The 167,820-nt window shown below is 74.7% G+C and carries 155 protein-coding genes and 1 tRNA gene; 69 read left to right on the top strand and 87 right to left on the bottom strand.

The window, feature by feature from the left end; translation table 11 throughout:
* The 4 genes from QYM41_RS12030 to QYM41_RS12015 all read left to right on the top strand — a co-directional run.
* Positions 1 to 240, top strand: a 240-nt coding sequence (locus tag QYM41_RS12030; RefSeq protein ID WP_368799993.1) for a M24 family metallopeptidase, incomplete at its 5' end; no start/stop codon positions are given.
* A gap of 132 nt (positions 241 to 372) precedes the next feature.
* Positions 373 to 1,149, top strand: a complete 777-nt coding sequence (locus QYM41_RS12025; RefSeq protein WP_368799992.1) for a creatininase — start codon at positions 373 to 375, stop codon at positions 1,147 to 1,149.
* 7 nt (positions 1,150 to 1,156) lie between these two features.
* Positions 1,157 to 2,911, top strand: coding sequence for a BCCT family transporter (locus QYM41_RS12020; RefSeq protein WP_368799991.1), 1,755 nt, complete (start codon positions 1,157 to 1,159; stop codon positions 2,909 to 2,911).
* 96 nt (positions 2,912 to 3,007) lie between these two features.
* Positions 3,008 to 3,937 carry an IclR family transcriptional regulator gene (locus tag QYM41_RS12015; protein WP_368799990.1) on the top strand — a complete coding sequence of 310 codons (930 nt, stop codon included), beginning with the start codon at positions 3,008 to 3,010 and terminating at the stop codon, positions 3,935 to 3,937.
* On the opposite strand, the gene QYM41_RS12010 is transcribed toward QYM41_RS12015, so the two are convergent.
* Positions 3,847 to 5,025 (bottom strand): acyl-CoA dehydrogenase family protein, encoded by a 1,179-nt coding sequence (locus QYM41_RS12010; RefSeq protein WP_368799989.1) that lies wholly within the window; start codon positions 5,023 to 5,025, stop codon positions 3,847 to 3,849. The two genes, QYM41_RS12015 and QYM41_RS12010, sit on opposite strands and share 91 nt — an antisense overlap.
* Positions 5,022 to 5,729, bottom strand: coding sequence for a TetR/AcrR family transcriptional regulator (locus QYM41_RS12005; RefSeq protein WP_438612596.1), 708 nt, complete (start codon positions 5,727 to 5,729; stop codon positions 5,022 to 5,024). Before QYM41_RS12005 ends, QYM41_RS12010 begins: the two co-directional genes overlap by 4 nt.
* Before the next feature lie 107 nt (positions 5,730 to 5,836).
* On the opposite strand from QYM41_RS12005, the gene QYM41_RS12000 reads away from it, so the two are divergent.
* The 7 genes from QYM41_RS12000 to QYM41_RS11970 all read left to right on the top strand — a co-directional run bounded on the left by QYM41_RS12000 (position 5,837) and on the right by QYM41_RS11970 (position 14,171).
* Positions 5,837 to 7,444 carry a carboxyl transferase domain-containing protein gene (locus QYM41_RS12000; protein ID WP_368799987.1) on the top strand — a complete coding sequence of 536 codons (1,608 nt, stop codon included), beginning with the start codon at positions 5,837 to 5,839 and terminating at the stop codon, positions 7,442 to 7,444.
* 5 nt (positions 7,445 to 7,449) lie between these two features.
* Positions 7,450 to 9,621, top strand: a complete 2,172-nt coding sequence (locus QYM41_RS11995) for an ATP-binding protein (RefSeq protein ID WP_368799986.1) — start codon at positions 7,450 to 7,452, stop codon at positions 9,619 to 9,621.
* Positions 9,618 to 10,778: an acyl-CoA dehydrogenase family protein gene (locus QYM41_RS11990; RefSeq protein WP_368799985.1), complete on the top strand. Its 1,161-nt coding sequence runs from the start codon at positions 9,618 to 9,620 to the stop codon at positions 10,776 to 10,778. Before QYM41_RS11995 ends, QYM41_RS11990 begins: the two co-directional genes overlap by 4 nt.
* A 10-nt stretch (positions 10,779 to 10,788) precedes the next feature.
* Positions 10,789 to 11,313: a MaoC family dehydratase gene (locus QYM41_RS11985; RefSeq protein WP_368799984.1), complete on the top strand. Its 525-nt coding sequence runs from the start codon at positions 10,789 to 10,791 to the stop codon at positions 11,311 to 11,313.
* Entirely contained in the window at positions 11,310 to 12,131 is an 822-nt protein-coding gene (locus QYM41_RS11980) for an HpcH/HpaI aldolase/citrate lyase family protein (RefSeq protein WP_368799983.1), read from the top strand. The genes QYM41_RS11985 and QYM41_RS11980 overlap by 4 nt, the downstream gene beginning before the upstream one ends.
* Positions 12,132 to 12,236: 105 nt before the next feature.
* Positions 12,237 to 13,061 (top strand): electron transfer flavoprotein subunit beta/FixA family protein, encoded by an 825-nt coding sequence (locus QYM41_RS11975; protein ID WP_368799982.1) that lies wholly within the window; start codon positions 12,237 to 12,239, stop codon positions 13,059 to 13,061.
* An 81-nt stretch (positions 13,062 to 13,142) separates the two neighbouring features.
* The gene (locus QYM41_RS11970; RefSeq protein WP_368799981.1) at positions 13,143 to 14,171 is read left to right on the top strand and encodes an electron transfer flavoprotein subunit alpha/FixB family protein; all 1,029 of its coding nucleotides are present in this window, start codon (positions 13,143 to 13,145) and stop codon (positions 14,169 to 14,171) included.
* 33 nt (positions 14,172 to 14,204) lie between these two features.
* Here QYM41_RS11970 and selB read toward each other — a convergent pair whose 3' ends face one another.
* The 3 genes from selB to QYM41_RS11955 form a co-directional block, all read right to left on the bottom strand.
* Positions 14,205 to 15,995, bottom strand: coding sequence for a selenocysteine-specific translation elongation factor (selB, locus tag QYM41_RS11965; RefSeq protein WP_368800002.1), 1,791 nt, complete (start codon positions 15,993 to 15,995; stop codon positions 14,205 to 14,207).
* 2 nt (positions 15,996 to 15,997) lie between these two features.
* The gene (selA, locus tag QYM41_RS11960) at positions 15,998 to 17,335 is read right to left on the bottom strand and encodes an L-seryl-tRNA(Sec) selenium transferase (RefSeq protein WP_368799980.1); all 1,338 of its coding nucleotides are present in this window, start codon (positions 17,333 to 17,335) and stop codon (positions 15,998 to 16,000) included.
* 49 nt (positions 17,336 to 17,384) lie between these two features.
* Positions 17,385 to 17,479: transfer RNA gene (locus QYM41_RS11955), tRNA-Sec, on the bottom strand.
* A 41-nt stretch (positions 17,480 to 17,520) separates the two neighbouring features.
* Between QYM41_RS11955 and selD the strand changes: the two genes are divergently transcribed.
* Positions 17,521 to 18,540: a selenide, water dikinase SelD gene (selD, locus tag QYM41_RS11950; RefSeq protein ID WP_368799979.1), complete on the top strand. Its 1,020-nt coding sequence runs from the start codon at positions 17,521 to 17,523 to the stop codon at positions 18,538 to 18,540.
* Between the two features lie 27 nt (positions 18,541 to 18,567).
* On the opposite strand, the gene nrfD is transcribed toward selD, so the two are convergent.
* The 4 genes from nrfD to QYM41_RS11930 form a co-directional block, all read right to left on the bottom strand.
* Positions 18,568 to 19,662, bottom strand: a complete 1,095-nt coding sequence (gene nrfD, locus QYM41_RS11945) for an NrfD/PsrC family molybdoenzyme membrane anchor subunit (protein ID WP_368799978.1) — start codon at positions 19,660 to 19,662, stop codon at positions 18,568 to 18,570.
* Positions 19,659 to 20,663 (bottom strand): 4Fe-4S dicluster domain-containing protein, encoded by a 1,005-nt coding sequence (locus tag QYM41_RS11940; protein WP_368799977.1) that lies wholly within the window; start codon positions 20,661 to 20,663, stop codon positions 19,659 to 19,661. Before QYM41_RS11940 ends, nrfD begins: the two co-directional genes overlap by 4 nt.
* Positions 20,663 to 24,034 carry a formate dehydrogenase gene (gene fdh / locus QYM41_RS11935; protein ID WP_368799976.1) on the bottom strand — a complete coding sequence of 1,124 codons (3,372 nt, stop codon included), beginning with the start codon at positions 24,032 to 24,034 and terminating at the stop codon, positions 20,663 to 20,665. The genes QYM41_RS11940 and fdh overlap by 1 nt, the downstream gene beginning before the upstream one ends.
* Positions 24,035 to 24,130: 96 nt before the next feature.
* Positions 24,131 to 25,372, bottom strand: a complete 1,242-nt coding sequence (locus QYM41_RS11930; protein ID WP_368799975.1) for a heparan-alpha-glucosaminide N-acetyltransferase domain-containing protein — start codon at positions 25,370 to 25,372, stop codon at positions 24,131 to 24,133.
* 628 nt (positions 25,373 to 26,000) lie between these two features.
* On the opposite strand from QYM41_RS11930, the gene QYM41_RS11925 reads away from it, so the two are divergent.
* The 5 genes from QYM41_RS11925 (at position 26,001) to QYM41_RS11905 (ending at position 31,737) form a co-directional block, all read left to right on the top strand.
* Positions 26,001 to 27,626: a peptide ABC transporter substrate-binding protein gene (locus QYM41_RS11925; protein ID WP_368799974.1), complete on the top strand. Its 1,626-nt coding sequence runs from the start codon at positions 26,001 to 26,003 to the stop codon at positions 27,624 to 27,626.
* Between the two features lie 138 nt (positions 27,627 to 27,764).
* A complete protein-coding gene (locus QYM41_RS11920; protein WP_298585647.1) occupies positions 27,765 to 28,688 on the top strand; it encodes an ABC transporter permease in 924 nt (307 codons plus the stop codon).
* Complete coding sequence (locus QYM41_RS11915) at positions 28,681 to 29,658, top strand: ABC transporter permease (RefSeq protein ID WP_368799973.1); 978 nt, start codon at positions 28,681 to 28,683, stop codon at positions 29,656 to 29,658. The genes QYM41_RS11920 and QYM41_RS11915 overlap by 8 nt, the downstream gene beginning before the upstream one ends.
* Positions 29,655 to 30,713, top strand: coding sequence for an ABC transporter ATP-binding protein (locus tag QYM41_RS11910; RefSeq protein WP_368799972.1), 1,059 nt, complete (start codon positions 29,655 to 29,657; stop codon positions 30,711 to 30,713). Before QYM41_RS11915 ends, QYM41_RS11910 begins: the two co-directional genes overlap by 4 nt.
* A complete protein-coding gene (locus QYM41_RS11905) occupies positions 30,706 to 31,737 on the top strand; it encodes an ABC transporter ATP-binding protein (RefSeq protein ID WP_368799971.1) in 1,032 nt (343 codons plus the stop codon). Before QYM41_RS11910 ends, QYM41_RS11905 begins: the two co-directional genes overlap by 8 nt.
* A gap of 31 nt (positions 31,738 to 31,768) precedes the next feature.
* Here the strand turns inward: QYM41_RS11905 and QYM41_RS11900 are convergent, their stop codons facing one another.
* Complete coding sequence (locus QYM41_RS11900) at positions 31,769 to 32,701, bottom strand: DNA-3-methyladenine glycosylase family protein (protein WP_368799970.1); 933 nt, start codon at positions 32,699 to 32,701, stop codon at positions 31,769 to 31,771.
* Between the two features lie 199 nt (positions 32,702 to 32,900).
* On the opposite strand from QYM41_RS11900, the gene QYM41_RS11895 reads away from it, so the two are divergent.
* Positions 32,901 to 34,154, top strand: a complete 1,254-nt coding sequence (locus tag QYM41_RS11895; protein WP_438612595.1) for an NRAMP family divalent metal transporter — start codon at positions 32,901 to 32,903, stop codon at positions 34,152 to 34,154.
* On the top strand, positions 34,151 to 34,969 hold the full coding sequence (locus QYM41_RS11890; protein WP_438612594.1) for a putative hydro-lyase: 819 nt from the start codon (positions 34,151 to 34,153) through the stop codon (positions 34,967 to 34,969). The genes QYM41_RS11895 and QYM41_RS11890 overlap by 4 nt, the downstream gene beginning before the upstream one ends.
* Here QYM41_RS11890 and QYM41_RS11885 read toward each other — a convergent pair.
* Positions 34,932 to 35,666 (bottom strand): GntR family transcriptional regulator, encoded by a 735-nt coding sequence (locus QYM41_RS11885; RefSeq protein ID WP_368799969.1) that lies wholly within the window; start codon positions 35,664 to 35,666, stop codon positions 34,932 to 34,934. The two genes, QYM41_RS11890 and QYM41_RS11885, sit on opposite strands and share 38 nt — an antisense overlap.
* Before the next feature lie 113 nt (positions 35,667 to 35,779).
* Between QYM41_RS11885 and QYM41_RS11880 the strand changes: the two genes are divergently transcribed.
* Positions 35,780 to 36,739 (top strand): ABC transporter substrate-binding protein, encoded by a 960-nt coding sequence (locus tag QYM41_RS11880; RefSeq protein WP_368799968.1) that lies wholly within the window; start codon positions 35,780 to 35,782, stop codon positions 36,737 to 36,739.
* A gap of 32 nt (positions 36,740 to 36,771) precedes the next feature.
* Here QYM41_RS11880 and QYM41_RS11875 read toward each other — a convergent pair whose 3' ends face one another.
* From QYM41_RS11875 to QYM41_RS11865, 3 genes are read right to left on the bottom strand one after another with little or no spacing between them, the layout of a single operon-like run.
* Positions 36,772 to 38,499 (bottom strand): acetyl/propionyl/methylcrotonyl-CoA carboxylase subunit alpha, encoded by a 1,728-nt coding sequence (locus tag QYM41_RS11875; protein ID WP_368799967.1) that lies wholly within the window; start codon positions 38,497 to 38,499, stop codon positions 36,772 to 36,774.
* 4 nt (positions 38,500 to 38,503) lie between these two features.
* Entirely contained in the window at positions 38,504 to 40,216 is a 1,713-nt protein-coding gene (locus QYM41_RS11870) for a 5-oxoprolinase subunit B/C family protein (protein WP_368799966.1), read from the bottom strand.
* Positions 40,213 to 40,977 carry a LamB/YcsF family protein gene (locus QYM41_RS11865; RefSeq protein WP_368799965.1) on the bottom strand — a complete coding sequence of 255 codons (765 nt, stop codon included), beginning with the start codon at positions 40,975 to 40,977 and terminating at the stop codon, positions 40,213 to 40,215. The genes QYM41_RS11870 and QYM41_RS11865 overlap by 4 nt, the downstream gene beginning before the upstream one ends.
* Positions 40,978 to 41,185: 208 nt before the next feature.
* Here QYM41_RS11865 and QYM41_RS11860 point away from each other — a divergent pair, with 208 nt between their 5' ends.
* Positions 41,186 to 41,683 (top strand): PTS sugar transporter subunit IIA, encoded by a 498-nt coding sequence (locus QYM41_RS11860; protein ID WP_368799964.1) that lies wholly within the window; start codon positions 41,186 to 41,188, stop codon positions 41,681 to 41,683.
* A gap of 19 nt (positions 41,684 to 41,702) precedes the next feature.
* Here QYM41_RS11860 and QYM41_RS11855 read toward each other — a convergent pair whose 3' ends face one another.
* The gene (locus tag QYM41_RS11855) at positions 41,703 to 42,914 is read right to left on the bottom strand and encodes an MFS transporter (protein WP_368799963.1); all 1,212 of its coding nucleotides are present in this window, start codon (positions 42,912 to 42,914) and stop codon (positions 41,703 to 41,705) included.
* 251 nt (positions 42,915 to 43,165) lie between these two features.
* On the opposite strand from QYM41_RS11855, the gene QYM41_RS11850 reads away from it, so the two are divergent.
* The 3 genes from QYM41_RS11850 (at position 43,166) to ligM (ending at position 46,381) form a co-directional block, all read left to right on the top strand.
* Entirely contained in the window at positions 43,166 to 44,038 is an 873-nt protein-coding gene (locus QYM41_RS11850) for a methylenetetrahydrofolate reductase (RefSeq protein WP_368799962.1), read from the top strand.
* 17 nt (positions 44,039 to 44,055) lie between these two features.
* Positions 44,056 to 44,910: a formyltetrahydrofolate deformylase gene (purU, locus tag QYM41_RS11845; RefSeq protein ID WP_368799999.1), complete on the top strand. Its 855-nt coding sequence runs from the start codon at positions 44,056 to 44,058 to the stop codon at positions 44,908 to 44,910.
* 61 nt (positions 44,911 to 44,971) lie between these two features.
* Complete coding sequence (ligM, locus tag QYM41_RS11840; protein WP_368799961.1) at positions 44,972 to 46,381, top strand: vanillate/3-O-methylgallate O-demethylase; 1,410 nt, start codon at positions 44,972 to 44,974, stop codon at positions 46,379 to 46,381.
* On the opposite strand, the gene QYM41_RS11835 is transcribed toward ligM, so the two are convergent.
* Positions 46,378 to 48,444, bottom strand: a complete 2,067-nt coding sequence (locus QYM41_RS11835; RefSeq protein WP_368799960.1) for a bifunctional anthranilate synthase component I family protein/class IV aminotransferase — start codon at positions 48,442 to 48,444, stop codon at positions 46,378 to 46,380. The two genes, ligM and QYM41_RS11835, sit on opposite strands and share 4 nt — an antisense overlap.
* Before the next feature lie 299 nt (positions 48,445 to 48,743).
* On the opposite strand from QYM41_RS11835, the gene QYM41_RS11830 reads away from it, so the two are divergent.
* Positions 48,744 to 49,076, top strand: a complete 333-nt coding sequence (locus QYM41_RS11830) for a putative quinol monooxygenase (protein WP_368799959.1) — start codon at positions 48,744 to 48,746, stop codon at positions 49,074 to 49,076.
* A 73-nt stretch (positions 49,077 to 49,149) separates the two neighbouring features.
* Complete coding sequence (locus QYM41_RS11825) at positions 49,150 to 49,947, top strand: IclR family transcriptional regulator (protein WP_368799958.1); 798 nt, start codon at positions 49,150 to 49,152, stop codon at positions 49,945 to 49,947.
* Between the two features lie 21 nt (positions 49,948 to 49,968).
* Here QYM41_RS11825 and QYM41_RS11820 read toward each other — a convergent pair whose 3' ends face one another.
* Both QYM41_RS11820 and QYM41_RS11815 read right to left on the bottom strand, forming a co-directional pair.
* Entirely contained in the window at positions 49,969 to 51,567 is a 1,599-nt protein-coding gene (locus QYM41_RS11820) for a GMC family oxidoreductase (protein WP_368799957.1), read from the bottom strand.
* Entirely contained in the window at positions 51,564 to 52,178 is a 615-nt protein-coding gene (locus QYM41_RS11815) for a hypothetical protein (RefSeq protein WP_368799956.1), read from the bottom strand. The genes QYM41_RS11820 and QYM41_RS11815 overlap by 4 nt, the downstream gene beginning before the upstream one ends.
* A gap of 132 nt (positions 52,179 to 52,310) precedes the next feature.
* Between QYM41_RS11815 and QYM41_RS11810 the strand changes: the two genes are divergently transcribed.
* Positions 52,311 to 52,775 (top strand): GNAT family acetyltransferase, encoded by a 465-nt coding sequence (locus tag QYM41_RS11810; RefSeq protein ID WP_368799955.1) that lies wholly within the window; start codon positions 52,311 to 52,313, stop codon positions 52,773 to 52,775.
* On the opposite strand, the gene QYM41_RS11805 is transcribed toward QYM41_RS11810, so the two are convergent.
* The gene (locus tag QYM41_RS11805; protein WP_368799954.1) at positions 52,756 to 53,682 is read right to left on the bottom strand and encodes a DUF5996 family protein; all 927 of its coding nucleotides are present in this window, start codon (positions 53,680 to 53,682) and stop codon (positions 52,756 to 52,758) included. The genes QYM41_RS11810 and QYM41_RS11805 overlap by 20 nt on opposite strands.
* A 168-nt stretch (positions 53,683 to 53,850) precedes the next feature.
* Between QYM41_RS11805 and QYM41_RS11800 the strand changes: the two genes are divergently transcribed.
* From QYM41_RS11800 to QYM41_RS11790, 3 genes are all read left to right on the top strand, one after another.
* Entirely contained in the window at positions 53,851 to 55,281 is a 1,431-nt protein-coding gene (locus tag QYM41_RS11800; protein ID WP_368799953.1) for an MFS transporter, read from the top strand.
* Positions 55,282 to 55,502: 221 nt separating this feature from the next.
* On the top strand, positions 55,503 to 57,116 hold the full coding sequence (locus QYM41_RS11795) for an alpha/beta hydrolase (RefSeq protein WP_368799950.1): 1,614 nt from the start codon (positions 55,503 to 55,505) through the stop codon (positions 57,114 to 57,116).
* Positions 57,117 to 57,385: 269 nt separating this feature from the next.
* Positions 57,386 to 58,561 (top strand): PQQ-dependent sugar dehydrogenase, encoded by a 1,176-nt coding sequence (locus QYM41_RS11790; protein ID WP_368799948.1) that lies wholly within the window; start codon positions 57,386 to 57,388, stop codon positions 58,559 to 58,561.
* A 76-nt stretch (positions 58,562 to 58,637) separates the two neighbouring features.
* Here the strand turns inward: QYM41_RS11790 and QYM41_RS11785 are convergent, their stop codons facing one another.
* Genes QYM41_RS11785 through QYM41_RS11765 form a run of 5 tightly spaced genes read right to left on the bottom strand, consistent with a single transcriptional unit; the run spans position 58,638 to position 63,909 of the window.
* Complete coding sequence (locus QYM41_RS11785) at positions 58,638 to 59,687, bottom strand: siderophore-interacting protein (RefSeq protein WP_368799947.1); 1,050 nt, start codon at positions 59,685 to 59,687, stop codon at positions 58,638 to 58,640.
* Positions 59,684 to 60,631: an ABC transporter ATP-binding protein gene (locus tag QYM41_RS11780; protein WP_368799945.1), complete on the bottom strand. Its 948-nt coding sequence runs from the start codon at positions 60,629 to 60,631 to the stop codon at positions 59,684 to 59,686. Before QYM41_RS11780 ends, QYM41_RS11785 begins: the two co-directional genes overlap by 4 nt.
* Entirely contained in the window at positions 60,628 to 61,701 is a 1,074-nt protein-coding gene (locus tag QYM41_RS11775; protein WP_368799944.1) for a FecCD family ABC transporter permease, read from the bottom strand. Before QYM41_RS11775 ends, QYM41_RS11780 begins: the two co-directional genes overlap by 4 nt.
* On the bottom strand, positions 61,698 to 62,789 hold the full coding sequence (locus tag QYM41_RS11770) for a FecCD family ABC transporter permease (protein WP_368799943.1): 1,092 nt from the start codon (positions 62,787 to 62,789) through the stop codon (positions 61,698 to 61,700). Before QYM41_RS11770 ends, QYM41_RS11775 begins: the two co-directional genes overlap by 4 nt.
* Positions 62,790 to 62,802: 13 nt before the next feature.
* Positions 62,803 to 63,909, bottom strand: coding sequence for an iron-siderophore ABC transporter substrate-binding protein (locus QYM41_RS11765; RefSeq protein ID WP_438612593.1), 1,107 nt, complete (start codon positions 63,907 to 63,909; stop codon positions 62,803 to 62,805).
* A gap of 236 nt (positions 63,910 to 64,145) precedes the next feature.
* Here QYM41_RS11765 and QYM41_RS11760 point away from each other — a divergent pair, with 236 nt between their 5' ends.
* The 6 genes from QYM41_RS11760 to QYM41_RS11735 all read left to right on the top strand — a co-directional run bounded on the left by QYM41_RS11760 (position 64,146) and on the right by QYM41_RS11735 (position 70,749).
* Positions 64,146 to 65,108, top strand: a complete 963-nt coding sequence (locus QYM41_RS11760) for an NAD(P)/FAD-dependent oxidoreductase (protein ID WP_368799939.1) — start codon at positions 64,146 to 64,148, stop codon at positions 65,106 to 65,108.
* Between the two features lie 228 nt (positions 65,109 to 65,336).
* Positions 65,337 to 65,714, top strand: a complete 378-nt coding sequence (locus QYM41_RS11755) for a TIR domain-containing protein (protein WP_368799937.1) — start codon at positions 65,337 to 65,339, stop codon at positions 65,712 to 65,714.
* Positions 65,715 to 65,831: 117 nt separating this feature from the next.
* On the top strand, positions 65,832 to 66,923 hold the full coding sequence (locus QYM41_RS11750; RefSeq protein WP_368799936.1) for a hypothetical protein: 1,092 nt from the start codon (positions 65,832 to 65,834) through the stop codon (positions 66,921 to 66,923).
* A 90-nt stretch (positions 66,924 to 67,013) separates the two neighbouring features.
* Positions 67,014 to 68,021, top strand: coding sequence for a DNA topoisomerase IB (locus QYM41_RS11745; RefSeq protein ID WP_368799935.1), 1,008 nt, complete (start codon positions 67,014 to 67,016; stop codon positions 68,019 to 68,021).
* A gap of 167 nt (positions 68,022 to 68,188) precedes the next feature.
* The gene (locus QYM41_RS11740) at positions 68,189 to 69,700 is read left to right on the top strand and encodes a hemolysin family protein (protein WP_368799933.1); all 1,512 of its coding nucleotides are present in this window, start codon (positions 68,189 to 68,191) and stop codon (positions 69,698 to 69,700) included.
* Positions 69,697 to 70,749 (top strand): hemolysin family protein, encoded by a 1,053-nt coding sequence (locus tag QYM41_RS11735; RefSeq protein ID WP_368799931.1) that lies wholly within the window; start codon positions 69,697 to 69,699, stop codon positions 70,747 to 70,749. Before QYM41_RS11740 ends, QYM41_RS11735 begins: the two co-directional genes overlap by 4 nt.
* Positions 70,750 to 70,794: 45 nt before the next feature.
* On the opposite strand, the gene QYM41_RS11730 is transcribed toward QYM41_RS11735, so the two are convergent.
* The 4 genes from QYM41_RS11730 to QYM41_RS11715 form a co-directional block, all read right to left on the bottom strand.
* Positions 70,795 to 71,205: a hypothetical protein gene (locus QYM41_RS11730; protein ID WP_368799929.1), complete on the bottom strand. Its 411-nt coding sequence runs from the start codon at positions 71,203 to 71,205 to the stop codon at positions 70,795 to 70,797.
* A gap of 115 nt (positions 71,206 to 71,320) precedes the next feature.
* Complete coding sequence (locus QYM41_RS11725) at positions 71,321 to 72,556, bottom strand: FG-GAP repeat domain-containing protein (protein WP_368799928.1); 1,236 nt, start codon at positions 72,554 to 72,556, stop codon at positions 71,321 to 71,323.
* Between the two features lie 259 nt (positions 72,557 to 72,815).
* Positions 72,816 to 73,049, bottom strand: coding sequence for a hypothetical protein (locus QYM41_RS11720; protein WP_368799926.1), 234 nt, complete (start codon positions 73,047 to 73,049; stop codon positions 72,816 to 72,818).
* Positions 73,050 to 73,168: 119 nt separating this feature from the next.
* On the bottom strand, positions 73,169 to 75,154 hold the full coding sequence (locus QYM41_RS11715; RefSeq protein ID WP_368799924.1) for a serine hydrolase domain-containing protein: 1,986 nt from the start codon (positions 75,152 to 75,154) through the stop codon (positions 73,169 to 73,171).
* Positions 75,155 to 75,262: 108 nt separating this feature from the next.
* Between QYM41_RS11715 and QYM41_RS11710 the strand changes: the two genes are divergently transcribed.
* Both QYM41_RS11710 and QYM41_RS11705 read left to right on the top strand, forming a co-directional pair.
* Entirely contained in the window at positions 75,263 to 75,955 is a 693-nt protein-coding gene (locus QYM41_RS11710) for a hypothetical protein (RefSeq protein ID WP_368799923.1), read from the top strand.
* Entirely contained in the window at positions 75,952 to 76,722 is a 771-nt protein-coding gene (locus tag QYM41_RS11705) for a DUF6544 family protein (RefSeq protein WP_368799922.1), read from the top strand. Before QYM41_RS11710 ends, QYM41_RS11705 begins: the two co-directional genes overlap by 4 nt.
* Positions 76,723 to 76,841: 119 nt before the next feature.
* Here QYM41_RS11705 and QYM41_RS11700 read toward each other — a convergent pair whose 3' ends face one another.
* From QYM41_RS11700 to QYM41_RS11685, 4 genes are all read right to left on the bottom strand, one after another.
* Positions 76,842 to 78,479 (bottom strand): DUF4389 domain-containing protein, encoded by a 1,638-nt coding sequence (locus QYM41_RS11700; RefSeq protein ID WP_368799921.1) that lies wholly within the window; start codon positions 78,477 to 78,479, stop codon positions 76,842 to 76,844.
* A gap of 47 nt (positions 78,480 to 78,526) precedes the next feature.
* Entirely contained in the window at positions 78,527 to 79,042 is a 516-nt protein-coding gene (locus tag QYM41_RS11695; RefSeq protein ID WP_368799919.1) for a flavodoxin domain-containing protein, read from the bottom strand.
* Positions 79,043 to 79,112: 70 nt separating this feature from the next.
* Positions 79,113 to 80,111, bottom strand: coding sequence for a zinc-dependent alcohol dehydrogenase family protein (locus QYM41_RS11690; RefSeq protein ID WP_368799917.1), 999 nt, complete (start codon positions 80,109 to 80,111; stop codon positions 79,113 to 79,115).
* A gap of 106 nt (positions 80,112 to 80,217) precedes the next feature.
* The gene (locus QYM41_RS11685) at positions 80,218 to 81,168 is read right to left on the bottom strand and encodes a hypothetical protein (RefSeq protein ID WP_368799916.1); all 951 of its coding nucleotides are present in this window, start codon (positions 81,166 to 81,168) and stop codon (positions 80,218 to 80,220) included.
* A gap of 219 nt (positions 81,169 to 81,387) precedes the next feature.
* Here QYM41_RS11685 and QYM41_RS11680 point away from each other — a divergent pair, with 219 nt between their 5' ends.
* The gene (locus QYM41_RS11680; protein ID WP_368799915.1) at positions 81,388 to 82,254 is read left to right on the top strand and encodes a VOC family protein; all 867 of its coding nucleotides are present in this window, start codon (positions 81,388 to 81,390) and stop codon (positions 82,252 to 82,254) included.
* Positions 82,255 to 82,297: 43 nt separating this feature from the next.
* Here the strand turns inward: QYM41_RS11680 and QYM41_RS11675 are convergent, their stop codons facing one another.
* From QYM41_RS11675 to QYM41_RS11665, 3 genes are all read right to left on the bottom strand, one after another.
* Positions 82,298 to 82,555 (bottom strand): DUF6480 family protein, encoded by a 258-nt coding sequence (locus QYM41_RS11675; RefSeq protein WP_368799913.1) that lies wholly within the window; start codon positions 82,553 to 82,555, stop codon positions 82,298 to 82,300.
* A 144-nt stretch (positions 82,556 to 82,699) separates the two neighbouring features.
* Positions 82,700 to 83,071 (bottom strand): fluoride efflux transporter FluC, encoded by a 372-nt coding sequence (locus QYM41_RS11670; RefSeq protein ID WP_368799910.1) that lies wholly within the window; start codon positions 83,069 to 83,071, stop codon positions 82,700 to 82,702.
* Complete coding sequence (locus QYM41_RS11665; protein ID WP_368799909.1) at positions 83,068 to 83,478, bottom strand: fluoride efflux transporter FluC; 411 nt, start codon at positions 83,476 to 83,478, stop codon at positions 83,068 to 83,070. The genes QYM41_RS11670 and QYM41_RS11665 overlap by 4 nt, the downstream gene beginning before the upstream one ends.
* Positions 83,479 to 83,554: 76 nt before the next feature.
* On the opposite strand from QYM41_RS11665, the gene QYM41_RS11660 reads away from it, so the two are divergent.
* A complete protein-coding gene (locus QYM41_RS11660) occupies positions 83,555 to 84,637 on the top strand; it encodes an FUSC family protein (RefSeq protein ID WP_368799907.1) in 1,083 nt (360 codons plus the stop codon).
* Between the two features lie 61 nt (positions 84,638 to 84,698).
* Here the strand turns inward: QYM41_RS11660 and QYM41_RS11655 are convergent, their stop codons facing one another.
* The 5 genes from QYM41_RS11655 to QYM41_RS11635 all read right to left on the bottom strand — a co-directional run bounded on the left by QYM41_RS11655 (position 84,699) and on the right by QYM41_RS11635 (position 90,701).
* Positions 84,699 to 85,505 (bottom strand): hypothetical protein, encoded by an 807-nt coding sequence (locus QYM41_RS11655; protein WP_368799906.1) that lies wholly within the window; start codon positions 85,503 to 85,505, stop codon positions 84,699 to 84,701.
* Between the two features lie 473 nt (positions 85,506 to 85,978).
* Positions 85,979 to 87,388: an MBL fold metallo-hydrolase gene (locus tag QYM41_RS11650; RefSeq protein WP_368799905.1), complete on the bottom strand. Its 1,410-nt coding sequence runs from the start codon at positions 87,386 to 87,388 to the stop codon at positions 85,979 to 85,981.
* A 113-nt stretch (positions 87,389 to 87,501) separates the two neighbouring features.
* Entirely contained in the window at positions 87,502 to 88,659 is a 1,158-nt protein-coding gene (locus QYM41_RS11645) for a glycosyltransferase family 4 protein (protein WP_368799904.1), read from the bottom strand.
* Positions 88,660 to 88,667: 8 nt separating this feature from the next.
* A complete protein-coding gene (locus QYM41_RS11640) occupies positions 88,668 to 89,882 on the bottom strand; it encodes an NAD-dependent epimerase/dehydratase family protein (protein ID WP_368799902.1) in 1,215 nt (404 codons plus the stop codon).
* 75 nt (positions 89,883 to 89,957) lie between these two features.
* Positions 89,958 to 90,701, bottom strand: coding sequence for a methyltransferase domain-containing protein (locus QYM41_RS11635; RefSeq protein ID WP_368799901.1), 744 nt, complete (start codon positions 90,699 to 90,701; stop codon positions 89,958 to 89,960).
* A gap of 120 nt (positions 90,702 to 90,821) precedes the next feature.
* Between QYM41_RS11635 and QYM41_RS11630 the strand changes: the two genes are divergently transcribed.
* The 5 genes from QYM41_RS11630 (at position 90,822) to QYM41_RS11610 (ending at position 94,338) form a co-directional block, all read left to right on the top strand.
* The gene (locus QYM41_RS11630; protein ID WP_368799900.1) at positions 90,822 to 91,208 is read left to right on the top strand and encodes a hypothetical protein; all 387 of its coding nucleotides are present in this window, start codon (positions 90,822 to 90,824) and stop codon (positions 91,206 to 91,208) included.
* Positions 91,209 to 91,233: 25 nt separating this feature from the next.
* A complete protein-coding gene (locus QYM41_RS11625; protein ID WP_368799899.1) occupies positions 91,234 to 92,025 on the top strand; it encodes a nitroreductase family protein in 792 nt (263 codons plus the stop codon).
* Between the two features lie 99 nt (positions 92,026 to 92,124).
* Positions 92,125 to 92,481 (top strand): PadR family transcriptional regulator, encoded by a 357-nt coding sequence (locus QYM41_RS11620; protein WP_368799898.1) that lies wholly within the window; start codon positions 92,125 to 92,127, stop codon positions 92,479 to 92,481.
* Positions 92,482 to 92,486: 5 nt separating this feature from the next.
* The gene (locus QYM41_RS11615) at positions 92,487 to 93,503 is read left to right on the top strand and encodes a permease prefix domain 1-containing protein (RefSeq protein ID WP_368799897.1); all 1,017 of its coding nucleotides are present in this window, start codon (positions 92,487 to 92,489) and stop codon (positions 93,501 to 93,503) included.
* A gap of 307 nt (positions 93,504 to 93,810) precedes the next feature.
* On the top strand, positions 93,811 to 94,338 hold the full coding sequence (locus tag QYM41_RS11610; RefSeq protein WP_368799896.1) for an Lrp/AsnC family transcriptional regulator: 528 nt from the start codon (positions 93,811 to 93,813) through the stop codon (positions 94,336 to 94,338).
* On the opposite strand, the gene QYM41_RS11605 is transcribed toward QYM41_RS11610, so the two are convergent.
* From QYM41_RS11605 to ilvD, 6 genes are all read right to left on the bottom strand, one after another.
* On the bottom strand, positions 94,313 to 94,636 hold the full coding sequence (locus tag QYM41_RS11605) for a hypothetical protein (RefSeq protein WP_368799895.1): 324 nt from the start codon (positions 94,634 to 94,636) through the stop codon (positions 94,313 to 94,315). The genes QYM41_RS11610 and QYM41_RS11605 overlap by 26 nt on opposite strands.
* 125 nt (positions 94,637 to 94,761) lie before the next feature.
* Complete coding sequence (locus tag QYM41_RS11600; protein ID WP_368799893.1) at positions 94,762 to 95,298, bottom strand: hypothetical protein; 537 nt, start codon at positions 95,296 to 95,298, stop codon at positions 94,762 to 94,764.
* Positions 95,299 to 95,493: 195 nt separating this feature from the next.
* Entirely contained in the window at positions 95,494 to 96,198 is a 705-nt protein-coding gene (locus QYM41_RS11595; RefSeq protein WP_368799892.1) for a response regulator, read from the bottom strand.
* Positions 96,195 to 97,400, bottom strand: a complete 1,206-nt coding sequence (locus QYM41_RS11590) for a sensor histidine kinase (protein WP_368799891.1) — start codon at positions 97,398 to 97,400, stop codon at positions 96,195 to 96,197. The genes QYM41_RS11595 and QYM41_RS11590 overlap by 4 nt, the downstream gene beginning before the upstream one ends.
* 12 nt (positions 97,401 to 97,412) lie before the next feature.
* A complete protein-coding gene (locus QYM41_RS11585; RefSeq protein ID WP_368799890.1) occupies positions 97,413 to 97,934 on the bottom strand; it encodes a hypothetical protein in 522 nt (173 codons plus the stop codon).
* A 199-nt stretch (positions 97,935 to 98,133) separates the two neighbouring features.
* A complete protein-coding gene (ilvD, locus tag QYM41_RS11580) occupies positions 98,134 to 99,825 on the bottom strand; it encodes a dihydroxy-acid dehydratase (protein WP_368799889.1) in 1,692 nt (563 codons plus the stop codon).
* A gap of 197 nt (positions 99,826 to 100,022) precedes the next feature.
* Here ilvD and QYM41_RS11575 point away from each other — a divergent pair, with 197 nt between their 5' ends.
* Together QYM41_RS11575 and QYM41_RS11570 are read left to right on the top strand one after the other, a co-directional pair.
* On the top strand, positions 100,023 to 100,925 hold the full coding sequence (locus QYM41_RS11575; protein WP_368799888.1) for an SDR family oxidoreductase: 903 nt from the start codon (positions 100,023 to 100,025) through the stop codon (positions 100,923 to 100,925).
* Between the two features lie 36 nt (positions 100,926 to 100,961).
* The gene (locus QYM41_RS11570) at positions 100,962 to 101,384 is read left to right on the top strand and encodes a ChaB family protein (RefSeq protein ID WP_368799887.1); all 423 of its coding nucleotides are present in this window, start codon (positions 100,962 to 100,964) and stop codon (positions 101,382 to 101,384) included.
* A 13-nt stretch (positions 101,385 to 101,397) separates the two neighbouring features.
* Here the strand turns inward: QYM41_RS11570 and QYM41_RS11565 are convergent, their stop codons facing one another.
* Entirely contained in the window at positions 101,398 to 102,150 is a 753-nt protein-coding gene (locus QYM41_RS11565; RefSeq protein ID WP_368799886.1) for a TSUP family transporter, read from the bottom strand.
* Positions 102,151 to 102,281: 131 nt separating this feature from the next.
* Here QYM41_RS11565 and QYM41_RS11560 point away from each other — a divergent pair, with 131 nt between their 5' ends.
* Positions 102,282 to 104,072, top strand: a complete 1,791-nt coding sequence (locus tag QYM41_RS11560; RefSeq protein ID WP_368799998.1) for a RecQ family ATP-dependent DNA helicase — start codon at positions 102,282 to 102,284, stop codon at positions 104,070 to 104,072.
* On the opposite strand, the gene QYM41_RS11555 is transcribed toward QYM41_RS11560, so the two are convergent.
* The gene (locus tag QYM41_RS11555; protein ID WP_368799885.1) at positions 104,054 to 104,611 is read right to left on the bottom strand and encodes a dihydrofolate reductase family protein; all 558 of its coding nucleotides are present in this window, start codon (positions 104,609 to 104,611) and stop codon (positions 104,054 to 104,056) included. The genes QYM41_RS11560 and QYM41_RS11555 overlap by 19 nt on opposite strands.
* A gap of 232 nt (positions 104,612 to 104,843) precedes the next feature.
* On the opposite strand from QYM41_RS11555, the gene QYM41_RS11550 reads away from it, so the two are divergent.
* On the top strand, positions 104,844 to 106,073 hold the full coding sequence (locus QYM41_RS11550) for an FAD-dependent oxidoreductase (RefSeq protein ID WP_368799884.1): 1,230 nt from the start codon (positions 104,844 to 104,846) through the stop codon (positions 106,071 to 106,073).
* A gap of 31 nt (positions 106,074 to 106,104) precedes the next feature.
* Here the strand turns inward: QYM41_RS11550 and QYM41_RS11545 are convergent, their stop codons facing one another.
* Complete coding sequence (locus QYM41_RS11545; RefSeq protein WP_368799883.1) at positions 106,105 to 106,650, bottom strand: TetR/AcrR family transcriptional regulator; 546 nt, start codon at positions 106,648 to 106,650, stop codon at positions 106,105 to 106,107.
* A 123-nt stretch (positions 106,651 to 106,773) separates the two neighbouring features.
* Here QYM41_RS11545 and QYM41_RS11540 point away from each other — a divergent pair, with 123 nt between their 5' ends.
* The 4 genes from QYM41_RS11540 (at position 106,774) to QYM41_RS11525 (ending at position 112,451) form a co-directional block, all read left to right on the top strand.
* Positions 106,774 to 108,285 (top strand): MFS transporter, encoded by a 1,512-nt coding sequence (locus QYM41_RS11540; protein ID WP_368799882.1) that lies wholly within the window; start codon positions 106,774 to 106,776, stop codon positions 108,283 to 108,285.
* A gap of 115 nt (positions 108,286 to 108,400) precedes the next feature.
* Positions 108,401 to 108,925 (top strand): mycothiol transferase, encoded by a 525-nt coding sequence (locus tag QYM41_RS11535; RefSeq protein ID WP_368799881.1) that lies wholly within the window; start codon positions 108,401 to 108,403, stop codon positions 108,923 to 108,925.
* A gap of 299 nt (positions 108,926 to 109,224) precedes the next feature.
* On the top strand, positions 109,225 to 110,913 hold the full coding sequence (locus QYM41_RS11530; RefSeq protein WP_368799880.1) for a M23 family metallopeptidase: 1,689 nt from the start codon (positions 109,225 to 109,227) through the stop codon (positions 110,911 to 110,913).
* A gap of 110 nt (positions 110,914 to 111,023) precedes the next feature.
* A complete protein-coding gene (locus QYM41_RS11525; RefSeq protein WP_368799879.1) occupies positions 111,024 to 112,451 on the top strand; it encodes an FAD-binding oxidoreductase in 1,428 nt (475 codons plus the stop codon).
* A 12-nt stretch (positions 112,452 to 112,463) separates the two neighbouring features.
* On the opposite strand, the gene QYM41_RS11520 is transcribed toward QYM41_RS11525, so the two are convergent.
* The 3 genes from QYM41_RS11520 to QYM41_RS11510 form a co-directional block, all read right to left on the bottom strand.
* Positions 112,464 to 113,393 (bottom strand): serine hydrolase, encoded by a 930-nt coding sequence (locus tag QYM41_RS11520; RefSeq protein WP_368799878.1) that lies wholly within the window; start codon positions 113,391 to 113,393, stop codon positions 112,464 to 112,466.
* Positions 113,394 to 113,445: 52 nt separating this feature from the next.
* Entirely contained in the window at positions 113,446 to 113,979 is a 534-nt protein-coding gene (locus QYM41_RS11515; protein ID WP_368799877.1) for an alpha/beta fold hydrolase, read from the bottom strand.
* A gap of 74 nt (positions 113,980 to 114,053) precedes the next feature.
* Positions 114,054 to 114,701 carry a maleylpyruvate isomerase family mycothiol-dependent enzyme gene (locus QYM41_RS11510; protein ID WP_368799876.1) on the bottom strand — a complete coding sequence of 216 codons (648 nt, stop codon included), beginning with the start codon at positions 114,699 to 114,701 and terminating at the stop codon, positions 114,054 to 114,056.
* Positions 114,702 to 114,774: 73 nt separating this feature from the next.
* Between QYM41_RS11510 and QYM41_RS11505 the strand changes: the two genes are divergently transcribed.
* From QYM41_RS11505 to QYM41_RS11485, 5 genes are all read left to right on the top strand, one after another.
* Positions 114,775 to 115,245 (top strand): MarR family winged helix-turn-helix transcriptional regulator, encoded by a 471-nt coding sequence (locus QYM41_RS11505; protein WP_368799875.1) that lies wholly within the window; start codon positions 114,775 to 114,777, stop codon positions 115,243 to 115,245.
* A 119-nt stretch (positions 115,246 to 115,364) separates the two neighbouring features.
* Complete coding sequence (locus QYM41_RS11500) at positions 115,365 to 116,372, top strand: zinc-dependent alcohol dehydrogenase (protein WP_368799874.1); 1,008 nt, start codon at positions 115,365 to 115,367, stop codon at positions 116,370 to 116,372.
* Positions 116,373 to 116,402: 30 nt separating this feature from the next.
* Positions 116,403 to 116,822, top strand: a complete 420-nt coding sequence (locus tag QYM41_RS11495; RefSeq protein WP_368799873.1) for a 6-pyruvoyl trahydropterin synthase family protein — start codon at positions 116,403 to 116,405, stop codon at positions 116,820 to 116,822.
* On the top strand, positions 116,819 to 118,024 hold the full coding sequence (locus QYM41_RS11490; protein WP_368799872.1) for a glycosyltransferase family 4 protein: 1,206 nt from the start codon (positions 116,819 to 116,821) through the stop codon (positions 118,022 to 118,024). Before QYM41_RS11495 ends, QYM41_RS11490 begins: the two co-directional genes overlap by 4 nt.
* Positions 118,021 to 118,881, top strand: coding sequence for a class I SAM-dependent methyltransferase (locus tag QYM41_RS11485; protein WP_368799871.1), 861 nt, complete (start codon positions 118,021 to 118,023; stop codon positions 118,879 to 118,881). The genes QYM41_RS11490 and QYM41_RS11485 overlap by 4 nt, the downstream gene beginning before the upstream one ends.
* On the opposite strand, the gene QYM41_RS11480 is transcribed toward QYM41_RS11485, so the two are convergent.
* Positions 118,874 to 119,641, bottom strand: coding sequence for a CDP-alcohol phosphatidyltransferase family protein (locus tag QYM41_RS11480; protein WP_368799870.1), 768 nt, complete (start codon positions 119,639 to 119,641; stop codon positions 118,874 to 118,876). The two genes, QYM41_RS11485 and QYM41_RS11480, sit on opposite strands and share 8 nt — an antisense overlap.
* Before the next feature lie 96 nt (positions 119,642 to 119,737).
* On the opposite strand from QYM41_RS11480, the gene QYM41_RS11475 reads away from it, so the two are divergent.
* Both QYM41_RS11475 and QYM41_RS11470 read left to right on the top strand, forming a co-directional pair.
* Positions 119,738 to 120,625 (top strand): lysylphosphatidylglycerol synthase domain-containing protein, encoded by an 888-nt coding sequence (locus QYM41_RS11475; RefSeq protein ID WP_368799868.1) that lies wholly within the window; start codon positions 119,738 to 119,740, stop codon positions 120,623 to 120,625.
* 252 nt (positions 120,626 to 120,877) lie between these two features.
* Positions 120,878 to 122,362: an N-acetylmuramoyl-L-alanine amidase gene (locus QYM41_RS11470; protein WP_368799866.1), complete on the top strand. Its 1,485-nt coding sequence runs from the start codon at positions 120,878 to 120,880 to the stop codon at positions 122,360 to 122,362.
* A gap of 65 nt (positions 122,363 to 122,427) precedes the next feature.
* On the opposite strand, the gene xdhC is transcribed toward QYM41_RS11470, so the two are convergent.
* The 12 genes from xdhC to QYM41_RS11410 form a co-directional block, all read right to left on the bottom strand.
* Positions 122,428 to 123,222, bottom strand: coding sequence for a xanthine dehydrogenase accessory protein XdhC (gene xdhC, locus QYM41_RS11465; protein WP_368799865.1), 795 nt, complete (start codon positions 123,220 to 123,222; stop codon positions 122,428 to 122,430).
* A 1-nt stretch (position 123,223) separates the two neighbouring features.
* Positions 123,224 to 125,599, bottom strand: a complete 2,376-nt coding sequence (gene xdhB / locus QYM41_RS11460) for a xanthine dehydrogenase molybdopterin binding subunit (RefSeq protein ID WP_368799864.1) — start codon at positions 125,597 to 125,599, stop codon at positions 123,224 to 123,226.
* The gene (locus tag QYM41_RS11455; protein ID WP_368799863.1) at positions 125,596 to 127,107 is read right to left on the bottom strand and encodes a xanthine dehydrogenase small subunit; all 1,512 of its coding nucleotides are present in this window, start codon (positions 127,105 to 127,107) and stop codon (positions 125,596 to 125,598) included. Before QYM41_RS11455 ends, xdhB begins: the two co-directional genes overlap by 4 nt.
* Positions 127,108 to 127,341: 234 nt before the next feature.
* Positions 127,342 to 128,685: an allantoinase AllB gene (allB, locus tag QYM41_RS11450; RefSeq protein WP_368799997.1), complete on the bottom strand. Its 1,344-nt coding sequence runs from the start codon at positions 128,683 to 128,685 to the stop codon at positions 127,342 to 127,344.
* A 431-nt stretch (positions 128,686 to 129,116) separates the two neighbouring features.
* Positions 129,117 to 130,283, bottom strand: coding sequence for a glycerate kinase (locus tag QYM41_RS11445; RefSeq protein ID WP_368799862.1), 1,167 nt, complete (start codon positions 130,281 to 130,283; stop codon positions 129,117 to 129,119).
* A gap of 31 nt (positions 130,284 to 130,314) precedes the next feature.
* On the bottom strand, positions 130,315 to 132,090 hold the full coding sequence (gene gcl, locus QYM41_RS11440; protein ID WP_368799861.1) for a glyoxylate carboligase: 1,776 nt from the start codon (positions 132,088 to 132,090) through the stop codon (positions 130,315 to 130,317).
* Between the two features lie 59 nt (positions 132,091 to 132,149).
* The gene (locus QYM41_RS11435) at positions 132,150 to 133,034 is read right to left on the bottom strand and encodes a 2-hydroxy-3-oxopropionate reductase (RefSeq protein WP_368799860.1); all 885 of its coding nucleotides are present in this window, start codon (positions 133,032 to 133,034) and stop codon (positions 132,150 to 132,152) included.
* A gap of 74 nt (positions 133,035 to 133,108) precedes the next feature.
* Positions 133,109 to 133,915, bottom strand: coding sequence for a hydroxypyruvate isomerase family protein (locus QYM41_RS11430; RefSeq protein ID WP_368799859.1), 807 nt, complete (start codon positions 133,913 to 133,915; stop codon positions 133,109 to 133,111).
* Between the two features lie 232 nt (positions 133,916 to 134,147).
* Complete coding sequence (locus QYM41_RS11425) at positions 134,148 to 134,969, bottom strand: bifunctional allantoicase/(S)-ureidoglycine aminohydrolase (protein ID WP_368799858.1); 822 nt, start codon at positions 134,967 to 134,969, stop codon at positions 134,148 to 134,150.
* Entirely contained in the window at positions 134,969 to 136,312 is a 1,344-nt protein-coding gene (locus QYM41_RS11420; protein ID WP_438612592.1) for a DUF6986 family protein, read from the bottom strand. Before QYM41_RS11420 ends, QYM41_RS11425 begins: the two co-directional genes overlap by 1 nt.
* Positions 136,309 to 137,937 (bottom strand): malate synthase A, encoded by a 1,629-nt coding sequence (aceB, locus tag QYM41_RS11415; protein WP_368799857.1) that lies wholly within the window; start codon positions 137,935 to 137,937, stop codon positions 136,309 to 136,311. Before aceB ends, QYM41_RS11420 begins: the two co-directional genes overlap by 4 nt.
* A gap of 91 nt (positions 137,938 to 138,028) precedes the next feature.
* The gene (locus QYM41_RS11410) at positions 138,029 to 139,444 is read right to left on the bottom strand and encodes an NAD-dependent malic enzyme (protein WP_368799856.1); all 1,416 of its coding nucleotides are present in this window, start codon (positions 139,442 to 139,444) and stop codon (positions 138,029 to 138,031) included.
* 183 nt (positions 139,445 to 139,627) lie between these two features.
* On the opposite strand from QYM41_RS11410, the gene QYM41_RS11405 reads away from it, so the two are divergent.
* Positions 139,628 to 140,401 carry an IclR family transcriptional regulator gene (locus QYM41_RS11405; protein WP_368799855.1) on the top strand — a complete coding sequence of 258 codons (774 nt, stop codon included), beginning with the start codon at positions 139,628 to 139,630 and terminating at the stop codon, positions 140,399 to 140,401.
* Positions 140,402 to 140,475: 74 nt separating this feature from the next.
* On the opposite strand, the gene aceE is transcribed toward QYM41_RS11405, so the two are convergent.
* From aceE to uraD, 5 genes are all read right to left on the bottom strand, one after another.
* On the bottom strand, positions 140,476 to 143,196 hold the full coding sequence (gene aceE, locus QYM41_RS11400) for a pyruvate dehydrogenase (acetyl-transferring), homodimeric type (protein ID WP_368799995.1): 2,721 nt from the start codon (positions 143,194 to 143,196) through the stop codon (positions 140,476 to 140,478).
* Positions 143,197 to 143,337: 141 nt separating this feature from the next.
* Positions 143,338 to 144,897, bottom strand: coding sequence for a nucleobase:cation symporter-2 family protein (locus QYM41_RS11395; RefSeq protein ID WP_368797219.1), 1,560 nt, complete (start codon positions 144,895 to 144,897; stop codon positions 143,338 to 143,340).
* A 242-nt stretch (positions 144,898 to 145,139) separates the two neighbouring features.
* Positions 145,140 to 146,051 carry a factor-independent urate hydroxylase gene (gene pucL / locus QYM41_RS11390; protein ID WP_368799854.1) on the bottom strand — a complete coding sequence of 304 codons (912 nt, stop codon included), beginning with the start codon at positions 146,049 to 146,051 and terminating at the stop codon, positions 145,140 to 145,142.
* 79 nt (positions 146,052 to 146,130) lie between these two features.
* Positions 146,131 to 146,457: a hydroxyisourate hydrolase gene (gene uraH, locus QYM41_RS11385; RefSeq protein WP_368799853.1), complete on the bottom strand. Its 327-nt coding sequence runs from the start codon at positions 146,455 to 146,457 to the stop codon at positions 146,131 to 146,133.
* Positions 146,454 to 146,951, bottom strand: a complete 498-nt coding sequence (uraD, locus tag QYM41_RS11380; RefSeq protein ID WP_368799852.1) for a 2-oxo-4-hydroxy-4-carboxy-5-ureidoimidazoline decarboxylase — start codon at positions 146,949 to 146,951, stop codon at positions 146,454 to 146,456. The genes uraH and uraD overlap by 4 nt, the downstream gene beginning before the upstream one ends.
* A 202-nt stretch (positions 146,952 to 147,153) precedes the next feature.
* Between uraD and QYM41_RS11375 the strand changes: the two genes are divergently transcribed.
* From QYM41_RS11375 to QYM41_RS11365, 3 genes are all read left to right on the top strand, one after another.
* Complete coding sequence (locus tag QYM41_RS11375; protein WP_368799851.1) at positions 147,154 to 147,936, top strand: SDR family oxidoreductase; 783 nt, start codon at positions 147,154 to 147,156, stop codon at positions 147,934 to 147,936.
* A 151-nt stretch (positions 147,937 to 148,087) separates the two neighbouring features.
* Positions 148,088 to 148,273 (top strand): hypothetical protein, encoded by a 186-nt coding sequence (locus QYM41_RS11370; RefSeq protein ID WP_368799850.1) that lies wholly within the window; start codon positions 148,088 to 148,090, stop codon positions 148,271 to 148,273.
* Between the two features lie 72 nt (positions 148,274 to 148,345).
* Entirely contained in the window at positions 148,346 to 148,813 is a 468-nt protein-coding gene (locus tag QYM41_RS11365) for a peroxiredoxin (protein WP_368799849.1), read from the top strand.
* A 214-nt stretch (positions 148,814 to 149,027) separates the two neighbouring features.
* Here QYM41_RS11365 and QYM41_RS11360 read toward each other — a convergent pair whose 3' ends face one another.
* Both QYM41_RS11360 and QYM41_RS11355 read right to left on the bottom strand, forming a co-directional pair.
* Positions 149,028 to 149,870, bottom strand: coding sequence for a RibD family protein (locus tag QYM41_RS11360; protein ID WP_368799848.1), 843 nt, complete (start codon positions 149,868 to 149,870; stop codon positions 149,028 to 149,030).
* Between the two features lie 3 nt (positions 149,871 to 149,873).
* Positions 149,874 to 150,410: a hypothetical protein gene (locus QYM41_RS11355; RefSeq protein ID WP_368799847.1), complete on the bottom strand. Its 537-nt coding sequence runs from the start codon at positions 150,408 to 150,410 to the stop codon at positions 149,874 to 149,876.
* Between the two features lie 195 nt (positions 150,411 to 150,605).
* Here QYM41_RS11355 and QYM41_RS11350 point away from each other — a divergent pair, with 195 nt between their 5' ends.
* Genes QYM41_RS11350 through QYM41_RS11340 form a run of 3 tightly spaced genes read left to right on the top strand, consistent with a single transcriptional unit; the run spans position 150,606 to position 152,568 of the window.
* On the top strand, positions 150,606 to 150,863 hold the full coding sequence (locus QYM41_RS11350; RefSeq protein ID WP_368799846.1) for a DUF3072 domain-containing protein: 258 nt from the start codon (positions 150,606 to 150,608) through the stop codon (positions 150,861 to 150,863).
* Between the two features lie 27 nt (positions 150,864 to 150,890).
* On the top strand, positions 150,891 to 151,922 hold the full coding sequence (locus tag QYM41_RS11345) for an NAD-dependent epimerase/dehydratase family protein (RefSeq protein ID WP_368799845.1): 1,032 nt from the start codon (positions 150,891 to 150,893) through the stop codon (positions 151,920 to 151,922).
* Between the two features lie 46 nt (positions 151,923 to 151,968).
* Positions 151,969 to 152,568 (top strand): SOUL family heme-binding protein, encoded by a 600-nt coding sequence (locus QYM41_RS11340; protein WP_368799843.1) that lies wholly within the window; start codon positions 151,969 to 151,971, stop codon positions 152,566 to 152,568.
* Here the strand turns inward: QYM41_RS11340 and QYM41_RS11335 are convergent.
* From QYM41_RS11335 to QYM41_RS11280, 12 genes are all read right to left on the bottom strand, one after another.
* Complete coding sequence (locus QYM41_RS11335) at positions 152,486 to 153,874, bottom strand: MFS transporter (protein WP_368799841.1); 1,389 nt, start codon at positions 153,872 to 153,874, stop codon at positions 152,486 to 152,488. The genes QYM41_RS11340 and QYM41_RS11335 overlap by 83 nt on opposite strands.
* Before the next feature lie 69 nt (positions 153,875 to 153,943).
* Positions 153,944 to 154,831 carry a hypothetical protein gene (locus QYM41_RS11330; protein WP_368799839.1) on the bottom strand — a complete coding sequence of 296 codons (888 nt, stop codon included), beginning with the start codon at positions 154,829 to 154,831 and terminating at the stop codon, positions 153,944 to 153,946.
* Positions 154,828 to 155,532: a response regulator transcription factor gene (locus QYM41_RS11325; RefSeq protein WP_368799838.1), complete on the bottom strand. Its 705-nt coding sequence runs from the start codon at positions 155,530 to 155,532 to the stop codon at positions 154,828 to 154,830. The genes QYM41_RS11330 and QYM41_RS11325 overlap by 4 nt, the downstream gene beginning before the upstream one ends.
* A complete protein-coding gene (locus QYM41_RS11320; protein WP_368799837.1) occupies positions 155,532 to 156,941 on the bottom strand; it encodes a sensor histidine kinase in 1,410 nt (469 codons plus the stop codon). The genes QYM41_RS11325 and QYM41_RS11320 overlap by 1 nt, the downstream gene beginning before the upstream one ends.
* A 273-nt stretch (positions 156,942 to 157,214) precedes the next feature.
* Positions 157,215 to 157,436, bottom strand: coding sequence for a hypothetical protein (locus QYM41_RS11315; protein WP_368799836.1), 222 nt, complete (start codon positions 157,434 to 157,436; stop codon positions 157,215 to 157,217).
* A 133-nt stretch (positions 157,437 to 157,569) separates the two neighbouring features.
* Positions 157,570 to 158,451: an urease accessory protein UreD gene (locus tag QYM41_RS11310; RefSeq protein WP_368799835.1), complete on the bottom strand. Its 882-nt coding sequence runs from the start codon at positions 158,449 to 158,451 to the stop codon at positions 157,570 to 157,572.
* A 32-nt stretch (positions 158,452 to 158,483) separates the two neighbouring features.
* Positions 158,484 to 159,143 carry an urease accessory protein UreG gene (gene ureG, locus QYM41_RS11305; RefSeq protein ID WP_368799994.1) on the bottom strand — a complete coding sequence of 220 codons (660 nt, stop codon included), beginning with the start codon at positions 159,141 to 159,143 and terminating at the stop codon, positions 158,484 to 158,486.
* 119 nt (positions 159,144 to 159,262) lie between these two features.
* Positions 159,263 to 159,985 carry an urease accessory protein UreF gene (locus tag QYM41_RS11300; protein ID WP_368799834.1) on the bottom strand — a complete coding sequence of 241 codons (723 nt, stop codon included), beginning with the start codon at positions 159,983 to 159,985 and terminating at the stop codon, positions 159,263 to 159,265.
* Complete coding sequence (gene ureE / locus QYM41_RS11295; RefSeq protein ID WP_368799833.1) at positions 159,966 to 160,454, bottom strand: urease accessory protein UreE; 489 nt, start codon at positions 160,452 to 160,454, stop codon at positions 159,966 to 159,968. Before ureE ends, QYM41_RS11300 begins: the two co-directional genes overlap by 20 nt.
* 60 nt (positions 160,455 to 160,514) lie before the next feature.
* Positions 160,515 to 162,227 (bottom strand): urease subunit alpha, encoded by a 1,713-nt coding sequence (gene ureC / locus QYM41_RS11290; protein ID WP_368799832.1) that lies wholly within the window; start codon positions 162,225 to 162,227, stop codon positions 160,515 to 160,517.
* Positions 162,224 to 162,613 (bottom strand): urease subunit beta, encoded by a 390-nt coding sequence (locus tag QYM41_RS11285; RefSeq protein ID WP_368799831.1) that lies wholly within the window; start codon positions 162,611 to 162,613, stop codon positions 162,224 to 162,226. The genes ureC and QYM41_RS11285 overlap by 4 nt, the downstream gene beginning before the upstream one ends.
* Positions 162,614 to 162,656: 43 nt before the next feature.
* A complete protein-coding gene (locus QYM41_RS11280) occupies positions 162,657 to 162,959 on the bottom strand; it encodes an urease subunit gamma (RefSeq protein ID WP_368799830.1) in 303 nt (100 codons plus the stop codon).
* A gap of 257 nt (positions 162,960 to 163,216) precedes the next feature.
* Between QYM41_RS11280 and QYM41_RS11275 the strand changes: the two genes are divergently transcribed.
* On the top strand, positions 163,217 to 163,699 hold the full coding sequence (locus tag QYM41_RS11275) for a transporter substrate-binding domain-containing protein (protein ID WP_438612591.1): 483 nt from the start codon (positions 163,217 to 163,219) through the stop codon (positions 163,697 to 163,699).
* Positions 163,696 to 164,694 carry a cation diffusion facilitator family transporter gene (locus QYM41_RS11270; RefSeq protein WP_368799828.1) on the top strand — a complete coding sequence of 333 codons (999 nt, stop codon included), beginning with the start codon at positions 163,696 to 163,698 and terminating at the stop codon, positions 164,692 to 164,694. Before QYM41_RS11275 ends, QYM41_RS11270 begins: the two co-directional genes overlap by 4 nt.
* Before the next feature lie 91 nt (positions 164,695 to 164,785).
* Here QYM41_RS11270 and QYM41_RS11265 read toward each other — a convergent pair whose 3' ends face one another.
* The 3 genes from QYM41_RS11265 to QYM41_RS11255 form a co-directional block, all read right to left on the bottom strand.
* Complete coding sequence (locus QYM41_RS11265; protein ID WP_368799827.1) at positions 164,786 to 165,328, bottom strand: hypothetical protein; 543 nt, start codon at positions 165,326 to 165,328, stop codon at positions 164,786 to 164,788.
* 203 nt (positions 165,329 to 165,531) lie between these two features.
* Positions 165,532 to 167,115 (bottom strand): thiamine pyrophosphate-binding protein, encoded by a 1,584-nt coding sequence (locus QYM41_RS11260; RefSeq protein WP_368799826.1) that lies wholly within the window; start codon positions 167,113 to 167,115, stop codon positions 165,532 to 165,534.
* 108 nt (positions 167,116 to 167,223) lie between these two features.
* Positions 167,224 to 167,820: aldehyde dehydrogenase family protein (locus QYM41_RS11255; RefSeq protein ID WP_368799825.1), on the bottom strand; the 597-nt coding region annotated here is incomplete at its 5' end.

The following is a 167,820-nucleotide window of genomic DNA, read 5'->3' as shown; positions in this document are numbered from 1 at the left end:
TCCTTCGGGGTGCTGTCCCACTACTACGGCCGCGAGGCCGGCCTGGAGCTGCGCGAGGACATCGACACGGTGCTGGAGCCGGGCATGGTCGTGTCCATGGAGCCGATGATCACCGTCCCGGAGGGCGAGCCCGGGGCCGGCGGCTACCGCGAGCACGACATCCTCGTCGTCGGCGAGGACGGGGCGGAGAACATCACCAAGTTCCCCTACGGCCCCGAGCACAACATCGTCCAGGCCTGATCCGGACGGTCCCGGTGGCGCCGCCCGAGGGCGGCGTCACCGGGACCCCGGCCGGGTGCGGCCACCCGGACCCGGGCGACCGCACCGTGCACCACCGCCAGTCCCCGCACCCAGGCACACGGAAGGAACCCTGTGGTCAGCATCCGTTTCCTCGAAGACCTCGACGCGCACAGCTACGCGGACTACACGTCCACCGGCCAGGGGCTCGTGCTCATCCCCACCGGGGCCACGGAGCAGCACGGGCCCCACATGCCGCTGGGCGTGGACGCCATGCTCTCCCGTGCCGTCTCCGCCGCCGCGGCGGAGGACCTCGACGCCCTGGTCGCGCCGGTCTTCGCCTACGGCTACAAGTCCCAGCCCCGCTCCGGCGGCGGCAACCACCGCACCGGCACCACCAGCCTCTCGGCGCAGGCCCTCATCGCGCAGACCAAGGACGTCGTGCTGGAGCTGTTCCGCCACGGCGTGCGCCGGGTCGTGGTCGTCAACGGGCACTACGAGAACTACCAGTTCCTCTACGAGGGCCTGGACCTGGCGGTCCGCGAGGCCCGGACCCTGGGTCTCGAGGACGCCAGGGCCATGCTCCTGTCGTACTGGGACTTCGTCGACGAGAAGACCCTGGAGGCGGTCTTCCCGGACGGGTTCCTCGGCTGGGACATTGAGCACGGCGGAGTGCTCGAGACCTCGCTGATGCTGCACCTGCACCCCGAGAAGGTCGACATGTCACGGGCCCCCGACCATCCCCCCGCTGAGCTGGCCTCCTACGACGTGTTCCCCGAGGACCCCGCCCGGACCCCCGGGTCGGGATGCCTCTCGTCTCCGGCAGGAGCCACCGCAGAGCGCGGCGAGCTGCTGCTCTCCACCGTCCGCCGCGGCATCGTCCGGGCGGTCACCAGCGAGTTCGGGAAGTGAGATCCACATGAAGAAGACAGACCCCTCGGCGACGGCCGCCACCGAGCCCGTCACCGTGCCGCGGTTCCGGGGCGTGCACCTGCCCGCCCTGGACCGGACCGTCATCACGGTCCTGCCGCCGCTGCTCATCATCGCCGTCCTGGTGGTGGTCACGCTGAACCCGGGCGGCGCCGCCGAGGCCATCTCCACGGCCCGCACCTTCGTCACCGGCAACTTCACGTGGCTGTTCATTCTCTACTCGCTGGTGGCGGTCGCCGTCTGCGGGTGGCTGGTCCTCAGCCGCATCGGCAAGGTGCGCCTCGGGGGCCCGGACGCCCGCCCCGAGCACGGCAAGTTCGCCTGGTACTCGATGCTCTTCGCCTGCGGGCAGGGAATCGGTCTCATCTTCTGGTCGGTCGCGGAACCGATCCTGCTCCGGGACGAGAACCCCGTGGTCCCCGCCGGGCAGGACGGTGCGTCCGAGGGCGCCATGGTGTGGTCCTACTTCCACTGGGGGTTCACGGCCTGGGCCATGTACTGCGTGGTGGCGGTCTGCCTCGCCTACTCCCACCACAACCTCGGCAAGACCCTCACCTTCCGTGAGGCCACGGTCGACATCCTGCCGAAGTGGTCCCAGCGCGGGGCCGGCGTGGTCGTGGAGCTGCTCGCCATCATCGCCACCGTCCTGGGCCTGGCCACGTCCTTCGGCTTCGCCGCCATGCAGTTCAGCTCCGGTCTCGCCTCCTTCACCGGGATCTCCCCGGGCTCCGGTGTCTGGCTGCTGGTGATCCTGGGCCTGGGCGGGCTCACCGCCGTCTCCGCGTTCTTCGGCATCAACAAGGGCATGAAGCGGATCAGCGAGCTCAACTCGGTCCTGAGCATCGTGCTGCTCGTGGCCGTGTTCGTCTTCGGTCCCACGATCTTCCTCATCTCCAACATCACCCAGACCTTCGGCTCCTTCTTCGCCAACTTCACGACGATGAGCTTCTGGACCGACGCCGGCACCGCGGGCGGTGACATCTCGACCTGGCAGGACAGCTGGAACGGCTGGTGGACGGTGTTCATCTGGTGCTGGGTCATCGCCTTCAGCCCGTTCGTGGCCGGCTTCATCGCCCGCATCTCCCGCGGCCGGACCATCCGCGAGTTCGTCATCGGCGTCACCGTGGTGCCCTCGCTGATCGTGATGGCGTGGATCGGGGTCATCGGCTCCGCCGCTCTGCACTACGACGACCGCAGCGACCGCGGGATCTCCGCGGCGGTCGCGGCGGACACGTCCAGCGGGCTGTTCGTCATGCTCGAGTCCGTGCCCGTCATCGGCTCGCTGCTGCTGGTCGTGGCCACCGTCCTCGTGGCCACCTACTACGTCACCTCCCTGGACTCGGGCGCCCACGCGCTGGCGGAGTTCGTGTCCGCACCCCGCCGGGCCGGGCCCCTCTTCCGCGTGGTGCTCGTGGCCAGCATCGCCGCCGTCGCGGTCACGCTGCTCACCCTCGGGGGCACGGCGGTCGTCGACACGGTCCAGACCGGCACCATCATCGGAGCCTTCCCGTTCTCCTTCGTCATCCTGCTGATGATCGCGAACCTGGTCCGCCGGCTCCTGACGCGCACTCCGGACACGGTGCGCCTGGAGCGGGAGGTCAACGACCCGTCGCCGGGCGCCGCCGGTCCCGACGACAGCGCGGCGGGGGAGAGCACGGCGCGGCAGGTCCCGGTGCCACCGGCGCGGCGGTCCGAGCCGCTGGCCGGGCAGGAGCCGGTCCCGGACGTGCTCGTGCGCCCCTGACGCACGGGTCCGGGAGGCCGGGCCGGGGAACACGTCCCGGCCTCCCGGGCCCGCTGCTGTGCCGACGCCGTCCCGTGAAGGAGAATGAGCAGTCCTATGACACCCACATCCGACAGCACGTCCTCGCGCGAGGCCCGCGCCGCCTCCGTCGTCTCCCACGCCCTGCGGGTGCTGCGCTGCTTCTCCGTGGACGAGCCGACGCTCGGGGTCACCGAGATCGCCGCCCGGGTGGGCCTGCACAAGAGCACCGTCTCCCGGCTCCTGGCCACCCTGGAGCAGGAGAACGTGGTGGAGCGGGACCCGCAGACACGGCGCTACCGGCTCGGGATCGGCCTGATCTCCGTGGCGGGCCCCCTGCTCGCGGAGATGGACGAGCGGCGGGTGGCCTACCCCGTGCTGCTCGAGCTGACCGAGCAGACCGGCGAGACCAGCACGCTCATGGTCTGGAGCGGGGACCAGGCCGTGTGCGTGGAGCAGATCCCCAGCCCCCGGCAGATCAAACACACCACTCCGCTGGGCACCCGGTACAACACCGCGCTCAGCTCCTCGGTGCAGCTCTTCCTCGCCGAGCAGCCGCCGGAGCGGGCCCGGGCGCTGCTGCTGTCCGGGATCATCGAGCTCCCCGACCCCACCGAGGCCGGCATCGAGGTGTACCTGGAGTCCCTGCGCCGGGTCGCCGAGGACGGGGTGGCGGTCAACTACGGCAAGACGTCCGTGGAGGAGGTCGGCGTGGCGGCTCCCGTCCGCGACCACCGGGACCAGGTGGTCGCCGCGGTCATGGTCGCCGCCCCGCGCTACCGCGTCACCCCGGAGCAGGCGGAGCAGCTCGCGGCCGCCGCCGCGGCGGCGGCCCGGGAGGTGTCCCAGCGGCTCGGCGCCTCGCCGGGGACCCGGCCGGCCGGGCGTCCCTGCAGGTGCGCTGACCCGCCGCCGGCTCAGGTGCCGCCGGCCACGTCCCGCCCGATGGTCTCGCGCAGGATCTCGCTGGTGCCCCCGAAGAGGGTCAGCAGCCGGGACGCGAGGTAGGCCTGGGCCACGGGGTAGTCGAGGATGTATCCATAGCCGCCGTGCAGCTGCAGGCACCGGTCGGTGACGGACCTCGCCCGCTCGCCGGCCCAGTACTTGGCCTTCGACGCCCCGACCAGGTCGAGGGCCCCCGCGTTGAACGCGTGCACCGCCTGCCGCACGTAGGCCTCGGTGACCTCCACCTCGACCGTCAGCTCGGCGAGCTCGAACCGGGTGTGCTGGAAGTCGAGCACCCGGGAGCCGAACGCCGTGCGCTCGGCGGTGTACCGGACGGTGCTCTCCAGGGTGGAGCGGGCCACGGCGCTCGCGGCCACGGCGACCGCCAGCCGCCCCTGGGGCAGCAGCTGCCGGATCTGCCGCAGCCCGCCCCCCTCGGCGCCGACGAGGTTCGCCGCCGGGACCCGGACGTCCTCGAAGAACAGCTCGGCGGTGTCCGAGGCCCGCAGCCCCATCTTGTCGAGCTGCCGGCCCGTCCCGTAGCCGGGGGAGTCCGCCTTGTGCACCAGGAACAGGCTGAGCCCGTCCTCCCCGGCGCGCCCGGTGCCGCCGTCGGTGCGCGCCAGGACCAGGGCGGCGTCCCCGCTGATCCCGTTGCCGATGAACGTCTTCTGGCCGGTGAGCACCCACTCCTCGCCGTCGCGCACGGCCCGGGTGCGGACCCCGCGCAGGTCCGAGCCCGCGCCCGGCTCGGTCCAGGCCACGGAGGTGACGAGCTCCCCCGTGAGCATCGGGGGCAGCCACCGCTGCTTCTGCTCGTCCGTGCCGTGGGCGAGCACGTGGGGCAGCACCCAGTCGTCGTGCAGGTGCAGGGCCAGGGCCACGCCGAGAGCGCCCTCCCGCACCAGCTCCTCGTCGAGCACGGCGCGGAAGCGGTAGTCCGCCAGCCCCAGGCCCCCGGACCCCTCCGGGACGGCGAGGCCGAGCAGGCCCGCGGCCCCGGCGGCCGTCCACAGGCTGCGGGGCACCCGGTGCGCGGCGTCCCACGCGGCGTAGTGCGGCGCCACCTCGCGAGCCGTGAACTCGCGGGCCGCCTCGCGGAACTCCTCGTGCTCCTCCTCGTAGAACGGCGCGGACACGGGCTCGGTCACGGGGTGCCTCCGGTGCTGTCGGGGGTCGGGGCGAACGCGGTGCGCAGCGCGGCCCAGGTCATCTCCTCGAGCGCGGCCCGGGCGGTGTCGAGCCGTCCCGCCTCGCGCGGGGCGCGCAGCCGGTGGGCCGTGCGCAGGGAGTGGGGGGTGGAGTTGACGAGCCCGAAGGCGGCCTGGGCGCGCAGGGTGAGCTCCGGGACGTCGCGCGCGGGGGCCAGCTCGCGCAGGGCGTCGACCCACAGGGTCACGTAGCCGCGCTGCAGCGTGCGCACGGCGTGGCGGTCCGCCTCGCTCAGGTGCGGCAGCTCCCGGTCCTGCACCACGATCACCGCGGGGCGGTGCAGGGCGAACTCCACCTGGACGGCGATCAGCTCCCGCAGCCGCCGGGCCGGGTCGGGGGAGCGGTCCACGACCTCGCGGCCCCGGTCGAGCAGGTCCTGGCTGACCTCGAGCAGCACCGCGCCCAGGACCGCCTGCTTGCTCGGGAAGTGCCGGTAGACGGCGGGCCCGCTGACCCCGGCGGCCGCGCCGATGTCGTCGATCGAGACGCCGGCGAAGCCGCGCTCGGCGAAGAGGACCGCGGAGGCGGCGAGCAGGTCCTGGCGCCGCCGGGCCTTGGCCTGTCCGCGCGCGGTGGTGGGCGGGGAGGGGGAGTGCTCGGTCTGGGCCACGGGACCTGCTCTCGGAGTCGGATTCCTGGACATTCTAGTGAGCCACCACTAACCTGTTGCTCAAGTTAGCCGGTATTAACCGAAATGACGTCCCAGGGCAGGGCCAGCGGCAGGGGCAGGGTCCGGAACGGAGGGGTCTCGTGCGCGTGCTGAGCACCCAGGCGGATCCGGGCGGCGCGGAGTTCGCCGCCAACGCCGCCGCCCAGCAGGCGCTGGCCGCGGAGCTGGCGCGGCGCCTGGACCGGGCCGCTCGGGGCGGCCCGGCGACGTCCCGGGAACGGCACACGGGGCGCGGCAAGCTGCTGCCGCGGGAGCGGGTGGACCTGCTCCTGGACACGGGCAGCCCGTTCCTGGAGCTCGGCGCCCTGGCCGCGGAGGGGATGTACGACGACGAGTGCCCGGCGGCCGGGCTGATCGCCGGGATCGGCCTGGTCCACGGCCGGCAGGTGATGGTCGTGTGCAACGACGCCACGGTCAAGGGCGGCACCTACTACCCCATGACGGTCAAGAAGCACCTGCGCGCCCAGGAGGTCGCCCTCGAGAACCGGCTGCCCTGCGTCTACCTCGTCGACTCCGGCGGGGCGTACCTGCCGCTGCAGGACGAGGTCTTCCCGGACCGGGAGCACTTCGGGCGGATCTTCTACCACCAGGCCCGACTCTCGGCGGCCCGGATCCCGCAGATCGCCGCCGTGCTCGGCTCCTGCACCGCGGGCGGGGCCTACGTCCCGGCGATGAGCGACGAGACCGTGATCGTGCGCGAGCAGGGCACCGTCTTCCTGGGCGGGCCGCCGCTGGTGAAGGCCGCCACCGGCGAGGAGGTCACCGCCGAGGAGCTCGGCGGCGGGGAGCTGCACGCCCGGACCTCCGGGGTGGTGGACCACCTCGCGGAGAACGACGCGCACGCCCTGGAGATCGTCCGGGACATCGTGGCGACCCTGCCGCCGCCCGGCCCCCGCGCCTGGCCGGTGACCGTCCCGGAGCCCCCGGCCGTGGCCGAGGACGAGCTGGCCGGGGCCGTGCCGGTCGACCCCAACGCCGGCTACGACGTGCACGAGGTGATCGCCCGGCTCGTCGACGGCAGCCGCTTCCACGAGTTCAAGGCGGGATACGGCACCACCCTGGTCACCGGCTTCGCCCACCTGCACGGCCACCCCGTGGGGATCGTCGCCAACAACGGGGTGCTCTTCTCGGAGTCGGCGCTGAAGGGCGCGCACTTCGTGGAGCTGTGCGACCAGCGGGGGATCCCGCTGCTGTTCCTGCAGAACATCACCGGGTTCATGGTGGGCCGTGACTACGAGGCCGGCGGGATCGCCAAGCACGGGGCCAAGATGGTCACCGCCGTGGCCACCACGCGGGTGCCGAAGCTGACCGTGGTGATCGGCGGCTCCTTCGGGGCCGGCAACTACTCCATGTGCGGGCGGGCCTACTCGCCGCGCTTCCTGTTCCTGTGGCCCCAGGCGCGGATCTCGGTGATGGGCGGGGCCCAGGCGGCCTCGGTGCTGGCCACCGTGAAGGCCGACCAGCTGGCCGCCCGCGGACAGGAGTGGGACCCCGCCGAGCGCGAGGCGTTCATGGCGCCCATCAGGGCCCGGTACGAGGCCCAGAGCAGCCCCTGGTACTCCACCGCCCGGCTGTGGGACGACGGCGTGATCGCCCCCGCCGACACCCGGGAGGTGCTCGGGCTGGCCCTCGAGGTCTGCTCCCGGGTCCCGCTGCCCGAGCCCGCCCTCGGCCTGTTCAGGATGTGAGCGCCGTGACCGGTCAGCCGTTCGACGTCGTCCTCGTGGCCAACCGCGGGGAGATCGCCCGCCGGGTCCTCCGCACCCTCCGGGAGCTGGGGATCCGCTCGGTCGCGGTCTACAGCGAGGCCGACCGGGACGCCGTGCACGTGCGCGAGGCCGACGTCGCCGTGTGCCTGGGCCCGGCCGCCCCGGCGCAGAGCTATCTGCGCATCGACGCCGTGCTCGAGGCGGCCCGGGCCACCGGCGCGCAGGCGATCCACCCCGGCTACGGGTTCCTGTCCGAGAACGCCGACTTCGCCCGGGCGTGCGCCGCCGCCGGGATCGTGTTCGTCGGTCCCGGCGTGGCGGCCCTCGAGACCATGGGCGACAAGATCCGCGCCAAGCAGCACGTGTCCGCCGCCGGGGTGCCCGTGGTCGCCGGGGTCTCGGAGCCAGGGCTCGACGACGACGCCCTGGTCGCCGCGGCCGCCGGGATGACGTACCCGATCCTGATCAAGCCCTCGGCCGGAGGCGGCGGCAAGGGCATGCACGTGGTGGCCGCCCCGGACGAGCTGCCGGAGTCCCTGGCCGCGGCCCGCCGGGTGGCCGCGGCCGCGTTCGGGGACGACACCCTGCTGCTCGAGCAGCTGATCGAGTCCCCCCGGCACATCGAGGTGCAGGTCCTCGCCGACGCCCACGGGGCCGTGGTGCACCTGGGGGAGCGGGAGTGCTCCCTGCAGCGGCGGCACCAGAAGGTCGTCGAGGAGGCGCCCTCCCCGCTGCTGGACCCCGCCGCCCGGGAGCGGATGGGGGAGGCCGCCTGCCGGGTGGCGCGCTCCGTGGGCTACACGGGGGCGGGCACGGTGGAGTTCCTGGTGCCCGCCGCCCGGCCCGGGACCTTCTTCTTCATGGAGATGAACACCCGCCTGCAGGTGGAGCACCCCGTCACCGAGCTGGTCACGGGCGTGGACCTCGTGGCGCAGCAGCTCCGCGTGGCCGCGGGCGCGCCGCTGGAGCTGGTGCAGGAGGACGTGGTGCTCACCGGGCACGCGGTCGAGGCCCGGCTCTACGCCGAGGACCCCGCCTCCGGCTTCCTGCCCACGGCCGGGACCGTGCTGGCGCTGGAGGAGGCCTCCGGCCCGGGGATCCGGGTGGACTCCGCGTTGGCGCCGGGCCTGGAGGTGGGCTCGGACTACGACCCCCTGCTCGCCAAGGTGGTCGCCTGGGGCGCCGACCGGGCCCAGGCCCTCGACCGGCTCGACCGGGCCCTGGCCCGGACCGTGGTGCTCGGCGTGGGCACCAACACCGCGTACCTGCGCGCCCTGCTCGCCGACCCCGCCGTGCGCGCCGGGGACCTGGACACCACCCTCATCGAGCGGCGCCTGCCGGAGCCGGCGCGCACCGCCCCGGACGGGACCCACTACGCCGCGGCGGCCGCGTTCCTGCAGCGGCGCGGGGCCGGCGGACGGCCCGCGGACACCGGCCCCTGGGCCCGCCCGGACGGCTGGCGGCCCACCGGCCGCGCCCGGCCCGCGGTGGTGCTGGCCCACGGGCTCGAGGAGCCCCGCAGGACGGCCGTGGACCCCGCCGTGCGCCTGAGCCCGCTGCCGGGCCGCCCGGCCGCGCACCTGCTCGAGACCGGCGGCACGGCGCGGGTGGTCCACCTCGCCGCCGCCTCCGGCGGGGACAGCGTCTGGGTCGGCGAGGGCGGCACCGCCCACGAACTGCGGGTGCTGTCCCGCGGGGCCCGGCTCGAGCGGGTCCTCGCCGCCCTGGAGCGGGCGAGCGGGCCCGCCGCCCCGGAGCTGCACGCGCCCATGCCCGGCACCGTCGTGGCCGTCCCCGCGGCCGACGGGGAGCGGGTCGCCGAGGGCCGGACCGTGGTGGTGGTCGAGGCCATGAAGATGGAGCACCGCCTGACCGCCCCCACCGCCGGCACCGTGGAGCTCTCCGTCCGGGTGGGCGAGCAGGTGCGGCTGCACCAGCTGCTGGCCCGCGTGGTCCCCGACGTCGTCGCCGGTCCGGACCCCCGGGACGTCGTCCCCGGCGGATCCGCGGGGGACGTCCGCGGCGACCGCCCCCGCGACGTCCGCGACGACGTGCCCGAGGGCGCCCCCGGCGCGCCGCCCGGTGCCGCCCCGCCCGCCCCCGGCACCCACCGGCAGTCCGAGTCCCGCCCGACCGACCAGGAGCGCACCCCATGAACTTCGAGCTCGACGAGGAGCACCAGGACCTCTCCGACACCGTCCGCGACTTCGCCGACGAGGTGATCGCCCCGGTCTCCGCGCGCTACGACGCCGCCCACGAGTTCCCCTACGAGATCGTGGCGCAGATGGGCGAGATGGGCCTGTTCGGCCTGCCCTTCCCCGAGGAGTACGGGGGGATGGGCGGGGACTCCTTCGCCCTGTGCCTGGCGCTGGAGCAGATCGCCCGGGTCGACCAGTCCGTGGCCATCACCCTCGAGGCCGGCGTGTCGCTGGGCGCCATGCCGATCTTCCGCTTCGGCACCGAGGAGCAGAAGCAGCAGTGGCTCCCGGACCTCGCCGCGGGCCGGGCGCTCGCCGGGTTCGGCCTCACCGAGCCGGAGGCCGGCTCCGACGCCGGGGGCACCCGCACCACCGCCCGGCGGGAGGACGGGCAGTGGGTGGTCGACGGCGCCAAGGAGTTCATCACCAACTCCGGCACCGACATCAGCCGCCTGGTGAACGTCACCGCCGTCACCGGCACCACCGAGCTGCCGGACGGACGGGTCCGCAAGGACATCTCCACGATCATCGTCCCCACGGACACCCCCGGCTTCCGCGCGGAGAAGGCCTATGACAAGGTGGGCTGGAACGCCTCGGACACCCACCCGCTGTCCTTCCGGGACGTGCGGGTCCCCGAGGAGAACCTGCTGGGGGAGGAGGGCCGCGGCTACGCGAACTTCCTCTCGATCCTCGACGAGGGGCGCATCGCCATCGCGGCCCTGGCCACCGGGGCGGCCCAGGGCTGCGTCGAGGAGTCGGTGCGCTACGCCCAGGAGCGGCAGTCCTTCGGCCGCCCCATCGGCGCGAACCAGGCCGTCTCCTTCCGGATCGCCCGGATGCAGGCCCGCGCGCACACCGCCCGGCTGGCCTACTACGACGCCGCGTCCCGGATGCTCGCCGGCCGCCCGTTCAAGACGCAGGCCGCGATCGCCAAGCTCGTGGCCGGGGAGGCCGCGATGGACAACGCCCGGGACGCCACCCAGGTCTTCGGCGGCTACGGGTTCATCAACGAGTTCCGGGTGGCCCGCCACTACCGGGACGCCAAGATCCTCGAGGTCGGCGAGGGCACCACCGAGGTGCAGCTCATGCTCATCGCCCGCGAGCTCGGACTGTGAGGGGACGGCCGTGAGCACGGAGCGCAGGGTGGTCCGCCAGCGCGGACTGTGGTTCGAGGAGTTCGAGGTCGGCACCGTCTACGAGCACGCCCCGGGGCGGACCCTCACCGAGGCGGACAACGTGCTGTTCACGACCCTCACCATGAACACCCAGTCCCTGCACCTGGACGCCGCCTGGTCAGCCCGCCAGCCGTTCGGCGAGCGGCTCGTGAACTCGATGCTCACCCTCTCGACCCTCGTGGGCGCCTCCGTGGCCCAGCTGACGCAGGGCACCATCGTGGCGAACCTCGGCTTCGAGGAGGTCGCCTTCCCGCACCCGCTCCACCACGGGGACACCCTGTACTCGTCCTCCGAGGTCCTCGGCACCCGCCCCTCCGCCTCCCGGCCCGGGCAGGGGATCGTGCGGATCCAGCACGTGGGCCGCAACCAGGACGGCGTCGTGGTCGCCCGGTGCACCCGCTCGGTGCTCGTGTGGTCCCGCGACGCCGCCCCGCCGTGGCACCCCCCGGCGGGACCACCGGAGGAGACCCGATGACCGACCCGTTCACCCTCGGCCCGGCCCTGCTGTTCTGCCCGGCCGACCGCCCCGAGCGCTACGCCACGGCCGCCGAGCGCGCCGACGCCGTGATCCTCGACCTCGAGGACGCCGTGGCGCCGTCCGCCAAGCCCGCGGCCCGGGACGCCCTCGTGGCCACCCCCCTGGATCCCGCCCGCACGATCGTGCGGATCAACGCCGAGGACACCGAGGACTTCGCCCACGACCTCGTGGCGCTGCGGCACACCGCGTACACCACGGTGATGCTGCCCAAGGCCGTCTCCGCCGAGCGGCTCGCCGTGGCCGCGGAGCTGGGCCTGCACCGCGTCGTCGCCCTGTGCGAGACCGCCCAGGGCGTGGTCAACGCCGCCGAGATCGCCCGGTCCCCCAACGTCGTCGCGCTGATGTGGGGCGCCGAGGACCTCGTGGCCTCGCTCGGGGGCAGCTCGTCCCGGCGCCGGGACGGTGCCTACCGGGACGTGGCCCGCCACGCCCGCGCCGCCGTCCTGCTCGCGGCGGGCGCCGCCGGCCGGCCCGCGATCGACGCGGTGCACCTCGACCTCGCCGACCAGGACGGGCTGCACGAGGAGGCCCTCGACGCCGTGGCCTCCGGGTTCGCGGCCACCGCCTGCCTCCACCCGGACCAGGTCGGGACCGTCCGTGCCGCCTACCGGCCCTCCGCGGAGGAGGTCGAGGCCGCCCGCGAGCTGCTCGAGGCCGCCGGCCGCACCCCCGGGGTCTTCACGTTCCGCGGCCGGATGGTCGACGCGCCCCTGCTCCGCCACGCCGAGCGGCTCGTGCGCCGTGCGGAGCCCTGAGCTCCGCCCCCCGCCCCGCACGAGCCGCCCGTCCCGTCCCGTCCCGTCCCGTCCCGTCCCGTCCTGTCCTGTCCTGTTCCGTTCCGTTCCGTTCCGGAGGAGAGCATGAGCCAGCCCCTGACGATCGTCGTCCCGGTCAAGCACGTCCCCGACGCGGCGGGGGAGCGCGTCCTCGCCGGCAGCCCGCCCGTGGTCGACCGCTCGGCCGGGATCCTCTCCGAGCTCGACGAGTACCCCCTCGAGGCCGCCCTGCAGATCGTCGGGACGCACGGCGGCACCGCGGCCGGCCACCGCGTGCTGGCGCTCACCATGGGGCCGGCCGGCGCGACGGGCGCGCTCAAGCGCGCCCTCCAGCTGGGCGCCGACGCCGGGTACCACGTGCTCGACGACGCCCTCGCCGGCTCCGACGCCTGGGTCACCGCCCGCGTGCTCGCCGCCGCGGTCGAGGAGATCGCCCGCGCCGAGGACCGCACCGTGGACCTCGTGCTCACGGGCATGGCCTCCACGGACGGCGAGACGTCCCTGGTCCCCGGCCAGCTGGCCGAACGGCTCGGCCTCGCCCACGTGGGCTCCGCGAGCTCCCTGGCGCTGGCCGAGGACGGCGCCTCGCTTGCGGCCACCCGGCGCACCGAGACCGAGGCCCTGCAGGTCGTCGCGGACCTCCCGGCGCTCGTGGCCGTGACCGACCAGGCCAACACCCCGCGCTACCCGACCTTCAAGGCGATCGTGGCGGCCAAGAAGAAGCCCGTCCGGACGTGGTCGGCCGCCGACCTCGGCCTGGACGCCGCCGCCGTGGGCCTCGCGGGCTCGCGCACCGAGGTGCTGGACGCCGTGCCGCGCCCGCCCCGGACCGCCGGGCAGATCGTGCGCGACGAGGGCGAGGGCGGCATCCGCCTCGCCGAGTTCCTCGTGGCCCGCAAGCTCGTCTGAGCCCGCCCGCACCCCACCGCACGGCGGCACCGCCCCGGACCCGCAACGCCCGCGCCCGCACCGGGCAGGAGGAGGACGACCATGACCACCACCACCGACCCCGGCCCCTCGGGGACCCCGGGGCCGACCACCGTCCTGGTGGTGCTCGGCGGCCCGGACCGGCTGCGCCGCGCGGACCGGGAGCTGCTCGTGCTCGCCGGCGGCCTGGGCACCACGCACGTCGTCGTGCCGGACGCGCCCCACGACACCCTGCTCGACGCGCTCGCCGGCCACGCGGTGCACACCGTGCACGCCCCGGAGACCGGGCCCGGGGACCGGCTCACCACCCCCGCGGTCGCGCTCACCGAGGCCGCCGCCCGCGAGGCCGGCGCCACGGTGCTCCTGCTCGCCGCCGGGCCCGAGGCCACGGACGTGGCGGCGCGCCTCGGCGTGCGGCTCGGGGCCGGGGTGGTCACCGACGCGGTGGCCCTCGACGCCGACCTCGTCGCCACCAAGTCCGTGCTCGCCGGCGGCTGGACCACCCGCTGCCGGGCCACGAGCCCGGTGCTCGTCGCGACCGTCCGCCCGAACTCGGTGGAGCTCCCCTCCGACGTCCCCTCCGACGTCCCCGCCGACGCCACCGCGGCGGTGCCGACCGGGGCGGATCGCCCCCGCGTGCGCACGCACGCCGTGGAGGACACGGCGCCCGCCGCGCGGGTGGTGGGCCGGACCGCGCTGCCCGCCACCGGGCGCCCGGCCCTGGCCGAGGCCCGCGTGGTCGTGGCCGGCGGCCGCGGCACGGGCGGGGACTTCGGCCCGCTCGAGGAACTCGCGGACGCCCTCGGCGGGGCCATCGGCGCCTCCCGGGCGGCGGTGGACGCGGGCTGGGCCGGACCCGAGGCGCAGGTGGGACAGACCGGGCACACCGTGTCCCCGGAGCTCTACGTCTCGTGCGGGATCTCCGGGGCCGTCCAGCAGCGCACGGGGATGCAGACGGCGGGAACGATCGTGGCCGTGAACAAGGACGAGCAGGCACCGATCTTCGAGATCGCCGACCTCGGCATCGTGGGCGACCTGAGGACGGTACTGCCCCAGGCGGTCGCGCACCTCCGGGCGCTGCGCGGGGAGTAGGCGCCGGGACCCCCGCCCGTCCGGGCTAGCTAGCTAGCGCACCACCGTCCGGTGCCCGGCGTCCAGCCGGCGGGTCCAGCCGCGGGCGTCGAGGTGCTCGAGCAGGGGGATCGCGACGCGCCGGGTGGTGCCGAGCGCCTGGCGCGCCTGGCTCGTGGTGAAGGGCTGCGGCAGTCCGGCGAGCTCGCGCATCGCCAGGGCGGGGGCGGTGGGCAGCAGCACCACGCCGTCCCGCAGGCGCAGCAGCCGGCCCGTCCGCTCGGCCGCGGCGAGCTCCCGGGCGCCGAGCCGCAGCGCCGCCAGGTCGTCGGCCTCCGGGCTGCGGAAGGGCTCGGCGCCGAGCCGGCGCTCCAGCTCGAGCACCGCGTTCTCGTGGGCCCCGAGACCCCCGTGGTGGTGCGGGGAGCGGATGTGCCCGCCGTCCTGCGCCAGCCCGGCGCCCCGGACCACGGGCTCGACCAGCGCGGCGTCCGGCAGCCCGAGGAGGTCGCGGGCCGCACCCCGGGAGAGCCCCGCCGCCAGCGGGTCCCGGGCGTGCAGCTCGTCCACCGCGGTGCGCAGGCGCCGCGTCCAGGACTCCAGCGCCGGGGCGTGCACCCACCAGTCGCCGAGTACGTGCACGCCGGCCGGCGGGGCGGCCGCGCCGTCCGGCAGCAGCCCGAGGCGGTGCAGGTGCTGGGCCCGCACCGCGCCGCGGCGGGACACCTCCACCAGGACGTCCCCGCGCACGTCCATCCCGGCCAGCCGGGCGGCCCGGCGGGCGCGGTCGCCGCGCCGGCCCAGCCCCGGCGGGTCGGCGTCGAGGACCTGGGCGCCGCCGAGCACCGCGCGGCTGCCCGGGTCGCGGAGCACCAGCCGGTCCCCGAGGACCAGGGGCAGGGGGCGGTCGAGGACCAGCCGGGCGTGCTCGTCGTCGAACGGGCTCAGCCGAGCCGGCACCGCCGCGGTGCCGGCGTGGACCACCAGGTGCCCGGCCGTGTCCGAGAACGCGGGCCCGATGCTGCGGCGGACGTCGAGGACGCCGGTGAGCGGCCACGTGCCGGGGGTGACCAAGGCGTCCCCGCGGCGCACGTCGGCGGCGGAGACCCCGCGCAGGTTCAGCGCCACGCGCGCGTACGGCTCCAGCGCGGTGTGCGGCACGTTGCGGCTGTGCATGCCCCGGACCACGACCGGCACGGTCCCCTCGTGACCGAGCAGGTGCAGCCGGTCGCCCTGCCGGAGCGAGCCCGTGGTGAGCGTGCCGGTCACCACCGTGCCGGAGCCGGTGATGGTGAAGGACCGGTCCACCCACAGCCGCAGCCGTCCCTCGTCCGGGGCGGGCCCCCGCGTCAGCACCTCGTCCAGGGCCGCCCGCAGTTCGGCCAGGCCCGTGCCCTCGAGGGCCGAGACGGTGACCACGGGGGCGTCGCGCAGGCCGGTCCCCGCCAGCTCCGCGCGGACCTGGGCGAGCACCTCCCCGGTGCGCCCGGGCGCCCGGTCGGCCCGGGTGAGGACCACCACGCCGTGCTCGATGCCCAGGGCCGCGACGGCGTCGCGGTGGTCGCCGGACTGGGCCTGCCACCCCTCGTCGGCCGCGACGACGAAGCACACGACCGGAGCGGGCCCGAGACCCGCGAGCATGTTGCCGAGGAAGCGCTCGTGGCCCGGGACGTCCACGAAAGCGACCTCGGCCCCGGACGGCAGCGTGGTCCAGGCGTAGCCCAGGTCGATGGTCAGCCCGCGGCGGCGCTCCTCCTCCCACCGGTCCGGCTCCATCCCGGTGAGGGCCCGCACCAGGGTGCTCTTGCCGTGGTCGACGTGCCCGGCCGTGGCGACGACGTGCACGGTCACCGGGCACGTCCGGGGACGGGCTCCGCGGCGCCGAGGGCGGCCAGGGCCGCCTGCACCGCCGCGCGCAGGCGGTCGTCGTCGGACTCGGGCACGCAGCGCAGGTCCAGCAGGCACGCGTGGTCGTGGACCCGGGGGAGCACAGCGGGGCGGCCGGCGCGCAGCAGCGGGGCCGCCGCCTCGGGCAGCCGCACCGCCCACCCGGGCAGGGGCACGCCGGGCGCGCCGCCGCCGCCCACCCGGCCGTCGTGGGCGACCACCGGGGCGCCGACGGCCGCACCGAGCCGTTCGGCCCGGTCCCGCAGCGTGTCCGGGTCCGCGTGCAGTGCGTCCGCCACCGGTGTCGGCCCGCCCGTGAGGGTGGCCTCGAGGGCGGCGAGCGCGAGCTTGTCGGCGCGGACGGCCCGGGCGAGAGGGTGGGCGGCCATCCGGGCCAGCACGTCCGGGGTGCCGAGGACCAGCCCGGCCTGGGGGCCACCGAGCAGCTTGTCGCCGCTGGCGATGACCGCGTCGGCGCCGGCCTCCAGGGCGGAGGCGGCATCGGGCTCGGACGGCAGGTGCGGGTCGGGCACCAGCAGCCCGCTGCCGAGGTCGGCCACCAGCGGCACGCCGTGGGCCCGGGCCAGCAGCCGCAGCTCGCCGACCTCGACGCCCGAGGTGAAGCCCTCCAGCCGGAAGTTGCTGGGGTGCACTTTCAGGAGGCAGCCGGTGTCCGGGCCGATCGCCTCGGCGTAGTCGCGCAGGTGGGTGCGGTTGGTCGTGCCCACCTCCCGCAGCCGGGCGCCGGTCGACTCGATCAGCTCCGGCAGCCGGAAGCCGGCCCCGATCTCGACGAGCTCGCCGCGGCTGATCACGACCTCGCGGCCGGCGGACAGGGCCGTGGTGGCCAGCACCAGGGCGGCCGCCCCGTTGTTGACGACCAGCGCGTCCCGGGCCGGGGGGCAGGCGGCGAGCAGGGCCGCCCGGGCCCCGGCGCCGCGGCGGGAGCGGGTGCCCGTGCCCAGGTCCAGCTCCACGTCGACGTACCCGCCGGCCGTGCGCACCGCGTCCAGGGCGGCCCCGGACAGCGGGGCGCGGCCCAGGTTGGTGTGCACCACCACGCCGGTAGCGTTGAGCACCGGGGTCAGGCTCGACGCGGAGCAGGTGTCCAGGGCGGCCAGCACGGACGGCTCGACGTCCCCGGGGGCGATCTCGCCCCGCCGGGCCCGGTCCTGGGCCTCGCGCACCACCGCGCGGACGACGTCGTCGCTCAGCCGCTCGCGGGCCCGGCGGACGGCCGGCAGACCCAGGAGCTGGTCGGTGCGCGGGATGAGGCGCCGCGGGTCGTCCAGGGCCACAGGTCCTCCTCGTCGCGCGGCACGCCGTGCGGATGGGCGGTGCAGGAGTTGGCGGAGGCGGACGGGAATCGAACCCGCCAGACCGAGGTGCTCGGTCTCACCGGTTTTGAAGACCGGGGGGCCCACCAGGACCCGGACGCCTCCGCCACCCAACCTAGCACCGCCGTCACCAGTAGGCTGACGGCATGGAACAGACCCGGACGCCGACCCCGCCCCCGTCCGTCACCGGAGCGGTCCGGCTGACCGGCTTCGCCCACGGCGGCGGCTGCGCGTGCAAGATCCCGCCCGGCGAGCTCGAGGACGCGGTCCGCGGCCTCACCGGCCAGGCGGGGGCGGGCGTGCTCGTCGGTCTCGACGACGGGGACGACGCCGCGGCCGTCCTGGTCCGCGACGACCTCGCGGTGCTCTCCACCGCCGACTTCTTCACCCCGGTGGTCGACGACGCCTACGACTGGGGCCGGATCGCCGCGGCGAACGCGCTCTCGGACGTCTACGCCATGGGCGGGCGCCCGGTGATGGCGATCAACCTGGTGGGCTGGCCCCGCGACGCCCTGCCGATGGAGCTCCTGACCGAGGTGCTCCGCGGCGGCCTGGCGGTGGCGTCCGAGGCGGGCTGCCCCGTGATCGGGGGGCACTCCATCGACGACCCGGAACCGAAGTACGGGATGGCCGTGACCGGTGTGGCCGACCCGGACCGGCTGCTGCGCAACGACGCCGCCGCGCCGGGGCTGCCCCTGACCCTCACCAAGCCGATCGGCGTGGGGCTGCTCAACAACCGGCACAAGGCGACCGGCGAGGTGTTCGCCGAGGCGGTCGCCACGATGACCCGGCTCAACCGGGACGCGGCCGAGGCGGCGCTGGCGGCCGGGGCCCGGGCGGCCACGGACGTCACCGGCTTCGGCCTGCTCGGGCACCTGCACAAGCTCTGCCGTGCCTCCGGGGTCGGCGCGGTGCTCGAGCGCGGCGCCGTCCCCCTCGTGGAGGGGGCGGCGGAGGCGCTGCGGGACGGTTACGTCTCCGGCGGGACCCGCCGCAACCTCGACTGGGTGCGCCCCCACCTGCGCTCCGCCGCGGGCGTCGACGAGGACGACCTGCTGCTGCTGGCCGACGCGCAGACCTCGGGCGGCCTGCTCGTGGTCGGCGAGGTGCCCGGACACCCCGTGGTGGGTCACACGGTCGCGGGGTCCGGCATCGAGGTCCGCTGAGCCCCGTCCGGGGACGCCGCCGCGTGCTCAGCCGACGGTCGTGATCGAGTCGTCGGTGATCCCGGCGGCGCGCCGCGCGGCCAGGCGGGCCTTCTGCGGCTCGATCGTGTAGCGGGGGTCCACGGCGGAGTGCAGACCGGCCTCCATGACACCGAACCGGGTCAGCGCCGAGGAGGCCATCAGCGCGAGCCCCGAGAGCGCCGCGACGCCCCGGTGCCGTCCGCCCAGCAGCGCGCCGAGACCGCCGGCGACCGCCAGCCGCTCGCTCCACGCGAGCATCGTCCCGGCCTGGCCGTGGTGCAGCGGCTCCGCCGCGACCGGGTCCATCCGGCGCTCCATGAGCTTCGTGGCGACCAGCTCGCCCGCCACCCCCAGCACGGCCAGCCGGCGGGCGGGCCCGGCCTCACGGACCGAGGTGGTGACCATCGCCAGCCCGCCCGAGGCGAGGCTCGCCGAGCTCACGAAGACGAACGCCAGGTCCTCGCGGGCGGCGTTCCAGGTGGGCGTCGCCGTGTCGGAGAGCAGGGCCGCGGTGTAGGCGGCGAGGGGGCCGGCGAAGACCGCGGCCTCGACGCCGGCCGGCCCCTCCACGGCGCGCAGCACCGGGCGCAGCGGGCCCAGCGGCAGACGGGAACCGGCCATCCGGTCGACCTCGGACGCGACCGCGGTCCCCATGCCGGCCCCGAACGCGCTGAGGATCCACGTGCCCATGCTCATCGGCGACGTCGGCTTGAACGTGCGCAGCATGTGCAGGAACCGCTCCGGGCGGCCGAGGTCCGCGACCAGGGCCGCCCCGCCCAGCCCGAGCGCGGTCACCGAGCCCAGCCGGGCGTTGCGGCGCAGCTCGGCCCTGCCGGTGAGCTGGCCGCCGAGCGCGAGCAGCGCGGAGCCGCCGGCCACACCGCCGAGGAACAGGTAGGCCGCGACCTCGTGGCCCCAGGGGGCCGGCTTGACCACGGGGCGCCCGTAGTAGGAGCCGAACTCCGGCTCCGGGACCATGGACATCTCCCGGGAGCCGTCGCCGCCCCCGGCCGCGCCGGCGCCCCGCCGACGGGGGCCGTCCCGCCGGCGGCGCCGCGGCGGCTCGGGCGGGCGGTAGCTGTCGAACTCGGACAGGCTCACGAGCGGCCTCCCGCGAAGGCCACGGCGGCGGCGGCGAGCATGCCCACCGCGGCCAGACCGGCCCGCTGGTACATCCGGGGCAGGTCCGCGGTCGGCACCCGCGGGTCCGGGGGAAGCCCGTAGACCTCCGGCTCGTCGAGGAGCAGGAACACCGATCCGGTGCCGCCGACGCCGTCGAGCTCGTTGGCGCCGTAGAGCCTGGCCTCCGTGCGTCCCTGCGCGTGCATCTCGGCGACCCGGTGCCGGGCCGTCTCGACCATGTCCTCGTGCTCCCCGTACTTGATGGAGGTCGTCGGGCAGGTCTGCGCGCACGCGGGCGTCTGGTCGTCGACCATCCGGTCGTAGCACAGGGTGCACTTCTGGGCGACGCCCACGTTCTTCACCTCGGGCTTTCCCGGCGTGCCCGGCTGCTCGCCCCGTTCCGTCCGCGGGGCGGCGGTGCCGTCGGTGCGCCGCTCGATCACCCCGAACGGGCACCCGGCCACGCACGTCCCGCAGCCGTTGCACACGTCGTCCTGCACCACCACGGTGCCGTGCTCGGTGCGGAACAGCGCCCCGGTCGGGCAGACGTCGAGGCACCCGGCGTGCGTGCAGTGCTTGCAGACGTCGGAGGACATCAGCCAGCGGAACTCCTCGGTGTCCGGCGGGGTGGTGTCCTGGGGATCCGGCGCGGTCCGCGGCTCGGGCGGGCCGACGCGCGGCATGCCCAGGCTCACGAGCTTGCGCCCGGACTCGCGGGCCTCCTCGATGCGCTCGCCGTCCTGCTCGACGAACGCCACGTGCCGCCAGGTGCTGGCACCCAGGGCGCCGGTGTTGTCGTAGGAGGACTCGAGCAGCTGCAGGTCCCCGTCCTGGGGGTTCTGGTTCCACTCCTTGCAGGCCACCTCGCAGGCCTTGCACCCGATGCAGATCGAGGTGTCGGTGAAGAAGCCCTTCCGCGCGTGCCGGTGCTCCCAGTGCGCGTCGGCCGTGGGATCGGTCGGTCCGGCCAGCTGGCCCATCAGTGCTCCCTCGTCGGGTCGGTGGTCGTCTCGGTCCGGCCGGCGGCCGGGTCCGGGCTGCGGTCGCCGCCGCGGCCGGTGCTCGGGACGCCGCCGGGGACGTCGATCCGGGTGTTGCCGGTCTCCACGGTGGCCCCGGCACGCTCCTGGTACTCCCGGACCAGCTCGAGCAGGGCCGGGCCCCGCGGCCGGCGGCCCGGGCGGATGTGGCAGGAGCCCACCTTGGAGTCCTGGATCTGCACGTTGGGCTCGAGGGTCAGGCCGAGCAGGTCGTTGGCGGAGTCGCCGCTGACCACGGCGTCGTCGCCCACGCCCCAGTGGTACGGGAGCCCGATCTGGTGCACGGTCCGCCCGCGGATCGTCAGCGGGTTCATCCGGTCCGTGACCAGCACCCGCACCTCGATCGCCGCCCGGGGCGAGACGATCGTGGCCCAGCCGTACGGCTCCAGCCCGCACTCGGCGGCGAGCTCGGGGGAGACCTCGCAGAACATCTCCGGCTGCAGCTCCGAGAGGTACGGCAGCCAGCGGCTCATGCCGCCGGCGGTGTGGTGCTCCGTGAGCCGGTACGTGGTGAACACGTACGGGTACACGTCTGCGCCCGGGGTCCCCGCGCTTGGGGCGCTGAGGTTGTCCTGGCGTGCGAACAGCACCCGGGCGGGATTGCGCTGCTGGGAGTACAGGGCGTTGGCGACCGGTGACTCCTGCGGCTCGTAGTGCGTGGGCAGCGGCCCGTCCACCACGCCCTTGGGTGCGTAGAGCCAGCCCTTGCCGTCGCTCTGCATGATGAACGGGTCGTCGCCGGCCAGTCCGGCCGCCCCGCCGGCCCCGGGCTCGGGGCGGGTGCCCGGGGCGAGGTGGAGCGGGAAGTCCGGCACGTCGTCCCCGACCCACCGGTTCTGCTCCTCGTCCCACCAGACGTACTTCTTGCGCTCACTCCACGGCCGGCCCTCGGGATCGGCCGAGGCGCGGTTGTAGAGGATCCGGCGGTTGGCCGGCCACGCCCAGCCCCAGTCGGGGGCGGCCGGGCCCTGGTCCCGCCCGGGGGTGCGGGCCGCGGCGTGGTTGACGCCGTCGGCGTAGACCCCCGAGTAGATCCAGCAGCCGCCGGAGGTCGAGCCGTTCGCGCGCATCTCGGTGTACGAGGAGAGGGGGCTCCCGGCGTCCGGGCCGGTGAGGTGGCGGCCGTTGATCTCCGCCAGCACCGCCTCCGGATCCGGTTCGCCGTGCTCGTCCAGGGGGTAGTCCCAGGTGAGGTCCAGCAGCGGGCGGTCGCGCTCGTCCGCGGAGCCGGCCAGCCGCTCCCGCATGATCCGGCCCAGCTCGAAGAAGAACTGGAGCTCGCTCCGGCACTCGCCCGGCGGCGCCACGGCCTGGTGGCGCCACTGCAGCAGCCGCTGGGTCTGCGTGAACGTCCCCGACTTCTCCACGTGCGTGGCCGCGGGCAGGAAGAACACCTCGGTCTCGATGTCCTCGGTGCGCAGCTCGCCCGAGGCGATCTCGGGGCCGTCCTTCCACCAGGTCGCGGACTCGATGAGGTTGAGGTCGCGCACCACCAGCCACTTGAGGTGGGACATGGCCATGCGCTGCATCCGGCCGTTGGAGGAGCCCACCGCGGGGTTCTGGCCGAGCAGGAAGTAGCCCTCCACCTCGTCGTCGAGCATGCTCGTCAGCGTCTGGAAGGTGCCGTGGGCGCCGGTGAGGCGCGGGAGGTAGTCGTAGGCCCAGTCGTTGTCCGCGGTGGCGGCGTCCCCCCACCAGGCCTTGAGCAGGCTCGTCGTGTAGGCACCGGCCTCGGCCCAGTAGCCCTTCTGCTCCTTCGTGGCGATCGCGGCCAGGTAGTCCTCGAAGGTGTCGTGGGTGCCGGCCACCGGCATCGGCAGGTAGCCGGGCAGCAGGTTGAACAGCGTGGGGATGTCGGTGGAGCCCTGGATGCTGGCGTGCCCGCGCAGCGCCATGATCCCTCCGCCGGGCCGGCCCATGTTGCCGAGCAGCAGCTGCAGGATCGCGGCGGTGCGGATGTACTGGGCGCCCAGGCTGTGCTGGGTCCAGCCGACGGCGTAGGCGAAGCACGTGGTGCGCTCGCGCCCGGAGTTCTCGGTCACGGAGCGGGCCAGGTATTCGAAGTCCTCGGGAGCGATGCCGCACACGTCCCGCACCATCTCGGGGGTGTAGCGGGCGTAGTGCCGCTTGAGGATCTGGAACACCGTGCGCGGGTGCTGCAGGCTCTCGTCGCGCTCCACCCGGGAGTTCTCCATCGGGGCGCCCCCGCTGCCCATCTGCTGACCGGCGGCCTCGGGCACGGACTCGGCGCCGTGCTCGGAGTCGCCCGCGGGCCCCGCCACCCGGTCGTCGTCGCCGCGCGCCTCGTAGGCCCACGAGGACATGTCGTACTGCCCGGTCTCGGGGTCGAACCCGGAGAACAGCCCGTCCAGGTCCTCGGCGTCGCGGTAGTCCTCGTCCACGATCGTGGCCGCGTTGGTGTAGGCGCGGACGTACTCCTCGAACCACAGGTCACGGGTGAGCACGTGGTTGATCAGGGCCCCGAGCAGCACGATGTCCGAGCCGGCCCGGATCGGGACGTGCTTGTCAGCGACCGCGGAGGTGCGGGTGAAGCGCGGGTCCACGTGGATGACCCGGGCGCCGCGGGCCTTGGCCTCCGTGACCCACTGGTAGCCCACAGGGTGGCACTCGGCCATGTTGGAGCCCTGGATGACGATGCAGTCGGCGTTGGCCATGTCCTGCAGGGACTGCGTGGCACCGCCACGTCCGAACGAGGCTCCCAGACTGGGAACCGTCGAGGAGTGTCAAATACGGGCCTGGTTCTCGATCTGGATCGCTCCCGCGGCGGTGAACAACTTCTTGATGAGGTAGTTCTCCTCGTTGTCCAGCGTCGCGCCGCCCAGCGAGGCGAAGCCCATCGTACGGCGCAGCGGGCGGCCCTGCTCGTCGGCGTCCTGCCACCCGTTGCGGCGGGCCTCCAGGACACGGTCGGCCACCATCTCCACGGCGGTGGCGAGGTCCAGCCGCTGCCACTCGGTGGCCCGGGGCGCGCGGTAGAGCACCTCGGTCTGCCGGCCGGGCGCGTTGACCAGCTGCTCGCTGGCCGAGCCCTTGGGGCACAGGCGCCCGCGGGAGATCGGGGAGTCGGGGTCGCCCTCGATCTGGACGACCTTCTCGTCCTTGACGTAGACCCGCTGGCCGCAGCCGACCGCGCAGTACGGGCACACGCTCTGCACGACCCGGTCCGCGGTGCTCGTGCGCGGGGCCGTGGCCCGGGTGCGCTCCGAGGTCACGGCGGGGCCGCGGCCCAGCAGGTCGCCCGAGCGGATCTGACGGAGGACCGGCCACTCCAGTGGACTGAATCGTGCCATGGCAGGAGCATAGCCCGCCCGACCGACGTGTGGGCAAGGCCACACCGGGGCGGGTGCGTGCGGCCGGCCTGGTGCGCCGCCCCGCGGCCCGGCCGGCTAGCTCCGCGGGGACCCCGCCGCCCGGTCCGTGCTCCCGAGCACCAGGCGGCGGGTGCCGCGGACGGCCGTGGCGATCACCCGCTCGAGGGGCCCCTGGCCGAAGGCCCGCTGCCACAGCACGGCGAGGACGGCGGCCACGCCCACGTGCACCCCGAACCACAGCAGGCGGTCCTCGTGGTGGACGGCCGCGGCGAGGGCGAGCAGGTGGGCCGAGTACAGGGTGAGGGTGCGGCCGCCCATGGCCGCCAGCGTGGTCCACAGCCGGTTCGGTCGGGCGAGGAGCAGGAAGAGCCCCAGCACGGCCAGGCCGGTGCCGAGGTCCATCAGCAGGGTCACCGGGGTGTTGCTGTGCGGGCCGGGGGTGAGCAGCCACCACCAGGTGGAGGTGGGCAGGTCCGGGCTCGGGCCCCAGACGAGGATCTCGTCGATCTGGTCCTCGCTCAGCCACGGGGTGTGCCGCATCAGCTGGTCGTAGCCTCCGGCCTGGAGCACCAGCACCCAGTAGACGAACCACGCGCCGAGCGCCAGGACCACGCCGAGCACGGCGATCCGGACCCGCACCACGACCTCGTGCAGGTCCGTCCGGCCGAGCAGCAGACCGGCGCACAGGAAGGTCAGGTAGGGAACGGCCGGGTAGGTGCCGGTCAGCAGCACCTGGGCCAGGGCCGCCCCGGGCTCCGCCAGCACGCTGCCGACCGTGGGGTTGGCCGCCGCCGGCGCGGGCAGGGCGGGTCCGAGGACGTGCACGAGCACGGGGCCCAGGACCGCGAGGACCGCCGCCGTGCCCGCCAGGGTGCGGCGGCGCAGGCCCAGCAGCGGGACGGCGAGCAGGAAGAACGCGCCGTAGTAGACCAGGATGCCCAGGGCGGGCGCCGGGGACGGCATGACCTGGTTGATGGACAGCCCGACAGCTGCGATGAGCAGGGCCCGGACCACCAGCCCGGCGCGGGTGGCGGTGAGCGCGCGCCCTCGGTGCGGGGTGCGCCCGCCCGAGGAGAAGGCCAGGCTCATCCCGGCCAGCAGTGCGAACAGCGCCGCGGCCCGGCCCGCGAACAGGCTCCACTGCAGGGTGGGCTCGAAGGTCTCGGGGTCGTAGGCCGGCAGGATGTGGACGGCGATCATCCCGATCAGCGCCAGGCCGCGGGCGGCGTCCACCGCGATGAGGCGGGGTCTGCGGACCGGCGCCGCGTCGGTCGTGCGGGACGCGTCGGTCGTGGGGGCGTGGGTCGTGCGGCTCATGAGGTCTCCGGGGGGCGGGGGTGCGCAGGAGGTGCTGACCGCCGCCGGAGGGGACCGGGGGGTCGTGCGCGGGGCGTGCGCGGGGGGCGCGCGGGCAGGGCGGCCGCGGGGAGGGCCGGGCGGTCTGTCCGGCCGGGCGGGGTGGCCGGCCGGACCTGAGGGGGCGCCGACCGCGGCGCGCCGGGGTGGGGAGCCCGGTGCGGTGGTGGTCCCGAATCCCCCTGGGGCCCCTTCGACCCTAGGAGGCGGAGCCGGTCGTGTCCACCTGACGGGTCGGCGTTGTCGCAGGTCACAGCCGGATGCTGTGCTGCGGTCGGGTGGTCCGCGGTCGGCGCGCAGCGGGCGCGGCCCGTCCGGCCCGGGTCCGCGTGCGGGGAGTCGCACAGTTGTTACGAATGGGTAACTGATACCGCCGGTTCCTGTTTCTTCGGGCGTGTCTGCCTTCGTGTCCCGGCGGCACGTCGTAGGTTGCTTCCTGGGCACGGCGGACGGTGATCTCCGTCACGCCGGGCCCGGAGCCCCGTGCTCCCCGACGTGCGAGCCGCGTGCTCGTCCCGGCGTGGCCCCGTCCCCCGCGGACTGCGAACCCAGCACTCCCGGCGGGCCACTATCGACCATGGAGGAAACGATGAGAACGAAGCGGATCACGGGCACGGCAGCGGTGCTCTCCGGAGCCCTGCTGCTCACCGCGTGCGGCGGTGGCGGCGGTGCCGAGGCCGGCGCCGACGGCGGCGGCACCTTCAGCGTGTACATCGGGGAGCCCGAGAACCCGCTGATCCCCGGCAACACGAACGAGACCGAGGGCGGCCAGGTCGTCGACGCGCTGTGGACCGGTCTCGTCGAGTACGACCGCGAGACCAACGAGGCCGTCTACACCGGCGTCGCGGAGTCCGTGGAGTCCGAGGACCAGAAGACGTGGACGATCACGCTCAAGGACGGCTGGACCTTCCACGACGGCACCCCGGTGACCGCGCAGAGCTACGCCGACACCTGGAACTACGTGGCCAACAGCGAGAACGCCCAGGGCAACTCCTACTTCTTCGCCAACGTCGAGGGCTACGAGGACCTGCAGGCCGAGGAGGGCAAGTCCCCGGCCGGGACCGAGATGTCGGGGCTCGAGGTCGTGGACGACCGGACGCTCCGGGTGACCCTCACCGAGCCGTACGCGCAGTACCCCACCACCCTGGGCTACACCGCGTTCTTCCCGATGCCCCAGGCGTTCTTCGACAACCCGGAGGGCTTCGGCGAGCAGCCGATCGGCAACGGGCCCTTCAAGGCGGACGAGGCGTTCCAGGAGGGGCAGGGCGTCACGCTCACCCGCTACGAGGAGTTCGGCGGGGACGAGCCCGCCAAGGCCGAGGGCGTGGAGTTCCGCGTCTACACCGAGATCAACACGGCCTACAACGACCTCCAGGCCGGCTCCCTCGACGTGGTCGACCAGATCCCGCCGGACGCCATCGCCTCCGCCGAGGACCAGTTCGGGGAGCGGTTCAAGACCACTCCGCGCGGTGACATCACCTCGCTGGGCTTCCCGACCTACGACGAGCGCTTCGCCGACCCGCAGGTCCGCCGGGCCTTCTCGATGGCGATCGACCGGCAGGCGATCACCGACGCGATCTTCCAGGGCTCCCGCACCCCGGCCGCGTCCTTCGTCTCGCCCGTGATCGACGGCCACCGCGAGGACGCCTGCGACGTGTGCGAGCTGAACGTGGAGGAGGCCAACCGCCTCCTCGACGAGGCCGGCTTCGACAAGTCCGAGCCCGTGGACCTGTGGTTCAACGCCGGCGCCGGCCACGAGGAGTGGATGCAGGCCGTGGGCAACCAGCTGCGCGAGAACCTGGGCGTCGAGTACCAGCTGCGCGGCGACCTCCAGTTCGCCGAGTACCTGCCCAAGCAGGACGACAAGGGCATGACCGGGCCGTTCCGCTCGGGCTGGATCATGGACTACCCGGTCATGGAGAACATGCTCGGGCCGACCTACTCGACCGCGGCCCTGCCGCCGGCCGGCTCCAACGTGACCTTCTACTCGAACGAGGAGTTCGACGCGAAGCTGCAGGAGGGCAACGGCGCGGAGTCGATCGACGCCGCGATCCAGGCCTACCAGGAGGCCGAGGACCTGCTCGTGGCCGACATGCCGGCCGCGCCGCTGTTCTTCGGGCTCGTCCAGTACGCGCACTCGGAGAACGTCAGCGACGTGTACGTCAACAGCTTCGGGCGCGTCGAGGTCGAGGACGTCGTCGTCGGCTCGGAGTGACCCGTCCCGGACCCGGGGCGCCCCCACCGGGGCGCCCCGGGTCCGCCCGCGCACCACCTCCGCGCACCACCACCGTTCGGCACCACCACCGTTCGACACCACCACTGTCCGACACCTCCGCACACCCCGAGGAGACCCATGGGGCGGTACGTCCTCCGTCGCCTGCTGCTGACCGTTCCGGTGCTGCTGGGCGCATCCCTGCTCATCTTCGCCATGGTCTACGCGCTGCCGGGCGATCCCATCCGAGCGCTCGGCGGTGACCGCCCGCTCTCCGAGGCGGTCCAGGCGCAGCTGCGCGCCGAGTACAACCTCGACGACCCCCTGCTGATCCAGTACCTGAAGTACCTGGCCGGCCTGGTGCAGGGGGACTTCGGCACCGACTTCTCGGGCCGGCCCGTCCTCGACACGATCCTCGACCGGCTGCCCGTGACCGTGCGGCTGGCCCTCGTGGCCGTGGGCTTCGAGATCCTCATCGGCATCCTCGCCGGTGTCCTCGCCGGCCTGCGGCGCGGGTCGTTCTTCGACAACCTGGTGCTCGTCTCGACCACGGTGGTCGTGTCCATCCCCGTCTTCGTGCTGGGCTTCCTCGCCCAGTACGTCTTCGGCGTCCGGCTCGGCTGGTTCCCCATCGCGGGCATCACGCAGGGCTGGTACAGCTACGTCCTGCCGGGCCTGGTGCTCGCCGCCCTGTCCCTGGCCTACGTGGCGCGGCTGACCCGCACCAGCCTCGCGGAGAACCTGCAGAGCGACTACGTGCGCACCGCGCGCGCCAAGGGCCTGAGCGAGACCACCGTGGTCGGCAAGCACGCCCTGCGCAACAGCCTGATCCCGGTGGTCACCTTCATCGGCGCCGACCTCGGCGCGCTGCTGGGCGGGGCCATCGTCACCGAGTCCGTGTTCAACATCCCCGGCCTGGGCCGGGCGGTCTACGACGCGGTGCTGCGGCAGGAGGGCGCGGTCGTCGTCGGGATCGTCACGCTCTTCGTCTTCTTCTACATCTTCTTCAACCTGGTGGTCGACGTCCTCTACGCCGCCCTCGACCCGAGGATCCGCTATGAATGAGCCCCGCACGCAGACGCGCCACGACCCGGCGCACGGCGCGGACGAGCACCGCGAGTCCTTCTCGGACCGCGTGGACGACCGCGCCGAGGAGCTGGCCTCCGCGGCCGCCGCGGGCGACGTCGAGCAGGCCGGCCTGTGGCGGGACGCATGGCGCCAGCTGCGCCGCAACCCGTTCTTCATCGTGGGCGCGGTGCTGTTCCTGACCTTCGCCGTGATGGCGGTGGCCCCGCAGCTCTTCACCTCCGTGGACCCGCGGGAGTGCAGCCTCGCCCGCTCGGGCGACGGCCCGCAGCCCGGGGCCCCGTTCGGCTACGACATCCAGGGCTGCGACTACTACGCCAACGTGGTCCACGGGGCGCGCATCTCGCTGGCCATCGGCTTCCTCGCCGTCCTGGGGACCCTGGTCATCGGGGTGGTGGTGGGCGCCCTGGCCGGCTACTACGGCGGCTGGATCGACTCGCTCCTGGCCCGGGTCACGGACATCTTCTACGGCCTGCCGCTCATCCTGGGCGCCATCATCCTGCTGTCCGTGCTGCCGGAGCGCGGCGTGCTGGAGGTCTCCCTGGCGCTGGTCGCGTTCGGCTGGATGACGGCGATGCGGCTGGTGCGCTCCAACGTGATCGGGGTCAAGCAGGCCGACTACGTGCAGGCGGCGCGGGCGCTGGGCGCGCGCACCGGCCGGATCATCACCAAGCACATCCTGCCCAACGCCATGGCGCCGGTGCTCGTGTACTCCACGATCGCCGTGGGCACGATCATCGCCTCGGAGGCGACGCTGACGTTTCTGGGCGTCGGCCTGCAGCTGCCCGAGATCTCCTGGGGCCTGCAGATCAACGCCGCCCAGAACCGGCTCCGCGACGCCCCGCACCTGATCCTGTTCCCCTCGATCTTCCTGTCCCTGACCGTGCTCGCGTTCATCCTCATGGGGGATGCGCTGCGCGACGCCCTCGACCCGAAGCTGCGCCGATGACCTCCTCCGTTCCCGCACCCGCCGCGTCCCCCGGGGCCTCCGCGCCCGGGGAGCCGCCCGTCCTCGAGGTCGACGACCTCGCCGTGGAGTTCCGCTCCCGCCGCCGCACCGTCCGTGCCGTCAACGGCATCAGCTACTCCGTCCGCGCCGGGGAGACCCTCGCCGTGGTGGGCGAGTCCGGTTCCGGCAAGAGCGTGGGCGCCCAGGCCGTCATGGGCATCCTCGACATCCCCCCGGCGCGGATCACCGGCGGGCGGATCCGCTTCCGCGGGCAGGACCTGCTGCGGATGAGCCGCAGGGAGCAGCGCGCGGTCCGCGGTCCGGGGATCGCCATGGTCTTCCAGGACGCGCTCTCGGCCCTCAACCCCGTCTTCACCGTGGGGCACCAGATCGGTGAGCTGTTCCGCGTCCACCGGGGCGCCTCCCGCGGCGAGGCCCGCGAGCGGGCGATCGAGCTCATGGAGCGCGTGGGCATCCCGGCGGCCCGCGAGCGGGTGGACGCCTATCCGCACCAGTTCTCCGGGGGCATGCGCCAGCGCGTGATGATCGCCATGGCGATCGCCCTGGACCCGGACGTCCTCATCGCCGACGAGCCGACGACCGCGCTCGACGTCACCGTCCAGGCCCAGATCATGGACCTGCTGAGCGAGCTGCAGCGCGACACCGGGATGGGGATGATCCTCATCACCCACGACCTCGGGGTGGTCAACGAGGTCGCCGACCGCGTGGCCGTGATGTACGCCGGCAGCATCGTGGAGAACGGGACGGTGGACGAGGTCCTGGCCCGGCCGCTGCACCCGTACACCCGGGGGCTGATGGCGTCGATGCCCAGCCTCGAGTCCCACGGCGAGCGGCTGCACCCGGTCACCGGGACCCCGCCGGACCTCTCCGCGGTGCCCAGCGGCTGCGCCTTCCACCCGCGCTGCCCGCTGGCGCGGTTCGGGCGGGCGGCGGCGCCGGGCAGGGACTGCGCGGCGGACGTCCCGGTCCTGCGCGAGGTCGTCCCCGGCCGCACGGCCGCGTGCCACTACAGCGAGGAGCTCGAGCATGAGTGAGTCACCGACCCCGACGACGGACGCCCCGCTGCTGGAGCTGCGCGAGCTCGCCAAGCACTTCCCGCTGACCCAGGGGATCGTGTTCCGCAAGACCGTGGGGCAGGTGCGCGCCGTCGACGGCGTGAGCCTGACGCTGGGCCCCGGGGAGACCCTGGGGCTGGTCGGGGAGTCCGGCTCGGGCAAGTCCACCGTGGCCAAGCTCGTCATGGGCCTGGAGCGGCCCACCGCCGGGCAGGTCCTGTACAAGGGCCGGGACATCACCGCGATGTCTGCCCGTGAGCTGCGGGACTACCGGCGCAACGTGCAGATCATCTTCCAGGACCCGTACTCGTCGCTGAACCCGCGGATGACGGTGGGCGACATCGTGGCCGAGGCGTGGGACGTGCACCCCAACTCCGTGGCCCGCGCGGACCGCGGTGCCCGGGTCCGGGAGCTGCTCGAGCGCGTGGGCCTGCGGGCCGACTACGCGAACCGGTACCCGCACCAGTTCTCCGGCGGCCAGCGGCAGCGCATCGGAATCGCCCGTGCGCTGGCCCTGCGCCCGGAGGTGATCATCTGCGACGAGCCCGTCTCCGCCCTCGACGTGTCCGTCCAGGCCCAGGTGATCAACCTGCTCCAGGACCTGCAGGACGAGTTCGGGCTGTGCTTCCTGTTCATCGCCCACGACCTCTCGGTGGTGCGCCACCTCAGCGACCGGGTCGCCGTGATGTACCTCGGCGGGGTGGTGGAGACGGGTGACCGGGACGCGATCTACCAGCGGGCCGCGCACCCGTACACGCAGGCGCTGCTCTCGGCCGTGCCCGTCCACGAGCCCGCCCTGCGCGGGTCCCGCGAGCGGATCATGCTCAGCGGCGACCTGCCCAGCCCGGCGGACCCGCCGTCCGGGTGCCGCTTCCGCACGCGCTGCTGGAAGGCCCAGGACGTCTGCGCCGAGCAGGTCCCGGAGCTCGTGGACCGCGGCCAGGGGCACCCCTCGGCCTGCCACTTCGCCGAGACCCGCGACCTCCTGCCCGGGCGGGCGTGACCGGCGGCGGCCGGGTCCCCGGGTCCCGGGCTCAGCCCGGCGGACCGGGGTGCCGGGGCCCGGCCGAGCCGGGGAAGGCCTCGCGCGCCCACAGCCGCATCACGGCGTAGCTGCGCCAGGGGCTCCAGGCGGCGGCCGCGGCCGCCGCGGCGGCGGCACCGGGGGCGCCGAGCGCGCGGCGCAGGACGAGGTCCTGGGGCAGGAAGACGTCCGGGTCGCCGAGCACGCGCAGCGAGATCGCCCCCGCCGTCCACGGGCCCACCCCGGGCAGGGCGAGCAGGCGCTCCCGCAGCATTGCGGCGTCCTCCCCGCCCGCGGCGCCGCCCGCCGGGGCGTCGAGGACGAGCCCGTCCTGCACCGCCACGGCGAGCGCGTGCACGGTCGCGGCCCGGCGGCGGGTGACGCCCATCTCCTGCTGCAGCCGGGACGGGTCCGTCCCGGCGATCCGCCGGGCCTCCGGGAAGGCGGCGGCGCCGCCGGGCACGGGCGTGCCGTGCCGGCGGACCAGGCGCCCGGCGAAGGTGCGGGCCGCGGCGAGGGAGACCTGCTGGCCGAGCACGGTCATCACCGCCGTCTCGAAGCCGTCCGGCGCCCCGGGCAGCCGGATCAGGGGCCAGGCGCGCACGTCCGCGGCGAGGGCGGGGTCGGCGGCCAGGGCATGGTCCGCGGCGGGGGACTCGGTGCCCTCGCCGAGCCAGCGGCGCACCCGCGCCAGCACGGGCTCCAGGGCCTCCGCCGCCCCGGGCGCCACGTGCACGGGCAGCCCGGCGGGAGTGAGGCGGTCCCAGCGGACGGTCACGGTGCGCGCCGTCCCGGCCGCGCGGACGGGACGCCGGTGGGCGCAGCCCGCCAGGTCGTCGCACCCGGGCACCGCCTGGGAGGCCAGGAAGTCGCGGAGGAAGCCGGGGGACGCCGGCGGGGGGAGCAGGACGTCCACGGCGCCCGCCGGCCCGTCGTGGTGCATGCGGTGCTCCCGGTGGTCGAGGGGTCGAGGTCCGGACCCAGCCTGTCCCGGGGGCGGGCGCCTGTCCAGACAGAAAGTCGCCGCACCCCCCTGTGCAGATTGTTCAACAATCACTAGACTGGCACGACAGTGACCGTGGCCACACCGTGGGGCCGGCGCCGTGCCGCGGCGCAGGTCGCCCCCGTCCCGAGGAGACCGCATGTCCAGCTCCGCACCTGCCCCGTCCGGACCCGAGAGCCGCGGCGCCGTCAGCAGCCCCGCGGCGATGCGGGCCGTGAACCGCTCCGCCCTGCTGGGCGCCCTCTTCCTGATGGCCACCAGCGCCATCGGCCCGGGGTTCATCACCCAGACCGCCAACTTCACGGTGCGGCTGGGCGCCGCCTTCGCGTTCGCGATCGTCATCTCCATCGTGGTGGACATCGCGGTGCAGCTGAACGTGTGGCGGATCATCGGCGTCTCCGGGCTCAAGGCCCACGAGCTCGGCAACCGGGTGCTGCCCGGTCTCGGCTGGGTCATCGCCGCGCTGGTCGCCACCGGCGGGCTCGTGTTCAACATCGGCAACACCGCCGGCGGCGGGCTCGGCCTCGACGCGCTGCTGGGCCTGGACCCCACGTGGGGTGGCGTCATCACGGCGCTGATCGCCGTGGGCGTGTTCGTCAGCAAGCGCGCGGGCGTGGCCCTGGACCGCATCGTGGTGGTCCTCGGCGTGCTGATGCTGCTCGTCACCACCTACGTCGCGATCGTCTCCCGCCCTCCGGTGGGGGAGGCGATGCGCAACGTGGTGCTGCCCGAGAACGTGGACTTCCTGGTCATCACGACCCTCATCGGCGGGACCGTGGGCGGGTACATCACCTACGCGGGCGCCCACCGCATCGTCGACGCCGGGATCACCGGCGTGGACAGCGTCAAGCAGATCTCCCGCAGCTCCGTGGTGAGCATCGTGCTCACCGGGGTGATGCGCTTCCTGCTGTTCCTGGCGATCCTCGGCGTGGTCGCCGGCGGCGCGCAGCTCTCGGGCGAGAACCTGGCCGCCCAGGCGTTCCTCTCCGCCGCCGGGGAGGTGGGGCTGCGCCTGTTCGGCGTGATCCTGTGGGCCGCGTCCATCTCCTCGGTGATCGGCGCCGCCTACACCTCGGTGTCCTTCCTCACGACCTCCCGCACGAAGCCCCGCACCCGCAACCTCATGACCATCGCGTTCATCGTGGTCTCGGCCACGGTCTTCGTCCTGCTGGGCCAGGCCCCGTCCACGCTGCTCATCGTGGCGGGGGCCGTGAACGGGCTCATCCTGCCGCTGGGCTTCGCGGTGCTGCTGTGGGTGGCCTGGCGCCGGCGGGACCTGCTGGGCGGCTACCGGTACCCCACCTGGCTCGCGCTCATCGGCACCGCGGTGTGGCTGCTCACCATCTACCTGGGCTACCAGTCCCTCAGCGGCATCGCCGCGCTGTGGGCATGAGCGCCGGGGGAGCGGCGGGCCTGCCGGGCCGCCCGGAGCGTGCCGGCCTGCCCCCGGGCGCCGCCCGGGCGATGTTCCGCAGCGGTCTCGTCACGCCCACCTCGGGCTGGTGCGACGGCTTCGCGCAGGCCAACCTGATCGTCGTCCCGCAGGACTGGGCCTTCGACGTCCTGCTCTTCGCCCAGCGCAACCCCAAGCCGTGCCCGGTGCTGGGCGTGCTGGAGGCCGGCGACGTGACCGGGCCGATGCTCGGCGGGGGCGACGTCCGCACCGACGTCCCGCGCTACACCGTCTACCGGGACGGCGCGGCGGAGGGCACCCGCACCGACCTGCTGGACGTGTGGCGCGATGACCTCGTGACCTTCGCCCTGGGCTGCAGCTTCACCTTCGAGGCGGCGCTGCAGGAGGCCGGGATCCCCATCGCCCACATCGAGCAGGGCGTCAACGTCCCGATGTACCGCACGGACGTCCCCTGCGCCCCCGCCGGGCGGCTGTCCGGGCCGCTGGTCGTGTCCATGCGGCCGGTCCCGGCCGGCCGGGTGGCGGACGCCGTGCGCATCACCTCCCGCTACCCCGCGGTGCACGGGGCCCCGGTGCACGTCGGCGCCCCGCAGGAGCTGGGGATCCGCGACCTCGCCGCCCCGGACTACGGGGACCCCGTGGAGATCCCGCCCGGGCACCTGCCCGTCTTCTGGGCCTGCGGGGTCACGCCGCAGGCGGCCGTGCTCGCGTCCGGGGTGCCCTTCGCCCTCGGCCACGCCCCGGGCCACATGCTCGTCACCGACCTGCCGAACTGGCAGTACCAGGTGCCCTGAGCCCGGCCGGCGCGGGGCCCTCCAGGGCGTCGAGCAGCTGCCGCCGGGAGGCCCCCAGGTAGTCGTGCATCTGCTCGGCGGACTCCTCGCGCCGGCCCTGCTCGAAGAGCTCGAGGATCCGGGCGTTGCGCTCGATCCAGGGCGCGTGGAAGGACGGGTCCTGCCGCATCGTGTAGAACACGAGCCGCACCTCCGCCAGGGTCCGGGACATCAGCTCGTTCTGGCGCACCGACCCGGCCAGCTCCACCACGCCGCGGTGGAAGCGCTGGTTCGCGTCCGCCATGCCCAGGACGTCCCGGCGGCCGCGGGCGTCCCGGCCGTCCTCGACGGCGGCGCGCAGCTCCGGGCAGGGGGCCGGCTCCGACCAGCGCAGCGCCGAGGTCTCCAGGGCCAGCCGCACCCGGTGGATCTCCCGCACGGCGTCCGGGCCCGGCCGGGCGACCGAGACCCCGCGGTTGGGCACCCGGACCAGCAGGTTCTCCCCGACGAGGACCGTGAACGCCTCGCGCAGGGTGTTCCGGGAGACCCGCAGCGCCTCGCTGACCCGGGCCTCGGAGAGCCGGGTCCCGGGCGGCAGCCGGCCGGCCACCACGCCCTGGCGCAGGACGTCCACGGCCCAGGGGATGGCCTCGCCCTGCGGTGCGGGCCCGGCCAGGGCGACGGCCGTCCTCAGGAACTCGTTTTCCACGGTGTTCATCAAGCCACCATCCTGACATCCCGCGGGGCCCGGTCCCGCCGCGGCACCCTGGTGGCGGACCCCGGCCGTCCCCTAGGCTTCCAGCACACCCGTCCCACTCCCTGGAGGCTTCGATGCAGAAGACCGGTGCGGCCCTGGCCGCGGCTGCCGTCCTGACCGTGACCGCGTGCGGGGGAGGGGAGCCCGGAGGGGCGGGCGGGGACGGCGAGCTGACCACGGTCAGCATCGGCGTCATCGCGAGCACGGACGTGGCCCCCCTCTACCTGGGGATCGAGCAGGGCTTCTTCGAGGAGGAGGGGCTGGAGCTCGAGATCACCCAGGCCCAGGGCGGGGCGGCCATCGTCCCGTCCGTGGTCAGCGGGGAGCTCGACTTCGGCTTCAGCAACGTGACGTCGCTGATCGTCGCCCGGTCCCAGGGGCTGCCGCTGCAGATCGTCGCCAACGCCAACAACTCCACCGGCGTCCGGGGCGAGGACTTCGCCGACGTCCTGGTGCGCGGGGACAGCGACATCCAGGACGCGGCGGACCTCGAGGGCCGCACGGTGGGCGTCAACACCCTGAACAACATCAGCGACACCACCATCCGCGCGGCCATCGAGGCGCAGGGCGGCGACCCCGGCAACGTCGAGTTCGTCGAGATCCCGCTGCCGGACATGCCGGCGGCCCTGGACCGGGGCGAGGTGGACGCGATCGGGTCGATCGAGCCGTTCCGGACGATCGCCCTGCAGGACGGGGCGCGCTCGGCCGTCTCCAACTACGCGTTCCCCATCGAGAACCTGACGGTGGCCGTGTACTTCACCACGGACGAGGTGGTCGCCGAGGAGCCGGAGATGGTGGAGTCGTTCCGGGCGGCCATCGAGAAGTCCCTCGAGTACGCGCAGGACAACCCCGACGAGGTCCGCGCCGTGCTGCCCAGCTACACGCAGCTCGACGAGGGGCTGATCGACCAGCTCGTCCTCCCCTCCTATCCCACCGAGGTGAACCGGCAGTCCGTGCAGGAGCTCGCGGACCTCGCCGTGCAGCACGGCCTGATCGAGGAGGCGCCCGACCTGGACGAGCTGCTGCCGGAGTGACCGCCGGCCGGGCGACCGGTGGCCGTGCCCGCTCAGGAGAGCCGGGCGATCACCTGGTCGGCGTCCACGGCGTCGCCGGGCCCCGCCAGGAGCTCGCGGACCGTTCCCGCCCGCGGCGCGGACACCCGGGTCTCCGTCTTCATGGCCTCCAGGACCGCGACGTCCTGGCCCGCGGCCACGTCCTCCTGCTCCGCCACCAGCCACGAGACGAGCGTGCCCGCGAAGGGCGCGGTGACGGCGCCGTCGTCGGCCGCCTCCGCCCCGGCAGGGGGCGCGCTGTCCGCGGGAGCGGCGCTCAGGGCCGCGGCGAGGGCGTCGGGGATCCCGATGCGCAGGCGCCGCCCGTCCACGTCCACGGTGAAGCGGGTGCGGCCCCCCTCGTCCGCGCGGGCGTACTCCGCGTCCGGGGCGAGCCGGTCGGCGAACTCCTCCTCGATCCAGGTGGTCCACACCCCGAGCTCCTCGTCCCCGGTGAAGGCGGGCTCGTCCAGCACGGTGCGGTGGAACGGGACCGTGGTGGCCACGCCGTGCACCTGCAGCTCGCGCAGCGCGGTGCGGGCGCGCACGAGCGCCTGCGCGCGGGTGGGGGCGCTGACGACGAGCTTGAGCAGGAGCGAGTCGAAGGTCGTGGCCACCCGGGTGCCGCGGCGCACCCCCGAGTCGACGCGCACGCCCGGGCCGGTGGGGGTGTCCACGGCCTCGACCGTGCCGCCGGAGGGCAGGAAGCCGCGGCCGGGGTCCTCGGCGTTGATCCGGAACTCGAACGCGTGCCCGCGCGCTGCCGGGGTCTCCAGCACCGGCAGGGGATCCCCGGCGGCCACGGTCAGCTGGGCGCGGACCAGGTCCACGCCGTAGACCTCCTCCGTGATCGGGTGCTCCACCTGCAGCCGGGTGTTGACCTCCAGGAAGGAGATCAGCCCGTCCTGGGCCACGAGGAACTCGGCCGTGCCCACCCCCACGTACCCGGCCTCCCGGAAGATGCCCTCGGCGGCGGCGGCGATCCGCTCGCGCTGGTCGTCCGTGAGGAAGGGTGCGGGGGCCTCCTCCACGAGCTTCTGGTGGCGCCGCTGCAGGGAGCAGTCCCGGGTCCCGAGCACGACGACGTGGCCGTGGGCGTCGGCCACGACCTGCGCCTCCACGTGCCGCGGGCGGTCCAGGAAGCGCTCCACGAAGCACTCGCCGCGGCCGAACGCGCTCTGCGCCTCGCGCGCGGCGGAGAGGAAGGCGTCCTCGACGTCGTCGAGCTCCCGGACCACGCGCATGCCGCGGCCGCCGCCGCCGTGGGCGGCCTTCACGATCACCGGCAGGCCGTGCTCCTGCGCGAAGGCGCGGGCGTCCTCCGGCGACTCGACCGGCCCGTCGCTGCCGGGCACCAGCGGGGCCCCCGCCCGCCGGGCGATCTCGCGGGCGGCGACCTTGTCCCCCAGCAGCAGGATCGTCTCCGGGGAGGGGCCGATCCAGGTCAGCCCGGCCTCGATCACCGCCCGGGCGAAGCCGGCGTTCTCGGAGAGGAACCCGTAGCCCGGGTGCACGGCGTCCGCGCCGCACCGGAGCGCGATCGCGAGGATCTCGTCCCCGTCCAGGTAGGTCTCGGTGGCCGAGCTGCCCTCCAGCGCGTAGGCCTCGTCGGCCAGCCGGACGTGCGGGGCGTCGGCGTCGGGGTCGGCGTAGACGGCCACGGACCGGAGCCCGGCCTCGGCGCAGGCGTGGACGACGCGGACGGCGATCTCCCCGCGGTTGGCGATCAGGACTGTGCGCACGGTGCTACTCCTGGGAGCTCTCGGTGGGTGTGTCAGGGGGTGTGCCGGCGGGTGTGCCGGCGGGTGTGTCGCCGGAGGTGTTGCCGGGGGTGTCGGTGGTGGCGCCGGCGGTCCCGGGCGCACCGTCCCCGGTGCGCCCGCCCGGGGGCGGCGCGTCCAGCTCGGGCGCCGGCACCGGCACGAAACGCAGGGACCGGCCCGGGCGCAGCTGGGCGAGCACGCCGAGGTCCTCCGGGTGCACCACGCCCAGCACGGGGTAGCCGCCGGTGGTGGGGGCGTCCTGCAGCAGCACCACCGGCAGGCCCGAGGGAGGGACCTGGACGCAGCCGGGCACGGTCCCCTCGCTGGGCAGCTCGTCCGTGCGCTCCCGCGCCAGCGGCTCGCCCGTCAGCCGGGCGCCCACGCGGTCGGAGGAGGCCGTCAGCTCCCACTCCTGGGCGAAGAACGAGGTGACGGCGGCGGGCGTGAACCAGTCGTCGCGGGGGCCCGGGACCACGCGGACCGCGGGCACCGCGGGCGGGTCGGGCACCGGCTCGGGCTGCCGGACGGCCGTGCCCGGGTCCGGCCCCACCGGCAGGGTGTCGCCGGCGGCGAGCGGGTCCGGACCCAGCCCGGCGAGGGTGTCCGCGGAGCGGCTGCCCAGCACCGGCGGGACGCCGAGGCCGCCCCGGACGCCCACGTACACCCGCGCCCCGGCGGTCACGGCGCCGACGGCCAGCCGTTCGCCGTCGCGCAGGGCGAAGGGGGTGCCGAGCGGGGGCCGCCACGGCGCCGGGCCGGTCACCGTGAGCGCCGCCCGCGCGCCGGTGACCGCCAGGACGTGCTCCCCGTGGGCGGTCAGCTCGAGCCCGCCCAGCAGGTTCTCCAGCACCGCCGCAGCCGGGGCGTTGCCCACGAGCCGGTTGGCCGAGGCGGCGGCGGAGGCGTCGAGCGTGCCCGAGGGGGAGACCCCCAGCGCGGCGGAGCCGGCGCGGCCGGTGTCCTGGACGAGCGTCTGCAGTCCGGCGGAGCCGACCTGCAGGTGCGGCCCGGGCACCGGGGGCGCGGGATCGGGGGCGGACGGGGTGAGCCGCGCGAGCTCGCGCACGGGCCGGTAGCGGACCCGGTCCCCGGGGCGCAGCAGGGCCGGGTCGTCGCGGCCGAGGTCGAACATCCGGGCGTCCGTGCGCCCGATGAGCTGCCAGCCGCCGGGGGAGCTGCGGGGGTAGACGGCGGAGAACCGCCCGGCCAGGGCCACCGACCCGGTGGGCACGGTGGTGCGCGGCGTGTCCCGGCGCGGGACGTCCAGGCCGTCCTCGGCGTCGCCCACGCAGTAGAAGAAGCCGGGGGCGAAGCCGGCGAAGGCCGCCGTCCAGGTCTGCTCCGAGTGGGCCCGGACCACTCCGTCCGCGCCCAGACCCGTGAGCTCGCCGACGGCCGCGAGGTCCTCGCCGTCGTAGACGACGGCGACGGTCACGGTGCGGGCCGCACCGGTCCCGGCGCTGCCGCGGGGGACGGTGCGGGCGGTCCGGACGGCGTCCCGCAGCGCGGCGGTGCTGCTCGCCCGCACCACCACGGTCCGCGCGCCGGCCACGCAGTCCACGAGCCCGGGCAGGTCCGCGCCGGCGAGCCGCGCGTGCACCGCCACGGCGTCGTGCAGGTCCGCGCACTCGACGAGCGCCGCGCGCGGGCCGAGCGGCCGCACCGCGCGGGGCCGGTCCTCCTCCGGCGTGCTCACAGGAAGCTGCCGACCCGCAGGCCGGCCTCCTCGAGGGCGCCGCGCACGCGCTCGGCGATGGCCAGCGCCCCGGGGGTGTCCCCGTGCACGCAGATGCTCTGGGCGTCGACCGCCACGAGCGAGCCGTCGACGGCCTCGACGACGCCCTCGACGGCCATCCGCACCACGCGGGCGGCGATCTGCTCGGCGTCGTGCAGGACGGCGCCGGCCTCCGTGCGGGGCACGAGCGTGGCCTGCGGCGTGTAGCCGCGGTCGGCGAAGGCCTCGCGGACCGTGCGCAGCCCGGCCGCCCGCGCCTGCCGCTCGATCTCGGAGCCGGGCAGCACCAGCAGGGGCAGGGCGTCGTCGACGTCGCGCACGGCGTCGACCACGGCCCCCGCGTGCTCCTCGTGGTGGACGATCGCGTTGTAGAGGGCGCCGTGCGGCTTGACGTAGCTCACCCGGGTCCCGGAGGCGCGGGCCAGGGCCTGGAGGGCCCCGATCTGGTACACCAGCTGGTCGGTCAGCTCCGCCCGGGGCACGGCGATGAAGCGGCGCCCGAAACCCTTCAGGTCGTCGTAGGAGACCTGGGCGCCCACGGCCACGCCCTGCTCGGCGGCCACGGTGCAGGTCCGGCGGGCGACCGTGGGGTCCCCCGCGTGGAAGCCGCAGGCCACGTTGGCGCTGCTGACCACGTACAGGACGGCTTCGTCGCCGTCCATGGCCCAGGCGCTGAGCGACTCGCCGCAGTCCGCGTTGAGATCGATGTCGGAGGGGGACATGCTGTGCTCCTTGTCACGTCGGTCCCTCCAGCATGCCCTGTCCGAGGAGATTGTTCAACAATATTTGCCGTCGGGATCCGATCCCCGCCGAGGGGTGGACCGCCGGTCCCGACGCTCGTAGGGTGGCCCGCACGAGGGCACGAGGGCACGAGGGCGCCGCGGCAGCACGGCGGGACCGCGCCGCCCTCCTCCACCGAGAGGACAGCGCATGAGCGAGTGGACCCCCGGCACCGCGGACGGCTCCCCGGGGTCCGTCCTGGCGCACCTGAGCGAGTCGACCGTGCTCCTGGACGTGCCCGGCGCGGACCGGGACGGCGTCATCCGGCAGCTCGCCGAGCTCGGCGCGCACACGGGACGGGCCTACGACGCGGACGAGACCGTGGCCGCGGCCCTGGCCCGGGAGGAGGAGGGCTCCACCGGCGTCGGCAACGGCGTGGCCCTGCCGCACGCCGAGTCCGCCGGGGCCGAGCGGCCGATGGTCGCGTTCGCCCGCAGCACGGAGGGCGTGGAGTGGAACGCGCTCGACGGCGAGCCGGTGCACCTCGTCTTCCTGATCTCCCTTCCCGCCGAGCGCACCGGGGACGAGCACCTGGAGCTGCTGGCCCAGCTCTCCCGGGCACTGGCCGAGGAGCCCTGCCGGCGGGCCCTGCTCGGGGCCGGGAGCGCCGCCGAGGTGCTGGCCGTGCTGGCCGAGGCGCTCGGATGACCGGACCGGGCGCTCGCGCTCACTCGCGGATGAGACGGGCCCGCCCGGCCTGCCAGCCGAAGACCGCCGCGAGCACACCGACCACGGCGAACATGACGCCGGCCGCCGCGAAGCCGCCGGTCCAGTGCAGCAGCTGCCCCACCAGGAAGGTGCCCGAGGAGCCCAGGCCGTAGCCGACGCCCTGCATCATGCCCGAGAGCCGCACCGCCATGTCGGAGCTGCGGGTGCGCAGGGCGATCATCGTCAGGGCCACGGCCGTCAGGGCGCCCTGGCCCAGCCCCAGCAGCCCGGTCCAGACCCAGATGAGCTGCACGGGCCCGAAGATCGAGAGCACGAAGCCCCCGCCGGCCATAAGGGCCACCGCGGCGTTGAGCACCCGCTGGTCGGCCAGCCGGGCGGCCAGGACCGGGGCGACCAGGGACCCCGTCATCTGGAGCAGGATGGACACCGCCACGATCAGCCCGGCCGCGGCGCCGTCGATCCCGCGGTCCCGCAGGATGGGGGCGAGCCAGGCGAAGACGCTGAAGGACATCATGGCCTGGAAGACCATGAACAGGGTGATCTGCCAGGCCACCGGGGAACGCCACGGACCGGGCCCGCCGGTGTGCGGCGGCGGGGGGCCGGGCGCCCGGTGCCGGAGGGCCACCGGGACGAGCAGGGCCGCCACGAGCGCCGCGGGCACCGCCCACACCGCCAGGGCACCCCGCCAGGAGCCCGTCGCCTGGAACAGCGGATAGGTGAGACCCGCGCCCAGGGCCGCCGAGGCGCAGATCGCCGTGGTGTAGAGCCCGCTCATCAGCCCGATGCGGTGGGCGAAGTCCCGTTTCACGATGGAGGGCAGCAGCACGTTGCCCACGGCGATCGCGGCGCCGCACGCGACCGTGCCGGCCAGCAGCTGCGGCACCGCACCGGCCCCGGGCAGCCCCCGGGCCGCCAGGCCCAGGGCCAGTACCACCATGGCGCCCAGCAGCACGTTCTCGGCGCCGAACCGGCGGGCCAGGCGTGGCGCGAACGGCGCGAAGACGCCCAGCAGCGTCACGGGGGCCGTGGTCAGCACGGTGACCGCCCATCCGGGCAGCCCGGCGGCCGCGGTGATCTCCGGGAGGATCGCGGAGAAGCTGGAGAAGACCGTGCGCAGGTTCAGGCCCACCAGGACCACGCACGCGGCGAGGTAGACCAGTGCCCTGCGGGATGCCGGGAACGGCGTCGGATCGGCCTGCGGACTCGGCACGGACGGGTCTCCTTCCGGGGTGGTGCGCGGCGCGGGACCGGCGGGGCCGGGCGCCCTCGAGGCGCGCGGGTCCACAGTACTGTGCCGGCGCCGCACTCCCGCCCACACCGCCGGCCTGGGCGGCGATTTCTCCGCCGGCACGCAAAACACTCTGTACATAGTTATTGTGACCTGGAACACTGGCGGCCAGGACACATCCCACGCCGACGGCGCGCGCCCCGGGCCCGCGCCGCGGAAAGGAGTCGGAAGCGATGCCGATCGACACACCCGGGGCGGACCCGGCCGCCGCCCTGCTGCAGGACTTCTCCCTCGAGATGACGGGCAAGGACGTCCCGGCGCTCGAGGAGGCCGCCGCCGTGATCCCCCCGGGGACCCGGATCAACGTGACCTTCCTCGGCAACGAGGACCTGGGCATGCGCGTGGCCGCGGCCCGGACGGTGCGCGAGCACGGCTTCGTGCCGGTGCCCCACCTCTCGGCGCGGCGGCTGCGCTCCCAGGACGAGCTCGAGGAGTTCCTCGCGGCGCTCGCCGAGGCCGGTGCCGCGGAGCACGTCTTCGTGGTGGGCGGGGACCCCGAGACGCCGCTGGGCCCCTACGAGGACTCCCTGTCGGTGATCCGCACCGGGGTGCTCCAGCGGCACGGGGTGCGGGGGATGGGCGTCAGCGGGTACCCGGAGGGCCACCCCGGCATCGACGACGCCACGCTCTGGTCGGCCCTGACCGACAAGACCGCCGCGATCCGCGAGCAGGGCCTCGAGCCCGAGGTCATCACCCAGTTCGGCTTCGACCCGGACCCGGTCCTGGAGTGGCTGGCCGAGGTGCGCCGCCGCGGCGTCGACGCCCCGGTGCGGATCGGGGTGCCGGGCCCGGCGGGCGTCAAGCGCCTGCTCGGCTACGCGCGCCGCTTCGGCGTGGGCACCTCGGCCGGGATCGTGCAGAAGTACGGCTTCTCCCTGACGAACCTGCTGGGCACCGCCGGCCCGGACCGGTTCGTCCGCGAACTCGCCGCCGGCCACGACCCCGCCGTGCACGGGCGGGTGCTGGTGCACCTCTACACGTTCGGCGGCCTGCGAGCCACGGCCGAGTGGGCCCGGGAGTTCGGCGCGGGCGGGAGGAGCCGGTGAGCGCCGGCCGGGCGTCGATGCTCCGCCCGGACCACGCCAGCCTCGTGGTGCACGGCCGGGACCAGCCGGGGATCGTCTCCGTGGTCACCTCCGTGCTCGCCCGGCACGGGGCGAACATCGTGGCCCTCGACCAGCACTCGGACGACCCCGAGGGCGGGGCGTTCTTCCAGCGCACCGTCTTCCACCTGCCCGGCTACCCGGCGCAGCGCCCGGCGCTGGAGCAGGACCTCGGCGCGGTCCTCGCGGACGGCTTCGAGCTGGAGTGGCGGTTCACGGACCTCGCGGTGCCGCGGCGGGTGGCGATCTTCGCCTCGAAGTCCGACCACTGCCTGCTGGACCTCATCTGGCGCCAGCGCCGGGGCGAGCTGCCCGTGACCATCTCGATGGTCGTCTCCAACCACCCCGACATGGCCGAGGACGTCCGCGGCTTCGGCATCCCCTTCTTCCACGTCCCCACCCGGGACAAGAAGGCGGCCGAGGCGGAGCACCTGCGGCTGCTGCAGGGCAACGTGGACCTCGTGGTGCTCGCCCGCTACATGCAGATCCTCTCCTCCCCGTTCCTCGAGGCCGTGGGCGTCCCGGTGATCAACATCCACCACTCGTTCCTGCCGGCCTTCATCGGCGCCGCCCCCTACCGCAAGGCGAAGGAGCGGGGCGTGAAGATCATCGGGGCCACGGCGCACTATGTCACCGAGGATCTCGACGAGGGCCCGATCATCGAGCAGGACGTGGTCCGGGTCTCGCACCGGGACTCCGCCCAGGAGCTCGCCCGGCGCGGCGCGGACGTGGAGCGCCAGGTGCTCTCCCGTGCCGTGCTGTGGCACTGCCAGGACCGCGTCATCCGGCACGACCGCCAGACCATCGTGTTCTGAAGCCCGTCCCCGCCCCGGGCGCGCACCGCCCCGGGGCACCACCGCAGAGAAGGAGCTCACCGTGGCACCCCGCACCCTCCAGGACGTCCTCGACGCCTCGAACGGCACCGTCGAGCTGCTGCGCAACTCGCAGATCGGCGCGTACGTCTATCCCGTCGTCGCGCCCGAGTTCCACAACTGGCGCAGCGAGCAGAAGGCGTGGCGGGAGACCGCCGTGCTCTACGACCAGTCCCACCACATGGACAACCTGTTCATCCGCGGCAAGGACGCGCTGAAGCTGATCTCGGACACCGCGATCAACAGCACCGCGACCTTCCCCGTGAACAAGGCGAAGCAGTACGTGCCCACCACCCCGTCCGGCCACGTCATCGGCGACGGCATCCTGTTCCACCAGGAGGAGGACGAGTACGTCTACGTGGGCCGGGCCCCGGCCGCCAACTGGCTGCTGTACCACGGCGAGACCGGCGGCTACGACGTCGACATCGAGGTCGACCGCCGCTCCCCGTCCCGCCCGATGGGCAAGCCCGTGGTCCGGAAGTACTGGCGCTTCCAGATCCAGGGCCCCAGCGCGTGGCAGATCATCGAGAAGCTCAACGGCGGTCCCCTCGAGCAGCTGAAGTTCTTCACGATGGACCGGATGAACGTGGGCGGCGCCCAGGTCCGCACCCTGCGCCACGGCATGGCCGGGGCCCCCGGCCTGGAGATCTGGGGTCCCTACGAGTCCTACGACCAGGTCCGGGCCACGATCCTCGAGGTCGGCGCCGAGTTCGGGATCGTGCCCGTCGGCGCCCGGGCGTACCCCTCGAACACCCTCGAGTCGGGCTGGATCCCGTCCCCGCTGCCGGCGATCTACACCGGCGAGGGCACGGCGGACTACCGGAAGTGGCTCGGGGCGGACAGCTACGAGGCCACCAACGCGCTCGCCGGCAGCTTCGTCTCCGAGAACATCGAGGACTACTACCTCACACCCTGGGAGCTGGGCTACGGGTCCTTCGTGAAGTTCGACCACGACTTCATCGGCCGCGACGCCCTGGAGGGGGCGGACCCCTCGACCCAGCGCCGGAAGGCGACCCTGGCCTGGAACGCCGAGGACATGACGAAGATCTTCGCCTCCCTCTTCGACACCGAGGGACCGGACTACAAGTACTTCGACCTGCCCCTGGCGAACTACGGGTCGTCCAACTACGACGCGGTGGTCGACGCCGACGGCCGCACCGTGGGCCTGTCCCTGTTCACCGGCTACAGCTACAACGAGCGCAAGGGCCTGTCCCTGGCCACCGTCGACCCGAACGTGCCCGAGGGCACCGAGCTGAAGGTGGTCTGGGGCGAGCCGGACGGCGGCAGCCGCAAGACCACCGTGGAGCCGCACGAGCAGCTCGAGGTCCGCGCCGTGGTCAGCCCGGTGCCCTACTCCGAGGTGGTGCGCAAGGACTACCACGGCGGCTGGCGGACCGCGTCCGCCCAGGGCTAGCCGAGGAGCGGTCCGAGGGACCGCAGCACGGGCCCGGGCTCCCACCGGCGCACCCCGTCGACGGCGCCGACGGGGTGCGCGCCGGCCACCGAGTTGGTCACGAACACCTCGGTGGCGCGGGCGAGCTCCTCCCACCGCACCGGGCGCTCGCGGACGTCCGCCCCGGCGGCGCGCAGCGCCGCCAGCACGCGGGCGCGCACCACCCCGGGCAGGATCCGGCCGTCCGCGGGCGGGGTGAGCACGGCGCCGTCGACGACGACGAAGACGTTGGCCCGGCCGGTCTCCAGGAGCGTGCCGTCGGCGTCCACGAGCAGCGGGTCGCAGCTGCGCGACCACAGGCCCGGGACCGGCTCGTGGGCGAGCACCCTGCGGTCCGCCCACTTGTGCCCGCCCAGTCCGCCGGGGAGCCGGACCGGGACGAGCCGCCACGGCGGCACCGGCTCCGGCGGGAGGGCCGTGGCCGTGACCGTCACGCTCAGGGCGCCCGCCGGGGCGGGGACCGCCGTGATCCGCAGCCGGTGCGGGCCCGGGAGCGCGGCGGCCCGCTCCTGCACCTCGCCGCGGACACCCCGGGGCAGGTCGGCGCCGTAGCACGTGCGGCAGCTGGCGCCGAGCCGCCCGAGGTGGGCGTCGAGGTCCACGGGGGCGCCCTCCCGCACGAGCAGGGTGGTGAACACCCCCTCCCCGGACGCCGGCGGCAGCACGGGCAGGGCGGGGAGGGTCTCGGGGCCGGTCGCGGGCCGGTGCCCCTCCCAGTCCTGCCGGAGGTCCCCGTCCAGCTCGGCCCCGACGGCGTCGAGAAGGGGTACCGCCTTCACGAGCGTCTCGTGCGCCTCGTCCACGGGGTCGGAGTCGGCCACGATCCCGCCGCCCACGCCGAGCCGGACCCGGTCGCCGGTGAACTCGAAGGTGCGGATCGCCACGTTGAGCACGAGCCCGGCCGGGCCCGCCGTGCCGATCGCCCCGGTGTAGACCTCGCGGGCCGCGGGCTCGAGGGCGTTGACGATCTCCATGGCCCGGATCTTGGGCGCGCCGGTGCAGGAGCCCGGCGGGAACGTGGCCCGCAGCAGGGCCCCGTCCCCGAGGCCCTCGGGCAGCCGCCCGTGCACGTCCGCCACCAGGTGGTGCACCCCGGTGTGCGGTTCGACCCGGGGCGCCGCGGGCGCCCGCACGGAACCGGGCACGCACGCCCGGGAGAGGTCGTTGCGCATCAGGTCCACGATCATGACGTTCTCCGCCCGGTTCTTCACCGAGGCGTGCAGCGCCGCGGGGTCGCTCGCGGCCGGGGCGGTGCCCTTGATCGGGGACGTCAGCACGTCCCGCCCGGTGCGGCGCAGGAACAGCTCCGGGGACAGGCTCGCCACCGCCCCCTGCGGCAGGCGCAGGAACGCGGCGAAGCGCGGGGCGAGGGCCTGCTGGCCGGCGCAGAACAGGTCCAGGGGATCGCCCCGGTACCCGGCCTCGAGGCCCCGGCAGATGTTGGTCTGGAAGACGTCGCCGTCCCGGATGTGGCCCAGGACAGCGGTCACGGCGGCGGCGTGCGCGGTCGCCGAGGCGTCGGCGGTGAAGGGATCGCACCCGTAGGGCGCCGGTCCGTGCGGGGTGCCCGGCGCCGCCAGGGCGAGCCGGCGCGCGGCCGCCACCCGGGCCGGGTCCGTGCCCGGCAGCCACTCGAGCACCCAGGCGCCGTCCGCGGCGCGGTGGCGCAGGACGTGGTCGTAGTACCCGAGGTGGTGCTCCGGCAGCCGGGCGGGTCGCGGCGGGGCGGCCGGGAGCCGCTCCAGCCGCCGGGCCAGCTGGTAGCCGAGGTAGCCGATCCAGCCGCCGCCGAAGGCGGCGCCGGAGTCCTCCGTCCCGGTCCCGGGCTCCTGCGGCGCCGGGGCGTCCAGGGCCGCGAAGGGGTCCTCGGCGGCGTCCAGCACCCGCAGCGGCCGGACGCCGATCACGGTGTCGCCGTGGTGCCAGTCGCCGAACAGCCCCACCAGCCCGGGCTCGTCCCGCAGGGCCCGCAGCATCTGCACCGGGGACAGGTGCACCCCGGTGAGGATCTCCTCCCTGACCATCCCGGTCTCAGCCGTTCCCCGGGCCGGTCCCGGACGGTGCGCCGCCGCCGGGGGAGAAGCGTCCGTCGACGATGCGCGCCCGGAGGACGTCCACGAGGGCAGTGGTGAGGTGCGGCTCATGGGGACATGATCCCACCCCGGCCGCCGGCGGCTCGACCGGCGGTCCCGGCCGCGGCGGAGCAGAAGGCCCGCCGCGGTTATCGGCCCGCGATAACCCGGCTTGGCGGCCCGCGGCGCGGGCCGCGAGACTGGCACCGAGAGCCCCGGGCGCCGGGGCGTCCGCACAGGAGGGAGCAGGGATGATCTTCATCGTCGTCAAGTTCAAGGTGAAGCCGGAGTGGGCCGACCGCTGGATCGACTACTCGAAGGAGTTCACGGAGGCCACCCGCGCGGAGCCGGGCAACCTGTGGTTCGACTGGTCCCGCAGCGTGGACGACCCGCACGAGTTCGTGCTCGTCGAGGCGTTCGAGGACGACGGCGCGGGCCCGCACGTGAACAGCGACCACTTCAAGAAGTTCACCGCGGAGGCCCCCCAGGCGCTCGTGGAGACCCCGCACATCATCAGCGAGCAGATCTCGGCCACGGGCTGGAACCGGATGGGGGAGATCACGGTCGAGCAGACGTCCCGCTGATCCGCCGTCAGGCCGGGAGCGCCGCGCTCCCGGCCTGTTGGCATGCGCAACCGGGCACGCGAGAATGTGAGGCATGACCGCACCCGACTCCGGCATGGCCTCGGTGCAGAAGGCCTTCGCGCTGCTCGACGTGATCGCGGCCGATCCGCGAGGGGCCACGGCCAAGGACATCAGCACCGAGCTCGGGATGCCGCTGCCCTCCGTCTACCGGCTGCTGCAGACGCTGGTGGCCTCCGAGCACGTGGTGCACCTCCGGGGCCAGCGCCGCTACGGGCTGGGCTACAAGGTGCACGCCCTGGACCTCTCCCTGCGCCGGCAGGTCGGCACCCCGGTGACCGTCCGGCGGGCGGTCCGGGAGCTGCACGTGAGTGCCGATGCCGCCGCCTACTTCGCCGTCTACCGCGGTGACGCGATCGTGGTAGCGCACGTGGTCGACTCCCTGCGCCGGCCGCGGATCGACCCCCTGGACTTCGGCTTCACGGACGCCGCCCACGCCACGGCCTTCGGCAAGATCCTGCTCTCGCGCATGGACGACCACGAGGTGGCGGACTACCTGGGCCGCCACGGGATGCGGCCCCTGACGGAGCGCACGCTCAGCACGCCGGAGGAGCTGGCGCAGGAGCTCGGGCGGGTGCGCTCGGAGGGGATCGCCGTGGAGCGCGAGGAGTTCGTGCCGGGGGCCTCCTGCCTGGCCGCGCCCGTCGTCGACGCCGCCGGGCGCACGCTGGGCTCCGTGGCCGTGTCGCTGCGGCCGGAGGACTTCGAGCGGCGGCACCGGTCGATCGCCCCGGTCCTGCGGGGCGCCGCGGACCGGGTGGGGCGGGCCCTGCGCGCGGCGGAGGGCTGCCCGGCCGGCCCGCCGGCCGGCTGAGCAGCCCTCCGCCGCCCGGTCCTACAGGTGCCGGCCGGCCAGCTGCTCGGCGATGTAGTCCGCCTGCCGGGCGGCCAGGGCCACGATCGTCAGCGTCGGGTTCGCCGCGGCGCCGGTGGTGAACAGGGAGCCGTCCGCCACGAAGAGGTTCGGCACGTCGTGGGTCTGGCCGAACCCGTTGGTCACCCCGTCCTCGGGCCGCTCGCTCATCCGGGCCGTGCCCATGTTGTGGGTCGCCGGGTAGGGCGGGGTGTGCTGCACGGACGTCGCGCCCACGGACTCGTAGAGCAGCGAGGCCTGCTGGTAGCCGTGGTTGCGCATCGCGATGTCGTTCGGGTGGTCGTCGAAGTGCACGTTGGGCACCGGCAGCCCGAGGTGGTCCGTGACGGCCGTGTTGAGGGTGACCCGGTTGCTCTCCTGCGGCATGTCCTCGCCCACCACCCACATCCCGGCCGTGTTCTCGTAGCCGTCCAGCATGGCCGCGAACTCCGGGCCCCAGGACCCGGGGTCCCCGAAGCTGGCGAGGAACGCGGGCCCCAGGGAGATCGTCTCCATGTAGTAGCCGCCGGCGAAGCCGCGGTCGACGTCGTGCCGGGACTCGTCCGCGACGATCCCGGCCATCGTCTCGCCCCGGTACATGTGCACCGGGCGCTCGAACTGCGCGTAGACGGAGCCCGTGGTGTGGCGCATGTAGTTGCGGCCCAGCTGCCCGGACGAGTTCGCGAGCCCGTCCGGGAACAGCGGGGAGCCCGAGAGCATGAGCAGCCGGGGGGTCTCGATCGCGTTGCACGCCACCGCCACGACCCGCGCCCGCTGCCGCTGCACCTGGCCCTGGGCGTCGACGTAGAGCACGCTGTCGACCAGACCCTTCTCCGTGTGGGTGATCTGCACGGCGTGGCAGTCCGGGCGCAGGTCGAGGTTCCCGGTGCGCAGCGCCTTGGGGATCTCCGAGACGAGGGTGGACCACTTCGAGCGGTTCTTGTCGCCCTGGAAGTTGAACCCGTCCTGGACGGAGGCCGGGCGCCCGTCGTACGGCTCGGCGTTGGTGCCGTAGGGGCCGGTCGCGTAGTGCCGGTAGCCGAGCTTCTGCGCGCCCGCGGCGAGCACCTTGTAGTTGTTGTTCGCCGGCAGCGGCGGGCGGCCGTGCCGGTGGGTGGAGCCGATCTTCTGCTCCGCCCGGTCGTAGTACGGGGCGAGGTCCTCGAGCGTGATGGGCCAGTCGAGCAGGTTGGCGCCGTCGACGCGCCCGTAGACGCTGCGGGTGCGGAACTCGTGGGCCTTGAAGCGGGGCGTGGCCCCGGACCAGTGGGTGGTGGTCCCGCCCACGGCCTTGACGATCCACGCCGGCAGGTTGGGGAAGTCCCGGGCGATCCGCCACGAGCCCGTGGTGGTCCGGGGGTCCAGCCAGGCCATCTGGTGGAAGGCCTCCCACTCGTCGTTGACCCAGTCCTCGGGGGTCAGGTGGGGTCCGGCCTCGAGGAGCACCACCTTGATGCCCTTCTCGGTCAGCTCGTGGGCGAGGGTCCCGCCGCCGGCCCCGGAGCCGATGACGACGACGGCGGAGTCGTCGTCGAGCTCGATCCGGGCGGCGCGCTGCCGGTCCTGGGGGGTGGTGGTCATGCGGTCTCTCCGTGGTCGATGACGTCCGACCCCTTGAAGAGGTCGTTGAAGGGCTGGTCCGTGGTCTCCGAGGCGCCCTGCTGGTCGAGGTTCCACCCCTCCTTGGGGGCGGCGGTCGCCACCTCGTAGCCGAGGGGGCCGTACTCGGTCAGCTCCTCCTCGGACTCCTCGATGCGCGGCTCGGGCAGCCAGTCGAGGTCGTCGAAGCCGCGGTGCAGGTAGCCGCCCTGCGAGAAGGACTCTCCCTCGTAGCCCAGGGCCTCCCACACCTCGTGGTCGTCGTAGAGGTGCAGCACGGTGGTGCGGCGGATGAAGCCGAAGAACTCGAGGTCGGCGATCCGCTTGAGCACCTTCAGCGCGGCGTCGTCGTCGAGCTCCGTGAACGGCCGGTCGCTGAGCGAGTTCAGGGTCAGCAGTCCCTGGGTCAGGGCCATCCGGAACCACGTGGAGCTCTCGGCCTCGGCGACGATCTTCTCCGTCATCCGTTCGTAGGGGCCGTCGGGGATCCGGGGGTGGGGGAACGCGACCCGGATGACGCGCGTCAGGGTGCGCTTGGCCTCGTCGGTCAGGGCGAGGGCGTTCAGGGCGGAGTACTTCGCGGGATAGACCATGGGTCTCCTCCTCGTCGGCGGTGACGGGTGTAGCTCAGAGTGTGAGCCAGCTCACGGGGCGGTGCCAGGGCCGTTATCGCAGGGCGAGAATCGGCGGGCCCGTGAGAGCATGGGCGCACCGAAGGAGGCCGCGTGATCGTCGAACGACTGCCGGAGCACCTGCGCGAGGAGGCCGTGTCCCTGTGGCAGGACGCCGGTCTGACCCGCCCCTGGAACGATCCCCGCGCGGACCTGGACCGGGCGCTCGGCAGCCCGTCCTCCACCGTCCTGGCCGCCGTCGAGGACGGCCGCCTCACGGGCACCGCCATGGTCGGCCACGACGGCCACCGGGGTTGGGTGTACTACGTGGCCGTGCACCCGTCCCGCCGGGGACAGGGGCTGGGCCGCGAGCTGATGGCCGCCGCCGAGCACTGGGTGGCCGGGCGCGGCATCCCGAAGATGCAGCTGATGGTCCGCACCACGAACACGGGCACCCGGGAGTTCTACGAGCGGATGGGCTACGCCGTGCAGGACACCGTGGTGCTCGGGAAGTTCTTCGACCCCGAGCGGCAGGCCCGGCAGAGCGGCCCCGCCCGGCTCAGCGGAGGGGATCGGTGACGCCCTCCGGGCAGTCGTAGCGCGTGAAGTCCCAGGCGCTGCGCCGTGCCCCGGCCCGGTAGGCGCTGTCCCAGAACTCCAGGACGGCCCCGTGCGGATCGGGCAGGGACCGCACGGCGTCGTAGCGCAGGACCGCGAGGTGGCCCGTGCCGCGCTCGCTCCAGACCGCGGCGTCCGGGCGCAGGGGTTCGCCGGCCAGCCCGTCCGGCTCCGGGGCGGTGTAGGAGTAGAAGGCCGGCTCCGGGAAGGCGGGGTCCCCGAACCAGAACCCGGAGCTGATGACCTCCCGGGAGTAGGCCTCCCGGGTCACCGGGTCCGTGCCGGGCGCCGGGTCCACGGAACGGTCGGCGAAGCGGGTCACGGCGATGTCGAAGGTGTGCCAGAAGTGGTGCACGGGGCTGGTCTTGCCGGACCAGCCCGCGGCGAACTCCTCCAGCAGCAGGTTCACCCGGCTCAGGACCTGCCAGTAGCGGGTGACGGCGGCACAGTCGTAGGCGGCGTGCTCGGCGTCGGCGCTGAACGGGCGTGCGGAGTCGGGGAGGTCGAAGGGGTGGGGGCGGGCGATGGTCACCTCCGCGCCGACCGCCGCCAGGGCGTGCAGCACCCGGGCGTGGAACTCGGCGACCGACAGCCCCGGCAGGGCGAAGGAGGTCCGGACGCCGGCGGTGGTGCTCACGTCGAGCCGGTGGTCGAGGAAGTCGAAGTCGATCGTGAAGACCGGGTCCCGTCCCATCGGGCGGGTGGTGATGCCCCGGCCGGTGAGGTGGAACGGGACGTTCCACCAGTGGTTCCGGCGCGGCGCGGACGCCAGCCGCACCTTGCCGACCACCTGGGCGAACCGGTGCACGGTCTCCAGGGTGTCCCGCCAGGACTCGTAGGCCATCTCGGGGAACGCGGGCTGGGTCATGGGTGCCTCCTGCACCCAGTGTGCGGCCGGACCGGCCCGGGCGTCCAGGACGCCGGGACCGGACCGGCGCTCCCGGTGGGACACTGGACGCAGACGAGCCGGTGGCGGCGCGCAGCCCCGGGCAGGGGCCCCGCGCCGGAGCCGGGAACGACGACGAACGGGTTGCCCGTGGTGCGATCCTCCGCCGCCGACCCACCGTCCGGGCTGCTGTCCTGGGGGCAGCGGCGGGCCCGGTGGGTGCTGGCCGCCACCGTGCTCGGCTCGGCCCTGACCTTCATCGACACCACGGTGGTGAGCATCGCCCTGCCGGCCGTCGGCGCCGACCTCGGGGCGGGCAGCGCCGGCCTCACCTGGGTGGTCAACGGGTACACGCTGAGCCTGGCCGCCCTCGTGCTGCTCGGCGGCTCGCTGGGGGACCGGTACGGCCGGCGCCGGATCTTCCTGCTCGGCGTCGCCTGCTTCGCGGGGGCCTCCGCCCTGTGCGGGCTGGCCCCGGACGTCACCGTCCTCGTCGCCGCGCGCGCCCTGCAGGGGATCGGCGGCGCCCTCCTGGTGCCGACCGCCCTGGCGATCCTGCAGTCCTCCTTCGCACCGGAGCACCGCGCCCGCGCGATCGGCGCCTGGTCGGGGCTCACGGGGGTGGCCGCGGCCGTGGGCCCGTTCGCGGGCGGCTGGCTGGTCCAGACCACCTCCTGGCGGTGGGTGTTCCTCGTCAACCTCCCGATCGCGCTCGCCGTGGTGCTGATCGCCCGCCGGCACGTCCCCGAGTCGAGGGACCCGGCGGCCTGCCCCCAGCTCGACGTGCCCGGCGCCGCGCTGCTGGTGTCCGGGCTCGGGGCGCTGACGCTCGGGCTGACGACCGCCGCCGGGGACGACCCCTCGGTGCCGCGCACGGGCGGGGCGCTCGCGGCCGGGGCCGGCCTGCTGGCGGCGTTCCTGCTCCGGGAGCGGCACGCGGTCTCGCCGCTGCTGCCGCCCGCCCTGCTCGGCCGGCGGCTGTTCGTCGTGGCGAACGTCATCACCTTCGTGGTCTACGCCGGCCTGGGGGCGGTCTTCTTCGTCCTCGTCGTCGCCCTCCAGGTGGGCGCCGGGTTCTCGCCCGTGGCGGCCGGGCTGTCCCTGCTGCCCGTCACCGCCCTGATGCTGCTGCTCTCCCCGTCGGCCGGTGCCCTGGTGCACCGGGTGGGTCCGCGCGTGCCCATGACGGCCGGGCCGCTGGTGGCCGCGCTCGGGGTGCTCCTGCTGGGGCGGGCGGGCCCCGGGTCCCACTACCTCCTGGAGGTGCTGGTCCCGGCGGCGGTGTTCGGCGCCGGGCTGACGCTGCTGGTCACGCCCCTCACGGCCACGGTCCTCGGCGCCCTGCCCACGGAGCAGGCCGGGCTGGCCAGCGGGGTCAACAACGCCGTGGCGCGCACGGCGGGCCTGCTCGCGGTCGCCGCGATCCCGCTGGTCGGCGGGCTGGGGGAGACCGGCCTCACCGACCCCGCCCGGGTGCGGGAGGGGTTCCCCGTGGTCATGGGGGTGTGCGCGGGACTGCTGGCGGCGGGCGGGCTGCTGTCCGCCGTGGCCCTGCGCCCCGCGGTCCGGGACCGCTCCTGACGCCTTCGCGCCGCGACACATCCTTGACCGCCCGATCGGCGCGTTCCTACCCTGAAGCCCCTGGTGGCACGGCGGTGGGGTGCGGAGACCGGGGCCGCGGGGCGCGGGGGCGCCCGGGCCCCGGAGGTCCGTGGGGCCGGCGCCGGGGTCCTGCCGTGCGCATCCGCGCTCGTGCTCGCGCACCGGCCGCCGGCCGGTTCGACCGAAAGCAGTGGTGAGCCATGCGTCCTCCCGAGCACACGGCCGGTCCCGACGACCACTCCGGTGCCGATGCCGGTGCCACCACCGGTGCCGGTGGCGGGAGGTCGCGGCGGCTGCGCCGGGCCGGCTCCGCCCTGGCCCTGGCCGTGCTGCTCGCGGCGGCCCCGGCGGCGGGAGCGGCCGAGGCCGCCCGGGCCGTCGTCCCGCAGCAGGCCGCGGTCCTTCCCGCCCAGGTCCCGCCGGGGCTCGAGGACTTCTACGCCCAGCAGCTCGTGTGGACGGCGTGCGGCGCCGCGGCGGAGTGCGCCCTGGTGCGGGTGCCGCGGGACTACGAGAACCCGGCCGCCGGGGAGATCGAACTCGCCGTCACCCGGGTCCCGAGCACCGACGGCGCCGCCGAGCAGGGCTCCCTGCTGGTGAACTTCGGCGGCCCAGGCGGGTCCGGGACGGCGTCGATCGAGCCGTGGTCGGCCGGTCTGGACCCTCGCGTGCGCGCCGGCTACGACATCGTGGGCTTCGACCCGCGCGGCGTGGGCAGCTCCACCGCGGTGGAGTGCGTCGACGACGCCACGATGGACGCGATGCGCGCCGACTACGACGACCCCGACACCCCGGAGGGACTGGCCGAGGTCCTTGCGGAGGCGGAACGGTTCGCCACGGCGTGCGCCGCCGGCACCGGCCCCCTGCTCGGCGAGGTGGACACGGTCAGCGCCGCCCGGGACCTGGACATCGTGCGGGCGGCGCTGGGCGAGAGCGAGCTCGACTACCTCGGCTACTCCTACGGCACCCTGCTCGGGGCGACGTACGCGGACCTGTTCCCGGAGCGCACGGGCCGGTTCGTGCTGGACGCGGCCATGGACCCGTCCCTGGACGGCGCCGGGCTGACCCTGGACCAGGCCGCAGGCTTCGAGCGGTCCCTGCGCGTGTACGTGGAGTCCTGCCTGCCCCTGGACGGGTGCCCGTTCGAGGGCACCGCCGACGAGGGCCTGGCCGAGATCGAGGCCCTGCTCCGGCAGATCGAGACACAGCCCCTGCCGACCGCCGACGGACGGCCGCTCACGGTGGACGACGCGGTCAGCGGGCTCATCAAGCCGCTCTACGACCCGCGCATCTGGTGGTTCCTCACCCAGTCCCTCGCCCTGGCCACGGAGCACGGGGACGGGACCGGCCTGATGCGCCTCGCGGACATCGCCTACGGGCGGGGACCGGACGGCACCTACAGCAACGCCTACGAGGCGAACAACGCGATCGACTGTCTCGATCACCCGGAGGACGCCGAGCCCGCCGCGATGGCGGCCCTGGACGAGCAGCTGCAGGAGGCGTCCCCGACCCTGGGCGACTGGTTCAGCCACGGGGAGGCCACCTGCGGGGCCTGGCCGCACGAGCCGGTCCGGGAGCCCGCGCCCATCGACGCCGCCGGAGCCGGGCCCATCCTGGTCGTCGGCGGCACGGGGGACCCGGCGACCCCGTACGCCTGGTCGCAGGCCCTCGCCGCGCAGCTCGAGGGCGGGCTCCTGCTGACCCGGGTGGGCGAGGGGCACGGGTCCTACCTGTCCGGCAACAAGTGCATCGACGAGACGATCACGACCTACCTCCTCGAGGGCGTGCTGCCCGCCGAGGAGCGGATCTGCTGAGCCGGACCCCGCAGGTGGAGGAGACAGAAGGAGGGCCGGCACGGGATCGCCCCCGCACCGGCCCGGCCACCAGGGAAATCAGGAAGATCCGGCGGCTCCGCCCCATCCTACTGAGACGCGGGTCACGGATCAGCACTTGATTTTCCCGGACCCGTCCGGGACGTCGCCGGGCGTCACCCCGGCCGGGGCCGCCGGGGCGGCGCGCACGACCGGGGCGGGGCGTCCGCTCCCGGGGTCCGCCCGGCCGGGAATCGGAGTAGATTGCCTGCATGGACGTCCGCGGGGGGATCGTGCGCACACTGTCCGTGCTGGCGCTGCTGCTGAGCGGCTGCGCCCCGGACGGCGGCGGGACCATGGCGACCGGCGAGCGCCTGGGCGCCCCGCCGGACGCCCCCGCCCTCGACGTCGAGGTGGTGGTGGACGGTCTCGAGCTGGCGTGGGACGTGGCCCGCACCCCCGAGGGCACCGTGCTGGTCACCGAGCGGGGCGGGCGGCTGCTCGCCCACGACGAGCGGGGGACGCGGGAGGTCGCGGCGGAGCTGGACGACCTGTTCGTGGGCAGCGAGGCCGGGCTGATGGGCCTGGAGGTCTCGCCGGACTTCGACCGGACCCGGGAGATCTTCCTGTGCCACGCCACGCGCACCGGCGACGGCCGGCCGCAGGACGTGCGGGTCACCCGCTGGCGGCTCGACGAGGACGCCGCGGCGGCCGAGCGCACCGGGACCGTGGTGGACGGCCTGCCCATCAGCTCCGGGCGGCACAGCGGCTGCCGGCTGCGCTTCGCCCCGGACGGCACCCTCCTCGTCGGCACCGGGGACGCGGCGCAGGGCCGGAACCCGCAGGACCCGGACTCGCTCGGGGGCAAGACGCTGCGGCTCCGTCCCGACGGCACCGTCCCGGAGGACAATCCGTTCGCCGACCGGGACGGGCCCGCGGCCTCCGTCCACACCCTGGGCCACCGCAACGTCCAGGGACTGGCGGTGCAGCCCGGGACGGGCACCGTGTGGTCGGCGGAGCACGGCCCCGGCACCGACGACGAGATCAACGTCCTCGAGCCCGGCGGCAACTACGGGTGGGACCCGGCGCCCGGCTACGACGAGTCGGTGCCCATGACCGACCTCGAGAAGTACCCGGACGCGGTCCCGGCCGCGTGGTCCTCCGGGCGCCCGACCGTGGCCCTCAGCGGCGCCGTGTTCCTCGAGGGGGCGCAGTGGGGCGCGTGGGAGGGAGCCCTGGCCGTGGCCGAGCTGAAGAACACCGGGGTGGGCGTCTACCGGGTCGAGGACACGGCGGTCACCGGTCTGAGCCGCATGGCCGAGCTGGAGAACGACTACGGCCGGCTGCGCTCGCTGACCCTCGACGACGAGGGCGCCCTGTGGGTGACGACCTCCAACGGGCAGGACGACGCCGTCCTGCGGGTCACCCCGCGGCCGGACGGGGGCTGACCGGTCCCCGGGCCGCATCGGGGCGCCGGACGGACCGGGGCGCCGGCGACCCCGGGGAGGAGCCGGCGCGCAGCGCTCAGGACTCCGCCTGGCCCTGCCGCCAGTAGCCCATGAAGGACACGTGGTCCTTGGGGATGCCCGCCGCGTCGACGCACAGCCGGCGCAGCGCCTTGACGGTTCCGGACTCCCCGGCGAGGAACACGTAGGGGACGTCGGCGCGGGCGGGGGTCGCGACCGACCACGCCCGGGGCTCGGCGGCGTCCTCGGCCACCGACAGGGCGGGGGCCCCGCGGCCGCGCTGCGGGCGGCGGCCGGCCAGGACGTCGTCCACGGCCCCGCCCGGCAGCTCCAGGAGGTGCGCGAGACGGACCGCGGCCCGGTGCCCGTGCCCGGCCGGCTCCGCGCCCCCGGCACGGGGCAGCACGTGCAGCCGCACGTCCGGGAGATCGGCGGGCAGGCGGTGGGCGGCGACGTCCTCCGGGTGCGGGACCTCGAGCACCACGTCGAGCCGGGGACGGGCTCCGCCGGTGACCGGGCCGCGGTGGGCGTCCGTGAACTCCTCCGCGACGGACATCAGGGCCGGGGCGGCGGTCTCGTCCCCGACGGCGAGCACGCGCCGGGCGCCGCCGTGGTCCCACGCCGCCCAGGGCCGCTCCCGCGGGCCGGGACCGAGCAGGTACACGCGCTCGCCGGGGGACACCGCGGCCGCCCACCGGCTGCCCGGCCCGTCCTGGGCGTGCCCGCCGTGGACCACGACGTCGATCACGAGCTCGGGGACGACCATCCCGCAGAACGTGGTGCGCCGGACGCCGCGCACGGTGTAGGTGCGCATCCAGCCGCGCTCCTCGGGGGGCCGGGCGAACCAGCCCTCGCGCAGTCCCACGGACAGGTCCGCGCGCTCGGGCTCGCGCCCCGGGGGCGGGACCAGCAGCTTGATGTAGGCGTCCCGGCACCGGGTCCGGTCCCCGGCCCCGACGAGGGCCGGGGACAGCCCGGCGAGCTCCGGGCCCGCCAGGGTGATCCGGCGGAAGGACGGGCACAACTGGGTCACGGAGGTCACGGCGGCCTCGACGCACAGCACGGGGGCGTCCTGGGCGGCGGCCTCGGGGGCGGGGGCGACGGTCATGGCAGGGTCCTTCCGATCTCGGCGGCGGAGGCCGCCCGGGGCGCGGGGCCCAGGGTCACGGGTGCGTCCGGGGCGGTGGGGTGGGAGCCCTCGCGGGCCCGTCCGCGGGGCAGGACGACGGGCCGCCCGCCCACGGGGTCCCGGGCGACGTCCGCCCGGAGCCCGAAGACCTCGGCCAGCAGCCCGGGGGTGAGCACCTCGGCGGGCGTGCCCACGGCCACGATGCGCCCGGCGGCCATCGCCACGAGCCGGTCGGCCACCCGCGCGGCCAGGTTCAGCTCGTGCAGGACGGCGACGACGGTGGCGCGGCCGGCCCCCGGCCCCTCCGGGTGCTCCAGCCCCCGGAGCATGTCCAGCAGGTCCACCTGGTGGGCCAGGTCGAGGTAGGAGGTGGGTTCGTCGAGCAGCATCGTCCGGGCCCGCTGGGCCAGGGTCAGGGCGATCCAGACCCGCTGGCGCTGGCCGCCGGAGAGCTCCTCCACGGGCCGCCCGGCCAGGGCCGTGAGCTCGGTGAGCTCCATCGCCCGGGCCACGGCCGCGTCGTCGTCGGGGGAGGGCGCACCCCACCACCGGCGGTGCGGGTGCCGGCCGCGCTCCACGAGCTCCGCGACCGTCAGCCCCTCCGGGACCACCGGCGACTGCGGCAGCAGGCTCACGGAGCGGGCGTACTGGCGGGCGTGCCACTCGCGCACGCCGCGGCCGTCGGCCTCGAGCGTGCCGGCCACCGGGCGCAACTGCCGGGACAGGCCCTTGAGCAGGGTGGTCTTCCCGCACCCGTTGGCGCCGATGAGCACGGTGGTGGCCCCGTGGGGGATGTCGAGGTCCACCTCCCGCACCACGGCGCGCTCGCCGTAGCCGAGGGACAGGCCCCGCATCCGGAACGCGGGGACCTCTGCGGAGGGGTCCGCGACGGGTCGCAGTACGGGGTGCGGCTCGGGGGTCATGCGAGGGCTCCTCTCCGCTGCCGCACGAGCAGCCACAGCATCACGGGGGCGCCCACGGCGCCGGTGACCACCCCGGCGGGCAGCTGCACCTGCGCCAGCAGGTCCGCGCCCACGGAGTCGGCGAGCACCACCACCACGGCGCCCACGAGGGCGCACGCCACGATGGAGGTCCGCCCGCGGGTCAGGGCGGTCGCCACCGGGGTGGACATCAGCGCCACGAAGGCGAGGGGGCCGGTCGCGGCCGTGGCCACGGCCGCCAGCAGCACTCCGAGCCCCAGGGCGAGCGCCCGGCTGCGCGCGGGGCGCGCCCCGAGCCCGGCCGCCAGCTCCGGGCCGAGCTCGGCCGGTTCGAGCGCGCGGTGCACCGCCACGGCCGCGGGCACCGCCAGGACCAGGCACGCCGCGAGGACCGTGATCCGCTCCCACGTGGCGGCGCTGAGCGAGCCCGCGGTCCAGAGCGCGGCGTCCTGGGCGGAGTTCAAGGACAGCCGTGCCAGCAGGGCCGCGGTGACGGCCTGGGCGAGGGCGGCCACGCCGATGCCGGCGAGCAGGAACCGCTCGCCCACGATCCCGCCGGTGCGCAGCCGCACCGACGCGGTGGCGATGAGGGCCGCGGCGAGCAGCGCCCCGGCCAGGGCGGTCCAGGACACGGCGGTGCCGCGCAGGCCCCACACCGCGGTGCCGGCCACGGCTCCCGCCGCGGCGCCGTAGGTGATGCCCAGGATGTCGGGGCTGGCCAGGGGATTGCGCAGCACCCGGCGGAACAGGGCCCCGGAGCAGCCCAGGGCGGTCCCGGCGAGGGCGCCCAGCACGGCGCGCGGCAGCTTCTCCTGCAGCACGATGAAGCTCGCCCCGGGGATCTGCTCCCCGGCGAGGATCGCGAGGAAGTCCGGGACCGTCACGGTGTAGCGCCCGAGCAGTACCCGCACGGCCAGGACCGCGAGCAGGGCGAGGGCGAGCAGCGCGACCGCGCGGCGGGTGCGCCGGGACCGGTCGCGGCGCACCGCCCGCACCAGCCCGGCCGTGCCGGGCTCCCCGGCGGCGGCGGGGGCGAGCACGGTCCCGGTCACAGCGTCACGCTCCGTCCCCGGCGCAGCAGCGCCAGCAGCACGGGCACGCCCAGCACCACCGTGGTCACGCCCACGTGGATCTCCTGCGGCGGGGTCAGCACCCGGCCCAGGACGTCGGCGGCCAGGAGCAGCACGGGGCCGAGCACGGCGCTGAACAGGACGATCCAGCGGTAGTCGCCGCCGAGGAGGCGGCGCACGGCGTGGGGCACGAGCAGTCCCACGAAGGCGATGGGACCCGCGAGGGCCGTGGCGGAGCCGGAGAGCAGGACCACGCCCACGAAGACGAGGACCCGCTGCAGGCCGAGGTCCACGCCCAGCCCGTGGGCGAGCTCGTCGCCGAGGGCCATGGCGTTGAGCCCGGAGGAGCCGCCGAGCACGAGCAGCACGCCGAGCAGGACCAGGGGCGCCACCGCGGCGAGGTCGGTGGACTCGGCGCGGGCCACCGAGCCGATGCTCCAGAACCGGAAGCGGTCCAGCACCGCGGGCAGCACGAGCACCACGGACGTGGTCAGCGCGGTGAACCCGGCGTTGACGGCCGCCCCGGACAGCACCAGACCCGCCGGGGTCGGGGCGCCGCCGCCGAGCCGGGACGAGCCGAAGACGAGGACGGCGGCCACGGCCGAGCCCGTGAGGGCCAGCGCGGTGAGCTGCCACGTGGCCACGGGACCGAGCCAGCCGATCCCCAGGACCACGGCGCACGCGGCCCCCGCGGTCAGGCCGAGCAGACCGGGGTCGCCCAGCGGGTTGCGGCTGACCCCCTGCATCCCGGTGCCCGCCACGGCCAGGGCCGCGCCCACCAGCACCGCCGTCAGGGTCCGGGGGATCCTGCTCTGCACCACCGCGGCGTCGATGCCCAGCCCGGCGGAGACCTGGGACCAGCCGCCCTCGAGCAGGGCGGCCGGCAGGCCGGTCAGCACCGCGACCACCGTGGCCGGGTCCACCGAGCGGGCCCCCCAGAACAGGGAGGCCGCGGCGGCGGCCGCCAGCAGCAGCACGGCCGCGGCCAGGGCGAGACCCCGGCGCCGTCGGGCGGCGCCGGGGACCCGCGGGACCGGCGGGGCGGGGGAGGCCGTGCTGGTGGTGCTCACCGGGACCGGGGTCTCACTCGTCGCCGGCGGACGCGGCGGCCTCGGCGATGTCCGGGACCACGTTCTCGAGCGCCCACGGGATGCTCAGGGGGGACGCGGCGGAGACCGAGAGCACCTCCTGCGGGTCCGTCTGGAGCACCAGTCCGCCGTCGGCCACCGCCGGGATCCTGCTGAGCAGCGGATCGTCCTGGATGGCCTCGCGGACGCCCTCGTCCTCGGCCCAGCTCACGAAGACGTCGGAGGTCAGCTCGTCGGCCTTCTCGGGGGACCAGGTGACGAAGAACTCGTCCTCCTTGCCCTCGGCGGCCTGCTGCACGGCCTCGGACTGGACCATGCCGAGGGACTGCAGGAACCTGGGGCGGTTGTCCACCGCGGTGTAGGCGAAGATCGGGTCGGCGGCCGCCGGGTCGATGGTGCCGTAGACGAAGGAGGTGCCCTCCAGCTCGGGGTACTGCGCCGCGGTCTCCTCGATCTGCTGCTCGACGTCCGCCACGACCTCCGCGGCGCGCTCCTCGCGGCCCAGGGCCTCGCCGATGAGCTCGGTGGAGTCCTGCCACGACGTCCCGTAGGCCACCGCGTCCTCGGGGTAGGCCACCACGGGGGCGATCTCCGAGAGCTTGTCGTACTCCTCCTGGGTCAGCCCCGAGTAGGCCCCCAGGATGATGTCCGGCTGCAGTGCGGCGATGGCCTCGTAGTTGATCCCGTCCGTCTCGGCGTAGGTCTCCGGGGCCTCGGCGCCGGACTCCTCCAGTGCGGCGTCGAACCAGTCGGTGGAGCCGTTCTCGTTGGCGCCGAAGTCCGTGGTGGGCACGCCCACGGGCACCACGCCGAGGGCGGTCGCGACGTCGTGGTTGACCCAGGACACCGTGGCCACGCGCTCGGGGGCCTCCTCGATGGTGGTCTCGCCGAACTCGTGCGTCACCGTGCGCGGGAACTCGCCGGTGGCTCCCTCCGCGGACGCGGAACCACCCGCGGACTCCCCGCCCGCGGGGCCGGTGGAGCACCCGGTGAGGACCAGGGCCCCTGCGGCCAGCAGGGCGGCCGGGGCGAGGACGCGACGGCCGGCGGCGGTCGGAGCGGGGAACAGCGGGCGCGGAGCGCGGGGAAGCAGAGAGGCCACGGCCACCCTTTCGGACGTCGACGACCGTGGCCGTCGGTGCGGAACGCGGTAAGGCAAGGGTTGCCTCACCAGCACGACAGGCATCACCCTAGGGTGCGATCCGGCCAATACGCAACACGGGCATGTGCTAATCCGGTCGGTGTGGTGGTCGGCGCGGGACGGATCGGGACCGGCCCGGTGCGTAGAGTGGTCCGGGTGACCGGTGCAGCGTTCCCCCGAGTCCGAGGAGAGAACCCATGGCGTCCGACCTCCCGTCCTCCGTCGACGTGCTCGTGGTCGGCGGCGGCCCCGCGGGGCTGTCCGCGGCCACCTGGCTGGGCCGCTACCAGCGCTCCACCCTGGTCGTGGACGCGGGGCAGCAGCGCAACCTGCCCGCCGAGGCAGCCCACGGCCTGCTGAGCAGGGACCCGATCGCCCCGGCCGAGCTGCTGGCCGAGGCACGTGCCGGGCTGGCGCAGTACCCGCAGGTGACGCTCCACCACGGCACGGTCGCCGGCCTGCGCCGGGACGAGGACGGCCTGTTCCGCGCCGACGTCGACGGCGCGGAGATCGCCGCGGAACGGGTCGTGCTGGCCACCGGGGTCCGCGACCAGGTGCCGGAGCTCGCCGGCATCGCCGACCACTACGGCGTCGACGTGCACCACTGCCCCGCCTGCGACGGGTTCTCCGCCCGCGGCCGGGTGGTGATCGTCCTGGGCTCCGGCCGGCACGTGCCGGCCTTCGCCGCGGAGCTGCTCGACTGGGCCGACAGCGTGCGGATCGTCACCGGAACCACCGGACCGGCGTTCGACGAGGAGCAGCGCGCGGTCCTGGCCGACCACGGGGCCGAGGTCGTGGACGGGGTCGCCGAGGCGCTGATCGGGGCGCCCGGCGCCCTGGCCGGCGTCCAGCTGACCGGCGGGGAGCTCGTGGAGGGGGACAGGGTCTTCTTCTCCTACGCGCACCACCCCGGCAACGACCTCGCGCGGCAGCTGGGCTGCGAGCTCGACCACGAGGGGCGCATCGCCGTCGACGGGTTCCAGCTCAGCAGCGTCGACGGGGTCTACGCCGCGGGCGACATCACCGCCGGCCTGCAGCTGGTGCCGATCGCCATCGGCAAGGGGGCGGCCGCCGGGGTGGCGTGCGCCACCTCGCTGCGGGGACACCCCGGAACCGGACCGGCCCCCGCCCCGCCGACGCGCTGGTTCACCGCGCGCTGAGGACCTCGCCCCGGCCGGGCACCGGAGCGGCAGCTCCTCGGCGCACCGCCCGGCTGTCGACGGCAGGGCCGCGGGCCCGCCGCCCCGCAGTCCGCTGCTCGGTCCCCCCGCGGCGCTCCGGCCCCGGCCCCTTCGTTAAGGCGTGTGTCCCGGTGTCTGTCCCCCGGACGGCCCCGGGGCATACAGTGCGGTTCTGCATGGACCTTCTATTTCGGGGAGTTGACGGCAATGGCGCCGAAGACCGTGTTCCTCGCCTGCGCCGAGCAGGACGAGCTGTACCGGGACGTGTTCACCGCCCAGTGGGCCCGCAGCGGGGACCAGGCCCGGTTCCTGGACCCGCCCGAGGACGGGGCGGACGCGCAGCGGTGGCGGCGCGACGTGCGGGAGCGGATCCGCGGCAGCGACGGGGTGATCGCGCTGATCGGCGGCGGCACCGCCGTCTCCTCCGCGGCGCGGTGGCAGCTCAGCTGCGCCGTGGCCGAGGGCAAGCCGCTGCTGGGCCTGTGGGTGGAGGCCGAGCACCGGAGGAAGCCCGTGGAGATGGGCCCGGCCCGCTGCGAGAGCTGGACGTGGGAGAACATCGGGGACTTCCTCGACCGCCTCTGATCCGCCCGGGCCCGACCCCAGGGCTCGGCCCGGCCTGCGGAACGTGCCCGCGGGACCCTGCGGACGGCCGGGCGGCCCCGGGTGGAGTTTCCGGGCGGCCTGCCCCAGGATTGAGCGGTGCCCGACGACCGTACCGCCACCGCCGCCGACCACGAGCCCGTGCCCGAGCTGCTGGTCGGCCTCGTCCTCTCGCCCCGGATCGCGGGCGCCCTGCCCCCGGACCTCGCGGACTCCCTGACCGGGCCCCTGCACGAGCGCTATCCCGGCGTGCGCTGGCGGGTGGCCGCGGTGACCGACCGGCTGGTCGTCCCGCCCGCCGACGGCCTCGACCTGCTCGAGGCCGCCCGGGACAGGATGCTCGACGAGGACTGGGACCTCGTCGTCGTCCTCACGGACGTCCCGCTCAAGGACGGCCGCAGCCCGGTGCTCACGCAGCTGAGCCCGGTGCACGGCGTGGGCCTCGTGGCGGTCCCGGCCCTCGGGGCCCTGCACGTGGGGCGGCAGGTCCGGCGGACCACCGTGCGGGTGGTCGGCCACCTGCTGGGCCACGACACGGAGGACGCGGACGACGCCGACGCCCAGGAGGAGCTCGTCCGGCGGGCGCGGCAGCGCTCGGAGGACGTCGAGGACCGGCCCGAGGACAACGCCGTGCAGTTCACCGCCCGCGTGCTGAGCGGCAACGTGCGCCTGCTGCTCGGGATGATCCGCGCGAACCGGCCGTGGACCCTGGTGGTGCGGCTGTCCCGGCTGCTCGCCCTGGCCGCGGCGACCGGTGTGCTCACCCTCGTCGCCTCCGACCTGTGGCTGCTCGCCGCCGCCTACGGCCCCTGGCGGCTGGGGCTGCTGGGCCTGCTGTCGATCGCCGCGGTGACCGGCGCGCTCGTCGTGGGCGCCCGGCTGTGGGAGCGCCCGCGGCGGCGGGCGGAGCGCGAGCAGGTGGCGCTGTTCAACCTGGCCACGGCCGCGACCGTGGCCATCGGCGTGTCCGTCTTCTACCTCGCGGTGCTCGTCCTGTCCTGGCTGGGGGCGCTCCTGCTCGTGGACGGCGACGTCTTCGCGGCCGTGATCGGCGCCCCGGTGGGGGCGGTGGAGTACGTCAAGCTCGCATGGCTGACCGCCACGCTGGCCACCGTGGGCGGGGCCCTCGGCGCCGGGCTCGAGGACGACGACGCCGTGCGCGCCGCCGCGTACACCCGCTCGGAGCCCTGACCGGACCGCCGCGGGCCCGGTGCGCGCACCCCGACGGTCAGTAGACTTGGTGTTCCCGGGGAGGACCCGGTGCCGATCCGGAAGGACACGATGGCCGCCACGCCGAAGACCCCCGCGAGGACCCGCACGCCCCGGCTGCGGCGCAGCAACTGCCACCGGCCCGGGATCACCCGCCGCGGCCACGGCAGGGGCTTCTCCTACCGGCACGCCGACGGCACGAAGGTGCAGGACCGGGCGGAGCTCGAGCGGATCCGGGGACTGGCGATCCCCCCGGCGTGGAAGGACGTGTGGATCAGCCCGCTGCCCAACGGCCACATCCAGGCCACGGGCATCGACGACGCCGGGCGGCGCCAGTACCTGTACCACCCGCGGTGGCGCGAGCTGAAGGACCGCGAGAAGTTCGACCGCGTCCTCGACTTCGGCGACACGCTGCCGCAGGCCCGCCCGGCCGTCACCCGGCTGCTGCGCTCGGAGGGCGCCACGGTCGAGAAGGCCTGCGCCGCGGCCTTCCGGCTCATGGACGAGGCGGCCCTGCGCGTCGGCAACGAGGAGTACGCCCAGTCCAACGGCTCCTACGGCGTGACCACCCTGCTGGTCCGGCACGTGCGGGTGGACGGCCCGGACGTGCACCTCGACTTCCCCGGCAAGAGCGGGCACCGCTGGACACTGAGCCTGCGGGACGCCGACCTCGCCGCCGCGCTGGCGCCCATGCTGGAGCGCGGCCCGGACGAGACCGCGCTCGCGTACCGCGACGAGGACGGGCAGTGGGCCGGCATCACCAGCGCCCGGCTCAACGACTTCGTGCGGGACCGGTGCGGACCCGACTTCACCGCCAAGGACTTCCGCACGTGGCAGGGCACGGTGACCGCCGCGATGGCGCTCGCCGCCCGGGCCGGCACCCGGCCCAGCGAGAGCGCCCGGAAGAAGGCCGTGTCCGCGGCCATGCGGGAGGTCGCCGAGCACCTGGGCAACACCCCGGCCATCGCCCGCAGCTCCTACACGGACCCGCGGGTGGTCGACCGGTTCCTGTCCGGGGAGACCCTCGACGCCCCCACCTACCGGGCCGCGGAGCGGTCCCTGCGCGCGTTCCTCACCTGAGGCCGCGTCCACCGCGCTCCCATCCGGCTCCGCTACGGTGGCACCATGCCTTCCCTCGACTCCCGGGCCCCCGGCGGCGCGCACCGCGCCGCCGCCGGCCCGGACGACACGGAGCCCCGAAGTACGGGCTCCCCCGAGCCCTCCCTCCCGACCGGGAGGAGCGCCGCGTGCTAGAAGCCTGGATCCTGCTCGCCGTGGCCGTCCTCCTGGTCGCCGGCAACGCCCTGTTCGTGGCCGTGGAGTTCGCGTTCCTGACCGTCAACCGCAACGAGGTCCGCGCCGCCGAGGAGGCCGGCGACCGTCGTGCCGCCGCCGTCGAACGGGCCCTGACGAGGACCGCCACCAACCTCTCGGGCGCTCAGCTGGGCATCACCCTGACCAGCCTGGTCGTGGGGTTCCTCGCCGGACCCTCGCTCGGGGTGATCCTGGCGCAGGGCCTGGGCCTGACCGGGATGTCCCCGGGGGCCGCCACCGGCATCGCCACCACGGCCGCGTTCGTGCTCGCCACCTTCACCCAGATGGTCTTCGGGGAGCTCGTGCCGAAGAACTGGGCGATCGCCGAGCCGATGCGCGTGTCCCGGCTCGTGGTCCACCCGCAGCGGGTCTTCATGCTGCTGCTGGGCTGGCTGGTGACGGTCCTCAACTCCTCGGCCAACGCGGTGCTGAAGCTGCTCGGCTTCACCCCCACGGAGGAGGTCGCCAGCGCACGCACCGCCGGGGAGCTCATGGCCGTCGTCTCCCGCTCCGGGGCCGAGGGCACCCTCGACGCCGGCACCGCCGAGCTGGTGGCCCGCTCCATCGAGTTCGGCGACCGCACGGCCGCCGACGTGATGCGCCCGCGCCCGCAGGTCACCTTCCTGGACGACCACACCGTCCAGGAGCTCGTCGAGATCTCCGCCGCCACGGGCCACTCCCGCTTCCCGGTGGAGGGCGACTCCGTCGACGACATCGTGGGCGTGGTGCACTTCAAGCACGCCCTCGCCGTGCCCTTCGAGGAGCGCGGACGGCGCACCGTGCGCGAGATCGCCGTCCCGACGGCCACCGTCTCCGCGTCCATGACGCTGGACCCGCTGCTGCGCGAGCTGCGCAAGCCCGGTCTGCAGCTGGCCGTGGTCGTCGACGAGTACGGGGGCACCGCCGGGATCGTGACGCTGGAGGACCTGATCGAGGAGATCGTCGGGGAGATCGACGACGAGCAGGACGAGACCGTCGCCCGCTACCGCCGCACCCGCGACGGGGCGATCTCCGTGTCCGGGCTGCTGCGCCCCGACGAGCTCGGCGAGGTCATGGGCCTGGAGCTGCCCGAGGGGGACGAGTCCGACACCCTCGGCGGGCTGCTGGCCGAGAAGCTCGACCGGCTGCCCCTGGCGGGAGACACGGTCACGCTCGAGGCCGGCGACCACGTCCACCGCGACGACGACAACCTGCCCACCACCACCGACGTCACCCTCACCGTCGTCCGGCTCGACGGGCACCGCGTGGACCGGATCGTCGTCCGCCGCGGCGACGGCCGCCGTGCCGACGCGGGCGGTGCGGCACCCGCCCCGGCCCCCGGGGAGCCGGTCGCCGGAACGGCCGTCGATCCCGCGGACGGCACGGCGGCCGATGGCCCCGCCGGGAGGGCCGGTGACCCGTCCGGCTCCACGGCCGTCGGCACCGAGAGGAGGCGGTCCCGATGAGCGAAGGCCTCGCCATCCTCGTCCTGATCCTGCTGCTGGGCGGCAACGCGTTCTTCGTGGCCGCGGAGTTCGCGATGGTCTCGGCCCGCCGCGACCAGATCGAGCCGAGGGCCGCCGCCGGGTCCGGCGCCGCCAGGATCGCTCTCAAGGGCATCGAGGACGTCTCCACGTCACTGGCCGCCACCCAGCTGGGCATCACCGCCTGCTCCCTGCTGATCGGTGCCGTGGGGGAACCCGCGATCGCCCACCTGATCGAGGGCCCCATGGCCGAGGCCGGGGTGCCCGCCGGGCTCGTGCACCCCGTGGCCCTGGTCATCGCCCTGCTGGTCGTCACGTTCTTCCACATGGTGATCGGCGAGATGGTCCCCAAGAACATGGCGATCGCCCGCCCGGCCGCCTCGGCCCTGCTCCTGGGCCCGGTCCTGCGGGTCTTCGTGCTGGTCTTCCGCCCCTTCATCTGGCTGATGAACCAGTCCGCGAACCTCGTGGTCCGCCACGTGCTGAAGGCCGAGCCGCGGGACGAGGTCGCCTCCTCCTTCACCTCGGACGAGGTCGCCGGCTTCGTCGCCGAGTCGGGGCGCGAGGGCCTGCTCGACGAGGACGAGATCACCCTGCTCACCGGGGCGCTGAACTTCGAGCACCTCACCGCGCAGGACGTGGCCATCCCCGCCGGGCAGCTGCACACCGTGGCCCGCTCCGCGACCGTCGCGGAGCTGGAGGAGGAGTGCGCGCGCACGGGGTTCTCCCGGTTCCCCGTGCGGGAGGACGACGGGACGCTGGTGGGCTACGTCCACACCAAGGACCTGCTCGGGACCCCGGCCGAGCGCCGCCACGACCCCGTCCCCCCGGAAGCCGTCCGCCGGCTCGGGGCGGTGCCCGCCGACGCCAAGCTGCAGCAGGTCGTGCGCGCCATGCAGCAGCGCAACGCCCACCTGGCGCTCGTGGGCGGACGGGTGAGGGCCGCCGGGGAGGCCTCCGTGGTCGCGCTCGAGGACGTCCTCGAGGAGCTCGTCGGAGAGGTCCGGGACGCGACCAGCCGTCCCTCCTGACCCGGCGGCCCGCGCCGCGGAGGTCCTCGTCCCGCGGTCGGGCGCCTACTCGACCACGGTGACGGTGGCCTCGGTGAGGTAGGGCTCGACGTCCCGGTTGACGAGGTGGTTGGCGGTCTCCTCGTCGGTGAGCCGCATCAGCCGGTCCCGGTCGCCCGGCTCGCTGAACAGGTCGCCGGCCGCCACGGTGCCGGTGGCCTCGACCTCGTCACCGGGCCGCAGGTCCTCGGGCATCTCCGTCACGAAGACCACGGTCTGCTCGGCGCCCATGGTCAGGAACTCCTCGCCGTAGATCTCCTCGACCTCGTTGGTCAGGGTGATCTCCTTGCCGACCAGCTCCTCGGTGGAGACCTCGGACTGGTCCAGCTGGGTCAGCCGGGTCTCGTCCTGGCAACCGGTCAGCAGCAGCGCCCCGGTCAGGCCGGCGGCGGCGAGGGTCAGGGTGCGGTGGGTCATCATCGTGCTCCTCGGTGGTCGGGCAGGACGTGCACCGGACCGAGAGTCCTCGGCCCCGGAGGTCCCACCCTAGCGGCCCGGACCGGGGGGCGGCAGGGAGGCTCCTCGCCGTCCCTCAGGACAGCCCCACCTGGGTGGCCGAGTAGCCGAAGCCGACGACGTCGTCACGGCCGTCGCCGTCCACGTCCCCGAGCAGGCGCGGGTACCGTGCCGGGTCCCAGCCGGCCGACCACCCGAACGCCGTGGACGTCAGCTCCGGGCCGACGAAGAAGTCGTCGTCCCCGTAGGCCGCGTGGACCCCGGCGTTGCCGAAGCCGGCCACGTCCAGGATCCCGTCGCCGTTGAGGTCGGCGAGGTCCCGGGGGTGCCGGTCGGTGCGCCAGCCCTGCGCGGTGCCGAAGTCGGCGATCTCGAGCGTGACCGGGAGGTACTTCGGCTCGCCCGGGGCGAAGGGCCGGGAGTAGGCGGCCAGGACACCGCGGCCGCCGAAGCCGACGACGTCCGCGGGGCCGTGGCCGTTGACGTTGCCCACCGCGCGGGGGTGCTGGTCGACCCGCCAGCCCTGGGCGTAGCCGAAGTCGCGGATCTCCAGAGCGGGCTGGGTGAAGGTGTCGCCGAGGGCCGAGAAGTAGGACACGTAGGTCCCGGCGTCCCCGAAGCCGACGATGTCGGCCGTCCCGTTGCCGTCCATGTCGGCGAGCGTCCGCGGGTGCCGGTCGACCCGCCAGCCCCGGTCCCAGCCGTAGCTGTCGATCCGCTTGCCCGTGCCGGAGAAGGTGCGGTCCGCCCGGCCGTGCGAGACGGTCACCCCCGAGTAGCCGAAGCCCACGACGTCGGCGGTGCCGTTGCCGTTGAGGTCCGCGAGCTCGCGCGGGTGCTGGTCGACCCGCCAGCCCTGGTTCCAGCCGAAGTCGCGGATCTTGAGCTGCGGTGCGGTGAAGCCGCCGTCGCCCTGGGAGTAGGCCACGTAGACCCCGGCGTTGCCGAAGCCCACGATGTCGTCGCGGCGGTCCCCGTCGACGTCCGCCAGCGTGCGCACGTGCCGCGCGTTGGACCAGCCCTGGGCCGTGCCGAAGTCGCGGACCGTCAGCACCGGCGCGGCGAAGGTGCCGTTGGCCTGGCCGCGGGCGACGAAGACGCCCGGGTCGCCGAAGGCCACGACGTCCGCGCGGCCGTCCCCGTCGACGTCGGCGAGCTCGCGGACGTGCTGGCCCACACGCCAGCCGTCCGAGTAGGACAGGAAGCCCTGGGTCGACACGGCGTGGGCCGGTCCGGCGACGGCGATGCCCGTGCCGGCCAGCGCCGCTGCGGAGACTCCGGTGAGCAGACGGGTCATCGGTGAGCGTTTCATGGTGGAACCTCCGGGTTCCGGGAAGCCGAGAGCGAGGTCCGCAGCGCCGGACGGCGGGTCGAGCCGGTCGGCCCCCGCCGACCGGCCGCCGTCCGCGGGCTCGGCCGGGGCCCCGGATCCACCGGTGGCCGCACCCCGCCGAACGGACGGACCTGCTGGTGGGACCAGTCTAGATCCGCGCGTATGCCATGGCACAGAGTTTCCCGGGCCGTGCCGAATCGTGATCCCGGAGCCGGAGCCGGAGCCGGGGCCGGGGCCGTCAGCGGCGGATGCCGCGCCGGAAGTACAGGACCGGGCCCACGAAGTTGATCGCGATGATCGCCGCCCACTTCCCCTTGCTGCCGTTGACCTCCTCCGCGGGCCGCAGCGCGAGGTCCGCCCAGGCCGTGGCCGCCAGCGAGACCTGGACGGAGGCCAGTGTCAGCAGGGCGGTCTGCTGTCCCGGTGTGAGGTCCTTCCAGCGGGTGCTCCGCCCGGTGCCGGTGCGGGTCATGGTCGTCCTCCTGGGCTCGGGGATCCGGTGGTCCCGGCGGCCGCTCCGGGGGCGGCCCGTGGCACCCATGCTGGTGCGGGCGCCGCCGGCAGTCAACGCCCCGCCGGTGCGCGCGGGCGTCAGATGCTGATGTCGGGCCACAGGATGCGGTAGGCCACCGTGTAGGCGGCCACCCACGCCAGGGCCAGGGTCAGCAGGGCCGCCCCTGCCACGGCGGATGCCCCGGCGCGGCGGCGGACCGTGCCGGCCAGGTGCCACGCCGCGGGCACCACCCCGAGCACGCCCAGGAGCAGGACCGCCTGGCCGAGCCGGGTGAGGGGCCGCACGAGGGAGAGGTCCGGCTGCACGCTCGCCGCGACCAGCACCAGTCCGGCCAGCACGGCCACCGGGGCCGCGCAGGCGAGCCGCCGCACGCGCCGGGGCCGGACCCCGTCCCCCGGCACGTCCCACCGGCGTCGCCTCCGCAGGCGGTTCACCGGCCACGCGACCAGCGTCCCGAGGAGGACGAGGAGCGCCGCGAGCAGCAGGATGTGGGGCACGAACAGACCGTGCCAGGCACTCACCCTGGTCTCGGCGCGGTAGGCGACCAGCGTGACGTCCCGGACGCCGTCCTCGTCGGTCCGCGCCGCGAGCGTGGCCGTGCCCCCGGGCTCCCGCCACAGCCACGGCTCCACCTCGTGCATCGTGCGGACGGGGGCGCCGGGGGAGCCCACGCGGAGCGTCCCGTCCGGACCGGCGCCCACGGTGGTGATCGCGAGCGCCCCGAGCAGGGCCGCGGCGCTCGACTCCGCCCGCCGGGTGCTGCGGTAGTGCCCGGCCGCCGCGGCGGCCCGCTCCGCGGTGCCGGGCGGGGGCGCCGGATCGTTCCGGCCGGGCGCGGCGACGTAGCGGCGGGCGAACTGCTCGACCAGCTGCTGCCGCAGCACCGTGGCGCTGGGGGCGCGGACCCCGTTGCCGTTCACGGACACGAACAGGCCCGTGTCCGTCTCCGGGAACAGCACCAGCTCGCTGTGGAACAGGCTCGTGTCGCCGCCGTGGGAGAGCACCCGCGTCCCGTGCATCTCGTGGCCGCGGAAGCCCAGCGTCATCTGCTCGGCGGCGGCCAGCCCGCCCAGGGACGCGGGCGGCAGCGCGGGGGCGTGCATGGCCGCCAGTGTCCCGGGGCCCAGCACCTCGGCGGGGCCGTGGCCCAGGTGCAGGTTCAGGAACGCGGCCATGTCCCGGGCCGTGGTGCTCACGGATCCGGCGGGCGGGACGGAGATGTGCTCGAAGGGCGCAGGGCCGGCCCCGGGCCCCGGGAAGCCGCCGGCCATCCGGGCGGCCAGGGCCGGGGGCAGCGGCTGCTCCGCGGTGCTGGAGGTCATGCCCAGCGGCTCGAGCACCTCCGCGCGCACGTACTCCTCGAACGGGACGCCGGTGACCTGCTGGACGACGTAGCCGGCCAGGGCCAGGCCGTAGTTGGAGTACGCCGGGGTGCTGCCCGGCGCGAAGATCTGCCGCGGCGGGTCCTCGGCCAGCTCGGTGCGCAGGTCGCGGACCTTCCCGGCGTCCGGCGTGATGAGGTGGTCCACGCGCTCCTCGAAGCCGGCGGTGTGGCTCAGCAGGTGCCGCAGCGTCACCGCGCCGAGGGGGAGCTCGAGCGGGAAGTCGAGGTGCTCACGGACGTCGGCGTCCAGGTCGAGGGCGCCGTGCTCCACCTGCTGGAGCACGGCCGTGGCGGTGAAGAGCTTGGTCAACGACCCGATCCGGAACAGGTGGTGGTCGGGGTCCACCGGGGTGGCGCCCGGCACGAGCCGGGCACGGTCCGCCGCGCCGAATCCGCGCACCGTGACGATCTCGCCGCCGGAGACGACCGCCACGCTCGCCCCCGGGAGGCCCTCGGCGTCGAGGAACGCGGGGACCAGCCCGTCGAGCCAGGTGTCGACGTCCTCGGCGGTCGGTTCCCGCACGCTCCCGTCCTCCGCGGCCCCGTGCTCCAGAGCGGAGGCGGAGGGTGCCGCCGGGTGCACGAGCAGCAGCACGAGGAGCAGCGCCAGCACTGCCCCGAGGGCTCGCGGGGCCGCCGCGGGCCACGGTGACGGTGCCGGGATCGGGTGCACGCGCATGGGGCCATCCTGCTCCTCCGGCGGGTCCCGTGTCCGAGTGTGACCGCGGCGGACCCGGGGCGGGCCGCCCGGGGGACCGGTGCGGTGCCGCGGGTCTAGCCTGGGGGCATGACCCGGTCCCGGACCTCGTCTCCCTCCGCTCCCGTCCTGTGGCCGGTCGCCGGAGCGGCCGCCGGGCTGCTCTCCGTGCTCCTGGGCCTCGCCGGGGGACTGATGGAGACCGCGCTCTCCGGCCCGTGGCCCGCTGCGGCCGATCCCGCTCTCGGGCCGTTCCTGGTGGACAACCGGGGCCCGCTGCTGGCGCAGAGCCTGTTCTTCGTCCTCGGCCAGGCGGCGCTGGTCTGCTTCCTCGGCTGGGTGCGGGCCCGGCTGCTGCGCGCCGAGGGTCCGCCCGGCACGGTGTCCGCCGTGGCCTTCGGGGCCGGACTGACGGCCGTGGGCCTGAACATCGCAGGCCAGGGCGTGCAGCTCGTGCTGACCATGCCCTCGGCGGCGTGGACGGACCCGCCGACGGCGGGCGCGGTGACGGACCTGTGCGTGGTCCTCCTCGCCCTGGCCAACCTGCCCCTCGCCGTGTCGTTCGCCGCCGTCGCCGTGCTCTCCCTCGCCCGCGGCGCGTACCCGCGGTGGCTCGGCGGGATCGCCGCCGGGGCGGCCGCCGCGGCCCTGTTGTCCGTCTTCTCGCTCGTGCCCACCGCGGGGCCTCTCTCCCCGCTCGGCGAGCTCACCACGGCCCTGCGCCTGGCGCCCGTCCTGTGGTACCTGCCGGCGGCGGTCGTGATGCTCCGGGACCGGCCGTGACCCGCCGGCTGCCGCGGGGCGCCCGCCGGCGCTGGGCGGAGCTGGAGCGCGCGGCACCGTTCCGCCCGGGCCCGCCGCCGGCCGTGGACGCGGCGGGGTCCGCCGGCCTGCCCGAGCCCGCGCGCCGCTGGCTCGCGCGGGCCGTTCCGCCCGGCACCCCGGCCTGGTCCGCGGCGGAGCTGTCGATGCGCGGTGAGATCCGGCTCGGCGGCTCCTGGCGACCCTTCTCCGCCCGGCAGCTCATCGTCCCCGGGACCGGCTTCGTCTGGGCGGCGCGGACGCGGCTGCTCGGCCTGCCGGTCTCCGGCTACGACCGGTACGGACCGGACGGGGGAGAGCTGCGGTGGCGGCTGCTGGGAATCGTGCCCGTGATGTCGGCCGGCGGCGCGGACCTCACCCGCAGTGCCGCCGGCCGGCTCGCCGGGGAGAGCATCACGGTGCCACCGGCCTGCCTGCGCGCCGCGTGGTCGGCGGGGCCGGACCCGGACACCGCCGTGATGTCCTGGGACCTCGACGGGGTGCGCGAGGACGCCCTGCTCCGGGTCGACCCGGAGGGCCGGCTGCGGGAGCTGAGCATGCAGCGGTGGGGGGACCCCGACGGCACCGGGTACGGCCGGCACCCCTTCGGGGTCGCGCTCTCCGAGGAGGTCGAGGTCGAGGGCGTGCTCCTGCCCACGGTCCTGCGGGCCGGCTGGGCGTGGGGGACCGGCGGTCAGGCCGCGGGGGAGTTCTTCCGGGCCCGGATCGAGGACGTGCGCTTTCGCTGAGCCCCCGCTCCCTGGACGGTCCTCTCCGGGACCGGCCAGGGCGTCCCGGAGAGGACCGGGCTTCCGGGCCGCCCCTGCCGGGAGACTCCTGCCGTCCGGGGCGGCCCGCAGGCGCCGGTTCAGCGGGCCGGGCCCCGGTCGTCCGGGCCGTCGCCCGTCGGGTCCTGCGGCCCGTCCTGCCGCTGGTCCCGCGACGGGCCGGGCGGCCGGTCCTGCTGCCCGTCCCGCACCCGGTCGTCCGCGGCAGCGGACCAGGGCGCCGTCGCCGCCGGGCGGGGCGGGGGCTCCACGGGACCCTGGTCGAGACGGAACGGCGGGTACTCGTCCCGCAGCAGCAGGACGTAGGCCAGGACCCGGTTGACCCAGCGGTTGATGCCCACGACCAGCGCGAACAGCTCGGGACGGTAGCGACCCGTGAAGAGCAGGACCACGGCGGCCACGAGCACGAGCAGCCCGAGCAGGGAGGGTCCCCAGCTGGTGGTCGTCGTGCCGTCGTCGCCGCTGCGGGTGCTGCTCCACGAGCTCCCGCCCCCGGTGAGCACGCCGAGGATCAGCAGGTGCGGGATCGCCAGCAGCCACCACTTGACCAGCACGAGTCCCCGCGAGAGCCGCTGCGGGAAGGCGACCTCGAGTTCTGCCGGGTAGTCCGCGCGTGCCAGGGTGAAGGGCGGATAGCGGTCGGTGCCCAGCGCGGAGTACGAGTAGAACCCCACCCGCCAGCTCCACCGCAGGACGCCCACGCAGAAGGAGAACCACGAGGGCGGGTACCGGCCCGTGAACAGCACGGCGATCCCGGCGGCCACGGTGGTGACCGCGAGGGCGAACCAGAGCACCGCGAGCACGATCACGTGCGGGACCACCAGCAGCCACTTGACCAGCCACAGCCACCGGGACAGCCCGGCGTCGAGGAAACCCGTCAGGCGCACGGGGGAGACCGGCCGGGGGGTCCCCTCCCGGTCCGGGGCGCCGGCGAGTGCCGCTCCGGGGCCCGTGCCGCGCGGCGGTGTGCGCGGGTCGATGTCCCGGCCCAGTCCCGCGGCCCCGAGCAGCAGCAGCGGGACGCCCACGACCAGCCCGGCGAGCCCCCCGATCAGCTGGCCGCCGGCCAGGGGACCCAGGAGCTCGGAGCGCGCCCCGAGCTGCAGGTCCGCCCAGACCGGCCGGGTGCCGTCCGCGTTCATCACCACGAGCGTCCAGCTGCCCGAGCGCAGGTCCAGGGTCAGCTCCCGGGGGCCGGTGCCCTGGTCCGAGTCGGCCCAGAAGGTCTGGTTCCCGGGCCGGTCGGGAACCCGTTCACCGGGCACCCGGGCGGCGGTGTCGTCCCCGGACTCCGTGGCGTCGCCCAGCTCCGCGTGGGGGACGCCGTCGAGGTACCGCCCGACGTCGCCGGTCTCGGCCACGCCCACGAAGATCTCCTGCTGCGGGTCCGCCGCCGTGACGCGCACCTGCACCCGGCCGAGCCGGTCGAGGAAGGGCACGGGGGAGACCGGGACGTCGCCGAGGTCGAGCACGGTGGGCGGGCCGACCAGGGCGTAGGTGATCGTCTGGTGCCGCTCCGGCGACGTCGTGAGGAACCGGCCGTCCTGCTGGGCGGCGGCGGCCCCGGCGAGGACCAGACCGCTGACGAGCGCGGCCAGGCCCAGCGCGGTCAGCAGGGCGCCCAGGACCAGGAGCACCCACTGCCCGGGCCGGGTCCGGCGCGCGGTGCCGTGCCGGACGGACGGGGTGGGCGGGCTGGGGACGGGGTGTCCGTTCATGGGAACTCCTGGGGAGTCGGGCGGCGCCCCGGTCGGGACGCCCGGGGTCACAGGGCCGCGGCGAGGTCGCGGCCCCAGGCGGCGGCGAGCTCCTCCTCCCCGGGGAGGAGCTCGTTGTCCATGCTCACCAGGAAGCTCTCGGGCCGCGCGAACAGCTCGTAGCGGTGCTCCTCGAGGGCGCGGGCGATCTTCTGCGAGGCCCGGCCGGTGAGCACCGCAGGACCCTTGACCCGGGTGTCGAAGGCGGCGGCCCGTCCGCCCGCCGCGGCCAGCCCGGCGAGCCACTCGCGGACACCGGGCCCGCCCGCGGAGCCGTCCACGTCCAGGTGGTGGCGGGAGGCGTCCCGCACGGCCTGCTCGCGGGAGTTCTCCCGGCTCAGCCCGTGCCCGTGGGTGGGGGCGCCGACCACCAGCACGTCCCCGGCGGCCGGGGGATGCCGCTGCGCCTCGGCGGTCGAGCGCACCTCCGCGGGGGCCCCGGCCTCCGTGAGCCCGCGCGCGATCGACCCGGCGATCCGGTGGGTGTTGCCGTACATGGACTCGTAGACCACCAGGACGGTCATGACGGGTCTCCTCTCCGTGCTCGGCCGGGCGGGCTGTCCCCGCCCGGCGTGCGGACCGGGCGGCCCCGGCTCACCCGCGCAGGACCGCGGCCCCCGTGACCCGGTCCGCCGCCAGGTCCGCGAGGGCCCGGTCCGCCGCCCGCAGGGGATAGGTCGTGGTCGTGGGGCGCAGGCCCAGCCGGGAGGCCAGGCGCAGGAACTCCTCGCCGTCCTGCCGGGTGTTGGCGGTGACGCTGCGCAGCTGCCGCTCCTGGAAGAGCTCCGCGGCGTAGTCGAGGGCGGGGACGTCGCTGAGATGGATCCCAGCCACGGCGAGGGTCCCGCCCCGGTCCAGGGCGCGCAGCGCCGGAGGGACGAGGGTGCCCACGGGGGCGAAGAGGATCGCCGCGTCCAGCGGCACCGGGGGAGGCTCGTCCGCCTCGCCCACGAAGGAGGCACCCAGCTCGCGGGCCAGGTCGCGAGCCGCCGCGGACCGGGTCATGACGTGGACCTCCGCGCCCTGGTGCAGGGCCACCTGGGCGGCGAGGTGGGCGGAGGCGCCGAAGCCGTAGATGCCCAGCCGGCCACCCGGCGGCAGCTCGGCCCGCCGCAGCGCCCGGTAGCCGATGATCCCGGCGCACAGCAGCGGTGCCGCGTGCTCGTCGTCGAACTCCTCGGGCAGCCGGTAGGCGAACGCCTCGGGCACCAGGGTGAGCTCCGCGTAGCCGCCGTCCTGGTCCCAGCCGGTGAAGCGCGGGGCCGTGCAGAGGTTCTCCTGGCCCCGGCGGCAGAAGCGGCAGCGGCCGCAGGTGTGCCGCAACCACGCGGCGCCCACGCGCTCGCCCGTCCGGAACCGGGCGCACCCGGGACCCGTGCCGACCACCTCGCCGACGACCTCGTGGCCCGGGATGACGCCCGCCCGGTGCAGCGGCAGGTCGCCCTCCACGAGGTGCAGGTCGGTGCGGCACACCCCGCAGGCCCGCACCCGCACGAGCAGCTCACCGGCTCCCGGCACGGGGTCGGGGCACCGGCCGAACCGCATCGGCCCGCCGGCCACGGGACCGGGCTCGTCGATCCACCACGCACGCATGCCGTCCTCGTCGATCCCCCGGGGAAGGGCTCCGGCCGCGGCCGTGACCCCTGTCCTGCTCCGAGTCTAGGAACGGATCGAGGCTCCCGGGAGGAAACGAGGAATGTTAATGCCCCGCCCGGGCGGGGCCGTCCGTCCCGGTGCGGTCCGTCGCGGTGCGGTCCGTCGCGGTGCCGTCCGTCCCGGCGGGGACGGCGCGGAGCACCGAGACCAGGACCACGGCGGAGACCCCGGCGAGCACCACGAAACCTCCCATCGGGCCGACGACCTCGGGGACGGTGAAGCGCACCCCGGCCAGCAGCTGGGCCGCGGTCTGGGCGACGATCAGCGGGGCCAGCAGGACCTCCAGCACCAGCAGGGACAGGGCGAGGAGGTAGCCGGACGGCCGCCGGCGCAGGATCAGCACCCCGGCGGCGACCGCGGCCGGGGCGATGACCGCCAGGTCCAGGACCATGGTGAACTCCGTGCTGTAGGGCCCCAGCCCGGGTGGCGCCGCGCCCGTGAGCGCGGCGGCCAGCAGGGGAGTGCCCCACACGGCGAGCAGCACGGCGCCGCTGGCGAGCATCAGGACGGCCGGGCCGAGCCGGGGCGTGCCCGCCGGGAAGAGCGGCCCGCGCTCCGCCGCCGGGAACGCGGCGACCATCAGCACCACCGCCCACAGGGCGGCGGAGAACACGACCGCGTGCAGCAGCGACAGCCGGTTGTGGGCGACCGCGCCCAGTGCGTACCCGGCGTAGACGTAGAGGAAGAACCCCAGGGTGCCCAGCAGGAGCAGTCCGGCCCGCCGGCTTCCCCGCCGGTACCCCGCCGCGCAGACGCCCAGCAGGGGAAGACCCAGGAGCAGGACCACGAGATCGGTGGCACGGCTGCCGGCGGCCGTGAAGACGGTGTCGTAGCGGTACAGGCCCCGCCCCCAGATCTCGGCGCGCTCCCCGCGCAGGGTCTCGAACGGATAGGGGCCGCTCCCGCCGGCGGCGAGCAGCCCGGTGACGGCCGCCGCCGCGGCTCCCGCCCCGACCACCGCGCACAGCACCAGGACCGCTCGGGAGATCCGCATCCCGCTCCTCCTCGTCCCCTCGTCCGGGACCGCCCAGCCTAGGCGCGCCGGGACGCGCGGGGAACACCGGGGCCCTCCGCGCCGCACGGATGTCGGGCGGAGGTGTTCCCAACCGGGACGCGGGGGACGACCATGGGGGGACGACGGACCGCCCGGCGCGGCCCGCGTGGCCGGTGCCCGGGCAGCACCCGTCCCGGCGCGCGACGAGAGGACTCAGCCATGACCGAGCGCATCGACCGATGGCCCACGGGGGCCCCGTGCTGGGCTGATCTCATGGTCTCGGACCTGGACCGGTCCATGGACTTCTACGCCTCCGTGCTGGGGTGGCGGTTCACGCCCTCGGACCCGGCGTACGGCGGCTACTGCAACGCCCTGGTGGACGGCGAGCCGGTGGCGGGGCTGTCGCCGGCGCTGCCCGACATGGACGACGACCCCCACGCGTGGGCGGTCTACCTCGCGTCCGACGACATCGTGGCCACGGGCCGGGCCGCGGTGGCGGCCGGGGCGCGGCAGCTGTTCGAACCGATGGCCGTGGGCACGTTCGGCACCATGGGCGTGTGGATCGATCCGACCGGCGCGGCCTTCGGCGTGTGGCAGCCGCAGGACCACACCGGGTTCAGCATCGTCGGCAAGCACGGGACCGTGGCCTGGTGCGACCTGCTGACCTCGGACCAGGCGGGCGCCGAGCGGTTCTACGCCGAGGTCTTCGGGTACACGTACCAGGACATCGGCACGCGGCACGAGGCGTACGCCGTGTTCACGGTCCCGGGCATGGACCGTTCGGCCGGCGGGATCGGCGTGCCCGCCGAGGACATCGAGCACCTGCAGCAGGCGCCGCCCCTGTGGTGGGTCTGCTTCGAGGTCGACGACGCGGACACCGCCGCCGAACGGGTCGTCGCCGCGGGCGGCGCACTGGTCCAGGAGCCGGAGGAGTTCGGGTACGGGGAACTGGTCTTCGCCGCCGGCCCGGACGGTGAGCGGTTCGCCCTGATGGGCCCGTCCTCCGAGGACTGGACCGAGGAGGGGGACGAGGACACCGGCGAGGACGACCCCGAGCGGACCCCCCGGGGCGCCGGGCCGTCCTGAGGGAGGTCCCCGCCCGCCGGCGGCGGGCCGGGACGCCGTGGCCTCAGAACATGCCCACGACGGCGCCGACGAACCACAGCACCGCGAACAGGGCCACGAGGCCGAGGATGACCGCGAGCGCGATCTTGCCCTTCGACGAGTCGCCGGGCCGGTCCACGTCCTGCTCGTGGTTGGTGGGCCCGACGCCGGAGCCGGCATCGGGCGGGGTGTCCCCGGCGAAGCTCTTCCCGGACTCCTCGTCGAGGGCCTCAGCGGCCTCGTGGGGGTCCTGGCGCGCGTGCTCGGGATCGATCTCGGCCACGGGGTCCTGCTTTCTCGGGTCGGACGTGCTGGAACGGGTGGTTCCCGCAGGATAGCAAGCCTGCTGGCGAATCGGGGTGTCCCGGGGCGGAGAGCGCCGGGGCCGGCCGGGACGCCTCCGGGTGCTCCGGCCCGGGACGGCCGCTCAGGTCAGCAGCGCAGCGGCCGCGAGACCGGCGAGCACGGCGAGCACGGTCAGCGCGCCGGTGCCCACGGCGTTGAGCGCCGCGCGGAGCACCCGCCCGTCCCGGGCCAGCCGCACGGTGTCGGTCATCGCGGTGGAGAAGGTGGTGTACCCGCCGCAGAAGCCGACCACGGAGGCCGCGGCCGCACCACCGCCCAGCGCCCCGGTCAGCGCGGCCCCGGACAGCGCCCCGGCGAGGAAGGAGCCGCTGACGTTGACCACCACGGTGCCGGCCGGGAAGGACGTGGGCCAGCGCTGCCGCACGGCACCGTCCACCGCGAACCGGGCCATCGCGCCCAGGCCGCCGAGGAGGCAGATCAGCAGGGCGGTCACGTGCGCCGGCCCCGGGCCGCGAGGACCGTGCCGGCCAGGCAGGCCAGGAACCCGCACCCCAGCGAGACCCCCACGTAGGCCAGGGCCCGTCCCACGGCGCCACCGGCCAGCAGCCGCTCCGTCTCGAGGGCGAGCGAGGAGAACGTGGTGAACCCGCCCAGCGCCCCGGTGCCCGCCCCGAGGCGCAGCAGCATCCCGCGGGGCGTCTCCTCGCCGCGCCGCAGCAGGGACTCCAGGAGCATCCCGAGCAGGAACGCGCCGAGCAGGTTCGCCGCCAGCGTGGCCAGGGGCCAGCCCGCCGGTGCCGGCAGCAGCAGCGCGAGGCCGTGCCGGGCACCGGTGCCCACGGCCCCTCCGGCCCCCACGGCCAGGACCAGCAGCAGGCGCCGGTGCGGTGGTCGGCTCACGGCGGCCTCCTCGGGACGGGCTCCCGGCGGGAGCGGTCGGCGGGTCGATCCTACCGGGGGTCCGTAGGATGTCCGGGTGCAGACGATACGCGGCGCCCGGATCCTCCTGGCCCTCAAGACCTCGCTCGCCGTGGCCCTGTCCTGGGTCGTGGCCCAGCGGATGCCCGGCGTGATCGACGACTACCCGTACTACGCCCCGCTGGGCGCGATCTCCGCGATGTACCCGACCGTGCTGGGCTCGGTGCGCGCCGGGCTGCAGACGGTGGCCGGCATCGCCCTGGGCATCATGCTCGCGGCGGGGGTCCTGCTGGTCGGCGACCCCAATCTCTGGTCGGTCTCGGTGGCGGTCGGCCTGGGCGTCCTGCTGGCCGGGATCCGGCAGCTCGGGGCCGGTGCGGAGTACGTCCCGGTCGGCGCCCTGTTCGTCCTCATCGTCGGGGGGCAGAACGCCGAGGGCTTCTCGGCGGGCTTCCTCGTGCAGATGTCGGTGGGCGTCGCGATCGGGCTGCTCGTCAACTTGACGGTCATCCCGCCCCTGGACTTCCGCACCGCCCGCCTGCAGCTCGACCGGCTGCAGAACGTCGTCGTCGACTACCTCGAGGACGTCGCCGGGGAGCTCGCGGAGCCCGGGACCACCGGGGGGCGCGACTGGCGCCGGCGCAACCACTCCCTGGTGCGGATCACGGCCGAGGTGCGCGAGGCCGTCGACGAGTCGGCGCGCAGCGCCCGCGGCAATCCCCGGATCGTGTTCCGCCGCCGGCGGCACCGGACCGAGGACGCGGGCGACCCCGGCTACGACTCCCTGCTCAAGCTCGAGAACGTGATCTTCCACCTGCGGGGCTTCACGGACGCGGTGCGCGAGCTCTACGACCCGGCCCAGCACGACTGGCTGGTGCCCACCTCCCTGAGCGCCCGGCTCGCCGAGGCGGTGCAGTCCGCCGCCGACGCGGTGCGCGCGTGGGCGGACGGCGAGGACCCGGAGGAGGCGGCCGAACGGGTCCGCTCCCTGGTGGGACGGCTCCACTCGGAGCTCACCGACCCCGCACGGTCGGAGGACCAGCTCGTCATGGCCGCGGCCCAGGACCTCGCCCGGCTCGTGGCGATCCTCGACCCGCCGACCGCCCCGACGGCCGGCAGCAGCGCCGTGGCCCGGGGCTGAGACCCGACGGTCCGGCACGGGCCGCCGGCCCGGTGGGCACGCCCCCGGGCCGGCGACGGGGTCAGGACCGCCCGCGCCGCCGCAGGCGCAGCACGCCCGCCGCGCCCGCGGCGATCCCCGCGGCGAGCAGCCCGCTCAGCACACCGGCGCCCGGCTGCCGCTCCGGCTCCGCGGCGGCCGTCTGCATGTTGAGGCCGGCGTTGACGGCCTCGGGGGCCTCCGCCACGGGGGCGGCGGCCGGCGGGGCCGCCACCGGGGCGGGGGCCACCGGGAGGACCTCCACCGGAGCCGGAGCCACCGGTGCCGCAACAGGCGCGGGGACCGGCGCCGGGGCCACCGGTCCCCCGCAGGCCACGACGGCCTGCTCGAGCAGGGCGAGGAACGGGCCGACCGCCGCCTCGTCGAGGGCCAGCTGCGCCAGCAGCGCCTCGAACGCCACGGCGGCGTCGGCGAGGGCCTGCTCGGCGACGGCCGGGTCGAGGGCGCCGAGGGCGGCGGTGAGCTCCTGGTCGAGCTCGGCCAGGCGGGCCTCCGCCTGGGCGACGGCCTCCGGGTCCCCGGACTCCTGGGCGGCCATCAGCGCGGCCCCGGCGGCCTCCAGCTCCTGCAGGCTCGGTCCGCCGGCGCCCTCCACGAGGGTCGCGTACTGGGCCTCCGCGGCGGCCACGGACTCGGCCGAGGAGTCCAGCGCCGCGAGCGCGTCGGGTGTCAGGCCGGCGCCGGCCAGCGCCGCGTCCAGCTGCGCGGTGGCCTGCAGGCAGGCGGGGTCCCCGGGGGCGGCGACGGCCCCCGGGGTGCCCACGAAGAGGCCTCCGGCCAGCATCGCGGCCGCGGCGCCCGTGGCCGTCCAGGTCTTTCCAGCAGTCATGTCGTGCGTCTCCTGTGCTCGGTCCTCGCCCCGGGGCCACCCCGCGGCCGGCAGCGCGCGGCAGACCTCCCCCCGGCGTCACCGGTCCGCACGTGCCGGCGGGGGCGACAGGAAATGTCGTGCTGCTGGCCCTGCGGCGTGCGCCCTGGAACTCGCGGAGTTCCGGGCGGCGCGTCCGGCGGACTGCTGTGCCGTCAAACTACTTTCCGGTAGACAGTGTTGGCAATAGTGAACTGCTGGAGCGGGTCACGGAGCCGGAGCCCGGCCGCAGCGAGGCGGACGAGGGGAGGGCGGGGGCGCGGTGCGCCTCTCCGCGTCCCGGGTGCGCAGGACGTGGTGCGGACGTGCCGCGTCCCCCGGCCACACTGCGGCCCCTGCCACGTCGAGGCCCCGGGCACGCCGCGTCCCCCGGGTGCGGTGGCACCCGGGGGACGCGTGTGGTGGGACGGCGCTGCGCCGCGGCGGAGTGCGGCTCAGCCGGCGGGAGTGGTCTGCAGGCTGTCCTGCCGGGCGGCCCAGGCGGCGTAGGAGCCCTCGAGCTCCGCCACGTCGTAGCCGGCGTGGCGCAGGGCGGAGGCCACGACCGAGCTGCGCAGCCCGCTCTGGCAGTAGGTCACGATCGTGCCCTGCTCCGGGAGCCTGGCCAGGTTCCACAGGACCCGGCCGCCGTGCAGCTGTGTCGCGCCGGGCACGGCGCCCGCGGCGTGCTCGCTGACGGCGCGCACGTCCAGCAGCAGCACCTTCTCGAAGGCCTCGACCTCCTCGGGGGCGACCAGCCGCGGGGTGGACTGCGGCAGTCCCTCGATCCCGGTGACGTAGCCGGCCACGGCGTCGATGCCCACGCGCACCAGGTGGTCCCAGAACTCCTGCGCCGCCTCCTGGTCGGCGGCCAGCAGCACCAGTGGACGGGAGTCGGTCTCCGGGTTCACGGCCCAGGCGCCGAAGGTCGCGATCGACTTCCCGGCCGGGATGTTCAGCGCCCCGGCCACGGTCCCGGCGTGCACCTCGTCCGCCGAGCGGGTGTCCACGAACGTCACCTCGTCGGCCGCCAGCTGCCGGGCGACCTGCTGCGCGTCGAGCTCGGGCAGCGGTGCGCGCTCGCCCATGACGGCCGGGCCCCGGCGGTTCTGGTTCTTCATCCGGCCGAAGTAGAACGGGGCGTCAGGCTGGCCCTCGAGCAGCTCGGCGACGAAGCCGGCCTCGTCGTCGGCCGCGAGGTAGGGGCCCCACCAGGCGTAGAGGCGCTCGTAGCCCACCGTGGTGGACGGGATCGCGCCCAGGGCCTTGCCGCAGGCCGAGCCCGCCCCGTGGCCGGGGAAGACCTGGACGTGGTCGGGCAGGGTCAGGAACTTCTCCTTGAGGCTGGTGAACATCTGCTGCGCGCCGAGGAAGCGGGTGTCCACCCCGCCGGCGGCCTCGTCCAGCAGGTCCGGGCGGCCCAGGTCCCCGGAGAACACGAAGTCGCCGGTGAGCAGGTAGCCGGGGGCGTCGGCGAAGGCGCCGTCGGTGACCAGGAAGGACAGGTGCTCGGGGGTGTGGCCGGGGGTGTGCACCGCGGCCACCACGATGTTGCCGATGCGGATCTCGTCGCCGTCGTGCAGGCGCTCGGCCTCGAACTCGTACTGCCAGTCCTCCCCGCCCTCGCCGGAGACGTGGACGGTCGCCCCGGTGGCCGCGGCCAGCTCGCGGGTGCCCGAGAGGTAGTCGGCGTGGATGTGGGTCTCGGTCACGGAGGTGATCTCCATGCCGTTCTTCGCGGCCATGTCCCGGTAGACGTCGATGTCGCGGCGGGCGTCGACCACCAGCGCCTGGCCGGTGCGCTGGCAGCCGATGAAGTAGCTGGCCTGGGCGAGGTCCTCGTCGTAGATGCGCTCGATCAGCATGGGAATCTCCTTCGTCGGGTCGGTGGTGACGCGGGCCCCGGAGGTGTCCCCGCGTCGTCCTGACCACCACGGTAATACCCCTGGGGGTATAGTGCAAGTACCCCTGGGGGTATCTAGTCCCCGCGTCGCCCGGAGGGCCGGCGGCGGTCCCGGTGCCGGGCGGCCGCCTCCTGGTAGGACGCCACGAGGACCTCCGTCGCGGCTCGCCAGCCGAGGCCCTCGGCCTCCGCCCGGCCGGCGGCGCCCATCCGCGCGCGCAGGACGTCGTCCTCGAGCAGCCGGCTCAGGGCCGCGGTGAGCGCGTCGGCGTCGCCGGGCGGCACGAGCAGCCCGGTCCGTCCGTCCTCGACCGCGAACGGGATGCCGCCGGCCCGGGCGCCGACCACCGGCACTCCGCTCGCCAGGGACTCCAGGGCCACGAGGCCCAGCGTCTCCGTGCGGGACGGGAACGCCAGCACGTCCGCCGAGGCGTACGCGGCCGCGAGCTCCTCCCCGGTGAGCCGGCCGGGGAACACCGTGGGGGTGCCCGCGAAGCGCCGTTCGAGCTCGGGCCGGTGCGGGCCGTCGCCCACCACGGCGAGCCGGGTGCCGGGCAGCCGCCGGATCGGCTCGAGCAGCGCCGTCACGTCCTTCTCCCGGGACAGCCGCCCCACGGACAGCACGAGCCGCTCCCCGGGGTGTCCTCCGGTGAGCCGGGACCGCATCGCGGGGGAGGCCTTCGCGGGGTGGAACAGGGCGGTGTCCACCCCCTTCGGCCACAGCGCCGTGCGGCGCACGCCCAGGGCCGCGGCCCGCTCCACCATGGGGCCCGAGGTGCACAGGTTCACCTCCGCGAGGTTGTGGGTGGTGCGGATCCACCGCTCCACGGGCCGGCGCAGCACGCCGAGGCCGTGCCCGAACACGCTCATGTACTGCGGCACGTCGGTGTGGAAGGACGCCAGCAGCGGCAGGTCCCGCGCCCGCGCCGAGAGGGCTCCCCACGCGCCGAACCACACGGGGTTCACGGCGTGCACCACCTCCGGGCGGAACGCCGTCACCGCGCGCTCGACGCGCGGGGACGGCAGCCCGCCCCGGACGTCCCGGTACCAGGGGAACGTCACGGACGGGGCGCGCACCACCCGGTGCGGGCCGTGGCGCGCCGGCGGGTCCCCCGGCGTCAGCACGAGCACCTCGTGGCCGAGGCCCGCGAGCTCGTCGAGGGTGCGCGTCAGGCGCGTCACCACCCCGTCGACGTTCGGGAGGAAGACGTCCGTGTACAGCGCGATCCGCATCCGCCGGCTCAGGAGCCCACGCCCGCGGGGTGCATCGGCCGTGCCGGGAGCCCAGGGCGCCGGCGGGCGTTCCACACGGACGTGGCCGGGATGCGGGAGAGGTCCACGCGGTGGGCCCAGCGCCCGGCGGTCTGCTCCACCTCGCGCAGCAGCCCTTCCGAGAGGGTGGTGGGCCGCAGCCCGAGGTCCAGGAACGCGTCGTTGTCCACGTGCAGGTCGTTCTCCGCGGACTCCTGACGGGGATTGGGGACCGTCTCCACCTCCGCCCCGGTCAGCTCGGACACGAGCCGGGCCAGGTCGCGGACGCGGTGGGTCTCGGTCATCTGGTTGAAGATCTTCACGCGGTCCCCGGCCGCCGGCGGGTGGGCGAGGGCCAGTTCCACGCACCGCACCATGTCCTGGATGTGGATGAACGCGCGGGTCTGCCCGCCCGTGCCGTGCACGGTCAGCGGGTGCCCGACCGCCGCCTGGACGAGGAAGCGGTTGAGGACCGTGCCGTAGTCGCCGTCGTAGTCGAAGCGGTTGACGAGCCGCTCGTCCAGGGCGGTCTCCGCCGTGCTGGTGCCCCAGATGATCCCCTGGTGCAGGTCGGTGATCCGCAGCCGGTCGTTCTTGGCGTAGAACGCGAACTGCGTCTGGTCCAGCACCTTGGTCATGTGGTAGATCGAGCCCGGGTTGGAGGGGTAGAGGATCTGCTGGGGGACGCCGCCGAGCGGACCGGGGACCTCCACGTCCAGGTAGCCCTCCGGGATCCGCATCCCGGCCGTGCCGTACCCGTAGACGCCCATGGTGCCCAGGTGCACGAGGTGGACGTCGAGGCCGGACTCCACGATCGCGCACAGCACGTTGTGCGTGGCGCCGACGTTGTTGTCCACGGTGTAGCGCTTGGTGCGGGGGCTCTTCATGGAGTACGGGGCCGCCCGCTGCTCGGCGAAGTGCACCACGGCGTCCGGGCGCTCCATGACGAGGAGGTCCAGGAACGCCTCGTAGTCGGCGGCGAGGTCGATCTCGGCGGCGCCGATCCGCCGGCCCGTCAGCTCCTCCCAGGCCGCGCGCCGCTCGTCGAGCCCCCGGATGGGGGTCAGCGACTCGGTGCCGAGGTCGGCGTCCACGGCACGCCGGGAGAAGTTGTCCACCACGAGCACGTCGTGGCCGCGCGCGGACAGGTGCAGGGCGGCGGGCCAGCCGCAGAAGCCGTCTCCGCCGAGGACCGCGATCTTCATGTGTTCTCCGTTCCCGGGCCCGGTCGCCGGTCCCGTCGTGTCGGTGTCGGACCCAGTCTGCGCGGGGCGCATGAATCAGGGGTGAACGTCCAGGGTCAGCTGCTGGTGCGCGAACGAACCGGCCGGTACCTGCCAGCCGGGCCCGGCGAGCTCGCGCAGCTCACGGGGCAGATAGGCGCGGCGCAGGGACCGCAGCCCGTCGGTGCGCAGGAAGGAGCCCGGAGCCAGCGGCAGCACGCCCACCGCGTACAGCCGGTAGGCCGCCCGGCTGCGCACGAGGTCGTTGTGCACCACGAGCCGGCGGGCCAGCCGCTCGGAGTCCGCCACGAGCTCCCGCAGCGGGCCGGGGTCCAGGTGGTGGAGCAGGTGGTTGGAGACCACGACGTCGAACGTCTCCCCCGCCGCGACGAGCTCCCGGCTGGTGACCCGCCGGAAGACCGGGGCCGCTGCCCGGGGGCGCCGGGCCGCCCAGCGGGCGGTCCGCGCCGAGGCCCAGGCGTGGGCGCGGGGGTCCGGGTCGATGCCGGTGATCCGCAGGTCGAACCCGTCCCGCAGCGCCCACCGGGCCAGGGCGCGCGCCACGTCCCCGCCCCCGGAGCCCACGTCCAGCAGGGTCAGCGGCCGGCCGGGCACGGCGAGGGGCCGGATCCTGCGCCGGTAGGTGGCGGACCACCCGGCGACCAGCGAGTTGACGACGTCGAAGCGCGCGTAGGTGCGCTGCAGCGCGGCGAGGTCGCAGCCGGGGTCGTCCATCAGCTCGCGCAGCTCGGCGTCCCGGCGCGAGAGATCGAGCCGGGCGGGGGGACGGTGAGGGGGCACCTGCCCATTCTGCGCAGGTCGACACGTTCCGCCAAGGAGCCCGGCGGGCCGCGGGCGGCGCGGGGCGCGTCACTAGACTGGGGTCGTTGCCGGGCGGGACCGGACGGGAGAGGGGGCCGCGTGGGACGCACCGATCGTGCCGCGGGCTCCTCGCCCGCCCCGTGGATCGGTCTGGCGGGCGGGTGCTGGGCCGCCAACGCGGTCCTGGGCGCCTCCGTGGGCGCGGGGCTCGTGCACACGGGGCGGTTCCGCTGGATCCACCACGCCCTCTACATCGCCACCACCACCACCACGGCGCTGGCCACGGTCCGTGCCGCCTGCTCCGCCACCGCCCCGGGGCGCGCCGCGGCCCGGGCGCTGGCGCCGGCCCTGCTGCCCCTCGCAGCCCTGCCGCACCTCGGCACGCCCGCGCAGGGGCACCCCCGTCGGCACGCCCTCGCGGCGCTGTCCGCGGCGCCCTTCTACGCCGCAGCCCTGTTCCGCGCCCGCGCCGCCCGTGCGGGCTGACCCGCCCGACCTGACCGGAGAGCACATGGAGTTCCTCGACGTCGTCTTCAACCGCCGCACCACCAACGGCCCGTTCCTGCCGGACCGGGTGACCCCGGAGCACCAGAAGCTGCTGCTGCGGACGGCCGCGGCCGCGCCCTCCCAGTTCAACAGCCAGCCGTGGCGCTTCGTGCTCGTCGAGGACCGGGGCACCATCGACAGGATCGCCCGGATCAGCGCGGACTCGATGACGCAGGTGATGGCCGAGGGGACGTTCTTCGACCGGTACAAGCGCTACTTCCGGTTCAGCAGGCAGGAGATGGAGGAGCAGCGCTTCGGGATGCTCTTCGACAAGCTGCCCGCGGTGCTGCGGCCCTTCACCAAGAAGGCGTTCACCCCGGGCGGGCAGGCCATGATGAACCGGCTGCGGGTGCCGCAGACCCTGGGGGCGGAGAACCACAAGCTCGTGGCGGGGTCCCCGCTGCTGCTCGGCGTGATGCTCGACCGCCGCGAGTACCGCCCGGGGGAGCTCTCCGGGTTCTACTCCCTGTTCTCGATGGGCGCGGCCATGGAGAACCTGTGGCTGACCACCGTGGAGCTCGGCATGGGCATCCAGTTCATCTCCTTCCCCATGGAGGCCCCGGCGCGCTGGGCCGAGATCGTGGACCTGCTGCACGTGCCCGAGGAGCTCGAGCTGATGGCCGTCTACCGGCTCGGCTACGTGCCCGAGGAGCACCGCCGCCCCGCGATCGACTGGTCCAGCCGGGAGCGGCGCCGCATCTCCCAGTACGTGTTCCGCGAGTCCTGCGCCACCCCGCAGGAGGGCTGGGACGACTGACCCGCCCGCCCACCCTCCGCCGCCGAACCGGTGAGTTCGGCGAGGAGGCGTGGGAACAGGGTGTTCCATTAGTGTGTGACGCACACTATAATGTGAGGCATGGGCATCGAACCGGGCGACGAGGTCGTCGCCTCCCACTTCCAGGAGCTGCGCCGGGGCACGGTGGTCCTGGCCTGCCTGCTCGTCCTGGACGAGCCCCGCTACGGCTACGCCCTGCTCCGGACCCTCGGTGACGCCGGCCTCGACGTCGAGGCCAACACGCTCTACCCGCTCCTGCGCCGTCTCGAGGCCCAGGGCCTGCTGGAGAGCGACTGGAACACCGACGAGTCTCGGCCCCGCAAGTTCTACCGGATCACCGCCCCCGGGACCCGTGTCCGGGACGCCCTCGAGGCCGAGCGGCACCGGCTGCACACCGCCCTCTCCGCCCTCTCCCGCCCCACTCCACCCGAGGACTGATCGCCGTGTCCGCCAGCACTCTCACCCCGCGCACCGAGAGCTATCTCCAGGAGGTCGCCCGGCGCCTTCCGCCCCGAGCCCGGGAGGACGTCTCCCGGGAGCTGCGGGGCACCGTCGCCGACATGGTCGACGACGGCGTGGCCCGGGGGCTCCCGCCGGCCGAGGCCGAGCGCCGGGCCCTCGAGGAGCTGGGCGACCCCGCCCTGCTGGCCGAGGACTACGGTCCCGGTCCCCGGCACCTGATCGGTCCCGCCCACTACCACGACTTCCGCGAGCTGCTGAGGGTGCTGGTGCCCGTCCTGGCCGGCGTCTTCGGCGGGCTCACCCTGCTCGGCCGGCTCTTCGGGGAGGCGGGGCGCGAGGACCTGGTGACGTACCTGGCGCTCTCCCTGGCCCCCGCCGTCGGCGCCGCCATCCAGGGCGCGCTCATGGGGGCCGGCATCGCGGTGGTCGTCTACGCCGTGGTGGAGCGCACGGAGGCCGCGGAGGCGGCGCGGCGCGGCGCCCCGGGCGCTCCGGAGTCCGACGCGGAGCAGGCGCCGCGCTGGAGCGTCGACCGGCTGCCGCCGCCGCGCCCCGAGCGCGACTCGACCGTCGGGGAGCTCGTCTGGGCGACCATCGGGCTGGGGCTGGCCTTCGCCGCGCCGTTCCTGCTCTCGCGCCCGCTGCTCCGCGAGGGCCCGCTCGCCGGGGAACCCCTCCTCGACCCGGCCGTGTGGACGCCGTGGGTGCCGCTCTACCTGGGGCTCCTGCTGCTCGCCTGGGGGTGGGAGCTCCTGCGCTTCCACCGTCGCCGCTGGTCCTGGGCGCTGTTCGGGGCCAACGCCGTGCTGGACCTCGCCATGGCCGCCCTGCTCATCACGGTGCTGCGGACCGAGTCCGTGGTCAACCCGGTCTTCCGCGAGCGCGGCTGGGTGGGGGGTGAGTTCGCGCAGATCGGCGTCGCGGTCGTGGTGCTCATCACCGTGTGGGACCTCGTGGCGACCTTCCTCGCCTGCCGCCGCTCCCTGGGGCGGTCCTGAGCGCGGGGCGGTCCGGGCGGCAGGGGCCGAAGGGGCGTCCTGCCGCCGGACAGCGCTCGGCCCGCGGGAGCTCCTCGGAGCTCCCGCGGGCCGGGAGAGGGCCTCTGCCGCCGCAGGGTGCCGGGCGGTGCGGGACGCAGGTCGCTTCGTGGGCGACCGGCGCCGGCCGGGATGCGCGGAACCGGATGAGGCGGCGCACCGTGTGATCACCAGTTGACACGCTGGTCGGCACCGTGCGCAAACGTCTACTCTCGGACTGGTCAGATCGACCGATTTCGTGCGGGGAAGAGGGTGTGCTGTGGTCAGCATGACGAACGGAGGCTCCGGCGGGTCCGCGCTGGACGCGACGGACCGGAAGATCCTGGCCGCGCTGGACGAGGACCCCCGCATGACGGTGCTGGCCCTGGCCCAGCGCACGGGTCTGGCACGCGGGACGATCCACGCGCGGCTCGAGCGCTACCGGGCGAGTCCCGCGCTGCGCCCGCACAGCACCCGGGTGACGCCCGCGGCGCTGGGCTACGGCATGGCCGCGAGCGTGGCGGTGGAGCTCGACCAGCACCAGCTCGACGAGGCGATCGCCGGCCTGCGGTCGATCCCGCAGGTCATCGAGGTGTTCGCCCCCGCCGGGCAGACGGACCTGCTGTGCCGGGTGGTGGCGAAGGATCCCGAGGACCTCTACCGGGTCTCCGAGGAGATCCGGCTGTGCCCCGGCATCCTGCGGACCTCCACGAGCATGTTCCTGCGCACCGTCATCCCGTACCGGGTGGCGCCCCTGCTGGCCGGGGAGCAGCCGCCGGGCAGGGCCGGGGTCAGTTCCGGGCGGCGGCGCCCATGACCTCGGCCCGCAGCCGGTCCAGGTCCACGGCGTCGCCCTCGTGCAGGCCGTGCGTGCGGACCCAGGCGCGGGCGCTGAGCATGATCTCGTCGTAGTGCTGGTGGGTCTCGCAGTGGGCGGCCCCGATCCGGGCCTGGGCGCGGTGGTCGCGGCAGTCCTCGGTGAAGGAGATGACGGCCACCGGGCTGAGCGCCAGGCCCACCACGCCGCGGACGGCCGCGATGGTGCGCCCGTGGAACGTGTCGCCGGGGCCGAGGTCCCAGGCCCGGGCGGTGGGGTGGTGATGGGTGAGGTCCATGATCGGCTCGCGTGCTGGGAGGGAGGCCTCCCCGGGGCGCAGCAGCGCCGGGGACCGCCTCGGGGGACGGGGAGGACAGGGGCCCCGGGGGCCGGCCGCTGCGGCCGGCCCCCGGGGCCGAGCGGTCAGTGACCGAGGTGGGTCCAGTGGCTGGTGTCCTGGTACCACTGCGACCAGTGGTGGCCGTTGTGGTAGCGGTACTTGACCACGTGGTAGACCTTCTCGGCGCCGTGGTGGCCGAGGTGCCGGTAGTGCCCGCCGCCCCACGCGCTGCCCCAGAAGAAGTGGTGGTCGCCGCCGGTGTAGTGGTGGTGGCCGTAGTGGTCGATCGCGTAGCGGTACTGCTTGACCTCCACCTTGTAGCCCGGGTGGCACTTCACGTGGAAGGGGTACTTGACGACCTTCTTCCCGTGGTGCCACGTCCAGGAGGGCTTGTGGGCGTCGACCGAGCAGTGCTTCTGGTGCGGCGTCTGGGACGCCGTCGCGAGCACGGAGGCCTGCGTGGAGGCGTCCTGTGCGGGAGCGGCCTGGGCGGGTGCGCCCAGCAGGGGGAGAGCCCCGGCGGCCAGGGTGAGGGAGGCCAGGGAGAGCACCGCCCTGCGGGCGTGGCGGCGGGCGCCGGCCGGCTGCGGGACTGCGGACGAGGTGGTGTCGATGGACATTTCGGGTCTCCTGCGGACGAGGAACTTCGGGGGTGCCGGCGGTTCCCTCCCGGGGTCCGAAAGGGGAACGTCTCGAACCGACAGGACAAGATTCGCAGTGGGGGACCCTGCCGGGCGTCCACCCCGGAGATGAACTCCGGCGTACACCCGGGGTGGTACGCGCGGGAGGGGCACAGGGTCCCGAGGACGCCGGGATCAGAAGCTGTCGGTGGGCTTGACGAGCCCGCTCTTGAACGCGGCCGTGACCGCCTGGGCGCGCTCGCTGACCCCCAGCTTCAGGAAGATCCGGTGGACGTGGGTCTTCACGGTCGCCTCGCTGAGGAACAGCCTCTCGGCGATCTGCGCGTTGGTCAGGCCGTGGGCGACGGCCACCAGGACCTCCCGCTCCCGCCGGGTCAGCTGCTGCAGCTGCTCGGGCGGCGGGGCGGACGGGTCGGGGTGCCGGCTGAACTCGGTCAGGAGCCTGCGGGTCACGTCCGGGTCCAGCCAGCCCCCGCCGCGGGCGAGGGAGCGGACGGCCTCCGCCAGGACCTTCGGCGCGGAGCTCTTGAGGATGAAGCCGGAGGCTCCCGCGCGCAGCGCGGCGTGGACGGCGGCGTCCTCGTCGAAGGTGGTCAGCATCAGGACGGTGGCGACGTTCGGCACGCGGTCCAGGAACGCGTCGGACGTGAGCACCCGGGTGGCGGCCACCCCGTCCGTGCCGGGCATCCGCACGTCCATGACCACCACGTCCGGCTGCAGGCGGGCGGTTTCCTCCACGGCCGCCTCGCCGTCGGCAGCCTCGCCGACGACGATCAGGTCCGGCTCGGCCGTGAGCAGCATCGCCAGACCGGAGCGCACCATCGCCTCGTCGTCCACCAGCAGCACCCGCACGGGTGCCGGTTCCGCGCCCCGGCTCATCCGGTGCCCTCCCCGCGGCCGGGGGCCGCCGCGGACTCCTGCTGCGCCGGTCCGCGCGCTCCCGCGGGCAGCCGGGCGGAGACCAGGTACCCGCCGTGCGGGTCGGGCCCGGCCGTCACCTCGCCGCCCACCGCCCGGGCGCGCTCCGCCATCCCGCGCACCCCGTGCCCGGTCGACAGCCGCCCCGAGAGCCGGCCGCGGGCCCCGGAGCCGTCCGTGCGGACCGACAGCTCGAGCTCACGGGCGCCCCAGTCGAGGCCGACCCGGACCACGCGGTCCGGGTCGGCGTGCTTGACGGCGTTGGTCAGGGCCTCCTGCGCGATGCGGTAGGCGGCCTCGTCCGCCGCCGGGTCCAGCGCGCCGGGCTCGCCCGAGACGCACAGCTCCACGTCCCGGCCCGCCGCGCGCAGCTGGTCGAGCAGGCCGTCCAGGCGCTGCAGGCCGGCGGGCTCGGGGGCGGGGCGGGCCGGCGCGGGGGAGAGCAGGCCCAGCATGCGCCGCAGCTCCGTGACGGCCTGCTCCCCGAGCTCGTCGACCTGCCGCAGCGCCGCCCGGGCCCGGTCCGGGTCACGGTCCATGACGCGCTCGGCCCCGGCGGCCTGCAGCACCATGAGGCTCACCGCGTGGGCCACGACGTCGTGCAGCTCCCGGGCGATGCGCTGGCGCTCCTCGGCCTCGGCCCGGGCGGCCGCGAGCCGGGCCACGAGCTCCCGCTGGGCCACGCTCCACCGGACCCACCGGCCCACCCCGAGCACGACCAGGTGGGCCACGGTGAGGAACAGCGCCGCGACGAGGAACGCCGCGACCCGCATCGACGGGTCGGTGGTGTCCTGCACGGTGGCGTGCACGCTCGTGGCCACCGGCAGGAACGCGGCCGCCAGGCCGAGGGCCGCCCGCCGGGCCGAGCAGTGCGCGGCCACCGCGAACAGGGCCAGCCAGACGCAGAAGATCGGGTGGAACTCGAAGCCGAGCAGGGAGACGCCCGCGGCGCCCGCCGAGACCAGGAGCAGCACCGTCAGGGGCCGGCGCCGGCGCCAGAACAGGGGCAGGTACAGCAGCGCAGCCGAGAGCACCACCGCCCACGGCGGGACCAGGCCCGGGCCCGCCGTGCGGTCCCAGGTGATCTGCAGCTCGATGCCCCACAGCACCGGCACCGCGGCCAGGTCCAGGGCCAGGCGCGAGGGGTGCCTCCGTGGTCTCATGGGGCCTCCCGCTCAGCTGCACACGGACCTGCCGAAGACGGTGCAGATCCACATCCGCTCGACGGGAGGGGCGGGCAGGCGGCAGTCCTCGACGAGCGCGTGGCGCCGGATCTCCTCCCACGCCGCCACGGGGCGCAGGGCGTCCTCGGCGCACTCGGGGAGCTCCGCGGGCCGGGCGCCCAGCGCCGTCTCCACCGCGGAGCAGAGCTCGGCGCCCGTGGCGAGCCGGCGCTCGGAGCCAGCCCCCTCCGGGGGGCCCTGCGCGGGACACCCGGAGGGGTGCTCGAGCCGGATGCCCGTCATCTCGGACTCCGGGTCGTGCTGGACGCCGTGCAGCTGGATCCGCGCGATCCGGATCCGCTCGACCTCGTCCGCGCGCCCCGACGCGACCCGGGAGATCAGCACCTCGGGATCGACGTCCCGCCCCAGCCAGTCCGGCGGGCCCTGCACCAGCACGTAGTCACTGTCCACCAGGCGTCCCCACGCGAGGTGTCCCTCGACGGCGTCGGGTGCTCGCGCGTTCTGGACGGACACCAGCGTCCGGAATGCTGTCTCGAGTTCCGCCATGTCGAGCCCCCCAGGTCGTGCGGCAATTCTGCCCGTCCGCCCACGTCAAGTCCATAGTCGCCGCCCACCTCACGATCGTGGGCGGCGGCTCCGGAGGGCTCGCCCCGCGGGTCGCGCGGGGTTCCCGTCCGCGCCGCGGACGGGAACCCCGTGCGTGCCGGCGGGCTCAGCCGGTGACCGCCCCGACCGAGGCCGAGCGCACCAGCTTGACGTACTTGCCCAGCACACCGCTCTCGTACTGCGGGCGCAGGGGGGACCAGCCGCTGCGGCGCTCGGCGAGGTCCTCGGCGTCGACCAGCAGGTCCAGGGAGCGGGCCGCCAGGTCCACCCGGATCCGGTCGCCGTCGCGCAGGAACGCGATGGGCCCGGCGTCGACGGCCTCCGGGGCGATGTGGCCGATGCACAGACCCGTGGTCCCGCCCGAGAACCGCCCGTCGGTGAGCAGCAGTACGTCCTTGCCCAGGCCCGCGCCCTTGATCGCCCCCGTGATGGCCAGCATCTCCCGCATGCCGGGGCCGCCCTTGGGGCCCTCGTAGCGGATGACGAGCACGTCCCCGGCCCGGATCTCGCCGGCACCGAGGGCGTCCATCGCGGCCTGCTCGCGCTCGAAGACGCGGGCCGGACCCTCGAAGACCTCGGCGTCGAAGCCCGCGGACTTCACCACGGCGCCCTCCGGCGCCAGGGAGCCGTGCAGCACCGTGATCCCGCCCGTGCGGTGGATGGGGTTGTCGAGGGTGCGGATCACGTCGCCGTCCAGGGGGTCGGGGTCCAGGGCGGCGAGGTTCTCGGCGACCGTGCGGCCCGTGACGGTCAGGGCGTCCCCGTGCAGGAGCCCGGCGTCCAGCAGGGCCTTCATGACCACGGGGATGCCGCCGTGCCGGTCGACGTCGTTCATGACGTACCGGCCGAACGGCTTGAGGTCCGCGAGGTGGGGGACGCGGTCCCCGATCCGGTTGAAGTCCGCCAGGGTGAGCTCCACCTCCGCCTCGTGGGCGATGGCCAGCAGGTGCAGGACCGCGTTCGTGGATCCGCCCAGGGCCATGAGCACGGTGATGGCGTTCTCGAAGGCCTCCTTCGTCAGGACGTCCCGCGCCGTGATGCCCTGCCGGAGCATCTCGACGACGGCCTCCCCGGAGCGGTGGGCGAACTGGTCGCGCCGCCGGTCCGCCGAGGGCGGGGCCGCGGAGCCGGGCAGGCTCATGCCCAGGGCCTCGGCCACGGACGCCATCGTGTTGGCCGTGTACATCCCGCCGCAGGCGCCCTCGCCCGGGCAGATGGACCGTTCGATCCGGTCGAGGTCGTCCCGGCCCATGAGCCCGGCCTTGCAGGCCCCCACGGCCTCGAACGCGTCGATGAGGGTGACGTCCTTCTCGGTGCCGTCGGTGAGCTTCACCCACCCGGGGGCGATGGTCCCGGCGTAGAGGAACACCGAGGCGAGGTCCAGCCGGGCGGCGGCCATGAGCATCCCCGGCAGGGACTTGTCGCACCCGGCCAGCAGCACGGAGCCGTCCAGGCGCTCGGCCTGCATCACCGTCTCCACCGAGTCCGCGATGACCTCGCGGGAGACCAGAGAGAAGTGCATCCCCACGTGCCCCATCGAGATCCCGTCCGAGACCGAGATCGTGCCGAACTGCAGCGGGTAGCCGCCGCCGGAGTGGACGCCCTCCTTGCAGCCCTGGGCCAGGCGGTCCAGGGACAGGTTGCACGGGGTGATCTCGTTCCAGGAGCTCGCGATGCCGATCTGGGGCTTCTCCCAGTCGGCGTCGCCCATGCCCACGGCGCGGAGCATGCCGCGGCTGGCGGTCGCGTCGATGCCGTCGGTGACCTGGCGGCTGCGGGGCTTCATGTCGGGGCTCATGCGGTCTCTCCCGGGTGGTCGGTGCGCAGCGGGTGCGCGGGGCTGGGCGTGCCGTGAACCTATCAACGGAACTCGAGGAGCGTCGAGGGACGTCCACCGCCGGGACGACATTCGTGCCGTCCGGGGGAAGACACAGCGGCCCCGGGCTCCTAGGGTGGGGGAAGGAAAGATAAGCAACCTGATCGAAGGAGCCCGACATGCCCGAGGCACCCGTCTCCCAGCACGCCCGTGCGATGGCCGACGCCGAGGGCGGGATGCCCGAGCAGCAGCAGACGCCCCCGGGACTGACCGCCGCCATGGACCCCGTGCCCGACCACGGCGAGGCGTCCTGGGAGGGCCGGGGCCGGCTCGAGGGGCTCAAGGCCCTGATCACCGGCGGGGACTCCGGGATCGGCCGGGCCGTGGCGATCGCCTTCGCCCGGGAGGGCGCCGACGTCGCGATCGCCTACCTGCCCGAGGAGCAGGAGGACGCCCAGGACGTGGCGGGCTGGATCGAGAAGGCCGGTCGCACGGCCGTCCTGGTCCCGGGCGACGTGCGCGAGGAGCAGGCCTGCCAGGACATCGTGGACCGGGCGGTCGAGGGCCTCGGGGGGCTCAACGTGGTGGTGAACAACGCGGGCTTCCACTGGGCCCGCGGGGAGGCGGGGCTCCGGGGGCTCGCCACGCAGGACCTCGAACGGGCCGTGCGCACCAACCTCTACGGCACGCTCTGGATCACCCGGGCGGCGCTGCCGCACCTCGGCCGCGGGGACAGCATCATCACCACCACGTCTGTGCAGGCCTACGACCCCTCGGTGTCGATGCTCGACTACGCCGCCACGAAGGCGGCCCTCAACAACGTCACCGCCAACCTCGCCGCCGAGCTGGGCCCCGACGGCATCCGCGTCAACGCGGTGGCCCCCGGGCCCGTGTGGACCCCGCTGGGACCCGCCACCAAGGAACCCGGGGCGGTCGCGAACATGGGCAAGGAGACGCCCCTGGGCCGGATCGGCCAGCCCGCCGAGCTGGCCGGCGCCTACGTCTTCCTCGCCAGCCCGGCCGAGGCGAGCTACGTCAGCGGCATCGTCCTCGGTGTCACCGGCGGCATGCCCGTCTTCTGAGCTGACCCCCCCGCACCCCGATGGAAGGAGCACCCCGTGCCCAAGACCGGCAAGGACGACCACGCCAAGAAGTCCGAGCTGCCCTCGACCCTGCAGCGCTCGGGGCGGAAGGCGCAGGACACGTTCGCCAAGACCTACGACTCCGCGCTCGAGGAGTACGGCGAGGAGGAGCGGGCGGCGCGCACCGCCTACAGCGCGCTCAAGCACACGCACGAGAAGGTCGGCGACCACTGGGAGGCCAAGGAGGAGTACGGGCCCTCCGACGAGCACGCCGCGGGCGGCCGGGACTCGCGCGCGGAGACCGCCGGCGGGGTCGACGCGAACTCCTCGAAGCAGCACCTGTACGAGGTGGCGAAGCGGCTCGGGGTCGAGGGGCGGTCCTACATGACCAAGAAGGAGCTCGTCGACGCGATCCGGAAGGCCAACGACACCGCCACGCGCCGGGCCCGCGAGGACTGACGGGCGGCGGGGCTCAGAGGACGCCCAGCAGCCCGCGCACCAGGGTGATCGCCCCGCCCAGTCCGGCGAGGACGAGCGCGACCGTGCGCGCGGTGCTCAGCGGCACGCGGCGGGCGACGACCCCGCCGATCCGCACGCCCAGCACCACCGTGAGGACCACGCCGGGGGCCACCCACCACGGCGGCACCCCGCCCGTGCCGGCCGCCCCGAGAAGGGTCTTGGTGAGCACCGACAGGGCGCCCATCGTCATGAACACGGGCTGCAGGGTCGCGGCGAAGGAGCGCTGCTCCCAGCGGGCCAGCCGGGAGTGGATCACCATCACGGGCCCGGCCACCCCCGCGGTGGTGTTGAAGAACCCCCCGATCGCCCCGGCGAGCACGGTGGGCAGCCGCCCGGGCCACTCCGGCAGGCGGGGGAGACCGAACATGGTGGTCAGGGCCAGCAGCACCACACCGCCCACCACCACCTGGAGCCAGGCGGCCGGCAGCTCGCGCACCACGAGGGCCGCCGGCACGGCGCCCACCGCGGCGGCCGGGGCGATGAGGGCGAAGCGCCGCCAGTCCACGTGGCGCCACACCGAGAGCATGATGAGGAACCCGGAGACGGTCGTCGTCGCGTTCGTCACGAGCACCCCCGTGGCGGGGCCGAGCAGCAGGGCCAGGGTCGGGGCCACCACGAGGCCGACCCCCGTGCCCGAGACGCGCTGCAGGACCGAGCCCACGAGGATGGCGAGGGCAGCGACGACGATGATCTCCACAGGTCCCATTCTGTGCCCCCGTCCGTCCGGACGCGGACCGCACACGTCCGGGGCGGGGAAGTTCCCGGATCCCCTCGGTGCCGTTGCTGTCGTGGCCGGTCCCCCGAGGGGCCGGATCGGAGGAGAGGGGCACGGTGGGCATGCCGGCGGACCGGGCCGGTGACGGCGGGCGCAGCAGCCCCGGCGGCGGGACCGCCCAGGAGGGCGGCTCCACCCCGGGGCGCCCCGGCGAGCACGTCTCCAGGGCCCGGCTCCGGGAGGTCGCGGCGTCCCGCTTCGGCATCGAGCAGTTCCGGGAGGGGCAGCTCGAGGCGATGGAGGCGGCGGCCACCGGCCGCGACGTCCTGGCCGTGATGCCCACCGGGCACGGCAAGTCCGTGATCTACCAGGTCCCGGGCTCCGTCCTGCCCGGGACCGCCGTGGTGGTCTCCCCGCTGATCGCCCTCCAGCACGACCAGGTCGAGGCGATCAACGAGGACCTCGGGGCGGAGGTCGCCTTCGCCGTGAACTCCGCCGTGGGAGCGCGCCGTGAGCGTGCCGCCTGGGAGGCCGTGGCGCGCGGGGACGCCAAGTTCCTCTTCCTCGCCCCCGAGCAGCTGGCGCGGGAGGAGACGACGCAGCGGCTCGCCGCGCACCCGCCGTCCCTGTTCGTGGTGGACGAGGCGCACTGCATCTCCTCGTGGGGCCACGACTTCCGCCCCGACTACCTGGTGCTCCGGGAGGCGGCCGAGCGGCTGGGGCGCCCGCCCGTGGTGGCCCTCACCGCCACCGCGTCCCCGCACACCCGGGCCGAGATCGTCGAGCGGCTCGGCCTGCGCGACCCCCTGGTCCTGGTGCACAGCTTCGACCGGCCCAACATCGAGCTGCGCGTGGTGCGCCACCACCGGTCCTCCGACAAGCGCCGGGCGGTGCTCGACGAGGTCGCCGGGCTCGTGGGCCCGGGGCTGGTCTACGTCGCGACCCGCAAGGAGACCGAGGACTACGCCGCCGCCCTCGCCCGGCGCGGTCTGCGTGCCGAGGCCTACCACGCGGGGCGCCGGCGCGCCGAGCGGGCCGACGTGCACGAACGGTTCCTCGGCGACGAGCTGGACGTGGTCGTGGCCACCACCGCGTTCGGGATGGGCATCGACAAGCCGGACGTGCGCTTCGTGGTGCACGCGGACATCCCCGACTCCCTGGACAGCTACTACCAGGAGATCGGCCGCGCCGGCCGGGACGGGAGGCCGGCCCTCGCCGTGCTGCACTACCGCTCCGAGGACCTGGGGCTGCAGCAGTACTTCGCCGGCGCCGCCCCCGAGCCGGAGGACCTGGACCGGGTCTTCCGTGCGGTCCGCCGGCACGGGCCGGTGCGGGCCCGGGAGCTGCGCGGGCACACCGGGCTCGGACCCCGCGCCCAGGCCCGGGCCCTGCACCTGCTCGAGCACAGCGGCGGCGTGCTCACCGGGCGCGAGGGCTGCCGCGCCGCGCCCGGCGCCGACCCGGGGACCGCCGTCGCCGCCGCGCTCGCGGAGGCCGAGGCCCGGCACCGGATCAACCGGTCCCGGATCGACATGATGCGCGGCTACGCCGAGACGGACGGGTGCCGGCGGGACTGGCTGCTCAACTACTTCGGCGAGGAGACCGACGGCTGGTGCGGCAACTGCGACACCTGCGCGGAGACCGGCTCCGCCGCCGAGGCCGCCGAGCGGGCCGCCGCCACCCCGCACGGCTGGGAGATCCAGACCCCGGTGACCCACCGGGAGTGGGGGCACGGGATCGTCATGGGCGCGGAACCGGACCGGATCACCGTGCTGTTCGACTCGGTGGGGTACAAGGAGCTGTCCCTGCGGCTCGTCGAGGAGCACGAGGGCCTGCTCGAGCGCGTCCCGGAGGAGCAGCCGGCGGACGAGGACGGTGGGCACCGAGGGGCGGGTCAGCGCACGACGTCGTAGACGGTCTTGAGGACGCCGTTGGCGTAGGCCTCGTGCTCCACCAGCTCGAGCGTGCGGAACGTGTCGGCGGTGTCGTCGAAGAGGCGGCGGCCCGCGCCGAGCAGCACGGGGAACACCAGCAGGTGGTACCGGTCCACGAGGCCCGCGGCGGCGAGGCCCTGGGCGAGGGTGGCGCTGCCGTGCACGAGGATCGTGCCGTCGACCGTGGCCCTGAGCTGCGCGACCTCGTCGAGGGAACGCAGCACGGAGGTGTGGTGCCACTGCGGGTCCTCCAGGGTGGAGGAGACCACGTACTTCGGCATGGCGTTGTACTCGGCGAACTCCTCCATCGACGGCCAGACGGGGGCGAACTCGTCGTAGCTGACCCTGCCCATCAGCATCGCGGCCGCCTCCTTCTGCTCCCGGTCCTTGAGCTCGTAGGCGGCCTCCTCGTAGGGGACGTGCCGGAAGGTCCAGCCGGCGTGCGGGTGCGGGCCGCCGCCGGGGGAGTCGACGACGCCGTCCAGGGTGATGAACTCGGTGACGATCAGCTGGCCCACGGGAAACTCCTGTCGGTGGGGTCGGTGCTCCTGCCTGTGGTGTCCACTCTGGCGTGGGCGCGAGGCGGTGGGAAGGGTGCACGGCGAGAACCCGGGGTCCGGACGCGGTGGGGTCCTGCGCGGCCGGTGGACGGCAGGGCGGGGTGCCGGCCGCCCCGGCCCCTTGCGCGGGCGGCACCCCGGTGGGACCCTCGGCAGGGACAGCGGTTCGGCGAGGGCCCGGGAGGCACCGGTGGCGGCGGAGCAGGCGGCGGAGCGGCAGGTGCGGACCACGTGCTGCGTGGTGGGCGGCGGCCCGGCCGGGCTCATGGCCGGGGTGCTGCTGGCGAGGCAGGGCGTGGACGTGGTCGTGCTGGAGAAGCACGCGGACTTCCTGCGCGACTTCCGCGGCGACACCCTGCACCCCTCCACCCTGGAGGTGATGGCCGAGCTCGGCTGGCTCGAGGACGTCCTGGCGCTGCCCCACACCCGGGTGGAGCGCGCCACCGTCTCCCTCGGCGGGGAGGCGGTGGTGGTCGGCCGGTTCGACCGCCTGCCCGTGCGCTGCCCCTTCATCGCGTTCCTGCCGCAGTGGGACTTCCTGGACCTGCTCGCCGAGAAGGGCGAGGCGCTGCCCGGCTTCCGGCTGCTGCGCTCCACGGCAGCGGACGGCCTGCTCGTCGAGGACGGCCGGTGCACCGGCGTCACCGCGCACGACGACGACGGGGTGCCGGTGCGGGTCCGGGCCGAGCTGGTCCTGGCCACCGACGGCCGGGACTCCGTGCTGCGGGCGGCGGCGGGACTGTCCCCGGTGGCCTCGCCCTCCCGGATCGACGTCCTGTGGTTCCGCGTGCCCCGGGCCGAGGGGCAGGAACAGCCGCTGTTCAACGCCGGGGACGGCGCGGTGGTCGCCCTGCCGCGCACCGGCTACTGGCAGGCCGCCATGATCGTGCGGGCCGGGGAGCACGAGGCGCTGCGCGCCCAGGGGCTGGAGGCCTTCCGGGACCGGGTGCGCTCGCTGGCCCCCGGGCTGGGGGAGGGGCTCGCCACGATCGAGGACTGGGAGCAGGTGAAGCTGCTGCGCGTGCGCGTGGACCGGCTGCGCCGCTGGTGGCGGCCCGGGATCCTGTTCCTGGGCGACGCCGCCCACGCCATGTCCCCGGCCGGGGGCGTGGGCATCAACCTCGCGATCCAGGACGCGGTCGCCGCCGCGAACCTCCTGGGGCCGCGGCTGCTGCACGGCGGGGTGCGGGAGCGGGACCTCGCCCGGGTGCAGCGGCGGCGGGCGTGGCCGGCACGCGCCACCCAGCTGTTCCAGCTCGTCCTCGCCCGCCGGCTGGTCCCCTCCCGGCCCGGCCGGGAGCCCCGGCCCCCGGTGCCGCTGGGGCTCGTGCGGGCCCTGCCGTTCCTGCCCCACCTGACGGGACGGGCCATCGGCCTCGGCCTCCGGCCCGAGCACGTCCGCCACCGGCCCCACCGCTGACGGGCGCCGGCCCGCCCCGCGGGCGCGCCCCTCAGGGGCGCGGGCTGAGCCGGTCCACCGCGGCCAGCAGGTGCTCCAGGATGGTGTGCCGCTGCGCGCTGGCGTCCGGCAGCAGCCCGATCGACGCGTTGTGGTAGAGCCCGTCACCCATCTGCTGCACGGCGGTCGCCACCACCGGGTCGCCCACGTCCGCGAGGATCAGCTCGTACCACGCCTCCTCGAGGCGCTTGAGGGCGGCCCGGGCGTTCTCGTCCCCGGCCTGGACCAGGCGGGAGGCCACGATCAGGGCCCGGTCCAGCCGGCTGTCCTCGAACAGCGACGTGACGAGGAAGTAGCGCGCCGCCCCGTCCGGGGCCGACGCCATGCCCTCCAGGTCCAGGCGCATGAGCTCCTCGAGCCGCTGCAGCGTGGCGTCCACGAGGGCCTGGCGGTGCGGGAAGTGGTAGAGCAGACCGCCCTTGGACACGCCGGCGGCGGTGGCGACGGCGTCGAGGGTCGCGGCGCGCTCGCCGTCGTCGAGGACGATCTGCTCGAAGGCGGCCAGGAGCTTGTCCCGGGCCACGGGTGGGCGCGGCATGTGAGGAAGACCTCCCTGGATCGGACGTGGTGCCCATTGTGCCAGCCCCCACATAACTGTACCGTCTAGACGGTACAGTTAATGCGGCTGTCCGCTCCCGATCCGTCTCCCCGGAGGTGAACCATGACCACTCTGCTGACGCCCCGCCCCACGGCCGGTGCGCGCGAATGGGCCGCGCTCGCGGTCCTGATGATGCCCGTCCTGCTCGTGTCGGTCGACAACACGGCCCTGAGCTTCGCGCTGCCCACCATCTCCCGCGCGCTGCACCCCACCGGGGCGCAGCTGCTGTGGATCGTGGACGTCTACCCCCTCGTGCTCGCCGGCCTGCTCATCCCCCTCGGGTCCCTGGGGGACCGGATCGGCCGCCGGCGGCTGCTGCTCATCGGCGGCACCGGCTTCGCGGCGGTCTCCGCGGCCTCGGCCTTCGCCCCCACGGCCGAGCTGCTCGTGGCGGGCCGGGCCGCGATGGGGCTCTTCGGCGCCATGCTGATGCCGGCGACCCTGTCCCTGCTGCGCAACATCTTCCTGGACCCGGGCCAGCGCCGGATCGCGATCGCGGTGTGGGCCGGCGGCTTCAGCGGAGGCGCCGCGCTGGGCCCGATCGTCGGCGGCTTCCTGCTCAACCACTTCTGGTGGGGCTCGGTGTTCCTGATGTCCGTGCCGGTGCTGCTGCCCCTGCTCGTGCTCGGTCCCGTGCTGGTGCCGGAGTCGCGCGACCCCCGGCCCGGGCCCGTGGACGTCCCCTCCGTGCTGCTCGCGATGCTCGCCATGACCCCCGTGGTCTACGGCATCAAGGCGGCCACCGCCTCCGGGGAGCTCTTCCACGGCCTGCTCAGCGCGGCCTTCGGCGTGCTGGCCGGCGTGCTGTTCGTGCGGCGGCAGGCGGTCCTGGCGCACCCGATGCTCGACCTGAGCCTCTTCCGGCACCCGGGGTTCCGGGGCGGGGTGACCGTCAACGTCCTCGGCAACGTGGGGCTCTACGGGTTCCTGTTCATGCTGACCCAGTACCTGCAGCTCGTGGTCGGCCTGGACCCCATGGCCGCCGGGCTGACCATGGTCCCGGGCCTCGTGCTCACGGTCCTGGCCGGCTTCCTGGCGGTGCGGGCCGTGCGGTGGCTGAGCCCGCGGACCGTGATCACGGCGGGGATGCTCCTGTCCTCGGCCGGGTTCCTCGTGGTCGCCCTCGCCGACCTCTCCGCGGGCGCCGTGGGGGTCCTCGCCGCCTTCTGCCTGGTCGGCACCGGCATCGGGCTCGCCGAGACGCTGTCCAACGACCTCGTCCTCACGGCCGCCCCGCCGCACAAGGCCGGGGCCGCCTCGGCGATCTCGGAGACCGGCTACGAGGTCGGCGCGGTGCTGGGCACGGCCGTGCTCGGCGGTCTGCTGACCGCGTTCTACCAGCGCCACCTCGACCTGCCCGCGGCGCTGGCGGCGGGCCCGTCCGCCGCGGCGCACGAGACCCTCGGCGGAGCCGTCGGGATCGCGGAGGACGCCGGGGCCCTGGGGCCTGCCGTGCGGGAGGCGGCCTTCGCCGCCTTCACCGCGGGCATGCACTGGACGGCCCTGGTCATGACGGTCGGGGTGGTCCTGGCCGCGGGCACGGTCGCCCGCCTGCTGCGGCCGGCGGCGTCCTGACCGGCCCCGGGCCGTGCCGGTCGTCCGCGACCGGCGGTCCGGCGACCGCCGGCCGCACGTAGGCTCGGGGGCGGAGGGGCCGCCCGGCCCCCACGGTGCGGAAGGAGTGGTCGGCATGACCCTGCAGGAGCTGTTCGAGGACGCCGCGCGGCGGCCCTCCCACGTGGCGCAGCACGTGCTGGAGGCCATCCCGGGGGAGGTGCTGAACACCATGCCGGGCGGGACGGCGAACTCGGTGGCCTGGCTGGTGTGGCACGCGGCCCGCCAGCAGGACGTGCAGGTCGCCCAGCTCGCCGGCACGGACCAGGTGTGGACCGCGGAGGGCTGGAGCCGGCGGTTCGGTCTCGACGTCCCCGAGTCCGCCACGGGCTTCGGCGACGGACCGGAGGACGTGGCCCGGATCCGGGTGGCGTCCCCCGACCTGTTGCAGGGCTACCTCGACGCGGTGGTGGAGCGCACGGTGGCCTACGCCCGCGGGCTCGCGGACGACCGGTGGGACGACGTGGTGGACCGGTCCTGGACCCCTCCCGTTACCCGCGGGGTGCGCCTGGTGAGCACGGTCGACGACGCCGCGCAGCACCTCGGCCAGGCCGCCTACGTCCGGGGCCTGCTGGAGGACGGGTGGTCCGGGCCCGCCTGAGGGGCGCACGGACGTCTGTGCGGTCCGCCCGAAGGGGTGCGGGAGGCCGGTGGCACCCTCCGACGACCATTTGCGTTTGCATAAAGTCGTCGTGTGACAAGGCGCCGATGAGGGGACGGCGGATCCCTCGGCCGCCGCGAGTTGTTCACTTAAGCTGATGCCGCGGGGCGAGAGCGCCCCGACCGTCTGCTCGAACTTCTCGTCGCCTCCCGCGACATCCTGGGGGAAACACCGTCATGCCCCGCGACTCCTCTCGCCGCCCTGCGCCCGCCGACCTGCGTCACCGTGCCTCCTCGCCGGTGACCGCCCTCACCGCGTTCTCGGCCCTCGTGGCCGTCAGCGTGGCCGTCAGCACGGGCATCGCGCCGGAGACCGGCGGGGAGCGGGGGGCCTCGGCCTTCGGCGCCCCGGCCGCCGCCTCCGCCGAGCGGCAGCGCGGCGGCTGGACCCTGCTCGCGGCGGGACAGGAGCAGGCTGTTCCTCCGGCCGGGCCGCTGCGGGAGGACCGTGCGAGCTCGCCCGTGCGGGACGGCGGCGCGGGCCAGGGCTCCTGGCGGGCCGGCGCGGGGCGCGGCGAGGGCGGCCGGCACGGGGCCTCCACCGTGCGTCCGGGCCGGCAGGCGCCGAAGCTCTACCAGGGCGAGCTGCCCGTCAACACCCTCATCGCCCCGGCCCGGCCCGGGGCCGTCCTGCCCGGCGGGCAGTTCGGCTGGCGGATCGCCCCCGACCGCGGCGGGCGCGAGTTCCACAACGGCACCGACGTCTCCGCCGCCGCGGGCCTGCCCGTCGTGGCCGCCCTCGACGGCGTGGTGACGGCCGTGTTCTGGGACGTCTGGGGCGGCAACCGGGTGGAGGTCACCCACGCGGACGGGCTCAAGACCACCTACAACCACCTCGAGGACGTCCGGGTGCGCACCGGCGACCGGCTCGCCGCCTCCGAGCAGCTCGGCACGGTGGGGGCCACCGGCATCCGCGTCACGGGCCCGCACCTGCACTTCGAGACCTGGGTGAACGGCCAGGCCGTGGACCCGCAGTCCTTCGACTGGGTCGACGGCATGCGGGTGATCCCGGCCTCCCGCAGCAAGTACTCCCTGGAGGTCCCCGTCGCGGACCCGGCCGAGGACCCGGCCGCGCAGCAGGCCGCCCTGGACAAGAAGGCGGCCGCCCAGAAGAAGGCCGCCCAGCAGAAGGCAGCCCAGCAGAAGGCAGCCCAGCAGAAGGACGCGGCGCGGAAGGCCGCCGCGCAGAAGGACGCGGCCGCGAAGAAGGCCGCGGCCCAGAAGGCCGAGGCCGCGAAGCGGGCGGCGGCGAAGAAGGCCGCCGATGCCGCGCAGGGCCCGGGACGGGAGGAGTCCCCGACCGGGGAGCGGCCCGTGCCGCAGGACCAGGCCGCACCGGCTCCCGCGACGCCGGTGGTGCCCGCGCCCGGACAGGACGCCCCGGTGGTGCCCGGGCCCGCGCCCGCGGTCCCGGCGGCCCCCGCGCCCGTGCCGGAGGCTCCCGTCGTGACCGTGCCCGAGTCTCCCGTCGTGACCGTGCCCGTGCCGGACCCGCCGGTCCCCGGGGAGACCCCCGTGAAGCCCGAGCCGGAGCCGGAGCCGGTGGTGGTCCCGGAGCCCGTGCTCGAGCCGGGAGTCGCCCCCGTCGTCGTCCCGGACACGGTGCGCGACCTCGACGAGGACGGGATCCTCGACGTCGAGGACGACGACATCGACGGCGACACGATCCCCGACGAACTGGACGATGACGTCGACGGGGACGGGATCGACAACGTCGACGACCCGGACATGGACGGGGACGGCCTGCGCAACGAGCTGGACGACGACCTCGACGGGGACGGGATCCCCGACGTGGAGGACGAGGAGCCCCGCCGTCCCGCCGCGGCGGTGGCCGCGGCCACCGTCCCCGTCGAGGGAGCGGACGCCGCGGCGGCTCCGGAGGCCGGACCCGCGCTGGAGGCCGGTGCGGACGGGGCGGACCTGCCCTGAGCTCCGGCGCGGAGTTATGCACGCGTGACGAGGGCTTTCGTCGTGTGCTGCACCGGCCGGACTAGAATTTGCCTCTGGGGCGACACATTCTTCGCGCAGGAGCGGAAGCCATGAGCACCACGGACCACCGTGCGCCGGACGACGCGACGGCCAGGGCGCTCCGGGAACTCCGGGACCGGCTCGCGGGCGGACTGGTCGAGCCGGGGGACCCCGACTACGACAGGGCCCGCCGGGTCTGGAACGGGATGATCGACGCCCGTCCGCGGGCCGTCGTGCGGGCCGGGGACGTCGGCGACGTCGACCTCGTCCTGGCCGCAGCCCAGCGCACCCGGCTGCCGCTGGCCGTGCGCGGCGGTGGGCACGGGGTGGCGGGGCACGGCACGGTCGAGGGCGGCCTGGTGCTCGACCTCGGGCGGTTGCGCGGTGTCGTGGTCGACCCCGCGAACCAGCTCGTGAGCGTGGAGCCGGGTACCACCATCGCCGGACTGGACCGGGCCACGGCCCGGCACGGCCTCGCCGTGCCGGGCGGTCTCGTCGGCGCCGCGGGCGTCGCGGGCCTGACGCTGGGCGGGGGCATGGGCTGGCTGACCCGCAGCAACGGGCTGACGCTCGACAACCTGGACTCCGCCGACGTCGTGACCGCCGCCGGCGACCACCTGCACGCCAGCGAGGAGGAGAACGCCGGGCTGTTCTGGGGACTGCGCGGCGGCGGCGGCAATCTCGGGGTGGTCACCTCCTTCACCTTCCGGGCCCGCCGGCTGCCGTCGGCCGTGCTCGCCGGGAACCTCTACTACCGCAGCCCGCACTGGCAGGACGCCCTCACCGCCTTCGCCGAGTGGTCGCGCGGTCTGCCGGACGAGATGAACCCCGTCCTGAGCCTGGCGATCCCGCCGCCCGGGGCGGGGATGGGCGACGACCCCGTGCTGACCGTGGGCTTCAGCTGGGTCTCCGAGGACCACGTGGCCGGCCTGGACGTCGTCGACGGCCTGCGGGAGCACGCACCGCCCGACGCCGAGGAGATGGGCCCCACGCCGTGGGTCACCTGGCAGGGCGCCCGGGACGGTGCCTTCCCCAAGGGCTCGCACGGTCACTGGCGGAACGTCCCCTTCTCCCGGCTGGACGAGGAGGTCGTCGACGTCCTGGCCGGGCTGGGCTCCGGGATCACGTGCCGGGGCGCCGGCATCGACGTCCACCTCCTCGAGGGCGCCTTCGGCCGGGTGCCCGAGGAGGCCACGGCCTTTCCCAACCGGTCCGCCCGGTACTGGCTGACGGTCTACGGGGTGCGGCACGACCCCGCCGACGACGAGCGCCTCGCCGCCTTCGTCCGGGGCGTGCGCGAGGGGATGCAGCCCTTCGCCGAGCACGGCGAGTACATCAACCTCATGGGCCCGGACGCCGAGCTCGGGGGCGACCGCGCTGAGGCCGCGCGCCTGGCCTACGGGCGGGAGAAGCACCAGCGGCTGGCCGCCCTCAAGGACCGCTACGACCCGGGGAACCTCTTCCGGCACAACCTCAACGTCGCCCCGGGCCGGCGATGAGCCCGCGGCCGCTCAGACGGCCCCGAGACCGAGGTGCAGCTCCACCACGGCGGTGGCCACGTCCTGGCCGCAGGCCGCACTCGGGTAGCCCGAGCCCAGCACCGCGATGTGCTGGGCCGTCCCGCCCGCCCTCGCCCGTCCCACGCTGTGGACGTCCCACCGGCCCGCGGCGTCCGGCAGCCACCCGTTCTTGACGAGGGTGCCCTCCGCGCGCGCGGTCCCCACGCCCCACGTCTGCGACGGGTGGGCGGGCCGCATCTGCTCCCGCAGCCAGGCCAGGTCCTCCTCGGGCAGCCAGCCCGCCCCGTGGACGACCGTGCGCAGCACGGCCAGCTGGTCGGAGGCCGTGGTCAGGTTGTGGCCCCAGCCGCCCGAGGACCGGGTGGAGGTGACGCCCATGAGGTCGTAGGTCTCGTTGAGCTCGCTCTCCATGGCCGAGACCGTGGGGCCGAGCGCGCCGTAGAGGGCCGAGGTGGACTCGTTGCCGCTCTCGTGGACGCTGTCGCGGATCAGGGCGCGCTGCTGCTCCGTGAGCCGGCCCTCCCGATCGGCGGCCAGACGCAGGGTCGTCAGGGCCAGCGGCACCTTCGACAGGCTCGCCTCCATGCCGGTCAGCTCCGGGCGGTGGGCGAGGACCGTGCGGCCGTCCGGGTCCTGCACCAGCAGCCCGATCTCGGCGCCCACCGCCGCACCGAGGCCGTCGAGCGCGGCGGCGAGGGCCCGCCGGTCGTCCTGCGCCGTGGGCCCGTCCGGGACCGCGAACGGCCCGGCCGCCGCCGGGCCGCAGGAGGCCGGGACGGCGATCGACGGCGTCCCGGCCGCTTCGCTGACGGATCCGGCCGGCAGCGCCGCCGCGGGGGCCGGGGCGGCGAGTCCCAGGAGGAGGGCGAGGGCCCCGGCGGTGCGGACGGTCCTGCGGTGCTGCGGGTGCGATCGGGTCATGGCACCCATGCTCCCGCACGGCGGCGGATCCGCCGACCCGCGCGGGGTCACCTCACGCAATGAGTCCGCGGTCCGTCCAGGACGTCGGCTGGTGCCCGCCCGAGGGGAGCAGCACGAGCTGGGCCGAGGGCAGCCGCTCGCTGAGGCAGTGCGCGTGGGCGGGGGGCACGACGTCGTCGTCCTCGGCGTGGACCACGACGATCTCGAGGTCCGCGAGCGTCCGGCCCACGGTGGAGGGCAGGGCGAAGCCCTGCTCCTCCACCTCGGGGTGCTCCGGGCACCAGCAGGGCGCCGCCACGGTCACGACGCGCTGCAGCAGCGTGGGGATCCGGTGGCAGAGGAAGCGCAGGGCCTCGGACCCGCCGAGGGAGTGGCCCACGATCACCCACGGCTCGTCCGGGATGGCCCGGATGGCCCGGCCGATGGCCTCCTGCCACTGCTCCGGGTCGGGGTCCTCCGGGCGGGGGAGGCCGGGGGCCACGACGTCGGCGTCCGGCCACTGCCGCCGCACGGCCTCGAGCACCGGGTTGCCGCCGTCGGAGGGCTGGGGGCCGGCACCGTGCAGGAAGAGGATGCGCTGGACCATGGGTCACCTCGGGGACCGGGGGAGGAGACGGCGGGCGCCGCCTCCTCCAGCGTCCTCGCCGCCGCCGCGGGGTGTCAAGAGCCGCGGGCGGCCTCCGCCCCCGGTGCCACGAGGGCCAGCCCCGGCCCCTCGAGCCGGTCGAGCGCGGCCGTCCGGCCGGTCAGCAGCAGGAGCAGCGCCTCCATGGGCCCGCGGACCTCGGGCCCCGCGCCGGCGCGCCAGTCCGTGTCGGTCGCGGTGAGCGTCACCCCGCGCAGCCGCCGGCGCGCCCGGAACGGGAACGACACGGACCACACCCGGTCCGCGGCCGTGCGGGCGGCCTCCGGAGGCATGGCGTGGTGGCGGCCCAGGGGCAGGGCGATGTCCTGGGTGTGGACGAGGACGTCGAGGAGCGGGTCCCGCACGCCGGTGCCCGGGGGGTGGCGCCTCGAGCCGTCGAGACGGCGGTAGTCCGCGACGATCTGCTCGACCGGCCGGCGGGCGCGGCGCCGGGCGTCCAGGAGCACGGCGCGGTCGTAGTTGCCCCGGCCGCGCCACAGGGCCCGGGCGAGATCGGCGACCCCGAACTGCGGGGAGGAGATGACGTGGGCGGCCACGTCCCGCACCGCCCACCCCGGGCACAGCGTGGGGTGCCCCCACTCCTCGGGGCTGAGGGTCTCGAGCAGGTCCGCCAGCGCGGACCGCTCCCGGTGGACGGCGTCCCAGATGGCGGTGCGGTCCATGGTAATCTCCCCTAGTAGTCAGGTTTCCTGACTGAATTTTCCGGCGGGTCCGGCACGGTGTCAAGGGGTGGAAATGCACGGGGACGAGGCGACGAACACGGGGCTGCTGCTCTACTACCCCTACCGGGACATGGAGATCCGCGTGCTGGAGGCCCTGCACGCCGCCGGCTTCGCCGACCTCTCCTACGCCCAGGCCAGGATCTTCCAGCGCATCGGCCCGGAGGGCACCCGCACGGTGCAGCTGGCGGAGCAGGCGCGGGTCACCAAGCAGACGGCCAGCCTGCTCGTGCAGGCCATGGAGGAGGAGGGGTACGTGGAGCGGCGGCCCGACCCCTCCGACGCCCGGGCACGGCTCGTGACCGTCGCCGAGCGCGGCCGGGCCGCGCAGGCGGTCGCCGCCGACGTGGTCGCCGAGGTGGAGGAGCAGTGGCGGCGCCGGCTCGGGTCCCGCCGCTACGCCGCGCTGCGCCGGGCGCTCGCCGAGCTGCACCAGGAGGACGGCGGCGTCCGGTCCTCCCCGGCCGGGCCGGGGCCGTTGAGCTGACCCGGATCAATCCGGGACGGCCGGCCCTGCGGTTCCGTGGCCGGCCGGGTGCGGGCGGGCCACGGTGGCGCGCCGCGGTCCCCGGTGGCGCGCAGCGGCCGGCACGCCACAATGGGACCATGACCGACGCCGCTCGCCCCTCCCCGCCGGAGGACCCCCGCACCTGCCGCGCCTACTGGACCGTGGAGCCCGGCCGGGGGGAGCTGCGCACCGGACGGCTGCCCGCCCCCGGCCCGGGTGAGGTCGAGGTGCGGGCGCTGCGCTCCGGGATCAGCCGCGGCACCGAGTCCCTCGTCCACCGCGGCCTCGTCCCGGCACGCGTGCACGAGCGGATGCGCGCCCCCTTCCAGGAGGGGGACTTCCCGGGCCCGGTGAAGTACGGCTACCTGGCCGTGGGCGTCGTGGAGCGGGGACCCGAGGAACTGGTGGGCCGGCGGGTGTTCAGCCTGCACCCCCACCAGGACCGCTACGTGCTCCCGGCCTCGGCCGTGACCCCCGTGCCCGAGGACGTGCCCTCCGACCGGGCGGTGCTCGCAGGCTCGGTGGAGACGGCTGTCAACGCCCTGTGGGAGGCCGCGCCCCGGTTCGGGGACCGCGTGGCCGTGGTGGGCGCCGGGATGATCGGGGCGTGCGCGGCCGCCCTGCTGGCCCGCTTCCCGCTCGCCCGGCTGCAGCTCGTGGACCCGCAGCCGGCCCGCGGGGAGCTCGCGGGGCGGCTCGGCGTGGAGCACGTGCTGCCGGAGGACGCCGCGGGGGAGTGCGACCTCGTCCTGCACGCCTCCTCCACCGCCGCCGGCCTGGCGCGGGGACTCGAGCTGCTCGGCGACGAGGGCGAGCTGATCGAGCTGTCCTGGTACGGCGACCAGGACCCCGCCGTCCCGCTCGGCGCCGACTTCCACGCCCGCCGCCTGCAGATCCGCGCCAGCCAGGTGGGCGTCGTCGCCCCCGCCCGCCGGGCCCGCCGCACCACCGCCGACCGGCTCGCCACCGCCCTGGACGCCCTCCGGGACCCGCGCTTCGACGCGCTGCTCTCCGGGACCTCCTCCTTCGAGGAGCTGCCCGCCACCATGGCGCGGCTCGCCGAGGACGCCCCCGACGTGCTCTGCCACGTGGTCCGCTACGACTGACCTCCCTGCCCCGCCGACCCGAGGAGACCCGTGTTCACCCTGACCGTCCGAGACCACATGATGATCGCCCACAGCCTGCCGGACCCCTTCTTCGGCCCCGCCCAGAACCTGCACGGGGCCACCTACGAGGTGGAGACCACGTGGTCCCGGCCGGTCCTCGACGAGCACGGGGTGGTGATGGACATCGGCGTGGCCAACGACCTGCTCGCGGGCGTCCTCGACGGGCTGCGCTACCGCAACCTCGACGAGCACCCGCACCTCGCCGGCCGGCTGACCACCACGGAGGTCCTCGCCCAGTACGTGGCCGAGCGGCTGGCGGCGGGCGCCGGGTCCGTGCCGGGTCTCGAGCGGCTGACCGTGACCCTGCGCGAGAACCCCGACGCCTGGGCCTCCTACACCCTCGAGCTGCCCGTGCTGAGCGCGCGCGGCGGGCCCGACCCCGCCCGGTGAGCACCCCGGAGGCGGCCCTCGACGTGGTGGTGCCCGACGACGGCGGGCGGCCCACCGGCGGCTCGCTCTACGACCGCCGGCTCGTGGCGGCGCTGGACGCCCTGGGGCACCCGGCCCGGCTCGTGCCGGTGGCCGGCACCTGGCCCGCCCCGGACGGCGCCGCCCGGACGCTGCTGCGGCGGGCGCTGGGCGCACCGGCCCCCGGCCGGGCGGTCCTGCTCGACGGCCTCGTGGGGTGCGCGGCCCCGGAGGTCGTCGAGGACGCCGTGCGCTCCGGCGTGCCCGTGCACCTGCTCGTGCACCTGCCCCTGCCCGCCGAGGCCGGACGGGACCCCGCGGCCGCGGCGGAGCTCGCCCGGCGGGAGGCCGCGGCCCTCGCCGCCGCCACCGGGGTGCTGACGCCCAGCGTGTGGGCCGCCCGGGACCTCCGCCGCCGCTACGGCACCGCGGACGCCGCCGTGGCCGAGCCGGGGGCCGAGCGCGGGCCGGTGGCCGCGGGGTCGAGCCCGCCGCGGCTGCTCTGTCTCGCGTCCCTGACCCCGCGCAAGAACCAGCGCCTCCTGCTGGAGGCCCTCGCCCCGCTGACGGGCCCCGACTGGGCGCTGGACCTCGTGGGCCCCGAGGGCGAGCCGAGCCACGTCGAGGAGCTGCGCGCTGCGGTCCGGGAGCTCCCCGATCCGGGGCGCGTGCGCTGCCCCGGACCCCTCGGCGGCGCCGCGCTGGCCCGGCAGTGGGCGCGCACGGACCTGCTGCTGCTGCCCTCCACGGCCGAGACCTACGGCATGGTCGTCACCGAGGCGCTCGCCCGCGGCGTGCCCGCGGTGGTCGCGGCCGGCACCGGGGCGGTCGAGGCCCTCGACGGCAGTCCGGAGCCCCCGGACGGGGCCGCCGGCCGGGCGGGGGCCGTCCTCGACCCCGCCGACCCCTCCGCCTGGACCGACGTGCTGCGGGACTGGCTGACCGACCCCGGCCTGCGCGGGCGGTGGCGCGCCGCGGCGCTGGCCCGCCGCGGGCGGCTGCGCCGCTGGGAGGACACCGCCCGCGACGTCCTCGCGGCGGTGGGCCGGCTCCCCGGCCCGCCGGAGCCCGCGGCCCGCGGCTCCGGCCCCGGCCGGATCACCCGTCCCCGCCCCGGACAGGGCACCCGTCCCGACGCCACCGACGCCACCGGCGTCACCGACCGACCCAGGAGATCCTCATGACGCACCACCCCGTCCCCGACCGTCCCGTCGCCGGCGACTGGCTGGCCCTGCGCGAGCCCGCCGACGCCGCCGCCCGGGAGCACTCCGCGCCGCTGATCACCCGCCTCGTCCAGCACTGGGAGGAGCGGGCCGGAACCGCGGGCACCCCGGGCGAGGAGCCCGTCGTGGTCGTGGACCTCGGGGCGGGCACCGGGGCGAACCGGGCCTGGCTGTCCCGGCACCTCCCCGGGCCCCAGCGCTGGATCCTGCTCGACCACGACCGCGAGCTGCTCGAGCAGGCCGTGGCCGCGGCCCGGGCGGACGGTGCGGACGTGGAGCCCGTGCTCGCCGGGGTCGAGGACCTCGGCCGGGTCCTCGCGGAGCACCCGGCCGCCCGCCGGCTCGTGACGTGCTCCGCGCTGCTCGACCTGCTGACCGGCGAGCAGATCCGGGACCTCGCCCGGGAGCTGGCCGAGCAGGACGTCCCCGCGCTGCTCGCCCTCACCGTCGACGGCGAGGTCCTGCTCGACCCGCCGCACCACCTCGACCCCTCGGTGCTGGGCGCCTTCGAGGACCACCAGCACCGCGGTGAGCTCGCCGGCACCGACGCCGTGCGGCTGGCCGCGGAGGCCCTGCGGGAGCGGGGCATGGTCGTGGACGTGACCCCCACCCCCTGGTGGGTCTCCGACCAGGCGTGGGCCCGGCCCCTGCTGGAACGGTTCCTCGCCGACCGCGCGGACGCCGCCGTGGAGCACCGTCCGGACCTCACCGCCGAGGCCCACGCCTGGCTGCGCACCCGGCTCGTGGACTGCGCCCGCGGCCGGCTGCGGGCCACGGTGGGGCACGCGGACGTGCTCGGCCTGCCGTCCGTCAGCTGAGCTCGCGGGCGCCGCGCTCCAGCCACAGGACGTCCCGGCCGAAGGACCCCAGCAGCAGCACCAGCGCCACGGCGGTGGCGGCCACGGCCAGCGGCAGCGGGATCAGGGGCACCAGCGCGCCGAGCAGCACCCCGCCCTGGATTCCCGCGACCACCCGCCGGTACGAGGAGAACGGCAGATCGCGGCGCCACGCGGGCCGGAGCCGCAGACCCAGCAGGAACAGGTACCGCAGGGCGCCGATCACCACCACCCACCCCGCCTCCGGCAGCCCGAGCCGGGCGGCCAAGGCCACGGAGAGCACCAGCAGCAGCGCGGCGTCGACCTCCTGGTCGAACCGCGCCCCGGCGCGGGTGGCGGTGCCGGTGCGGCGGGCCACCCGGCCGTCGATTCCGTCCAGCAGCCAGGCGGGCAGTGCGACCGCGAACAGGGCCCAGCACCAGGCGTCGGAGGGCCGGCCCCCGTCCTGGCCCAGCAGGGGGGCCAGGCCCACGGGCAGGAACGCCGCTGCCAGGGCGACGAGCACCGACCGGCCGACGGTGACCCGGTCGGCGGGGCCGTAGGGCTCGCCGCGGCGGCGTACGGTGCTGCGCACCACGACGCCGAGCACGGCGAGCCCCAGCAGCCCGGAGGCCACCAGCACGGGGAGCTCCACGTCCGCCAGCAGGGTGAGGGCCGTGAGCGCTCCGGCCAGGGCCCCGAAGGCCAGGAGACCGTCCCGGGACGCGGAGGGGGAGGGGTCGGTGGAACGGGCCAGGGGCATGCGGTCGCCTTTGTCGCGTCGGGGGTCTTCATCCTGAGCGGGTGCGGCCCGCCGCGTCAATCCGGGCGGCGGAGCGGCGGTGGCTAGACTGCGCCCATGCCCGCCGAGACCCCGCCCGCCCCCGGCCGGCGGCCGGTGGCCCGCGTGCTGCTGGCCGCCGGGCAGGCCGCGGCCGGACTGGTGCTCCTGGCCCTGCTGTTCCGGGCGCTGGGCACGGAGGCGGTGGGCAGTGCCCTCGCCATCCTCTCCCCCGCCACCGTGGCGCTCGCCCTGGGGGCCGGCCTCGTGGCCACCGCGGCCCAGGCCCAGCGCTGGCGGCTCGTGGCCCGCAGCCGGGGCACCCCGATCGGGTTCCGGGAGGCCCTGGTCGAGTGCTGGGCGTCCGGGCTCGTCAACCTGCTGCTGCCGGGCGGCGTGACCGGGGACGTCGTGCGGGTGCTGCGCCGCCGCCGGCGCGGGGACAGCTGGCCCGGGGCCGGCGGCGCCGTGCTCGGCGAGCGGCTGGCGGGGACCTCCGTGCTCCTCGCGGCGGGGGTCGTCCCGGCCCTGGCGGTCGGCGGCTGGCTGGCCGCGGCCCTCGGTCTCGGCGCGCTCGCCGTGGGGGCCGTCGCCTGGCGCTCCACGAGCGGGGCCCCGGTACGGGACCGGGCCGGGGTGTGGGCGCTGTCCGTGCTCGCCTGGGCCTGCTTCCAGGGCCTGTTCCTGCTGGCCGCCGTGCGCACCGCGCCGCAGGAGACCCTGGCGAACCTGTGGGGGACTACCGTGCTGGGCCTCGCCGGGATGTCGGTCCCCGTCGGGGTCGGCGGCTGGGGTCCGCGGGAGGGGATCACCACCCTGGCCGCGATGGCCCACGGCCTGTCCGCCGGGACCGGCTTCGCGATCTCGATCGGCTACGGGCTGCTCGCCCTGGTCTCCGCGCTGCCGGGCGCCGTGGTACTCGTGCGGTGGTTGCGGCCGGCGCGCCCGATCGCCGCCCGGCCGTGACCGGCGGCCGGAGCGCCGCCGAAGGACAGGGGCGCACCGGACTCGGGGTCCAGCGCCCGAGGGCCCGACGGCGGTCGGCGACACCGCCGGTCGTCCCGGCGTCACCGTCCGCCACACGGGCCGTGCGGGGTTGTCCTCCTCCGCGGGCCGACCCACACTGTGACGACCAGAGGGGCGCGACGCGTCGGCGGGGGCCGGTGCCGTGGGCCGCGGAGCCCGTTCGCCTCGACCGATCACCCGGGGGTCCTCGCCATGCGCCGTTCCGTGAAGTTCGTCGTGCACGCCGTCGTCGCCGGGCTGGTGGTCTCGCTGGCCGTGCTGTGGTCCGGTCCTGCGGTGGCACGGACGGTGCCGGAGACGGTCGCCGACTCGAGACCCGTGCAGACCGGCGAAGTGCCGACGGACTTCACCATCGACTACGTCGGAGTCCTGTGGGACGTCCCGGCCGGACAGGAGCACGCCGCGGAGGCGCCCGGGCCGGAACCGCACGGGGCGGTGCGCTTCCGCAAGGACGGGGAGTGGGGGCCGTGGACGCCCTTGCATGAAGACGGGGTCACGAGCCCGGGGCAGTGGGCCAGCGCCCTGGTGCCCGCCGCCGACGCCGAGGCCTACCAGGTGCGCGGCGTCCCCGCCTGGGCCGACAACCAGCGGGCGGTGGCCATGAACACCACCGACGGGCCCCGGATGTCCGTCGGAGAGACCCCGGGCGGGGCTGCCCAGGCCCTGAACAGCAGCCAGTGCCGGTCCCGGGCCGACTGGGGGGCCGACGAGTCCCTGCGCCACGACGCCGCCGGCAAGGAGATCTGGGCCCCGCAGTTCTACGACGCCCAGGTCACGACCGTCCACCACACCGCGACCGCCAACGACGACCCCGACCCGGCCGCCACCGTGCGCGCCGTCTACCGCTACCACGCGGTCGACCAGGGCTTCGGGGACATCGGCTACCAGTACCTGATCGACGAGTTCGGGATCGTCTACGAGGGCCGGTGGTCGGGCACGGCCAGTGCCTCGTGCGGCGGCGCGGGCGGGACCGGGGCGGACTTCGCCCACGAGGAGGGCACCGACCGGATGGTGACCGGTGCCCATGTCGGCGGCTGGAACTCCGGGAACCTGGGGGTGGCGCTGCTCGGGGAGTTCACCGACCACCGCCGGTTCGGCACCGACCCGGAGCCGGCGGCCATGTCCTCCCTGGCGGACCTGCTGGCCGAACTCGCCGTGCGCCACGACCTCGACCCGCGGGCCACGGTCAGCTACGTGAACCCGGTCAACGGGACGCAGCGGAGCGCGCCGACCATCGGCGGCCACCGGGACTACGAGGCCACCGAGTGCCCGGGCGAGCGCCTCTACGCCCAGCTGCCCTCCCTCCGCCTGCACGTGGCCGACAGGACGGCGGCCTCCGCCGACGACCCGCCCCGTGTCGCGCTCACCGGCCCCGCCGAGGGCGCGACGGTGAGCGGGACCATGCCGGTGACGGCCGAGGCCACCGACGACGTGGGGCTCGCCCAGGTGGTCTTCGCGGTGGACGGCAGCGTGCTGGCCACCGACACGGACGGCACCGACGGGTGGACGGCGTCCTGGGACAGCACCACGTCCGCCGACGGCCCCCGGACGCTCTCGGCGACCGCCACGGACTCGGCCGGGCAGACCTCGACCGACCGGGTCGAGGTCACCGTGGGCAACGGCGCGGGCACGGGCCCCGGCAAGGGCCGGCCGGCGGGTCCGCGCGGCGGCCGCTGAGCCGGCGGCCCCGGCTCCGGTGGTCCACGCCCCGTGGTCCACGACCCCGGCGGCGGGGCCGTCGATCAGAGGGGGAGCGCCCGGAGCAGGTCGGCGGCGACGCTGACGGCGATCACGGCCGGGGCCTTGCCCGGGACACCCGGGAGCCCGATGGGGCAGGTGATGCGCTCCAGTGCGGCGTCGGAGTGCCCCTCCTCCCGCAGCCGCGCCCGGAACCGCGACCACTTGGCCGAGGAACCGATCAGGCCCACGGTGCCGAGGTCGTCCCGGCGCAGCGCGGCGTCGCACAGCACGAAGTCCTCGGCGTGGTCGTGGCTCATGATCAGCACGTGCGCCCCGGCCGGCAGCGCGGCCAGCACGTGCTCGGGGACGGGGCTGTGGTGGAGGTGGGCCTGCGCGGTCCCGTCGGTGACATCGGCCAGCCGGGCGGGGTCCAGCTGCCCCTCGCGGCTGTCGACGAGGTGCAGGTGCAGGGGCAGACGGGACAGCACCCGGGCGAGCTCGTGGCCCACGTGGCCCACGCCGAACACGGCGACCGACGGCCGGGCGCGCTGGGGCTCGAGCAGGACCGTGACCACGCCCCCGCAGCACTGCCGCCCGTGCTCCACGGTGGCGTGCTCGTTGAGCGAGAAGGTCATCGTCTCCGGGACCGCGGCCCCGGAGTCGAGCAGGGCCCGGGCCCGCTCGAGCACGGTCGCCTCGAGGTTGCCGCCGCCCACGGTGTCCCACGCGGCGGTCTCGGACACGACCATCTTGGCCCCGGCCTCCCGGGGGGCGTGCCCGCGCACCTGCGTGACGGTGACGAGCACCCCCGGCGCGCCCTCCGTGCGCAGGTGCTGCAGGGCGTCCAGCCAGTCCACGTCAGCGCGCCGCCGGAGCGGCCGGAGCGGCGACGTCCTCCACGGGCAGGGCGTGGCGCGCCTCCTGGAGCGCCCAGAACACGGCCTCCGGGGTGGCGGGGCTCGCGAGCTCGGTGCTCCGCCCGCCGGGCCCGAACGCGGCCGCGGCTTCCCGCAGCGCCTCGCGCACGCTGAGGGCCAGCATCAGCGGCGGCTCGCCCACGGCCTTGGAGCCGTAGACCACCCCGCTCTCGGTGGCCTCCTCGAAGAGGTGCACGGCGAACTCCTCGGGCATCTCCGAGAAGCTCGGCAGCTTGTAGGTGCTGGCGGACTGCGTGGCCAGCCGGCCCCGGTGCGGCCCGTCGGACTCGTCCCAGCGCAGCTCCTCGAGGGTGAGCCAGCCGGCGCCCTGGACGAAGCCGCCCTCGATCTGCCCCACGTCGATCAGCGGGGAGAGGCTGTCGCCCACGTCGTGGACGATGTCCGTGCGCAGCAGCCGGTAGGCGCCGGTGAACCCGTCGACCTCCACCTCGGAGACGGAGGCGCCGTAGGAGAAGTACTTGAACGGCTCGCCCTGCATCCGGGTGCTGTCCCAGTGCAGCCCGTCGGTCCGGTAGTAGCCGGCGGCCCACAGCGGGACCCGCTGGAAGTACGCGTCGTGGGCGAGCTCGGCGAAGGACGTCTGCCGGTCGGAGAAGCCGATCCCGGTCACCGTGCCGTCCACGAACCGGACGTCGGCGGGATGGATGCCGAACGTGCGGGCGGCGACCTCGGCCAGCCGGTCCCGGATCTGCTCGCACGCGTTCTTCACGGCCCCGCCGTTGAGGTCCGCCCCGGAGCTCGCGGCCGTCGCGGAGGTGTTGGGCACCTTGTCCGTGCGGGTGGGCGCCAGCCGGACGGCTTCCAACGGTACCCCGAGGGCGGTGGCCGCGACCTGGCGCATCTTGGTGTGCAGCCCCTGGCCCATCTCGGTGCCGCCGTGGTTGATGAGCACCGACCCGTCCTTGTAGACGTGCACGAGCGCACCGGCCTGGTTGAAGGCCGTGAGGTTGAACGAGATGCCGAACTTCACCGGGGTGACCGCCAGCGCCCGCTTGGTGTCGGGGTGGGCGGCGTTGAACGCCGCGATCTCCTCGCGGCGGCGCTCGACCTCGGCCCGGTCGAGCAGCTGCGTCCAGATGGTGCGCAGCCGCTCGGCGTGCCGGACGGGCTGGCCGTAGGGGGTGGACTGGCCGGGGACGTAGAGGTTGCGGTGGCGCAGCTCCGTGGGGTCCAGGCCGAGCAGCGGGGCGCACCGGCCCATGACCTCCTCGATCACGAGCATGCCCTGCGGTCCGCCGAAGCCGCGGAACGCCGTCTGGGAGGTCTTGTGGGTCTTCGCGATCCGGCCGTGGACTCGCACGTGGGGGATCCAGTAGGCGTTGTCGATGTGGCACAGCGTCCGCTGCAGCACGGGCTCGGAGAGGTCCAGGCTCCACCCGCCGTCGCTGGTGACGGTGGCCTCCAGGGCCTGCAGGTGCCCCCGCTCGTCGAAGCCGGCCTCCCACCGGGCGTGGTACGGATGACGCTTGCCGGTCATGGTGAGGTCCTGGGTGCGGTTGAGCCGCAGCCGCACGGGCCGGCCCGTGAGCACGGACCCGAGGGCGGCGACGGCGGCGTAGCCGTGCGGCTGCATCTCCTTGCCGCCGAACCCGCCGCCCATGCGCAGGCACTGCACGGTGACCTCGTGGCTGTGCAGGCCGAGGACGTGGGCGACGATCTCCTGGGTCTCCGTGGGGTGCTGGGTGCTGGAGTGCACGAAGACCTGCCCGCCCTCGTCCACGTAGGCGAGGGACGCGTGGGTCTCCAGGTAGAAGTGCTCCTGGCCGCCGAACTCGAGCTCCCCGCTGAAGCGGTGGGCGGCGGCGGCCAGCGCCGTGCCCGTGTCCCCGCGGCTGACGGTGGGCTGCCCGCCCTGGAAGCTGCCGGCCTCGACGGCCTCCGCGAGGGTGATCAGCGAGGGCAGCGGCTCGTAGTCCACCTCGACGGCGGCGGCACCGAGCCGGGCGGCCTCCTGGGTCTCGCCCAGCACCCAGCACACGGCGTGCCCGTGGAACATGACCTCGGCGGGGAACAGCGGCTCGTCCTGCTTGGTGCCGGAGTCGTTGACCCCCGGCACGTCCGCCGCGGTGAGCACCCGGACCACCCCGGGGACCTCCAGCGCCGGGGCGGTGCGCACGTCCAGCACCCGGGCGTGGGCGTGCGGGGCCTGCACGGGCCAGGCGTGCAGCACGTCCTGGTGCCGCACGACGAGGTCGTCGGTGTACAGGGCCGTGCCGGTGACGTGCAGGGCGGCGCTCTCGTGCGCCACGGGCACGCCCACCACGGGGGCGGCGGGGCGGTCGGCGAGGGACGTCATCGGGAGACCTCCGGAGCGGGGGCGGGGGCGTGCTGCGCCCAGAACTTGAGCAGGGCCTGCTCGAGCATCGCCGAGCGGTAGCGGGCGCTGGCCCGGTGGTCGTCGATCGGGGTGCCCTCCCCGGCCAGGGCGGCCGCCGCGGTGACGACCGTCTCGCGGTTCCACGGGGCCCCGTCCAGGAGGCGCTCCGCGCCGTGGGCCCGGATCGGGGTGGCCGCCACGCCGCCCAGGCCGATCCGCGCGGACGAGACCGTCCGGGCCTCCACGTGCACGGCGATGCCGACGGCCACGCTGGAGATGTCGTCGAAGCGCCGCTTGGCGATCTTGTGGAACCCGCTGTGCCGGGCGAGGGGCAGCGGGATCCGCACGGCGCGGATGATCTCCCCGGGGCGGCGGACGCTGCGCCGGTAGCCCGTGTAGTACTCGTCCAGGGGCACCTCGCGCTCGCCCCCGGCGGAGGCCAGCACCACGGAGGCGCCCAGGGCCAGCAGGGCCGGGGCCGAGTCGCCGATGGGCGATCCGGTGCCCAGGTTGCCGCCGAACGTCGCGGCGTTGCGGATCAGCCGGGAGGCGAACTGCGGGAAGAGCTGGTCGAGCAGGGGCACCCGTCCGGCGAGGCCGCGCTCGACCTCGGACAGGCTCAGGGCCGCACCGATCTCGACCCCCTCCTGTCCCACCTCGAGCGTGCGCAGCTCCTCGAGCCGGTCCACGGCGAGGGACAGCGGCGGACGGGTGTGGCGGATGTTGACCTCCACGCCCGCGTCCGTCGACCCGGAGATCAGCTGGGCCCCCGGTTCGCGCTCCAGGTGCTCGAAGAGCTCGTCCAGGGAGCCGGGCCGGACGAACCGTGCGCCGTCGGCCTCCACCCGGGTGGGCGGGGCGGGCTGCGCGGGCCGCTCCTGGCGCCGGAGCAGGGGGTCGACGTCGGCCGGGGCCCCCAGGGCGTAGGCGGCGTCGCGGATGGGCCGATAGCCGGTGCAGCGGCAGAGGTTGCCGCTCAGGGCGTGCAGGTCGAACCCGTTGGGCCCGCACTCGTGGCCGGCCGCGTGCTCCTCGCCGGTGACCGTGGTGCCGGTCTGCGCCGCGTCGGCCGCGCCGGAGGCGTCGCGCTCGGGGCGGTAGTACTCGGCGGCCATGGCGCAGACGAACCCCGGCGTGCAGTAGCCGCACTGGGAGCCTCCCCGGACCGCCATCTCCTGCTGGACGGGGTGCAGCGCCGCCGGCGCGCCGGCCCCGGGGGCGGATCCGAGCCCCTCGGCGGTGACGATCTCCTGGCCGTCGAAGGCGACGGCGGGCGGCAGGCACGCGTTGACCGAGGTCCACCGGCTGCGGCCCTCCCCGTCCGGACGGGCGACCAGCACCGCGCAGGCGCCGCACTCGCCCTCGGCGCAGCCCTCCTTGGCGCCGGTCAGGCCCTCGCCGCGCAACCAGTCCAGCAGCCGGGTGTGGGGGTCGGCCCCGGCGCAGCTCCTGGCCCGGCCGTTGACGGTCACTCGGGTGTCGCTCATGCGCGGTGCTCCTCGGTGCGTGCCACTGGCCGCGACCTGGAGTCAGGCGGTTCCCCGGGGGACACCGGGAGCTCTCTGGCGGCGGACCAGCGCGATTCGTCGTTGCTCGCCCGGTAGATAGTCCGCTGCGGGACCCGCCGTAGGCTGAATCACACCATAACCACGCCGTCACGGGCCCGCAAGAGGTCGGAGGTCCGTCGTCGGCGTCGTGCCGGCACGGGCCGGCCCTGCGCCTCAGCTCTCCCCGCGGCGCAGGAGCCGCCCCCGGGGTGTCTCGAGGTCCACGGCGGTGCCGCGCAGATAGGTCCTGCGCACCTTTCCGGACAGCACCTTGCCCTGGTACGGAGTGATGGGGTTCTTGTGGTGCAGCCTCCCGGCGTCCACGACGAACGCGTCGTCGGGCGCGAAGACCACCAGGTCGGCGTCGTAGCCGAGGGAGACCTTGCCCTTGGTGCGCAGGCCGGCCCGCTGGGCGGGCTTCGTGGACATCCACTCCACCACGCGCTCCAGTCCGACGCCCCGGCGGCGGGCCTCGGTCCAGATCAGGGAGAGCCCGAGCTGGAGGGAGGACACCCCGCCCCAGGCCACGCCGAAGTCCCCGTTGTCCAGGTCCTTCAGGTCCAGGGTCGAGGGGGAGTGGTCGGAGACGACGAAGTCGATCGTCCCGTCGATCAGGCCCTGCCACAGCAGCTCGCGGTTGCCGACCTCCCGCACGGGCGGGCAGCACTTGAAGGCGGTGGCCCCGTTGGGCACCTCCTCGGCGAGCAGGGTGAGGTAGTGCGGGCAGGTCTCGACCGTGATGTCCAGGCCGTCCCGCTTGGCGGTCGCGAGCATGGGCAGGGCGTCCGAGGAGGACAGGTGCAGGATGTGGGAGCGGGCGCCGGTCCAGCGGGTGCGCTCGATGACCTCGGCGATCGCCAGGTTCTCCGCCCCGCGCGGGCGGGACTTCAGGAAGTTCTCGTAGACGTCCCCCTCCGGGTGCGGGGCGCGGTCGATGGCGCGGGAGTCCTCGGCGTGCACGATCATCAGCGAGTCGAAGGTCTTGATCTCGGCGAGGTCCTCCTCCATCTCGTCGGCCTCGAGGTGCGGGAACTCGTCCACGCCGGAGTGCAGCAGGAAGCACTTGAAGCCGAAGACGCCGTCGTCGTGCAGCTCGCGCAGGTGGGGCTTGTTGCCGGGGATCGCCCCGCCCCAGAAGCCGACGTCCACGAAGACGTTGTCCCGGGCGAAGAGGCGCTTGTACTCGAGGGCCGGCACGTTGACCGTGGCGGGGATCGAATTGAGCGGCATGTCCAGGACCGTGGTCACGCCGCCGGCGGCGGCCGCGCGCGTCGCGGAGGCGAAGCCCTCCCACTCGGTGCGGCCGGGCTCGTTGATGTGCACGTGGGTGTCCACCAGGCCGGGCAGCAGGTGCTCGTCCTCGGCCAGCTCCACGACCTCGCGGCCCACCAGTCCGGCGCCGAGGGGCTCGATGGCCACGATCCTGCCGTTGCGCACGCCGACCTCGCGGGGAGCGAAGTGGTCGCCGCAGGAGACGTTCCGCCCGCGCACCACGAGGTCGAACTCGCGGCCGTGCACGCCGGCGCTCTCCGAGTCCGGGCGGGGGGCACCGGCGGCATCGGCGGGGATCCCGTGCTCCCGCTGGTAGTCGGCGATCAGCCGGCGGACGCGCTCGGGGTCGTTGACGTCGTGGCTCACCTCCAGCTGGTGCGCCTGCTCGGCCTCGTCGGCGTTCCGGGCGGCGGCGGGCTTGGTGGCCGCGCGGGCGGAGTCCTCCCGGGCGACCGCCGCGGGGTCCTCGCTCAGCTGCCGCGCACGCCCGGTGGCGTCAGCGGTGCCGTCCGCGCCGTGGCCGCGCTCCGTGGGCGGTTGCCGCGGGTCCGGTCGGTGCCCCTGCTCGTCGGTCTGCTTCCCGCCCCGGCCGGGGGTGCCCGGCTGCTGCGGCGTCTTCTTCTCCGTCATGCGGAGCTCCTCCTCGTCATCGGCGTCCGCACAGGGCGCCGGGTCGGTCAGTGGTGTGAGGTCCCGGTGAGCAGTCCGGGAAGATCGCGGGCGAGGCGGGCGCCCACCTGCTCGAGCAGCCTGCCGGCCTCGCGCATGCTGACCCGTGGGTCCGGTTCGAGCTCGGCCAGGGGATAGGTCCGCACGAATCCCGCGGCCCGGAGGGTCTCCTCGTCCAGGGTGGTGCGGCCGCACACGGCGACCACTGGCACGCCGGCGGCGTGCGCCGTGGCGGCGACCCCCATGGGGGTCTTCCCGCCGAGCGACTGCTCGTCGAGACTGCCCTCCCCGGTGACGACCAGATCGGTGCCCGCCATCCGCTCGGCGAGACCCACGAACTCCAGGACCACGTCGATGCCCGGACGTCGCCGGGCCCCGAGCACGGCGAGGGCCGCGTAGCCCACACCGCCGGCGGCCCCGGCGCCGGCAGAGCCGGCCGCGGTCCGGGCGTCTGCGCCCAGGGCCTCCGCCAGCCGGTCCCGGAAGACCGTCAGCGCGGCATCGAGGGAGGCGACGAGCTCCGGATCGGCGCCCTTCTGCGGGCCGAACACGGCCGCCGCACCGTTGGCCCCCGTGAGGGGGTTGTCCACGTCCGCGGCCAGGACGAACTGTGCGTCCCGCACCCGGGGATCCAGCCCGGTGAGGTCCACCCGGGCCAGCCGGGCGAGCTCGGCGCCTCCGCGGCCCAGCTCGGCGCCCTCGTCGTCCAGCAGGCGAGCGCCGAGGCCCTGGAGCAGCCCCGCGCCGCCGTCGGTGCAGGCGCTGCCGCCCACCCCCAGGACGATCCGGGTGGCTCCGGCGTCGAGGGCGGCGCGGATCAGCTCACCGGTGCCGCGGCTGGTGGCGCCCCCGGCGTCGAGCACGGGTGCGCCGTCCTCGTCCACCGGGAGCGCGGCCAGTCCCGAGGCCAGGGCCATCTCCACCACCGCGGTCCGGTCGAGCAGGGCGAACGCTGCCTCGACGAGGTTCCCGACGGGGCCGGTCACGGTGGTGGAGCAGGCGGTGAACCCGGCCCCGACGGCGGCGTCGAGCGTGCCCTCGCCGCCGTCGGCCACCGGGACGGCCACGACCGCGGCGGTCGGCTCCACGGACCGGATGCCCGCCGCGAGGTGCTCCACCACATCGGTGGCTTCCAGCGAGCCCTTGAACTTGTCCGGGGCGACGACGATGCGCACGGCCGTTCCTCCTGTTCTGTGCGGGGCGGGGTCAGTCGAGCAGCGCGATCGCCGTCGGGGCGTCCGCGCCCCGGGCGGCGAGCTCCTCGAACTCGACCACGTTGTCGATCTCGGTCCCCATGGAGATGTTGGTGACCTTCTCCAGTATGACCTCCACCACCACGGGGACCCGGTGCTCCTCCAGGAGGGCGTGGGCCTGGCCGAAGGCCTCGCGCAGCTTCTCCGGATCGGTCACGCGCAGGGCCTTGCAGCCGAGACCCTCGACGACCTTGAGGTGGTCCACCCCGTAGCCCTGGGTCTCGGGCGAGTTGATGTTCTCGAAGGCCAGCGAGACGTTCTGCTCCATCCCGAACCCGCGCTGGGACTGGCGGATCAGGCCCAGGTAGGAGTTGTTCACCACCACGTGGATGTAGGGCAGGTTGAACTGCGCCCCGACCGCCAGCTCCTCGATCATGAACTGGAAGTCGTAGTCCCCGGAGAGGGCCACGACGGTGGCGTCGGGCTTGCCCCGGACGACGCCGAGGGCGGCCGGCCCGGTCCAGCCCAGCGGTCCGGCCTGGCCGGCGTTGATCCACTGGCGGGGTCCGTGCACGTGCAGAAACTGACCGCCCGCGATCTGGGAGAGCCCGATCGTGGAGACGTAGGTGACGTCCGTGCCGAAGGCCGAGTTCATCTCCTCGTAGACGCGCTGCGGCTTGACCGGGACCTGCGTGAAGTGCGTCTTGCGCTGCATCGAGCCCTTGCGCCGGGCGCAGTCCTTGACCCACGCGGACCAGTCCGGCACGGAGAACCGCTCCTTCCGCTCCCGGGCGACCTCGAGCAGGATCTCCAGGGCCGCGCCGGCGTCGGAGACGATGCCGAGGTCGGGGGAGAAGACGCGCCCGATCTGGGTGGGCTCGATGTCAATGTGCACGAACCTGCGGCCGGCGGTGTAGACGTCCAGGCCGCCGGTGTGCCGGTTGGCCCACCGGTTGCCGATGCCGAGCACGAAGTCGGACTCCAAGAACGTCGCGTTGCCGTAGCGGTGGGAGGTCTGCAGGCCCACCATCCCGGCCATCAGCGGGTGGTCGTCCGGGATGGCGCCCCAGCCCATGAGGGTCGGGATCACGGGCAGGTCCAGCAGCTCGGCGAGCTCGACCAGCTGCGCCGAGGCATCGGCGTTGATGATGCCGCCGCCGGCCACGATGAGCGGCCTCCGCGCGGAGGAGAGCATGTCCAGGACCTTCTCGGCCTGCGCGCGGGTCGCGGCGGGGCGGTGGACGGCCAGGGGCTCGTAGACGTCGATGTCGAACTCGATCTCGGCGAGCTGGACGTCCAGGGGGAGATCCAGCAGCACCGGACCGGGCCGGCCCGAGCGCATGAGGTGGAAGGCCTTCTGGAACGCCCCCGGCACCTGCCCCGGCTCCAGCACGGTCATGGCCATCTTGGTGACCGGCGCCGCGATGGAGGAGATGTCCACGGCCTGGAAGTCCTCCTTGTGCAGCTTGGCCACGGGGGCCTGGCCGGTGATGCACAGGATCGGGACGGAGTCCGCCCACGCGGCGTAGAGGCCGGTGATCATGTCGGTGCCCGCGGGACCGGACGTGCCCACGCAGATCCCGATGTTGCCGGGGGCGGCGCGGGTGTAGCCGTCGGCCATGTGCGAGGCGCCCTCGACGTGCCGGGCGAGGGTGTGCCGGATGCCGCCGTGGGCGCGCATCGCCGAGTAGAACGGGTTGATGGCGGCGCCGGGCAGGCCGAAGGCCTCGGTGGCGCCCTCCTTCTCGAGGATGGCGACGACGGCGTCGACCGTGCGCATTCTGGCCATGATGAACTCCTTGGAAGCAGGACCCGGGACCGGGTCGGGAAGCGGTGGGGTGGGGCGGGTCAGCGGCCGGAGCGGCCGGAGAGCTCCTCGACGAGCGTGAAGAGACCCGAGTGGTCGAGTCCGCCGTCGCCCTTGTTGACGGTGGCGGCCACGAGCTGGGCGACGATCGCGCCGAGCGGCACGGCCACGCCGGCCTCCCGGGCGGCGGAGGTCACGATGCCCATGTCCTTGTGGTGCAGCTGGAGCCGGAAGCCCGGGTCGAAGTCGCGGTCCAGCATCTTCTGGCCCTTCTGGTCCAGGACCTTGGAACCGGCCAGACCGCCCCCGAGGACCTTCAGGGCGGCGTCCGTGTCCACGCCGTAGGCCTCGAGGAAGACGACGGCCTCCGCGAGGAGCTGGATGTTGCCCGCCACGATCAGCTGGTTGGCCGCCTTGACGGTCTGCCCGGAGCCGGCGGGGCCCACATGCACGATCGTCTTCCCGACGGCCTCGAGCACCGGGCGGGCGGCCTCGAAGTCCGCGGCCTCGCCGCCGACCATGATCGAGAGCACGGCGTCGACGGCGCCCTGCTCCCCGCCGGAGACCGGGGCGTCCAGCGGGCGCAGTCCGTGCTCGACGGCCTCCCGGGCCAGGCGTGCGGCCACGTCCGGGCGGATGGAGCTCGCGTCGATCCAGACGGTGCCCTGCGCGGCGTGGGCGAAGACGCCGTCCGGACCGGTCACGACGCCCTCGACGTCCGGGGAGTCCGGGACCATCGTGATCACGACGTCGGCGTTCGCGACGGACTCGGCCACGCTGGAGGCGCCCTGGCCGCCGGCCTCGACGAGCCGGTCGATCTTGTCCTGCGAGCGGTTGAAGCCGACGACGTCGTAGCCGGCCTTGACGAGGTTCGTGGCCATGGGCAGGCCCATGATGCCGAGTCCGATGACGGTGACGTTGGTCATGGTGGAATTCCTCACTGTGGGGGCCCGTGCGGTGCGGGCGACGGGCGGTGGTGGCAGGTGCGGAAGGAGGTGGATCAGGCGCCGGCGCGGGCGCCGGACCACGCCGAGGTCCAGGCGAAGGCGTCCTGCTGCGACGCCTTGTACTCGAGGCCCACGTAGCCCGAGTAGCCGAGCTCCCGGCTGCGCTCGATCCACTGCTGGAGCGGGAGCTCGCCGGTGCCGGGCTCGTTGCGGCCGGGGGCGTCGGCGATCTGGATGTGGCCGAAGTCAGCCGCGTGCTTCTCGATGACCGCGGCGACGTCGTCACCGTTGACCGACAGGTGGTAGAAGTCGGCGAGCAGCCTGATGTTCTCCGCCCCGGCCTGCTGGACCTTCGCGATGACGTCGAGGGCGTCCTGGGCGGTCTTCAGGGGATAGGCCTCGGTGCCGGAGACCGGCTCCAGCAGCACGGTCCCGCCGATGCGCGCCACGCCCTCGGCGGCGGCCACGAGGTTCTGCACGGCCAGCTCGTCCTGGGCCTGCGGAGTGTGCTCGGGCCGGCGGTTGCCGTAGAGGGCGTTGAAGGCCCTGCAGCCGGTGCGCTCGCCGATGGCGGCGACCACGGCGATGTTGTCCCTGAACTCCCCGCAGCGGCCCTTCCAGGACACGAGGCCCCGGTCTCCGCCGGGCATGTCGCCGGCGTTGAAGTTCAGCCCGCTCAGCTGCACCCCCGCGTCCCGGATCGCGTCCACGAAGGCGTCGACGTCGCGGTCCGCGGGCACGGACTCCGCGAAGGGCCACCAGAACTCGACCGCGTCGAAGCCGGCGGTCCTGGCGGCCGCGGGGCGCTCGAGCAGGGGCAGGTCGGTGAGCAAGATGGAGCAGTTCACGGTGTAGGACATCGGGATCCTCCTGGTTCGGACGGGACCGCCACATATTTCAGGATGTGGAAGTCAACTTCTGTTTTGTGAAACAGCGTACGGTCCTCTGTGACGCAGGTCAATCCCTTATTGGAATCATTATTTCAGGATGTGGAAAGTCCTGAGGGTGGTCCGATGGCATGGAAGGACCCCGTGCCGCCGCGGTGGCAGGGCGGCACGGGGTCCGGTCGGTGGGGACGGGATCGCCGTCCGGTCAGCGCAGCTTCATCTGCCGGTTGACGTCCTTGTAGAGCAGGTAGCGGAACCGGCCCGGGCCGCCCGCGTAGCAGGCCTGGGGGCAGAAGGCGCGCAGCCACATGAAGTCGCCGGCCTCGACCTCGACCCAGTCCTGGTTGAGGCGGTAGACGGCCTTGCCCTCGAGGACGTAGAGCCCGTGCTCCATGACGTGCGTCTCCGCGAAGGGGATCACCGCCCCCGGCTCGAAGGTCACGATCGTCACGTGCATGTCGTACCGGACGTCGTCCGGGTCGACGAAGCGCGTGGTCGCCCACTTGCCGTCGGTCCCCGGCATGGCCGTCGGCTCGACCTCCTGCTCGTTGGTGACGAACGGCTCCGGCACCTCGATGCCCTGCACGTACTCGTAGGCCTTGCGGATCCAGTGCAGGCGGGCGGGCTCGCCGCCGCGGTTGCGCACGGTCCACTCGCACTCCGGCGGGAGGAACGCGTAGCCGCCGGGGACGAGCTCGTGCTCCTCCCCGTCGACGGTCAGGACGAGCGCCCCCTCCATGAGGAAGAGCACGCCCTCCACGCCGGACTCCGTCTCGGGCCGGTCGCTGCCGCCGCCGGGGCCGACCTCCACGATGTACTGCGAGAAGGTCTCCGCGAAGCCGGACAGGGGCCGGGCGAGCACCCAGACCCGGGTGTCCTCCCAGAACGGGAGCCGGCTCGTGACGATGTCGCGCATGGTCCCGCGCGGGATCACCGCGTAGGCCTCCGTGAACATCGCCCGGTCCGTGAGCAGCTGGGTCTGGCCGGGGTGGCCGCCGTGCGGCGCGTGGTAGGTGGTCTCGGTCATCAGAAGTCGCCTCCGGTGGTCGATGCGGCCGGTGCCGCGGCCTTGGGGTGGGCCAGGGAGAAGAGCTCGTGCTCGCCGATGCCGGCGCTCTCCTCGAGCTCCTCCCCGGAGATCGCTCCGCACAGCACGCCGCGGTGGACGAAGCGGGCCAGGGCGCGGGCCGTGGCGGGCTCGTCCATGATCTCCGACTCGATGCCGTGCACGTAGTTCTTCAGCCGCAGCGCCGCCGCGGCGAAGCCCTCGCGGTAGAAGAAGTACGTGGCGAGGTAGCGGGTGGGCAGCTGGTGCGCGTGCAGGTCCCAGCCCTGGTAGTAGCCCCGCTCCAGGGAGCGGCGCACCAGGCGGGCGTGCAGCCGCCAGGCGGCCAGCTTCTGCTGCTCGTCCCCGGTGGGCAGGATGTTCGTGGAGCCGTCGGAGAGCCGCACCCCGGTGCCGGCCACGGCGACCTGCATGACGGCCTTGGCGTGGTCGGCCGCCGGGTGCTCCATGGACTGGTAGTGGGCGGCGATCTGCAGGGAGTCGGAGTAGTCGTAGGTCCCGTAGTGCAGGGCCTCGACCCGTCCGTCCGTCCGGTGGAGCATCGCCGGGATGGGGCAGGTGCCGTCCGGTCCCAGGATCATCGGGGCCGTCTCCATCTGCACCTCGAACCGCAACCGCCCGGCCGGCAGTCCGAGGCCCGCCTCGAGCTGTTCGCAGGCCTCGACCATGACGTCGACCTGCTCCGTGGTGCTCACCTTGGGCAGGGTGAGGACGAGGCCTCGGGGGAGGCCGTCCTCGCTGTGCCCGGCCTCCCGCAGCCCCCCCTCGCGCACCAGGGTGGTGAGGAACAGGTCGAGCGTGCGCAGGCCGCGGTCCCGGGTGGCGGCCTCGAAGCACTTGAAGCGGATCCCGATGTACGGCGGTGCGGTGCCCTCCCGGACGGCCAGGGCCACGGTGCGTGCCGCGCGCACGGCCCACTCGTCCTCCTCCGGGTCACCGCGGTCGCCGAAACCGTCCTCGAAGTCCAGGCGGACGTCCTCGATGGGTTCGGTGGCGAGCTTGTCCTCGACGGCGCGCGCCACCCGCTCGACCAGACCGGGGTCGGCACCCTCGGGGGCCACCTGCTCCGCGAGGGAGGCCGCCCCGAGCCCGGCCACGGACCGGGCGGCGCGCTCTCCCCACTGCCGGGCGGTCTCCGGGGTGAAGCTGTCGGCGGGGAGGTAGACGGTGTGCACGGGCTGGCGCGTACCCGGGTCCCCCGGGTAGGAACGCGGGAGCAGCGCGTCGGTTCCGGCCAGCCGCTCGGCGGCGCGCTGCCGGAAGGCCGTGCCCAGCGTCCCGGCGCCGTGGTCGCCGGCGCTCACTTCGTGGTCACCCGGTCGCGGCCGGACTGCTCGAGCAGCTCGTAGGCGGGCAGGGTGAGGAAGTCGACGTAGTCCTCGTCCAGCACCAGGTCGGCGATCAGGGCGGCCGCGGGCTCGAAGTGCGCCGCGTAGGACTGCGGATCGACCTCTCCGCGCAGGACCTCCTTCTGCCGCCCGAGCTCCTCGGCCACGAGCTCGCGGGTCGCGGTGTTGCCGGTGTCCTCGTAGACCACGCCGTTGCGGATCTGCTGCCAGATCTGCGAGCGCGAGATCTCGGCGGTGGCGGCGTCCTCCATGAGGTTGTGGATGGCCACGGCCCCGTTGCCGGAGAGCCACACCGCGGTGTAGCGGATCGCCACGTAGAGGTTGGCCGCGAGCTCCTTCTGGGTGCTCACCCGCCCGGCGCTGGCGACGTCGAGCAGCTGCTCGGCGCTCACCCGCACGTCCTCCCGCAGCCGGTCGACCTGGTTGGGGCGCTCGCCGAGGACTCCGTCGAAGACCTCGCGGCAAGTGGGCACCAGGTCGGGGTGGGCCACCCAGGAGCCGTCGAAGCCGTCGTCGGCCTCCCGGGTCTTGTCCGCGCGCACCTTGGCGAACGCGGCCTCGGTGGCCTCCTGGTCCCGCCGGTTCGGGATGACCGCGGCCATGCCGCCCATCGCGAAGGCCCCGCGGCGGTGACAGGTCCGCACGAGCAGCTCGGTGTAGGCGCGCATCAGCGGGGCCGTCATGGTGATGGTGGAGCGGTCCGCCAGGACGAACTTCTCGCCGGCGTCCCGGAAGTACTTGATGATGCTGAACAGGTAGTCCCAGCGTCCCGCGTTGAGCCCCGAGGCGTGCTCGCGCAGCTCCCAGAGGATCTCGTCCATCTGGAACGCCGCGGGGATCGTCTCGATGAGCACGGTCGCCCGGACGGTGCCGTGCTCGATGCCCAGGTGCTCCTCGGCGAAGCTGAACACGTCGTTCCACAGCCGGGCCTCGAGGTGGGACTCCAGCTTCGGCAGGTAGTAGTACGGTCCGTGCCCGTTGGCCAGCAGGAGCTTCGCGGTGTGGAAGAAGTGCAGGCCGAAGTCCACGAGCGCGCCGGAGGCCGGCTGACCGTCCACGGTGACGTTGTGCTCGGGCAGGTGCCAGCCGCGGGGCCGGGTGACGACCACAGCGAGCGGGGCGTCCTGGCGCAGCGCGTACTGCTTGCCCTCCGGGGACGTGTAGCTCAGGGTGCCCCGGGCGGCGTCGCGCAGGTTGAGGACGCCGTCCACCTGGTTGTGCCAGGTGGGGCTCGAGGCGTCCTCCAGGTCGGCGAGCCAGACCTTGGCCCCGGAGTTCAGCGCGTTGATCGCCATCTTGGCCGGCGAGGCGGGCCCGGTCATCTCGACCCGGCGGTCCTGCAGGGCCGGCGGCGCCGGGGCGACCGTCCAGTCCCCCTCGCGGATCTCCCGGGTCTCCGGGAGGAAGTCCAGGGTGCCGGTCTCGGCGGCCCGGCGGCGGTTCTGCTCCCGGGCGCCCAGCAGCTCGGCGCGGCGGTCGGCGAAGTGGTGGTGCAGGGCCTCCACGAAGGAGAGGGCCTCGGCGGTGAGGATCTCGCTCGCGCGGTCCAGGCCGGCTGGGGTGGTGAACTCGATGGCCATGGTGGTCTCCGTTCGGTGCTGGGTTCGGTGGGCGTCGCGGCCCGTGGTGCGGGGCGGCGACGCCCGGTGGTGCGGACGCGGTGCCGCGCTGCTAGCGGGCGGCCGCCGGCGCGAGCTGACGGGTGTCCTGCTGGGCCGCCTGCTGCACTGCCTCGGCCACGGCCGGTGCCACGTGCTGGTCGAAGACGCTGGGGACGATGTAGCTCGCGTTGAGCTCGTCCTCGGCCACGCAGTCCGCGATGGCCTGCGCGGCCGCGACCAGCATGTCGGTGGTGATGTCGGACGCCCCGGCGTCGAGCAGACCCCGGAACAGGCCCGGGAAGGCCAGGACGTTGTTGATCTGGTTCGGGAAGTCCGAGCGGCCGGTCGCGACCACCGCGGCGTGCTCCGCGGCGACGCCCGGATCGATCTCGGGGTCGGGGTTGGCCATGGCGAAGACGATCGCGCGCTCGTTCATGGCTGCCACGTCGGCCCCGTCGAGCAGGTCGGGGGCGGAGACGCCGATGAAGACGTCGCTGCCCACCACGGCCTCCTTGAGCGAGCCGGAGAACCCGGTCCCGTTGGTGTTCTCGGCGATCCACTGCCGGTGCGCATCGTCGTAGCTCTCCCCGCGGTGGATGGCGCCCTTGCGGGAGCAGGCGATGATGTCCTGCACCCCCTGGGCCTTGAGCAGCTGGATGATGGCGTGCCCTGCGGCGCCCACCCCGGAGACCACGACCTTGATGTCGCCGATCTGCTTGTCCACCACGCGCAGGGCGTTGAACAGCGCGGCCAGGGCCACGATCGCGGTGCCGTGCTGGTCGTCGTGGAAGACCGGGATGTCGAGCTCCTCGCGGAGCCGGGCCTCGATCTCGAAGCAGCGCGGCGCCGCGATGTCCTCCAGGTTGATCCCCCCGTAGACGGGGGCCATGGCCTTGACGATGCGCACGATCTCGTCGGTGTCCGTCGTATCGAGGCAGACCGGCCAGGCGTCCACGCCGGCGAACGCCTTGAACAGGGCGGCCTTGCCCTCCATGACCGGCAGGGCGGCGGCGGGGCCGATGTCGCCCAGGCCGAGCACCGCGGTGCCGTCGGTGACCACGGCCACCGTGTTGCGCTTGATCGTCAGCCGGCGGGCGTCCTCGGGGTTGTCGTGGATGGCCATGCACACCCGGGCCACGCCGGGGGTGTAGGCGCGGGAGAGGTCGTCACGGTTGCGCAGCGAGACGCGGGGGGTGACCTCGATCTTGCCGCCGAGGTGGATCAGGAACGTGCGGTCGCTGATCTTGCGCACCTGGACCCCGTCGAGCGCCTCGAGCGAGTCGCGCACCTCGTCGCGGTGGGATGCGTCGGAGACGTTGCAGCTGACGTCGACGACGACGTGGGCCGCGTGGGACTCCACGATGTCGAGGGCGGTCACGGCCGCGCCGGCCCGGGCGGCGGCGGTGGCGAGCTCGCTGGTGACGGTGAGACCGGCAGGGGCCTCCACGCGCAGGATCATCGAGTAGCCGGGACTGGGCGTGGCCATGGTTCCTCCGAGAGCGGTGGTGCGACCATTTCAGTCGCATTGTGGAATGAAACTTTCGTATTATGGATATTATGGGAGTCGGCCGAGGTTGGCAAGGAACATCCGTGACACCTGTCACGGGGCCGGCCGCCGAGTTCTCGCCCGCCGCACGAGGCGGCCGGGCCGTACCGACGGGAGAGGGCCATGACCACGACGACCACACGAGCCGGTTCGGGCGGTGTGCAATCGGTGGAGCGCGTCTTCGAGCTCCTCGAGGTGATCACCGCGGCCGGTGGGGAGATGTCGCTCAGCGAGCTCTCCGCCGCGGTGAAGCTTCCGCTGCCCACCATCCACCGGCTGCTGCGCACGCTGGTGCCCTCCGGCTACGTCCGTCAGCTCCCCAACCGCAACTACGCGCTGGGGCCGCGGCTGATCCTGCTGGGGGAGGCCGCCGGGCGGCAGTTCGGTTCGGCGGCCCGTTCGCGTCTGGACGAGCTGGTGGCCGAGCTCGGCGAGTCGGCGAACATGGCCGTGCTCGACGGTCAGGAGGTCGTCTACATCGCCCAAGCCCAGTCCAACCGGTCCATGCGCATGTTCACGGAGGTGGGGCGCCGGGCCGACACCCACGACACCGGTGTGGGCAAGGCCATGCTCGCCACCCTGCCGGACGAACGGGTCCGCGCCATCGTGGGCGCGGCGGGCATGGCCACGCCCACGCCCAAGAGCATCGGGACCCTCGAGGAGCTCTTCGCGGACCTCGACCGGATCCGGGAGCGCGGCTACGCGATCGACGACGAGGAGACCGAGCTCGGCGTGCGCTGCTACGCGATGGCGGTGCCCGGGGCGCCGACCCCCACGGCGATCTCCGTCTCCGGACCGGTGTCCCGGGTGGACGAGGAGTTCGGCCGCCGGGCCGTGCCCGTGCTGCGGCGGGCGGCCGAGGCGATCGCCGCCGAGCTGATGCCCGGCACGGCCTGACGACCGGGCGCGACCGCGACGCCCGCCGACCCCCGAGGGGCCGGCGGGTGTCGCCGTCGGAGGCGGGTGCGGGATCAGGCGTCGCCGCCCGCGTTGCCGGTGGTGCCGGCGCTGACCTCGTCCAGGCGGTAGCGGGCGAACGCCCGGGCCGGGGCCCCGGCGTCGACCTCCCCGCGGTCGGCGAGCATCTGCAGCGCCCGCACCACGATGGAGTGGACGTCCGTCCGGAACCAGCGCCGGGCAGCGGCACGGGTGTCGGAGAAGCCGAAGTCGTCGGCGCCCAGGGTCGCGAAGTCGTTCGGCAGGTACTGCCGGATGCGGTCCGGCAGCTCCGAGACGAAGTCCGTGGAGGCGATGACGGGCCCTTCCGCCCCGGCGAGCTGCTGGGTCACGAAGGGCACCCGGCGCGGCGCCCCCGGACGGCGGAACGCCTCGCGCTCGGCGGCCAGGCCGTCGCGGCGCAGCTCGTTCCAGGACGTCGCCGACCACACGTCCGCGGAGACCCCCCACTCCTGGGCCAGCAGCTGCTGGGCCTGCAGGGCCCACGGCACGGACACGCCCGAGCCGAGCAGCTGGACCTTCGGTCCGGGGTGCTCGGAGCGGGCGATCCGGTGGATGCCGCGCACGATGCCCTCGACGTCGACGTCCTCCGGCTCGGCCGGCTGCTGGTACGGCTCGTTGTAGACCGTCAGGTAGTACATGACGTTCGGGTCCGCCGAGTCCGGGCCGTACATCTGCTCGAGGCCGTGCCGGACGATGTGGGCGATCTCGTAGCCGTAGGCGGGGTCGTAGCTGCGCACGGCCGGGTTCGTGCCGGCGAGCACGGGGGAGTGGCCGTCGGCGTGCTGGAGGCCCTCGCCGGTGAGCGTAGTGCGCCCGGCGGTGGCCCCGATGATGAACCCGCGGGTCATCTGGTCGGCGGCGGCCCAGAAGGAGTCGCCGGTGCGCTGGAAGCCGAACATCGAGTAGAAGATGTAGACCGGCACCATGGGCTCGCCGTGGGTGGCGTAGGAGGTGCCCGCGGCGGTGAAGGCCGCCACGGCGCCGGCCTCGTTGATCCCGGGGTGGAGCAGGACGCCCTGCGGGGACTCCTTGTAGGCGAGCATGAGCTCACGGTCCACGGAGAGGTAGTTCTGCCCGTTCGGGTTGTAGATCTTCGCCGTGGGGAAGAACGAGTCCATGCCGAAGGTGCGGGCCTCGTCGGGGACGATGGGCACGATCCGGTGGCCGAAGTCCTTGCTCCGCATGAGGTCCCGCAGCACGCGGACGAAGGCCATGGTGGTGGCGGCCATCTGCTTGCCGGAGCCCTTCTTGCCGGACCGGTAGGCGTCGGCCCCGGGCAGCGCCACGGGGGCGTGCCGGTCCCGGCGCGAGGGCAGGCCACCGCCCAGCTCCCGGCGCCGGGCCAGCAGGTACCGGATCTCCGGGGCGTCGGGGCCCGGGTGGTAGTACGGGGCGCCGTAGAGGTCGTCGTCGATCTGCTCGTCGGTGACCGGGATGCGCAGGTGGTCCCGGAAGGCCTTGAGATCCTCCAGGGTCAGCTTCTTCATCTGGTGGGTCGCGTTGCGCGCCTCGAAGGAGGCGCCCAGGCCGTAGCCCTTCACCGTCATCGCGAGCACCACCGTCGGCTTGCCGCGGAACTCGGTGGCGGCCCGGTAGGCGGCGTAGACCTTCCGGTAGTCGTGGCCCCCGCGCTTGAGGGCCCAGATCTCGTCGTCGGACATGTCCGCGACGAGCTCCTTGGTCGTGGTGGACCGGCCGAAGAAGTGGTCGCGGACGAACCCGCCGGACTCCGCCTTGAAGGTCTGGTAGTCGCCGTCGAGGGTCTCGTTCATGATCCGCACGAGCTCGCCGTTCGTGTCGGCCGCCAGCAGCGGGTCCCACTCCCGTCCCCACAGCACCTTGACCACGTTCCAGCCGGCGCCGCGGAAGAAGGCCTCCAGCTCCTGGACGATCTTGCCGTTGCCGCGCACCGGTCCGTCCAGGCGCTGCAGGTTGCAGTTGATCACGAAGTTGAGGTTGTCCAGCTTCTCGTTGGCGGCCAGCTGGAGCAGCCCGCGCGACTCGGGCTCGTCCATCTCGCCGTCGCCCAGGAACGCCCAGACCTGCTGGTCAGAGGTGTCCTTGATCCCGCGGTGGTGCAGATAGCGGTTGAACTGCGCCTGGTGGATCGCGTTCATCGGGCCGATGCCCATGGACACGGTGGGGAACTGCCAGAAGTCCGGCATCGAGCGCGGGTGCGGGTAGGACGGGATGCCGTTGCTGCCCTTGGACTTCTCCTGCCGGAACCCGTCCAGCTGCTCCTCGGTGAGCCGTCCCTCCAGGAACGCCCGGGCGTACATGCCCGGGGAGGCGTGGCCCTGGAAGAAGACCTGGTCCCCGCCGCCGGGATGGTCCGGGCCGCGGAAGAAGTGGTTGAAGCCGACCTCGTAGAGGGTGGCCGCGCCCGCGTAGGTGGAGATGTGCCCGCCCACGCCGATCTCCGGGCGCTGGGCCCGGTGCACCATCACGGCGGCGTTCCAGCGCAGCCAGCGGCGGTAGGTGCGCTCGATCTCCTCGTCGCCGGGGAACTCCGGCTCCTGGTCCACGGGGATCGTGTTCACGTAGTCCGTGGTGACCGTCGGCGCGGCCGAGCCCGCGGACCCGGGTCGTGGTGCCGACGACTGCAGGAGGTACTGCGTGCGCTCCCGCACCTGCTTCTCGATGAGGTCCTCGAAGGAACCCGGCCACTGCGCGGCTGCGGCCGATGTGCTGTCCGGGACGTCGGGGGCCGGCCGGCTGCGGTGTTCAACCATGTGCTCAGGGGTCACGTCAACTCTTTCTCGGTGGTCAGGGATGGAGAAAGTCAGGGGTGGAGGAGAGGCACGTCCGACCGGCCTTCTGCGGCGCAGGGATCCCCGGCGCCGCAGAAGACCGGTGGAGGTCCGCCCGGTGGGTCAGTGCGCGGACGAGCCGCCGGAGCCGTCCTGGGGCTTGCAGACCCTGGTGTCGATGATCTCGCCGGCGGCGGTGATGACGGGCACCTCGTTGCCGTCGCAGTCCACGAGCTTGCCGTTCCTGACCGTGTCGCCCTCCTGGAGGTGGTCCTGGAGGTGCTCGATGCTCTCGTAGCGCACCGCGCGCACCGGGGCGTTGGCGAAGACGGAGCCGGTGCCCCGCGGTGGGTTACCGGCGCGGAACTCGTTGAACAGGATGTTGAGCAGGATCGCCATCACGGCCGCCGAGCTGATGCCGGAGTGGAAGATCGTCTCGAACCAGGCCGGGAAGTTCGCGTAGATCTCGGGCACGGCGATGGGCAGCATGCCGAAGCCGAGGGAGGTGGCCACGATGATCAGGTTGGCGCCGTTGCCGAAGTCCACCTTCGCCAGGGTGCGGATGCCGGAGGCGGCCACGCTGCCGAAGAGCACGATGCCGGCCCCGCCCAGCACGGGCGGCGGGACGGCCGCGACGACCCGCCCGAGGACGGGCAGCAGGCCGAGGGTCACGAGGATGAGGCCGCCGGCCGTGACCACGAAGCGGCTCTTGACGCCGGTGATGGCCACGAGCCCGACGTTCTGGGCGAAGGCGCTCTGGGTGAAGCCGTTGAAGAGGGGGGCCAGGGCGGAGGAGGCCATGTCCGCGCGCAGGCCGTCGGCGATGCGCTTCTTGTCGACCTTCGTGTCGACGATCTCGCCGACCGCGATGATGTCGGCGGTGGTCTCGGTGAGGGTCACGAGGATGACGATGAACATCGAGAGGATGGCCGCCACCTCGAACACGGGGGGACCGAAGGCCAGTGGCTGCGGGACGGCGAAGATGTCGCCGCTGAGCACCTGGCTGAAGTCCGCCATGCCCAGCGCCGCGGCCGCGGCCGTGCCGAGCACCAGGCCGATGAGGATGGAGAGCCGGGAGATGGCGGCGCTGCCCAGCTTGGAGAGCAGCATGATGATCAGCAGGGTCAGGCCGGCCAGGGCGATGTTGCCGACCGAGCCGTACTCGGGGGACTGCGCGTTGCCGCCCATGGCCCAGCGGGCCGCCACCGGGAACAGCGTGAGGCCGATGGAGGTGATCACCACGCCGGTGACGACCGGCGGGAAGAAGCGGATGATGCTCACGAAGAACGGGGTGATGAGGAAGCCGACGACCGAGGCGACGATGACGGCGCCGAAGACGGCCTGGATGCCGCCGCCGCTCTGGACGATCGCGGTCATGGTGGCCACGCCGGCGAAGGAGGTGCCCTGCACGAGCGGCAGCTGCGAGCCGAAGAACTTGAAGCCCCAGGACTGCAGGACCGTGGCGAGCCCGCCCACGAACAGCGAGGCCGCGATGAGCAGACCCTGCTCCTGCGGGGTCATGCCGGCGACCCCGCCGATGATGAGCGGCGGCGCGATGATGCCGCCGTACATGGTGAGCACGTGCTGCAGCCCGTAGCCGAGGCTGGCGCCCGCGCCGAGGTACTCGTCCTCGGGGCGGGCGCGGGTGGTGGTGGGCGGCTCGGCGGTGCGTGACCTGGCCATGGTGTTCTCCTAGGGATCCTGGTGACGGGAGAGACCCGGTGCCGGCGTCGGGACGGGACCGGGGCGGAGCGAGGACGTGGAGAGGTGCGCGGTGCGCGGCGGTCGCGGCAGGAGTGCCGGACGGGCGGGCGGCGGTCGCGCCGGCCGCAGGAGGGTGTGGCGAGGGTCCGTCGTCGTCGTGCACGGCCGGCGACGACGGACCCCGGGGGCGCCGCCGTGGGCGGCGCCGGGTGGAGCGCCGCTCAGCAGAAGCCGGCGATGCCCATCCAGGCCTGCTCGTTCTCGGGCGCGCCCTTGCGCTGGACGGTGGCCTCGATCAGGCCGAAGGGACGGTCCGCGGCGTAGTGCGTCTCGTTGTTGTTCGGCAGGTCGCAGAAGCCGAGGTCGTAGACGAAGTGGTGCTTGTTCGGGCAGGAGAACTTGATCTCGTCGATCTCCGGGTGGGCCTCGATGACGGCCTTGCCCATGAGGTAGAGGGTCTCCTGCAGCGCCCGGGAGTAGTGGTCGGTGAACTTGGTCAGGATGATCTTCTTGACGTCCGCGTAGACGGCGTCGTAGTCCACGTCGGTGGTGTTGTACCGCCAGCGGGTGGCCACGTCCGTGGACATGATGCGGTCCTCGGTCTCGGGCAGCGTCGTGTACTTGTCCTTGGGGTAGCCCGCGAAGCCGGACCCGGTCGACTTCAGGACCGTGAGGTCCTTGAAGCCGGAGATGACGGTGCGGGACCCGCCCTCGGCCACGACCACCGCGGTGCGCACCTCGTCCTTGTTCTGCACGAAGCAGTGGTCGTGGTCGTCGATCCGGTTCCAGGCGTACTCCTGGGCGGCCCAGCGGCCTCCGGTGATCCACTCGAACTCGCCGGTGAAGTGGTCGGCGAGCTTGAGCAGGAGTTGTTCGGGCGACTCGATGCCGTACTGCTGCGCGAAGGCGAAGACGGTGTTCTTCTGCGTGTCGGTCGGCACGCAGTGGGCGTTGTCGCCCTCCGTATGCACGGCCTCGAGGTCGCCGCGCAGCTGCGAGGTGACCACGAGGTCGCGGATCTCGTGCCGGTCGGTGGCGCGATCGACGCGCACGACGTGGTTCTCGGCCTTGCCGTACTGGTTCCTGCCCAGGACGACGGTGTCCGTGGCCGTCCGTGTGGTGACGTCAGTCATGACGATTCTCCTTGGAGTGTGAGACGTGCTCTCTGCTGCTCGGGGCGGTCGAAGACGGGCGGGCCCGTCGACTCCTGGGTCAACTGCCCCGGTAGGTGGAAAAGGCGAACGGGCTCAGCAGGAGCGGCACGTGGTAGTGCCTCTCCTCGGCCTGCACCGTGAAGTTCACCGTCACGAACGGGTAGAACGTCGGCTGGTTCCGGCCGGCGAAGTACTGTCCCGTGGCGAAGGTGATCCGGTAGTCGCCGGATTCCAGGGTCTCTGGGCCCAGTTCGGGCACGCGTCCGTCGGCGTTGGTCTCGGCGGTCGCGATGGAGGTGCCGTCGGCGGCCTCGAGGGCCACGGCGATCCCGTGGGCGGGGGTGCCGGTGACGGAATCGAGGACGTGGGCGGTGACGTAGCTCATGGGGTGACGAGTCCTTCGAGTCGGAGGAGGGCGATCTGGCGCAGCTGGTCGGCGACCACGGCCTGCTCCGCCCCGGGGTCGTTGTCCATGCGGGCGGAGAGCTGCTCGAGGATCTCCTCGGGGGTGCGCCCGGCGGCGCGGATGAGGAACACCTGGCCGAACCGCTCCTCGTAGGCGAGGTTGCCCTCGCGCAGGCGCCGCTGGACGTCGGTGTCCGCGGGGTCGACCGCGGACTGCTCCGCTCGCGACAGCCCGGCCTCCGCATGGTCGCCCTCGGCCCGCTCGCCGATGCGGGGGTGGTGGGACAGGGCTCTCTCGATCTCCTCGGCGCGGAACGGTTTCGCGGCCGTCCGGGCCGTGCTGAGCAGGGCATCATGATGGGCGTAGGGTCGGGCGTCGACCACGGCCTCCACCCAGCGCGGAATGTCGAGCGCCGGCCGGACGACCTCGGCCGCCTGGGCCCCGCTGAGGGAGTTGAACTCGGTGAGCTTCATGGAGTGTGCCCGTCACCTCTCTGTATTTCGTATTGTGGAATAAAACTTTCACTATGTATAGTGAACTGGCTCACATGCTGGAAGTCAATGGTTTCATCCTCGTGTTACTGATTTTTTTCAGGGAGGTGCCGGGGCTGAAACTTCAGTTTCATCGCGAGGCAGGAGAGTTGCGGCTATGCCGAGGGAGCACGGAGGGAACGTCATGGATGGAGCAGGGGATCGGCACGGCGGTCCGGGTGCGGAGGAGAAGGTGCTCGTGGTGACGGGGGCCGGTTCGGGGATCGGCCGCGCTGTGGCGCGGACCTTCCTGGCGGCCGGGTGGGTGGTGGTGCTCGCCGGCCGGCGGCGTGCCGCCCTGGAGGAGACCGCCGCCGGGGCGCCGGGCGCCCGGATCGTTTCGGTGGACGTGGCCGACGCCGCGAGCGTGTCCGCGGCCTTCCGGGGGATCGAGGAGCTGACCGGGCGCATCGACGTGCTGTTCAACAACGCGGGGACCTTCGGGCCCCGCGGCGGGGCGGACGAGATCGACACCGAGGAGTGGCAGCGCACCCTGCAGGTCAACCTCACCGGCACGTTCCTGTGCTCGGCCCAGGCCGTCCGCATCATGAAGCAGCAGCAGCCTCGGGGCGGGCGGATCATCAACAACGGCTCGATCTCCGCGCGCGCGCCCCGGCCGCTGTCCGCGGCCTACACCGCGAGCAAGCACGCGGTCACCGGCCTCACCAGGTCCCTGGATCTGGACGGGCGCCCGTACGGCATCACCTGCGGGCAGATCGACATCGGCAACGCCGCCACGGAGCTGCTGGCCGGGCTGGGCACGGACAGCGGCGCGCTGCAGGCCGACGGGTCGCTCCGCCCGGAGCCCAGCTTCCCCGTCGAGGAGGTCGGGCGGGCGGTGCTGATGATGGCCGAGCTGCCGGCCTCCGCCACGGTCAACTCGCTCGTGCTGACCGCCTCGGGGATGCCCTTCGCCGGCCGCGGCTGACGGGTCGGTGCCGCACTCCGGGCCAGGGGCCTTCCTGGCGCTGCCCCCGAGGGGGCGTCCGTTCTCGTGACCCCTCTTGACGAGCGCCCAGGGAGATACTAATTTCATATTGTGGAAACTGAATTCCATAGTATGAATCCTGGAGGAACCCGTGACCCACACCGCGCCGTCGCCCGCACCTGCGATCTTCGTCGACTACACCGCCATCGACTGCGACCCGGACCTCAGCCGCCCCCTGCGCCGGCACCGGCGGACCGCACCGCTGTGGGCGCTCGCGGTGTCCTCGGCCTGCGTCGGTGCGATGGTGGGCCGTGTGGCCGCTCGACGCCTCCCGTAACCACGTCCTCCAGGAGCCGGAGCCGACCAGCGCGCCGGCTCGCTCCACCGATCCACCCCTTGAGGAGAACCCATGACCCAGCAGATCCGGACCGGCCGGCAGGCCCCCGACCTCGCACTGACCGACCATGAGGGACATCAGCTTCGGCTTTCCGAGCTGCGCGGCCACAAGGTGATCGTCTACTTCTATCCCCAGGCCTTCACCCCCGGCTGCACCTCCGAGGCGTGCGACTTCCGGGACAGCCTGGCCTCGCTCCAGCACCGGGGCTACACCGTGCTCGGGGTCTCCGGGGACGACCCCGAGACCCTGTCCCGATTCGCCGAGGAGTACCACCTTCCCTACCGGCTGCTCTCCGATCCCGACGGGCAGGCCGCCCGGTCATGGGGTGCCTGGGGGGAGAAGACGGTCAACGGGGCGACCCGGACCGGCCCGCTCCGCTCGACCTTCGTCATCGAGCAGGACGGCACCGTGAGCTCCGCGGAGTACAACGTCCAGGCCGAGGGGCACGTCAAGAGCCTGCGGGACCGGCTGGGCGCCTGAGCCGCACCGGCCCGGGAGGAGCTGCGCGACGACGAGCGCGCCGAGCTGCCGGGTCCCGCCATGGGGTTGTCGGCGACCCGTTCACCATCACCGTCCGGGGCGTCGCCGGAACCCGTGAGCTGTGCTCCAGCACCGTCACGGGCCTTCCCCGCAGGGGGACGGACGTCCAGGGGTGGGCGGGGTCGGCGGGTGGGCGCCGGAGGACGCGGAGGGCTCAGGCCCGGAAGGTCAGCTCGGTGCAGAGGTCGTCGCCGAGCACGAAACGGCGCACGGGGGCGCGCAGGGCCCCGGAGAGGTGGTCCGCCCCGGGGAACCGGATGCCGGGCACCCCGTCCCCGATGAGCAGGGGGGCAGTCGTGAGGTAGAGGCGGTCCAGCGTCCCGGCCGCGAGGAACCCCGAGACGGTGCGTCCGCCGCCCTCCACGAGCACCCGCCGCAGTCCCCGCCGGGCCAGCGCCTCGAGCACGGCCCGGGGCGCCAGCCCGTGCTCGCCCACGGGCACCCGCAGCACCGCCACGTGCGGGCCCGGCGCCGGGGGCGCGTCCGCCTGCTCTCCCACGACCCACAGGGTGGGCGCGGCGCCGTCCGTGAGCACGGCCGAGGTCAGCGGGGCCCGCGCCGAGGGGTCCAGGACCACCCGGGTGGGGTGGGGGCCGGGCACGGCGCGCACGGTCAGCCGGCAGTCGTCGGCGACCACGGTGCCGACGCCCACGACCACGGCGTCCACCAGCGCGCGCAGCCGGTGCAGGTGCTCCCGGTCCTCCGGGCCGGTCACGAACTCGGCGTGGCCGGTGCGGGAGGCGATGAACCCGTCCAGGCTCTGTCCCAGCTGGGCGAGGACGAGGGGGCCGCGGTGCGCCACGAGCGGTCCGTAGCGCTCGACGAGCTCCGCCCCGGGGCCCGGCACGGGGTCGGTCCCGCCCGCCAGCAGGCCCGCCCAGGCGGCATCGGCAGCGGTTCCCGGGGCGGTTGTTCCCGGGGCGGTGGTCCCGGGGGCGTCGTCGCCCGGAGACGGTGGTGCGCTTCCAGGGGGACGGGTCGCGGAGCTGTCGGTCACGGGTCAGCCCCGGTCGAGGAACCGGGACCGTGCGGTCTCCGCGGCGACGGCGCGCAGGCGGTCGTACTGGTCGGCGGCGGAGGCCTCGAGCCCGCGCAGCTCCTCGGCGTCGAGTCGGGGCTCCGCGGGGGCGAGCTCCAGGAGCGTGACCCACATGCTGCGCTTGACGACCACCAGGGACTGCAGCATCTCCAGCTCCCCGTGGGCCGCGATGCCGGCACGCTCCCGGATCCGGCTCAGCGGGTTGAGCCGGGAGGCGATGCCGGTGACGGTGCCGAGCCCCTTGGCGACCCGGCGCCGGCCGGAGCCCAGGCGCTCGAGCATCCCCTCGAGGTGGCCGATGTCGTTCTCGATCTCCCGCAGGAACCCGGCGAAGCGCTCCTCGTACGGGGTGCCGGACCAGGTGCGGGCCGCCTCGTCGAACAGCCGCACCCCGGACAGGGCGCCCATGTAGTGCCCGAGCATGTAGGCCTCGAGCTCCTCGGAGCGGACCCGTGCGCCCGCGGTGCCGTCCGGGCCGCGGTGCGGCTGCTCGCTCATCTGCTTCTCCTCGCTCGCGGTCGGGGTGCGGCCCCCGCTCTCGGGGGCGTCCGCCGCGTGACGGCACTGTGTGCCGGTCTCCTGGGTCCTCCAGCCTACCGATTCCCGCCCCGGTGCGGCAGGAGCAGGGACCGCGGGCCCGGCGCAGGAGATGGGCCGGGCGGAAATCATAAGGGATGTGACTATCATGGGGGCATGACTGAGAACGTGAGCGGAGCCCCCGACCCCGACGAGACCCTCGGCGCCTCCAGCCCCGAACCGGGCAGCGGGATCGAGCGGGACCCGGACGACTGGGCCACGGGTGAGGAGCCCATGACCGCCGCGCAGCGCAGCTATCTCGACACCCTGGCCCGGGAGGCCGGGGAGGAGCTGCCCGCGGACCTCACCAAGGCCGAGGCGTCCAAGCACATCGACCGGCTGCAGGGCGAGAGCGGCCGGGTCCAGGACCAGTAGGGCCGGCACCGGCGGAGGGGGAGCACCGTGAAGATCGTCGTCCTGGGCGCCACGGGCAACGTGGGCACCGCGGTGCTGCGCCGGCTGCACGCCGCGCCGGAGGTCACGCAGATCGTGGGGGTCTCGCGCGAGGGACCCGAGCGGGACGGTGAGCCCTACGTCGGCGTGCAGTGGCACACGGTGGACGTCGCGGCGAAGGAGTCCACCGCGGAGCTGGCGGAGATCATGGCCGGGGCGGACGCCGTGATCCACCTCGTGTGGCTCATCCGCCCGAACCGGGACCTCGCGCTGATGCACGCCACGAACGTGGACGGCCTCGTGCACGTGCTCGACGCCGTGGTGCTCGCCGGCGTTCCCCAGATCGTCTATCCCTCCTCGCTCGGCGCCTACAGCCCCGGCCCCAAGAACCGGGCCGTGGACGAGTCCTGGCCCGTCGGCGGCGTCGAGACCTCGCACTACAACGTGCAGAAGGCCGAGACGGAGGCGCTGCTCAACCGCTTCGAGGAGGCCCACCCCGGGATCGTGGTGACCCGGCTGCGGCCCGGTTTCCTGTTCCAGGCGGGCGCCGCCCCGGAGATCGGGGACTACTTCTTCGGCGCCCTCGTGCCCAAGGGCCTGATCGCCCGGCTGCGCCTGCCCGTGCTGCCGTTCCCCGAGACGTTCCGCTTCCAGGCGCTGCACACCGACGACGTCGCCGACGCGTTCTGGCGGGTGATCCGGCACCGGGCCGGCGGGGCGTTCAACGTCGCGGCCGAGCCGGTGCTCGGGCCCGACGGCGTGGCGCAGGTGCTCGGCGCCCGCCGTGTCCTGCCCGTGCCGCCGGGCCTGGTGCGCGCTCTCGTGGCGATCACCTACCGGCTGCGGCTGCAGCCCACCGACCCGGGCTGGATCGACCTGGCCGGGGCCGTGCCGATCATGGACACCACCCGGATCCGCGAGGTCACGGGCTGGTCGGAGACCGTCAGCTCGCTCGAGACGCTCCGGGAGCTCCTGGACCACCTCGACGGCCGCGAGGGCCTCGGCAACCCGGAGCACCGGCCGACGTCGCCGCTGGTCTGATCGCGGGCCCCTTCCGGCCGGCCGTGCCGGGGCGTACGGTGCCGCCATGACCGAGCAGCAGCCGTACTCGACGGTCCGCCGCCTCCCGGGCTTCGACGTGCGCCACTACCCGGAGCACGTGCTCGCCGAGGTCGAGGTGGACGGGACCTTCGAGCAGGCGGGCAGCGCGGCCTTCGGCCTCCTGTTCCGCTACATCCGCGGCGCCAACCAGGGGCGGCGGGAGATCCCGATGACCGCACCGGTGCTCCAGGGCGGAGCCGGCCCCCGGGGGATCGCGATGACGGCGCCCGTGTGGCAGCGGTCCCCGTCCGGGCAGGACCCCGGCGCGCACGTCGTCGCCTTCGTGCTGCCCTCAACCGTCACGGCCGCGACGGCACCCGTGCCGTCCGACCCCGCGGTGCGGCTCCGGGTGGAGCCGGCGGGCTTCGCCGCCGTCCTGCGCTACCGGGGCCGGTGGACGCGCACCTCCTACGAGAAGCACCGCGCGCGGCTGGAGGAGGCGGTGCGGGCGGCGGGGCTGGTCCCGGTCGCGCCGGCCCGCTTCGCACGGTTCGACCCGCCGTTCACCCCGGCGTTCCTGCGCCGCAACGAGGTGGTGCTGCCCGTCGGCGATCCCGGTGCTGCACCAGCGCCAGCGCCGCGCTGATCAGGACCATGGCGCAGGCCGCGCCGATCGCGGCGGCGAACGCGCCGCGGTGGCCGGCCGTCTCGGCCATGAGCCCGGCCACGGCGGCTCCCACGGCGGAGCCCAGGACCACGCCGCTCGCGAGCATCGTCATGACCGTCCCCAGCCGCTCCGGCCGGGCGACGTCCCCGCCGACCGTGTAGATCGTGACCATGACGGGGCCCAGGGGCAGACCAGCGAGCAGCAGCACCACGAGCATCGGCCCGATCCCGTCCGGCAACAGGAACAGCAGGCTCAGGCCGGCCATGGCGGCGGAGCCGGCCACCCAGCGGGACGCGGACCCGAAGCGCTGCGGCCACCACGCCACGGACAGTGCGGCGGCCGCGGAGCTGATGCCCAGCACGGCGTAGAGCAGTCCGGTCGCGCTCTGCAGGCCGAACGCGCCGCCGAAGGCGTTGAGGCCGTTCTGCACGGCGCCGAAGAACGCCCCCATGGCCACCATGCCCAGCACGGGCAGCAGGACGAGGAGCCGCTCCCGGGCGGTGACGGGCCGGCTCTCCTCCTGCCGGTCCCCGTCCGGGGCGGCGGGCACCGCGAGGCGTGTGGGGTGCACGGCGAAGGACGTGACCATCGTGAGCGTCAGGACCGCCGCGAGCACGAAGGGGGACCACGGGGCGACCAGGGAGGCCAGCAGGCCCACGAGGGCCGGGCCGAGCACGAAGGTCAGCTCGTCCGCCGTGGACTCGTAGGACAGGGCCGTGTCCAGCTCGCGCCGGTTCCCGCCGACCAGTCCCCGCCAGCGCACCCGGGCCAGGGAGCCCACCTGGGGGCAGGTGGCGCCCACCAGCAGGGACGCCCCGACGAGCAGGGGCACGGACGGCGCAGCCGCGCCCGTGGGGGCGTGGGCCGTGAGCAGCAGCAGCCCGATGGCCACGGCGTGGGCGATCGCGGAGACCAGCAGCACGATCCGCTGCCCGTGCCGGTCGGCGAGATGGCCCATCAGGGGCCCGCCCAGCGCCGAGCCGATCCCGACGGCGCCCGCGGCCAGGCCGCCGACGACGTAGGAGCCGCTGACGGCGGTGGCCAGGGTGAGGGCTCCGACCGTGAGCATGGCCAGGGGCAGGCGGGCGGCGAAGGCGATCGGCAGGAAGCCCGGCCCGGCCAGGTGGACGAGGCGGGCGTACCGGCCGCCGGACGAGGGCGTCTTCCGGCGGCCGGCAGGAGGCTGGGCGGAGGGCGCCGGGGCCGGCGCCGGGACGGCAGGGGCCGTGGCGGCGGGGGTGCGGGCGGCGCGCTCGGCCGTGGCGGAGGGGACAGTCGGGTTCACAGGGGTCCTCGGAGGATGTGCGCACCGTCCCGCCTCCCGGTGCGCCCGACCCGGACAACAGGGTCCAGTCTACCGCTCGCCGGCCCCGCCGCCCGGGGTGGAGGCACGACCTCCGTAGGTGATCTCCGCCGCACCCACGGCCGAGGAGACGTACAGGCAGGGCCGGTCGCCGGGGGCGTCGGCGCAGACCGTGGCGGCCGTCAGGTCCTCCGGGTCGCGCTCGTCCGCGCGCGGCACCACCGGGGCCCACCAGTCCGCCTCCTGCACGGCCGCCTCGACGGCGCCCGCGCGGGTCGTGACGGCCACGCGCCGCGGGGCCTCGCCGAGGAGCCGGAGCTCGGCGGTCCCGACCTCGGTGTGCACGTCGAGGTCCTCGCGCACCCGGACCCCGTCGAGCTCGACGGCGCCGACCTCCGTGGCCGCCCACAGGCTGCGGGCGCTGCCGCTGACCTCGATCACACCGGCGTCGGTGTCGAGCCGGACGTCGCCGAAGCCGCCGTCGACGCTCAGCGCGCCGGCGTCCCCGGACAGCCGCAGGTCCACGGGCTCGTCCTCGGCGGGGACGGTGACCCGCACGTGCATCCCGTGGCCGCCCGGCCACGGCGGCGCGGGCAGGGCGTCGATGCTCAGCCGGCCGTTCTCCACCCGGGGCTGCGGAGCGCTGTCCAGCCGGAACCCGGCGTACACGGACTCCACGCGCAGGTCGGGGACGTCGGCGGTGACGACCTCGACGACGGCCGAGTGTCCGTCGACCACGACCGTGTCCACGGGTTCGGTCACCGTGGTGTCCACCCGGTGCTCCTGGACGGACAGGGACGCGGCGGCGGCCGCGCCGCCGCCCGCGAGCAGCAGCAGCGCGCCGATGCCGCCGAGCACGGCGGTGGGCACGAGCCAGGCCGCGCGTTCGGTGCCGCTGACGGCGTCCTGGGCGGCGGGGTGCTCGGGGTGGGTGCTCATGGCCGGAACTCCTGGGTCGAGTGGTGGGACGAGGTGGGGTGGCCGGGCCCGGGGTCCGGGTAGCCGAGGTAGCGCAGGACCGCGCGGACGCGGCGGTTGCCGCCGTCCTCGTGCGCGAGGCCCAGCTTGGTGAACACGGAGCGGATGTGCTTCTCCACCGAGGACTCCGTGAGGAAGAGGTTCGCGGCGATCGAGGCGTTGGACAGCCCCTGGGCCATCAGCCCGAGCACCTCGTGCTCCCGCGGGGACAGCAGGTCCAGGTCCTGCCGGTGCCGGGAGCGCACGAGCAGCTGGGAGACGACCTCCGGGTCCAGGACCGTGCCGCCGGCGCCCACGGTCCCCACGGACTCGAGGAACTGGTCGACGTCCGCGACCCGGTCCTTCAGCAGGTACCCCAGGCCGTCCCGGCGGGAGGCGATGAGCTCCGCGGCGTAGCGCTCCTCGACGTACTGGGAGAGCACGAGCACCGCGATCCCCGGGTGCTGGGACCGGATGAGGACGGCGGCGCGGATGCCCTCGTCCGTGAACGTCGGCGGCAGCCGCACGTCCACGAGGGCGAAGTCCGGTCCGTGCTGCTCGACGGCCCGCAGCAGGTCCTCCGCGGTGTCGACGTCGGCGACCACCTCGTGGCCGGCCTCGGTGAGCAGGCGGACGAGGCCTGCGCGCAGGAGGACGGCGTCCTCGGCGATGACGATGCGCATCAGGATCCCGCCCCCCGGGCGACCGGCAGCTCGACGGTCAGCTCGGTCGGCCCGCCCGCGGGCGAGTCGAGGAAGAAGTGCCCGCCGGCGGAGCGGATCCGGTCGGCGATCCCGGACAGGCCGCCGCCGGGGACCACCACGGCACCGCCGTGGCCGTCGTCGGCGATCCGGGCCACCACCCGGGTGCCGCCCGCGGGGTCGTCCTCGAGACCCACCCGCACGGACGCGGCGCCGGCCCCGGCGTGCTTGACCATGTTGGCGATGCCCTCGGAGACCGCGAAGTACACGGCGGCCTCCGTCTCCGGCGCCAGCCGCGGCACCCGGACGTCCACGGCCACCGGGACGGGGGACTGGGCGGCCACGGCGGAGAGCGCGGCGTCGAGGCCCCGGTCCTCCAGGACCGCCGGGTGGAAGCCCCGGGCCAGGCGGCGCAGCTCGGCGATCGCGGCCTTCGTGGTGGTGTGGGCCTCCGCGATGAGGTCCTTGGCCCCGGCGGGGTCGTGGTCGATCCGCCGCTGGGCCATCGACAGGTTCATGGCCACGGACACGAGCTGGGGCTGCACGCCGTCGTGCAGGTCCCGCTCGATCCGGGAGCGCTCGGTGCGGGCGCCCCGGACCGCGGTCTCGCGGGCGGCCGCGGCCTCGGCGGCCCGGCGGCGCAGCTCCGCCGCCTCGTCCACCCGCAGCAGCAGCCGGGACAGGCCCCGGTGGGCGGCCACGGCGAGGACCACCACGAGGAGGCCCAGCAGCGCCAGGGCGATCCCCGTCAGGGCGACCGCCCAGTCCGGCCACGCCCCGACCACGTCAGAGGGCCAGACGGGGTTGTTCTGCGCCGCGTACAGGGGGGCGAAGGCCAGGGCCACGGCGGCGCCGGTGCCCGCCAGGGCGGCCACGGCGACCCAGCCCAGGACCGTGGTGAGGAACAGGTGCAGCAGGCCCGTCCAGAACGCGGCGTCGGAGACATCCAGCCACCACTGGTGGACGATCCGCCAGCCGTCGGTCCGCGGCGAGCGGCGCCGTCCCGGGGCGGGCAGGTGCAGTCCGAACGCCGCCTGGGTGCGGCGGCGCTCGACCCACTCGATCCCCCGGACCGCGTAGATCGCGGCCACGAGCAGGACCACGCCCACCAGAGCGGCGAGCGAGGCGATGCCGGCGGAGACCAGCGAGACCAGGGCGGTCAGCCACAGCGTGCCCAGCGCTGCGTCCACCACGAGGTCGGTGGTGCCGAAGAAGAGGGTGCGGGGGGACCAGGGTCCCCATTCCCGGACCCCGGGGCCGGTGGCCGGGGACGACCCGGCGGGGCCGTGGGCGTCGTCGGGCTTCCCGGTGCCGGGGCGGGGATCGTGCGGGGGCTCGTGGCCGCTCCACGGGGCGGGTGGCAGGGGCCGGGTGTCGTGCGGTGTGCTCATGCCCCTCACGCTACGGTCGCGGGGCCCGTCCCCACTGCGACGTTCTCCACCTGTTACGCCTGCGGTTTTCCCCACCCGGGCTTCGCCACCCGGGCTTCGCCACCCGGACTTCCCGGGCCGGTTCTCCCTGCCCGGGAGTTGGCACCCGGTCGCCCTGCCCGGGAGTTGGCACCCGGTCGCCCTGCTCCGGCGCGCCCCCGGTCCTCCGGCCGGGCGCGCCGGAGCCGGGACGGGAGGCCGGCCGGGTGGGGGACGGCGGTGCGCCCCGGGCCGTCAGACCGCGGCGGCGAGCTCGCAGCGGCGCAGGCGGTGGTGACGGACCGACACCAGCCGCCGCAGCCCGGTGCCGTCCTCCAGGACCCACACGATGCCCAGCGGCGGGGCCACCTCGCTCACCGTGCCCGTGAAGCGCGGCTGCCGCCGCTCCCCGGCCTCGACCCGGTCGCCCGGCCGCACCCGGGCCAGGCCCAGGAGCCATCTGCTGCTCGCGGTCATGGGGAACCTCTTTCCGTGCCGTGGACCGATGCCTCCATCCTCGTCCCGGCGTGTGGCGGTGGCGTTTCCGCCGGGTTGAGATCCCATGTCCTCGCATCGGCACGCGTTCTCCGGCGCGGCCGGGGAGCACGGGTCAGTACTTGCGCAGCGCCACCCGCGGGCCTTGCGACCAGCGCGCGCGCAGCAGCGCCGAGACGTCCAACAGCAGGTCCGTGAGCTCCGTGGAGCCGGGGCCCAGGGCACGGACCACCAGCCCGGGCACGGGCAGCTCCGAGACCCCGCAGCGCAGACCCGGCACCCGGGACTCCGCCGCCGCGAGCAGATCGTGGACCTGCTCCACCAGCTCCCGGTCCGCCCGCGGGTCCACGACCAGCAGGGACGCGAGATGGGTGCGGCCCTCCAGGAAGCCGAGCCCGGCCACGGCGTCCTCCCCGGGGCGCAGCCGCAGGTGGTCCAGGACCACCGTGCGTCCGCCCATCACCACCTCGGTGCGCAGCACCACGCCGCGGTAGCGGAAGACCGTCCCGTCCGGCGCCCACCCGGGCGTCACCACCTCGCCCGCCACGAAGCAGGCCGAGGGGTCCATCGACACGGTCGTGCACTGCACGTAGTCGGCGTCCTCGTAGGCGATCAGCTGGTCCGGCAGGTACTCGAGGACCGCACCGGGGCCGAGCCCGAACCGCACGTGCTGCCGGGCCGGAGCGGCCGGGGTGCGGTAGACCTTCGTGGCGGACTGGGTGGTGAGCAGGGCGCTGCCGCCGGCCCCGACCGTGACGTCCAGCTCGTACCGGTCCCCGCCGAGGTGCCCGCCGCCCGGATTGACGACGACGAAGCACGGCTGGCCCGACCCGTCCAGGTGGTGCGGGCGCAGCACGCGCAGGGCACCGGCGTGGAACTGGTGGACGGCCACGGTCCGCTCTCCGCGGCGCGCCAGGACCAGCTCGAGCCGCCCGGTCGGGACGGTGGCCGGCCCAGCGCCCGGCCCAGCGCCCGGCCCGGCGGCGGCAGCAGTCACGGGAGCAGCAGCGGTCGCGGGGGCGGCCGCGGTCACGCGACCATGTCCAGCATCAGCACGTCGTGCCGGATCCACGCGAGGATCCGCTCGAGTCCCTCGTCGGTCCGGAGGTTGGTGAAGCAGAACGGCCGGTCCTTGCGGAACACGGCGGAGTCCGCGGCCATGACGTCGAGGTCGGCGCCGACGTGCGGGGCGAGGTCGGTCTTGTTGATGACGAACAGGTCGGACTTGATCATGCCCTGCCCGGCCTTGCGCGGGATCTTCTCGCCCTGGGCCACGTCGATGACGTAGATCGAGAAGTCGACCAGCTCCGGGCTGAACGTGGCGGACAGGTTGTCCCCGCCGGACTCGACGAACACGATCTGCAGGTCCGGGTGCTCGGCGCACAGCTTCTCGATCGCGGCCTCGTTCATCGAGGTGTCCTCACGGATGGCGGTGTGCGGGCAGCCGCCGGTCTCGATGCCCACGATCCGGTCCAGCGGCAGCACGCCGTTGCGGGCCAGGATCCGGGCGTCCTCGATCGTGTAGATGTCGTTGGTGATCGCGGCCATCGAGACCTCGTGGATCAGGGCCCGGGTGACCCGCTCCACGAGCTGGGTCTTGCCGGCGCCCACGGGACCGCCCACGCCGATGCGCACGGGGCCGCGGCCGGCCGGGGACGGCCCGCTCGGGGAGGAACCGGTGGAGGGCACGGAGGAGGAACCGGTGCAGGGAACGGAGGAGGGGACGGGGGAGGCGGTGGTCACGGGGAGCTCCTGGGTCGGTGCGGTCGGTGTGGTCGGTGCGGTCGGTCGGTCCGGGGGCGGGCGGGTCAGGACATGAACATGCGGGCCCGCTGCCAGGCGTGGCGCATCTGGGCGATCTCGAGGCCGGGACTGGTCGCCCCGGCCTCGTCGTCGGTCATCCGCCCGATCCGCTCGACGCCGCGGGACACGTCCTCGTGCAGGGCGCGCAGCACGCGCTGACCCGCGTTCTGGCCGATGGGGATGCCGCGCACGGCGTTCTGGGTCAGGGAGGTCACGGCGGAGAAGAGGTAGGCGGCGGCGAGCTGCTCCCAGGCCACGCCGAGGCCGGAGCCCACGAGCGCGAAGGCCACGGCGGGGTTGCCGCGGCTCGTCCCGGCGCGCTGGCGCTGCGCGTAGGCCAGCAGCCGGGGCGAGGGGAAGTTCTCGGCGCCGATGCCGGTCATCCGCCGGCCCATGGCGGTCGCGGCGTCCCGCACCTGGACGGGCAGGGCCTGGGCGGCGAGCAGGTCGTCGGCGCGCCAGACGGCGTCGTCGTCGGCCGCCGTGGCGACCGCGCGCACCGCCCAGCCCTCCGCGGGCACCACCTGGTGGTGCAGGCAGTGCCGGACCCACGCCAGGAAGCTCGCCTCGTCGCGGACCGTGCCGTCGTCCACGTAGGTCTCGAGCCCCAGGGAGTGGGCGAACGCGCCGGTGGGCAGCGCGGAGTCGGCCAGCTGCAGCACGGCCAGCATCCCGGCGAGCTGCCCGGCGGCGCCCGCGGGGGAGCGCTCAGTGGGTGTGCTCGGCATGGCGGAAGGGGACCTCCATCTGCCGCTCGACGCGCGCGAAGCGCACCCCGGCGTCCCGCAGGAAGGCCTCGGCGGTGTGGTCGTACTGGAGGACCATGACCCCGGCGTGACCGGGCAGCTCGGCGACCTCCGCCCCGGGGCCGGCGAACTGGGCGGGCAGGTGCCGGTTGCCCAGGGAGTGGGCCACGAAGCCCATCTGCTCGATCGTGGCGGGCGCGACGACCAGGACGTCGGTGGGCAGGGTCGAGACGACCACGACGTCGTGGCCCTCCCGGTGCAGGATGTCCCCGTCCCGCAGCTCGCGCCGCGCGGCCAGACGGATGCCGACCTCGGTCCCGTGGTCGGTCACGACCCGCTGGACGCGCTTGCGCAGCTCCGGCCCGGAGAGCGCGACCCGCTCCAGGTGCAGGCCCGCGCGCTCCTGCTCGGTGAGCTCGGCCAGGTTGCCGAGGACGGATTCGACGATCACGGGCGGGTCCTCTCGGGGTGCTTCAGGGGTTCTCGGGGTCTCGCGGGACCGGTGGCGGGCTCAGAACAGGAAGTAGCGCTGGGCCATGGCCAGCTCCTCGGCGGGCTCGCACGTGGCGAGCTCGCCGTCCACGCGGACCTCGTAGGTCTGGGGGTCCACCTCGATCCGTGGCGTCGCGTCGTTGTGCCGCATGTCCTGCTTGGACAGGCCCCGGATACCGCCCACGGGCCGCACCTGCTTGCGCAGGCCCAGGCGCTCGCCGACGCCCGCCTCGACGGCGGCGCGGGACATGAAGGTGATGGAGTTGGCGTGCGGGGCGGCGCCCTTCGCCCCGAAGGCGTCCCGCATCAGCTGCGGCTGCGGGGTGGGGATCGAGGCGTTGGGGTCGCCCATCAGGGAGTGCACGATCTGCCCGCCCTTGAGCACGGCGTGGGGCTTGACCCCGAAGAACACCGGGTCCCACAGCACGAGGTCCGCGAACTTGCCGGTCTCGACCGAGCCCACCACGTCGGCGATCCCGTGCGCGAGCGCCGGGTTGATCGTGTACTTGGCCACGTAGCGCTTCAGCCGGGCGTTGTCCCCGCGGCCCGTCTCCTCGGGCAGGGGCCCGGTGCGCCGCTTCATCTGGTCGGCCAGCTGCCAGGTGCGCAGCACCACCTCGCCCACCCGGCCCATGGCCTGGGAGTCGGAGGAGGTCATGGAGAACACGCCCAGGTCGTGCAGCACGTCCTCGGCGGCGATCGTCTCGGGCCGGATCCGGGAGTCCGCGAACGCCACGTCCTCCGGGATGCCCGGGTTGAGGTGGTGGCAGACCATGAGCATGTCCAGGTGCTCCTCCGCCGTGTTCCGGGTGAACGGCAGCGTGGGGTTCGTCGAGGACGGCAGCACGTGGGGCAGGGCCGCGATGCGGATGATGTCCGGGGCGTGGCCGCCGCCGGCGCCCTCGGTGTGGAACGTGTGGATGACCCGCCCGTCGATCGCGGCCACCGTGTCCTCGAGGAACCCGCACTCGTTGAGGGTGTCGGTGTGGATGGCGACCTGGACGTCGAACTGGTCGGCCACGGTCAGGGCCGTGTCGATGGCGGCGGTGGTGGCGCCCCAGTCCTCGTGGATCTTGAGCCCCACGGCGCCGGCGCGGATCTGCTCCGCGAGGGGCTCGGGGGTGCTGGCGTGGCCCTTCCCGAGCAGCCCGATGTTCATCGGGCAGTCGTCGAGGGCCTGGAACATCCGGGCGAGGTGCCACGCGCCGGGGGTGATCGTGGTGGCGTTGGAGCCCTCGGCGGGGCCCGTGCCGCCGCCGAACATCGTGGTGATCCCGGAGGACAGGGCCGTGCTGATCTGGTCGGCGCCGATGAAGTGGATGTGGGAGTCGATCCCGCCCGCGGTGAGGATCCGGCCCTCGCCGGCGATCACCTCGGTGGAGGCGCCGATCAGGATGTCGACGCCGTCCATGACGTCCGGGTTGCCGGCCTTGCCGATCCCGCTGATGTGCCCGTCCCGGATGCCGACGTCCGCCTTGTAGATCCCGGAGGCGTCGAGGACCACGGCGTTGGTGACCACGGTGTCCACCACGCCGTCGTCCCGGGTCAGCCGCCCGTTGTGGCCCATGCCGTCCCGGATCACCTTGCCCCCGCCGAAGACCACCTCGTCCCCGGGGACCGTGCGGTCGTGCTCCACCTCGAGGAACAGCTCGGTGTCCGCCAGGCGCACCAGGTCCCCGGTGGTGGGTCCGTAGAGGCTCGTGTACTGGGCTCGGGACATCTCGTGGCTCATGCCCGCTCCTGCCCCGTGCCGGCGGTCCCGGGAGCACCGGCCCCGGGACCACTGTCCCCGGGGGCACCGGTGCCGGGCGCGTCGAGGGGGCCCTCGACCAGGCGGCGCAGGCCGTGCACCGCACGGCGCCCGGCCAGGGCCACGAGCCGGACCCGCTTGCGGTCGCCGGGCTCGAAGCGCACGGCCGTTCCGGCGGGGACGTCCAGCCGGAAGCCCCGGGCCGCCGCCCGGTCGAACTCCAGCCCCGGATTGGCCTCGGCGAAGTGGAAGTGCGAGCCCACCTGCACGGGGCGGTCACCGCGGTTGACCACGTCCAGCTCCGTGGTGGGCCGGCCGGCGTTGATCAGCACGGGCTCGGGCCGCAGGACGTACTCTCCGGGGATCACGGGTGCTCCTTCGGGGCCGGGACGGTCGGGGCGGCGGACGGGGTCACCGGATCGGGTCGTGGACGGTGACGAGCTTGGTGCCGTCCGGGAACGTCGCCTCGACCTGGACCGCGTGGATCATCTCCGGCACGCCCTCCATGACGTCCGCCCGGGCCAGGACCGTGGACCCCCAGGACATGAGTTCGGCCACGGTCCGGCCGTCCCGGGCGCCCTCGAGCAGCTCGGCGGTGATCAGGGCGACGGCCTCCGGGTGGTTGAGCCGCAGCCCCCGGTCCCGGCGGCGGCGCGCGAGGTCCCCGGCCACGACGACCAGCAGCTTCTCCTGCTCACGGGGTGTCAGGTGCACGGCTCTCCTCGGGGCTGCGGGCGATCGGGGACAGTCGTCACCGTAGGAGCCCCGTGTTTCGGACAGGTGCACCGGGTGTTTCCGGCACGTGCCGGGACGCGGGGGCGGGCGCCGTGGCGCCGGCGCACGGCCGGGACGGTTCACCCGGGCCGGCCGGTGACGACGCCCCGCCGGGCCGACGAGGACGGTCCGTATGCTGATCCCGGAGAGCAGCGGTCCGCGGGGACCGCTCCGGTGCTCGGGAAGGTCGTGGTGCGATGTCGGTGATCGCACGTTCGCTCGCGGTGGCCGCGCTGCTCGCGGTCCTGGCCACGGGGTGCGGTCCCGGGTTCCCGAGGGACCCGGAGGGCACCCTGGAGCGGGTGCGCGGCGGTGAGCTGCGGGCCGGGGTCTCGGAGAGCCCGCCCTGGACGGAGGTCGCCGACAGCGGCCGGCCCTCCGGGCTCGAGGTCGAGCTCGTCGAGGAGTTCGCCGAGCGGGTCGACGCCGAGGTCGTGTGGTACCCCGGCAGCGAGAGCCACCTGATCCGCTCGCTCGAGGGCGGCGACCTCGACGTCGTCGTCGCGGGCCTGACCGCCGACTCCCCGTGGGAGCAGCACGCGGCCCTGACCCGCCCGCACACGGAGATCCGGACCTGGGACGGCCGCACCGAGAAGCTCGTGCTCGCCACCCGGCTGGGCGAGAACGGCTTCCTCACCGAGCTGGAGACGTTCCTCGTGGCACGGGAGGAGGGACGGTGAGGCGCGCACCGGAGGCGGCCAGGTTCGGGGCGACCGAGCTCACCGAGGAGCAGTCGGGGACGCTGCGGCGCGCGGTGCGCCTCGAGTGGACCACCATCGGGGTGCTCGTGCTCATCATCGCGGCCGTGGGGCTGGTGGCCGGTCAGTCCCAGGCCATGCGGACCGCCTGGGTCGAGGACATGCTCTCCCTCCTCCCGCCGATCGCGTTCCTGGTGGCCGCCCGGCTCGCCCGGAGGCCGCCCACCGCGCGGCACCCCTACGGCTACCACCGGGCCGTGGGCGTGGGCCACCTCGTGGCGGCGGTCGCGCTGCTGGGCATGGGGGCCTCCCTGGTGGCCGACGCCGGGACGGCGCTGCTGACCGGGGACCGGCCGCCGATCGGGGTGCTCACCGTCCTCGGCGTCCCGGTGTGGGCGGGCTGGCCCATGGTCGCCGTCATGGTGGCCTCCAGCATCCCGCCCGTGGTCCTGGGGCGGATGAAGACGAAGCTGGCGGAGCAGCTGCACGACAAGGTGCTCTTCGCCGACGCCGACATGAACAAGGCGGACTGGATGACCGGGCTCGCCACGGCCGCCGGCGTCCTGGGCATCGGGATGGGCCTGTGGTGGGCGGACGCGGTTGCGGCGCTCGTGGTCTCCACCTCGATCGTCGCGGACGGCGTCAGCAACCTCCGGGGCTCCGTGGCCGACCTCATGGACTCCCGGGCCACGACCTACGACGACGCCGTGCCCCACCCCCTCATCCAGGAGGTGGAGACGGTGCTGCGCCAGCAGCCGTGGGTGCTCGACGTCGGCGTCCGGGTCCGCGACGAGGGCCACGTCTTCCACGTCGAGGGATTCCTGGTCCCCGTGGCCGGCGCGCTGCCGACGCTCGATCAGCTCGCGGCAGCCCGGCGGCGGTGCACGGACCTGGACTGGAAGATCCAGGACGTGGTCCTCGCCCCGGTCGCCGAGCTGCCGGAGGACCAGGTCCCGCGCCGAACGGACGCGCGCTGAGCGGTCGCGCCCCGGCAGGCCGAGGGGCCGGGACGCGGGGAGCGCTCAGGACGCTCCGCCGGACCTGGTCCCTCGGTGACGGGGTGCGGCCTCACTCCTCCTGCTGGGTCACGGTGACGCTCGAGGCGTCGACGTAGCTCTCGCCCTCCATGTCGGAGAGCTCGTCGCCGAGGTCCACGCCGAGGTCCTCCTCGGCGGCGGCCACGTCCAGCGAGGCCTGGAGCGTGCCGGTGACCTCCACCAGGGCACCGTCCTCCAGCTCCGGCAGGGCGGAATCGTGCAGCACGAGCAGCGAGCCCAGCTCCACGTCGTTCGGGTCGGAGAGCTGCAGCGCGTTCGGTGAGACGACGTCCTCGACCTCGCCGGTGAGGGTCACCTCCTGGCCCTCGTAGAGCGCCTGGTCGTCGGCGAAGTCCTGGGTGTAGGCGCCGTTGTACGGGGCGACGACGTCCGCGGGGGTCTCCGCGCTCTCCTGGGGGGCGGGCGAGGACTCCATGACCTCGCTCTCCTGGACGTCCTCGACGTCGGTGCCCGTCTCGGACCCGCCGTTGCCGCATCCGGCGAGTCCGAGCGCGGCGACGGCGAGGACGCTCGCGGCGGCCCTGCGGGTGCTCCGGTGTTCACGCGTGCTCATGATGTGCCTCCTGGTGTTGGCCATGGTCGCCGGTCCGGTGGATCGGTGACGAGGCACCGGGATCCGGCTGCGTGCCTATCCACCGTAAGCATGCTTTCTGAGCCTTCACCAGGGGCGACACCCGATTCTGCGGATCCTCCACGGAGCCTCCGGGAGAACTCTGCGCCGATCGAGACCGCCGCGTGATGCGCCGGGCTGCCGGCTCAGAGCCGCAGGTGCACGAGGCTCGGGCCCTTCACCGCGAGCGCCTCGACGACCTTCTCGGCGAGGTTCTCCCGGGTGGCCTCGAGCCCGACCGCCCCGAAGGCCTCCGCCAGCGCCGCCCAGTCCGGCTGCCGCAGGTCCACGGCGAGCGGGTCGATGTCCCGGTCGGTCATGTTCTGCCGGATCTCGCCGTAGCCGCCGTTGTCCACGCACACGACGGGCAGGTCCACGCCGAGCTCCACGGCGGTCATCAGCTCCTGGACCGAGAACATCAGGGCGCCGTCGCCCACGAGGCACAGCACGGGCCGGTGCGGGGCGGCGAGCTTCGCCCCGATCGAGGCCGGCAGGCCGTAGCCGAGGGTCGCGTAGGTCCCCATGTAGAGCAGGGAGTGCGGGAGCTGGGCGCGGAAGAACGTGGTGGAGCCCAGATACGTGACCTGGGAGGAGTCGCCGCCGATGATGGTGTCCTCCGGCACCACGGCCATGATCGTCTCGTTGAGCGCGGCGAGCTCCGGCGCGGTGCGGCGGCCCTCGTCGTCGAGCCGGGCGAAGACCTCGGTGAGGTCGCGGGCGGGGCGCGGAGCGAGCGGGCCGATCGCCTCGAGGAGCTGCGGGACCACGGCCGCGGAGTGGCCGGGCAGCTCGATGTCCGGGTCGAGGTTGCACAGCATCTGGTCCCGCATGATGTCCACGCGCACGACCGGCCCCCGGGGCGTGATGTCCCCGCCCCACAGCTCCGCCTCGCCCACCTTCGAGCCGATCACCAGCAGGGCGTCGGCCGAACGCAGGAACTCGTGCGCGGTGGACAGCCGCAGGTCGGCGCCCAGTGCCAGGCGGTGCCGCTCGGGGATCGCGCCCTTGCCGTTGGTCGTGGTGATCACCGGGGCCTCCAGCAGCTCGGCGAGCTCGAGGAGCTTCCCGCCGGCGGCCAGCGAGCCCCCGCCGGCGAGGATCACGGGGTGCTCGGCCGCCCGCAGCGCCTCGGCGGCGCGGTGCACGTCCTCGACCGGGGCCGGCTGCGGGGCGCCGAGCGGGCGCGGCGCCACCTGCCGGTCGGTGTAGTCGAGCTCGGCCTCCAGCACGTCCAGCGGGATCTCGATGTGCACCGGCCGCGGACGGGAGTGGGCGAAGTCCCGGAAGGCGTCGTGGACCATGGTCACGGCCTCCGCTCCGCTGGTCACCCGGCGGCTGCGGCCGACGATCGCGTCCACGGCGGCGGACGGGTTCTTCGTCTCGTGCAGCGAGCCGATGTCCCGGAAGTCGTGGCCCACGGGCCGGCCCGGGGAGAGCAGGATCATGGGCCGGGACTCGGCGTAGGCCGTGGCGGCCCCGGACAGCGAGTTGAGCAGGCCCGGCCCGGACGTGGTGATGACGACCCCCGGCAGCCCGGAGACCTGGCTCCACCCGTCCGCGCCGTACGCCGCGCCCTGCTCGTGGCGCGTGGTCACGGCGCGGATGCCCAGCTCCCGCAGCGGCCGGTAGAACTCGAGCGAGTGGGTCCCGGGGATGCCGAAGACGGTGTCGACGCCGTAGCCGCGGAGCGTCTCGAGCACGGCGCGGGCGGTGGTCCTGCGGGGGGTCATGGGTGGTCCTCCAAGGGGTGGGTGAGCGGGGTGGGGCGGGTGCGCGGGGTGGTGCGTGGAGCGGACGGAACGGGACGAGGGCGTCGGAGCCGTGACGGGCGCCGGTGGTCAGTCCTGCCCGGCGGGCCGGTCGTTGACGTACAGCAGCCGCTTGTTGACGAACTCGTCCATGCCCAGCGGGCCGAGCTCCCGGCCGTAGCCGGAGCGCTTGACCCCGCCGAAGGGCATCTCGGCGCCCTCGGCCTCGGCGGCGTTGACGGCGGCCATGCCCGAGTCCAGGCCCTCGGCCACCCGGCGCGCCCGGTCGGGGTCGGTGCTGAAGACGGCCCCGCCGAGGCCGTAGGGGGTGTCGTTGGCCAGGGCGAGCGCCTCGTCGTCGTCGGCCACCCGGTAGACCACGGCCACAGGGCCGAAGAGCTCCTGGTGGTGGGCGGCCATGTCCGGGGTGATCCCGGTGAGCACGGCCGGGGCCAGGTACGCCCCGGGGCCCTCGGCGAGGGTCCCGCCGGTGTGCAGGGTCGCCCCGGCGTCCACGGCCTCGCGGAGCTGGGCGGCCAGGTGCTCGGCGGCGGCGCGGGAGGCCATCGGGGCGTAGGTGCCCTCGTCCTCGGCGGACGGGTCGCCGGGCACCAGCGCGGCGGCCTGGCGGGTCAGCTCGGCGACGAACTCGTCGTAGATGTCGTCCATGACGATCATCCGCTTGTT

It is taken from the genome of Kocuria oxytropis, from assembly GCF_040981195.1.
In the GTDB taxonomy this organism is placed as follows: Bacteria; Actinomycetota; Actinomycetes; order Actinomycetales; family Micrococcaceae; genus Kocuria; species Kocuria oxytropis.
Note: the sequence above shows the minus strand (reverse complement) of the source record. Positions and strands in the feature narration are given on the sequence as shown.

What these genes read in the sequence shown, in the direction of transcription:
- QYM41_RS11475 (WP_368799868.1), top strand. Translation starts at nt 119,738, where the DNA reads ATGCCCGCCGAGACCCCGCCCGCCCCCGGCCGGCGGCCGGTGGCCCGC.
- QYM41_RS11405 (WP_368799855.1), top strand. Translation starts at nt 139,628, where the DNA reads ATGACCACGACGACCACACGAGCCGGTTCGGGCGGTGTGCAATCGGTG.
- QYM41_RS11680 (WP_368799915.1), top strand. Translation starts at nt 81,388, where the DNA reads ATGACCGAGCGCATCGACCGATGGCCCACGGGGGCCCCGTGCTGGGCT.
- QYM41_RS11395 (WP_368797219.1), bottom strand. Translation starts at nt 144,897, where the DNA reads ATGGCCAGGTCACGCACCGCCGAGCCGCCCACCACCACCCGCGCCCGC.
- QYM41_RS11565 (WP_368799886.1), bottom strand. Translation starts at nt 102,150, where the DNA reads ATGGGACCTGTGGAGATCATCGTCGTCGCTGCCCTCGCCATCCTCGTG.
- QYM41_RS11695 (WP_368799919.1), bottom strand. Translation starts at nt 79,042, where the DNA reads ATGACCGTCCTGGTGGTCTACGAGTCCATGTACGGCAACACCCACCGG.
- QYM41_RS11300 (WP_368799834.1), bottom strand. Translation starts at nt 159,985, where the DNA reads ATGCCGAGCACACCCACTGAGCGCTCCCCCGCGGGCGCCGCCGGGCAG.
- QYM41_RS11330 (WP_368799839.1), bottom strand. Translation starts at nt 154,831, where the DNA reads ATGAGCACCCACCCCGAGCACCCCGCCGCCCAGGACGCCGTCAGCGGC.
- uraD (WP_368799852.1), bottom strand. Translation starts at nt 146,951, where the DNA reads ATGAAGCTCACCGAGTTCAACTCCCTCAGCGGGGCCCAGGCGGCCGAG.
- QYM41_RS11930 (WP_368799975.1), bottom strand. Translation starts at nt 25,372, where the DNA reads ATGAGCCGCACGACCCACGCCCCCACGACCGACGCGTCCCGCACGACC.
- QYM41_RS11745 (WP_368799935.1), top strand. Translation starts at nt 67,014, where the DNA reads ATGGCCGCCACGCCGAAGACCCCCGCGAGGACCCGCACGCCCCGGCTG.
- QYM41_RS11595 (WP_368799892.1), bottom strand. Translation starts at nt 96,198, where the DNA reads ATGAGCCGGGGCGCGGAACCGGCACCCGTGCGGGTGCTGCTGGTGGAC.
- QYM41_RS11505 (WP_368799875.1), top strand. Translation starts at nt 114,775, where the DNA reads ATGCACGGGGACGAGGCGACGAACACGGGGCTGCTGCTCTACTACCCC.
- QYM41_RS11715 (WP_368799924.1), bottom strand. Translation starts at nt 75,154, where the DNA reads ATGCGCGTGCACCCGATCCCGGCACCGTCACCGTGGCCCGCGGCGGCC.
- QYM41_RS11830 (WP_368799959.1), top strand. Translation starts at nt 48,744, where the DNA reads ATGATCTTCATCGTCGTCAAGTTCAAGGTGAAGCCGGAGTGGGCCGAC.
- QYM41_RS11700 (WP_368799921.1), bottom strand. Translation starts at nt 78,479, where the DNA reads ATGAACGGACACCCCGTCCCCAGCCCGCCCACCCCGTCCGTCCGGCAC.
- purU (WP_368799999.1), top strand. Translation starts at nt 44,056, where the DNA reads ATGCTCCGCCCGGACCACGCCAGCCTCGTGGTGCACGGCCGGGACCAG.
- QYM41_RS11890 (WP_438612594.1), top strand. Translation starts at nt 34,151, where the DNA reads ATGAGCGCCGGGGGAGCGGCGGGCCTGCCGGGCCGCCCGGAGCGTGCC.
- QYM41_RS11480 (WP_368799870.1), bottom strand. Translation starts at nt 119,641, where the DNA reads ATGCCCCTGGCCCGTTCCACCGACCCCTCCCCCTCCGCGTCCCGGGAC.
- QYM41_RS11990 (WP_368799985.1), top strand. Translation starts at nt 9,618, where the DNA reads ATGAACTTCGAGCTCGACGAGGAGCACCAGGACCTCTCCGACACCGTC.
- QYM41_RS11430 (WP_368799859.1), bottom strand. Translation starts at nt 133,915, where the DNA reads ATGTCCTACACCGTGAACTGCTCCATCTTGCTCACCGACCTGCCCCTG.
- aceE (WP_368799995.1), bottom strand. Translation starts at nt 143,196, where the DNA reads ATGGTTGAACACCGCAGCCGGCCGGCCCCCGACGTCCCGGACAGCACA.
- QYM41_RS11340 (WP_368799843.1), top strand. Translation starts at nt 151,969, where the DNA reads ATGACCGAGCAGCAGCCGTACTCGACGGTCCGCCGCCTCCCGGGCTTC.
- QYM41_RS11685 (WP_368799916.1), bottom strand. Translation starts at nt 81,168, where the DNA reads ATGCGGATCTCCCGAGCGGTCCTGGTGCTGTGCGCGGTGGTCGGGGCG.
- QYM41_RS11375 (WP_368799851.1), top strand. Translation starts at nt 147,154, where the DNA reads ATGGATGGAGCAGGGGATCGGCACGGCGGTCCGGGTGCGGAGGAGAAG.
- QYM41_RS11850 (WP_368799962.1), top strand. Translation starts at nt 43,166, where the DNA reads ATGCCGATCGACACACCCGGGGCGGACCCGGCCGCCGCCCTGCTGCAG.
- QYM41_RS11500 (WP_368799874.1), top strand. Translation starts at nt 115,365, where the DNA reads ATGACCGACGCCGCTCGCCCCTCCCCGCCGGAGGACCCCCGCACCTGC.
- QYM41_RS12015 (WP_368799990.1), top strand. Translation starts at nt 3,008, where the DNA reads ATGACACCCACATCCGACAGCACGTCCTCGCGCGAGGCCCGCGCCGCC.
- QYM41_RS11805 (WP_368799954.1), bottom strand. Translation starts at nt 53,682, where the DNA reads ATGACCCAGCCCGCGTTCCCCGAGATGGCCTACGAGTCCTGGCGGGAC.
- ureC (WP_368799832.1), bottom strand. Translation starts at nt 162,227, where the DNA reads ATGAGCCACGAGATGTCCCGAGCCCAGTACACGAGCCTCTACGGACCC.
- QYM41_RS11710 (WP_368799923.1), top strand. Translation starts at nt 75,263, where the DNA reads ATGACCCGGTCCCGGACCTCGTCTCCCTCCGCTCCCGTCCTGTGGCCG.
- QYM41_RS11885 (WP_368799969.1), bottom strand. Translation starts at nt 35,666, where the DNA reads ATGAACACCGTGGAAAACGAGTTCCTGAGGACGGCCGTCGCCCTGGCC.
- QYM41_RS11725 (WP_368799928.1), bottom strand. Translation starts at nt 72,556, where the DNA reads ATGAAACGCTCACCGATGACCCGTCTGCTCACCGGAGTCTCCGCAGCG.
- QYM41_RS11535 (WP_368799881.1), top strand. Translation starts at nt 108,401, where the DNA reads ATGACCCTGCAGGAGCTGTTCGAGGACGCCGCGCGGCGGCCCTCCCAC.
- QYM41_RS11820 (WP_368799957.1), bottom strand. Translation starts at nt 51,567, where the DNA reads ATGACCACCACCCCCCAGGACCGGCAGCGCGCCGCCCGGATCGAGCTC.
- QYM41_RS11865 (WP_368799965.1), bottom strand. Translation starts at nt 40,977, where the DNA reads ATGTCCCCCTCCGACATCGATCTCAACGCGGACTGCGGCGAGTCGCTC.
- QYM41_RS11435 (WP_368799860.1), bottom strand. Translation starts at nt 133,034, where the DNA reads ATGACCAACGTCACCGTCATCGGACTCGGCATCATGGGCCTGCCCATG.
- QYM41_RS11645 (WP_368799904.1), bottom strand. Translation starts at nt 88,659, where the DNA reads ATGCGGATCGCGCTGTACACGGACGTCTTCCTCCCGAACGTCGACGGG.
- QYM41_RS11655 (WP_368799906.1), bottom strand. Translation starts at nt 85,505, where the DNA reads ATGACTGCTGGAAAGACCTGGACGGCCACGGGCGCCGCGGCCGCGATG.
- QYM41_RS11600 (WP_368799893.1), bottom strand. Translation starts at nt 95,298, where the DNA reads ATGTCCATCGACACCACCTCGTCCGCAGTCCCGCAGCCGGCCGGCGCC.
- QYM41_RS11925 (WP_368799974.1), top strand. Translation starts at nt 26,001, where the DNA reads ATGAGAACGAAGCGGATCACGGGCACGGCAGCGGTGCTCTCCGGAGCC.
- QYM41_RS11730 (WP_368799929.1), bottom strand. Translation starts at nt 71,205, where the DNA reads ATGACCCACCGCACCCTGACCCTCGCCGCCGCCGGCCTGACCGGGGCG.
- QYM41_RS11350 (WP_368799846.1), top strand. Translation starts at nt 150,606, where the DNA reads ATGACTGAGAACGTGAGCGGAGCCCCCGACCCCGACGAGACCCTCGGC.
- QYM41_RS11940 (WP_368799977.1), bottom strand. Translation starts at nt 20,663, where the DNA reads ATGGGCCAGCTGGCCGGACCGACCGATCCCACGGCCGACGCGCACTGG.
- QYM41_RS11755 (WP_368799937.1), top strand. Translation starts at nt 65,337, where the DNA reads ATGGCGCCGAAGACCGTGTTCCTCGCCTGCGCCGAGCAGGACGAGCTG.
- uraH (WP_368799853.1), bottom strand. Translation starts at nt 146,457, where the DNA reads ATGAGCTACGTCACCGCCCACGTCCTCGATTCCGTCACCGGCACCCCC.
- QYM41_RS11690 (WP_368799917.1), bottom strand. Translation starts at nt 80,111, where the DNA reads ATGCGTGCGTGGTGGATCGACGAGCCCGGTCCCGTGGCCGGCGGGCCG.
- QYM41_RS11515 (WP_368799877.1), bottom strand. Translation starts at nt 113,979, where the DNA reads ATGGTCCAGCGCATCCTCTTCCTGCACGGTGCCGGCCCCCAGCCCTCC.
- QYM41_RS11590 (WP_368799891.1), bottom strand. Translation starts at nt 97,400, where the DNA reads ATGAGACCACGGAGGCACCCCTCGCGCCTGGCCCTGGACCTGGCCGCG.
- QYM41_RS11275 (WP_438612591.1), top strand. Translation starts at nt 163,217, where the DNA reads ATGTCGGTGATCGCACGTTCGCTCGCGGTGGCCGCGCTGCTCGCGGTC.
- selD (WP_368799979.1), top strand. Translation starts at nt 17,521, where the DNA reads ATGGAACAGACCCGGACGCCGACCCCGCCCCCGTCCGTCACCGGAGCG.
- QYM41_RS11860 (WP_368799964.1), top strand. Translation starts at nt 41,186, where the DNA reads ATGAGCGAGTGGACCCCCGGCACCGCGGACGGCTCCCCGGGGTCCGTC.
- pucL (WP_368799854.1), bottom strand. Translation starts at nt 146,051, where the DNA reads ATGACTGACGTCACCACACGGACGGCCACGGACACCGTCGTCCTGGGC.
- QYM41_RS11410 (WP_368799856.1), bottom strand. Translation starts at nt 139,444, where the DNA reads ATGGCCACGCCCAGTCCCGGCTACTCGATGATCCTGCGCGTGGAGGCC.
- QYM41_RS11455 (WP_368799863.1), bottom strand. Translation starts at nt 127,107, where the DNA reads ATGAGCGACACCCGAGTGACCGTCAACGGCCGGGCCAGGAGCTGCGCC.
- QYM41_RS12005 (WP_438612596.1), bottom strand. Translation starts at nt 5,729, where the DNA reads ATGTCCAGGAATCCGACTCCGAGAGCAGGTCCCGTGGCCCAGACCGAG.
- QYM41_RS11320 (WP_368799837.1), bottom strand. Translation starts at nt 156,941, where the DNA reads ATGAGCACACCGCACGACACCCGGCCCCTGCCACCCGCCCCGTGGAGC.
- QYM41_RS11900 (WP_368799970.1), bottom strand. Translation starts at nt 32,701, where the DNA reads ATGCACCACGACGGGCCGGCGGGCGCCGTGGACGTCCTGCTCCCCCCG.
- QYM41_RS11720 (WP_368799926.1), bottom strand. Translation starts at nt 73,049, where the DNA reads ATGACCCGCACCGGCACCGGGCGGAGCACCCGCTGGAAGGACCTCACA.
- QYM41_RS11825 (WP_368799958.1), top strand. Translation starts at nt 49,150, where the DNA reads ATGACCGCACCCGACTCCGGCATGGCCTCGGTGCAGAAGGCCTTCGCG.
- QYM41_RS11915 (WP_368799973.1), top strand. Translation starts at nt 28,681, where the DNA reads ATGAATGAGCCCCGCACGCAGACGCGCCACGACCCGGCGCACGGCGCG.
- gcl (WP_368799861.1), bottom strand. Translation starts at nt 132,090, where the DNA reads ATGGCCAGAATGCGCACGGTCGACGCCGTCGTCGCCATCCTCGAGAAG.
- QYM41_RS12020 (WP_368799991.1), top strand. Translation starts at nt 1,157, where the DNA reads ATGAAGAAGACAGACCCCTCGGCGACGGCCGCCACCGAGCCCGTCACC.
- QYM41_RS11905 (WP_368799971.1), top strand. Translation starts at nt 30,706, where the DNA reads ATGAGTGAGTCACCGACCCCGACGACGGACGCCCCGCTGCTGGAGCTG.
- QYM41_RS11610 (WP_368799896.1), top strand. Translation starts at nt 93,811, where the DNA reads ATGACGAACGGAGGCTCCGGCGGGTCCGCGCTGGACGCGACGGACCGG.
- QYM41_RS11575 (WP_368799888.1), top strand. Translation starts at nt 100,023, where the DNA reads ATGCCCGAGGCACCCGTCTCCCAGCACGCCCGTGCGATGGCCGACGCC.
- aceB (WP_368799857.1), bottom strand. Translation starts at nt 137,937, where the DNA reads ATGGCCATCGAGTTCACCACCCCAGCCGGCCTGGACCGCGCGAGCGAG.
- QYM41_RS11910 (WP_368799972.1), top strand. Translation starts at nt 29,655, where the DNA reads ATGACCTCCTCCGTTCCCGCACCCGCCGCGTCCCCCGGGGCCTCCGCG.
- QYM41_RS11625 (WP_368799899.1), top strand. Translation starts at nt 91,234, where the DNA reads ATGGAGTTCCTCGACGTCGTCTTCAACCGCCGCACCACCAACGGCCCG.
- QYM41_RS11325 (WP_368799838.1), bottom strand. Translation starts at nt 155,532, where the DNA reads ATGCGCATCGTCATCGCCGAGGACGCCGTCCTCCTGCGCGCAGGCCTC.
- QYM41_RS11895 (WP_438612595.1), top strand. Translation starts at nt 32,901, where the DNA reads ATGTCCAGCTCCGCACCTGCCCCGTCCGGACCCGAGAGCCGCGGCGCC.
- QYM41_RS11780 (WP_368799945.1), bottom strand. Translation starts at nt 60,631, where the DNA reads ATGACCCCCGAGCCGCACCCCGTACTGCGACCCGTCGCGGACCCCTCC.
- QYM41_RS11260 (WP_368799826.1), bottom strand. Translation starts at nt 167,115, where the DNA reads ATGACCCCCCGCAGGACCACCGCCCGCGCCGTGCTCGAGACGCTCCGC.
- xdhB (WP_368799864.1), bottom strand. Translation starts at nt 125,599, where the DNA reads ATGACGTCCCTCGCCGACCGCCCCGCCGCCCCCGTGGTGGGCGTGCCC.
- QYM41_RS11980 (WP_368799983.1), top strand. Translation starts at nt 11,310, where the DNA reads ATGACCGACCCGTTCACCCTCGGCCCGGCCCTGCTGTTCTGCCCGGCC.
- QYM41_RS11620 (WP_368799898.1), top strand. Translation starts at nt 92,125, where the DNA reads ATGGGCATCGAACCGGGCGACGAGGTCGTCGCCTCCCACTTCCAGGAG.
- QYM41_RS11365 (WP_368799849.1), top strand. Translation starts at nt 148,346, where the DNA reads ATGACCCAGCAGATCCGGACCGGCCGGCAGGCCCCCGACCTCGCACTG.
- QYM41_RS11975 (WP_368799982.1), top strand. Translation starts at nt 12,237, where the DNA reads ATGAGCCAGCCCCTGACGATCGTCGTCCCGGTCAAGCACGTCCCCGAC.
- QYM41_RS11640 (WP_368799902.1), bottom strand. Translation starts at nt 89,882, where the DNA reads ATGAAGATCGCGGTCCTCGGCGGAGACGGCTTCTGCGGCTGGCCCGCC.
- QYM41_RS11520 (WP_368799878.1), bottom strand. Translation starts at nt 113,393, where the DNA reads ATGACCCGATCGCACCCGCAGCACCGCAGGACCGTCCGCACCGCCGGG.
- QYM41_RS11920 (WP_298585647.1), top strand. Translation starts at nt 27,765, where the DNA reads ATGGGGCGGTACGTCCTCCGTCGCCTGCTGCTGACCGTTCCGGTGCTG.
- QYM41_RS11315 (WP_368799836.1), bottom strand. Translation starts at nt 157,436, where the DNA reads ATGACCGCGAGCAGCAGATGGCTCCTGGGCCTGGCCCGGGTGCGGCCG.
- QYM41_RS11265 (WP_368799827.1), bottom strand. Translation starts at nt 165,328, where the DNA reads ATGAGCACGCGTGAACACCGGAGCACCCGCAGGGCCGCCGCGAGCGTC.
- QYM41_RS11510 (WP_368799876.1), bottom strand. Translation starts at nt 114,701, where the DNA reads ATGGACCGCACCGCCATCTGGGACGCCGTCCACCGGGAGCGGTCCGCG.
- QYM41_RS11650 (WP_368799905.1), bottom strand. Translation starts at nt 87,388, where the DNA reads ATGCTGATCGAGCGCATCTACGACGAGGACCTCGCCCAGGCCAGCTAC.
- QYM41_RS11880 (WP_368799968.1), top strand. Translation starts at nt 35,780, where the DNA reads ATGCAGAAGACCGGTGCGGCCCTGGCCGCGGCTGCCGTCCTGACCGTG.
- QYM41_RS11760 (WP_368799939.1), top strand. Translation starts at nt 64,146, where the DNA reads ATGGCGTCCGACCTCCCGTCCTCCGTCGACGTGCTCGTGGTCGGCGGC.
- QYM41_RS11525 (WP_368799879.1), top strand. Translation starts at nt 111,024, where the DNA reads ATGAGCACCACGGACCACCGTGCGCCGGACGACGCGACGGCCAGGGCG.
- ilvD (WP_368799889.1), bottom strand. Translation starts at nt 99,825, where the DNA reads ATGAGCCCCGACATGAAGCCCCGCAGCCGCCAGGTCACCGACGGCATC.
- QYM41_RS11970 (WP_368799981.1), top strand. Translation starts at nt 13,143, where the DNA reads ATGACCACCACCACCGACCCCGGCCCCTCGGGGACCCCGGGGCCGACC.
- QYM41_RS11790 (WP_368799948.1), top strand. Translation starts at nt 57,386, where the DNA reads ATGGACGTCCGCGGGGGGATCGTGCGCACACTGTCCGTGCTGGCGCTG.
- QYM41_RS11795 (WP_368799950.1), top strand. Translation starts at nt 55,503, where the DNA reads ATGCGTCCTCCCGAGCACACGGCCGGTCCCGACGACCACTCCGGTGCC.
- QYM41_RS11540 (WP_368799882.1), top strand. Translation starts at nt 106,774, where the DNA reads ATGACCACTCTGCTGACGCCCCGCCCCACGGCCGGTGCGCGCGAATGG.
- QYM41_RS11545 (WP_368799883.1), bottom strand. Translation starts at nt 106,650, where the DNA reads ATGCCGCGCCCACCCGTGGCCCGGGACAAGCTCCTGGCCGCCTTCGAG.
- QYM41_RS11785 (WP_368799947.1), bottom strand. Translation starts at nt 59,687, where the DNA reads ATGACCGTCGCCCCCGCCCCCGAGGCCGCCGCCCAGGACGCCCCCGTG.
- QYM41_RS11735 (WP_368799931.1), top strand. Translation starts at nt 69,697, where the DNA reads ATGAGCGAAGGCCTCGCCATCCTCGTCCTGATCCTGCTGCTGGGCGGC.
- QYM41_RS11815 (WP_368799956.1), bottom strand. Translation starts at nt 52,178, where the DNA reads ATGGTCTATCCCGCGAAGTACTCCGCCCTGAACGCCCTCGCCCTGACC.
- QYM41_RS11485 (WP_368799871.1), top strand. Translation starts at nt 118,021, where the DNA reads ATGACGCACCACCCCGTCCCCGACCGTCCCGTCGCCGGCGACTGGCTG.
- QYM41_RS11470 (WP_368799866.1), top strand. Translation starts at nt 120,878, where the DNA reads ATGCGCCGTTCCGTGAAGTTCGTCGTGCACGCCGTCGTCGCCGGGCTG.
- QYM41_RS11605 (WP_368799895.1), bottom strand. Translation starts at nt 94,636, where the DNA reads ATGGACCTCACCCATCACCACCCCACCGCCCGGGCCTGGGACCTCGGC.
- QYM41_RS11355 (WP_368799847.1), bottom strand. Translation starts at nt 150,410, where the DNA reads ATGAGCGAGCAGCCGCACCGCGGCCCGGACGGCACCGCGGGCGCACGG.
- QYM41_RS11560 (WP_368799998.1), top strand. Translation starts at nt 102,282, where the DNA reads ATGCCGGCGGACCGGGCCGGTGACGGCGGGCGCAGCAGCCCCGGCGGC.
- QYM41_RS11835 (WP_368799960.1), bottom strand. Translation starts at nt 48,444, where the DNA reads ATGGTCAGGGAGGAGATCCTCACCGGGGTGCACCTGTCCCCGGTGCAG.
- QYM41_RS11425 (WP_368799858.1), bottom strand. Translation starts at nt 134,969, where the DNA reads ATGACCGAGACCACCTACCACGCGCCGCACGGCGGCCACCCCGGCCAG.